General features: G+C 34.2%; 163 protein-coding genes, 2 tRNA genes and 1 riboswitch (1 of these 166 only partly in view). Of the genes, 90 read left to right on the top strand and 75 right to left on the bottom strand.

Going from position 1 to position 193,497, the window contains the following annotated elements; translation table 11 throughout:
* Positions 1-12 precede the first annotated feature (12 nt).
* The 3 genes from AC6CHK_RS11455 to AC6CHK_RS11445 form a co-directional block, all read right to left on the bottom strand.
* Positions 13-576, bottom strand: coding sequence for a DUF4256 domain-containing protein (locus AC6CHK_RS11455; protein ID WP_498096209.1), 564 nt, complete (start codon positions 574-576; stop codon positions 13-15).
* Between the two features lie 23 nt (positions 577-599).
* The gene (locus AC6CHK_RS11450; protein ID WP_498096207.1) at positions 600-1,313 is read right to left on the bottom strand and encodes a hypothetical protein; all 714 of its coding nucleotides are present in this window, start codon (positions 1,311-1,313) and stop codon (positions 600-602) included.
* Between the two features lie 63 nt (positions 1,314-1,376).
* Complete coding sequence (locus tag AC6CHK_RS11445) at positions 1,377-1,934, bottom strand: YdeI/OmpD-associated family protein (RefSeq protein ID WP_498096205.1); 558 nt, start codon at positions 1,932-1,934, stop codon at positions 1,377-1,379.
* A 227-nt stretch (positions 1,935-2,161) separates the two neighbouring features.
* On the opposite strand from AC6CHK_RS11445, the gene AC6CHK_RS11440 reads away from it, so the two are divergent.
* Entirely contained in the window at positions 2,162-5,029 is a 2,868-nt protein-coding gene (locus AC6CHK_RS11440; protein ID WP_498096203.1) for a M16 family metallopeptidase, read from the top strand.
* Between the two features lie 159 nt (positions 5,030-5,188).
* On the opposite strand, the gene AC6CHK_RS11435 is transcribed toward AC6CHK_RS11440, so the two are convergent.
* The 3 genes from AC6CHK_RS11435 to ligA all read right to left on the bottom strand — a co-directional run bounded on the left by AC6CHK_RS11435 (position 5,189) and on the right by ligA (position 10,200).
* Positions 5,189-7,330 (bottom strand): S46 family peptidase, encoded by a 2,142-nt coding sequence (locus tag AC6CHK_RS11435; protein WP_498096201.1) that lies wholly within the window; start codon positions 7,328-7,330, stop codon positions 5,189-5,191.
* An 85-nt stretch (positions 7,331-7,415) separates the two neighbouring features.
* A complete protein-coding gene (locus tag AC6CHK_RS11430) occupies positions 7,416-8,060 on the bottom strand; it encodes an MgtC/SapB family protein (RefSeq protein ID WP_498096199.1) in 645 nt (214 codons plus the stop codon).
* A gap of 136 nt (positions 8,061-8,196) precedes the next feature.
* Positions 8,197-10,200, bottom strand: a complete 2,004-nt coding sequence (gene ligA, locus AC6CHK_RS11425; RefSeq protein WP_498096197.1) for an NAD-dependent DNA ligase LigA — start codon at positions 10,198-10,200, stop codon at positions 8,197-8,199.
* Positions 10,201-10,442: 242 nt separating this feature from the next.
* Here ligA and AC6CHK_RS11420 point away from each other — a divergent pair, with 242 nt between their 5' ends.
* From AC6CHK_RS11420 to prmA, 6 genes are all read left to right on the top strand, one after another.
* The gene (locus tag AC6CHK_RS11420; RefSeq protein WP_498096195.1) at positions 10,443-13,418 is read left to right on the top strand and encodes a SusC/RagA family TonB-linked outer membrane protein; all 2,976 of its coding nucleotides are present in this window, start codon (positions 10,443-10,445) and stop codon (positions 13,416-13,418) included.
* Positions 13,419-13,424: 6 nt separating this feature from the next.
* Positions 13,425-14,873 carry a SusD/RagB family nutrient-binding outer membrane lipoprotein gene (locus tag AC6CHK_RS11415; RefSeq protein WP_498096193.1) on the top strand — a complete coding sequence of 483 codons (1,449 nt, stop codon included), beginning with the start codon at positions 13,425-13,427 and terminating at the stop codon, positions 14,871-14,873.
* A gap of 7 nt (positions 14,874-14,880) precedes the next feature.
* Positions 14,881-15,627, top strand: a complete 747-nt coding sequence (locus AC6CHK_RS11410; protein ID WP_498096191.1) for a glycerophosphodiester phosphodiesterase family protein — start codon at positions 14,881-14,883, stop codon at positions 15,625-15,627.
* A 2-nt stretch (positions 15,628-15,629) separates the two neighbouring features.
* Entirely contained in the window at positions 15,630-17,210 is a 1,581-nt protein-coding gene (locus AC6CHK_RS11405; RefSeq protein ID WP_498096189.1) for a calcineurin-like phosphoesterase C-terminal domain-containing protein, read from the top strand.
* A gap of 424 nt (positions 17,211-17,634) precedes the next feature.
* Positions 17,635-18,348, top strand: coding sequence for a 3-ketoacyl-ACP reductase (locus AC6CHK_RS11400; protein WP_498096236.1), 714 nt, complete (start codon positions 17,635-17,637; stop codon positions 18,346-18,348).
* A gap of 179 nt (positions 18,349-18,527) precedes the next feature.
* A complete protein-coding gene (prmA, locus tag AC6CHK_RS11395; RefSeq protein WP_498096187.1) occupies positions 18,528-19,355 on the top strand; it encodes a 50S ribosomal protein L11 methyltransferase in 828 nt (275 codons plus the stop codon).
* A gap of 81 nt (positions 19,356-19,436) precedes the next feature.
* On the opposite strand, the gene AC6CHK_RS11390 is transcribed toward prmA, so the two are convergent.
* Together AC6CHK_RS11390 and AC6CHK_RS11385 are read right to left on the bottom strand one after the other, a co-directional pair.
* Positions 19,437-23,210: a fibronectin type III domain-containing protein gene (locus AC6CHK_RS11390; protein ID WP_498096185.1), complete on the bottom strand. Its 3,774-nt coding sequence runs from the start codon at positions 23,208-23,210 to the stop codon at positions 19,437-19,439.
* A gap of 258 nt (positions 23,211-23,468) precedes the next feature.
* Positions 23,469-24,668, bottom strand: a complete 1,200-nt coding sequence (locus tag AC6CHK_RS11385; RefSeq protein ID WP_498096183.1) for a dicarboxylate/amino acid:cation symporter — start codon at positions 24,666-24,668, stop codon at positions 23,469-23,471.
* Between the two features lie 91 nt (positions 24,669-24,759).
* On the opposite strand from AC6CHK_RS11385, the gene AC6CHK_RS11380 reads away from it, so the two are divergent.
* The 3 genes from AC6CHK_RS11380 to AC6CHK_RS11370 are packed head-to-tail and all read left to right on the top strand — an operon-like array spanning position 24,760 to position 26,542.
* Positions 24,760-25,665, top strand: coding sequence for a DnaJ C-terminal domain-containing protein (locus AC6CHK_RS11380; RefSeq protein WP_498096181.1), 906 nt, complete (start codon positions 24,760-24,762; stop codon positions 25,663-25,665).
* Positions 25,666-25,668: 3 nt separating this feature from the next.
* Positions 25,669-25,971 (top strand): chaperone modulator CbpM, encoded by a 303-nt coding sequence (locus AC6CHK_RS11375; RefSeq protein WP_498096179.1) that lies wholly within the window; start codon positions 25,669-25,671, stop codon positions 25,969-25,971.
* A 43-nt stretch (positions 25,972-26,014) separates the two neighbouring features.
* Positions 26,015-26,542 (top strand): hypothetical protein, encoded by a 528-nt coding sequence (locus AC6CHK_RS11370; protein WP_498096177.1) that lies wholly within the window; start codon positions 26,015-26,017, stop codon positions 26,540-26,542.
* A 51-nt stretch (positions 26,543-26,593) separates the two neighbouring features.
* Here AC6CHK_RS11370 and AC6CHK_RS11365 read toward each other — a convergent pair whose 3' ends face one another.
* Entirely contained in the window at positions 26,594-27,574 is a 981-nt protein-coding gene (locus AC6CHK_RS11365; RefSeq protein WP_498096175.1) for a PLP-dependent cysteine synthase family protein, read from the bottom strand.
* Positions 27,575-27,830: 256 nt separating this feature from the next.
* Positions 27,831-29,060, bottom strand: a complete 1,230-nt coding sequence (locus AC6CHK_RS11360; RefSeq protein WP_498096173.1) for an ABC transporter permease — start codon at positions 29,058-29,060, stop codon at positions 27,831-27,833.
* A 4-nt stretch (positions 29,061-29,064) separates the two neighbouring features.
* Here AC6CHK_RS11360 and AC6CHK_RS11355 point away from each other — a divergent pair, with 4 nt between their 5' ends.
* Positions 29,065-30,261: an exo-beta-N-acetylmuramidase NamZ family protein gene (locus tag AC6CHK_RS11355; RefSeq protein WP_498096171.1), complete on the top strand. Its 1,197-nt coding sequence runs from the start codon at positions 29,065-29,067 to the stop codon at positions 30,259-30,261.
* Positions 30,262-30,367: 106 nt separating this feature from the next.
* On the opposite strand, the gene AC6CHK_RS11350 is transcribed toward AC6CHK_RS11355, so the two are convergent.
* The 3 genes from AC6CHK_RS11350 to AC6CHK_RS11340 are packed head-to-tail and all read right to left on the bottom strand — an operon-like array spanning position 30,368 to position 32,388.
* A complete protein-coding gene (locus tag AC6CHK_RS11350) occupies positions 30,368-30,574 on the bottom strand; it encodes a hypothetical protein (protein ID WP_498096169.1) in 207 nt (68 codons plus the stop codon).
* Positions 30,575-30,578: 4 nt separating this feature from the next.
* The gene (locus AC6CHK_RS11345; protein ID WP_498096167.1) at positions 30,579-31,205 is read right to left on the bottom strand and encodes a DUF3575 domain-containing protein; all 627 of its coding nucleotides are present in this window, start codon (positions 31,203-31,205) and stop codon (positions 30,579-30,581) included.
* Between the two features lie 7 nt (positions 31,206-31,212).
* Positions 31,213-32,388 (bottom strand): thioredoxin family protein, encoded by a 1,176-nt coding sequence (locus tag AC6CHK_RS11340; RefSeq protein WP_498096165.1) that lies wholly within the window; start codon positions 32,386-32,388, stop codon positions 31,213-31,215.
* A 304-nt stretch (positions 32,389-32,692) separates the two neighbouring features.
* Here AC6CHK_RS11340 and AC6CHK_RS11335 point away from each other — a divergent pair, with 304 nt between their 5' ends.
* From AC6CHK_RS11335 to AC6CHK_RS11280, 12 genes are all read left to right on the top strand, one after another.
* Positions 32,693-33,070, top strand: coding sequence for a hypothetical protein (locus AC6CHK_RS11335; protein ID WP_498096163.1), 378 nt, complete (start codon positions 32,693-32,695; stop codon positions 33,068-33,070).
* A gap of 64 nt (positions 33,071-33,134) precedes the next feature.
* Positions 33,135-35,960, top strand: coding sequence for a T9SS type A sorting domain-containing protein (locus AC6CHK_RS11330; RefSeq protein ID WP_498096161.1), 2,826 nt, complete (start codon positions 33,135-33,137; stop codon positions 35,958-35,960).
* Positions 35,961-36,030: 70 nt separating this feature from the next.
* Positions 36,031-38,232 (top strand): TonB-dependent receptor, encoded by a 2,202-nt coding sequence (locus AC6CHK_RS11325; RefSeq protein ID WP_498096159.1) that lies wholly within the window; start codon positions 36,031-36,033, stop codon positions 38,230-38,232.
* An 83-nt stretch (positions 38,233-38,315) separates the two neighbouring features.
* Entirely contained in the window at positions 38,316-38,561 is a 246-nt protein-coding gene (locus tag AC6CHK_RS11320; protein WP_498096157.1) for a hypothetical protein, read from the top strand.
* A 9-nt stretch (positions 38,562-38,570) separates the two neighbouring features.
* Positions 38,571-39,038, top strand: coding sequence for a DUF2652 domain-containing protein (locus tag AC6CHK_RS11315; protein WP_498096234.1), 468 nt, complete (start codon positions 38,571-38,573; stop codon positions 39,036-39,038).
* 418 nt (positions 39,039-39,456) lie between these two features.
* The gene (locus tag AC6CHK_RS11310; protein ID WP_498096155.1) at positions 39,457-39,900 is read left to right on the top strand and encodes a DUF8832 domain-containing protein; all 444 of its coding nucleotides are present in this window, start codon (positions 39,457-39,459) and stop codon (positions 39,898-39,900) included.
* A gap of 141 nt (positions 39,901-40,041) precedes the next feature.
* Positions 40,042-40,434, top strand: a complete 393-nt coding sequence (locus tag AC6CHK_RS11305) for a GNAT family N-acetyltransferase (RefSeq protein WP_498096153.1) — start codon at positions 40,042-40,044, stop codon at positions 40,432-40,434.
* A gap of 3 nt (positions 40,435-40,437) precedes the next feature.
* Positions 40,438-41,121, top strand: coding sequence for a GNAT family N-acetyltransferase (locus tag AC6CHK_RS11300; RefSeq protein ID WP_498096150.1), 684 nt, complete (start codon positions 40,438-40,440; stop codon positions 41,119-41,121).
* A gap of 1,204 nt (positions 41,122-42,325) precedes the next feature.
* Positions 42,326-44,830, top strand: a complete 2,505-nt coding sequence (locus AC6CHK_RS11295; RefSeq protein ID WP_498096149.1) for a PIG-L family deacetylase — start codon at positions 42,326-42,328, stop codon at positions 44,828-44,830.
* 100 nt (positions 44,831-44,930) lie between these two features.
* The gene (locus AC6CHK_RS11290) at positions 44,931-46,622 is read left to right on the top strand and encodes a sodium:solute symporter family protein (protein WP_498096146.1); all 1,692 of its coding nucleotides are present in this window, start codon (positions 44,931-44,933) and stop codon (positions 46,620-46,622) included.
* A 35-nt stretch (positions 46,623-46,657) separates the two neighbouring features.
* Positions 46,658-47,176, top strand: a complete 519-nt coding sequence (locus AC6CHK_RS11285; RefSeq protein WP_498096144.1) for a DUF2911 domain-containing protein — start codon at positions 46,658-46,660, stop codon at positions 47,174-47,176.
* Between the two features lie 796 nt (positions 47,177-47,972).
* On the top strand, positions 47,973-48,164 hold the full coding sequence (locus AC6CHK_RS11280) for a cold-shock protein (RefSeq protein WP_498096143.1): 192 nt from the start codon (positions 47,973-47,975) through the stop codon (positions 48,162-48,164).
* A 904-nt stretch (positions 48,165-49,068) separates the two neighbouring features.
* Here the strand turns inward: AC6CHK_RS11280 and AC6CHK_RS11275 are convergent.
* The 5 genes from AC6CHK_RS11275 to AC6CHK_RS11255 all read right to left on the bottom strand — a co-directional run bounded on the left by AC6CHK_RS11275 (position 49,069) and on the right by AC6CHK_RS11255 (position 52,965).
* The gene (locus tag AC6CHK_RS11275; protein ID WP_498096141.1) at positions 49,069-49,248 is read right to left on the bottom strand and encodes an Arm DNA-binding domain-containing protein; all 180 of its coding nucleotides are present in this window, start codon (positions 49,246-49,248) and stop codon (positions 49,069-49,071) included.
* A gap of 247 nt (positions 49,249-49,495) precedes the next feature.
* Positions 49,496-49,568, bottom strand: a tRNA-Phe gene (locus AC6CHK_RS11270).
* A 114-nt stretch (positions 49,569-49,682) separates the two neighbouring features.
* Positions 49,683-49,755, bottom strand: a tRNA-Phe gene (locus AC6CHK_RS11265).
* A 107-nt stretch (positions 49,756-49,862) separates the two neighbouring features.
* Positions 49,863-51,704, bottom strand: a complete 1,842-nt coding sequence (locus AC6CHK_RS11260; protein WP_498096139.1) for a bifunctional lysophospholipid acyltransferase family protein/GNAT family N-acetyltransferase — start codon at positions 51,702-51,704, stop codon at positions 49,863-49,865.
* A gap of 22 nt (positions 51,705-51,726) precedes the next feature.
* Entirely contained in the window at positions 51,727-52,965 is a 1,239-nt protein-coding gene (locus AC6CHK_RS11255; RefSeq protein WP_498096137.1) for an aspartate kinase, read from the bottom strand.
* A gap of 312 nt (positions 52,966-53,277) precedes the next feature.
* On the opposite strand from AC6CHK_RS11255, the gene fbp reads away from it, so the two are divergent.
* From fbp to AC6CHK_RS11230, 5 genes are all read left to right on the top strand, one after another.
* Positions 53,278-54,294, top strand: coding sequence for a class 1 fructose-bisphosphatase (gene fbp / locus AC6CHK_RS11250; RefSeq protein ID WP_498096136.1), 1,017 nt, complete (start codon positions 53,278-53,280; stop codon positions 54,292-54,294).
* Positions 54,295-55,302, top strand: coding sequence for an o-succinylbenzoate synthase (locus tag AC6CHK_RS11245; protein WP_498096134.1), 1,008 nt, complete (start codon positions 54,295-54,297; stop codon positions 55,300-55,302). It abuts the gene before it with no gap.
* A gap of 353 nt (positions 55,303-55,655) precedes the next feature.
* Positions 55,656-57,329, top strand: a complete 1,674-nt coding sequence (locus AC6CHK_RS11240; protein WP_498096132.1) for a glutamine--tRNA ligase/YqeY domain fusion protein — start codon at positions 55,656-55,658, stop codon at positions 57,327-57,329.
* A gap of 84 nt (positions 57,330-57,413) precedes the next feature.
* Positions 57,414-58,622, top strand: coding sequence for an MFS transporter (locus AC6CHK_RS11235; RefSeq protein ID WP_498096130.1), 1,209 nt, complete (start codon positions 57,414-57,416; stop codon positions 58,620-58,622).
* Positions 58,623-58,718: 96 nt separating this feature from the next.
* Entirely contained in the window at positions 58,719-60,749 is a 2,031-nt protein-coding gene (locus tag AC6CHK_RS11230) for a TonB-dependent receptor (RefSeq protein ID WP_498096128.1), read from the top strand.
* A 64-nt stretch (positions 60,750-60,813) separates the two neighbouring features.
* Here AC6CHK_RS11230 and AC6CHK_RS11225 read toward each other — a convergent pair whose 3' ends face one another.
* Entirely contained in the window at positions 60,814-61,779 is a 966-nt protein-coding gene (locus tag AC6CHK_RS11225; RefSeq protein ID WP_498096126.1) for a YpdA family putative bacillithiol disulfide reductase, read from the bottom strand.
* A gap of 129 nt (positions 61,780-61,908) precedes the next feature.
* Between AC6CHK_RS11225 and AC6CHK_RS11220 the strand changes: the two genes are divergently transcribed.
* Positions 61,909-62,547, top strand: a complete 639-nt coding sequence (locus AC6CHK_RS11220; RefSeq protein WP_498096124.1) for a hypothetical protein — start codon at positions 61,909-61,911, stop codon at positions 62,545-62,547.
* Between the two features lie 5 nt (positions 62,548-62,552).
* Here the strand turns inward: AC6CHK_RS11220 and AC6CHK_RS11215 are convergent, their stop codons facing one another.
* The 7 genes from AC6CHK_RS11215 to AC6CHK_RS11185 form a co-directional block, all read right to left on the bottom strand.
* Positions 62,553-63,851: a glycosyltransferase family protein gene (locus AC6CHK_RS11215; protein ID WP_498096123.1), complete on the bottom strand. Its 1,299-nt coding sequence runs from the start codon at positions 63,849-63,851 to the stop codon at positions 62,553-62,555.
* 93 nt (positions 63,852-63,944) lie between these two features.
* The gene (locus AC6CHK_RS11210; RefSeq protein ID WP_498096122.1) at positions 63,945-64,208 is read right to left on the bottom strand and encodes a GIY-YIG nuclease family protein; all 264 of its coding nucleotides are present in this window, start codon (positions 64,206-64,208) and stop codon (positions 63,945-63,947) included.
* Positions 64,209-64,297: 89 nt separating this feature from the next.
* Positions 64,298-66,838: a YfhO family protein gene (locus tag AC6CHK_RS11205; RefSeq protein WP_498096120.1), complete on the bottom strand. Its 2,541-nt coding sequence runs from the start codon at positions 66,836-66,838 to the stop codon at positions 64,298-64,300.
* A 27-nt stretch (positions 66,839-66,865) separates the two neighbouring features.
* Positions 66,866-67,093: a hypothetical protein gene (locus tag AC6CHK_RS11200; RefSeq protein WP_498096118.1), complete on the bottom strand. Its 228-nt coding sequence runs from the start codon at positions 67,091-67,093 to the stop codon at positions 66,866-66,868.
* 25 nt (positions 67,094-67,118) lie between these two features.
* A complete protein-coding gene (locus AC6CHK_RS11195) occupies positions 67,119-68,165 on the bottom strand; it encodes a DUF6263 family protein (protein WP_498096116.1) in 1,047 nt (348 codons plus the stop codon).
* A gap of 19 nt (positions 68,166-68,184) precedes the next feature.
* The gene (gene rlmB, locus AC6CHK_RS11190) at positions 68,185-68,937 is read right to left on the bottom strand and encodes a 23S rRNA (guanosine(2251)-2'-O)-methyltransferase RlmB (protein ID WP_498096114.1); all 753 of its coding nucleotides are present in this window, start codon (positions 68,935-68,937) and stop codon (positions 68,185-68,187) included.
* A 104-nt stretch (positions 68,938-69,041) separates the two neighbouring features.
* Positions 69,042-69,515: a DinB family protein gene (locus tag AC6CHK_RS11185; RefSeq protein WP_498096112.1), complete on the bottom strand. Its 474-nt coding sequence runs from the start codon at positions 69,513-69,515 to the stop codon at positions 69,042-69,044.
* Positions 69,516-69,764: 249 nt separating this feature from the next.
* Here AC6CHK_RS11185 and AC6CHK_RS11180 point away from each other — a divergent pair, with 249 nt between their 5' ends.
* The 10 genes from AC6CHK_RS11180 (at position 69,765) to AC6CHK_RS11135 (ending at position 78,551) form a co-directional block, all read left to right on the top strand.
* Positions 69,765-70,769, top strand: a complete 1,005-nt coding sequence (locus AC6CHK_RS11180) for an AAA family ATPase (RefSeq protein WP_498096110.1) — start codon at positions 69,765-69,767, stop codon at positions 70,767-70,769.
* The gene (locus tag AC6CHK_RS11175) at positions 70,769-71,227 is read left to right on the top strand and encodes a GNAT family N-acetyltransferase (RefSeq protein WP_498096108.1); all 459 of its coding nucleotides are present in this window, start codon (positions 70,769-70,771) and stop codon (positions 71,225-71,227) included. Before AC6CHK_RS11180 ends, AC6CHK_RS11175 begins: the two co-directional genes overlap by 1 nt.
* 47 nt (positions 71,228-71,274) lie before the next feature.
* Positions 71,275-72,138, top strand: coding sequence for a DUF58 domain-containing protein (locus AC6CHK_RS11170; RefSeq protein WP_498096106.1), 864 nt, complete (start codon positions 71,275-71,277; stop codon positions 72,136-72,138).
* A 121-nt stretch (positions 72,139-72,259) separates the two neighbouring features.
* Complete coding sequence (locus AC6CHK_RS11165) at positions 72,260-73,156, top strand: BatD family protein (protein WP_498096104.1); 897 nt, start codon at positions 72,260-72,262, stop codon at positions 73,154-73,156.
* Complete coding sequence (locus AC6CHK_RS11160) at positions 73,149-74,141, top strand: VWA domain-containing protein (RefSeq protein WP_498096102.1); 993 nt, start codon at positions 73,149-73,151, stop codon at positions 74,139-74,141. Before AC6CHK_RS11165 ends, AC6CHK_RS11160 begins: the two co-directional genes overlap by 8 nt.
* Positions 74,141-75,148 (top strand): vWA domain-containing protein, encoded by a 1,008-nt coding sequence (locus tag AC6CHK_RS11155; RefSeq protein ID WP_498096100.1) that lies wholly within the window; start codon positions 74,141-74,143, stop codon positions 75,146-75,148. The genes AC6CHK_RS11160 and AC6CHK_RS11155 overlap by 1 nt, the downstream gene beginning before the upstream one ends.
* Before the next feature lie 84 nt (positions 75,149-75,232).
* Positions 75,233-75,973, top strand: coding sequence for a tetratricopeptide repeat protein (locus AC6CHK_RS11150; protein ID WP_498096099.1), 741 nt, complete (start codon positions 75,233-75,235; stop codon positions 75,971-75,973).
* Positions 75,973-77,709, top strand: a complete 1,737-nt coding sequence (locus AC6CHK_RS11145) for a BatD family protein (protein ID WP_498096097.1) — start codon at positions 75,973-75,975, stop codon at positions 77,707-77,709. Before AC6CHK_RS11150 ends, AC6CHK_RS11145 begins: the two co-directional genes overlap by 1 nt.
* 42 nt (positions 77,710-77,751) lie before the next feature.
* Complete coding sequence (locus tag AC6CHK_RS11140; RefSeq protein ID WP_498096095.1) at positions 77,752-78,354, top strand: MarC family protein; 603 nt, start codon at positions 77,752-77,754, stop codon at positions 78,352-78,354.
* Positions 78,355-78,359: 5 nt separating this feature from the next.
* Positions 78,360-78,551, top strand: a complete 192-nt coding sequence (locus AC6CHK_RS11135) for a hypothetical protein (RefSeq protein WP_498096093.1) — start codon at positions 78,360-78,362, stop codon at positions 78,549-78,551.
* Positions 78,552-78,630: 79 nt separating this feature from the next.
* On the opposite strand, the gene AC6CHK_RS11130 is transcribed toward AC6CHK_RS11135, so the two are convergent.
* From AC6CHK_RS11130 to AC6CHK_RS11085, 10 genes are all read right to left on the bottom strand, one after another.
* Positions 78,631-79,596 (bottom strand): chorismate-binding protein, encoded by a 966-nt coding sequence (locus AC6CHK_RS11130; protein WP_498096091.1) that lies wholly within the window; start codon positions 79,594-79,596, stop codon positions 78,631-78,633.
* Positions 79,597-79,617: 21 nt separating this feature from the next.
* Complete coding sequence (locus AC6CHK_RS11125; RefSeq protein ID WP_498096089.1) at positions 79,618-80,490, bottom strand: hypothetical protein; 873 nt, start codon at positions 80,488-80,490, stop codon at positions 79,618-79,620.
* Between the two features lie 10 nt (positions 80,491-80,500).
* Positions 80,501-81,571: an RNA polymerase sigma factor gene (locus tag AC6CHK_RS11120; RefSeq protein ID WP_498096087.1), complete on the bottom strand. Its 1,071-nt coding sequence runs from the start codon at positions 81,569-81,571 to the stop codon at positions 80,501-80,503.
* A gap of 1 nt (position 81,572) precedes the next feature.
* Positions 81,573-82,547: a hypothetical protein gene (locus AC6CHK_RS11115; RefSeq protein ID WP_498096085.1), complete on the bottom strand. Its 975-nt coding sequence runs from the start codon at positions 82,545-82,547 to the stop codon at positions 81,573-81,575.
* Between the two features lie 48 nt (positions 82,548-82,595).
* Positions 82,596-83,051 (bottom strand): protease complex subunit PrcB family protein, encoded by a 456-nt coding sequence (locus tag AC6CHK_RS11110; protein WP_498096083.1) that lies wholly within the window; start codon positions 83,049-83,051, stop codon positions 82,596-82,598.
* Between the two features lie 112 nt (positions 83,052-83,163).
* Positions 83,164-83,589: a PaaI family thioesterase gene (locus AC6CHK_RS11105; RefSeq protein WP_498096081.1), complete on the bottom strand. Its 426-nt coding sequence runs from the start codon at positions 83,587-83,589 to the stop codon at positions 83,164-83,166.
* A gap of 35 nt (positions 83,590-83,624) precedes the next feature.
* Entirely contained in the window at positions 83,625-84,206 is a 582-nt protein-coding gene (locus tag AC6CHK_RS11100; RefSeq protein ID WP_498096079.1) for a 1-acyl-sn-glycerol-3-phosphate acyltransferase, read from the bottom strand.
* 301 nt (positions 84,207-84,507) lie between these two features.
* Complete coding sequence (locus tag AC6CHK_RS11095; protein ID WP_498096077.1) at positions 84,508-86,223, bottom strand: PspC domain-containing protein; 1,716 nt, start codon at positions 86,221-86,223, stop codon at positions 84,508-84,510.
* A gap of 11 nt (positions 86,224-86,234) precedes the next feature.
* Positions 86,235-86,564 carry a PadR family transcriptional regulator gene (locus tag AC6CHK_RS11090; RefSeq protein WP_498096075.1) on the bottom strand — a complete coding sequence of 110 codons (330 nt, stop codon included), beginning with the start codon at positions 86,562-86,564 and terminating at the stop codon, positions 86,235-86,237.
* A gap of 212 nt (positions 86,565-86,776) precedes the next feature.
* Positions 86,777-88,117 carry a cytochrome P450 gene (locus tag AC6CHK_RS11085; RefSeq protein WP_498096073.1) on the bottom strand — a complete coding sequence of 447 codons (1,341 nt, stop codon included), beginning with the start codon at positions 88,115-88,117 and terminating at the stop codon, positions 86,777-86,779.
* 103 nt (positions 88,118-88,220) lie between these two features.
* On the opposite strand from AC6CHK_RS11085, the gene AC6CHK_RS11080 reads away from it, so the two are divergent.
* Together AC6CHK_RS11080 and AC6CHK_RS11075 are read left to right on the top strand one after the other, a co-directional pair.
* The gene (locus AC6CHK_RS11080) at positions 88,221-88,907 is read left to right on the top strand and encodes an XAC2610-related protein (protein ID WP_498096071.1); all 687 of its coding nucleotides are present in this window, start codon (positions 88,221-88,223) and stop codon (positions 88,905-88,907) included.
* Between the two features lie 3 nt (positions 88,908-88,910).
* A complete protein-coding gene (locus AC6CHK_RS11075) occupies positions 88,911-89,501 on the top strand; it encodes an HD domain-containing protein (RefSeq protein ID WP_498096069.1) in 591 nt (196 codons plus the stop codon).
* 41 nt (positions 89,502-89,542) lie between these two features.
* Here the strand turns inward: AC6CHK_RS11075 and AC6CHK_RS11070 are convergent, their stop codons facing one another.
* The 3 genes from AC6CHK_RS11070 to AC6CHK_RS11060 all read right to left on the bottom strand — a co-directional run bounded on the left by AC6CHK_RS11070 (position 89,543) and on the right by AC6CHK_RS11060 (position 93,409).
* Positions 89,543-89,926 (bottom strand): acyl-CoA thioesterase, encoded by a 384-nt coding sequence (locus AC6CHK_RS11070; protein WP_498096067.1) that lies wholly within the window; start codon positions 89,924-89,926, stop codon positions 89,543-89,545.
* A gap of 109 nt (positions 89,927-90,035) precedes the next feature.
* Positions 90,036-90,214, bottom strand: a riboswitch (cobalamin riboswitch).
* Between the two features lie 55 nt (positions 90,215-90,269).
* Entirely contained in the window at positions 90,270-91,058 is a 789-nt protein-coding gene (locus tag AC6CHK_RS11065; RefSeq protein ID WP_498096065.1) for a hypothetical protein, read from the bottom strand.
* A 203-nt stretch (positions 91,059-91,261) separates the two neighbouring features.
* Entirely contained in the window at positions 91,262-93,409 is a 2,148-nt protein-coding gene (locus AC6CHK_RS11060) for an endonuclease MutS2 (RefSeq protein ID WP_498096063.1), read from the bottom strand.
* A gap of 244 nt (positions 93,410-93,653) precedes the next feature.
* On the opposite strand from AC6CHK_RS11060, the gene AC6CHK_RS11055 reads away from it, so the two are divergent.
* Both AC6CHK_RS11055 and AC6CHK_RS11050 read left to right on the top strand, forming a co-directional pair.
* Entirely contained in the window at positions 93,654-94,157 is a 504-nt protein-coding gene (locus AC6CHK_RS11055; protein ID WP_498096062.1) for a GNAT family N-acetyltransferase, read from the top strand.
* A 160-nt stretch (positions 94,158-94,317) separates the two neighbouring features.
* Positions 94,318-94,959: a uracil-DNA glycosylase gene (locus tag AC6CHK_RS11050; RefSeq protein WP_498096061.1), complete on the top strand. Its 642-nt coding sequence runs from the start codon at positions 94,318-94,320 to the stop codon at positions 94,957-94,959.
* Here the strand turns inward: AC6CHK_RS11050 and AC6CHK_RS11045 are convergent.
* Positions 94,946-95,443 carry a hypothetical protein gene (locus AC6CHK_RS11045; RefSeq protein ID WP_498096060.1) on the bottom strand — a complete coding sequence of 166 codons (498 nt, stop codon included), beginning with the start codon at positions 95,441-95,443 and terminating at the stop codon, positions 94,946-94,948. The genes AC6CHK_RS11050 and AC6CHK_RS11045 overlap by 14 nt on opposite strands.
* Before the next feature lie 11 nt (positions 95,444-95,454).
* Complete coding sequence (locus AC6CHK_RS11040; protein WP_498096059.1) at positions 95,455-95,946, bottom strand: DUF456 domain-containing protein; 492 nt, start codon at positions 95,944-95,946, stop codon at positions 95,455-95,457.
* A gap of 125 nt (positions 95,947-96,071) precedes the next feature.
* On the opposite strand from AC6CHK_RS11040, the gene AC6CHK_RS11035 reads away from it, so the two are divergent.
* The 7 genes from AC6CHK_RS11035 (at position 96,072) to AC6CHK_RS11005 (ending at position 104,268) form a co-directional block, all read left to right on the top strand.
* Positions 96,072-97,334, top strand: coding sequence for a mechanosensitive ion channel family protein (locus AC6CHK_RS11035; protein WP_498096058.1), 1,263 nt, complete (start codon positions 96,072-96,074; stop codon positions 97,332-97,334).
* Positions 97,335-97,475: 141 nt separating this feature from the next.
* Positions 97,476-98,195: a pyridoxine 5'-phosphate synthase gene (locus AC6CHK_RS11030; protein ID WP_498096056.1), complete on the top strand. Its 720-nt coding sequence runs from the start codon at positions 97,476-97,478 to the stop codon at positions 98,193-98,195.
* Positions 98,196-98,266: 71 nt separating this feature from the next.
* Positions 98,267-99,046, top strand: coding sequence for an alpha/beta fold hydrolase (locus tag AC6CHK_RS11025; RefSeq protein WP_498096054.1), 780 nt, complete (start codon positions 98,267-98,269; stop codon positions 99,044-99,046).
* Between the two features lie 236 nt (positions 99,047-99,282).
* On the top strand, positions 99,283-100,299 hold the full coding sequence (locus tag AC6CHK_RS11020; protein ID WP_498096052.1) for an NAD-dependent epimerase/dehydratase family protein: 1,017 nt from the start codon (positions 99,283-99,285) through the stop codon (positions 100,297-100,299).
* Positions 100,299-102,065: an AMP-dependent synthetase/ligase gene (locus AC6CHK_RS11015; RefSeq protein ID WP_498096050.1), complete on the top strand. Its 1,767-nt coding sequence runs from the start codon at positions 100,299-100,301 to the stop codon at positions 102,063-102,065. The genes AC6CHK_RS11020 and AC6CHK_RS11015 overlap by 1 nt, the downstream gene beginning before the upstream one ends.
* 175 nt (positions 102,066-102,240) lie before the next feature.
* Positions 102,241-103,299 (top strand): diphosphomevalonate decarboxylase, encoded by a 1,059-nt coding sequence (locus tag AC6CHK_RS11010; RefSeq protein WP_498096048.1) that lies wholly within the window; start codon positions 102,241-102,243, stop codon positions 103,297-103,299.
* A 384-nt stretch (positions 103,300-103,683) separates the two neighbouring features.
* Entirely contained in the window at positions 103,684-104,268 is a 585-nt protein-coding gene (locus tag AC6CHK_RS11005; protein WP_498096046.1) for a phosphatase PAP2 family protein, read from the top strand.
* Positions 104,269-104,629: 361 nt separating this feature from the next.
* Here the strand turns inward: AC6CHK_RS11005 and AC6CHK_RS11000 are convergent, their stop codons facing one another.
* Positions 104,630-108,466, bottom strand: a complete 3,837-nt coding sequence (locus AC6CHK_RS11000; RefSeq protein WP_498096044.1) for an FIDD domain-containing protein — start codon at positions 108,464-108,466, stop codon at positions 104,630-104,632.
* A gap of 505 nt (positions 108,467-108,971) precedes the next feature.
* On the bottom strand, positions 108,972-110,054 hold the full coding sequence (locus tag AC6CHK_RS10995) for an endonuclease/exonuclease/phosphatase family protein (RefSeq protein WP_498096042.1): 1,083 nt from the start codon (positions 110,052-110,054) through the stop codon (positions 108,972-108,974).
* Between the two features lie 119 nt (positions 110,055-110,173).
* Here AC6CHK_RS10995 and AC6CHK_RS10990 point away from each other — a divergent pair, with 119 nt between their 5' ends.
* Both AC6CHK_RS10990 and gloA2 read left to right on the top strand, forming a co-directional pair.
* A complete protein-coding gene (locus AC6CHK_RS10990) occupies positions 110,174-110,623 on the top strand; it encodes a nuclear transport factor 2 family protein (protein ID WP_498096040.1) in 450 nt (149 codons plus the stop codon).
* Between the two features lie 6 nt (positions 110,624-110,629).
* Positions 110,630-111,007, top strand: coding sequence for an SMU1112c/YaeR family gloxylase I-like metalloprotein (gene gloA2, locus AC6CHK_RS10985; protein ID WP_498096038.1), 378 nt, complete (start codon positions 110,630-110,632; stop codon positions 111,005-111,007).
* Position 111,008: 1 nt separating this feature from the next.
* Here gloA2 and AC6CHK_RS10980 read toward each other — a convergent pair whose 3' ends face one another.
* Positions 111,009-111,392 carry a DUF1634 domain-containing protein gene (locus tag AC6CHK_RS10980; protein WP_498096036.1) on the bottom strand — a complete coding sequence of 128 codons (384 nt, stop codon included), beginning with the start codon at positions 111,390-111,392 and terminating at the stop codon, positions 111,009-111,011.
* Complete coding sequence (locus tag AC6CHK_RS10975; RefSeq protein ID WP_498096034.1) at positions 111,389-112,219, bottom strand: sulfite exporter TauE/SafE family protein; 831 nt, start codon at positions 112,217-112,219, stop codon at positions 111,389-111,391. The genes AC6CHK_RS10980 and AC6CHK_RS10975 overlap by 4 nt, the downstream gene beginning before the upstream one ends.
* Before the next feature lie 87 nt (positions 112,220-112,306).
* Between AC6CHK_RS10975 and AC6CHK_RS10970 the strand changes: the two genes are divergently transcribed.
* Positions 112,307-112,855, top strand: coding sequence for a DUF1543 domain-containing protein (locus tag AC6CHK_RS10970; RefSeq protein WP_498096032.1), 549 nt, complete (start codon positions 112,307-112,309; stop codon positions 112,853-112,855).
* A gap of 124 nt (positions 112,856-112,979) precedes the next feature.
* Positions 112,980-114,089, top strand: a complete 1,110-nt coding sequence (locus AC6CHK_RS10965; RefSeq protein WP_498096030.1) for a 5-(carboxyamino)imidazole ribonucleotide synthase — start codon at positions 112,980-112,982, stop codon at positions 114,087-114,089.
* Between the two features lie 54 nt (positions 114,090-114,143).
* On the opposite strand, the gene AC6CHK_RS10960 is transcribed toward AC6CHK_RS10965, so the two are convergent.
* Positions 114,144-114,659 (bottom strand): hypothetical protein, encoded by a 516-nt coding sequence (locus AC6CHK_RS10960; RefSeq protein ID WP_498096028.1) that lies wholly within the window; start codon positions 114,657-114,659, stop codon positions 114,144-114,146.
* Positions 114,656-115,564, bottom strand: a complete 909-nt coding sequence (locus tag AC6CHK_RS10955) for a DMT family transporter (protein WP_498096232.1) — start codon at positions 115,562-115,564, stop codon at positions 114,656-114,658. The genes AC6CHK_RS10960 and AC6CHK_RS10955 overlap by 4 nt, the downstream gene beginning before the upstream one ends.
* Positions 115,565-115,686: 122 nt before the next feature.
* Here AC6CHK_RS10955 and purE point away from each other — a divergent pair, with 122 nt between their 5' ends.
* Positions 115,687-116,190: a 5-(carboxyamino)imidazole ribonucleotide mutase gene (gene purE, locus AC6CHK_RS10950; RefSeq protein ID WP_498096026.1), complete on the top strand. Its 504-nt coding sequence runs from the start codon at positions 115,687-115,689 to the stop codon at positions 116,188-116,190.
* Between the two features lie 112 nt (positions 116,191-116,302).
* Here the strand turns inward: purE and AC6CHK_RS10945 are convergent, their stop codons facing one another.
* Positions 116,303-117,865 (bottom strand): BspA family leucine-rich repeat surface protein, encoded by a 1,563-nt coding sequence (locus AC6CHK_RS10945; protein WP_498096024.1) that lies wholly within the window; start codon positions 117,863-117,865, stop codon positions 116,303-116,305.
* A 1,026-nt stretch (positions 117,866-118,891) separates the two neighbouring features.
* Entirely contained in the window at positions 118,892-120,208 is a 1,317-nt protein-coding gene (ahcY, locus tag AC6CHK_RS10940) for an adenosylhomocysteinase (protein ID WP_498096022.1), read from the bottom strand.
* A 54-nt stretch (positions 120,209-120,262) separates the two neighbouring features.
* Between ahcY and AC6CHK_RS10935 the strand changes: the two genes are divergently transcribed.
* Positions 120,263-120,877 carry a 4'-phosphopantetheinyl transferase superfamily protein gene (locus AC6CHK_RS10935; protein ID WP_498096020.1) on the top strand — a complete coding sequence of 205 codons (615 nt, stop codon included), beginning with the start codon at positions 120,263-120,265 and terminating at the stop codon, positions 120,875-120,877.
* On the opposite strand, the gene AC6CHK_RS10930 is transcribed toward AC6CHK_RS10935, so the two are convergent.
* From AC6CHK_RS10930 to porU, 3 genes are all read right to left on the bottom strand, one after another.
* Positions 120,858-123,116 (bottom strand): FUSC family protein, encoded by a 2,259-nt coding sequence (locus AC6CHK_RS10930; RefSeq protein WP_498096018.1) that lies wholly within the window; start codon positions 123,114-123,116, stop codon positions 120,858-120,860. The genes AC6CHK_RS10935 and AC6CHK_RS10930 overlap by 20 nt on opposite strands.
* A gap of 76 nt (positions 123,117-123,192) precedes the next feature.
* Positions 123,193-124,356, bottom strand: coding sequence for a type IX secretion system outer membrane channel protein PorV (gene porV / locus AC6CHK_RS10925; protein ID WP_498096016.1), 1,164 nt, complete (start codon positions 124,354-124,356; stop codon positions 123,193-123,195).
* Between the two features lie 59 nt (positions 124,357-124,415).
* The gene (gene porU / locus AC6CHK_RS10920; protein ID WP_498096014.1) at positions 124,416-128,315 is read right to left on the bottom strand and encodes a type IX secretion system sortase PorU; all 3,900 of its coding nucleotides are present in this window, start codon (positions 128,313-128,315) and stop codon (positions 124,416-124,418) included.
* 164 nt (positions 128,316-128,479) lie between these two features.
* Between porU and gldJ the strand changes: the two genes are divergently transcribed.
* Both gldJ and AC6CHK_RS10910 read left to right on the top strand, forming a co-directional pair.
* Positions 128,480-130,081: a gliding motility lipoprotein GldJ gene (gldJ, locus tag AC6CHK_RS10915; protein ID WP_498096012.1), complete on the top strand. Its 1,602-nt coding sequence runs from the start codon at positions 128,480-128,482 to the stop codon at positions 130,079-130,081.
* Between the two features lie 150 nt (positions 130,082-130,231).
* Complete coding sequence (locus AC6CHK_RS10910) at positions 130,232-131,503, top strand: UDP-N-acetylmuramoyl-tripeptide--D-alanyl-D-alanine ligase (RefSeq protein ID WP_498096010.1); 1,272 nt, start codon at positions 130,232-130,234, stop codon at positions 131,501-131,503.
* Here AC6CHK_RS10910 and AC6CHK_RS10905 read toward each other — a convergent pair.
* Positions 131,496-132,107 (bottom strand): NUDIX hydrolase, encoded by a 612-nt coding sequence (locus AC6CHK_RS10905; RefSeq protein ID WP_498096008.1) that lies wholly within the window; start codon positions 132,105-132,107, stop codon positions 131,496-131,498. The two genes, AC6CHK_RS10910 and AC6CHK_RS10905, sit on opposite strands and share 8 nt — an antisense overlap.
* 29 nt (positions 132,108-132,136) lie before the next feature.
* On the opposite strand from AC6CHK_RS10905, the gene AC6CHK_RS10900 reads away from it, so the two are divergent.
* Both AC6CHK_RS10900 and AC6CHK_RS10895 read left to right on the top strand, forming a co-directional pair.
* Complete coding sequence (locus tag AC6CHK_RS10900; RefSeq protein ID WP_498096006.1) at positions 132,137-132,526, top strand: SRPBCC family protein; 390 nt, start codon at positions 132,137-132,139, stop codon at positions 132,524-132,526.
* Positions 132,527-132,722: 196 nt separating this feature from the next.
* Positions 132,723-133,643, top strand: coding sequence for a mechanosensitive ion channel family protein (locus AC6CHK_RS10895; RefSeq protein ID WP_498096004.1), 921 nt, complete (start codon positions 132,723-132,725; stop codon positions 133,641-133,643).
* A 38-nt stretch (positions 133,644-133,681) separates the two neighbouring features.
* Here the strand turns inward: AC6CHK_RS10895 and AC6CHK_RS10890 are convergent, their stop codons facing one another.
* Genes AC6CHK_RS10890 through bamG form a run of 3 tightly spaced genes read right to left on the bottom strand, consistent with a single transcriptional unit; the run spans position 133,682 to position 136,611 of the window.
* A complete protein-coding gene (locus tag AC6CHK_RS10890) occupies positions 133,682-134,728 on the bottom strand; it encodes an anhydro-N-acetylmuramic acid kinase (RefSeq protein ID WP_498096002.1) in 1,047 nt (348 codons plus the stop codon).
* A gap of 9 nt (positions 134,729-134,737) precedes the next feature.
* Positions 134,738-135,334 carry an LPS export ABC transporter periplasmic protein LptC gene (lptC, locus tag AC6CHK_RS10885; protein ID WP_498096000.1) on the bottom strand — a complete coding sequence of 199 codons (597 nt, stop codon included), beginning with the start codon at positions 135,332-135,334 and terminating at the stop codon, positions 134,738-134,740.
* On the bottom strand, positions 135,334-136,611 hold the full coding sequence (gene bamG, locus AC6CHK_RS10880; RefSeq protein ID WP_498095998.1) for a BamG family beta-barrel-assembly machinery protein: 1,278 nt from the start codon (positions 136,609-136,611) through the stop codon (positions 135,334-135,336). The genes lptC and bamG overlap by 1 nt, the downstream gene beginning before the upstream one ends.
* Before the next feature lie 225 nt (positions 136,612-136,836).
* Here bamG and AC6CHK_RS10875 point away from each other — a divergent pair, with 225 nt between their 5' ends.
* From AC6CHK_RS10875 to AC6CHK_RS10855, 5 genes are all read left to right on the top strand, one after another.
* Entirely contained in the window at positions 136,837-137,955 is a 1,119-nt protein-coding gene (locus AC6CHK_RS10875; RefSeq protein ID WP_498095996.1) for a DNA polymerase III subunit, read from the top strand.
* A 225-nt stretch (positions 137,956-138,180) separates the two neighbouring features.
* Positions 138,181-138,807 carry a TetR/AcrR family transcriptional regulator gene (locus AC6CHK_RS10870; RefSeq protein ID WP_498095994.1) on the top strand — a complete coding sequence of 209 codons (627 nt, stop codon included), beginning with the start codon at positions 138,181-138,183 and terminating at the stop codon, positions 138,805-138,807.
* On the top strand, positions 138,791-140,113 hold the full coding sequence (locus tag AC6CHK_RS10865; protein WP_498095992.1) for a TolC family protein: 1,323 nt from the start codon (positions 138,791-138,793) through the stop codon (positions 140,111-140,113). The genes AC6CHK_RS10870 and AC6CHK_RS10865 overlap by 17 nt, the downstream gene beginning before the upstream one ends.
* A gap of 14 nt (positions 140,114-140,127) precedes the next feature.
* A complete protein-coding gene (locus tag AC6CHK_RS10860; protein WP_498095990.1) occupies positions 140,128-141,231 on the top strand; it encodes an HlyD family secretion protein in 1,104 nt (367 codons plus the stop codon).
* Positions 141,232-141,386: 155 nt separating this feature from the next.
* Positions 141,387-142,964 (top strand): DHA2 family efflux MFS transporter permease subunit, encoded by a 1,578-nt coding sequence (locus AC6CHK_RS10855; RefSeq protein ID WP_498095988.1) that lies wholly within the window; start codon positions 141,387-141,389, stop codon positions 142,962-142,964.
* A gap of 61 nt (positions 142,965-143,025) precedes the next feature.
* On the opposite strand, the gene AC6CHK_RS10850 is transcribed toward AC6CHK_RS10855, so the two are convergent.
* The 3 genes from AC6CHK_RS10850 to AC6CHK_RS10840 all read right to left on the bottom strand — a co-directional run bounded on the left by AC6CHK_RS10850 (position 143,026) and on the right by AC6CHK_RS10840 (position 145,086).
* The gene (locus tag AC6CHK_RS10850) at positions 143,026-143,535 is read right to left on the bottom strand and encodes a hypothetical protein (RefSeq protein WP_498095986.1); all 510 of its coding nucleotides are present in this window, start codon (positions 143,533-143,535) and stop codon (positions 143,026-143,028) included.
* A 108-nt stretch (positions 143,536-143,643) separates the two neighbouring features.
* Positions 143,644-144,660: a TQO small subunit DoxD gene (locus AC6CHK_RS10845; protein WP_498095985.1), complete on the bottom strand. Its 1,017-nt coding sequence runs from the start codon at positions 144,658-144,660 to the stop codon at positions 143,644-143,646.
* Positions 144,661-144,708: 48 nt separating this feature from the next.
* Entirely contained in the window at positions 144,709-145,086 is a 378-nt protein-coding gene (locus tag AC6CHK_RS10840; RefSeq protein ID WP_498095983.1) for a hypothetical protein, read from the bottom strand.
* A gap of 290 nt (positions 145,087-145,376) precedes the next feature.
* Here AC6CHK_RS10840 and AC6CHK_RS10835 point away from each other — a divergent pair, with 290 nt between their 5' ends.
* On the top strand, positions 145,377-145,868 hold the full coding sequence (locus AC6CHK_RS10835; RefSeq protein WP_498096230.1) for a hypothetical protein: 492 nt from the start codon (positions 145,377-145,379) through the stop codon (positions 145,866-145,868).
* 473 nt (positions 145,869-146,341) lie between these two features.
* Here AC6CHK_RS10835 and AC6CHK_RS10830 read toward each other — a convergent pair whose 3' ends face one another.
* The 3 genes from AC6CHK_RS10830 to AC6CHK_RS10820 all read right to left on the bottom strand — a co-directional run bounded on the left by AC6CHK_RS10830 (position 146,342) and on the right by AC6CHK_RS10820 (position 149,522).
* On the bottom strand, positions 146,342-146,659 hold the full coding sequence (locus tag AC6CHK_RS10830; RefSeq protein WP_498095981.1) for a hypothetical protein: 318 nt from the start codon (positions 146,657-146,659) through the stop codon (positions 146,342-146,344).
* A gap of 144 nt (positions 146,660-146,803) precedes the next feature.
* Positions 146,804-148,390, bottom strand: a complete 1,587-nt coding sequence (locus AC6CHK_RS10825) for a patatin-like phospholipase family protein (RefSeq protein WP_498095979.1) — start codon at positions 148,388-148,390, stop codon at positions 146,804-146,806.
* A gap of 232 nt (positions 148,391-148,622) precedes the next feature.
* On the bottom strand, positions 148,623-149,522 hold the full coding sequence (locus AC6CHK_RS10820) for a magnesium transporter CorA family protein (protein ID WP_498095977.1): 900 nt from the start codon (positions 149,520-149,522) through the stop codon (positions 148,623-148,625).
* Between the two features lie 73 nt (positions 149,523-149,595).
* Between AC6CHK_RS10820 and AC6CHK_RS10815 the strand changes: the two genes are divergently transcribed.
* Positions 149,596-150,618 carry a 3-oxoacyl-ACP synthase III family protein gene (locus AC6CHK_RS10815; RefSeq protein ID WP_498095975.1) on the top strand — a complete coding sequence of 341 codons (1,023 nt, stop codon included), beginning with the start codon at positions 149,596-149,598 and terminating at the stop codon, positions 150,616-150,618.
* A gap of 188 nt (positions 150,619-150,806) precedes the next feature.
* Here the strand turns inward: AC6CHK_RS10815 and AC6CHK_RS10810 are convergent, their stop codons facing one another.
* Positions 150,807-151,967: a thioredoxin fold domain-containing protein gene (locus AC6CHK_RS10810; protein WP_498095973.1), complete on the bottom strand. Its 1,161-nt coding sequence runs from the start codon at positions 151,965-151,967 to the stop codon at positions 150,807-150,809.
* 124 nt (positions 151,968-152,091) lie between these two features.
* Positions 152,092-152,358 carry a hypothetical protein gene (locus AC6CHK_RS10805; RefSeq protein WP_498095971.1) on the bottom strand — a complete coding sequence of 89 codons (267 nt, stop codon included), beginning with the start codon at positions 152,356-152,358 and terminating at the stop codon, positions 152,092-152,094.
* Between the two features lie 152 nt (positions 152,359-152,510).
* Between AC6CHK_RS10805 and AC6CHK_RS10800 the strand changes: the two genes are divergently transcribed.
* On the top strand, positions 152,511-153,383 hold the full coding sequence (locus AC6CHK_RS10800) for a TraB/GumN family protein (protein WP_498095969.1): 873 nt from the start codon (positions 152,511-152,513) through the stop codon (positions 153,381-153,383).
* A gap of 50 nt (positions 153,384-153,433) precedes the next feature.
* On the opposite strand, the gene AC6CHK_RS10795 is transcribed toward AC6CHK_RS10800, so the two are convergent.
* Positions 153,434-153,658, bottom strand: coding sequence for a cytochrome C551 (locus AC6CHK_RS10795; RefSeq protein ID WP_498095967.1), 225 nt, complete (start codon positions 153,656-153,658; stop codon positions 153,434-153,436).
* 163 nt (positions 153,659-153,821) lie between these two features.
* On the bottom strand, positions 153,822-155,447 hold the full coding sequence (gene pruA, locus AC6CHK_RS10790; RefSeq protein ID WP_498095965.1) for an L-glutamate gamma-semialdehyde dehydrogenase: 1,626 nt from the start codon (positions 155,445-155,447) through the stop codon (positions 153,822-153,824).
* Positions 155,448-155,573: 126 nt separating this feature from the next.
* On the opposite strand from pruA, the gene AC6CHK_RS10785 reads away from it, so the two are divergent.
* Positions 155,574-156,083, top strand: a complete 510-nt coding sequence (locus AC6CHK_RS10785; protein WP_498095963.1) for a hypothetical protein — start codon at positions 155,574-155,576, stop codon at positions 156,081-156,083.
* Between the two features lie 37 nt (positions 156,084-156,120).
* Here AC6CHK_RS10785 and AC6CHK_RS10780 read toward each other — a convergent pair whose 3' ends face one another.
* Positions 156,121-157,224 carry a DNA topoisomerase IB gene (locus AC6CHK_RS10780; RefSeq protein WP_498095961.1) on the bottom strand — a complete coding sequence of 368 codons (1,104 nt, stop codon included), beginning with the start codon at positions 157,222-157,224 and terminating at the stop codon, positions 156,121-156,123.
* Between the two features lie 208 nt (positions 157,225-157,432).
* Positions 157,433-157,870: a DUF6526 family protein gene (locus AC6CHK_RS10775; RefSeq protein WP_498095959.1), complete on the bottom strand. Its 438-nt coding sequence runs from the start codon at positions 157,868-157,870 to the stop codon at positions 157,433-157,435.
* Positions 157,871-158,042: 172 nt separating this feature from the next.
* On the opposite strand from AC6CHK_RS10775, the gene AC6CHK_RS10770 reads away from it, so the two are divergent.
* The 11 genes from AC6CHK_RS10770 to AC6CHK_RS10720 all read left to right on the top strand — a co-directional run bounded on the left by AC6CHK_RS10770 (position 158,043) and on the right by AC6CHK_RS10720 (position 171,584).
* A complete protein-coding gene (locus tag AC6CHK_RS10770; protein WP_498095957.1) occupies positions 158,043-159,812 on the top strand; it encodes an aminopeptidase P family protein in 1,770 nt (589 codons plus the stop codon).
* A gap of 352 nt (positions 159,813-160,164) precedes the next feature.
* Positions 160,165-161,550: a tRNA uridine-5-carboxymethylaminomethyl(34) synthesis GTPase MnmE gene (mnmE, locus tag AC6CHK_RS10765; protein ID WP_498095955.1), complete on the top strand. Its 1,386-nt coding sequence runs from the start codon at positions 160,165-160,167 to the stop codon at positions 161,548-161,550.
* A gap of 169 nt (positions 161,551-161,719) precedes the next feature.
* On the top strand, positions 161,720-162,859 hold the full coding sequence (locus tag AC6CHK_RS10760; RefSeq protein WP_498095953.1) for a site-specific integrase: 1,140 nt from the start codon (positions 161,720-161,722) through the stop codon (positions 162,857-162,859).
* A 200-nt stretch (positions 162,860-163,059) separates the two neighbouring features.
* Positions 163,060-163,344, top strand: coding sequence for a helix-turn-helix transcriptional regulator (locus tag AC6CHK_RS10755; protein WP_498095951.1), 285 nt, complete (start codon positions 163,060-163,062; stop codon positions 163,342-163,344).
* Positions 163,345-163,450: 106 nt separating this feature from the next.
* On the top strand, positions 163,451-164,611 hold the full coding sequence (locus AC6CHK_RS10750; RefSeq protein WP_498095949.1) for a VapE domain-containing protein: 1,161 nt from the start codon (positions 163,451-163,453) through the stop codon (positions 164,609-164,611).
* A gap of 229 nt (positions 164,612-164,840) precedes the next feature.
* Complete coding sequence (locus tag AC6CHK_RS10745) at positions 164,841-165,722, top strand: toprim domain-containing protein (RefSeq protein WP_498095947.1); 882 nt, start codon at positions 164,841-164,843, stop codon at positions 165,720-165,722.
* Positions 165,719-166,357, top strand: a complete 639-nt coding sequence (locus AC6CHK_RS10740) for a hypothetical protein (RefSeq protein ID WP_498095945.1) — start codon at positions 165,719-165,721, stop codon at positions 166,355-166,357. Before AC6CHK_RS10745 ends, AC6CHK_RS10740 begins: the two co-directional genes overlap by 4 nt.
* Before the next feature lie 956 nt (positions 166,358-167,313).
* The gene (locus tag AC6CHK_RS10735; protein ID WP_498095944.1) at positions 167,314-168,783 is read left to right on the top strand and encodes a hypothetical protein; all 1,470 of its coding nucleotides are present in this window, start codon (positions 167,314-167,316) and stop codon (positions 168,781-168,783) included.
* 40 nt (positions 168,784-168,823) lie between these two features.
* Positions 168,824-170,017 (top strand): JAB-like toxin 1 domain-containing protein, encoded by a 1,194-nt coding sequence (locus tag AC6CHK_RS10730; protein ID WP_498095942.1) that lies wholly within the window; start codon positions 168,824-168,826, stop codon positions 170,015-170,017.
* 2 nt (positions 170,018-170,019) lie between these two features.
* Positions 170,020-170,526, top strand: a complete 507-nt coding sequence (locus AC6CHK_RS10725) for a hypothetical protein (protein WP_498095940.1) — start codon at positions 170,020-170,022, stop codon at positions 170,524-170,526.
* A complete protein-coding gene (locus AC6CHK_RS10720; protein WP_498095938.1) occupies positions 170,526-171,584 on the top strand; it encodes a hypothetical protein in 1,059 nt (352 codons plus the stop codon). The genes AC6CHK_RS10725 and AC6CHK_RS10720 overlap by 1 nt, the downstream gene beginning before the upstream one ends.
* A gap of 88 nt (positions 171,585-171,672) precedes the next feature.
* Here AC6CHK_RS10720 and AC6CHK_RS10715 read toward each other — a convergent pair whose 3' ends face one another.
* Positions 171,673-173,301 carry a reverse transcriptase domain-containing protein gene (locus AC6CHK_RS10715; protein WP_498095936.1) on the bottom strand — a complete coding sequence of 543 codons (1,629 nt, stop codon included), beginning with the start codon at positions 173,299-173,301 and terminating at the stop codon, positions 171,673-171,675.
* A gap of 405 nt (positions 173,302-173,706) precedes the next feature.
* On the opposite strand from AC6CHK_RS10715, the gene AC6CHK_RS10710 reads away from it, so the two are divergent.
* Positions 173,707-174,906, top strand: coding sequence for a hypothetical protein (locus AC6CHK_RS10710; protein WP_498095934.1), 1,200 nt, complete (start codon positions 173,707-173,709; stop codon positions 174,904-174,906).
* A gap of 140 nt (positions 174,907-175,046) precedes the next feature.
* Here the strand turns inward: AC6CHK_RS10710 and AC6CHK_RS10705 are convergent, their stop codons facing one another.
* Together AC6CHK_RS10705 and AC6CHK_RS10700 are read right to left on the bottom strand one after the other, a co-directional pair.
* Entirely contained in the window at positions 175,047-176,141 is a 1,095-nt protein-coding gene (locus AC6CHK_RS10705) for a nuclease/transposase family protein (protein WP_498095932.1), read from the bottom strand.
* 1 nt (position 176,142) lies between these two features.
* Positions 176,143-176,958, bottom strand: coding sequence for an RNA polymerase sigma factor (locus AC6CHK_RS10700; protein WP_498095930.1), 816 nt, complete (start codon positions 176,956-176,958; stop codon positions 176,143-176,145).
* 367 nt (positions 176,959-177,325) lie between these two features.
* Between AC6CHK_RS10700 and AC6CHK_RS10695 the strand changes: the two genes are divergently transcribed.
* The 8 genes from AC6CHK_RS10695 (at position 177,326) to AC6CHK_RS10660 (ending at position 187,803) form a co-directional block, all read left to right on the top strand.
* A complete protein-coding gene (locus AC6CHK_RS10695) occupies positions 177,326-177,568 on the top strand; it encodes a helix-turn-helix domain-containing protein (protein ID WP_498095928.1) in 243 nt (80 codons plus the stop codon).
* Between the two features lie 659 nt (positions 177,569-178,227).
* Positions 178,228-179,760: a type I restriction-modification system subunit M gene (locus AC6CHK_RS10690; RefSeq protein WP_498095926.1), complete on the top strand. Its 1,533-nt coding sequence runs from the start codon at positions 178,228-178,230 to the stop codon at positions 179,758-179,760.
* On the top strand, positions 179,757-180,770 hold the full coding sequence (locus AC6CHK_RS10685) for a PIN domain-containing protein (protein WP_498095924.1): 1,014 nt from the start codon (positions 179,757-179,759) through the stop codon (positions 180,768-180,770). The genes AC6CHK_RS10690 and AC6CHK_RS10685 overlap by 4 nt, the downstream gene beginning before the upstream one ends.
* A gap of 7 nt (positions 180,771-180,777) precedes the next feature.
* Positions 180,778-182,016: a restriction endonuclease subunit S gene (locus AC6CHK_RS10680; protein WP_498095923.1), complete on the top strand. Its 1,239-nt coding sequence runs from the start codon at positions 180,778-180,780 to the stop codon at positions 182,014-182,016.
* Between the two features lie 19 nt (positions 182,017-182,035).
* On the top strand, positions 182,036-183,805 hold the full coding sequence (locus AC6CHK_RS10675) for an ATP-dependent nuclease (protein ID WP_498095921.1): 1,770 nt from the start codon (positions 182,036-182,038) through the stop codon (positions 183,803-183,805).
* 10 nt (positions 183,806-183,815) lie between these two features.
* On the top strand, positions 183,816-184,244 hold the full coding sequence (locus tag AC6CHK_RS10670) for a hypothetical protein (RefSeq protein ID WP_498095919.1): 429 nt from the start codon (positions 183,816-183,818) through the stop codon (positions 184,242-184,244).
* Between the two features lie 2 nt (positions 184,245-184,246).
* Positions 184,247-184,651: a hypothetical protein gene (locus tag AC6CHK_RS10665; RefSeq protein WP_498095917.1), complete on the top strand. Its 405-nt coding sequence runs from the start codon at positions 184,247-184,249 to the stop codon at positions 184,649-184,651.
* Positions 184,652-184,653: 2 nt separating this feature from the next.
* Complete coding sequence (locus tag AC6CHK_RS10660) at positions 184,654-187,803, top strand: type I restriction endonuclease subunit R (RefSeq protein WP_498095915.1); 3,150 nt, start codon at positions 184,654-184,656, stop codon at positions 187,801-187,803.
* An 87-nt stretch (positions 187,804-187,890) separates the two neighbouring features.
* On the opposite strand, the gene AC6CHK_RS10655 is transcribed toward AC6CHK_RS10660, so the two are convergent.
* Genes AC6CHK_RS10655 through AC6CHK_RS10640 form a run of 4 tightly spaced genes read right to left on the bottom strand, consistent with a single transcriptional unit; the run spans position 187,891 to position 190,808 of the window.
* Positions 187,891-188,532 carry a DUF8548 family protein gene (locus AC6CHK_RS10655; RefSeq protein WP_498095913.1) on the bottom strand — a complete coding sequence of 214 codons (642 nt, stop codon included), beginning with the start codon at positions 188,530-188,532 and terminating at the stop codon, positions 187,891-187,893.
* Positions 188,529-189,155, bottom strand: coding sequence for a 7-cyano-7-deazaguanine synthase (locus AC6CHK_RS10650; RefSeq protein WP_498095911.1), 627 nt, complete (start codon positions 189,153-189,155; stop codon positions 188,529-188,531). Before AC6CHK_RS10650 ends, AC6CHK_RS10655 begins: the two co-directional genes overlap by 4 nt.
* A complete protein-coding gene (locus AC6CHK_RS10645; protein ID WP_498095909.1) occupies positions 189,152-190,450 on the bottom strand; it encodes a nucleoside 2-deoxyribosyltransferase in 1,299 nt (432 codons plus the stop codon). Before AC6CHK_RS10645 ends, AC6CHK_RS10650 begins: the two co-directional genes overlap by 4 nt.
* Positions 190,443-190,808: a hypothetical protein gene (locus AC6CHK_RS10640; RefSeq protein WP_498095907.1), complete on the bottom strand. Its 366-nt coding sequence runs from the start codon at positions 190,806-190,808 to the stop codon at positions 190,443-190,445. Before AC6CHK_RS10640 ends, AC6CHK_RS10645 begins: the two co-directional genes overlap by 8 nt.
* A 1,329-nt stretch (positions 190,809-192,137) precedes the next feature.
* On the opposite strand from AC6CHK_RS10640, the gene AC6CHK_RS10635 reads away from it, so the two are divergent.
* Positions 192,138-193,497: the 5' portion of a S8 family peptidase gene (locus AC6CHK_RS10635; RefSeq protein ID WP_498095906.1), read on the top strand. Its footprint extends 512 nt past the window's final position; 1,360 of the gene's 1,872 nt are visible here — the first part of the coding sequence; it begins with the start codon at positions 192,138-192,140; the stop codon falls past the right edge of the window.

Genomic DNA, 193,497 nt, shown 5'->3' with positions numbered 1-193,497 from the left:
TGTGTGAAATATTTAAACTTTTAAAACTCCCCGAAAAGCTCTCGCTGCATAATACGATGATGCGCCATTATGATAAACAAAAACGGTATCGTAGCGCCGGTCACAAAACAATGCGCCACCCAATTCTCTGATCTTTTGCGGTGTTTTGATCCAGCTTGAGGTTTTAAGATCAAAATTTCCTAGCTGCTGAAGTTTCCGGTATTGTTCTTCATCAAGGATTTCAACGTCCATTTCTGCGGCGGCATCAAGAGCCGAATTTTCAGGTTTATGCTCTTTTCGGGAATCTAAAGCTTCACGGTCGTAGCAAAAGCTTCTTCTGCCTTTCGGGCTTTCTGCTGAGCAATCGAAGAATACATATTCATCAGTTTTTTTGTCATAATCTACAACATCCGGTTCGCCGCCGGAGATTTCCATTTCGTTTAGCGACCAAAGTTTTGAAGGATTAGCTTGTAGTTTGGCTTCAATTTCTGACCAATCCAAACCTTCATGACGGTTCATATTTTTTTCAAAACGTTTTTTCAAAACCTTAAGAAACTCTGTTGCTTCTTCGGAAGTTATTTGTTTTTTAGATGCCATATCAATAGTTTAAATAATTAATTTTAAGGAAAATAAATCAGCCTGTCATTTGGCAGATCATATTCGTAGATTTTGTCGGTTTCAGGATCAATATACAACCACTGAAAAGTATTGATTTTATGTTCAGATTGAGTATATATTCCTAAAACATAATATTCTTTATCGTTTTTGTTTCGTTTTTCGATGGAATAGGCGAGTTCGTCTTTGTTTTTAAGGTGTAATCTGATGAGATCTTTTTTGGAATTAGCAATATAATATTCTGCAAGCTTGTACAAATGATCGAGATAACTGCCGGAAATTTCATCTTTTTTTGAGTGATGATATTTGATTGGTTTATCGTATTCTTGCCTGAATTTTGAAACATTTCCGTCTTTAATTTTTTTGACAGACACAATCCATTGTGCATTTTGCGGCGTTTCTCCGTCTCCTGCAATGTAGATTGAATCATTTTTCCATTCAATAGCGATGAGGTCGCCTCTCAGCAAACTTCGGTCATTATTCTTGTCATTGATAAAGCTAAGTTCTTCTTTACCTTTTTTACCGTTAAGCTGTGAATAATCAAAATCATCATTGTAAGAAGTAAATTCTATTGTATCATGTTTTAGAGAATCTTTTTCTACAATTTTCTGAATCTTTTCAGTTTCTGGATCGGCAACATTTTTTTCTTTCTTGTTTTCGGAACCGGAATTGCACGAAATACAAAAAACAATAACTGAAAGCACCGCAGTTTTTTTCATATTGTTTTGGTTTGGAATTCAAAAATAATAAATTTAGCAAAAAAGTAATTAACGATCTTTTTTTTACATTACTCTTTTGTCTTTCTCGCTTTCCAAAATTGCTTTTTCAAGACGCGAAATTCTTGTTTTTTCCTGCTTTGCGCTCATGATCCAATGTATTGTTATTTTTTTATAAGAAGGAGCTTGCTTTTGGAAAAATTCCCAGGCTTTTTGATGATCTTTAAACTGTTTTTCATATTCTTCGGAAAGCTTTACATCATCTGTTTCGTGAGAATAAACTCCGGATTTTTCTTTTTTTCTTAAACTAAAAGCTGCTAAACCGGCAGGCTTCATCAATCCGGCTTTGGTAAGATCTTCCACTTTTTTAATATTGATCGCGCTCCAGATACTTGTAGATTTTCTTGGTGTAAAACGATTGCTGTAGCTTTCGTCATCAATAGATCTTCTCACGCTGTCGATCCAGCCGAAACACAAAGCCTGATCAACAGCTTCAGACCAGGTAATTGATTTTTTCAGGCTTCCGATTTTGTAGAATCCGACCACAATTTCTTTTTCCGTTTCGTGGTTTTTTTCAAGCCAATTGCGAAAGTCTTTTGGTGTTTGGAAGAATGTTGCCGACATTAATGTATTCTTTATTGGTTATTTTTACAGGTGCATTTTCATCCTTAAATAAAGATCGAATATAAATAATTCCTGAATGATTTCCGAGATTATTAAAAGCATCATTCAATTTAACATTTAAAATAAATGATTACAATAGATTTAATATTAACAAAATCAATCAGTCTTGTTTTTTGATTCCTTACATTTGTAAGGCATTCGACAAAAAGGAATGAAAAATGAATTTTATGATAGACAGAAGACATAAGGAAACGATTCATATAGATAAAAGCAATTACGAATACATCACAGTAACCCAAGACGAAAATAAAGTTAGAATATACACCCTGAAAAACGGATTGAAAGTTTTTTTGGCGCAGAATTTTGATGCACCAAAAATTCAGACATTTATTCCCGTAAAAACAGGAAGCAATAATGATCCTGCTGACAATACAGGCTTGGCGCATTATCTTGAACACATGATGTTTAAAGGAACATCAAAAATAGGAACTCAGGATTGGGAAAAAGAAAAAGTTTTAATCAATCAGATTTCCGAATTATACGAACAGCACAAAGCCGAACAAAATCCTGAAAAAAAGAATGAAATTTATCAGAAAATTGACAAAATTTCTCAGGAAGCCAGCGAGTTTGCCATTGCCAATGAATATGATAAAATAATTTCGTCACTTGGAGCAACGGGAACCAATGCCCATACTTGGTTTGATGAAACGGTTTACAAAAACAACATTCCGAGTAATGAGCTTGAAAAATGGCTTAAAGTAGAAAAGGAAAGATTTTCGGAAGTGGTTTTACGTCTTTTTCATACGGAATTGGAATCTGTTTACGAAGAATTCAATCGAGCGCAGGATAATGATTCGAGACTGGTAAATTATGAATTGATGGACGCGCTGTTTCCGACTCATCCAAACGGCCAGCAAACAACTTTAGGAAATCCCGAACATCTGAAGAATCCTTCAATGAAGGCAATCCATAAATATTTTGACGAATATTATGTTCCGAATAATTATGCAATTGTTTTGGTGGGAGATCTTGATTTTGAAAAAACGGTGAAGCTTGTCGATCAGCATTTCGGAACGATTCCTTACAGAGAATTGCCTGAGAAAAAAAAGATTGTAGAAAAACCCTTGACTGAAATCATTGAACGAACCGTAAAAAGCCCGACAACTCCAAGAGTTCAAATCGCTTGGCGAACCGACAGTTACGGAACAAAAGAAGCGATGCTTGCGGATATTGCGGCTAATATTTTAAGCAACAGAGGCGAAGCGGGATTACTCGATTTAAATATCAACCAGACTCAAAAAATGCTTTGGGCACAGGCGTATTCCGTTGGTTTTAAAGAGTATGGCTACTTTTCAATTGTTGCCGTTCCGAAAGAAAACCAAATATTGAAGGAAACCAGAGAAATGGTTTTGGAACAAATTGAGCTGCTGAAAAAAGGTGATTTCCCGGATTGGATTTTGCCTGCAATTATCAACGATTTCAAGCTTCAAAGATTAAAAGGGCTGGAAACCGCTGAAGGTTTGGCAACCAATCTTTATGACACTTATATCAAAGGCAGATCCTGGGCAGAGGAATTGAATGAAATGGATGAGTATGCTGAAATTACAAAGCAGGAAATAATTGATTTTGCAAATGATTTTTTCAAAGAGAATTATGTTGTCATCAATAAAGAGAAAGGGATAAATGATCAATTGCTCAGAGTTGATAATCCCGGAATCACACCCATCAAGATCAATCGTAATGCCCAATCTGAATTTTCAAAACAAATTTTAGCAGATGAAAGTGAAGATATTCAGCCCCAGTTTATTGATTATCAGAAACAAATTGTAACCGAAACGGTAAAAGATAAGAAAATAAGTTTCGTAAAAAATAAATACAACGATATTGCGCAGGTGTATTTTATTTTTCCATTTGGAAGCGATCATGACAGAGAATTGGGGATTTCAACACAACTTCTACAATATCTCGGAACGGATCAATATTCTCCTGAAGATCTGAAAAAAGAATTTTTTAAGATTGGCGTGAGTAATGATTTTAAAACAAATTCGGATCAGCTTTTGATTTCGTTAAGCGGTTTGGAAGAAAATATTGAGAAAGGAATTGAATTGCTTCAGCATTGGCTACACAATGTACAGCCGGATCAGCAGATTTATGATAAGTTTGTAGAAACAGTTTTAGAAAACCGTGAAGCGGGAAAGAAAGACAAAAACCGCATCATGTCTGCGCTGACGACGTATACAAAGTTTGGGAAAAGCTCCAGATTTTTGGATATTCTTTCGAAAGAACAGCTTCAGACTGCCAAAGTAGAAGAATTTACCCAGAAAATGAAAAATCTCTTCCGGTATCCTTACCAGATTTTTTTCTATGGAAAATATTTTGACCTTTTTAAAAATAATATTGAAAAATTTGTTGAAAATCAAAGCTTCTCAATTCCGGATCCTAAACAATATCCCGAACCGGAAACCACAGGAAACGTGTTTTTCACCAATTATGATATGGTCCAAATGGAGATGAGCAAAATAGGAAAAGGACATCTTGTGAATCTGGCCAATTTTGGGAAAATCAATGTTTTCAATGAATATTTCGGAAGAGGATTATCATCCATCGTGTTTCAGGAAATCCGCGAAAGCAAGAGCCTGGCATATTCTGCTTACGTTTCTTACGCTCCAAATGCTGAAATAGGGCATCCGGATTATATTACAACGTATATCGGAACTCAGCCGGATAAACTTCAGATTGCCGTTGATACCATGACCGATTTGATGGATAAGCTTCCTGAAGTAACCATACAATTTGAGAATGCAAAAAAGTCGGCTTTAAAGCAGATTGCATCCACAAGAATCAACAGAACCAATATATTTTTCAATACTTTAAGGCTTAAAAAATTAGGAGTTGCGCATGATTTCAGGAAAGATATTTTTAAGCAGATTGAAGACCTTACTTTTGATGATATCAGAGAATTTTATCAAACAGAAATAAAACCTGTACAGTTTAATACAGCCATTATCGGGAAAAAGGAAAATCTGGATATGGAAGCTTTAGAGCAGATGGGTACTTTTCATGAAGTAAGTTTAGAAGAAATTTTTGGATATTAAATTAATTTGAAAATGCTTCCACAAGCTCAGCATGACATTCCTAATACTAACCGACTTATTAAGCATTTGTAGCACTGCCTGAGCAAAGTCGAAGCATCTCAACAAAGCATAAAAAACCCCGAAATGCAATTTCGGGGTTTAATGTATACTTAAATAAAATTATTTCACGATTTTCATTTCATCAATCAGCCATTTAGAATCGGCAAATTTATCAATGATGAAAAGAATATATTTGGTGTCAACCATGATATTTCGGCTAAAACGCGGGTCGTAATTGATGTCACTCATTGTTCCTTCCCATTGTCTGTCAAAATTTAATCCGATCAGATTTCCGTGTGCATCCAACGCGGGGCTTCCGGAATTTCCTCCAGTTGTATGATTGGTAGCAGTAAATCCTACCGGAACATCACCTGTTTTGTCTTTATAATTCCCGAAATCTTTTTTAGCATAAAGATCAATCAGTTTTTTTGGAACATCAAATTCATAATCTCCCGGAATATATTTTTCCATTACACCAGCCAAATGCGTCTGATAATCGTACGTTACAGCATCTTTTGGTGTAGAGCCTTTCACTTTTCCGTACGTTACACGAATGGTGGAGTTGGCATCAGGGAAGAATTTTCTGTCTTTATCAGTAGACATCTGTTGCGCCATATATTTTTTCTGCAAATCATCAATCTTTGCCTGCAAAGAAGTAAACTGTGTATCTGTAGTTTTCATATAAGTATCTTTAATACTCATGAAAAGCTGATAAACAGGATCTTTTTTTAATGTTTTGATCAGTTTGTCCTGATTTGAAAATGCTTTGTCTATATCTGCGCTTAATGAAGCTCCGTTTACAGAAGACCTTCCTGTAATAATAGAATTTTTGGAAATATCTTCCAGCATCTGAATATTTTGGGCTTCGTTTTTATATTTATCAAACTCGGCCGGTAAAAATTGTGGAGCTGTTTTGTTGGCATATAAAGCTAAAAGCTTAGCGGTTACTTTAGCATCCAATTCTGCGCTGTAATCTTTGTAAAAAGAAGCCAGTCTGTTTTTAAAAGATGCAATTCCTTTTTCATCTATTCTTCCTGCTTCTACCGCAGAAATATAATTGGAATAAAGGTTGGCAAGCATTAATGTCTCAGCATTTCTTATCACTTCAGAATAGTAAGCGTTATTTAAAGCGTAAGGCGACTGATCGTTGTATAATTTATTAAGTTCGTCTAAAGTTTTTTTCACTTCCGGATTTTTTGATACCAAAGATCCTTCGTACATTACTTTTTTCTGAACGGCATTCGATTTTTTAAGACCTTCTACTTCGCCGATCCATTTTTTCCAGTAATTGGCTACAGAAGCGTATTTTGAAGCATATTTAATACGCGTTGCATTATCTGCACGCATCTTTTCATCTAAAGTTTTCAAGGCAACATCTCTTACTGCGATCCTTGCAGGATCAATTTCGGTCATGATCTTTTCAACAGCGATTGCCGGAAGGTATTCTGTCGTTCTTCCCGGAAAGCCGAAAACAAACGTGAAATCATTCTCGTTCTTGTCTTTTATCGAAACAGGAAGGTAATGTTTTGGAACGTAAGGCACATTGTCTTTGGAATATTCTGCAGGTTTGTTGTTTTTATCGGCATAAATTCTGAACATTGAGAAATCTCCCGTATGTCTTGGCCAAACCCAGTTGTCGGTATCGCTTCCGAATTTTCCGATGCTTTGAGGCGGCGCACCTACCAATCGCACATCTTTATAAGTTTCAATAACGTAAGCGTAATATTTGTTTCCGTAATACATTGGCTTTACGGAAATAGATTGATAAGGCTCTGTTTTTTGAGAGTTTTTATAAATTTCAATATTGTTGGCGATTTTTTTTGAAAGATCAGGATCCTGAAGATTGTCTGTACCTTCTAAAATCTGATTGGTAACTTCTTTAATATCAACAATGAAATCTACCGTTACTCCTGGATTTGGAAGCTCGGTGCTCATGTTTTTTGCCCAAAAACCGTTTGATAAAAGGTCGTTTTCCACAGTAGAATGAGCTTGGATTTGCCCGTAACCGCAGTGATGATTGGTTAAAAGCAGGCCTTTTGGTGAAATAATTTCAGCCGTACAGCCTCCGTTGAATTGTACAACAGCATCTTTAATGCTAGGCTTTTGCGTATTGAAGATATCTTTGGCAGAAATTTTCATTCCCAGATCCTTCATTTCCTTTTCATTAAGCTCAGTCGGGATCCACATTCCACCGTATTGCTGGGCGATTCCCCATGAAAAAGCGAAGAATGCCGAGGCAATTAAAATATTACGTTTTATCATTACAAAAAAATTTTGTCTAAAATACGGATTTAATTTTTTTTACCTTAAAATAATTAAGGAGAAATAGCTAAAATATTTTAGTTCTTTAAAATTGATATGATATAATTTTATCATCTTCAATAAGATCTTTGACAAAATTTTTATGATCGGCACTTTTTCCGGTAAGCATCCATGTGGTTGTAATGTTTTCCGAATTGTAATGTTGGGCTATAATGCTGAATTTTAAATGATTCTGAATAAATAGTTTTTCACAATATGAAAGGCTTTCCCGACTTCTGATGCCTATTTTGTATTCGCGGATTTTATGTTGTTTATCGATAAATTCTTCAATAAAATTAAGTGAGCTCAATATTAAAAGCACTAGAAAAGTACCCATCAACGAAAGATAAACATAGCCTGAACCAACCGCCATACCGATGGAAGCTGTAGCCCAAATTGTAGTTGCTGTGGTAATGCCGTCAATTTTATTATCACCTTTAAAAATCACTCCGGCGCCCAAGAAACCTATTCCGGTAATAATATTTGCGGCTAAACGATCCGGATCTTCAATTCCTATTTTTATTGAAAGAATTGTAAAAAGACAAGCTCCGAAACAAACCAAAATAAAGGTACGAAGTCCGGCCGATTTATTTCTGTATTCTCTTTCGGCGCCTATTAAGAGCCCGAGAATTACGGAAATGAAAATCAGAAGCAGCTCGTTTTGTATCGAATGGTCGTTTAGAAAATCCATTTTGTAAAAATTTGGTTGAATAAATTTAGATAATTACTTTGACATAAAAATCAGAATACAAATTTTAAGCAAAAAGTATCGATTCAATAAAATGCTGCTTTTGAAAAACAGCATTTTTCGTAATTACTTGCAATTATTATTTTTCAATTAAATCTAAAAACTGCTGCTCATCCAGAATCTCAATCGTACCAATCTCCTGTGCTTTCTTCAGTTTGCTTCCGGCTTTTTCGCCTACAACTAAATAATTAAGATTTTTCGAAACAGCAGAAATGTTTTTTCCACCGTGTTTTTCTACCATTTCTTCTGCTGCTTCCCTTGTGAATAAAGACAATTTTCCCGTAAAAAGAAAGGCTTTTCCTTCCAGAACATTTGATAAAACTTCATTGGTGTTTTCGCCTTTTTCAAGCTGAACTCCGTAAGATTTTAAACGTTCAAGCATTAAAATATTTTCAGAATTATTAAAGAAATCAACAATGCTTACCGCGATTTTTGCTCCGATATCTTCAACCTGGCAAAGCTCTTCAACGGTGGCTTTTTTCAGATCGTCAATGGTATTGAAATTTTTAACCAATTTCTTGGCAACCGTTTCCCCGACGTGTTTGATGCCGATTCCGTACAAAACTTTTTCGAAGGGAATTCCTTTAGATTTTTCGATTCCGTCAAGAATATTCTGCACCGATTTTTCTGCCATTCTTTCCAACGGAAGAATCTGTTCTTTGGTTAAAGTATAAAAATCGGCAGGATTTTCAATTAATTTTTCTCTGTAAAGCTGCTCAATAGTTTCGCTTCCGAGATTATCAATATTTAAAGCCTTTCTTGAGACATAATGAATCATTCTTCCGACCACCTGCGGCGGACAATGAAGGTCATTCGGACAAAAATGAATGGCCTGATCTTCAACTTTTACAAGTTCGGTTCCACATTCCGGACAATTTTTGATATATTCAATTTCCTTGCTTTCGGAAGTTCTTTTTTCTGTGTTTACGCCAACGATTTTAGGGATAATTTCGCCACCTTTTTCTACATAAACAAAATCATGGTCATGAAGATCCAGCTTTTTGATGATATCTTCGTTGTGTAAAGACGCTCTTTTTACGATCGTTCCGGCTAACAAAACAGGTTTCAGATTGGCAACAGGCGTTATCGCACCGGTTCTCCCGACCTGATAAGAAACGCTTTGCAATTCGGTTTCTACTTTTTCGGCCTTAAATTTATAAGCCATCGCCCAACGGGGAGATTTTGCGGTATATCCTAATTGACTTTGCTGTTTTAATGAATTGACTTTTAATACAATTCCGTCAATCTCAAAAGGCAATTTGTGACGTTCCTGATCCCAAAATGTGATAAATTCTTTGATTTCATCCAAAGTTTTGCAGAGTTTTGCCTGATCTGAAGTTTTAAAGCCCCATTTCTGCGCTTTTTCGAGCAATTCCCAATGCGTGCTGGCAGGAACTTCCTGTGAAATAAACTGATAAAGTACGGATGAAAGCCTTCGTTTTCTCACTTCGCCGCTGTCTTGCATTTTCAGGCTTCCGCTGGCGGTATTTCTTGGGTTCATAAAAGGATCTAAACCTTCTTCTTCACGCAGCTTGTTTATTTTATCAAAATTCTTTCTTGTTAAATAAATCTCACCGCGCATAAAAAAGCGGTCGGGGAAATCACCTTTTAAAGTAATCGGAATATCCGAAATCGTACGCACGTTTGCTGTGATTTCGTCACCCTGAAAACCGTCTCCACGCGTAACAGCCTGCACCAACTTTCCGTTTTCATACAAAATAGAAATCGATGCGCCGTCATATTTTAATTCTGCAACAAATTCTACAGGCTCATCAATTGTTTTGATAATCCGTTTTTCCCAATCTTCAAGATCATTAAAATCATAAGAATTGTCCAGAGAATACATTCTGAATTGATGTCGAATTGTAGGGAAAATCTTCGTAACGCCGCCTCCAACACGGATTGTTGGTGAATTGTCATCATAAAATTCAGGATGCTTTGCTTCAAGATCCTGAAGCTCTTTTAATAATAAATCAAATTCAAGGTCTGAAATATTGGGCTCATCCAGCAGATAATAATTTTCATTATGCTGATTGAGCTCCTTGCGAAGTTGTTCGATTTTTTGTTGAATGTTTTCAGGCATTACGATACTTGTTTAGACAAAAATAATAAGTATTAAGGAGAAAAAGTGAATAAAGTTATACAATTAGGAAGAGACAAAAACATTAAATATTGTTAACTGATTTAACGGCTTGCGAATCAACGGTCTATAACTTGTGTTAATAATAGGTTCATATTTTATTGATTAATTGTTTAATAAATGTTAAAGTGTTGTTAAAACCATAATCATATTGTCGTTTTAATTTTGCGCAAACAAAAAAGGATATGCGTAAAGAGACTCAAAAATTGGTGATGTTGTCGCTTTTAGGATTGGTTAGCGTCAATGTTGCAGCTCAGCAAACAGCAAAAAAAGATACTGTAAAGAATATCGAAGAGGTTGTAGTAACCGCTTTGGGGATTAAAAGACAGGATAAGTCTTTAGGATATGTAGCAGAAAAAGTAGATTCTGAGATTTTTGAAAATATTCAAAACAACAACTGGGCTCAAGGCCTTGAAGGAAGAGTGGCTGGGTTGAAAATACAAACGACTGGAGCCGGACCTTTAGGTTCGTCAAGAATCACTTTGAGAGGTGAAAAATCTATGAACCTAGATAATAACTATGCATTAATTGTTGTAGATGGTGTACCGTTAAGTAATTCGACAACAGGAACTGGAACTCCAGCTTATGGAGCGGGCTCAGGTGGCGATCTTCCGATTGATCTTGGTAATGGGCTAAACAGTATCAATCCTGATGATATTGAATCTGTTACCGTTCTTAAAGGAGCTTCTGCCGCTGCATTATACGGAGCAAGAGCGGCAAACGGAGCTTTGATGATTACTACAAAATCGGGGAAAGGCAGAAACGGAAAAATGCAGGTTTCTTTTAATTCATCTTTAAGTTTTGATTCTGTTTTAAAATGGCCGGATTATCAATATGAATACGGACAGGGAACTTTAGTGAAAAATACAGCAGGAGAATTTTTCTATTCTTACGGAGCTTCTGCAGATGGTGTAAGCACCGGAGGTACAAGTAGCGCATTTGGGCCAAAGTTCGACGGACAGTACTATTTTCAATATGATCCGACTTTGCAGGGACAAAGCGCAACAAGACAATTGTGGAGACCTTATAAAGATAATGTGAAAGGATTTTGGCAGACAGGAACCACTTCGTCCAATACGATTTCTGTTGAAAATTCTAATGAAAATACAAGCTACAGAACGTCACTTACCTATCTTGATAACGAATGGATGATGCCAAATACTGGTTTTAACAGATTTAATATGGCATTTTCACTCGACCATAAATTAAGTTCAAAACTTAAGCTTTCAACAAAATTCAATTACGCCAATACAAAAAGTGATAATCTTCCTGCTACAGGATATAACAACCAGTCTATTTCTTATTTCATGATCTTTCAAAATCCAAATGTAGATTTGGAATGGTACAGACCGATTTGGAAAGCCGGACAAGAGCAGGTTGATCAGATTCACCCTTTCAGCAGCTTTATAGACAATCCTTATCTTATTGCTTACGAAATGCTGAATGGAGTTGAGAAAAAATTGATCACCGGAAATATCACGGCAAATTATCAGTTTACAAAAGATTTTAATGTAATGCTAAGATCCGGAATTGAAATTTTGAATGAAGAAAGAACTACAAAAAGACCCTACAGTTCTGCCAACTATTTAAAAGGTTTTTACAGAGAGCAGTATATTAAAAATCATGAATTTAATAATGATATATTATTTACCTATAAGAAAGATTTTAATAAATTTAATATAAGTGCCAATGCAGGAGGAAGCGTTCGTTATAACGAATATACAATGAATGATTATCGTGCAGAAGGTCTTAAAGTAGCCGGAGATTACAGTCTTAATAATGCTATTTCTTTAATTACAAGAGTTCCGAAACCAAATGATCAGCAAACGAATAGTGTGTATGGTTTGTTAAGTTTAGGCTATGATAATTTGATTTTTGTAGATGTTACGGGAAGAAATGACTGGAGCAGTACATTGGCTAAACAATACAGATCTTTCTTTTATCCTTCAGTAAGCACGAGTTTTATTTTATCAGATATATTTAAATTATCAAGCAGCAACTTCAATTACTGGAAACTGAGAGCATCTTGGGCGAAAGTAGGTATTGCAGGTTTGCCTTATCAGTTGGATAAATATTATGGTATCAGCGATTTTACAGGATCTGTTGATGTGCCGGGAGTATATCCTAATCCTCTTCTGAAACCGGAAGAAAACACCAATATTGAAGCCGGAATGGATTTTTCAATATTGAAGAACAGATTAAGCTATAATTTTACTTTATATCAAAATGATACTGAAAATCAAATAATTACGATTCCGACACTTTACGAATCAGGTTATTCAAGCAGAGTAATCAATGCCGGAAAAGTAAGAAACAGAGGTGTCGAGATGACTTTGAATGCAATCCCAGTAAAATCTCAGAATTTTTCATGGAATGTTTCAGCCAACTGGTCTCTAAACCGAAATAAAATCTTAAGCCTTCCGGAAGAGTTTTCAGGTGAAAGCTATTATACAATGGCAACTGTAGCCGGTGTTGTGTATTATAATGCAACTATAGGTGGTTCTTTAGGTGATCTTTGGGGCTTCAAACTATTGAGAAATGAAAATGGAGAAGTGATTTATGGAAGCAACGGACTTCCTGCAAGACCAGACAGAATAGAGAAAGTAGGCAATGCATTTCCGAAATGGAGAGCAGGTTTGCAAAATGATTTTAAAATCAAAAACTGGCAGATCAGTTTTTCTTTTGACGGTCAATATGGAGGCGTAGCTTATTCTCAAACGCATCACAAAATGTCTGAACAAGGTAAATTGGGACATACGTTGATGGGAAGAGACAATCCTAACGGAACAATTGTAGGACAAGGTGTTGTACAAAATCCTGACGGATCATTCAGTCCAAATACCACGCCTGTAACACTATCTTCTTATTATGGAGATTATTACAGAAGAGCCAACGTAGAAACCAATACTTTCGATACTTCATTTATCAAGCTTAGAGATGCAAGAATTGCATATTCTTTTTCAAAAGATGTAATTGCTCCTTTAAAGCTGACAGAACTTACTTTAGCAGTATTTGGTAAGAATCTTTGGATGTGGACGGAGTTTCCAATGTTTGATCCTGAAGTGGCAGCACTTAATGATTCTACCATTACACCAGGTGTAGAAATCGGCCAATTGCCATCTGCAAGAACAGTTGGTTTTCAACTTAATTTAAAATTCTAAAATCTCATGAAAAAAATACTTTTATCAACAGCTTTCGCTCTTTCATTGATCATGCTCAATTCTTGTGACAGGTCATTTGAAGAAATCAATACAGATACAAGCAGAATAAAAAATCCTTCAGCAGGAAGTTTTCTGATGCCTATTCAATATGCGATGGGAAATTACGGATACAACAGAGCCGATGATTTTACTTTCGATATCATGCAGGTTGCGCTTTCTTTTCCGAACGAAGGAAATACGGTAAGCAGATACTATTTGACAGAAAGTACAGGAAACGGATACTGGAATACAAGCTACAGATGGCTAAAACAAGTAAAAGAACTGAATGCAGCCGCAGAAAAAGAACAAAACAACAACTATATCGCCATTTCGAAAGTTTTAAATGCTTGGATTTATGCTAATCTTACGGATGCTTTTGGTGATATTCCTATGTCTGAAGCTTTAAGTTTGGAAGAAAATATCATGAGGCCAAAATATGATAAGCAGAAAGATATTTATCTAGTTTTGCTGAATGACCTGAAAGCCGCAAACGCTCTTTTTGATACCACAAAAGTTTTACCGGAAGGTGATCTTTTTTATCAGGCACATTCAAGTACAGAAGGGGTTTTGAAATGGAAAAAATTCTGTAATTCATTATCATTGAGATTGCTAACAAGAATCTTAAAAAGAAATGGTGAAGTAGATGTACATGCAAGAATTAATGAGATCATAAACAATCCAACGACTTATCCTATTTTTCAAAGTAATACAGACGGAGCAACTTTGGATATTTCGGGTGTTGCGCCATTGCTTCCGCCGATTGCAAGGCCGCAGGATTTTACGGCTTACAGAGCTTCCGGAGAATTTTTTACACAGACTTTGGTGGATAATAATGATCCGAGACTGAGCAAGTTTTTCACTCAGGCTAAAAGTATTCCTCAAAATCAAAATATAGGTTACAAAGGTGCTCCTTCGGGTTACGCTTTGGGAAGCACATTCAATTATCAGCCTTCCAATATGAATCAGAATTTGGCAAAAGCACCTTTGAAAGTATTGGTAATGCCATACGCCGAATTGCAGTTTATATTATCTGAATTGGCATTCAAGGGAATTATTACCGGAAATGCTCAATCTTTTTATGAAAACGGTGTAAAAGCAGCAATAGAACAATGGGGAAATACAGTTCCTGCGAATTATTTTGACAATCCTAAAGTAGCTTTCAACGGGACATTGGAGCGTATCATGTTGCAAAAATACGTTGGTCTTTTCTTTGTAGATCATCAGCAATGGTATGAGCAAAGAAGAACAGGTTTCCCGGTATTACCAAATAACGGTGGACTTCTGAACGATGGCAAAATGCCGCAAAGAATGCTTTATCCTACAACGACCAAAATACAGAATTACGACAATTATGTGATTGCTTCCCAACAAATGGGCGGAGACAATATCAACACAAAAATGTGGTGGAACCAATAGGGAATTTATGAAAAATCTTATCTTCGGGTTACTGGTTTTTAGCACAGCAGTTATGAAAGCACAAACCCAAATTATTGCACACAGAGGTTATTGGCAAACTCAGCCTCCGACGACGGAAAATTCGTTGAAAGCATTAGAAAACGCTCAAGATCTGAAAATTTACGGAGCCGAGTTTGATGTTAGAATGTCCAAAGATGGGGTTTTGGTCATCAATCACGATGAGCATCACGGAAAAATGGAAATTTCTGAAACCAATTTTAAAGATTTAGAAAAACTGAGATTGTCAAATGGTGAAGATTTCCCGACTTTGAAGTCTTATTTAAAAAAAGGTAAAAAAGATCCTTCTTTAAAGTTAATTATCGAGCTCAAGCCAATCAAATCTCAGGAAAAAGAAAACGAATTGGTGCAGAAAACCATTCAGATGGTAAAAGATATGAAGCTGGAATCTCAAAGTGAGTTTATTTCGTTTAGCCTTAATATCTGTAAAGAAATAAAAAAAACAGAGCCAAAATTCAAAGTGCAATATCTGAACGGCGAATTGTCTCCGCAGCAGATCAAGAATGAAGGTTTAGACGGATTAGATTATCATTTCAGTGTTTTTACCAAAAATCCGACTTGGATTGCCGAAGCCAAAGCTTTAGGATTAATCACCAATTCGTGGACGGTGAATGACATCAAAATTTACGAACAATTAAAAAGTCAGGGAATAGATTTTATCACAACAAATATTCCCGATCAACTAAAAAATAAATAAAAATGACAAAATTTTTAATGCCATGTTTATTAGTTTCAGCAATGGCATTTTCTCAAACTTCGGTTTCGGGGTATGTTTTTGAAGACATGAACAAAAACCAGAAGAAGGAAAACCGTGAAAAAGGAATAGAAAATGTAGCCGTATCAAACGGGGTTCAGGTTGTTTTGACAGATAAAAACGGAAGATACAGCTTGCCGATTCAGGAAGATCAGACGATTTTTGTAATCAAGCCTTCAGGTTACAAACCTGCTTTAAATTCAAATAATCTTCCACAATATTATTATCAGTACAAGCCAAAAGGCTCGCCTTCGGACTTTAAATATAAAGGAATTGCACCAACGGGAAATCTTCCGAAAGAAGTAAATTTTGCTTTGCATAAGCAGGATGAAAGCAAAAACTTTGACATTTTGGTTTTTGGAGATCCGCAGCCTTACACGGAAAAAGAGCTGGATTATTTCAAAAGAAGCATCGTAAACGAAGTGAAAAACAACAAGCAGAATGCTGTTTTCGGAATCAGTTTGGGTGATTTGGTCGGGGATAATTTAAGCTTACAAAAACCATACGCAGACGTCATGAAAGAAATCGGGCTTCCTTGGTATAATGTGATGGGAAATCATGATATGAATTATGATGCAAAAGAGGATCATCTTTCAGACGAAACTTTTGAATCCAATTTTGGTCCTGCAAACTATTCTTTCAATTACGGAAATGTTCATTTTATGGTTTTGGATGATATTCTGTATCCGGATCCGAGAGACGGAAAAGGATATTGGGGAGGTTTCCGTGAAGATCAGCTTAAGTTTATCGAAAATGACTTAAAATTAGTTGATAAAAATAAATTGATCGTCGTTTCATTCCACATTCCTTTGGATCATACGAATGAAGATAATTTCAGAAATGCAGACCGTCAGAAGTTATTCGATCTGTTGACTCCTTTTTCCAATGCATTGCTTTTATCTGCACATACGCACATTCAGCAGCAGATTTTTTACGGAAAACCACAAGGCTGGAGCGGAGCAAAAGATTTGCATGAATACAACGTAGGAACTACTTGCGGAGACTGGTATTCGGGAACTCCTGACGAATCGGGATTGCCGACTTCAACCATGAGAGACGGTACATCAAAAGGATATTCTTTTATCAGCTTTAATGATAATCAATATAAAGTTAAATATAAAACCGCAGGAAAACCTGAAGATTATCAGATCAAATTATACCTTCCGAAAGTTATTCCTTTCCCTTCAAGGACTTCGGCGAAAATCGTCGCTAATTTCTTTATGGGAAGCAAAAAAGATAAAGTGGAATACAGAATCGACGGCGGCGAATGGAAAGAGATGGATTATAACGAAACTATTGATCCCAACTTTGCGCAATCGGTTTACAAATGGGACACCACACAAAATCTTTTCCCGGGAAGAAGACCTTCAAATCCCGAATTGTCAAAACATATCTGGATAGGAGGATTTACCAACAAATTAAGCTTAGGCAAACATAAAGTAGAAGTGAGAGCGTATGATATGTACGGAAATCAATTTTCTGCTTCCGAAGAGTTTGAAGTTAAGGAGCCAATTCTTATTCCTTAGTTCAATTTTATTATATTACTTTCAGAAACCAACTTCTCGTAAGTTGGTTTTGTTTTTTATGGAATTTTTAAATGAAATCATTTATTAAATCTAAACTGAGTTCGGGATAAGATTTTCTAATCGCAAATGCAAACAAAAAGGTTTAACAATCTATTTTTCAACATTAAAAGTTAAACAAAGGCGTTTCACTTAACAAGGAAACACTATTTTTTGTTTTACTTCAATAAGCAAAGCGGCTTTGTTTAGCTTAAAAATAGAGAATGTGATATTAAAAAAACATTGTTTGCCTTTGCGATTAAAAATAAGATTCAAATAATCAATCATTTAAAAATAATCCTTATCCCGAACTCAAGTTAAATCTAAATATTCACGCTGTTTTGAAACAGTGGTTTTGTAAATTTGTGAGATTAAATTTTAAATTATGATAAACTTAAAAGGGAAAAACGCCATCGTCACAGGTGGAGGCAGAGGTTTGGGAAAAGCAGTTGCTTTAGCTTTGGCCAATGAAGGTGTAAATATTGGAATCACAGGAAGAAACGAAGAAAATCTTAAAAATACAGTTGAAGAAATCAAAAGTACCGGAGTGAATGCTGCTTTTGCAGTTTTCAGTGTGGATGATGAATCTGCTGTAAAATCAGGAATTGAATCTTTGGCTGAGCAGCTTGGCGGTGTAGATATTTTAATCAATAATGCAGGAATCGGCGATTTTGGAACCATCGAAGAAATGCCTTCCGAAACTTGGGAACAGGTAATCAAAACCAACCTTTTTGGCGTGTATTATGCTGCAAAAGCAGTTTATCCTTTCCTGAAAGAAAAAGGTGAAGGCGATATCGTAAATGTAGCTTCAACGGCCGGCTTGAAAGGCGGACCAAATATGTCGGCATATGCAGCATCAAAAGCAGCCGTTGTTTCTTTATCACAATCGATGATGGCAGAATGGAGAAAGCAAAACATCCGCGTAATTACTTTGACGCCAAGCACAATTGCTTCAGATATGTCTATTCAAGGTGGTTTGACAGACGGAAATCCTGATAAAGTGCTTCAGCCTGAAGATTTTGCAGAATGGGTAAGAGATATTTTGAAAATGAACAGACGTGCATTGATCGCAAACGGATCTATTTTCTCTACAAATCCATAAGTCAAAAATAATTTTCACAGCAATAATGGCGGGCTTTAGCTCGCTTTTTCTTTGCATCAATCATTGGCTTTATTTAAAACTTAATATTATCAAAAACTTCAATTAATCTTAATGGTTAAATCGCTCAATTTTTTAAACTCTAATTTTTAAATTATCTATTTTTGCAACAAATTATTCACATGCAAAATTATTTGGAATTCGATTTTAAAATAAAACCTCTTCAGCCCTGGAACGAAATATTAATGGCAGAACTTATCGAAATAGGTTTTGACAGCTTTACGGAAGAAATTCATGGTATTTTAGGATATATTCAGAAAGATTTATTTAATGAAAATGAATTGAAAGCTTTACCGCTTTTCCAAAATGAAGAAGTAAAAATTGATTATTCGTTTAAAGAAATGCCCAATATCAACTGGAACGAAGAATGGGAAAAGAATTTTGAACCGATCAATATTGATGATAAAGTTCTGATCAGAGCAGAATTTCACGAGTCTGTTCCGGGAATGCATGAAATTATCATTCAGCCCAAAATGTCTTTCGGAACGGGGCATCATCCGACAACACACCTGATGATTCAGCAGATGATGGATATTGATTTTAAGGATAAAAAAGTTTTGGATATGGGCTGCGGAACTTCGGTTTTGGCAATTTATGCAAAACAAATCGGGGCCGGTGATACGAAAGCCATTGATATTGATGAATGGTCGGTTGAAAATTCCAAAGAAAATGCAGCAAGAAATAACGTCGAATTGGACATTGAATTGGGAACTGCAGAAAGTTTAGGAAAAGAAAACTACGATATTATTTTAGCAAATATTAATAGAAATATCTTAATTTCGGATATACCGACGTATGTTTCTGTGTTGAATGATGGCGGAAAATTGTTGCTTTCCGGTTTATGTTTCTTTGATGTAGATGATATTCTGGAAGTCTGTAAAGAAAATAATTTGGAGCTGAAAAAGAAATTACAGCGCGAAGAATGGGTAAGTTTACTGCTCGAAAAATAATAACGAATATTATAAGCTTTCCTAATAAAAGAATCCCCAAAAGTTATACACTTTTGGGGATTCTTTATTGATTATAATTATTTATTCTTTAATAAATTTCTTCTGAACAGATCCTTGAGCATCTTCTATTTCGATTACATATAATCCGTTGATCAGTCTGCTTACATCGATCTTGTTATTCACAATCAATCCGTTTGAAATAAGCTGTCCTGCTGTATTGTAGATTTTGTAATTTCCTTTTTTGCTGATGTTTTTCACATGCAATACCGTTTTTACAGGATTTGGATAGATCACAATTTCATTTTCGTCTACAACATTCGGTGCCGGCTGTTTAGAAATTCTCACTGTATAATCTTCAACTTCACCATTTGCAAAGCTTACACAATTTACAGGAATAGCATCTTTTTGCATCGCCACTCTCATCACAACATATTTGTAATCGGTCATGCTTACAAAAGCATTAGCCGGAACTGTGAATGTAGCGCTTGCGGTAGGATTATTATTCGGTCCGTCTGCTAAAATTCTTTCATTAATATCGAAGTATCCGTTTCTGTTGAAATCGATCCAGACCGCAACTCCTGCATTCGCACCCGAACTTAAAGTTTTATCAATAATAATCTGATTGTTTGAAGAACCCTGAACCATTTGAATGAATTTCGTGTTATCTCCCGTAAAGTCCGAATAGTTGGATGCCAACGTTACATTGATCATTTCCGGTTTACCGTTTGGCTTGGCCGTCACTTTTGAAATAAACTCGCTGGCTGAATTAGCTGATGACATTTGGCAGTAAACTATCGTTGGTGTCGTAAAGTAGTAAGGCAGAGTATAATTACCCGGCGTACCGTTACAAACATTAACTACCTGCATTTCATATTTCGTCAATTCCAATAATCCTGTGATCGTATAGGTATTGGTATTCACCGGAATATTGCTCCAACCAGGAATGCCCACTTTTCTGTATCTCAAGATGTAAGTTGCTCCAGGGAATGGATCCCAAGTAACTTCTGCTGATGTGGTCGTAAGTTGAGTGATTGTAAGTCCCGGAGGAGGAATTTCACAAATTCTTTCGGTTGTAAATACCTGTACATTAGACCATGGATTAGGAGTTGTTTCTCCGTTACAAATATTAGCTACCTGAACTTCATAGGTTTTAAATGAAGTTAAGCCTGTTATTAAATATGTATTTGATGGAGGAGGAGCTACAGTAGGAGTGTTCCACGTTATAGTTCCTACTTCTCTCCATCTTAATATATAAGTTGAGCTTGCAGCTAGCGGATTCCACGTCACTAAAGCCGATGTCGGAGTAATGTTGCTGATAATCACGTTTGGAGGTGAAGGGTCGCATCGTGTTAAAAATTCATTGTGAGAATATCCACCGGCAGTATTATTACATACCGCGGCTACTTCAACTTCATATTGTGTTGCAGATAAAATACTTGTTAATGTAAATGTATTGGTAGTTGCAGGACTTGGTGCTGCAGCAACAGAAGCTGTAAGCCAGTTTGCTGTTCCAACAGGTCTGTATCTGATAGTATATGTTGCTCCGCCAACATCCTGATTCCAGGTCAATGTAGCACTGTTGTGAGTAACATTACTGACCGTTACCACAGGAGTAGCATTACTACAAACAACAAGTCTTATATTGTCAATAGCAGCCGGCGGTTGAGTACCCACACTTCCGTCATTTCTCCATTCAAAAATAAGACGCATTGTAGAGCCTGCAAAACTTGATATATTTAAATTGGTATTCAGGTAAGATTGCCAAGTTGCCTGCTGATTTAAGTTTCCTAATATTTGTATTCTTCCTGTCCCTGCAGTAATTTGGGCGCCTGCAGTAGGTGTGAATGAAGAAGGAACCAACCAAACTCTTAAATAATCGCAGCATGTTTCTCCAACTGCTTTCCAGTCAAAAGAGAAAGTTGCATTTGTAGTACCTGTCGGTACGGCAATGTCTCTATAAGCTTGAACTACCGAATTAGAAGTAACATTATAAGCGTTAGAAGTTCCATTATCATTCGAAATATAAATGGAATTTGCTGTATTTCCTGTTGCAGAACCAAAAGTCCATTTATTTGTTTGGCCACCGTTTACAAATCCAAAATCATTGGTATTGAAAGGCTGGACATATGGAATAGTAGCCGGAATCTGAGTCGTTGTAAAACTAGGCCCATTAATCCAAATACTGGAATCTGTAGCGCTACAAACAGCGCGTACCCACCAATAATACGTAGTATTTGGCGTCAGAGTATTCAGTATAGCTGATGTTGCAGTAGTATTTCCTGTAGGAGGAGTAGTTTGTGTAGGAGGTACAGGACTGGTTGATACATAATACTGATAACCATTCGCAGGAGGAGGTACAGTTGCAGTCCAGCTGATTGTAGCACTATTTGACGTAATTGTCGTTACTCCCGTGCCTGTAGGAACTTTACAAGTAGGAATCAATAAATTAATATTATCGATGGCACCCGAAGGTGGAGTGCCTACACTGCCATCATTTCTCCATTCAAATACTAAACGCATGGTTGCTCCTGCAAAACTTGATATATTCAGATTGGTATTCAGGTAAGATTGCCATCCTGATTGTTGATTTAAATTACCTCCAAGCTGTATTCTTCCGCCGCCTGCGCCAATTTGTACGCCGGCTGTAGGCGAAAAAGAAGCCGGAACCAACCAAATTCTTAAATAATCACAACAAGATTCTCCGTCCGCTTTCCAGTCAAATGATAAAATAGCCGGTGTAGCAGCTGTTGTACCTGCAGGAATTGTAAAATCTCTGTAAGCCTGAACTACCGAATTGCTGCCGTTATCATAGCCGTTAGTAACACCATTATCATTTGAAATATAAATAGAGTTCGGTGTATTACCTGTTGCTGCGCCATAAAACCATTTATTAGGCTCAGCTCCGTTTACAAATCCAAAATCGTTGGTATTGAATGGCTGAGCATACGGAAGAGTTGCCGGAATCTGAGTTGTAGTAAAATTTGGTCCGCCAACCCAAATACTGGAATCTGTGGCACTACAAACAGATCGTACCCACCAGAAATAATTAGTATTTGGTGTTAAAGTGGTCAAGTTAACTGATGTTGCAGCAGTATTTCCTGTAGGAGCAGTAGTTTGCGTAGGAGCTGCAGGATTAGTTGACACATAATAATCATAACCATTTGCAGGAGCGGGTGCAATTGCAGTCCAGTTGATCGTCGCACTATTTGAAGTAATTGTTGGCACCCCCATTGCTGTAGGAGTTGGACAAGTAGGAATCAATAAATTAATATTGTCGATAGCCCCGGAAGGAGGGTCACCTACACTGCCGTCGTTTCTCCATTCAAATACTAAGCGCATTGTATTTCCTGCGAAACTTGCTAAGTTTACATTGATGTTAAGATAAGATTGCCATCCTGCTTGTTGGTTTAAATTACCTCCCAGCTGTATCCTTCCGCCACCAGCACCAATTTGAGTACCGGCAGTAGGTGTAAAAGTAGCCGGAACCAGCCAAACTCTCAAGTAATCACAACAAGATTCTCCATCCGCTTTCCAGTCAAATGATAAAGTTGCCGGTGTGGCAGCCGTTGTACCTGCAGGAATTGTAATATCTCTGTAAGCCTGAACTACTGAATTGTTATTATTATCATAACCGTTAGTAGCACCATTATCATTGGAAATGTAAATGGAATTTGCTGTATTCCCTGTTGCGGGACCATAAAACCATTTATTAGGTTCGGTTCCATTCACAAAGGTGAAATCGTTGCTAGTCGCAAAATTTTGCGAGTAAGGTAGTGTCGCTGCCTGACCATAAAGCTGATGAGTAAAACCCAAACTGATCAAGAAGAGAATAAAAAAAGTAAAAATTTTTGACATATAATATTGCTTTTTTGTTATAAAAAAAGGATTGGATTATCAATGTCAAAAATAATCTTTTATAGTGAAAATGTTTAAAATAAATTAATGTTTTTTTAAAAAGTAAACTATATTAATTTTTATATGGTTAGTGGTTTATTTATTTCATTTTATATTAATTATTAATGTATTTTATTTATTGTGTTGTGTTAAAAACAATAATTACTAAAAAAATAAGCTTAAATTTGAGCTTCTAAGGAGTACTTTTAGAATATAAAATCAAACCTTTACAAATCGATTCACAAACATTGCCGCCACAATATCTCCGACAGCATTGAGAACTGTAGCCAGAGGATCAACCAATGTTCCTATAATAATTACGGCAGGAATTGCTTCCTGCGGCAGCTGATACACAGAAATCATCAGCATTTCGCCAATATATCCGCCATTCGGAATTCCGCCTGCAACAATACTTACAAACACGGTAATTCCTAAAGCTAATAAAAGGTTTGAAGGTTCAAAAAAGTCTCTTCCGATAATTAAAAATGCGACATAAATTTTAATAATCGAAGACATTGACGAGCCGTTCTTATGTAAAGTCGTCCCGATCGGAATCACCAAGTTGGCGATAGGTGCCGGAATACCGATTTTTGAAGCAGCCAGTAAATTTGTAGGCATTGTTGCGAAACTGCTGCAAGTACTCAAAGCCGTAAGCGTAGGATAAATTGCATTTTTCCAGAAGCTTTTGACACCGTTTTGTCCGTTTGCCGCAAAAGTATACAATGAAAAAAACACAATGAAATAAATAATTCCTGCAATATAATATAATCCTAAAGGCTTAGCATAAAATCCAAAAAGCTGAGGACCTAAAGTTGAAACCTGATACGCAAAATAGGCACCCAAACCAATTGGTGCTAATTTCATTACCAGTAAAAGCAATTCTTTCATCACTTCATAGCCTGAAGCAATAAAAACTCTGAATGGTTTTCCGTTTTCGCCCGATTTTCTTGCGGCAAAACCTGTAAGAAAAGCAAAAATCAGAAGAGCCAGCATATTTTTTCTGGAAAATAATTCGGTAAATTCTCCAACAGTGAAAAAACTTACAATTCTGTTCCCCCAAGTATCCTGACCTGCATTTTCAGCAATGATTTCAGTGCTTCCCGAAACACCGGAAACAGGAAAAAGATAAACCACACAAATGGTAAAAATAGCTGCGATAAGTATAAACAAAAGAAAAGTAAGCGACATGGTCAAAATGATTCTGCCAAATTTCGATTGTTGTTCCAAAGAAGCAATAGAATTTGCAACCGCAAAAAATACCAAAGGAACCACACTCACAAAAAGTAAATTCAGAAAAATATCTCCTAAAGGTTTTATATAATCAACAATATTTGGGGCGACAATTCCGATGATGCTTCCAACCGTGATTCCGAAAAGTAAAAGTATAATTCCTGAGTAGTTTTTAAACACTTCTTTCATGCAGGTTTTTTATCAAAGATAGTTTTATTTAACATTCGATTATCTTATTTTCGGTTTGAAATTTGTTAAATTTGAGTAAATAATCGTTTCTATGGCTTATATAGATTACTATAAAATTTTAGGCGTAGATAAAAACGCATCGCAGAACGACATTAAAAAAGCGTATCGAAAGTTGGCAAGAAAACTGCATCCGGACCTTAATCCAGGTGATAAAGAAGCCGAGCGAAAATTCAAAGAATTAAATGAAGCCAATGAAGTTCTCAGTAATCCTGAAAACCGTGCAAAGTACGATACATACGGAGAAAACTGGAAACAAGGTGAAGAATACGAAAAAGCTCAGCAACAACAAAGACAATATCAAAATCAAAGCAGAGGATTTTCCGGTGCTGATTTTGGTGAAGGTGAAGATTTTTCAGATTTTTTTCAAAGCATGTTTGGCGGAGCTGGCGGCGGTTTCGGAAGAAGCTCACGTGGAAGCGCTTCAGGAAAATTCAAAGGACAGGATATTCACGCTGAATTGAATTTAAGTTTAAAGGATGCTGCAACAACGCATCAGCAAACTTTTGATATTAATGGTAAAAAAGTAAGAATTACAATTCCTGCAGGCGTTTACGACGGCCAGCAAATTAAATTAAAAGGACACGGAAGCCCGGGTTTTAATGGCGGACCAAGCGGAGATTTATATATCACTTTTAATATTGCAGTTGATCCGGATTTTGAAAGAATTGGTGATGATCTGAAAACCAAAATTTCGATCGATCTGTATACGGCGGTTTTAGGCGGAGACGTAAAAGTGAATTCGTTTAACGGAAGTGTCAATCTTAAAGTAAAGCCCGAAACTCAAAACGGAATGACGGTGAGACTAAAAGGCAAAGGTTTTCCTGTATACAAAAAAGACGGACAATTTGGTGATTTGTTTGTGACTTACGAGGTGAAATTGCCAACAAATCTCACCGAAAAGCAGAAAGAACTTTTTCAACAACTTAAAAATTCCTAAGTCATGAGTGAAAGAATATCGCGAGAAGAGCTCGTAAAAATATACAATATTGAAATCACTTTTTTTGATGAATTGGTTGATTTCGGACTTTTGAGTGTGCAGACGGAAAACGAAAGAAGATATTTATTATATGAAGATCTTCCGGTTTTTGAAAAATTTGCAAACTGGCATTACGATCTGGAAATCAATATTCCCGGCTTGGAAGTAATCCATGATATGCTAACAAAAATGAACGATTTAAAACAAAAAAACCGTGAATTAATGAATAAATTGTCCGCAATAAGTGATAAATATGAAGATATTTGATTTAGTTTTGTAATCTTCAAAAACAAATTAATATTTCTTAGAAATGAACGGAGGAAAAACCATTAAATTAAATGTAAACAGAAAAGATTTCGAAGAAATTTACTTTAGCGGAAATCAGGGAAATTTATTTTTTTCACCAACAACAAGAGGAAAAACATTTACGAGCATTATTGTAGCGTTGATTTTGTTGATTTTATTTTATTTCAAAGGTGATTTAAGCAAGGAAAAATTTGGTATTTTATATTTCGTAAGCTTTTTGTTTCTGCTTTGTACGGTTTACCTTTCTTTGGGTATCAATAAAGTTTCAAGATGGAAAAAACAAGTCAACGGCTATTTAAAATCATTGGAAAATTCAAAAATATATGAGATCACATTTGATGATGAAGTTTTTAATGTAAACCTCAATAGTCAGGAAGAATTAAGCAAATGGGAAGATTTTAAATATTTTGAAATCAATAATGAGTTTGTTTCTCTGGAAGGAAAATACAATTATATGTTTCCGAGAAAATCGATGACTAAAGGCGATTATGATTTACTAAAACAAACTGTAAAGAAAAATATTAAGCAATAAAAAATCAGGATAAAAATTATCCTGATTTTTGTTTTTATAATGAAAAGTCGATTACAGCCAGCCCATTTCTTTCATCCAGTCGTCATTGTAGATTTTCCCGACATATCTTGAGCCATGATCGTGAAGAAGTACAACAATCACGTCATCTTTGGTAAATTGATCTTTCATCTGAACCAAAGAAGCGATCGCGCTTCCAGCAGAATATCCGCAGAAAATTCCTTCTTCTTTTGCTAATTTTCTGGCGTAGATTGCACCGTCTTTATCCGTTACTTTTTCAAAATGATCGATGATCGACATATCATAATTTTCAGGAATAATGTCTTCACCAATTCCTTCTGTAATGTAAGTATAAGCGTGATCGTAATGAAGTTCACCGGTTTCATGAAATTCCTTCAAAATAGAACCGTAAGTATCAACGCCAATGATTTTAATATTCGGATTTTTCTCCTTGAAAAACATTCCGCAACCTGTAATTGTGCCTCCAGTTCCGGCTCCGACAACAAAGTGGGTCAAATTTCCGTCTGTTTGTTCCCAGATTTCAGGTGCGGTAGATTCGTAATGAGCAGCTCTGTTTGATAAATTATCGTATTGATTTACATACCAGCCATCTTTAGTTTCAGTAGCCAATCTTTTGGAAACCGAATAATAAGAACGCGGATCTGTAGGTTTTACGTCTGTCGGGCAAACAATTACTTCAGCACCGACAGCGCGGAGAATATCACATTTTTCTTTTGATTGTTTCGAATTGGTCACGAAAATACATTTGTAACCTTTAATGATCGCTGCAAGAGCCAATCCCATTCCCGTATTTCCGGAAGTCCCTTCAATAATGGTTCCGCCGGGTTTTAATCTGCCGTCTTTTTCGGCGTCTTCAATCATTTTCACGGCCATTCTGTCTTTTACTGAATTCCCTGGATTGAAGGTTTCTACTTTTGCCAAAACCAATGCCGGAAAATCTTCTCCTAAAACTTTGTTCAGTTTTACTAATGGCGTATTTCCTATGGTTTCGAGTATATTTTCTGCGTATTTCATAATGTTTTATATGCGCTGCAAAGATACAGCTTTCAAATAATTACCAATTATGATTTAAAAATTATTAATAATCACTTTATGATCGTTTGTCATTCAGAATAATCTATTATTAATTAGCACTTTTCTTGTCATTGCGAGGAGCGAAGCGACGAAGCAATCTCAACTTAAAACAAGTTGGCTTAATATTCTTAATTCCTTATTAAAAACTTAATGGTCAAATTTTAAATAATAAGAAATTAGAGATAATTCTAAAGATTTAATTATACTTTATAGATTTCACAGGAGAAATTTTACTGATCAGATAACTCGGAATAATCAATGCCAACCCGGAAATAAATAAAATACCTGCCGAAATAGAAATGATCGCAATCGGATTCAAATCAACAGGAACTGTACTTACATAATAATTTTCAGGATTCAGTTTAATAAAACCAAAAAACCTTTGAAGCAGCAAAAGCCCAATTCCGATTGCATTTCCATATAAAAGACCGGGAATCATGATAATTAATGTATAATTGATAAAAGTAGCTCTGATTTGCCCGTTGGTGGCTCCTAAAGTTTTCAGAAGACCGATAGAATTGGTTCTTTCAATAATAAGAATCAGAAGAACCATGATGATATTAATGATTACTACAATCAGCATAATGGCGATAATTAACGCAATATTCACGTCGAAAATACTGATCCAGTCAGTGATTTGCGGGAATTTGTCGGTTGCTTTTTCTGCGTAATTTTTATAGCCGATCAGCTTTTCGATTTCTGGAAAATCTTTATCGATATCGTTTACGTTTTTAAGGAAAATATCAAGACCGCCAATTTCTCCGGGTTTCATTTCCTGAATTTTTCTTACATGATTGATGCCGCCGATTACGAATTGCTCATCAATCATTTTGATGTCTGTTTTATAAATTCCGACCACTTCAAAATTTCTGTAGATCTGCTTTTGATCTTCTTTTGCAAATACGGTGACAATGCTGTCGTGTACTTTCAGCTGAAGGTCATTTGCTATTTTTTCGGAGATTGTGACTCCGTTGTAATATCCTTCTTCGGTTACTTTAGGACTCGTACCAGAAATCAGAAATTTTTTAAACCTTAAACTGTCAAAATCTTTTCCGACTCCTTTAAAGATGATTCCTGCGAAACTATGTTCGTTACGCATGATTCCTGTTACTGTTGCGTATTTTTGGACATTATTTACATCTTCCAGATTTTGTATTTTCGAAATATTTAATCCTTCTTTATCTAAAACCGAAGTGTTGTAAGAAGAGTTGGACCTTGTGGATTTTACGGTAATGTGCCCGCTGAAATCTGCCAATCTTTCCTTGATTGCTTTTTTTGAGCCAAAACCTGTGGCTACAGTAATTAAAGAAACAATGATCCCTAAAGCAACAGAAAGTCTGCCGATGAAGATGATAACCCGCGAAAGGTTATTTTTGTTATCTTTGGAAAACGCTATTTTTCTAGAGAAATATAAAGGAAATTTCAAGCTTATGAATTTAGATCTCAAAATTAAAAATTTACTTCTTATTTGCCTAATTTTTTTAGGAGTATTCAACCCTTATTATTCTCAAACCCAAGATAAAGACTGTTTTAGTGCCGGCGCCGATCGTCCCGAGATGTATTTACCTTTATTAAAAAATAAAACAATAGGTATTGTTACCAATCAAACGGGACTTATGAAAGATAAAACCCATCTTGTAGACTATCTGGTGAAAAACGGTATAAAAATAAAAACAATTTTTGCTCCCGAACACGGTTTCAGAGGTGATGCAGATGCAGGTGAGAAAGTAAAGAACGGAATAGACGTGAAAACGGGAATTCCTATTATTTCTCTTTATGGACCTAATAAAAAGCCAAAACCCGAGCAATTAAAAGGTTTAGATATTGTTTTGTTTGATATTCAGGATGTTGGAGTGAGATTTTATACTTATATCTCAACTTTAACGTATTTAATGGAAGCCGGCGCAGAAAACAATGTTGAAGTTTTGGTTTTAGACAGACCCAATCCGCATGACGGATATATTGACGGACCGGTTTTGAAAGAAAAATGGACAAGTTTTGTCGGAATGCATTCGGTTCCTGTCGTTTATGGTTTGACGATCGGGGAATATGGAAAAATGGTGAATGGCGAAAAATGGCTGAAAAACGGAGTTCAGGCAAAATATACTTTAATTCCGATGCAGAATTATCATAAAAAACAACGTTATGAAATTTTGGATAAACCTTCGCCGAATTTACCCAACGAAAAATCGATCAATTTGTATCCGAGCTTATGTTTTTTTGAAGGAACGCAGGTTTCTGTCGGAAGAGGAACAGATTTGCCATTTCAGATTTATGGTTCGCCATGGACGGAAAGTTTACCTTTTCAGTTCACTCCAAAACCGAATTTTGGCGCTAAAGATCCTTTCTTAAATGGTCAATTATGTTATGGTGAAAATCTTTCCAACTATTCTCAAGATTTAAGAGGACTGAATTTAGAATGGCTGATTAAAGCTTATAAAAATTACAAGAATCCTCAACAAAACTTTTTCCTTAAAAACCTTTTCTTTGATACATTAGCCGGAAGTGATGAATTGAGAAAGCAGATCATTGCCGGAAAATCTGAAGCAGAAATAAAAGCTTCTTGGCAAAAAGACCTGGAAAATTTCTCAAAAATTCGAAGCAGATACATTATTTACGAAGACTAATATTTGTGAATAGTCGTTAATTCACTGCGTTTGTCAATTTTGTTTGAAAAGGTTTTTAAAATTGACTAGCAAAGCTAAATTGATTATTTCACAAATTCACATTTTCTCAGTCAAAATTCTGTGGAGGATTTTTGTCATTCTTGCCTTTATTTAAGATAAAAAGCCCGATTGATAAACCTATAACTCCGGCAAAAGCGGTCATTAAAGCTCTTTCAAGCTTGTCCGGCTGATCATTACCGAGATAGTTCATCAAAAAAAGAATGGCAAAAGTAATGACCAAAATGATAATGTGATTTTTTCCGAAAAGTTTCATTGTATTATTTTAATTGATAAGAAATCATTACGCCGCCTCTGTAAGGGATGATCTCGCCACTTTTATTGTAATTCTTAGCTGCATCATAACGTTTTCCCGTCGTACGATCGTAACCTTTATAAAAGTCCTGTGAAGTTCCTATAGTTCCATAAATATCCATCTTCCATTTATCAGAAAGATTGAATTGGTAACCTGCCGTAACTCCGGCTAAAAATGAATAACCTTTTTGATATAAATTTGATTCAACGAAAACTTCATTTTTTTCATTAACAAATAAATCATCACTCCAATAGTTCCATTTTTGCAAAACAAAAGATGATACTCCAATATTTGCCCCTAAATACCAACCTTTAAAGGCTTCATTAAAATAATATCTGCCTTCAATGGATGCAGAATAATATTGAAGTTCATGACCTGCAAAAGATTTCCATGGGGAAATGAAAATATCGCCTTGCAAAGTGTATTTTGGACTGATCTGATATTCCAAACCTGCATTAAGGATACCGATTGGTAAAAATACTGCGTTCGCTTTTACATAAAGCGCATTTTCTTTTTTAGGCGTTATTTCCTGTGCTTTTAAGTTTAGTATTGAAAATAAAGTCAGAGCGGCAATAGAAAGGTTATGTTTCAAAACGTATTTATTTAATTTTATTCAACAATTCCTGAGCTAAAGTGGCATCTTTCCCAGATTGTACAGCAATATTTTTAGACATTTCGGCAAAGTTTTTTGCTGTATCTTTATTTCCGAGAAGGAAATATATTTTTGCCAGAATGTAAGTGTTTTCAGAAGTTTCACCACGCATTACAGATTTTTCGGCCCATTCTGCGGCTTTCTTTAATGATGATTGGTTTTTTACGTTATCTGAGAATATCCAGGCGGCTTTCAGTAGTTCGTTTGGTTCGAATACATCTGAATTTTTATAATAATCCAATGCTGCTTTTTCGTATTCCGGAAAATTGGCATTCTGCTCATAAAAGCTAAGCTTGGTTTGATTTAATTTTGCCAAAGCGGCCTCTTTTCCGACAAGCGGTTCGGCGGTTTTCAAGAAATAAGAATCATTGATTTTTTTATTTTTATCGTCAATCGATTCATTAATTATTTTTGAAAGAACAATCTGATTATTAAATTCATTATAAGTTTCTTCAGGCAAAAACTTGATGATTTCTGCTTTTCTTGATGTAAATACTTTATAATTCGGATCTTCCGTAGATTTTAGAAAATATAAAAGATAGCCGATATCTTCTTTTGAAAGTGCTTCGGTTTTATTTTTGTTTTCAAAATATCTTTCTGAAGCTTTTTTTGCAAATTCAAAATCGGAGGTTGAATTCAGTTTCATAATATTGATCAAAAAATCAGTACTTTTTTCACCTTTTTCAAAACGTTCTTTTAACGATCCTTTTTTGTTGTCGGGAGAATTGATGTCTTGTGCCATTGCCAAAAACATACTTTCTTCCATGTAACCGTAATTCTGAGAAATCAGCTCGCCATCGCCGTTCAAAAATAGATAAGTAGGATAGGAGCGAACACCGAATCTTGCGGCGATTTCTTTTCCTTCACCTTTTTCCATATCAATTCTTGCGTTTACAAAGTTTTTATTATAGAAATCGCCTACAGATTTTTTTGTAAAGATGTTTTTCTCCATCATTTTACAAGGCCCGCACCATGACGCATAAGCATCAACGAAAACTATTTTATTTTCCTTTTTTGCTTTGGCGATAAGGTCTTTAAAAGGTACATCAAGAAACTGAATTTCGTCCTGAGCAAAAGTAAATATGGCGATAAAAATAAATAATCCTGAAATAATCTTCTTCATTCGATCAAAATTTTAAAAAGCGAAGATACTTAATTTGAACAAAATGAATTGTTAAAAGTAATATAAAACAGGAAAAGAAAAGTATAAAGTGATATTTGAATTGTAAAAAGATTTAAGAAGTTAAATTTTATTGATAAGTAAACGGTATTATATTATCAGATTGAATTTTTTAATAGTTGTATACTTATGTAAGTATTTTTTTTTGTAAATTTCCATTTTTCAAATAAAAACAATTAATATGAAAGTAATAGGTTGCATTTTGATAATATTTTTTTTCAACAGTTGTTCGGCTCAGCATTACAGAGTGATTGATGCAATTCATTCAACAATATTGGGAGGTGTAAAAGGTGCAAGATCAGAAAATTTTGATCTTATTGTAAAGAAAAATGCAAAAATACAGCCTGAATATCTTTTAATAGGAAATGTAAAAATACCATTGAAACAAGAAAATAAAAAAGATATAATACATCTAAAGGGAATTTATCTTCCAGAATCTTCTCAACCAACCATAAATGTGAATGGTGAAATCCATAATCCAGCTGCAAACGAAATTTTTGATCTTAATAGTGCATACTTGATTTCAGAAAACATAAAAAACAGAAAACAAATAAAGCAAAAAGTAAATTTCAGTAAGAATAGCAATAATAAAGTATTATTAAATGGAGAAAAATTACCAGAATAATTTTTTTTGTTATAAAACTTTATTTTTCAATAAAAAATTATATTTTTATTAACTAAAAAATGATATGAAGTTAAAATTATTTCTTTTAACGAGTCTCTTAGGAGCCTCATTTCTTTTGAATGCACAAGAAGTGCCAAAAAAAGAAGAGATTAAAAATTCAAAAGCAAATGAAAAGTATCTGAAACACATTAAAGATGCTACACAAGCTTTCAAAAAAAATGCCCAATATGCTAAAGAGCATAATCAAAAGCCACCTGATGAATACTATTTACAGGACTTTATAGCCATTATGGATCCGGAAACTGGCACGGTAAACAACCAGAAATACATTGAACTTGATAAAAAAGTAAAGGCGGGGAAGTTTAATTCTGACAAAAAGCTAAAAATGTTTAATGGGGTTAATGGCAATGTCTCCGGCAGGAATATTCCCAATTTATGGGTAGAAAGAGGACCTTATGAAGTTGGAGGAAGAGTAAGAGGAATTATGTTTGATCCAAATGATGTTACAGGTAAAAAAGTCTGGGCAGGAGGTGTTTCCGGTGGGTTATGGTACAATAATGATATTACAAATGCTACTTCTGAATGGACATTGGTAGACGGGTTTTGGTCGAATACCAGCATATCTTGTATAACCTCAGATCCAAACAATCCGCAGATTTTTTATGTAGGAACGGGAGAAGTTGAAACAGGCGATGTTAGCGGATTAGGTATTTGGAAAACCACCGACGGAGGTGCAACCTGGCAACAGATATTCAATATAGAAAATGGATACGCCTCTAATGGTGTAAAAAAAGGTATTTATAGTGTACCCGACATACAAGTTGTTAATAATAACGGAGTTTCAGAAGTTTACGCTGGTGTTGCAGGAACGTATTACGGAGATATGTCTGGGAATGTTTCGTTTGCTGGTTTATATGAATCCGGATTATATAAATCTACAGATGGTACAAACTTTACATTATTAAATAGTTTGCTTTCAACCACTACTCAAGGGTATGATATTCAGGATATAGAAGTGGGTACAGATAATTCAATCTGGGTATCAACCAGACGAAGTTATGTCGGCTCATCTAGCTCTGGTGGTAAAATTTTCAAATCAACTGATCATGGTGCTACTTTTACAAATGTATATGATGTAGGTAATATTGGCTCAAGGGTAATGGTAGAAGTTTCCAATACAAATCCGTTAAAGGCTTATGCATTGATGCAAGGAGCAGCCAGTACAGAGCCTGTAAGAATAGCAAAAACAACAGACGGCGGAACCACATGGATTTCTACAAATATTGCAGGATCAGGAATTACGTTACCTAATCCCATCGATACAGGACAGTCAGATACTGACTTTACAAGAGGGCAGGCGTTTTACGATTTGGTGATCGAGACAGATCCTGAAAATGATGAACATGTTTATGTAGGAGGTATAGATTCATATAAAAGTACAGATGGTGGTGCAACGTGGACGCAATATACCAAATGGTCAAATAATAATGCACTGGCAGCTGCCAGTATTCCTGTAGTACATGCAGACCAACATGCGCTGGTTTTTAACCCAAGAAATCCGAGCCAATTTGTAATGGGTAATGATGGCGGTATTTTCTTTGCGGCAGATAAAAATAATCTTGCCAATAATACAGCTGTTGATGTAAGAAACAAGCGTCTCAACATTACTCAGTTTTATCATGGTACTTTAAATCCAACTGCTACATTTGCAAATGAAGATATGATTCTTGGCGCACAAGACAATGGTACAAAGAGACTTTCAGGCGCTGCTTTGGCTAATAACTTTTATGCGTCTTCTGAAGTTTGGGGAGGAGACGGAGCTTATACGGCTTATGATGATCAAGGTCTGTATCATATTGCATCTTATGTTTACAATAATCATTATCTTTTTAATTCTCAAGGAACATATTACCTTTTAAATTCAAGCACTCAAAGAGATGCAGGACAATTTATTAATCCTCTTGCACTAGATAAAAACTTGGATATTGCGTATACTAATGCAAATTCTTCATCTTCAGCATCTATTGTGCTTAACAGAGTAAGTGGCCTTACAAGTGTGCCGTTAAGCCTTACAAGAACCCAGTTGACAATTGCAACGGTAACAGCGGGAGAATTTGTAACCGATATTTTTGTATCTCCTTATACTACTGCAAGTTCAACTCTTTTTGTTGGTTTGTCAACTGGAAAATTATACAAAGTTACCAATGCGAATGCAACACACAGTTCTTCGCAAATCAATTATGATTTTGGTGGATATATTTCTGACATCAAATTGGGAGCTTCTGAAAATGAAATCATGGTAACTGTTTCCAATTTTAATAAAACAAGTGTATTTTATAGTATTGACGGTGGAACAACTTGGGTTTCTAAAGAAGGTAATCTTCCGGATATTCCTGTAAAAGCTATTTTTATGAATCCTCAGGATAATAATGAGGTTATTTTAGGAACTTATTATGGTGTTTGGGGAACTGCTGATTTTCAGGCTGCTTCACCAACATGGGGATTGTATTCTGATGGTTTAGGTAAGTTTAAGGTAGATCATTTTGATTACCGTTCATCGGATAAAACAATTTTAGCTGTAACTTATGGAAGAGGGGCTTTCACGACCAAGATTGACGACGTAAATCTAGCTGCTAATGAAGCGTCACATGATTTTATTAAGAATCAGGTGTATCCGAATCCTACCAGAGGTCCAATTCATGTGAAACTTGCTAACGGAAAGCCTATGGATATTGAAGTGTACGATGTTTCAGGCAAATTGGTTATGACAAAAAAGAATATAAAATCTGATGAAGAGTTTAATATAGAAAGCCTTATAAAAGGTGATTACGTATTAAAGGCTGTACAAAATGGAAATATTGTTTACACTTCCATTATCATAAGAAAATAAATATTTAAACTTTAAAATAAATAAAAAGGTAAGGGATTCTTTACCTTTTTGTTTTGTAATATCAAAATTAATGACAAAAAATTACATAATTCTTTTCTCTTTAGGATTAATGGGATTTGCAAATGCACAGGAAAATGTAAAAGAAATTGATGAAATAATCATTAAGGCAAGATCAAAAATAATAAAAGAGCGCGAAGAATTTAAAAAACACGCACAATCTACAGAGATTATTTCAGAATATGAGATTAATCGTAATAATCCTGCGTTTATTGAACAAAGCTTAAACACGATGGCTGGTGTACAAGTGGAAAAAAGAACGCTGCTTGGCGGGCAAAGAATCATACTCAGAGGATACGGAAACGATCAAAAGTTCAACAATTGGGGCATTAAAATATATTTAAATAACATTCCTCTTACTGGCGCAGATGGTGTTACGATTCTGGATGATATCAATTTTGGCTTAATTAATCAAATGGATGTTATAAAAGGTCCTGCGGCAACATTGTATGGCGGTGGTTCCGGCGGTGCGGTACGACTGTATATAAAGCCGGAATCTCAAAAAGGAACTTCTATTTCGGAGCAGTTTAATACAGGTTCATTTGGGTTGTTCCAAACTTCTACTTCTGCTACAAATGTTGGTGAAAATCATTCTTTAACAGCAAATTACACACACATCGGAAGCGACGGTTATCGTCCACATGGAAAGACTAATAAAAATTTCTATAATATTAACGGAGAGTTTAAACTGAATCAAAATCAAAAAATCACTTTGCTGGGCTCTCATGGGAATTCTTTGGAACAGGTTTCGGGACAAATTTCTTACGATGATTATTACAACGGTATTGACAACGGAAATTTTGCTTACATCAGAAGGGGCGCGAAAACAAAATTTATTACTTCGAGAGTTGGAATAGGCCACGCTTGGAAAATAAACGAGAATTTAAGTAATAATACTACCATATTTTATACCGGAACTACAGGTGACAGAATTGCTGCAGGTGCTTATGAGACTTCATCTGCGTCCAATTATGGAGTCAGATCAGTTTTTGTTTTCGACAAAGATTGGGACGGTTTCAATAGCCGTACAGAATTTGGAACTGAAATTCAACAGTCGCGGTCTTTGATTTCCAATTATAGATTCGAAAGTGTAAAAATTACGCAAGATCCAATTCTAAAACCTTTGTATAAAGGTTCATATTTTAAATACTTAAATAATCAATCCAATTATTTTGCTGTTGAAAAACTGACTTACAAACCATGGAAATTGATGCTTGTAGCAGGATTAAGTATCAATCAGATCAGTTATAACAGAGAAGATTTGCTTGCTGTTCCGGGTCTTTTTTTAGTTGATAATGTCGATTTATATGGTAAAAATTTGTCTTTTGATAAGAAATTTAAGGCTGTTGCGACACCACATTTTGCATTACAGAAAATATGGAAAGATCAAATTATTAATCTTAGTTATAGTGAAGGTTACAATGCGCCAACTTCTGCCACGTCTTTTATTTCAGGCCTTAATGTTACAAATGACAATCTCATTGCGGAAAAGGCAAAAATGTGGGATTTTAGCGTTCAGGGATTGCTTGGAAATACTTCTATAGATTATCAGTTTTCTTTATTCAATATTAATATTAAAGATAAATTGACTCAGTTGAGAGGGATGATTCCAAATGATGAGCAGACGTCATATTCATATTGGGCAAACACAGGAGATCAGGAAAATAGAGGATTGGAATTGAGTGCAGGTTATTCTTATAAACCGAAAAACTCTTTTTTTACAAAACTTCAGCCTTTTGCAAGCTACACATACAATGATTTTAAATATTCTAAATTCAGTACTTATTTGCAGGAAGGTGACTCGGAACCAAAGGTGCATATTTATGATAATAAAAATGTAGTTGGAGTTCCTAAAACAAAATTTTCTTTAGGCTTGGATTTTGAAACTAAAATAGGTTTGTATTGGCAGAATACATATAATTTTATGGGCAGTGTTTATACTGATTTTGCCAATTCTAACAAAGTAAAAAGTTTTGGACTCTTAAATTCTAAAATTGGTTATAAACATACTTTCAATAAGTTTGATGTAGATATTTTTGTTCTTGGAAATAATTTAACCAATCAGATTAATTACACTTTTCTTTTTTACGGAAACAGTATTAACGATACGGATCTGGATAATCAATATAATGATTCTTCTGTTTATACTGATGTGAATCCCGGACCAAATAAGGCGTATTTTTTTACAGGCTTTAATGTCAAGTATAATTTTTAATTCCATTACTCTTTCTGAAAATAACATTTTAAAATTAGAGATCTTAGGGTACCAAATAATCAAAAAAAAGTAAATTTGGTATAATGAAAAGTCATATCATAGCTATAGCAATAAGAAATAAATTAGAAGGTATGGAGCTGAAATTCAAAACAATAGACGATTTAATAGCAAGTACACCAAATACATTTAAAAGCCGCAAAGCAGACTATAAAGATTTGGATAAAATGACGCAATGGGTAGCTATTCTTTCAAAGTTTTCGCAAGCAAAAGGTCTTGAAAATGCCGCATTTGATACTCTGAAAAAAGGATTAGCCAAATCTTGCCTCTGAAATCAAAATATAAACCGGCAGAAGAATCTTCTGAAATCAATAATTGACAGCAACAACCTTTTATTTAAAGTTTCAGAGATTGAGGGAGATGCGGTATTGTTTTACAAGTACCGCAAAATCCCCTCGTTTGAGGATACGATAGCCCTGATTGTAGTAATGTACCAGAATTTCAAAAAAGAGTTAGCCAGGTTATCATTGGAGCTTACTATGGAAATTTCCTTATCATTAAAAATTATTGTGCATTATGGTGCTTTTACCCAATATAAAATTGGCAAGTTTGAAAAATTATATGGAGCAACAGTTGTAGAAGCGCATCAAATGCTCAAAAACCATATTGCGAAGTTTCCGCCCTACGCTTTGTTTTCCGAAGCCTTTTTAAAAGCTAATTTCGAACACCCTGCTCAGTCTATTATTGAATATGATAACTGCGACAACTGTATTTACCTGGCTAAAATTGGATACATACATTATCTGTAATTAGAGACCATGCCTCCAATATCGGTAACAATACAAATCTGCAATCAGTAAATCTTACAAATCAAACCCCAAAAACCGCAAAAGAAATCGTGTTATTTGGCGCAACTTTGTACCAACAAATAATTTAAAATAAATAAAAATGGAAAATACGAATTTACAATTCAAGACAAATATCAATTGTAGCAGCTGCGTAGCAAAAGTAACCCCTTTTTTAAATGATGCCGAAGGTATCGGGCAATGGGAGGTGGACACTGCCAATAGAGAGAAAATCCTCACCTTAAAGTCTGAAGGAATTACGAACAAAAAGTGATAGAAGCAGTGCAAAAAGCTGGTTTCAAAATTGAACCTATAAAATAATTTGGAACGATGAAAAAGGTAATCAATACATTGTTGGGCTTGTCAGTTTGCCTAGTCACTTTTGAACAAGCAGGAAATTGAAGTGCAGGGAAAAAGCAGTCCGGTTAACAATGATATTTCAACCAAGTTTACCTCAAAAGTTGATGGATTTACCGTAACCCTTCTTAATGGAAACGATTTTAAAACCAACAAAACTCAACACCTGGAAATAACCATCGAAAAAGACGGAAAGAAATTAATCGAAAAGGATTTGCAAGAATATTTAGGCGCATCTGCCCATATCGTCATGATTGGCAAAGTAGGCAAAGAATTTCTGCATATTCATCCGGTATCTGACAGCCGTTTTCCAGTTTTTGCACAGACACAAATCGAAAAGGCTGGAATTTACAGAATGTGGGCACAGTTTAAAATTGATGGAAAAGTGCATACAGCAGATTTTACCGTTGATGTAACCGAAGGAAAAAAAGGCGAGAACGAAGAAAAGTCGCATGCACATCACCATTAGTTCTCCCAAAAGTAAAGGATGAAAATTTGTAGTTTTACCGTTTGAATAATGAGTAAAAACCAAAATAATAATACAGCATTTTAAATGAGAATAATATCAGTTAGGCAAAACCCCGAATACAAAGAAAAAGCGATAAAGTACTTGCAAGAAAGTTGGTCAGAAATTTCTCCAATCATTTATGAAGATTGCATTTCAAACAGTATTCAGGCAACACAGTCTTTACCACAATGGTATTTATTGGAAAAAGAGGGAGAAATCATTGGCTGTGCAGGATTAATTACAAATGACTTCATCAGTAGAATGGATTTGTATCCTTGGGTTTGTGCGATTTACATTGATGAAAACCACAGAGGCAATGCTTACGGTTCATTACTTTTAGAAAAAGCAAAAGAAGACACAAAATTAGCTGGATTTAAACATTTGAACTTATGTACAGACCACATTGGCTATTATGAAAAATATGGATTTAGCTATATCGGGCAAGGGTATCATCAGTGGGAAGAGCAATCGCGAATTTATCAAATAGAAGTATAAAAAATGGAGACCAATAAATTAGACAATCCAACCTGGCATTCTTTGAGCGAAACCCATAAAGATTTTGCGGTGAAATTTGACGGTGTCAAGTTTTATCATCCAGATTATTGTCCTTTTGGGGGCTTTTTAAATCCAGACAAAACCGCAACCGGAATTGAAGCATATGCCTCACTGACGAACAATTTTTTTGTAGTGGGCAACAAACCAAATAGTAATGATAAAGTTTGGCTGAACAACGAATTGGCTTGCAACCAGATGGTGCTTGATAAACAAATTGATGTGGAGATAATGGAGGACATCGTTGAACTTCAAACAGAAATTCACAAGGTCGATTTATTCAATCTTGTGAATTTGGTTCAACCCGGTTATTTCAAAAATAAAACATCGGATTTAGGAAATTATTTTGGTATTTATAAGGATGAAAAGCTGGTTGCGGTAACTGGTGAACGAATGAAAATGGATGCTTATACCGAATTAAGCGCTATCGTTACACACCCGGATTTCACCGGAAAAGGCTACGCAAAACAGTTGGTAAAATTTGGCAGCGACAAAATATTCAACGAACAAAAAATCCCGTATTTACACGTGGCTAATACGAATATAGGAGCCATAAAGCTATATGAAAAACTAGGTTTTCAAACCAGAAGGGAAATCAGTTTTTGGAATTTTATATTAAAAGAGAAATGACACATCAGCACAGCCAAAACGATAAACACGGAGGTAAACAGCAAAAACAAGAGTGAGTAAAGTCGCATTGTCAGATAGTTTTAGATTAACTCCGGTTCGACTCTGGTTATCCGCAAAGATATAGTTAAGAGTTGTGCGTTGTGAAGTTCCTCTGCAACTGCATATTGAATTGTATTGCCTACACACCAACAAATAACGTCTGTAAAAATCTGTGAATTGTATGCAGTAGCAATACTCACGAACCTAGATTAAATACTCCGAATTGAGAATAAAAATTGTGTGACTTCAACAAAAAGTCCGAAAATCTATAGGCTAATTAAGAGAACATAGCTTTTACATAATTAAAATCTTTCTGTTATCGAGCTAAAATAGATAAATACTTAATAAAAGCTTAATGGAAGAAAAGTTAAAAGTAAATTTCAATGAAAAATAACTCCGCTCAGTTTTTTTATTCTGATGAATTTATGGAACTTAAGTTTTTTTTGCAATATACGGAGCATTCGCTGACGTTAAAAAAATGAAGGTTTTCTTCTATCTAAACTGCTTAAAAATAATACTTAAGCCTCAGTCCAATTCTGATAAGAAAGTTTAAAGGTATGTTTGAAGAAAAACTGTGCTAGTTACCCTTCACAGCATTTTCTTATTTATTGAATCTATCATCAGCAAATTTCACAGTTTAGGATTGCATATGAGGCTATCCTGTTTTCTATAGCGAATGTATTCCGTTGTCCCTGCAGAAAAAAATCTTTTTGGGGATCTGGAATCAAAGATTCCAAACCTCCGCAAAAACATTTTAACCGTCCATCAATGTATTTTGATTGTTTTCAACGAATTGGTTGCAGTTTTCCTTGTGCCCGCCTGAATGGTAATCCGCATAGAAAAGTCAGAAACCTCATAAGATGCAAATATAGGTCATTGAAATTTTGATACTAATTATTCTTCTGGTATTATCAGATCATATGATATTAGTATAGATCAGTTCATTAAATGTATTAAAAAAAACATTTTCAAATTACGATGAAGTATACGATAGAAAACATCAGAAAGTCTAATTATATGCAGTTATGTTCGCGATTAGGTTTATGATAAATCTTGTGTTATAAAATAAAACCGATTTAAATCGTCAGCAAAAAAGTGTGTTGCTTTTTTCTTTAAGGTTGAAAGAAAAACGATTTACTTATATTTGCCCGCAAAGCAAATTCAAATGTTCAAAAACGTAATCACTGTATTTATTCTTGGCTTCTTTACAGTTTTTTGTTCGGCCCAACAGGTTCGTCCTTCAAAATCATCTGAAATTTACCGCGAACTCAAAACCTTCAAAAATATTCCCAAAGTTTTATATCTTGCGGCTCATCCCGATGATGAAAATACAGGATTGCTCTCCTGGTTAATCAACGATCAAAATGTAGAAACTGGCTATTTGTCTTTAACCAGAGGTGATGGCGGTCAGAATTTATTAGGCACAGAGCAAGGTGCTGCATTGGGTTTAATCAGAACGCATGAGCTTTTAGAGGCAAGGAAATTAGATGGCGCCCAACAGTTTTTTACCCGGGCGATTGATTTCGGGTTCTCTAAAAATACGACCGATACCTTTAAACAATGGGATGAAGATAGTATTACAGCTGATGTAGTTTGGGTCATCCGTAAATTCCGTCCTGATGTGATCATTTGTCGTTTTCCTCCAACTGCTGCGGCAGGTCACGGACAACATGCGGCTTCAGCTGTGGTTGCTGAAAAAGCTTTTAAGCTGGCAGGCGATAAAACTGCTTTCCCCAATCAACTGAAATATGTTAATGTATGGCAACCAAAACGTGTACTTTGGAATACTTTCAGATTTGGAACTAACAATACGACTGCAGAAAATCAACTGAAAGTCACGGTTGGGCAATATGATGCGCAACTCGGAATGGGCTATGGTGAATTGGCAGGATTAAGCAGAAGTTTACATAAAAGCCAGGGTGCAGGAACGCAGTCTGTAGCCGGAATCAGAACTGAATATTTTGCCCACGTTATTGGCGAGCCTGCAAAAGCAACACTTTTTGATGGAGTAGTTAAAACGTGGACCGCAAAAGGAAACGCTGATATTGACCAGTCATTGGATAAAATTATTTCCGCTTTTAATTTTAATAAGCCCGACCTGAGCTTGCCAGCTTTGCTAGTTTTGAGAAAAAAAGTTTTGGCATTAAAAGATTCAGATTTAAAAAAGGATAAAATTACATCTCTTAATAATATTATTTTAAGCTGTGCAGGCTTTATGGGCGAGGTAGTTACCAATCAGGCTGAAGCTGTTGCTGGGGATAACTACAATTTCAGGTTAAATCTGATTTCAAGAGCTGAAAATCCTGTCGTTTTAGAACATGTAAAATGGTTAAGTCAATCAGAAAGCTTCAACAGAAAACTGTCAAAAGATTCTTTAATTACCATTCAGCATGATATTCAGATTCCTGCAGATGCAGTACTCACAGAACCTTACTGGTTGGCAAAATCTCCCACGAACGCAGCAACTTTCTCTGTTCCAAATGATACTTTAATCGGTTTGCCTGAAGCAGAATCACCAATGAATGTTTTGCTTAGTTTAAAAATCGGTTCTGAAAATTTTCAGGTTAAACTTCCTTTATCGTTCAAGAAATTAGATCCGGTGCGTGGCGATGTGGTCGAAGCCTTGCGCATTGTTCCTGCATTGGAACTTAAGTTTACACAACCGCTTTATTTAGTTAAAGAAAATGAAGATTTACATTTGAGTTTAAATTTTAAGGTTAATTCCAACAAACAGTTCAATAATGGAAAAGTAAACCTGTTATATAATGGAGAACAGTTAGGTGGAGGAGATTTAAAATCAATGAATGGAAAAGATTTTTCTGTCGATTATGTCATTCCAAAAACTAAACTTGCTTCAATAAAATCAAATCAGTTACAATTGGATGCAAATTTTGTTGCAAATGGAGTCACTTATAATAAAAAACAGGTATTAATTCAATATCCGCATTTACCTTCATTACAATATTTTACGCCTTCAACAGTCGCAGTGATGAAAGGTGATATTCAGGCGAAGGTTAAAAAAGTGGGCTACATACAAGGAGCTGGCGATTTCATTCCTGAATTTTTACGTATTGCAGGAATTCAGGTAGATGTCCTGAAAGACGAAGATTTTTATGGCAACTTAGATCAATCCAACGGAAACGGTAATCAAAACAAGCTGTCACAGTATGATGCTATCGTTCTTGGTGTCCGTGCCAATAATACGGAGAAAAAATTGGGTCGCTGGATGCCTTTTTTATGGTCTTATGTAAAAACCGGAGGTAATTTGGTGATGCTGTATAATACCAATCAAGATACAACCGTTAACCAATTGGGAATGTACAATTTCAGTATTGCGAATAAGCGTGTTACCGAAGAAAATGCTGAGGTTAAATTTTTAAATCCAAATCATAAATTGCTGAACTTCCCCAACAAAATTACCGCAAATGATTTTAAAGGTTGGGTACAGGAGCGTGGCGCTTATTTCCCTGATCAATGGGATGCAGCGTATGAGCCGCTTTTTGAAATGCACGATACAGGTGAAGAGCCTTTGCAGGGATCAACTTTATATGCCAAATACGGGAAGGGTAATTTTATTTATACACCATTGGCATTTTTCAGACAATTACCTGCTGGAAATGTTGGTGCGGCTCGTTTATTTTTAAACTTTTTATCTGCACAGAAAAACTGATGAATAAGCAACTTAAAAATTGGAATATCTGGTACATACTATTAGCGATTGCATTAGTAGTTCAGATCGGATTTTATTATTTCTTCACTAAATTCTGGGCATGAGTACGATAGATTGGACTGTTCTTATTTTTACACTGGTTGCAGTGGTTGTTTACGGCGTATTTATCGGTCGTGGCCAAAAAAGCAACGAATCATACCTGAAAGCAGATAATAAAATGCCTTGGTACATTGTGCTGATAGGTATTATGGCTACACAGGCGAGTGCGATTACATTTCTTTCGGCTCCGGGTCAGGCTTATACGGACGGTATGCGTTTCGTGCAGTATTACTTTGGTCTGCCTTTGGCGATGATTGTGATCTGTATTACTTTCATCCCGATTTTTCAGCGATTAAATGTTTACACGGCCTATGAATATTTAGAAAACCGATTTGATAAAAAAACAAGGGTACTGACTTCACTGCTTTTTCTTTTTTCCAGAGGTTTATCAACGGGAATAAGTATTTACGCTCCAAGTATCATTCTATCAAGTGTTTTAAACTGGAATATTTATTTAACTAATGTTTTGACAGGTGGTATTCTGTTGATTTACACCTATGTTGGCGGTGCAAAAGCGATCGCTCACACTCAAAAATTACAGTTTCTTATTATTCTGGGTACCATGGCTTTTGCAGGTTATCTGCTTATTCAAAATATGCCGAATGGAATTGGTTTTAAGGATGCACTTTATCTGGCGGGGAAATCTGGAAAGCTCAATGTAATCACTACAGAATTCGATTGGAAAGATAAATACAATATCTGGAGCGGATTAATTGGTGGTTTTTTTCTGGCACTTTCTTACTTCGGGACTGACCAGAGTCAGGTCGGGAGATATATTACTGCAAAGGACAATACCAATGCAAAAATGGGTTTGCTGTTGAACGGTTTGGTTAAAATTCCGATGCAGTTTGCTATTCTTTTGATTGGTGCTTTGCTTTTCGCTTTCTTTTCTCTAAAACCTGCTCCGATTTATTTTAACGAACGTTCTTATCAGTATTTAGAGGAAACAAAACCTGAACAGGCTGCGGTTTTTGAAAAAGAACATCAGGATTTGCAGGCAAAATTTAATGCAGAATCGAAAGAAATTTTAAAGTTAAAAGAAACCAATTCTCCCCAACTTCAAAAAACAATTCAGGATTTTAAAAGTACACAAACCGAGGTAAAAGCACTTCACGGCAGGGTAGAAGAAGCTATCAATCATTCAAACTATAATGCGGAGAAAACGGACACGAATTACATTTTCCTATATTTCGTAAAAAACACCTTGCCTGTAGGGATGATTGGTTTACTGTTTGCCGTCATTTTTCTGGCCAGCTGGGGTTCAATTTCTGCGGCTTTAAATTCCCTTGCGGCTTGTTCACTTAAAGATGTTCATTTAATATTTAAAAAAGAAATTCCAGATGATGCCACCGAATTGAAATACAGTAGACTGCACACTTTAGCCTGGGGTATTTTCTCAATCGGCGTTGCTATGTTTGCCACTCAAATGGGTTCGCTTATTGAAGCGGTTAATGTATTAGGTTCTCTTTTCTACGGCCCGATATTAGGGATTTTTCTTGTCGCCTTTTACTATAAAAAAATTACAGGTTCAAATGTATTTATTTCGGCAATTTTATCAGAAATTACGGTGATTGCTATTTACAATTTTGATATCGTTTCTTTCCTTTGGCTTAATGTCATTGGGGCAGCGGCAGTCATTATATTTTCTGCAATCGGGTTACTGTTTTATAAGCAGAAAGCAGTAACTTCGTAACGCATACATAGATAAATACATACAATAAAAATATTATGAAAACAATGATTAAAACTGTTGCTGTAGTTTTTGCTACAATGACGATTTCAGTAAATGCATTTGCACAGGAAGCTAAAAAACCTGCCAGTCCTGCGGCTACTGCAACAGGAAAAATTAAAGATGCAACCATTACAATTGCCTATAGCAGTCCTTCTGTTAAAGGACGTACAATTTGGGGTGGTTTAGAAGCTTATAATAAAGTTTGGCGTGCGGGTGCCAATGAAGCAACTACTTTCGAAACCAGTAAGGACATTACTGTTCAGGGTAAAAAACTTCCTGCAGGAAAATACAGCTTTTTCTTAATCCCTAAAGAAAGCGGAACCTGGACTGCGATTTTTAACAAAGAGGCAAAGCAATGGGGCGCTTATAAATACGAAGAATCTAAAGATGCTTTACGTGTTGATGTTAAAACAAAAGCTTTACAGGCAACACAGGAAACTTTAGTTTATAAAATAAACAATAATGGATTCACAATGGATTGGGATAAAATCTCAGTTCCTGTAGAGATAAAATAAATTATATATTAAACAAAAATCCCGTTATTACGGGATTTTTGTTTAATATTTCGATATTGTATCAAAGATTACTGTTCTAAATTCCAGTAATATTGACTGTCTTGTTTTGCAAAAGTTTTACAACAAGTTGATTTAAAATGTCAAAAAACTTAAACAAATAAAAGTTTCTGGTCCATGTTTGAAAAACTAATTATGATGTCTTAACTACATTTCCAATACTTTCCTCACGAGTAAACAATCTTCCTAAAAAACACTTTGTTCATCAAAGAAATAATTATGTTGATAGCGCATATTTTTAGATTGATCGTATACTGCAGGCTTCCAAATCTTAAAGTTTTTTCATTGGGTTGTATTGTTAACAAATCACCATTTCCTGCACTTAAATCTGTTCCGGCTTTAAAAAGTTGGTAAAAATCAGAATTATAAGCAATATAACTTCCAACCCGGTTTAGCATCAATTTTCCTGAATCATACAACAATAAAAAAATTATTATATTTTTCACTATGTGATAACAACTCAATAGCATATGTCAAATATTTGCTGTATATTTGTAGAAATAATAAGCAACTGAATAGTCTGAACTAAACTTTGAGTTTCTTCTCAGATATTAAAAACAGCCGCTAAATTTTGACATTAATATTTTAGGTGTTCTACCTTTTAAGAAGTTCGATTTTCACTCTTAAACTTTAATCATCCAATTTTTTCTCTCAAAAATTATTATCGTTTTGATTACATCAGGACACAAGGATAATTCGTCCTATAAATAGAATACAATAATTTTTTAATACATATACAATGCAACAAGGAACAGTAAAATTCTTTAACGATACCAAAGGATTTGGTTTTATTACTCCATCAACAGGTGGTCAAGACGTTTTCGTACATACTTCAGGTTTAGTAGATACTATTCGTGAAAATGATGTCGTAACATTCGATTTACAAAATGGAAGCAAAGGGGTTAATGCAGTTAACGTTAAAATAGCGTAACTTCAATTAATAACGATATACGTTATAGAGAGAGCAAATGAATCATTTGCTCTCTTTTTATTTTGGTTTACTCAATACTTTTAGATCCACTCTCATTAAGACATTAAAGTGTTTATACCTATTGTTATATCGACAAATTCTGATATAGCTTCGGCTTTATTTTTTGAATAATATGTGTTGAAAAAAACAAGACGTATGTCTTCAGCTGAAGACATCATAGTCTGTACATTACTTCCTTAGTAACTAATTTCATTCGAACATTTTGATCTTGAAAAGCAATCTCGTCATTATTATTTGATCCGTGTTTGCTAAAATGCACAATAGTTGGATTAAATTGATTTTAATGCTTGTAGTATATAGGTTGTAGTGCCCAGCGAGATTCAAAATTAACGGCATCACGATATTTTGATTGACGAATCATATCAGCAATAGATCTTGCTTCTTCATCTAATCTTGCTGTGTTAAATCTAAAAGATTTGAAGCGAGGAATAATACAGTAATTTCCTGTGGAATACTTTTTAATTATATGGTATCATTCTGAGTTTGGATATGTAAATTATTATGAGTATTAAGCGTGCTTCCAATGTCTCTAGGCAAGCATCTGAATGTTTTAAAGAAACACCGACTACCAAATCGATATATCAATATATTTCCAATACTCTATCGAACCAAATTTATCATTTTTGTCAAATTCGTCGTACCCTTGTAATCTTAAAAACTTTATAATCTGGTATTGGGTTGCCTTTAGCTATCGGACAGGTAGTTTTAAACTTCCTGTACATTCCCAAAGCCCACTTATCGGACAGATCAAACCCGTTGCACGGATAATAACCTTTATACAAGCATTCATGGCATTAATATTTAATGGTTCCATCAAATCCCAGTCGCCAGTCCTGTCCGTCTTTTATTGGAGGGTCTGTCTCGTCATCTCTAAGCTCCATTTTGTTGCATCTATAGTTTTACCTGTTGAGAATTCAGCGCGTTTTCCATTAACTGTAATTCTTAAATAAACAGAGATGAGTAAATCGCTTTTTGCTTTAGATTTTTTGGCATGGAACAGTACTGAAATTTTGGTATTCATCATAATTGACTTTGAAGGTTAAAATTACTTTTCAATAAGCCACAAATCAAGATGTTCGAAATTTGAATAGGATTGCTTTTTGTAGCAGGTTTTTAGAGAAATTAGATTATCTAAAAAGTTTATATGCTCAGGTAATCGAAAAGGTCACCTTCAATTTGAGAGAATTTAGTTGTTGTTGATATGGCTTCAAAAAAATAACCCCTCAAATCATGCAATTTGAGGGGTTTGTTAGAAATTGTTTAATTTCTTGTGGTTTCTCCAGGAATCGAACCAGGGACACATGGATTTTCAATCCATTGCTCTACCAACTGAGCTAAGAAACCATCGTTGTTGGCTTACTTTGTTATTAAAGTGGCTGCAAAAATAATATTATTTACAATATGAAACAACAGTTTTTTAAAGATAAATAAAAAAACCACCTTTAAAAAGGTGGTTTGTGGTTTCTCCAGGAATCGAACCAGGGACACATGGATTTTCAATCCATTGCTCTACCAACTGAGCTAAGAAACCATTTATTGTTGTTTGTCTTACTTTGTTGTTTTAAAGTGATGCAAAAGTAATAAGTTTTGGCATATGATGCAAGTATTATCACGTTTTTTTCAGTAAAACCTAAAAACTTACTGATTTTCAGGTGAATTATTTTCCTGTTCTTTTCTTATCTGTTCACTCATTTCTTCCAATACAGGTTTTATTGTACTTTCCGGAAGGTCACTTATCCTGATATACATCAATCCGTCAATGGCATCATTAAAGTTAGGGTCTACGTTGAATGCAATTACTTTTGCATTTTGCTTGATATATTTTTTGATTAAAACAGGCAATCTCAATTCAGGTTCCAGATCATCAATGATTTTATCTAATTTATTAAGATCAGATTCCATTTCATCAAAAAACAAATTTTTATCCCGGTCGCGAAGTTTTACTTTATATTCGTTTTTTGGTGTAATGTATTGAGCTACAGCAGAATCATAATAATTTGAACGCATAAATTCAATCATTAATGACTTTGAAAACTCAGAAAACTTATTGGAAATACTTACTCCGCCCATCAAGAATTTATGATCAGGATTTCTTAAGCAAACGTGCACAATTCCGCGCCATAAAAGAAAAAGCGGAAGCGGTTTCTGCTGATATTCTTCGCAAATATAAGCCCGGCCCATTTCAATAACTTTCTTGAAAAACGGATGAATATCCTGCTCAAACTCAAACAAAGAGCTTGTATAAAAACCTTTGATGCCCGATTTTCTCATGACATCTTTTCCTAAAGCCATTCTGTAAGCTCCTACCAACTTTTCGACTGCATTATCCCAAAGAAAAAGATGATGATAATGTTTGTCGTATTCATCAAGGTCGAAAGGTAAATTGCTTCCTTCGCCAACCGCACGGAAGGTAAGCTCGCGCTGGCGACCTATTTCTCGCATCACGGAAGGGATCTCCTCGTAAGTTGTGAAATAAATCTCATAATTTCCGTTGCTGAAAAGCATTTTGTCTGTGCCTTTCAGTTTATTGATATCTTTCAGAATGTCTTCTTTCGGCGTTTCATCAATGATATTTTGAACGATATTTTCGTCCTTTAGCAAAGGAAATTTTACATATAAATTTTTAAGATTAATAGCCTGAGCCAGAGATTTTCTTTTTTCATAATAAGACTTCATCATATACACCTTACGTTTCAGAAATTCCCCCAATTCTTCAGTGTTTTCCATATCATCCATCGCTTTTACCGTGATGGGTTTTCCTATTCTTATACGGATTGGTTTTTCTCTGTCATTCATCATTTCTGCAGGCAGCATCAATGTTTGCAGATTGGGATGCATCTTGGCAAGCTGATAAAAAAGGGTGCTGTTTTTTGCATGAAAATACATCGGAACAACCTGCACTTTTGCCATTTTGATAAGCTTTAAAGCAGGTTTTTCCCATTCTTTATCCAAAATTTCACTATAAGGATTATTTTTATTGGAAACTTCACCGGCCGGAAAAATCCCGACGCAACCGCCATTTTCAAGATGTTTTAATGTTTCGCGCATTCCGGTCGAGCTGTTTCGGACTTCTTTTCTTCCTTCAAAAGGATTTACCGGAATCACATAAGGTTCCATTGGTTTTATCTTTTCCAAAAGAAAATTGCCCATTACCTTGAAATCCGGACGGACTTCTAATAAAACCTTGCACATTAATATCCCGTCAATAGCCCCGAGCGGATGATTTGAGACCAAAATAAAAGGTCCTGTTTTTGGAATTTTAGCTAAATCTTCTTCAAATGCGATATAGCTTAAATTCCTTTCACGAACAAAAGAATCGAAAAAATCTTTACCTTCCTTGTCTTTTAGTTTGTCATATAATCTATTGACTTCATTTATTTTTGCAACGCTCATCACAGCGGACGCAATAGGATTTTTGAGGAACCCCATTTTATGCAAGCCGGAAGCTTTGATTAAATCATTTTTCGATATTAAGCTCATGTGTTTTTAGTCGGAATTAGTTTTATTGTGTTACCATTTGTAGTGTATTCTTTGCAATTTGCTCCAATAATACACTTTTTTCCTGGTAAAATTTGTCGATGTTCTCCATTTTTGCATTCCTTACGGTAAATAAAGATACATTTTTTACAACATCTGTTTTAAAAACTTTCTGAAGTTCTTCGTTGAGTTCATCAACTTTTAAAAATTTATCTTCTAAGCATAAAGCCAAAGAAATTGCAGAATTCTGCATCAGAGAAACTTTGATTTTATATTTTGATAAATACCCGAAGATCAGGCTCATGTGATCTTCTGCGATGAACGAAAAATCTCTTGTTGATATTTTCAGCAAAGTCTGATTTTCTTTTAAAATAAAAGATTCTTCATATTCATTCTTATCTGAAGCGCCTACTTTTGTTCCTTCTTTTGTAGGTTCCAGAAATGATTTTACATAAAAAGGAATGCTTTTTTGTTTTAAAGGCTGCAATGTTTTCGGGTGAATCACGCTTGCTCCGTAATACGCCATTTCAATCGCTTCTTCGTATGATATATTGGAAAGTAACGAAACATCTTTGAATTTTCGCGGATCTCCTGTCATTACTCCCGGAACGTCTTTCCAAATCGTCATGGCTTCAGCATTCAGGCAATACGCAAAAATCGCCGCAGAATAATCTGAACCTTCTCTACCCAAAGTTACCGTAAAATTGTTGTCGTCCGAACCTATAAAACCTTGTGTTACATAACATATTTCGGGGTTCAAAGTAGAAATAAATTCTTCGGTCTTTTCCCAGTTTACGTTACCGTCTCTGTAAGAATCATCTGTTTTGATGTAATCTCTGGCGTCGAGCCATTGATTGGTAAACTGTATATCATTCAGGTATTCGCTTACGATTTTTGTAGAAATCATCTCGCCGCAGCTTACAACCTGATCGTACACGAAGTTGTAATTGGGCGATTTAGTCCTTCTTAAAAAAGAATCAATATCATCAAAAAATAAATTGATCTCTGAAAAAACAGCATGATCTTCCTGGAAAAGCCCCTTGGCTATTTCGATGTGTTTCTGTTTTATTTTTTTTATTTCTGTTTGGTAGTTTTCTTTCTTGAAATAAAGTTCTACAACTTTTTCCAGTTCATTAGTCGTTTTGCCCATTGCTGAAATTACCAGCAGACACTTTGCAAAACCCTGGCTTTCTAAAACCAGCGATACATTTTTTACACCTTCAGCATCTTTTACGGATGCTCCACCAAACTTGAAAATCTTCATTAAATTGTTAAAAATAAAATTGTTAGGATAAAAATCAATTGAGTTTTTTACGGAGGTCAAAATTATAAATTTACAATGAGATATGAAAGAGAAGAGCGACACGATAAATTAAGATTTAATTAAAATAAATTTATTTTAAAAATAAGTGTGTTTTTGCTATAATTTGGGAATTGTTTTTGAGAATAAAATTTGATTATAAAGTGAATTTAAACCTGTATTATATTGATAAACAGTATGTAAAAGCTTTTGTAAGAAAATTCGTTATATTGTTATAAATTTTACGAAATTTGAGCAAAACATAAAAAGTATAATATGTCAGATCAATCATTACAGACTTTAGGAGAATTTATTATTGATAAACAAGAAGATTTTCAGTATTCTACAGGGGAGCTATCCCGTCTTCTAAGTGCTATAAGGTTGGCTTCGAAAGTGGTAAACAGAGAAGTAAATAAAGCAGGAATTGCAGATATTACAGGTAAAGCAGGAAACCAGAATATTCAGGGCGAAGAACAGCAGAAACTGGATGTTCTTGCCAATGATATTTTTATTACGGCATTATCGCAAAGAGAAGTTGTCTGCGGAATTGCTTCCGAGGAAAATGACGATTTTATTGATATTAAATGTGTAGGAAACGGACATTTGAGTAAATATGTAGTTCTTATTGATCCTTTGGATGGTTCTTCAAACATTGATGTGAATGTTTCCGTTGGAACAATTTTTTCAATTTACAGAAGAGTTACAGAACCAGGAACACCCGTTCAGCTTCAAGATTTCCTGCAAAAAGGAGTTAATCAGATTGCGGCAGGATATGTCATTTATGGTTCATCAACAATGATCGTTTATACAACAGGAAATGGAGTGAATGGCTTTACTTTAGACCCATCTTTGGGAACTTATTATCTTTCTCATCCGAATATGATGTTTCCGAGAACAGGTAAAATTTATTCGATCAACGAAGGAAATTATATAAAATTCCCTCAAGGTGTAAAAAATTACCTGAAATATTGCCAGATGGAAGAAGGCGACCGTCCTTATACGTCAAGATATATTGGTTCTTTAGTAGCTGATTTTCACAGAAATATGTTAAAAGGTGGAATTTATATGTATCCGTCTTATTCACAATCTCCAAACGGAAAATTAAGATTATTATACGAATGTAATCCAATGGCATTTTTGGCAGAACAGGCTGGCGGAAAAGCGACAGACGGCTTCAGAAGGATTTTGGAGGTGGAACCGACAGAACTTCACCAAAGAATTCCGTTTTTCTGCGGAAGCATAGATATGGTAGAAAAAGCTGAAGAATTTATGCGAATTGACAGCGTGAAATAAATGAAAGCAGAATATTACAGATATTTATTACAATTTAAACGCCCGAGTGGAACATCTCGCGGCGTTTTGTATGAAAAAGAAACCTTTATCCTTGAAGTTTCAGAAAACGGAAAAAAAGGAATAGGCGAGTGCGCAGTTTTCAGAGGCTTAAGTTTTGATGACAGACCCAATTATGAAGAAAAGTTGCAATGGCTGTGTGAAAATATTCAGGAGAGTTCTAATTTTTTAAAGAAAGAATTAAAAGAATTTCCATCAATCTGGTTTGGATATGAGCAGGCAATATTAAACTTAAAACACGGCAAAAATTTATATTTCCCGAGCGAATTTACGAGCGGTAAAACCCCAATTATCATTAATGGATTGATTTGGATGGGCGATATAAATTACATGGAAGAACAAATTCAGGAGAAACTTGATCAAGGATTTCACTGCATTAAATTAAAGATTGGCATCGACTGGAAATCTGAACATGAAGTTCTGCAAAAATTAAGACAAAAATTTTCAAAAGAAAAACTGGAATTACGGGTTGATGCAAACGGCGGATTCAGTAAAGAAGATGCTAAAACAGTTCTTCGGCAACTTTCCGATTTGGATATTCATTCTATTGAGCAGCCGATTAAAGCCGGAAACCGTGAAAAAATGGCAGAATTATGCGCTAAGAGTCCGACTCCGATTGCATTGGACGAAGAATTGATCGGAATTATAGATTTCAAAGAAAAAGAACAACTTTTAAAAGACATAAAGCCGCAATATATTATATTAAAACCATCATTAGTTGGGGGTATTTCAGGTTCTGATGAATGGATTAATTTGGCTGAAAAAAATAAAATAGGCTGGTGGATCACATCTGCTCTGGAAAGCAATGTCGGGCTAAATGCGATCGCTCAATATACATTTACCAAAAACAATTCTATGCCACAAGGCTTGGGCACAGGAAGCCTTTTTACTAATAATTTTGAAACTCACCTTAATCTTGTCGGTGAAAAATTGTTTTTCAAAATCGATTAGTATTAAAGCCAATAAATTACTTAAACTTCTTTATACAACGTCTTCAATGAAGATGGCTTTCTTTATATATTCTAAAAGATAGAATACTTGTCTTCTAATTTTTTGCATGGTAGATTTTATGATTTGGTTTGTCTTGCAAAAATACAATAATTTATCAATAATCTTAATTAATTCAACAATTAATGAATATTTAATATTATGATTATTAAAAGCATCTTTGTATATAGAAAATTTTATGCCAAATTCAATTGGATTTTTATTGTTTCAGCTTTTTAACTATAATTTCTTTAAACCCTTTAAATTTCCTAAATTTGCAAATTGTTGTATAATGCAACATCTTAAAGCGAATTTTAATGGAAGAAGAAAAAAAATCACTCAATTTTATTGAGCAAATTATCGAAGATGATTTGGCAAACGGTCTGAAAAAAGATCAGATTCGTTTCCGTTTTCCGCCTGAGCCAAATGGTTATCTGCATGTAGGTCATACAAAAGCGATCTGCATCAATTTCGGTTTGGGTGAAAAATACAATGCTCCCGTAAACCTTCGTTTCGACGATACAAATCCTGAAAAAGAAGAGCAGGAATTTGTAGATTCTATCAAGAAAGACGTTGAATGGCTGGGTTTCAAATGGGACAAAGAATTGTATGCATCCGATTACTTCCAGCAGCTTTATGATTGGGCGGTACAATTAATTAAGGAAGGAAAAGCTTATGTTGATGAGCAGCCTTCTGAAGTGATTACCGAACAAAGAAAAAACCCAACAGAACCGGGAATTGAATCTCCATTCAGAAATCGTCCTGTTGAAGAGTCTTTAGACTTATTTGAAAGAATGAAAAACGGTGAATTTAAAGAAGGTTCAATGTCTCTTCGTGCAAAAATAGACATGACATCGCCAAATATGAATATGCGTGATCCTGTCATGTACAGAATTTTGAAAAGACCTCACCACAGAACCGGAACAGACTGGAAAATTTATCCGATGTATGATTGGGCACATGGTGAATCTGATTATTTAGAGCAAGTTTCGCATTCATTATGTTCTTTGGAGTTTGAAAACCACAGACCGCTTTACAATTGGTATTTGGAGCAGGTTTATGATGAATCTAAAGTAGCGCCGAAGCAAAGAGAGTTTGCAAGGATGAATGTTTCTTATATGATTACTTCCAAAAGAAAACTACAAAGGCTGATTGCTGAAAATGTGGTCGATGGATGGGATGATCCAAGAATGCCTACGATTTCCGGAATGAGAAGAAAAGGTTTTACACCGACTTCAATCAGGAATTTTATTGATAAAGTTGGCGTTGCGAAAAGGGAAAATTTAATTGAAATTCAATTATTGGATTTTTGTGTCCGTGAAGATCTGAATAAAGTTGCAAAACGTGTCATGGCGGTTGTAGATCCTGTTAAATTAATCATCGAAAATTATCCTGAAGGCAAAGAAGAATGGTTGGAAACCGAAAATAATCCTGAACAGGAAAATGCAGGAACAAGAGAAGTTCCTTTCTCAAGAGCATTATACATTGAGCGCGAAGATTTTAAGGAAGAAGCAAATAATAAATTCTTTAGACTAAAATTAGGCGGAGAAGTTCGTTTAAAATCTGCTTACATCATCAAAGCTGAAAGAGTGGAGAAGGATGAAAACGGAGAAATCACAACGATTTATGCAACTTACGATGAAAAATCTAAGTCGGGAAGTGGTACTGAAGAGAGTTTAAGAAAAGTAAAAGGGACGTTACATTGGGTATCTGCAAAACATGCACTTCCTATTGACGTAAGAATTTACGATAAATTATTCACGGTGGAACAGCCTGATGCTGAGAAAGATGTGGATTTTTTAAATTTCATTAATCCGGAATCTGTAAAAACGATTCAAGGTTTTGGAGAGCCAAGCCTGAAAGATGTTGCAGTTGGCGAACCGCTTCAATTTCAAAGAATTGGATATTTTACGAAAGATCAAGACTCAACAGAAAACAAATTGGTTTTCAATAGAACCGTAACATTAAAAGACTCCTATAAGCCGGAGTAAAATTTATTTTATTAAATATAAACAGGGCTTATCTTTTTAAGTCCTGTTTTTTTGTCGCCAAATCAGACTGATAAATTTAAAATTATGAAACTTTTAAAAATATATATCAATTCCTTCAAAGGGCTTTCAACAGAAAGCTGGATGTTGGCATTGGTGATGCTCATCAACCGTTCAGGTTCGATGGTTTTGCCGTTTTTAGGTGTTTATATGACGGATCATCTGCATTTTGATATTCAGGACGCGGGTATTGTGTTGAGCTTTTTTGGAATCGGCTCGGTTGTCGGTTCATGGTTTGGAGGAATGATTACGGACAAAATCGGAGAATTTAAAGTACAAAGTTTGAGTCTGCTTTTGAGCGTTCCTATGTTTTGCCTGATTCCACTTTTTACTTCGGAAGCAGGTTTGGCGTTGATTATTTTTCTGCAAAGCTGCATAAGTGAAGCTTTTCGTCCTGCAAACTCTGTGGCGATTACCAAATATGCAAAAAAAGGAAATATTACAAGAGCGTTTTCATTAAATAGGATGGCTGTCAATTTAGGATTTTCCATTGGTCCGGCTTTGGGCGGAATTTTGGCTGCGATTTCTTATGATTTTCTTTTTTATTCTAATGCAGCGGGAGCTTTATTGGCGGGAGTTACTTATATCTATTTTTTCCGAAAAAGAGAATACAGAAATAAGGAAAGCACCAAGGAAGATATAGAAATAAAAACCGCTTCTCCTTACAAAGATTATCGGTTTATTTTGTTTTGTGCAGCGTGTTTTGTGTTTTCGGTATGTTTTTTTCAGCTGCTGAATACATTGACGATTTTCTATAAAAAAGATGCGCATCTTTCTCAGAAAGAGATTGGGTATATTCTTGGTTTCAGCGGTTTTATCGTAGTTTTGATGGAGATGATTCTTGTACAGATTGCAGAAAAATATATGAAGCTGAAAAGCGTTTTGTTTTTCGGAACTTTATTGTGTGGAATTTCGTTTGCGATGCTACCGCTTGACACTTCAGTCTGGTTTTTACTTTTATCCATCGGTATTCTGAGCATTGGTGAAATTTGGGCGCTTCCGTTTATGGCGACGGTTACGGCATTGCGTTCTGGTGCCAACAACAAAGGTGTTTACATGGGAATTTTAGGAATGGCATTTTCGCTTTCTTTTATTGTGACTCCCTTTTTAGGAACTTTAATTGCTGAAAAGTTCGGATTTACCATATTATGGTTTGGAACAGGAATTTTACTTACCATTACAGCGATTGCGTTTTATTACATTATTCCGTGGATGCTGAAAAATAAAGAAGCTTAAATTAATAACTAATTTGAATTGTGTTTTTACTATTCATAATTGATAATTAATGAATTTTTGTTTTTAAGTTTATAAAAATATTCTAGTTTTGTATGAATGAAGAGAATTTGCTTTTTGCTCTTAATATGCAGTCAATGCTGGGTTTTCGCTCAAAAAAAAGATTCGGCGACATTGATCTCCGAAGTGACAATTGATGCATACAAAAAACCGGCTTCATTCATCAGTTCTACAAAATCTGTTTCGGTAGTTTCAAATGAACTTTTAAGCTTAAATACACCCGAAAGATTACTCGAATCTGTCAATCAGATTGCAGGATCAAGAATGGAAGAACGTTCGCCGGGAAGTTATAGAATTTCAATTCGTGGCAGCAGTTTACGTTCACCTTTTGGAGTAAGAAATATTAAAGTTTATCTTGATGATTTTATTTTGTCGGATGCGTCGGGAAATACATATTTCAATATTATTTCGCCCGAACTTATCAATAAAATGGAAATCTATAAAGGTCCCGAAAGTGGAGATTTTGGAGCGGTTACAGGCGGAACACTTCTTTTAAAAACCAGGAATTCAGAGAATATTTCCGGAAATATTTCTATCGGAAGTTATGGAACTTTTAATCAGAATATTGATTTCTCGAAACAGTTGGGAAAGCATTTTTTACAGGTTTTTCAGAATTACTACAGAACAGATTCTTACCGTGAACAATCGGCGGTTGAAAGAAAACAGGTTTTTATTAAAGACAATTTTCAATATTCAAAAAATGCGGAATTAAGGGCAATGCTTTTATTGTCTGATTTAAATTATGAAACTCCGGGTGGATTGACTTTTGAGCAAATGAATCTCAACAGAAAACAGGCAAGACCTGCAACAGCAACGCTTCCTGGTGCAAAAGAACAAAATGCAGGAATCCGTAATAAAATGATTTTGGCAGGAATTTCAAATGAAATTGCGCTTAATTCTGATTTTTCACATTTTATTTTGCTTCAGGGTTCGTATGTGGATTTTGAAAATCCGTTTATTACTAATTTTGAGAATCGTTTTGAAAGCAACTTTGCATTGCGGACTCATTTTAATTATCAAAAAAATTGGAACAATATCTCAGCAGAATGGCGGCTGGGTTTTGAAGGCGGAACTAATCATATTTTCGTTAAAAACTATGATAATAATAAAGGAACAGAAGGAAATCCTCAGAATTTTGACAAGGTGAAAAACAATTCTGGGTTCTTTTTTGCTTCTCAGAAATTAAATTTTAATGAAAAACTATTTTCGGATATTTCATTAAGCTTAAATTCAAATTCTTACGAATGGGAAAGGCTTTACCCAACATCTGAAAATGGAAATATAAGATTTAAAAATCAGTTGCTTCCCAATTTTGGACTTACTTATCTTTTGGAAAAAGGATTTTCCGTAAGAGGGAAAATAGGAAAAGGAAATTCTGCACCGACTAATGAAGAAATCCGCTCTTCAAATCAGGAATTTAATCTAAATCTTGTTCCCGAATATGGATGGAATAAAGAAGTAGGAATTAGAAAACAATTCGGAAATTCCATTTTTGTTGAGGCGAATTATTTTGATTTTCGGATGAAAGATGCGATTGTAAGAAGACAAAACGAAAGCGGACAGGAATATTTTGTAAATCAGGGTGAAACTGTTCAAAAAGGCTTTGAAGTGCTTTTAGAATCTAAAAACTTTAATCTTAAAAACGATTTTTTTAATAGTTTTAAATTCAGGTTTTCCGGAAGCTTTTACCAATTTAAATTTGAAAATTACCGCCAAAACGAAAATGATTTCTCAGGCAATGACTTAACCGGAGTTCCAAAAACAACCATCAACAGTTTATTAAATTTCACATGCTTAAAAAAACTTTCAGTCGATTATTCACATTTTTATACTTCAAAAATGCCTTTAAATGACGCGAATTCTATTTGGTCGGAATCTAGTTTTGTTGGGAATATTCAGTTCAGATATCCTGTGAATTTAGAAAAAACAAGATTAAATTTATTTCTGCAAATTCAGAATTTGTATAATACCAATTATGTTTTAGGTTTTGATATTAATGCTTTCGGAAGCCGTTTTTACAATCCTGCTGCAAAAAGAAATTTTGTTTTAGGTATGAAGGTTGATTTTTAAATGTGATAGAATTCAGAAGTTAAGATGATTAAGATGAGATTGCTTCACTTCGTTCGCAATGACATTATCGTTTTATTAGAATATTTTTCACAATCATTTCCGCGTGAATTCTCGAGTTCTCAATAAACCAAAGATGAGTATCTTTTCCGCCGCAAACAACGCCTGCCAGATATAAATTGGAAATATTGGTTTCCATAGTTTCGGAGTTGTAAACCGGGTTCAGACATTCTCCCTGAAGATCAATTCCGGAATTTTTTAAAAAATCAAAATCAGGAAGATAGCCCGTCATTGCCAATACAAAATCGTTTTCAATTTTATTTATTTTGCCGGTTTCGTCTTTAAAAATGACAGAATTTTCCTTTATTTCTAATAATTCAGAGTTAAAATAAGCTTTAATACTTCCTTCAGCAATCCTGTTTTCAATATCAGGTTTTACCCAATATTTTACATTTTCTGAGATTTCGGAATGCCGGATAATTATGGTAACTTCTGCACCTTTTCTGTACGTTTCCAAGGCAGCATCAACAGCAGAATTGCTTGAACCAACAACCACAATTTTCTGTTTTGCATAAGGATAAGGTTCTGTATAATAATGCTTTACTTTATCCAGATTTTCGCCGGGAATATTCATTAAGTTTGGAATATCATAAAAACCGGTCGAAATAATAACATTTTTTGCTAAGTAATTTGATTTCGAGGTTTTAATTTCAAAAAGATCACCATTTTTTGAAACTTTCAAGACTTTTTCGTAAAGATTGATATTAAGATTTTTCTGTCTTGCAATCCCTTGATAATATTCCAAAGCTTCCTGCCTTCCGGGCTTTGGAGCAGTTGAAATAAAAGGAATTTCAGCAATTTCCAGCTTTTCGGCAGTTGAAAAAAATCTCATGTATAAAGGATAATTGTACAACGAATTGACAATAGTTCCTTTTTCAATAATTAAATAAGTAAGGTTGTTTTTCTTTGCTTCAAGCGCACAGTTGAGACCAATTGGCCCGGCTCCGATGATGAGAATATCCAGAATTTCCATAAAACAAATGTACAAAAAAGCATAAGCAACAGGTTTTATGTCGGAAGCAAAAATTTATTTTAATTTTAAAATTCTTATTTCAAAAAAACGGCATCAGTTTTGGTCATTTTTGTTTTTAAGTATAAAAAAATGAAAAAGATATTCCTGTTAATCATCTTAATAAGCTTAATCGGTTGTAAGAAAAACGAACCTAAGCAGACTTCTAAAAATATAGATTCCACGGTACAAAATACAATTGAGCCTGAAAATCCAATCAATGATTCTGTCAATAAAGAAAACAGTCTAAAAAAGGTGAATGATGAAATTCTTTTAACATTAAAAAATAATGATTATAAAGGTTTTTCGGAATTTATCCACCCTGAAAAAGGTATTCGCTTTTCAATGTATGCTTTTACAAGCATCAATGAGGATAAGCATTTTTCTAAGGCGGATTTTATGAAATATCAACCTACAAAAACGATCTTCACTTGGGGCGCAAGAGACGGTTCCGGCGAGCTTTATAAAGCCACAATCAATCAGTATCTTAAAAACTGGGTTTTTGTAAAGGACTTTACTACGTCTCAATATTCTTTAAATCAGTTTCAGGGAGGCGGAAATTCATTGAATAATCTTAAAGAAATTTATCCAAAAACTGATTTTACAGAGAATTTCCTGAAAGGTTCTGAAAAATACGGTGAAATGGATTGGAATACGCTTCGTTTTGTATTCGAACAATTTGAAGGGAAATATTATCTGATCGCCGTGATCAACGACCGTTGGACAATTTAAAACTTCTAAAGCGAGTTTATAATTTCCGCTAATTGTTTCGTGAGATTTTTTCTTGAAAACTTTTCTATATTTTGGATGCTGTCATTAAGGTTTCCATTTTTCCAAAGCTCAAATTTTTCTAAAATAAAGCTTTTAATTGCTTCCGAATCATTATAACCGAAATGTTTTCCTGCGTTTGTTTCTTCTAAAATTTTGGAAACATCAGCCTGATTTGGGCCAAACGAAATGATTTGCTTTCCAGTCGCCAAATATTCAAATATTTTCCCGGGAATAATTCCTTTTGAAGAATCATTCGGAAAATTGGTAATCAATAATAACGACGAATCCGCCATTTCCTGAAGAGCTTTGTCATGAGAAAGATAGCCGAGATTTTCAATATGATTTTGAAGGCTTGAATTTTCAATAGAATTAAGAATTTTATCATCAATTCTTCCAACAAATTTCACACTGAAATTTTTAGCAAAATCAACATTTGTTTTTACCAAATCGTTAAGTGATTTCCAAAGATTTTCCGGATTTCTTAACTGTTCTAAAACTCCAATATAACTTAAAGTAAACTTTGTTTTTTCATTTGTCACGCTGAGTGGAGTTGAAGCGTCGCTTTCATCAAAACCGTTTGTGATACAAATTGCATTGGCTCCGTTTTTACGAAAATTTTCAGCATCGGTATAACTTGTAGCCAAAGTGATGTCTGCGTTTTTAAAAACTTCACTTTCTAATTGACGATGTTTTTTGTCGGAATTTCCGGTAAGTTTTAGATGTTTGTAATATGAAATTTCCGTCCAAGGATCACGGAAATCTGCAATCCATTTCAGATCGGGAAGTTTCTTTTTTAAATTTAAACCAATCAAATGCAAAGAATGCGGCGGTCCTGAAGTCACCACAACATCAATTTTATTTTCCTTTAAATATTGTTCTAAAAAATTCACGGAAGGCTTTACCCAAAAAACTCTTGCGTCGGGAATGAAAAAATTTCCTCTTACCCAGATTGAAAGTTTAGATTTCCAGCTTTGATTTTTGCCGACATCAAACTGTCCGGCTTTAAATTTTTTGTTACTTTTATTCAGTTTTTCAGCCAATTGATAAGGTTCCCAGATTTTAGTTTTTATAATTTCTAAATTTTCGGGAATATCTTTTATTAAGCTTTCATCCAGCAACGGATAACTTGGGTTTTCTGGTGTGAAAATCACGGGTTTCCAACCAAATTCAGGTAAATATTTTGCAAATTTCAACCATCGCTGAACTCCCGGACCTCCCGCTGGCGGCCAGTAATAAGTGATGATAAGGATTTTTTTTTCTTGCATTGTTTAAAATGTGTTGTCATTCTGAATGAAGTGAAGCGTAATGAAGAATCTCATTAAATATCATCATTCAAAAATTTCCAATTAGGATTGAATTCAGACAACTAAACTATCTTTTTTAATTCTCGTCCAGCCTTTTATTTGCTTTTCTCTGCTTATTGCTGTGTCAATATCATTAAATTGCTCAAAATATATTAAATAAAAGCACTTGTATTTTGAAGTGAAATTTTTGTCAATAGCTTCTGGATTTTGATGCCCATATAATCTGTTTTTCAAATCATTAGTAACTCCAGTGTATAAAACTGTTATTTTGTTTGTCAATATGTAAACGTAATAATTGTGAGTTCCTAAAGTTTTCATTGTGTTTGTTATTCTGAATTAGTAAGAATGTGATCAGGATAGAGATTCTTCACTGCGCTTTGCTTTGTTCAGAATGACATTGTATAATCTTAGCCTTCTTCCTCAATTAAAACTTCTTTCTTCTTATTTTTATACAACCAGAAAATCCCGAAAGCACTTAATGCAATGAATAATCCGAAGCAAAGTAAAGAAATCCATTTTCCTGTTTCGATAACTTGCGGTTCGAAAACCATTCTGATATTATGTTCGCCTGCAGGAACGTGTACTGCCCGAAGCAAATAATCTGCTTTAATGTAAGGAACTTCTTTTTCGTCTACAAACATTTTCCAGCCGTGAGGATAATAAATCTCTGAAAAAATAGCCAATTGTGGAGTTTTAGATTGAGATTTAAATTCTAACTCGTTGGGTTCATATTTTGTCAGATTTATGGAAGCAGTAGAATCCGGCTGTACAGGCTTGTTTTTAAAATACTCTTTGTCAGTAACACTGATAACCGCCGTTTTTTTAGAATCAATAGTACCAATCGATTCAATTTCTTCATCCGGAGTGTTTACAAATTTCAGGTCACTTACAAACCATGCATTTCCGTTGGCGTTAGGATTCGGAACAACCTGCGGCTGTTGAGGATCACCGAAAATCATGTATTTTGTATTCAGAAGATTTAAGATTTTTGGAGTTTTTACGCTGTCAACTTTTGAAATATATTCGTTTAACAAATCGTCATAACGTCTCAATTTTACAGCGTGATATCCACCAATCGAAGATTTAAAATAAGAAGTATTGGTTTCGGCCGTTACCCCTAAAATCTGGTTGTAAACTCTGTAATGTTTTTTGTCTTTTTCGGCAATGGTTTCCAACGTTTTATTGACAGGAATGCTTGCCAGAATAGATTGCAAGTTCGGATTGTCACCTACTTTTTCAGCTAAATAATCTGAACCTTCTGTTTGAAAAGGGTTTTCGGCAAAAATTTTATCTACATAATTTTCATCATTTAAATAGCGTTTGTTTACCGACCAAAGATCAAACAAACTCACCAATCCGATGATAATTAAAGCAATATTCTGATTCAGTTTTTGTTTTAAACTAAAGAAAAGAACTGCGGCTGTAATTCCGACATAAATAAATGCTTTTATCGCATCAATTCTAAATAACTTGAATCTTTCTTCCGTTAAATAATCGAGCAAGAAAGGCGGTAAATAAGTTTTTTCGTTATCTGTATGGAAACCTAATAAAGACTTTCCAAAAATTAATAAAATTAGCAGAAAACCTAAAACTCCACCGCTCACATAAGTCAGAATTTTCTTTTTGTAATCTTCTTCCAGTTTTTCGTCTTTATAAAATCTGTACAATCCGATAATTGCAATTAGTGGAAACAATAATTCCACAACAACCAAAATTGAAGAAGGCGCTCGGAATTTGCTGTAAAAAGGAACATAATCGATAAAGAAATCCGACAAAATCATAAAATTGCTTCCCCAAGCCAACAAAATAGTCAGAATGGTTGCTCCTAAAATCCAATAACGATATTTTTTTGAAGCAAAAAAGAATCCTAAAAGAGCAAGAAAACAAACAATTGCTCCCTGATAAGCCGGCCCCGAAGTTCCAGGTTGATCGCCCCAATAGGTTACTCCACCGAAGCCTTTTGAAACTCTGTCCATTTCAGCCTGAGACGTTACATTTTCCTGAACCAATTCCTGGATTTTAGCCATCATTTCGGCAGCTTCAGGTTCCTGGCTTCCGCCACCCATCAACCTCGGAATGAATAGGTTTAAAGTTTCCAGCTTACCGTAACTCCACATCAGAATGCTTTCTTTATCCATTCCGGAATTTCCGGCGGTGTGTGTTTCGTTATTTAAAATCTGTTTTCCTCTTACCGTTTCTTTGATATATTCGGAATTGGCCATGATTCTTTGAGAATTCATTCCGACACCTATAATTAAAGCAAAACCTATGATAACCGATGAAATTAAAAAATGTTTCATCGGAGTTTTTTTCTGAATCGCTCTGATCAATTCTGATAAAAATAAAAATCCCAAGCCTAAAAACAGGTAATAAGTCATTTGCGGATGATTGGCCGCAACCTGTAATCCGAAGAAAAGAGTGGTAACGATAAAACCGAGAACGTATTTTTTGCGGATGTAAACCAATAAAATTCCGGCTAAAAGTGGCGCAAAATATTCAATAGTATTGACTTTTCCGTTGTGTCCTGCAGCGATAATGATGTAAAAATAAGTGGAAAGCCCAAAAAAAGTAGCACCAAGAAGCGCGTATTTCCAATTCCGGACAGCAACCATTCCAAGCAGGAAAAATCCGGCAAATAACATGAAAAGATAATTGACAGGTCTTGGTAAAATATTCAGATAACTGTCGAGTTTTTTAATAATATCACCTTCAAAACGGCTTCCCATTTGATAAGTTGGCATTCCACCAAACATAGAATCACTCCAATAAGTTTCTTTATCGTAGTTGGCTCTGTAATCAATAAGCTCTTTTGCGCCGCCCCGATACTGAACGATATCATGCTGAAAAAGCTGCTTTCCCGTAAAAACAGGAGTGGAATATAAAAATGCTAAAACTAAGAATGCAACAATAGAAATTGCAATATAAATTAAGTTTTTATTTTTCGCCATTTGGTTATTATCTTTATTGCCGGGAAATTATTTTTTGTATTTATCTTCCTTTACTTCTTCGTAGTCAACTGTTTCTGCGTCCCAGTTTACTTTTTTTTCAATATTCGTGTTTGAGTTTTTTAGGTCTTGCTGAGAATTATTATTAGGTTTAAAACCTGTGTATTTGTAAAAAGCTCTGAAAAAAACTCTTTTTAAAATATTCCATACAAAGAAAATAATAATAGTAGCGAGTATTAACTCAAAAATGAATTTCATATTTTTTTAATTTAATAAACTTCGGTTATTTAGCGGAAGGATTTACCATCACCGATGAGTTGGAAACACTTTTCATCGATTGCGATTGTTTTCCGTCTGATATTGTTTCTATTTGTGTAGTTTTTACATTGATGTTTTGGTTGGTGATCCAGCCTGTATTCTGATCAAATTTAATGGTTCCGTTTTGAGCCAGCTCGCTGCTCATGCTGTGTGTCATTTCGCCTTGAGATTTTTTCTCTTCTTTTTTAGGAATTCCTCCGGTTACAGAAATTTCAGCAATACCGTTTCCTACGCTTTTTAAAACGTAATTTGACGTTACTTTAAACTTTCCGCTTTCATCGGCGCTTTCACTTGTAGACCATTTTTCTCCGATTTTCACGCCTTTTTTAGGAATGATCGTCAAATTTTTTGCAAACTGATCTTTCAATACTTTTTCATTAAAGCTTTCTTTAAGGCTTGCTACAACGCTTGCTCTTTGATTGGCATCTTTCACAAGACCGGAGATTGCTTTAGAGATTTTTGTATAAACGGCATCAAAACCTGTAATAGAAATCACATTTCCTTTAGTATCCATCTTCATGTTCAGCTTGTTTCCGGTAAGAGCGCGGTTCACATTCCAGATCATTTTAAGATTATCTTCTTTAGGAATTGGAAGTTTGGTGTCTACCACGATTGTTTTTCCGTCGGCACTTTGCGAATTTCTTTTTCCAATCAGATTAATGGTAATATCGTAAACATCTCCTTTAACGTCATTTACCGTAAAGCTCATTTCATCTGTAGATTCACTCGTTCCGTTCAATGTTTTCCCTTGCGGATCAGTCATTGTTTTTACATCTCTCTGATAAGTTGTTAAAGGATAAGTTTTTCCTTTTTCAAGCTTGAAAGTCTGTGTGAAAACTCCCAAAGAATCTTTGATAGCCGGGTTTTCTTTTACTTCGGCAACAGAATCCGCAGGAACTTCCACGGTGATTGTTTTTCCTGTTTTCGGATCTACTTTTGTTATCGTTGCGGTTTCCTTTTTACAAGAAAAGATGGCTAAAGAGATAAGCGCTAATGCTGCAATATTTTTCATTGAATTTTTTTAAATGTTGTTAATTAATTTTCACCAGTTTCTGTCTCATGGCTTCATATAAAATCGCTCCGCAAGCAACAGAAACGTTTAATGATTGTGTTTTTCCTTCGATCGGAAGTTTTATTTTTTCGTCAGAATGATGAAGAACTTCTTTTGAAATTCCTGTTTCTTCATTTCCCATCACGATGGCGCAAGGTTCTGTGAAATCTACATCGTAAATCAGTTTTTGAGCTTTTTCAGTTGCCGAAAATACAGAAATTCCGCTTTGTTGTAAAAAATCTACAGCGTGAGCCAAATTAGGTTCTTTACAGATTTTTATATTGTACATTGCTCCTGCAGAGGTTTTTATCGCATCCGAATTTACCGGCGCACCGCCTTTCTCAGGAATCACAACTGCATGAATTCCTACACATTCTGCTGTTCTGCAAATCGCGCCGAAATTTCTCACGTCAGTCAATCTGTCCAAAATTAAAATAAAAGGTACTTTTCCTTCTTCAAAAAGTTCCGGAATAATGTTTTCAACTCTGTGAAAAGGCACATCTGAAATAAATGCAACCACACCTTGATGGTTTTTCCGTGTAAAACGGTTTAGTTTTTCTATCGGAACATAGTTGGGACGTATTTTATTTTTAGCTAAAATCGTTTTCAGTTCTGCATAAATTTCTCCCTGCAATGCATTCTGCACAAAGATCTTATCGATTGTTTTTCCTGCTTCAATAGCTTCTAATACAGGACGAAGCCCAAAAATAAAATCGTCTTTTTTATCTGTCATTTTATTATTTTAAATAGTGAATTGCAAAATGTCAATTTTATTGTGTGAAATTATATGTTCAAATATTCACAATTGACATTTGACTTGCGAACAAAAAACTCACATTATCTTCCTCTTTCTCCTAAAATTGCTCTTTTTTGTGCCAGCGCATATCCATAATGCAGGCTTTCGTGTATATTGTTGAAAATAATTGCATCCTGAATACTTTTAAGATCCATTCCGAAACTTGTGGTGTACGGTGTATAGTCTGAAAAAAAATCGCTGTCGTAATCTTTCATTAAAATTTTGGAAGTTTCCGTCAATAAAAATGCTAAATCTTCAACTTCAGATTTTTGAACATTCAGATTGGGCATTGTTCCTTTTTTATACGTTTCAATCCAGTATTTATCGATTCTGAAAGGGTTTCCGCTCAGATAATAATGCAAAAGCTGCTGCGTGGCAACGGTATGGGCAATATTCCAGTAAAGATTATTATTAAAACCATCCGGAATTAGTAAAAGATCTTCATGCGAAGTCTCCTGCAAAATATCCAAAAGATTTTTTCTGACTTGTCTGTGAGCTTGAAAATGATAATTCATTTTACAAAATTTTAATCACCAAAAATAGTTTAATAAACTGAAAATGACAATTTTTGGAGAGGTGTTTGAAGTAAAATTTATATATTTTTATGAGTTTGATGCTTTCATTAAATTCAATTTATGATTTAAACCATTCCGAATCTCTCATATCTGTAAGAATGTTTAACAAATTTTAACTAAAAAACAACGTTAATTATGTTGATTTGTGTAATTATTTATCAGAAATTTACCAATTATTTAATTTAAACTATGTCAGATTTAAATCAAGCGGAAGACATTCGTCAGCTCACGGAAAAAGTAAGAGAACAGAATTATTTCTTTTCACTTCTGAGGCAGGAAATCAATAAAGCAATTATAGGCCAGGAATATATGATAGACAGGCTTTTGGTCGGGCTTTTGGGCAACGGCCACGTCTTACTTGAAGGTGTTCCCGGATTGGCAAAAACTTTGGCGATAAAAACCCTTGCAGAAGCTGTACATGGTGATTTTTCCAGAATTCAGTTTACGCCCGATCTTCTTCCTGCTGATGTTGTGGGGACAATGATTTATAATATTAAAGAAAACGATTTTTCTATAAAAAAAGGTCCTGTTTTTGCCAATTTTGTGCTTGCGGATGAGATCAACAGAGCGCCGGCAAAAGTACAGTCGGCTCTTTTGGAAGTGATGCAGGAAAAGCAGGTGACCATTGGTGATGAAACCATGATTTTACCGAAACCTTTTTTGGTATTGGCAACACAAAACCCGATCGATCAGGAAGGAACTTATCTGTTACCGGAAGCGCAAAGTGATCGTTTTATGCTGAAATGCAAAATTGATTACCCTAAGCTGGAAGACGAAAGAAAAGTAATGAGAATGGTTTCTACTTCTCATCAGCCGGAAATCAGGCCTGTTATTTCATTGGAAAATATTGTCGAAGCAAAATCTATTGTCAATCAAATTTATTTAGACGAAAAGATTGAAAAGTACATTCTTGATATGGTTTTTGCAACGCGTTATCCCGAAACTTATGGACTTTCTGAGCTTAAAAATTATATTAGTTTCGGAGCTTCACCAAGAGCCTCAATCAATTTAGCGATTGCTTCAAGGGCGTATGCGTTTTTGAGAGGAAGAGCATTTGTGATTCCTGAAGATGTGAAAGAACTGGCTAAAGATGTATTGAGACACAGAATCGGACTGACTTTTGAGGCGGAAGCAGAGGAAATTTCAACTGAAGAAATTGTTGACAGGATTTTAGCGAAAATTCAGGCGCCGTAATGAGCGAAGTGATTATTAGAAAAGCTGTTCGGGAAGATTGCGCATCAATGCTGAAGCTGATCAAAGAATTGGCTGATTATGAAAAGGCTTTAGATGAAGTTACTTTAAATTTAGAACAATTTATAGAAGACGGTTTTGGAAAATCTCCTGTTTGGGGAGCTTTTGTAGCTGAATTAAATTGTGAAATCGTTGGAATTTCATTATATTACGATAGATATTCAACCTGGAAAGGAAGAAGATTATATTTGGAAGATTTGGTGGTGACGGAAAATATGCGGGGAAAGCAAATCGGCAAAAAATTGTTTGATGCAACTTTAGAATACGGAAAATCAAATCAATACAGCGGAATGGTTTTCCAAGTTTTAAACTGGAACGAGCCGGCCATTAATTTTTATAAAAAATACAGTCCGAAATTTGATGATGAATGGTTGAATGTTTCGATTGAATTTAAAAGTTAGAAGTGGGAAGAATTTTTTAAAACATTTTTCAACCTTAAAATTAAAATGTGCAGATAAAAGATATTGTAAAAAAAGTAAAGCAAATAGAAATCCGTACCCGAAAGAAGACGGAAGCTTCTTTGATGGGGCAATATCACAGTGCTTTTAAAGGACAGGGAATGACGTTTTCCGAAGTTCGGCCGTATCAGTTTGGTGATGAAATACGTAGAATCGACTGGAATAAAACCGCTCGTTTCCGCGAACCGTTTGTAAAAGTAATGGAAGAAGAAAGAGAATTGACCATGATGATTTTGGTTGATATTTCTGCTTCAATGGATTATGGAACGAAAACCCAGCTCAAAAGAGAATATGTTGCAGAAATTGCAGCAAGCTTAGGCTTTTCAGCGGCTGGAAATAATGATAAAGTAGGCTTGATTTTGTTTGCGGACAAAGTGTACAAAGTAATTCCGCCACAAAAAGGCAAAAAACATATTTTATCGATTATCAGCAATATTCTTACCGCAGATTATATTCCTGCTGTTTCGCACATTGACAAGGCTTTGGAATATATGATGGGAATTTTTAAAAGAAAATCGCTGATATTTTTGCTTTCAGATTTTGGAGATTCTTATGATTCTAAAATGTTGCGTGTGGCTTCAAAAAAACATCAGCTTTTGGGAATGAGGGTTTTTGATGAAAAAGACAACGAAATTCCGGATGTAGGATATACTCTTTTTAATGACGTTGAAACCGGAAAACAAGTTTGGGTAAATACTTCAAACGCAAGATGGAGATACACTTTTGCTGAAGCTCAAAAACAAAAAATAAAAGCTTTGGAAGAAGATTTTGCCAATAGCTCGGCAAGCTTTATGAATATCAGTACAGGTGAAGATTATTCAAAATTGCTGTATCATTATTTTCAGAAAAAGTAAAAATTAGGACAATTATGTCATTCTGAATGAAGCGTAGTTAAGAATCTAAATTATATAGATTTCTCCTTCGTCGAAATGACAAACTTAAAAATAAAAATTCATTAAAAATTTAATGATAAAATTGAAGAAAATACTATTATTAATATCTTTTTTAATCTGTGCAAATGTTTTTTCACAGATACTTTCGTCAAACCTTGACAAGAAAACTCTGGCGCTTGGTGAGATCAATCATCTTGTTATTAAAATTGATAATCTTCGAAGCAATGCGGTGATTGCAGCGCCACAAAATGAGCTGCTTCCTTTTCATTTTGAAGAAATTAAAGACAGCGTAAGCATCACTGCAAATACTTACGAGCGGGAAATAGAATTTTCTGTTTATGAAGAAGGCACTTTTACCATTCCTGAGCTTGAATTTAAAGTAGGAGATAGGGTTTTAAAAACAATTCCTTACGAAATAGAAGTCATCAATACTGCTCAAAAAGGTGACGAAATTAATGATATCATGAGCAATAAAGAGGTAAAGTTGGAAGTCGAAGATTACTGGCAACTTTATAAATGGTATGTTTTGGCAGCATTGGCTTTGATCGCTTTGATTATTGCCATTATACTGTTGGTAAAATATGGAAGAAAGGCAAAAACTTCGCCTGTTGTTGCCACAAATCAGACTTTAAAAGAATTGGAATCATTAAAAAAGAAAAAATATATCGAAGCAGGAAATTACCGTTCCTTTTATGTGGAACTGATTGATATTTCAAGAAAATTTATTGCTAAACAATACAAAATTCCTGCAGACGTTTTGCTTACGGATGATTTGGTTCAGCTGATGAAGAAAAATAATACGATTTCGCAAGACAATGAAAAAGTAGTTGAAGATGTATTTTTGAGAGGCGATCTGGTGAAATTTGCCAAAACTTTTCCTGATCAGCAAACCATGGAAAAAGATTACAACGAAATCAAAGACTTTGTGAAAAGATCATCAAAGGATCTGGAATTTGAAAACCTGAGAAAAGATGTTTAATTTTGAATTCTACAGTCCGTGGTTTTTATTTCTTTTTTTGTTGTTTATTCCTTTGTTGATAAGGGACATAAGCAGAAAAAAAGTGAAAGGCATCAAAGTGCCCAGCGTAGAAAATATGAACGCCAACAGCGGAATTCTTCCTGTTTTATTTCTATTAAAAATTTCAAAATATATCATTCTTTCCTGTTTGATTATTGCGATGGCGAGACCGAGAACTTTTACGGTTTCTCAGGACAGAGACGATACGAAAGGTGTTGATATTATGTTTGCGGTTGATGTTTCGCTGAGTATGCTTTCCAAAGATCTGTCGCCAGACCGTTTGACGGCACTTAAAGACATTGCAATACAGTTTGTGGAAAAACGTCCGAATGACAGGATTGGCGTTGTTACTTATGCTGCTGAAGCTTTTACCAAAGTTCCTGTCACTTCAGATCATCAGGTTGTTATTGATGAGCTTAAAAACCTCAATACGACCGAGCTGTATCCCGGAACTGCAATTGGTGAAGGGCTTTCTGTGGCAGTAAATCATCTTAAAAACAGCAAAGCAAAAAGTAAAATTATCATTCTGATGACGGATGGTGTCAACAATGTGGAAAATGCAATTCCGCCGCAAATTGCTGCCGAGCTGGCAAAAAGCAATGATATTAAAGTATATTCCATCGGCGTCGGGACCAACGGTTATGCGCTGATGCCTACACAAGTTGATATTTTTGGAGATCTGATTTTTACGGAAACCGAAGTTCAGATTGATGAGCCTGCTTTAAAAGAAATTGCACAGTTTACAGGCGGTAAATATTTTAGAGCGACTTCAAACAGCAGTCTGGAAGAAGTTTATGCTGAAATCAATCAACTCGAGAAATCTGATGTGAAGGTTTCAAAGCTTTACAATTTTGAAGAATATTTTAAAATTTTCCTTTGGATTGCGTTGGGAATGCTGGTTTTTGATGCGTTATTAAGATGGGTATTATATAAATTTTTAAGCTGATGGATTTTTATTTAGGGAATTATTGGTACTTATTGTTGCTGCTGCTTTTGCCGGTTTTGTCTTTTTTTCTGGTTCGATATCTGAAATGGAAAAAAAGCAGACGAGAAGTATTTGCAGACAGTCGTTTTCATGAAGTTTTGTTTGAGAAAAAATCGGGATTTGTAAAGGTTTTTCCTGCTTTATATTTTTTAGCTGCATTGTTTTTAATTTTTTCAATTATTGATCTTTTAAGCGGTTCGGAAGAAGTAACAAGCAATCAGAAATTAAATAATGTAATTTTTATGCTGGATGTTTCCAATTCTATGAATGCTGAAGATATTGAACCAAGCCGACTGACAGGAGCAAAAAATCTGATGATCAATACGATGCAGAAGATGAAAAATGATAAAGTGGGAATTGTGATTTTTGCCGGACAGGCAACTTCGATCATGCCTTTAACGACGGATTACGCATCAGCAGAAACGTATATTGGCGGTGTGGAAACCAATTCAATGAAAATTCAGGGAACAGATTTCCTGAAGGCGATGGAAACTGCTGTAAGTAAATTTAAAGATATTAATAAAGGTTCAAGAAAAGTGATTTTGCTGAGTGATGGAGAAGATAATGAAGGGAACGACAATGCAGCGATAAAACTGGCAAATAAAGAAGGGATAATTGTGACATCGGTAGGCATTGGCACAGATGAAGGAGCACCGGTTCCGGAATATCAGTTCGGGCAATTGATGGGTTATAAAAATGATCTGAATGGGCAAACCGTTATTTCAAAAAGACAAACCGAAGCATTAACTAAAATGGCCGAATCTACCGGTGGAAGCTATATTGACGGCAACAATATCAATGAGGCGCCCGATAAAATTATTGAAGCGCTCAACAAAAAATCTTCTGCAACGGAAACTTTAGTCAAATCTCAAAACGCCAACCATTATTATCAATATTTTCTGGCTGTTTCTATATTGTTTTTTCTTATCATTTTTCTTTTTAATCCTAAAAGAGATTTTAATGTTTAATGAATTTCTGATATTTATACTTTAACCCAACTTTAACAAATAAGACGCTGTTTCTTAACATATAAAGGGATAATTTTGCAATAGATGAATACTAAATTTATTTTTTTATCGTTAATTCTTGTTTTCATATTCCCAAGTTCTCTGTGGGGACAAAAAAGCTACAAGACTTTGGTATATGAAGGTAACCAGAAATTTAAAGGTAAAGACTATGATGGCGCATCGTCAAGATACATGGAAGCTATAAAATCCAACGAAAAAGATTTTACGGCTCATTACAATCTGGGAAATGCTTTGTATAAAAGCAAAAAGTATGAAGAAGCAAAAGCTGAATTTGAAAAAGCTCAGAATCTTTCTCAGACACTTCCGGATAAGGCAGCGGCATTGCACAATTTAGGGAATACTTATATGCAGATGAATCAGCCCGAAAAAGCAGCTGATTATTACAAACAATCATTAAAACAAGATCCTTACAACGAGGCAACAAGGAAAAATTTTGAAATTGCCAAATTGAAGGAAAAAGAAAATCAACAAAAGAAAAACCAGGAAGATAAATCCGGCAAAGGCGGTGGAGGCGAAGATCAGCAAAAAAATAAAGATCAGGAAGGTGATCCTAAAGATCCGAGTCAGGATCAGGGAAATGGACAGAAAAATAAAGGAGATGACCCAAATAATCCTGATCCCAACAAAAATAACCAAGGCAAAATGCCTAAAGATCTTGAAAACGCAATATTGAATAAAGTAAGCGAAAAAGAAAAAGAAACCGCCAAAAGAATTTTAAATAAAGATTCTTATTCGATGCCCGAAAGCAACGAGAAAGATTGGTGATGAAGCAAAAATTTATTTACATATTATTTACCCTCGCTTCCGTGATTGCTTACGGACAGGTAGAACTTTCTATGAAGCCTGATAAAAGCGATTACAATGGTAAAGAAGTTGTAAATCTTACGATTGTTTTAGAACTTAATGGCAGCAATCTTGTTCAGCAGAGCAAAATCCAGCTTCCGGATTTATCCAAATTCAATATTATTGGCAGCGGATCTTACAGTCAGGGTTTCATGGATCCGGATTCTAATACGGCCATTGAACAGTACATTACAAGAGTTGCACTTGAACCCAAACAGAAAGGTAAAATCAAAATAGGTTCAGTATTGGTGACCGTTAATAACAAGATCTATAAAACGGAGCCATTTGATATCTTTATTCGTGATATTGAGAAAAAAACGATTGCCAAAAATGTAGATAATGATGTGTATCTCAACATGGAGATCGATGAAAGAGAAGTCTATCAAAATCAGTCTACAATCGCGGTTTTAAGAGTTTATTCAAAAAATATAGATAATCTAAGAAAGGTTAAAAATATTAGCCTTCCACAAAACGAAAATATCGACGTACATCCTGTCAACTTTAAGAGATCAGACATTGATCCTTCAGGTTACGGAAATATGCCTTCGCAGATTTTGGCTGTGTTTATGGTATTTCCAAACGAGTCGGGATTTGTTGAGGTGCCTTCAGTTTCGGCATCTGTAAATTCGTATTCCAATAAAAATAAAATAGTTTCCAATAAAGTAAAGCTCAATGTAAAGAAGCTTCCTGAAGGTTCGCCGGAATCTTTTAAAAATGCAGTCGGAAATTTTAAAGTAGACGTTTACCGTATTTCAAAAGAAAAAATAGAAGCCAAAAAGCCTGTAAATGTAGTTCTGAAAGTTTCCGGTGAAGGAAATCTTACAGATTTGGAGTTACCAAAAATCGAAAATTCTCCCGATTATGAAGTTTTTGCGCCAAAAATAACTTCAAAAGTACAGCCCGGAACAGAAGGAATCAAAGGTTATGTTCTTGCCAATTATGTCTTAATTCCCAATAAAGCCGGAAATATTGATGTTAAAACCGAAGAATTTGCTTTTTTTAATCCTGGAGAAAAAGAATATGTAAATTTAGGTCAGGAAAATCTCAAGCTTACCGCTTTTTCACATGATGAGGTTTTGCAGGCGCGCTCAACGGTTGAAAAAGTGAATGAATATACCAATACTTTCCTTGAAACGGTAAACAGTCCGGTTTTAAAAACTACATCATTTAAAGTAAAAGAGAAAAGCAGATTCAACTGGCGTGCATTATTTATTAATGCAGGAATACTTTTTGGATTGTTTATTCTGTATATATTATTTAAAAATTGGCAAAAAAAGCGAATTAAAATTAAAGAAAAAGCATCTCCAAAACCTTTAGGTTCTGTTGCTGAAACAGAAAAAGAAATTCGCGAAAGCCTGAAAACCGATGTGGAAGATTATTTCAGCTATCTTGAAAACCTTAATAATGATCAGGATTTTGATAAATTCTTTACTGCGGTTGATGAGTTGGATTCTGAAGTCAGAAATCAGTATTTTCAAAGCTCAAAAGATGATTTCAGGCTGTTTCTTGAAAATTATAAAGGAAATTCTGTCGCGGAAGAGTACAGGAATCTTACCCAAAGAATTCAGATTGAAAAATACACTCCTGTAAAATCGCAAGAAGCAATCAATGATCTTCTTAAAGATATTGTTAATTTATATTCTCAAATTAGTAAATAATCATTTTTTATTTATAATTTTGCGAAATTAATAATTATACACATGGAAATTCTTCAGGATTTTTCTTTTAAAGAAACGATGACTTGTTTTATGGTGCTTTTTGCGGTGATCGACATCATCGGATCTATTCCTATTATTGTAAGTTTAAAGCAAAAGTTTGGACAAATCGAAGCGAAAAGAGCATCAATCACGGCAGGATTGATCATGATAGTTTTTCTATTTGTAGGAAATAAAATACTAAAATTTATCGGTGTTGATGTTAATTCTTTTGCGATTGCCGGTGCATTTGTTATTTTTATTATTGCTTTAGAAATGATTTTAGGAATCGAGATTAATAAGACAACCGAAGCAAAAGCAGCATCTATTGTTCCTATCGCTTTTCCTTTGGTAGCCGGTGCTGGAACATTGACTACGACTTTGTCACTGCGTGCAGAATTTCATGATATCAATATCATTTTGGGTATCATTCTCAATACAATTTTCGTATATTTGGTGCTGAAATCTGCGCCATGGCTGGAAAAGAAAATGGGGGAGGCAACTCTATCAATTCTTCAGAAAGTTTTCGGAATTATCCTTTTGGCGATTTCAATTAAATTATTTATTGCAAACTTTGCACAATTGGTGCAGAATTATATTAATTTTTAAGAGTCATGAAGAAGTTTTATAAAGTATTTTTAATAGTATTTGCCGTAGTTATTGCCATTAATATTTATGCAATCGATTGGAATTCAGATATATTGTCAGAAGATAATATGAAATTTGTAATGTCAATTGGCTTCGGGCTTATTGGTATTGTTTTACTTTTTGTGCTCAATACTTGGAGCAAGGTCGGGAAAAAATAATAGATTTAATTTCTATTTACTAATATTTAAAGATGTTTTGCGAGTCAAAGCATCTTTTTTTGTTTTTAAAATAATACAATTATGATATCATTAAATTTTTTAAAACCGCTTCAGACTTAAGTTCTGTCTCGTTCCATTCTTTTTCCGGGTTACTTTGAGCAGTGATTCCGCCTCCGACAAATAAATGAACACTGTTTTTGAATAATTTTGCACAACGCAGATTCACAAAATATTGTATATATTGAACTGTTTCAATCCTGATAAATCCTGCATACAATTCTCTGGGAAATTTTTCTTTTTTTGCAATGATTTCTATGCAAAACTCTTTCGGGATACCGCAAACTGCAGGCGTCGGATGAAGTTCCGTAATAATAGAATCCAAATCTTCAGGATTTATTGTAAGCTTAAAATCAGTCTTTAAATGTTTTATATTTCCTGAAATATGATCGTAAGTTTCAGATTCATAAATATCATTCGAAGTTTTGAATTTCTCCAAAACATTGCGAATATAAGCTGAAACAGGCTTCTGTTCTTCAATTTCTTTTTCAGACCAGCTTTCAGCAACAGGAATGGTTCCCGCAATGCTCATCGTTTCAAATTCGTGAGTTACTTTATTGAATTTCCCTAAAACTTCAGAAAAAGCACCAATCCATGCATTTTTTTCATCAATAAAAATATATCTGAAAGCATTTGGATAAGTTTGACATAAATTTTCAAAACTTTCTTTTAGGTCTATTTCATTGAAATCAGTATAAATTTTTCTTCGTGAAAGAACCAGTTTAGGAAGCTGATTTTCCTTTATTATTTCGATGATTTCCTGGAGTTTATTTAAATATTCTTCTTTTGTTTCAGCAATATATTTGGTATTGTCGTTTGCTAGCGAAGCACTTGTAATTGTAAAATCTTCATCCTTTATTTTGGTGATATTTCCTTTGAAATTGATGGTCTCAGATTGATCAAAAGACTCGAAAATTACTGATTTTTCATCTGATTTTTCGTCTGTTGAATAGATGTTTTCGTCAAAAGGAAATTTGAAATAAATCATAAGTTTGCTGCTTGAAAGAATTTATTTAGAAATAAAATAGGAAATTCCAAAATTGATTTTTCTTTCAGCAAAGGTATTATTAGTCTTAAAAATGTCAAAATCAAATGAGCTGTTTTTTAAAGATAAATTTTTCATCAGATACTTTTGATAATCGATTATAATTAAAAATCTTGTAAAAACTCTATATTGAATTCCGAACGAAAAGCCATAATTGATTTGTTTAGTTTTAAAATCATCAAGTTTCTTGAGAATGTTGTTTTCAGGAACTAAAAACTGCATTTTATATGTGTTTTGATTAGCGAGAAAACCAACAAAAGGACGAATGTTTTTCCATTCGTAAATTAATTTTAATTGAGCAGTATATTCAAAATGCTTATTATTAAATCTTTGAAAAAGCAACGGCTGATCGTCTTCCGTGAAGTAAAATCCATTTAAAAATGTTTCTTCTTTGTTGGCGTCAAGATCAAAAGTAGAATCCCAATGATAAACATTCGCAGAAAGCATCAAAGATAAATTTGTGACAATATTTTTGGATGTCCAAATTCCAATATTTTGCCCAAATTGTTGTTTATCAGCGATTTCTTCTGCCCAGCTGCTGTTCTTTAATCCAATTCCTGCTTCAATTCCGAAATGAAATTTTGATAATGCAACTTTTTTTCTCAGTTCATTTTCATTTTCAATTTTAAAAGTATGATTTTTAATTATCGGTTCTTTTAAGCTTGGTTTTGAAATATTTACCTCTTTAAAATCTCTTTTAATTGCTTTTTCTAAATATATTGTATCATAAACAATTACTTTTTCGTAGACATAAACCGTGTCTGTTTTCGTTCTTTGCGCCTGAACAAAATCTAATGTCAGAAGGGTAAAAACGTAAAGTAGATTTCTGAAAAGCATGTTTCGGATATTAGTTTTCTCTTTCGATAAAGATAGTGTCTCTTTGGATGATTTTCTTTACAATAATTACTTTTTTAGGACTTTTTTCTGCTGAATCTTTTATTGTTTTTTCTTCGGTTTTTACTTCAATGGAAACTAGCTTTTGATCTTTTGAATTGTTTTTTTTAAAATTTTTAACAGAATCTTTTTCATTTTCTTTGGGTTGATTATTTGAAAATGAATTATAATTGAGATCGCTTTTTTCTACAATATTTAATGAAGGTTTTTCTGCGGAAAAAGGTTGTAAATGATGCTTATTATTTCCTTTTCTTATTAAAATTGAAATGATTAAAGTGAATAAAATTGTACCCGTAATAATCAATTTCTTTTTAAAACTTTGCGTTGAAAGTGTTGTCGAAAAGTTATTTGTATTAAAATCATTAGAAAACTCAAACGCATTTGAAGGTGAAATACTGTAATCCAAAAATTTACCTTGAAAAGTCTGCGCCCAAGCTAATCCGCCAAGTCCGAAAAAGACTAATATTTGGGTGATTTTCTTTTTGTTTTTTGGAGTGTTTTGATTAACGAAATTGTTGATCAAATATTTTTGAATTGTTTTTTTTGCCCTTAATAAATGTGATTTTGAAGTGTTAACTGTAATTCCCAGTAACCTTGAAATCTCCGCATGAGAATGATTTTCGATGAAATATAAATTAAAAACAGATTTGTGATGAGCGGGTAAACTGTCGATTGATTTCAGCAGCTCTTCTTTTGTAAAATCAAATGCTAAAACGTGATTTTTTTCCGTGGCAAAAGTATTCATTTCGGGCAAAGGTTCTGGGATTTCGGATATTTCTGTGGAGACGAAAAGTTCTTTAGAGTTTTTTCTCAAATACTGTAAAGCGTTATTTACAACGATTTTTTTGAGCCAGCCAAATAAAGCTTTTTCATCTTTAAGCTGATGATTTTTCTGAATAGCATTCATAAAACTATCCTGCAAAATATCTTCCGCAGTCTGTAAATCTGCGATATATCTTCGACAAATCCCCAAAAGCTTCGGGGAATAGTCGAGATAGATTTTTTGCCAGTTTTGTTTTGACATCTTAAAGTTTTACAACGACAATATTATTAAAGCTGGAATCAAAATTTGAATTTTGAATACTTTGAGTTTCTACATTATTAATATAGACTTTAAATTCTATATCATTTGGACCATTTCTTATCATATAAATATTTTGATCCATAACCTTCAAATCTTTAATTAGGGGGTTTAAAAGGTTTAAGCTAGAAATCAGATTTGTGTTTTTGAAATATGCATCTATACCACCATTAAAATACACATCATTTACATCTAAAGTAGGTTGATAATTTGTAGTGGCTGTAGTAGGTATAAAAGTAGTTTCGACACCCGTTACTAAATTTTTATAGAAGTAAAGGGAAGTGAAATATACATTGTTATCATTAGAAACAACAAATGTATTTTGGGGTGAACTTACAGCATTATGGAGTGGATAAAAAGTTGTATTTTTAAAGTATCCACCAGTTTTTACACCATTTATTTTTTTATTAGCACCAATATAAACATCAGAATTAAATTCTGTAATTGTGCATTGATCATTATATGTTGAGTTGTCAGTAAATAGCAAGTTTTTCATTCCATTTTTCCAGTAGCAAAATTCATATATAGTTGTAGATGATACATTTACAAATAAATAACCTACAAAATAAATATTTCCATTTTTCACATAAAAATCAAAAATGTCGATTATTGATGGACTTGGTAATCCTGCTGCTTGATGATAAGTTGTATAATTTCCGTTTTTCCAATATCCGTATCTACCTTTTACGTAAATGTCATTATTGTCAATAAATATTTTAGATGGGTTTTCATTTGCAGGTAAATTGTAGTTTAGTATTTGTTGTATACCATTTTTCCAATAGCATAATTGTCCGTTATCTTTACCAGAAACGTAGACGTCATAAGATGCAACTTTTTTTTCAAGCATTTCATCATTCTCACTTCTACAAGAAAACACAAACGTCAACATTAAAATAAAAGGTAAAATTAAGTTTTTCATGGTTGTTTTATTATAAGATGAAAAAAACTGAAAAAGTTGCAGACTAATTTATTGAAATAAAACCGGTTTTGTGCTTTTTAGTATTTTCACGATATGATAAGGCTGTGTAACAACGCTTGTGGCGTTACCTGTTAATAATTTTTCTACTTCAACAACGATATTTTGCTGCATTTCAGTTGCTGTAATGATGTCAATAGAATGCCCGCCATTGGGATAAACTTCATCAATTACTGCAATGACCATATATTGGTTAAAATCAATGTTGGTTTCCGTGAAGCCATCCGAAACATTATTGGCGCTGTTTAAGTCGTTGAGAAGATTATTCCACTCTGTAGAGTTTGTAATGACGGTGTTTTGTTGCGTGAGATAATCGCCCATTATATTTCCTTTACCAATCAGCTGTACGTTGATTGGAACATTATTCGTTACGTTTTCTTCATTATCGCTGCATGAATGCAGGATTAAAAATAAAGAACATAAAAATAGAAGTAAAGACTTTTTCATAATTAATAATTTTATTGTTATAATCATTTATAAGATGAAAAAATATAAAAAAGTTGCAGCAGGTATATAAAAAAAGACTCAAAATTGAGCCTTATGTATTGTAATTAATAATTTATCTGTTCAGAATATTATTGGTCATTGTTGTGTGATTGATTAAATCTCCGTTTTCGTCACGAATTTCAATTTCGGAAACATGCATTGTTTTTCCTTTTCTAATAAAGCGTGCGGTTCCTGTAACTACGCCGTCTTTTTTGCTTTTCAGGTGATTTGAATTAATATTTGTTCCAACACCATAAAATTTATCATTGTCTATAAAAATATTAGAAAGGCTTGAACCCAAGGTTTCGGCTAAAGCACAACTTGCTCCGCCATGCAGAATCCCGAACGGTTGATGTACTTTTGGCTGAACCGGCATTGTTGCGGTAAGCGTTTCGTTTTCCAAATCGATATCTGTAAATTTTATTTCAATGGCTTTTGCCATCGTTTCCTTTCCCCAATTATTGAGAAATTCTAAAATCTCTTCTTTAGTTCCTTGCATATTTTTATGATTAATGTATAATTGGTAATAAATAATTACTCACTTCCGCTGATATTCGGGTTCCAGTTTTCAGGAATTTTCGGAACGATATCGTTTTTAATATAATAATTTTGAATCTCGTCCATAATTTCAGAAAAAGGGGCGGAAACTATTCTTTCATACGGAATTGTATAACCGAGAAACATTGTCTTTCTCTTAAAATCTCCTGCCGCCAAAACAATAGGAACTTTTGCCGCTAAAGCCATATGATAAAAACCTTTTCTCCATTTTGGAACCCAGCTTCTTGTGCCTTCAGGGGTAATTACCAGACTGAAACTGTCTTTTTCAAACTCTTTGACTACAAAATTAACCAAATCATTTTTTTGGCTTCTGTCGATACCGATACCGCCTAAATTTTTTACAACAGAACCATACCAGGCTTTGGTGTGGGCATCTTTAATAATGATTTTCAGAGGTTTTTCTAAAGACCAATAGGCAAGATTTCCAAGAATATATTCAGAATTGTGGGTGTGCGGTGCAACTACAAGAACACATCTGTTGAGACTGTTTACATCGCCGTGTAAAACAACTTTCCAGCCTACAATTTTCAAAATCAGTTTCCCTAATAGCTTTTTCATGAGTTTATTTTAAACAAAAAAAGTATAACCAATTTGGTTATACTCTACAAATATATTGAAATATTGTGGCTCTTAAAATAAACCGCTAATTAAATCTGCGATTTTTACTGCAATTTCTAAAACTAGTTGTACCATGGTTTGATGTTTTTGTGTGAGGGTTAAATTTTTTTACGAATATATAACAATTTTGAGTTATAAACCACTAAATGTTGATATTTTTTTAATCTTTTGGAGAGAAGAAGAGTGTGAATTTCAAACAGTTGCCATTCATCCACACCTTCTGCCACTCTCTCAAGTTTAATTATTTGGTTTTAATAGAAATCTCTCCTTTATCGTCTTTTATTTTGATGTCTACATCTTTCATTTTATCGATATTGAATTTCATAGAATCCATTACTTTTTTGGCTTCAGATTTAGGATATTTTTTGCCATTGATGATTACGCTGTCCTTATCGTTTTCATTGTATTCGATGGTAGAACCGTTGATTGATATTTTATTTTTTTCAATCTGAATATTTCCTTCTTCGCTGTCCTGATCTTCATCGTTATCGTTGATTCCGTTTCCGTCGGTATCTCCGTCAAAATTTATCTGATCTTTCTTTAAAGGAATTACAACTGCGTTTTGAGGAATTACCAACTCATAATCGATGCTGTAATCTCTGAAACGATGATCGTAAGGGTATTTAATATAGTTTGGAAGAATTATTTTATTACCTACAATCTCCACAGGAACGCTTGCATTTAAAGGAATATTGTAACCTTTAGCCTCTTTTTTAATGATTAAATAAGGCGTTTTTATATCTGCTTTTCTTGTCACATCAATATGAATCCAGTCTTTTTCGAAAACCGAAACTTTATCTGAATAAACATTGTCTTTATATCCGATAAAGTTTTGTGGAATGGTAATCTGCTTCACGTCAACATAAATGCTGTCTGATGTTGTAGGAATTGCGATTTCTTCCGTATCTTCTTTATGGCCTTTGAAAAACATATCTTTTTTTGCCATGCTTATTCCAAAGTAAGTTGAGATTCCAATCAGTGCAAGAACTAATGCTCCCAATACCCAACCTGTATTTCTCAGTTTTGTTTTTGGCGAAATCAATTTAATGCTTAGTAATCCGAAGATCATGGCAGGAATCAAGCTTCCTAAAACAATCATTGTCATGATCACATATTTCATTCCGTCACTGTCAAAATAGAAATCCATTTCGCTGATTGGAGGAAAATTGTCTGTTCCCATAAATCCGAAGACTACAAAAACTCCTATTAAGCAAGAAAATGAAATCAGTGCGAAAATAGCGCCCAAAACGTAACGGATTACATTCCAAATCCCGCTTCCCGCATTGTTGATGTAAGGTTTGTTTTCGATATAGATTTCACCAACTCTTTGTGTAGATTCGTTGGCGAACTGAACCAGTTTATTAGATTCCTCTTTTAAATTATCGAAATTCATAGGCTTTCCTTTCATTTTCAAAAAATCTGCGGCAGTTTCTGCTTTTGGTAAAACAATCCAAAGAATAATGTAAAGCAACGCAATTAATGAAGAAGAAATAGCTGCTGTAAAAATTCCTAAAACAAAAATTCCTAACCAGATTGCTCTCATTGCGGTAATATCCATTCCTACATAATGAGCCAGACCTGCGCAAACACCGGCGATTTTTTGTCTTTCAGGATCACGGAACAATTGTTTTTTATCAGTATGTTCTGTTCCTGAAGAATATGTTTTCTTAGTATTTTTTTCAGAATAATATGCTTCTTCCTGTTCTTCAATTTTTTCCGGAGAACCGATCTGTGCGATTACTCTTTCTACGTCTGTATCGTTGATTACTTCGCGTTTTCCTAAAGAATCTCTGAAGATTTCAACCATTCTTATTTCTATGTCATGCATTACCTCATCTGCTTCCGAAGCGTCCAAAGAGCTTCTCAGAGCATTAAGATAATCGCTGAGCTTTATATATGCGTGTTCTTCTATCGTAAAAGAAAAACCTGCGAGTCCTATTGAGAGTGTCTTGTTCATAGCTTTGTTTTTTAAAATTTTTGAGTGATTTGGTTTACAGAATCTGTCAGTTCTTTCCAGGTATTTTGAAGTTCGTCCAAAAACATTTTCCCTTTTTCTGTCATCTGGTAATATTTTCTTGGCGGGCCTCCCGTAGATTCTTCCCATCTGTAAGAGAGAAATTCTCCGTTTTTCAGTCTTGTAAGAAGAGGATAAAGTGTTCCTTCCACTACGTCCAGTTTTCCTTTTTTGAGTTCATCTATTAAGTCGGAAACATACATTTCGCGATGATTGATGAGACTTAAAATACAGAATTCCAGAATTCCTTTTCGCATTTGCGCTTTGGTATTTTCAGTATTCATCTTAATAAGTTTTTATTAATTAGTTATTGTCAATCAGAATCAAAATCCTAGCTAGTTGATCTTATTCCGATTTTACATTACAAAGATATGTAATTAAAATGGTAATATGCAATACAAAGTAGTGAAAAAATATAAATAAATAAGTTAACTGTCTGATAACCAATATAATTATTTTTTATTGCTAAATCTTATGAATAAAGATTATAAGATAATTACGGCAAATTATTAATAATTCTTCCTTTTAAACTTGTAGGTCTTAGCGTGACAAGTGCTTTTTTATCCAATTGTTTCTGATATGATATAAAACTGAATTTCCTGTAAAATTTACGGATGATAAGAGCCATTTCCATCATTGCAAAGTGTTCGCCGATGCAAAGTCGCGGGCCTGCTCCAAAAGGATAATAAGCAAAATTCTTTGCGCTTTCATCGTCAAAACGTTCCGGAATAAATGAATTTGGCTGTTCCCAATATTTCGGATTTCTGTGAAGCCCGGTTATATAAAGAATGATTAAAGTATCTTTTGGCCAAGAATATTCTTTAAAGCTGTCATTCTCTAAAGCCTGGCGATCAATTGCCCAAGCCGGAGAATGCAGACGCATCGCTTCTTTGATAACGTTTGAAGTGAAAGATTTTTTCATCAGGCTTTCAGTTGTAAAGATATTTTCACCTTCTTCTGCTATTTCCTGTTTTAGTTTTTCCTCGGCTTTGGGATTTTGGCTGATTTCAAAGAAAATAAAGCTTAAAGCATTCGCTGTCGTTTCGTGGCCCGCAATAAAAAGAATAAGCATTTCATCAACCAGCTGCTCATCGGACATCGGAAGTTGTGTATCTTCATATCGTGTTTGAATAAGCATATCCAGCAGGTCACTTTTTTCTTCTCCCGAATTTCTTCTTTTATCCAAAACTCCCTGAATAATTGCTTTTGATCTCTTACTTTTCTCAATGTTTTTATCAATAACTCCCAAAAGTTTCAAAATTTGGGAATAAAAAGGCAGGCGAACTTCTTTAGCAAAAACTTCCTGTATTTCTGTGATATTTTTGCCCAATTCTTTTACTGTATTTTCATCAATATCAGAACTGAAAAGTGTTTTAGCAACAATATTAAAAGCCAGCGTATGAAAGAAATCGTATAAATCGAGCTCACTTTCCGTATCAAATGCTTGGAAAGATTTGTCAATTTCTTCTTCCATAATAGAAACCAGATTTGCAATTTTTGCTTTGCTAAAACCGGGTTGGATCAATCTTCTTTGTTTCAGCCAGTCTTTTCCGTTGTTGGTGAGCAACCCGTTTCCAAGATATTTTCCTAAAGTGACAGATTGGATTTCAGATTTATAATAATTTTTATGATTTTGTTTTAAAATATATTCTGTAAATTCTTTATCTTGAGAAAAAATAAAATTTTTGTTGGTAAAGCTTGCTTTGATGTAATAATTGTCACCCGCAAATTCATGGTTTCCGCTGATAACTTCCAAAGGATTTTTTACTCCTTTAAATAAAGAATACAACTTTCTTTTTCCTTTAATTTCCGTCGGATAATTGAATTTTGAATCCATATCAAATATTTCCTTTAAAATTACAATTAATCATTTAAATAGCTTAAAATCAAAACAATTATTTTTGCATATAAACTAGACCGAACTTCGTGAAAATACACTTATGATAAATCCTAAATTTCTATTACCATTCATCCTTTTTGGAACAATTGCTTTTGGTCAAAACCATTTTGAATTGAATGATGCTTCAAAGAATTATAACATTAAAATTGATGTTGAAAACTGTGAAAACAATGAATGCAACGGAAAAGCGAGCATTGAATTGTTTGATAAGAATTCTAAAAAATTTCAGACTTTAACTTCCGATAATCTGAATTTTTATTTAAATGAACATCAAAAACCGACAGCAAATATCATTCAATTATATAATGAACAAAGTCCTTTGATCTTTGAAGATTTTAATTTTGACGGAACCGAAGATATTGCCATCAGAAACGGAAACGAAAGCGGATACGGCGGACCTTCGTATGATGTTTATGTTTTTAATATTACTAAAAAACAATTTGTTCCAAGTGAAGAACTGACAACTCTCGCCCACGAAAATCTTGGAATGTTTAATACAGATTCTGAACGTAAAAGATTAATTACCTATTCAAAATCAGGATGTTGCTGGCATCTGACCGAGGAATATACCGTTCTTCCGCAAAAAGGCTTGTTTAAAGTTTACGAATTGGAAGAAGATGCAACCGGCGGAGAAAGGGTAATCGTTACAAAACGTGAATTTATAGATGATAAATGGACAACCACTACAAAAGATTATCCTATAAGTGTATATTATAAAGAAGATTAAAATATGAAAATTCAGAAAGAAATCGATTTTATTCTGGCCATCGACGCCTTAAAAAACGTGCAAAGAAGAAACTATAATGCAGACGATTCCAGAAGAGAAAATACCGCCGAACATTCGTGGCAGATCATCATTTTAGCTCAAATACTTTTTCCGTATGCTAAAAACAGGGCAGACATTGATCTTTTAAGAGTCATCCGAATGCTTTCGATTCATGATTTGGTTGAAATTGAAGCTGGAGACACCTTTTTATTTGATGAAGCTGCAATGATTGGAAAGTTTGAAAGAGAGAAAATTTCAGCTCAAAATATTTTTGGAATTTTAGATGAGCCTTTACGTTCAGAGTTTTTTAATCTTTGGCTTGAATTTGAAGAAGAACAGACTCCTGACGCAATTTTTGCTTGTGCCATCGACAGAATAATGCCTTTTATTTTAAATTCTCACACTTCAGGAAAAAGTTGGACGGAAGCAGCCGTAACTGAAAAACAGATCAGGAATATGTTGGAGAATGCAATCATCCAAGCTTCTGATGAAATGGGAGAAGCCTTTCAATATTTAATGATAAAAAATCTAGAAACTGAAAAGGTTGTGAAATAATTTGTTTCGGCGGGCAAAGCCCGCCGAAACCTTCTGAAAATTTATAGTATTTGAATTGGTTTCTTAAATTCATCAATCGCCACAAAAGTAAAATCGCCGACAATTGCTCTTTCTCTTTCGTAAGAATACATTTGCTCGGTGTAGATCTCAACATTTACTTTCATACTTGTTTTTCCGACATGGGAAACTTTTCCGATCAGTTCAACAATTGTTCCGGCAGGAATAGGTTTATTGAAATCAATTTTGTCGCTGCTTACGGTTACCACACGTTTTCTGGCAAATCGGGTAGCGGTGATGAAAGCTACTTCATCCATCAGCTGCATCGCTGTACCTCCGAAAAGAGTATCATAATGATTGGTCGTGTTGGGGAAAACGGCTTTAAAGATTCTGGTTTCCGATGCTTCAATTCTTTCTTCTGTAGTCATATTTCATTATTAATTAAAGCGAAAATGAAATATATTGAAACAAACAGCCACAGAAATAAGAAATTTCTGCAATAAAACTATCAGATCAACAAACTTCAAATCGCGAAAGTTTTTGTCTAAGAAATAGGCAGGTCTCCTGACTTGTAACATCTTTATTTCCTTCCCATGCTTTGCACAGTGGATTTGCTAATAAAGACTTTGTCACTTACAGTTGCGCGACAGCTCGTGATTTTCACACGATTCCCTTTTAATCTGTACTTAAACAGAACCAATTTCTGATGAATAAAGTGTAAAACTTTATTTCGGAAACAAAATTAAGAATATTAATGAAATAACCTTTTATTTATTCAGGATTATTAAAAACAATTTGGCTCATTACTCTTCCTTCCTTTATGGCCCAAAGTGTTATATATTGATTTTCACCGGAACCATTGATCATATAAAGAAAAATATGATCGTTATCAATAGAAGTCACGCCCATGTTTTCAAAATCCATTGTTGGATTAAACATGTTTTTAATGGCTTCTCTTACAAAAACGGAACCTCTTCCGGGCTGCTGCACTCGTACTGATTTGATTTCCTTTAAATCTTCCGGAAGTTCTTTACCGATTCCCCACGTTTTTTGTTTATCGATTTTAATGATGTTACCTTCTTCGTCTTTTTCCTGTTTTTTAAATTTTGCGCTTGAAGGATAAATGTCGATAGTGACTTTTGTTCTTTGGTTTGTCGGTATTTTAGGATTGTTGTTGTCTGTAAAAATAATTGATCTTCCGTTTTTGGACATAGAAGGAGTGAATTTTGGCAATTGATCAACAAAAGCAATTCGATCTTTATTTACCATGCCTTCTTTATTCAGGCTGTCGTATCTCATGAATGGTTTTTCGACTTCAGGTTTTTCAGGATATTTGATCCAAATCCAATCCGTTTCACCTGGTGCAGGCTTTACATAAACAAAAACATCACCTTTACGCATGCGCACTTTATCTACAATTTTTCTGTAGTCTTCTTTATGTACGCGTACATTCGCGTATCCGTCTTCAGCTTTTACAACAGCAAACGGAACTTTATTTTGCGCCTTTAAAAATGCAAAACAAAAAATACTGAAAATCAATAAATAAATGGTCTTGTTCATGAAAGTCATCGAAATAATATTTGCCCAAATATATAAATTAATTATTTTTCGGAAGATAATTAAAATACTTCAATTCTTCTAAACCATTTATTAATTGCAAATGACAGTTTGAAAGCATTAAAATTGAAAGTTATCAAGAAATAAAAACAGAAGCGAGCGTTTTGACGCTCGCTTTTTAACGCTCGCTTTTTAAAAAATTATAATTAAATCCGCTCCAATTCATCCGCATCAATCGTCGTCTTGAAAGTTCCGTAATTCACGGTCACTTTATTTTTCGAAATTTTCTCGATTGTTCCGACGCTTGTGCTTCCCGTAATTCTTACCCTTTGCCCGATTTTCATCCAGACGGCGCGGTCACTTTTGCGTTTTTCCTCTATTTTATCATTGGTTTCGGAGATTTTTTCAATGACATCTTCTTTTTTCAACTGTTGAGTGATTTTCCGTCTTACAACCTGAAGTCTTTTACTTTCATCTTTATCGGCGCCAATTTTCCTGAATTTTTCCTGTTCCAGAATTTTCACAAAATCTTTCACGACATCCTTTCTCGATTTTCCTTTTACATAGCTGTCGATAAAACCTTCGATTTTATTTCCAAACTGAAGTTTACGATGCTCTTCTTCGTATAATTTTTGGAAATTGAACAGTTTTTGTTGAAGCTGTTCATTCAGTTTTTGCAGATTGTCGCGCTTGTCTTCTACGGAACCTTTTCTTTCGGCAAGATCGGTTTTTAGTTTTTCAACTTCATATTTTTCCTGCTGAAGTTTTACGATTGTTTTATCAAGATTTACAATATCATGTTCTACTTTTTTCTTTGCTGAATGAATAATAAATTTGGGGATTTTGTTCTTTTCAGCAACTTCAAATGTAAACGAACTTCCCGCTTGTCCGACTTCCAGTTTATACATTGGTTCAAGAGTTTTTTCATCAAAAAGCATTGCTGCATTTTCTGCATTTGGGAGCCCTTCAATGACCAATTTGATATTGGTGTAATGTGTTGTAATAATCGCGAAACTCTTTTTATCATAGAAAAATTCGAGGAAGCTTTCTGCCAAAGCTCCGCCTAATTCGGGGTCCGAACCTGTTCCAAATTCATCAATCAGTAAAAGCGTATTGGCGTCAGCTTCACGGATGATTCCGCCCATTTTCTTTAATCTTGAAGAATAAGTCGAAAGATGATTTTCAATCGATTGATTATCTCCAATATCTGTCATGATCTTGTCGAAGAAAAACATTTCGGATTTTGGATGAGCCGGAATCAAAATCCCGCTTTGAATCATCAATTGAAGTAATCCGACCGTTTTTAATGTGATCGATTTTCCACCGGCGTTCGGTCCCGAAATACAGATAATCCTGTTATGTTCCGTTAATGCTAAAGTCTGCGGAAAAATGGTTTTATTTTCGATTTTATTTCTCAGCCACAACAAAGGATGAAAAGCATCTTTTAATCTTAATGTTTTGTGACGGTTGATTTTAGGTAAAATTCCATTGATTAATTCAGCAAATTTAGCTTTCGCTCTCGTTAAATCAAGGTCAAAAATATACATTTGGTATCTCCAAAGCTGCGGCTGGAATTCGGACAATTCTGCAGTAAGTTTCCTAAGAATTTTATCAATTTCCTTTTTCTCTTCTTCCTGATTTTCGCGAAGCTTAAAATAATGTTTTACAACAGAATCCGGTTGGATATAAGTGATAGAACCTGTTTTTGAAAGCCCCAAAACTCTTCCCGGAACTCTTTTTTTGTATGCAGATTTTACCGCCAAAACTCTTTGGTCTTCAATAATACTTTCTCGGATATCATCCAGAAAATCGCTTTGTCCATAATTGAACAAAACTCTGTTGAAATTTTCCTGAATTGCTTTTTTGGCGAGCTGAATTTCACTTCTCAAAGTTTTCAGAATCGGGGAAGCTTCACTTTTTACTTCGCCAAAACGGTTAAAAACCTTATCAACTTTATCTATAATTTCTTTTTTGAATTCTAAAACTGAAGCATCATGCATCAAATTTGGGAATGTTTCAGGCATGGTCGGGAAAAACTTCTGAAGTTTTCCTATTTGTTCCGTAATGGTCTTGATTCTGATGAAAGCATTGTTTTCCAGACGATAATTCTCGATCAGCATTAGTTTCAGTTCGCTTTCAATATCTTCATATTCATCAAACGGAATCGCATTTGAACTTTCAAAACTCGACAGATATTCGGAAGTTTTTTTCAAAGAAAGTTCTGCCTCGTCAATTTTCATCGGACGAAGTTGAAGAATCTTTTCCTTTGTTTTCGGAGAATACGCAAAAGGAGCAATCTCCGCGAGCAGTTGCGGAAACTCTAATTCGTTTAAATCTTCTTTATTTATATACACGCTGCAAAGATAATTAATTTGAGAATCAGATTTTGTGTATCGATTTGGATTAGATGATATTTTTTAATTTTAAACCATTAAGGATTATTAAGATTTAAGATTAGTTACGTGAGCTTTGCTTTTAAGTTTGTTACGAAAGAAAATCTCTGGATTTTTCCTTAATTTCCTTATCTGTTTAATAATCTTTAATGGTTAAATTTTTTAAATATGAAATAGTTTCAGTTGGGTTTTATTACATTTGAATATGAAACTTCAGACCGAACGATTATTATTAAAAGAAATTGATGAAAGCAATGTTGAAGATATTTTGCAGATTCGAAGCAACAGAATCATCAATCAGTTTGTAAAAAGAATTCCGCCAAAAAACAATTATGATGCACTGGATTTTATTTTAACGATAAAAAAAAGAACCCGAAATAACGAAACTTTTTATTGGGGAATTTCTTGCAGAAATAAACCGAATCTTATCGGAACAATTTGTCTTTGGAATTTTTCTGAAGACAGAAAAACAGCGGAAGTCGGCTATGAATTATTACCAGATTATCACAGAAAAGGGATCATGTCGGAAGTTTTGACGGCGGTTTTAAGTTTTGGTTTTAATGATTTACATTTGCAGGAAATTCTTGCGATGACCAATAAATTCAACGAAAACTCGAAAGGTCTTCTTTTAAAACATGATTTTATATTGGAAGAGGGGAGAAAAGATGAAGGTTTTCCTGATAATCTTGTTTTTAGTTTGAAGAAGTAACGGCAATTGTGTCATTCTGACGAAGGAAGAATCTCGTTTTCTATTTTTATTATTAAATTTGTTGATAGATTCTTCACTACACTTATGAACTATGTTCGTAAACTTTCAGTTTATATTCAGAGTGACAAGTCGAACGAAGATAATTTTCAAATTGAAATTTATGACCTGGACAGATATTTTAGACCCAATAAAAAAAACAGAATACTTTGAAAATCTTTGGGAAAAAGTAAAACAAGAATACGCAACAACCAAAGTTTTCCCACCAAAAGGCCAGATTTTCAGGGCATTGGAATTGACGCCTTTTGAGGATGTTGAAGTTGTAATTATCGGTCAGGATCCTTATCATAATGATTTTCAGGCAAATGGTTTGTGTTTTTCTGTTTCTGAAAAAGTCTCTGCACCGCCTTCGCTTAAAAATATTTTTATCGAGCTTAAAAACGACATCGGAGTTGAACGAACTTCAAAAGAATTGGATGATTGGGCGAAACAAGGCGTTTTATTATTAAATGCAACGTTAACGGTTCGTGCGCATTCTCCGAATTCTCATAAAGATTTGGGTTGGGAAAAGTTCACGAATTTTATTATTAAAGAAATTTCGGATAAAAAAGAAAATGTAGTTTTCGTTTTATGGGGCGCTTTTGCACAAAAAAAGGCCGAACTTATCGATCCGGCTAAACATTTTATTTTAAAGTCTGCGCACCCGTCACCATTTTCTGTACACAAAGGTTTTTTCGGAAGTAAACCGTTTTCAAAAATTAATGAATATCTTATTTCAAACGGGAAAAAGCCTATCGCATGGTAGGTTTTTCGCCAGTTTTTTTAATGGTAATTCCGATTTTGTAATTTCCGAGCATTGTTTTTACACTTTTTTGGGAAGTCGGATAGGGATTTACTTCTGTTAAAGAAATCGTATAACCATTAAACTCAGCAGATTGAAAATGATTTCTTCCTGCATTTTCATTGGTTGCCAAATGCAAAACAACAGGTCTTGTCGCCAGGCCCATCACTTCAACGTCGGCGATAGCAATCCCCTCCCAAACGCATGTTGTGCCTTCAGGACAGCGGCTGTCTTCAGAAATTCCTTTGAAAGTAACGTTCATTTCAAATTCTTTCAGAAATTTATTTTCACCTTGATTAAAGTAAATAACTTCACTGTTTTTACTTCGCGGTATAGATTCTGTTGCCGTCGTTCCTAAATTATTTGTTGAAGTTTGTGAATCTTTTTGAGCATTACAATTCATTAAGGATAAAAATCCAAAACTGAATATGATGGTTTTACAGTACATAATTTTCTTTTTTAAATAAAATTGATCATATCTAAAACAACTACCAAAAGCATTGCCACGCCTACGACAAGACTGAAACCTGTTCCGTAGATAAATCCTATAAATGCACCTTTGGTTGAGCGCAAAGCCTTGTTCATATCTTTACTGTCGTGAAGCATTTCGCCTACGAAAACTCCGGCAAACATTCCTATCAAAAATCCTAATGGAATAGGAAGGAAAATCCCGATAATCATCCCGATAACAGAGCCGATGCTTCCCCAGCGGGTTCCGCCGTATTTCTGGTTGGTTTTTGCTGGAATGACATAGTTTAACACGGCTGATGCAATAGTAAGAATCACGAAAACCCAGATATAAAGCATTGGAAGATCTGCATCTGTGCCATATTTGTAAATTAATAAACCGGCTAAACTTAATACCAAGCCGGGCAAAACAGGAAGGAAGGTTCCCAGAATTCCGAGAATTAATAAAATAATACAGATAATGTTGATTAAGGTTGTGTCCATATTTAAATATAATTGGAAAGATAAGAAAAGAATTTTTATATAAATTTATTTTATTGGGATAATAATTGCTGATAATATTCGAGACAACAAGCCAAAATCATTCCTAATTTCTTAAATTTGCCTTAATGAAAGAAGAACTAAAAGATACAAAAGATTTATTACAGGACATCAGCGATCATATTCATTTTTTTGTAAAAGACAATGTGCCTGATGATTTGATTCTATCCGGTCAGATCATGTCTAAATTTATATTTTTGGCAGGTCTTGTTTATATTTTAGATTTTGTCTTTAAAATTGTTGTAAATACGATCATAAAGAATTTTTTTGATAGAGAAAAATACCCCGTCATAAAGTCGATTTATCAATCACGAATTACCAATTCGGTTGTACATTTAATAGCCTTAAGCTTTGCAGAATACGCATTGAAATCTGTTTTTTGGAGGCATCCGAAAAGCTTTGCTTTTTTAGAATTAATCGTTAATGTATCTATTATTTTTGTAATTGCCGGAATGTTATTCAGGGCGCTTACGGCTTTACGGAACTATTTCGTAATTAAGCAGGATTATTACAAAATAATGGCGCTAAATGCAATTTCTGAATCTGTTAAAATTTTCGGGATTTTTATACTTACTGTTGTTGGAATCTGTATTATTTTCGGAATAAAAGGTGGGACGATATTGGGAAGTTTAGGGGCCATTACTGCGGTTTTAGTTTTGGTTTTCAGAGATACAATTTTAGGTTTTGTTACGGGGCTTCATGTGGCAACTTCTAAAAGCATGAAAGTTGGCGACTGGATCGGAATTCCTAAATACAATATTGAGGGAAATATCACAGACATAAGCCTTTTAACCACGAAAATCACCAATTTTGATAAGACGATTTCCTCGATCCCCACTTACGATTTGTTGACGACCGAAATTAAAAATCTTCAGGTCATGTCAGAATCCAATACGCGAAGAATCAAAAAGTCAATCTTTTTTAATATTAATTCTTTTAAGTTTTTAGATGAACAAGATATTGAGCGATTAAAGGAAATAAACCTGATTTCAAAATATATTGAAGATAAAAGAACAGAACTCAACAACGAGAAACAAGGCATCGAACACAAAGATAAAATCATCAACGGAAGACAGATGACCAACATCGGAGTTTTCAGATATTATGCTCAAAAGTATATCGAAAATGATCCGGATATTGATCAGGAAGGTACAGTAATGGTTCGTCAACTGGAGATTACGCCGCAAGGTTTGCCTTTAGAAATTTACTGCTTTACGAATGATTCAAAATGGGAACGTTTTGAGGAAATTCAGGCTGATATTTTCGATCATTTATTGGTGGCTGCTAAAGAATTTGACCTTCAGGTGATGCAGATAAGTGTAAAAATATGATAATAGAATTTAGAAACTAGAAATTAGTTTTAATTCGAACTTTTAAAGTTTAAAATAATAAATAAGAATTAGATTAATAGAAATTTGACACAATTATGTAAACTAAATTCTAAAATCTAACTTCCAATATCTAAATTAAAAATGACTAAGCTAAGCGTTAATATCAATAAAATTGCCACAATAAGAAACGCAAGAGGTGGCGAAACACCAAGTGTGACCGAAGCTGCAATTAAAATTCAGGAATTTGGAGCGCACGGAATCACCATTCATCCGAGACCCGATGAAAGACATATTACAAAAAAAGATGTTTATGACCTGAAACCTTTGGTAGTAACAGAATTCAATATTGAAGGCAATCCTCACCGCTCTTTTATAGACATGGTTTTGGAAGTGAAACCGGAACAGGTGACATTGGTTCCTGATGCGGATGATGCAATTACTTCAAATGCCGGTTGGGATACGAAAAAACATTTGGATTTTCTTAAAGAAATCATTTCTGAATTTAAAAACGGAGGAATCCGTACTTCTATTTTCCTTGATCCAAAACCCGAATTAGTAGAATATGCAGCTAAAACCGGAGCAGACAGAATTGAACTGTACACAGAAGCTTACGCTAAAAATTATCTGACAAATAAAGAACAGGCAATTAACCCTTATTACGAAACGGCTGTTGCTGCTGCAGATTTTAATCTTGGAATCAATGCGGGACACGATTTAAGTTTAGACAATTTAAAATATTTTTCAGATAATATTCCGAATTTATTGGAGGTTTCCATTGGTCATGCTTTAGTTTCTGAAGCTTTGTATATGGGAATGGAAAATACAGTTCAGGCATATTTGAAAAGATTGGCGAAATGGTAAAAAGCTAGGATTTTGATTTGAAGAAGTTTAAACATTATTAAACCTTCAGCCTCCAACTTAAAATAAATAATATGGAAATTTTACACTCAAAAATATTTGGCGAAAATCACTCGTCGACTCCACTTTTGGTATTTCACGGATTATTCGGAATGCTTGATAATTGGGGAAGCTTTGGAAAGGAAATGGGCGAATTTTTGCCTGTTCATTTGATTGACCTTAGGAATCACGGAAGAAGTTTTCATTCGGAAAGCATGTCCCATGATGATTTGGCAGACGATATTGCCAATTATATGACTCATCACAAAATTGAAAAAGCTCATGTTTTAGGACATTCTTTAGGCGGAAAAGCAGTGATGCAATTTGCCTTAAAATACCCTGAAAAAACAGAAAGGCTCATTGTTGTTGATATTTCACCAAAGGCTTATCCACCGCATCATCAAGGAATTATAAAAGCTTTGGAAACAGTTGATTTTAATACGGTTGGTTCAAGAAGTGAAGTTGAAGCTGTTCTTAATCAATATATTCCCGAAAAATCTGTCATTCAGTTTCTGAATAAAAACCTGTACTGGACAGAAGATAAAAAGCTAAATTGGCGCTTTAATCTTAAAACACTTTCAGAAAAATACAATCAATTTGTTTCAAATGCTATAAAATTTGGGGTTTTTGAAGGCGAAACATTATTTATTGCAGGTGAAAAGTCAAACTACATCTTACCGCAGGACGAGTTTGCCATTAAACAACAGTTCCCAAAAGCTCAGTTTGTGAAAATTAAAAACGCTGCGCATTGGGTGCAGGCGGATAATCCTGTGGAATTCAGTGAAGTTGTGGGGAGTTTTTTAGGATTAAATTAAATCTATAATAATGTAGATAAAACATCTCAATGAATTAAAAATTTTGTGTTCTTTGCTAAGTGGAACGCCTTTGCAAACCTTAAAAACGGTTAGTAGTTAAAAAATATTTGTGAACTTTGCGTTAAAATTAATTCTAACAATCATTCATTATATCATCAAATTATATCAAATAGTCACTTAAAATTTGCAAATTTGCAGGAATTTGGAATTCACTAATCAAGCAGAAATAACAATACATGATTTTTGTAACAGGAGCAACAGGAATTTTAGGCAGGATAATTATTTTGGAACTTTTGAAAAAAGGTAAAACCATTCGTGCTGCCAAAAGACCTTCAAGCAATATTGACGAAGTAAAGCATTCTTATCAGTTTTACACAGAAACTCCTGAATTTTTTTTCAATAAAATAGAATGGATAAATGTTGATTTTGACGATATTCATTCTCTTCAAAATGCATTGATTGGCGTCACAGAAGTTTACCATTGCGCTGCAAAAGTGAGCTTTCATCCCAAAGATGAAAAAGAAATGTATCACACCAATATTAAAGGCACCGAAAATCTTTTGTATGCCTGTGAAAATTCAGGAGTTGAAAAGTTTCTTCATGTAAGTTCTGTGGCTGTTTTAGACGGATTTAATGATAAAGGAGAGTTGGATGAAGAATCGGATTTTAATCCAAAACTCGAACATTCGGCTTATGCAATTTCAAAGCATTTGTCTGAAATGGAAGTTTGGCGTGCTTCCGCGGAAGGCCTGAATACGATCATTATCAATCCGGCGATCATTATCGGCAGCGGAAACTGGAAACAGAGCAGCGGCGAACTGTTTTCTACTTTTGAAAAAAACAATTTTACATTTTCCGGAGGTTCGGCGTATGTCGATGTGCGCGATGTTGCAGAAATTGCAATACAATTGATGGAGAAAAATGCTTTTGGAAAGCGTTTTATCGTCATTTCTGAAAACATAAAATATGCCGAAATAGGAAACTTGATCAGAAATAAATTAGGCTTGAAAGACGCGAGCATACTTTCTGCTGCCCAATTAAATGTAGGAAGATGGCTTAATGTTTTCTTTGGCTGGCTGATTCCTCAATTAAAAATGGCGACAAAATCAAATATTGAATCTGTAACTTCTTTCAATACTATTTCAAATCATAAAATAAAAGAAGAAATCAATTATAAATTTATTCCGGTGAAAGAAAGTGTTGATTTTCACCTCAATAATTATATTAACGACAAAAAGCTGAATCAAAAATAATGAATCTTGCAGAAGCAATTATCACAAAAAATATAGAAAAACATCCTTTAAAATCAGCTGTTGGTTTCAAAAAAAAAGAAGGATGGAAAGAGCTGAGCTGGAAGAGATTTAGCGAAATTATCTATAAAACAGCAAATGCACTTAAAAAGTCAGGTGTTGAAGAAAACGATAAAGTAGCCATTTATGCAGACAATTCCACCGAATGGATGATTTTCGATCTTGCAGCAATGTCAATCGGTGCGGTTACGGTTCCTATTTATTCTACAAACAATGCCGAGCAGGCAGAATATATCATCAACGATTCTCAATCTAAAGTTATTTTAGTGGGAGACCAAAATCAATATGATGCGTGTCTCGAGATTTTAAAAAAGGGAGAAAGCAGTCTTCAAACCATTATCATTTCTAAAAAAGCAGTTTGGATTAAAAAAGAATTCAGCAGTTTTTATCTTGAAGATTTCATTGCTAAATCTTCCCCAAAGCTTGATATTATTAAAAAAGATTTTGACGATACTGCAACGATTATTTATACTTCAGGAACTACAGGTACGCCGAAAGGTGTCGTCTTGACTCACGGAAATTTCATTAAAGCTTTTGATGCACATTTTGAGTTTTTTAAGTTTAAAAATTTTGAGGAAGAATTATCGATGGCGTTTCTGCCATTAACTCATGTTTTCGAAAGAAGTTGGAGCTTGTTGTGTCTGTACGGCGGCGCAAGAGTGTATTTTCTGGAAGATCCGAAAGATATTGTAAAAGCTTTGGAAGAGGTAAAACCTACGATGATGTGCGCTGTGCCGAGATTTTTCCAGAAAGTCTACGCCGGAGTGCTCGAAAAAGCAGAGGAAAGTTCTTCATTCAATAAAAAGATCTTCGATTGGGCTTTGAAAATAGGAAAAGAAACAGCCGAATTAAGGAGAAAAGAATTACCGGTTCCTTTCGGATTAATGGTTAAACATTCTGTTGCAGATGCTTTGGTTTTCAATAAAGTGAAACAAAAAATGGGCGGAAGACTTTGGTTTATGCCTTGTGGCGGAGCTTCTGTCTCGCCCGATGTGACGCAATTATTTGAAGCAATGGGATTGCACATCACGGTAGGTTACGGCTTGACTGAAACTACGGCGACTTTGACAGCTTTTCCTTTGACGCATTTTGAGCATGGAAGCTGTGGAAAACCATTGCCTGGTGTAGAAATTCGTATTGGAGAAAATGATGAAATTCAGGCAAAAGGAAATGGTATTATGAAAGAATATTACCAAAAGCCTGAAGAGACCGAGAAAGTTTTCACGAAAGACGGCTGGTTCAAAACCGGTGATGCAGGAAAGTTTGATGAGAAAGGAAATCTCTTCATTACCGACCGAATTAAAGATCTGATGAAAACATCTAACGGAAAATATATCGCTCCTCAACAGATTGAAAATATTTTGACCAATAATAATTATATTCAGCAGATTGTTCTGATTGCGGAAGGAAGACAATTCGTTTCGGCTTTAATTGTTCCAAATTTCGAGTTTTTAAAAGACTATTTGAAGAAAAATAATATTCAGTTTACAAGTTGGGAAGAAATTGTAAAAAAGGAAGAAATTATTCTTTTATACAAAGAAAAAATTAAAGAATTGCAGCACGAACTTTCGGATTATGAAAAGGTGAAAAAGTTTACTTTAATGCCTTCAGAATTTGAAATAAGCAGCGGAGAAATTACCCCGACTTTGAAAGTAAAACGAAATGTTGTGCTGAAAAAATATGCCGATATTATTGAGAAAATGTATTAGTGATTATCATTCGAGGAATGAAGAAATCTCAAGCCTTAATAATCTTAATTTCTCAAATAAAACTTAATGTTTTAAAATTTAACCATTAAGTTTATAGTTAAGTTTTAAGAATATTAAGTTTAAATTTATCAATTTCATTTTGAATGGTGACGACTAAGAATATTTAAACTAAATTATGACAACACAAGATTTTTTAGGAAAGAAGGAATTCAATATAAATTCACAAACGGTTTCGGAAAGTTGCCCGTCAAATATTGCTTTGATAAAATATTGGGGGAAATATGCGGATCAGATTCCTGCAAATCCAAGCATTAGCTATACTTTAAATCATTGTAAAACCAACACAACAATAGAATTTTCTGCAAACGAAACTTTCTCTGTTCAGACTTTTTTATCGGGAAATGAAGAAGTAAAATTTGCTGAGAAAATCGAAAAATATTTTAAAAATATTGAGAAATATCTTCCCTGGATTCTAAAAGGAAAATATATCATTAAAACAGAAAATACATTTCCTCACAGTTCAGGAATTGCAAGTTCGGCATCAGGTTTCGGGGCAATCGCAAAATGTTTGATGAAATTGGATGAAGATTTTTCAGGAAAAAACTCTGAAGAAGAATCGTTGAGAAAAGCATCATTTTTAGCCAGATTAGGAAGCGGAAGTGCCTGCAGAAGTTTGTATAACGGATTGGTGGTTTGGGGGAAGTCTGACGAAGTGAGGGGAAGTTCGGACTTGTTTGCTGTAAAATATCCGGATTTTGAAATTCATGATATTTTTAAAAATTTTAATGATTGGGTTTTATTGATTCATGAAGGCGTAAAAAGTGTTTCTTCAACTGTCGGACATGGTTTGATGAATACCAATCCGTATGCAGAAAGAAGGTTTCAGGAAGCAAGAGAAAATTTTGTTCCGATGAAAGAAATACTGAAAAACGGCGATCTGGAAAGTTTTATAAAGCTGGTTGAGCACGAAGCATTGACGCTTCACGCCATGATGATGATGAGCGATCCTGCTTTTATCCTCATGAAAAACGGAACTTTGGAAGTCATCAATAAAATCTGGGATTTCCGGAAAGAAACTCAATTCCCGCTATTTTTTACTTTGGATGCGGGTGCAAATGTTCATTTGTTGTTTCCAAATGACGGTTCAGAAGAAAAAATAAAAACTTTTATAGAAGCCGAATTGCTTCAGCACACTCAAAAAAATGGAGTAGTGAAGGATGTGATGAGATTTTAAAATAAAAAAGAATCTTCAATCATTGTAAATACAGAAGCGGACGCTAGTTCGCTTTTTTTGATGTAGAATTTCATTGATCTATGTTGATCATCTTTCTCTGTTTAAAATAAAAAAAAATCCAAACTAAAAAAATAATAATAACATTTCCAGAAAACTTATAACAAATAAATTTAAAAAAATAAAATAATTAATTTGTTGATTTAGAAGTGATTTGCATCAAATTTGCAACAAAAATGATTATTAAATTAAAACAATTCAAATTTAGCATATCAAATGGAGTTCAAGAATAATGAGTTTCTTAGTAATTTTTCAACCTATGTCAGAGATAGAAGAAAAACACTTTTTTTGTGTTTTTCTATTTTTTTTATCATTATTTTTCTTCTTTTGAGTTTTTATATAGTCGATTCATCCCCCAAATCTTGGGATTTACTCGTTTCTCAGGAACTGCAGGAAGATTCAAGTACGCTTTTAGACGTTTTGATGAAAGGTTTTAGCTGGCTGGGAACTGTTTATGTTGCAGCTAGCATAGTTATTGTGCTTTCAATAATTTTTTTGATATTTAAATATTTCAAAGAAAGCTTATTTGTATTGTCATGTCTTTTATCTGGCGGTGTAAGCTATGTTTTAAAAACACTTATCGATCGACCTAGACCAACGACGGATTTTGTAAGAATTATTGAAGAAACTCACTATCAAAGCTTTCCCAGTGGCCATGTTTTGTTTTATACTGCTTTTTTCGGAACATTAATGGTGATTGCTATCTCTTCAAGCATTTTAAAATTATCTTGGAAAATAATGATCACATCAATTTGTTTAGCAATGATTGCTTTGGGCGCCGTTTCACGTATTTATTTGGGCGCGCACTGGTTTACAGATGTCATTGGCGGATTTATCGTTGGAGTTCTTTTTGTAATGTTTACAGGAATTATTTATCTTAAAAGTAAAAATAAATCAATCCCCATTAAGTAATAAAAACTCAAAATTGATAATTAAAATCTGAACTTTTTGTGAATAATTTTATCGATTCTAGTCACCGCTGCATCAAGCTCCATTATTTTTTACTTTGAATGAAAATGTGGTTAATCCGCTTTTTCCAAATGATGTCTCAAAAAAATAAACTTTTATAGAAACCGAATTGCTTCAGCACACTCAAAATAAATATGATGAGGTTTTAAGCATTGATTTAATAATAAAAAACCCTTTCTAAAAAGTAGAAAGGGTTTTTATTTTCAGCTATTGAGCTTTATAATTAATTTCTGTTTTTAAGCAAAATCCAGCCTGCAAAATGTAGTGTTTTTTTAGAAATAGGATCTTTCCAGGACAATTTGTACTAATATGTGGCTGTTGGTAAACCTCTTCCCAATTCTTTTCCGTTCCAAACGGGGTTTGCAGAATTTATTCTAAATGTCACTCTGCCATATCTGTCAAATATTTCTCCTTTGAAATCTTCAAATCCACTTACTGTAGCAAAGCTGATTGTATCATTTCTTCCGTCACCGTTTGGAGTTATGGTGTTGACCATAAAGAATGTATAGTAACTTATTACTGTGTCACACATTGCTCCCTTATTTCTTACCCGTATAATATATTGTGTATTTTTAAGAACGTTGAAGAAAACATTTGATACCTGCCATGTTACGCCATCATCAATAGAATATTCCAAAGTGGTAATTCCGCTGTTTTTAACTTTAATTGTTAACGTATTATCATTATAGATTATTTCTGTAATTTCCGGAGCAATAATATAAGAAACTGTAGCAGAGAATGTTTTTGTACATGCTCCGTTGTTTATGGCTACGGTATAAACTCCGGCCTGATCTACAGTAATTGTCTGAGTTGTTTCTCCTGTATTCCATAAATAGGTGTAATCGGGGCCAATTCCCACATCTAGTATTGTTTTATCTCCTTCACAAATTTCAACATCCTGTAATGTAGAAATTATTTCAGGAATCACTTCAATGGTAATCGTTGTCTGAGCAGTACATCCATTTGCTCCTACGCCTTCTACGGTATAAGTTGTTGTAGCAGTCGGAGAAACGGTTTGAGTATTTCCGTTACCGGGGAAGTTCACCCAATTATAAGTTACAGCTCCGGTTGCGGTAAGAATAACGAATTCACCTTTACAAATCACAAGTTGTGGAGCCGTTAACCCAACTACAGGTGGGGTTATATTTTCAATTACTGTTACTGTTGATTGTTGCATACAGCCAGTTTCACTTGTAATAGTAAGTGTATAAGTTCCGGCATTATTTACGGTTGGTGTTAAAGTATTTGCTCCTGCTACAATATTCCCGCCTGCTGCTGCAGTCCAAAGAAATGTAGCACCTTGTCCAAAAACCGAACCTGTTGCATCTAAAGTAACTTGAGTTCTTGTACAGGTAATTTCTGTAGGAACAGCAATGTTTACTATAATTGCTGCATCCATTGTAACTGTTACAGATTGCTGATACTGGCATCCTTCAGGTGTTGTCACAGTTACTGTGTGTAATCCGGGTACTGCTACGGTATTAATAGGTCCGTTTGTCCCGTTTGACCACACAAAAGTATTTCCTGTACCTGTTGCTGTAGCTGTTAAGACTGTATTTGAACCCTGGCAAAATGTTAAATTACCTGTAATTTGTAGGTTCGGATTCAGGCTTTGCACAACTGTTACAGATTGCTGATATTGGCAGTTCGCTGGAGTTGTTACCGTTACCGTATAAGTACCAGGTACTGTAACTGTGTTGATGGGTCCATTTGTGCCGTTTGACCATACAAAAGTATTTCCTGTGCCTGCTGTTGTAGCAGTTAAAACCGTATTAAAACCGTCACAGATAGTTAGATTTCCTGTTATCTGTACGTTTGGATCAACATCTTGATTTATCGTTATAAAAGCAGAGGTGCTACAAGCTCCGTTATTTGTTGTAAGTGTATAAGTTCCCGGTGCTGTTATAGTAATTAATTGTGTTGTTTCACCTGTTGACCAAGTATTTCCTGTTGCCTGATTAGAGGAAAGAGTAACAGTTCCACCTAAACAGATGATTGGAGACGAGCTTGTAATAACAGGTGCAGGTGCTTGAACAATGTTAAGCTGTAATTCTGCAATTGCAAAACAAGTACCTGATTTTACTCTTACAAAAACAGTAGTGCTACCTGGAGTGTAAACTGTAGGAGTTGCTATTGTGTTGGCATTGCCCGCTGCTGCATCTGCCTGATTTTCATAATAATCAAAACTCACGCCCGCTGCATTGCTTATATTCGGTTCAGCTGTGGTAAGATCAAATATATCGGAACATTGAGTCAAAGCTGCATTCTGTACTGTAAGCTGTTGTGATATTGTCAAGTTTATCGTAACCTTTTCACAATCGATGAACTCTGGCGCATCGCCACAGAATCTATAAACAAAAGTATCATTACCTACAAATCCGGCGTTAGGGGTATAGGTAATAATACCATTTGGATCTATAGTTACTGTACCGTTGTTGGGTGGCGTTACAATAGTTACGGTTGCCGGAACATAAGTTTGTGCAGAAACTGTAAATGCTGGTGTGATAGATGTAGGACCCGAACAGATAGTCAGATCTTTTATTGATTCGTGATCACAACTAAAAACTTTAAATATCGGTGTCATTACAGGAGTACAAGTTCCGGCGGTAACTCTTACGGTATAATTTCCTGCGACAGTAGGCGTAAAAGTATTAGCGGTAGCTCCGAGAATAGGATTTCCGTTTAAAAACCATTGATAGGTGTCATAATGGTCATCAACTTGTAGAACAATTCCCGGGACACAATCTCCGGTTTTCGAAATTGCAGGAACGGAAGAAGCGCCTGCAAAATAACCACCGTAGCCGGCAGTGGAATATCCTCCGTTTACTCCGGCAGTTACCGCTCTTGTGGAGGCAATAGTTACATTTCCTGTTACTCCTTCTATTGCATACGTTTCCCATTGTGTGTTACCTGTAAGAGGAAAAGGCCCTTGAGCTGCCGTGGGAGTTACCCCATTTACAGTAACTGCTGCGCCGGTTTCTGTTATAATATTTAATTTGAGGTTAATAGGCAATGGGATATTAGGCATTTCATTAATTTTCCCAATTTCATCAATTTTTCTTGGCAAAAAACAGTTTAAAGGCGGAATATAGTTAAAACCTCCAGTATTAGTCTGATTTCCCACTCCAACAAGCTGATATAAATATACATTTTTGGAAGCAGAAATAAACATATTATAATGGCCGCTGCCTGGGGTTTGCTGAACATAATTGGTTTCATTGATTCTGAACCATTCGCCTTCATTGATTGTAGCAATGGGAGCTGTGGCACCATTTATAAAAATCTGTGTATTATCTTCTGTGGCAATCACAATACCGCCTTCCATATTTGCTTGTGGGATTGTAGATTTTGTTTTTACCATAGCAAATGTATTTCCCAGTCTTTCTACAGGAACAGACTGGTCTAAAATAGGATCTGATCCACCTACAAAAGCAGGGGAGGCAAAGTTACCGTTGGCACTTCCGTTCGTAAGAGATACTGGTTTATCTGATATAACTTTTGCACCGATAAATCCGGTTGCATTATTGTTTGTAGCGAAAAGATGGACTTCACCGACAAAAATAAATGACTGACCTTTATTTAATGTAAAGGTATGCGAGTTTCCGGTTGGAGCTCCTCCGACAAATTCTATTCCGGGAGCCCATGATACAGTAATTGTAGTATTGTCTTCCGTGGCCAAAATCCCAGCTGTAAAGTTATCAAAGGTATTATCAGGGTCGTTGGGACTTGAAGCTACATAAAACAATTTTCCAATACCTGCTTTCCCTTTAGATGTTATGATTTCACCATGATTGCCATTGGCAGGTCTTAAAGTACAGTAGAAGGGTTTAGCTCCCTTTATGTACAATCCTTTAGAGGTTACCTTGAAAGCATCGAGATTTGGATTAGAGCCTTCTATTAAATTTTGAGGAACAATAAATCTTTGCGGATTACCCTTGCTAATGCTAACCGTACCAATAAGAAGATTATTGCTAAAAATCTGTACATCAAAAGGAGTTACAGAATCTGTTGATAAATACAGCCCGTTAGAATATGTTTGAACACTTGTATAATAAGGTGCAATCCAATGTTCGGTATCTCTTTGTGCAAAGTTTTTTACGGAAAATAGTATTATAAATAAAAGCAGTATTTTTTTCATCATATTTCTGTTTCTAATAGTTGTGTTTTTGTAAAATGATTCAAATGTGTATGGTAAAGATAAATTGTTAAATAAATTTATTATAAATGTAAAAATTAACATAAAAAGTATAGATATTTATGTAAAAATTACAGTTTTAGTCAAAAGTATAGTTTCTAAATTGAAAAAACGGGTGACTAAAGTCACAAATAATGTTATTTTTTCTATTTATTTGATAATAAAATGAAATTATTATTGGATTTTAAAGCCGCTTATTGTTTCTAAAAGGATTGAAGACTCAGAAATGATGATTAAATAACTAAAGATTTCAGCATGATTCTTAATACTTTTATACCAATATCAAAACCCACAACATTTTATAAATGTGTGTTAAAAATTTGAATATGAATAAAGATATTTGAAAATATATGAAAGTATCTGAACTTTCAGTTTTTGAAAAATATTATGTGATCAAGTTTAATTAATCTTCTAAATACGATTGAATTGATTGGGAAAGATTAGTTTATAATCAGCCTTCGGTCGCAACAATATCTCTTTCGCCATTTTCTTCTTTTCCTTCTTCAATCATTTCTTCGGCTTCAGCTTTTTCTTCAGAATCGGCTTCTTCAATTCTTTCTTCCTGCTCGCCGTTTTGGTGATCAATGAAAAATTCGCAATAAACGGGAAGATGATCCGAGCCGAAATTTTCCAGAGTTTTCAGTTCTTTAATGAAAATATCTTCGCTGTGAAACATCAGGTCAATAGGAAATCTCAGCAGACGGTATTTTGCATGAAAGGTAGATACAAAAGCGCGACCAACTCTCGGATCGATCAAATGGCTGGTTTTTCTGAATAAAACCGAAGATTTCGACCAGGCAACATTATTGAAATCACCAACAACGATCACTGTTTTTTTAAGTTCCTGCACACGCTTTGCCACGCTCAAAAGGTCGCCGTCTCTTTCTTTCGAGGTTTCTTCTTCTGTTGGACTTGGCGGTGGCGGATGAACTCCGAAAAAGACAAACGAAAATCCATCTTTTGTTGTCAAATGAACTTCAATACTTGGAATATCATCGGCAACAAAAAAATGTGTTCTTGAACTTTCGATTTCCATTTTAGAATAGAAATGCATTCCGTACGTGTTTTCAAGCGTTACTTTATGCTGATAAGGATAATCTTTTTCTAAAACCTGCAAAGCTTTTTCCCAATCGCTGTTGCTTTCCATCGTAAGAAAAATTTCAGGCTTGTGCTGATTAATAAGGTTGATAAACCTGTCATAATCCTTATTAAACTGATAAACATTCGCTGAAATAAAATGATACTTTTCGGAAGATGCATTGCTTTGATGATGCTTTTTTACATGATAAAGCGGAGTATATTTTACAAGCGTTACACCATGATAAATAAATAATGTCAGCAAAAACGCCTGACAATACCAAAAATATTGAAACGGACCAATGAAAAATCCAAAACCAAAAGTGATAATAATAAAATAGGTGATTTGAATCTTACCAAAATCTGCAAAGCGAAAAACCCAATGCGAATTTGGAATATTTGGTAATATTGTCAGGATGAATAATAATGAAATTAAAACAATATATATAGTCAGCATATTTTTAAATAAACGCGTAAATTTAAGTTATTTTTTGAGAAGATAAGTTTGTTGTTCTTAAATTTTATTCAAAATAGCTTGCGCAAGTTTGTTTTTAGTACTTTTATAAAAAATTATATATGAAATTTAATATAAAAGCTTTGCTGCCTTTTGCATTACTTTTTGGAAACTTGGTATTTGGACAGCAGTCTGAAAATAAAGAAGTAACGGCGCCGATTCACAACTTGTTTTTGGCCATGAAAAATGCTGATCCCGAACTTCTGAAATCTGTTTTCGCTGACGGTGTGATTATGCAAAGTGTAGCGACCGATGGAAATATAAAAAACGAAAAGATTGAAGATTTTCTAGGTTCCGTTTCAAAGTTTTCAAAAAATGATCTGGATGAAAGGATCAATATTGCTTCAATTCAGGTTGATGGTAATCTGGCAAGCGTTTTCACACCTTATGAGTTTTATTTTAAAGGAAAATTCTCGCATTGCGGAGCCAATAGTTTTCAATTGGTAAAGCAAAATAATGTTTGGAAAATACAATATTTAATTGATACGAGAAGGAAAGACTGCAAAAAATAAATTTAAATGAGAATTCATCATATTGCCATTATCTGTTCGGATTATATTGTTTCAAAAAAGTTTTATACGGAAATTTTAGGTTTGAATATCATCCGTGAAGTTTATCGTGTCGAAAGAATGTCTTATAAGCTCGATCTGGCTATTGGAGATGATTATGTAATTGAGCTTTTTTCTTTTCCCGATCCTCCGAAAAGACCTTCACAGCCTGAAGCATGCGGCTTAAGACATCTTGCTTTTTCGGTAGAAAATGTTGAAGAAAAACGCCTTGAATTAATTGATAAAGGCCTGATCTGCGAAGAAATAAGAATTGATGAATTCACCGGAAAAGAATTTTTCTTTACCCAGGATCCGGATCGACTTCCTTTGGAGTTTTATGAAATGTAAATTAATGTGCGTAGCCTGTAAAAAAGCTTATCGCCATAATGACCAATACAATTGATGAAATAAAAACGTATAAATAGTCTTTTTCTTTAAGATAGCCGATTAGCGCAAAAATAATTCTTACTAAAGGTGTGAATATCAAAAGCAGAATTCCGAGTTGGATAATTGCCATTCCTTCGCCTTTCATCAGAGAGTTCCAAAAATGGCTCCATACTTTTTCTGAAGAAGTGCCCATTTCCAAAAACTTATACTTTTTCGGCATTTTAAAGCCTTCTAAAAAAAGCTTTACAAAACCGATCAAAGAAGTGATAACGGATAATATAACGCCTAATCTCAGAAGATTACCAACGGAACGGTTCAAATCTACATCAGTGAAATTCTTTCTCATGAAAAATTGCTTCTTACACCGTTATACATCATATAAATAGACAAAATTGTAATGACGATTGCAAAAAATGTCTTCAGCTTTTTTGTCTTAGAAACCATCAATGTTTTAGATCCTATGAAGCTTCCAACGACAACTCCTACTAAAACGGGAGCCACGATCACGGGAATAATTTCGCCTCTTTGGAAATAGATCAGCGAGCTGGCAACCGCCGTTACACCAATCATAAAATTACTTGTCGTGGTAGAAACCTTGAAAGGCAGCTTCATCATATTATCCATTGCTAAAACCTTTAATGCTCCTGAACCAATGCCTAAAAGTCCTGACATTGCACCGGCAAACATCATCATAAAAAATCCGGGAACCGTATTTCTTGCAGCATAACTTTTCAAAATTCCTTTATCGGGGAAAGTTCCGTATAATTTTAATTTATCTTCCAGACTTCCTTGAATTAAAGGTTCCTGATGATCCGGTTTTCCTTTAAGATTTAAAACAACAGTAAGCAGAAGAATACTTGCGAAAATAATTCCGATTGTATTGGGATTCAGCATTCCGGAAACCAAAGCTCCAACAATTGCACCTGCGGTTGTGGCAATTTCCAGAAACATCCCGATCCTCATATTGGTAAAGCCTTCTTTCACGAAAGCTACTGCTGCGCCGGAAGAAGTTCCGATAACAGAAATAAGCGACGCCCCGATTGCATAATGCATAGGAACACCAAAACCAAGCGTCAATAAAGGGATAATGATAACTCCTCCTCCTAAACCTGTAAGCGAACCTAAAAGCCCTGCTGAAATGGCGCCAAGAAAGAGAATAATGATTTCAGACATGTTACAAATATAAAACTATTGCTGTTTTTAAGCAAACTTTAATGAAAGATTATTTTTTCCCGTATTTTTGCAATATAAAATTTAAAGATGAAATTATTTTATATTATTCTCGGCGCAACGCCCAAAGGAAGGAATATAGAGCAGCATGATGTATTTTTTGGAATTGCCGAAAGCTTAAAAGATCTCGTTCCCGATATAAAAAATTTCTGGTTGGAAGCTGAAGGTAAAATTCATCTTGATGGATATCAGGAAGTGAAGTTTGTTGATGGACATGAAGTGAAAATCGTTCCGAAAACTGATGTCAAACAAGAGCAGCAATTGTTTTTTATCAATTTGGGAGGCTATAAAAAAGGCTTTTTCGAAGAGTTTCATCAGCAGCATCTTATGGTTGGGGAAACCATGGCGGATGTGATCAAAAAAGTAAAGAAAACCGAATTTTACCTTACAATGGGTTTTGAAAGTGCGGTGAGCCATATTGACGACAAACATGGAGTAGATATTGACGATATTTTTAATGTAAATGATATTTTACCGGAAGAGATGAAAGAAAAATATTCCATTATTCTTGAAAAAACAGAAGAAACTAATCAGGCGAATTTTTCAAAAGTAGGATATTTGAAGCTTGATAAAATATAAATGTTTTGATGTTAATTTGATTGTAGCGATACGGAATGAAGGATCTCAATGCTAAACTTTAGAGATTCTTCCGACAATTCGAAAATTAAAGAAAAAAATAAATCTAATTCGAAATAAATAAAAAATGAAAATAGGAATTTTAGGTGGTGGCCAGCTTGGAAGAATGCTTATTCAGGAAGCTTTAAAATATGATGATGAATTTTATACTTTAGACCCCGCTTCAGATGCGCCTTGTCACAATATTTCATATTTCACGCAAGGAAATTTCAATGATTACGAAACGGTTTTAAACTTTGGAAAAGATAAAGATGTTGTAACAATCGAAATTGAGCATGTAAATGCCGATGCTTTAGCTCAGCTTGAGAATCAGGGCGTAAAAGTAGTTCCAAATTCTAAAATTATTAAAACCATTCAACAAAAAATTCTGCAAAAAGAGTTTTATAAAGCTCACGATATTCCAAGTCCTGAATTTGAAATTATGGATGGAACTTCTGACGAAATAAAAATTCAATTTCCTTTTGTACAAAAGCTAAATACGGGTGGTTACGACGGGAAAGGCGTACAAATTATTCGTTCGTCGGAAGATTTGAAAAATCTATGGCCCGAAGATTCTGTTTTGGAACGTTTGGTTGATATCGATAAAGAACTTTCTGTAATTGTTGCGATCAACGAAAGCGGAGAAACAAAAACTTTCCCGGTTACTGAAATGGTTGCCGATCCGAAATTAAATTTATTGGATTTGAATATTTGTCCTGTTTTTTTGAGTAAAGATGTTGAAAATCAAATTAATTCAATTACCGAAAAATTCCTCAATGCAGTAAATTCTCCGGGACTTTTTGCCATCGAATTGTTTTTGGATAAAGAAGGTAAAGTCTGGGTCAACGAAACGGCGCCGAGACTGCACAATTCCGGGCATCAAAGTCAGGAAGGGAACGCCAATTCACAGTTTGAGCAAATGTACCGCGTGGTGAAAAATTTACCTTTGGCTGATACAGACACTTTTACCTTCAGTGGAATGTTGAATCTGGTTGGTGCAGAAAGTTTTTCAGGAAAAGTGATTTACGAAGGAATGGATGAAGTTTTAAAATTGCCTAAAACTTACGTTCATCTTTACGGAAAAACAGAAACCAAACCCGGAAGAAAAATGGGGCACATCAATGTTTTGGCAGATTCCCGAGAGGAATTGATGGAAAAACTGATAAAAGTGAAAGCGATGGTAAAAGTGATTGCTTAAGCTAAAAGTAATAAAGGTTGTTTATTTTGAAACAACCTTTTCTTTTGTATCCTTTTATCTATTGTTAATTATAGCTGAATTAACTTTTCCTATTTCTGATTCTTTACTAAATTCATATTTATCTGTAAAAATCCAAAATTGATTTTTGTTTTTGGAATCTTTTGCAATAAAAATTTTAAAAATGCCTTTGGAAGAAATAATTTCGACAGATTTTTGATCTTCGGGGTGTGTATGATTCGTTGGGATATTCTGCATTTTAAGAAGTTCTTTCTTTAATTTTTGTGGAAGTATTTTAAAATCATTTCTTGATGTAATAATTTGGGTCTGAGGATCAGAAAGTATTTCTAAAATCTCATTCCTTATTTTTCTAAGTATTGTTGTTTGCATGAAGATTATAATAATACCCAAAAAGAAAAGCTGAACCAATAAAATAATACCGATTTTTTTTACTTTATCATTTTCGAAGATTTTTAAGAGAAATAATACTATGAAACCAATAAAAGCAAAACCAAAGGAAAAAGGAAGGGATTTTATTAAGAAATTGTAAACTTTTTCAAGTGTTTCAATCATATTTCAACTTTGCGTCTTTTAAACAATTCAGGATTAAAATTAATGATAAATACTCCGGCAATTATTAAAACGGCAGCAACGATAAATTTAGCAGAAATACTTTCATCTAAAATCAGCCAGCTTAAAAATATGGAAATAATGGTATTTACATAAGCCAATATAGAAACCTGAACGGGGGAAATTCTTGTCAAAGCATAATGGAAAGCAAAAAATGCCGCCACAGAACCGAAAATAGCCAGATAAATCATGGCTGAAATACTTTTAACACTCCAGCTTTCGAAACGATAACTTTCTGAAAATAGAAAAGCAAAACAAAGCTGAACGATTCCTGCAAAAGCAAATTGGTAAAAAAGATTCAAAGTGATGTGTCGGCTCTGAATATTTAATTTTTTAGTAAAAATCGTTCCCGAAGCCCAGCCTGCGATAGCGATAAACAAGAAAATAATTCCCATGCCGTAATCGGGATTTCCCAAATCCATCAAACCGTCCCAGAATATAAAAAGTATTCCGCTGAAACATAATAAGACGCCTACAAAAGCCCGAAAGCTGAATTTTTGAATACCGAGCGCCACACTTCCAAGAAATACCATAATAGGTGAGCACGCACTGATAAGTGAAGTCAGACTGCTTGTAACATCTTCTTCTGCCACCGTCGTCATCCCGTTGGCGATAATAAGCATCAATGTTGAAAAAACAAGCTGGTAACGGAGGTTTTTCCAGCCAATCCATCTGAATTCTTTTCGGTAAATTAATATAAAGAACATGATAATTGCTGCTAAAAACTGGCGGATTCCGGCTACAAACCATGCCGGAATGGTTTCTACAGCTACGCGGATCGCTAAAAACGTTGTTCCCCAAACAATGGCAACAGTGAGTACGGCAAATATGAGTTTATAATCTTTCAATTTGAGAAAATGTGTTGCAAAGATAAATATTTCGGACAGCAGATATCGGACCATAATTTGAAATCTGAAGTTTTTAATCTAAAATCTAAATTCTTACCTTTGAAAATCTAATAAAATTGAAAATGGTAGGAATTATCATGGGAAGTCAGAGCGACTTGCCAATCATGGAACTTGCGGTAAATTTTTTGAAATCTTTGGACATTCCATACGAATTGACGGTGGTTTCCGCACACAGAACGCCGGAACGGATGTTTGATTATGCAAAAACTGCTAAAGAAAGAGGCTTGAAAGTAATTGTTGCAGGAGCGGGCGGCGCGGCACATCTTCCCGGAATGGTGGCAAGCTGTACAACTTTACCGGTAATTGGTGTTCCTATTTTATCGAGTAATTCTATTGACGGCTGGGATTCTGTTTTGTCGATTCTTCAGATGCCGGGTGGAATTCCTGTTGCGACAGTTGCATTAAACGGTGCTTTAAATGCCGGAATTTTAGCCGCAAAAATTTTAGGAAGCGGAAATGAGGAAGTAGCCGAAAAGCTGCAAAAATATCAGGATTCTTTAAAAGATAAAGTCTTGGGAACAGTGGATGATATTAAAGCAAAACATCCCAATCAATACGACAAATAATGAATGGTGAGCTGTCAATTCTGAATATATGCTGTATTTTATAATTGACAAGCAAAGGGAATTGACCATTTATGATTCACAAAAAAGCCTCACATTTGTGAGGCTTTTTAATTTATTTTTTAATGAATTTAAAGGGTTGAATTTTATCTTTCGCTGCGATTTGTAAAATGTAGTTTCCTTTTGGTAATGTGCTGATGTTGATCATTTCTGCTTTTATATCACCTTGTTTTATCAGTCTGCCGGCCATATCTGTTATTGTATACTTTTCAGCTTTTATTATGTTTTCAACGTGAATATAATCTGACGCGGGATTTGGATAAATAGAACCTTTTTTAATAGGATTAAGCTCTGAAGTCGTTAAAAAGCAATTTCCTACGGTATCTCCTATGATACTCCAGCCTTTATTGATGAGTATATCGCGTTTATTGGTTACATTTGAAGCATATTGTGCAGGTACTACCGACATTAAAGATATATTATTTGGCGTATTTGGGTTATCTGCCCAACCTGCAAGCGTTTTGCTGTAGTTGTTGCAGTCTAATGCTGCACCTTTCAATGCTCCTATAGCTGTAGTGAGAGAAGCAAGGTTCCAATTGGCGAGAGATTGATTAAAAGATGTAGCATTGTCAAATATATGATTCATTTTTATCAGGCTGCCTACATTCCAGGAATCAAGAGGCAAATTGAAAGATTCTGCAAAACTAAACATATTGTTCATATTGATTACTTTTGAAACATCCCAGTTATTTAGTGGTTGATTGAAATCGTCAGTCATAAAAAACATGTAATGCGTTTTTTCCAGTTTTTGGGTATTCCAGCTGTTCAAAGGCTGATTGAAGGCCGAGCAGAAAGCAAACATCCAGCCCATATTTTTTACATTTTCGACATTCCATGAGCTTAAATTCTGATTTAAAGCACCTTTTCCTGCAAACATGTAGCTTAGATCTGTTGCTGATGAAACGTCCCAATAGCTTAACCCGGGAGGATTAAAAATAGTAGCAGGGTTGATATAGTAAGTGATCCCGACATGACGACTATCAAACATAAAGCTGAAATCCTCAATATTGGAAGTATCCCAATTCTGCATTGAAGGCGCTCCTGAAAAGTTATTGGTAAGATAAAACATCATTGAAGCATTGGTAACATTAGACAAATTTGGAGCGTCTGTAGCTGTAAGCTGCATTCTCTGGCAATTTGCAAAAGCACCCTGCATCGAGCTCCACGCTATATTTCCCCATTGCTCGATCTCTAAAAGCTTGTCTGCGCTACCATGCATCTGAAGTATCGGAACCTGAACATCTGAACTGCCATTCGTTTGATACGTGGCAAATTTAATCTGATGAAATACTCCGTTTCCATTGGATACTTTTACCCTGTATTTAGTCCCGGAACTTCCTTCTGATGGTGTTCCAAAATCGATTAAGACCTGACTGGTTGAAGTCACGTTCGTCAGTGTTCCGTTATGCTGCGGATAGCCCACTTCTTCCCAAAAAATAGTATAGTTTTGTCCAATACCAGGAAACCATATTTGATTTGAACTCGCTTGAGATGGAGCAACTACATTCATGACCGGTGTTGTTGTGATTCCGGGCTCCCATATGGTAATAAATTCGTTTTGGGCTTTTGTCAGATGAAATAAAACGATAAAAACAAATGGTAAAAGTTTTTTTAGCATATTAATATTTTAGTTGTAAGGTTGTTTTTTATAATTTAAATACTTATATTTTTACTTAACCTCAATATTCTCAAATATAATTAATAAATGTTTCGAATTTATTAATGACAAATATAACAATTTTTATCCATATCAATATTTTGTGAAATACTTTTTAAAATAAAATACCCACCCAATCTGGTGAGCATTGTATGGTAGTGGATGTTATTAAAGTGAAAACATCCTAACCAATATGATAAATAGTAATAATCCGTCTTATATGTAAAAAGCAGATTCTTGTTATTTAAGAAGGCACATTGCTGTTGCCCTTTCATTTGGTACACATACCCTGTCCGTAGACGCTCAGCAGCCCGTATCGTAAGGGGCCGCAGCGTCTTCACAAGACCCTATACCCCCTTAGGTAAGGGGTCATACCTCCCTGATGAAGGGGGTGTTGCCATTAAAAGACAGCCTGCAGGCTCTTCGGCAAGGGGTGCAGACTCTTTAGTAAGAGGGTGCAGGCCCATAGGTCAATAGCTGCCGGCCGTTGAGCAGGCCCCGTAGGAGGTGGCGGACCACTCCCTATTGCCAGTAAGGGCGGGATTGTGAGAGTTGTGATATACAAGGTAACACCAATAACGACTGCTCGTTGAATTATGATGAAAATTGTAGTGATAAACAGCCCTTGCGAGAGAATAAAAGCAATAGGAACCAAAGCAAGAACTAAGGTGCTTATGATAATACTGCAATGAAAAAAACAATCAAGGAAAAGAGTTTAGTTATTTGCTTGAAGCAAGCAACGGTGCAATAAATAGTTTCCTGTAGAAAGGTTAGCCGGGAGATGGAGGAATTGATTTTGAAGTTCAGTACTTAGATCAAAGGAACTTAATACTTTGAAGTCTGCTGGGATATATGATATTCCTGCAAAAGAGCAATTCGAGATCAGTATTTTATAGAGATAGAGGAATAAATTCAAAAAAAAACTCTCCAAAGTAGGAGAGTTTCTGTATTTATTTGAGATCCTTCGACAAGCTCAGGATGACAGTTTTAGTATCTGTAATATTCAGGTTTGAAAGGTCCTTTTACGTCTACACCGATATATTCAGCTTGTTCCGGAGAAAGAGTTTCCAGCTCAACGCTTAATTTTTTAAGGTGTAAAGCAGCTACTTTTTCATCTAAATGTTTTGGTAACATATACACTTCATTTTTGTAAGCAGCAGAATTAGTCCACAATTCGATCTGAGCCAAAGTCTGGTTTGAGAAAGAGTTTGACATTACAAAGCTAGGGTGACCAGTTGCACAACCTAAGTTTACCAATCTACCTTCAGCCAAAATAATAACTTCTTTACCTTCTTCCAAAGTGTAGATGTCTACTTGTGGCTTCACTTCAGATTTTGTGTGACCGTAGTTTTCGTTTAACCAGGCCATATCGATTTCGTTGTCGAAATGACCGATGTTACAAACGATTGCTTTATCTTTTAATTTTAAGAAATGTTCTTTTCTTACGATGTTAAAATTACCGGTTGTAGTGATTACGATATCTGCATTATCAACCACGGTGTCTAATCTTTTTACTTCGTATCCGTCCATTGCAGCTTGAAGCGCACAAATAGGATCAATTTCTGTAACAGTAACGATAGAACCCGCTCCTCTGAAAGATGCAGCAGTACCTTTACCTACATCTCCGTATCCGCAAACTACCACTCTTTTCCCCGCCAACATAAGGTCTGTAGCTCTTCTCACAGCATCTACTGCAGATTCTTTACATCCGTATTTGTTGTCGAATTTAGATTTGGTAACAGAATCGTTTACGTTGATTGCAGGCATTACCAAAGTTCCGTTTTTCATTCTTTCGTACAACCTGTGAACTCCGGTTGTAGTTTCTTCAGAAAGTCCTTTGATATCTTTTGTTAATTCCGGGTATTTATCAAAAACCATGTTTGTTAAATCTCCGCCATCATCCAAAATCATGTTTAATGGCTTTCTGTCTTCACCAAAGAATATAGTCTGCTCGATACACCAGTCAAATTCTTCTTCGTTCAGGCCTTTCCAAGCGTAAACAGGAATTCCTGCAGCAGCAATTGCAGCAGCAGCATGATCTTGTGTAGAGAAAATATTACATGATGACCAAGTCACTTCAGCGCCCAAAGCTACCAAAGTTTCGATCAGTACAGCCGTTTGAATAGTCATGTGAAGACATCCAGCGATTCTTGCACCTTTAAGTGGCTGAGACGGACCGAATTCTTCACGGATTGCCATCAAACCGGGCATTTCTGCCTCAGCAAGAGTGATTTCTTTTCTTCCCCATTCTGCCAGAGAAATATCCTTAACTTTATAAGGAATGTATTGTGTTGTTGCTTCCATCTATATGAAAAATTTTTTGCAAATTTACAAACTAATATCCTGCTGACCAAAAATATGCCTCTTTACCGCGATTTTTCTGACGACAATGCTACGATTCTTATCTGGAAATATGATGAACATGAAGAATTGAATATCAATGAACTTCTGGAACCCGAGAATGCCGAAAAAGTAAAAGATTATCATCCAAACAAATTGCTGGAAGTATTAATGGTGCGCAAAATTTTGAAAAGCTTAAAGCCCAACTCCAAAATATTATATAAAGAAAGAGAGCCATTTTTATCTCCAAAAGATGCCGAAATCTCCATTACGCATTCTTTTCCGTTTGCGGCAATTGCGATCTCAAGAAACAAAATAGGAATTGATATTGAAAAATTTAATCCTAAAATTTTAAGAGTTATCGATAAATTCACTTATGAAAATGAAAGAGGTTTCATTCCTTTTGATAATGAAGTTACTTTTTATACGATTATTTGGAGTGTGAAAGAAAGTATGTACAAAATTCATCATTCCAAGCATTGGTCTCTGAAAAAACATTATGAAGTAAAACCTTTTGAGTTAAAGCATCTTCACAAAATTAGCTGCAGAGTTCATGACGACAAAACGTCCGACGAGCTTAAAGCCAGAGTAGAATTTTTTGATGATTACTGCTTTACGATTGTGGAAGAGTAGTTTCTGCTTTGTATTTTTCGATCACTTTTCTTTGCTCTTTGGCTACATCATAAATAAGTTCCAAAACATCATGAATATTTTTGAGCTCCGTTAAATGCGAAATTTTGTTCGGATCTCTTCGGTCAAAAGCTTCATTTTCCAAAAGCTCGGATTTTCTTTGGGAAATCAAATTTTCTATGGAAGAATCTTCGGGTTCCAGACGGCTTTCCATTCTTAATGTTTCAGTTACTTTTTCATCATTCAGCAATGTGGAAACCTGATTCATTTCGGCTTCAATCTTTTTTGTCCAGCTTTCAGAATCGATTTCGGGATATTGTTTATTGTTTTTCGAATATTGTGAAAGCGAAGCGGTGTATGCCGTAATAAGATGTGATGTCGCCACAAACTGATGCACAACTTCCAGCTTTTTCTGCTGATTTTTGGGATCAGAAATCATTCTCTGGAAATTATCCGAAAGATTGGCTAATGAAATGATGGCGTTTTTTCGCTTTACTTTATAATCTTCAAGATCAAAATCTTCATTTAAAAATTTTGACATCACGCTGTGAAAATAAGTAAGGTTGCATTCCGCAGATTTTTTCATCAGATCTAAATTCTGCGTGTGTTCCCAAACCGGAAGCACAATATATGAAACTGCAAAAGCAATGATGCCCGCAATAATGGTGTCTACAATTCTGTCTTTAAAAATAACATTTACATTTCCGGGATTTAAAAAATTGAAAGCCAGAAAAACATAAATTGTCATAAATAAAACTGCCCAAAAATATTTTCCTTTCAAAAAGCTGAAGCACATAATCATACTTAAAAGCAGAATACTAAATAAAACTTCATTTATAGTAATGAAATGCAAAATGACATAAGCGATCGTGGCTCCCGCAATTGTTCCGTAAAGACGCAGAAGGTTTCTCTGTTTTGTAATAGAGTAGGCCGGTTTTAAAATAGCAACTATCGTAATCAAAATCCAATAAGTATGACCGATCACTAAAAATGGTAACAATGAAATGAGATATCCCAACAATAAAGCAATGGTGATTCTTATTGCATGCCGAAAATGCGATGAGGTCAAAGAAATATTGCTTTTTAAAACTTTAAAATTAATTTTCTCTTCATTGGGCATAAATTTTTTCAGATCCAAACCTGTCGAAAGACTTTTTGCGAGCTTTACATTTTGAGAAAAAACTTTGTAAATTTCATTAATTTCTTTTGTGATTTCGTTGATACGCATCATGATTTGTCGCAAAATCATGAAATCTTCGAGATTTTCGGGATTCAGTGTTTTGTTTCTCAGTTCAAAATAGTGAGAATTAAGATCTTGTGACTGAATTTCTAAATTGAATATCGGTCTTGCGCGCGTGCTGCTTTGAAGAGCGATTCCGATGTTTGTGATTTCTTCGGAAAGTATATTCAGGTAATCATGAATTTTAACCAAAATGGTGGCGTCTTCGAAGCTTTTCTGCAGTTTTTTGTAATCGCTTTCGGAAGTCATCAGTTTTTCATGAAGATCCATTGAATTTAAAAACATCAGCATCAGCAATCTGCTGATCGTGGTAGATTCGTTGACGATGGTTCGGGTTTTAAAAACCGTTTCTCTGGTTTCTTCCTGAAGATTTTTTATTTCGATCTGCTTGGAAATAACTTGTGTATTTAATCTATCAAAATCAGGATTTTTCTGATAAAAATTAGCTTTAATTTTAAGGAATTCTGCGAGCTGCAAATAATTTTCGCCAATCATCTGGCTCGCAAGCTTATACGGCTGAATGGTCGTTACAATAAGAAAGATCAAGAGAAACCAAATACATCCGGCTGCAAAAATAAGTAAGCTTTTAAAAATATTTGAGCCGGTGAGATGTCCGTCGATAAAGATGGCTAAAACAACCACTGACAGCGATCCGACAGCGGCAAGCCTTTGCCCGTAAACCCCAATGAGGGAAAAAAACATTCCGAAAACAATGATTTCTAAAATCACTAAAAAAACAATACCTTTTACTAAACTTGCAATAAGCGCGACTACAACAAAACAAAAAATAGCAAATGTGAGCGAGTTTCTTCTTCGAATGAAAGGGCCCGGCTGATCTGTAAGCGCTACAAAGCTGGTTCCTAAAGGGAAAAGAAAATATTCTTTTAAAATTCCGAAATGTGCCAATATTAAACACGGAAGCACGGTGGCCAATGTAATTCTGATAGAAGAATATACATATTGACTGGTTACAAATTTTTTGAGCTCCGATGAATAATTCATACTACAAAAATAATTATTGAAAATAAAAAAAGCCCCATAAAATATGAGACTTTTAAAAACTTTATATTATGTTTTTTTAATAATCTACATTAGAAGTTTCGTCACCGATATTCCAAGTCAGACCGAAACGTAAAGTATTATCTAAAGCGGTATTGATTTTAGACATATTAATAAGGTAAGAAATATCTAATCCGAAAGAACGATATTTTAACCCGATACCTGCCGTTGCAAACTGTCTCGCTCCCTGCTCTTCACTTTCATGGAAATAACCTCCTCTTACGGCAAATGCATTGTCATAAGAATATTCTAATGCACCGCTATACATGATAGAGTTAGGATTTTTGAATGATTTTCCGATACCTGACATTACACCAACGTTTGGTACTTCGTAAATCGGCTGTCTCGTGTTTGGATCTGTTCCTACGAATTCTGATCCCGGAACTAAGATTTTAGAACCTTCAACACTTAATCCGATTCTGTTTACATCATCAAGATACATGTCATATCCAACCCCTAATCTTGCCATTGTCGGAAGATAAGATCTGGATTCTTCATCTCCTGTATAGTCTAATTTCGGACCCAAATTACTTACTGCAAAACCTGCATTCAACTTACCGTCATATCCTCCGAAACTTGAAAATCTTGGAGAAGTATAATATCCTGAAACGTCAACCGCAAAAGAGTTTGCTGGTTTTAGAGTTGTATCTGTATTGAATCCTCCGGCTAAATCTGAACGTATAAATCTACCTGTAACCGCCATGGAATAAGAATCTGAAAGCTTAAGACCATACGCTACATCAATTGAGAATTCGTTTGGCTTTGAAGTACCCATTGAAGTTACCTCGTTTCCTACCAATTGTGTAAGGTCTACCTCACCCATATTAAAGTAATAAATACTCGCAGAGATCGTGGATCTTTCTTCCTGTCCTAAAAATTTATGGAAAGCTCCATAAAGCAAAAATACATCATTTGTAAGTTTCCCCATGTATGGTGTATAGTTTACACCTACTGAAGAGCTTGTTCTGCTAAAAGGATATTTTGCTGCATTCCAGAACTGAGAAAAAGCATCCGGAGAAGTTACAACCCCCTGATCTCCCATACCTCCTGACCTTGCATCGGGTGCGATTCTAAGGAATGGAGCGCCTGTCAAAACAGGTCTTACCTGACTTAAATCCTGAGCAAAGCCTAAAAACCCGGCACTCAAACCAATCCCTAAAAGCAGTTTAGTAGTTAAATTCATATTTTGTCTTTTATATATTATCAGTTTTTTATTAATATTCTTAATTGATTACTATTATTTTACTTCAAAAGTACCATTTTTTCTACAGCTGTAGCACTACCTTTGCATTTTTCTTGATTTTGACTTTTTGCAAATATCTTAAAAATATACGTACCTTTTGCTACTGTGTCGCCAAAATCGTCTTTTCCATCCCATTCTATTGCCTGACGTGGCGTTCTAAAGCCCTGTAGGAAAGGTTCTGCAACTACAGGCTGCGATAAAGTTCTTACCAATTTTCCTGTAATTGTATAAATCTGAACATTTACATCCAATATGTCATCACAATTATGTTCGAAGTGAATGTATGTTTTATTTGTAAAAGGATTTGGCCAGTTTAACGGTCTGTTGATCGTCAAATGCTGATCTGCTTCATCTTTAACTTCAAAGTTTAACGTTTCAGTTGTTGAATTATTGTTTATGTCCCAAACTTTAAAAGTCAATTGATGTTGCCCTATTGCTAAATTTCTGAAAGGGTAGGTCACATTCCCTTTTTGATATTCTGCCAAACTAGGACTTAGACATCCGTTTCCTTCTCCTGGAGCATAAAAGTCATTTAAAACAATTGTATTGATAATCTGTCCGTCCAAATACACGGTAATATCGTGGCCAATACCTGAACCTGTGGAGTTGATTCCCGTATCATCAGTCACACACGCCAACAGCATAGGATTTTGATTTGTGATTCCGCCATCTGCAAAATTGGTGTTGTTCATGTATAATTTCACTTTTGGAGGCTCGTTGTCATTTATTCCGTTCGGATTGATATCACCAACCTGAACCGCCTGATTGTTGAATACATCGGTAGATTTATTATCAGCATATCCTAAAATCCTTCCTTCACCAACAGCATAGTTAATGTCTTTTGGTACATAAAATTCAACTGTGAAAACCCCGTTTACGGCAGTTCCGCTTGCTTTTACAATCGCACTTCCTTCTTCGGTATAGTTTAAAACCGGAGTTAAGCCTCCATCATTATTTAACGTAGTTTTATTAAGTCTTTTGTCAAAAATATTAATAACAACTCTGCCGTTAAACGTAGTATTGGTAGTTCCGTTGGCATTATTGATATGTCCCGTGATTTTCACAAAATCTAAACCTCTTATCAATCCCGGAACCGGAGTTTCTATACCATCAATTACTAATAATCTTTTTGGTCTGCTCAGTTTCATTGCCGGATCACCAAGGAAATTTACTTTCATGTGGTTTGGATCTGCACCATGAAGTTTTTTTGCATTTAAATGAGCATTTCCGACTGTCTCGAAATCATCATTTGTTAATTTAAAAATATCTTTAGTGTAGAGATTCGTAAAATCGATTCCGTAACCTACTCCAACCGCACGACTTGATGTAATCATTGCTGCGGCGCCACCTTGTTTCAGCTTCATAAGCTGTTCTCCTGCGGAGAAAGTTGCCGGCTCATCCCAAAGTGTAAATTCACAGGTAATGGTTGATACAAAAGGAAATCTGCTATAAACATTAGAAAAATTGTTGGCATTCTGAATTTCATCTAAAGAGAAAACTCTTTCCTGCGCCCATCCATTAATTCCCCCATGTCCGAAGTAGAATAAATAAAGGCTGTTCCCCAAATCATTTGAAATTGCCTGATTTACCTGCGGATATCTTTGTCCTCCCGCCGTACTTTGAGCCTGGAATGCGTCCAGATATAGTTTTCTTACATTGTATTCTTTAAGACTTGTATTTCCGGCAACTTCAAAAGTGCTTGCCAAAGTATTGTTCATGACATCATGAAAAGGTTCACCACCATCTTTATCATCATCTACTACAAAATCCAGTTTCATTCTCCATTCTCCAAAAGGCGTTGACTGCCCGGAAAGGGAATTGTAATACGCCAATGTTTTATCAATCATATTGGCTGCTTCAGTAGAATTTGCAGCCGGAATTCTTCCAACAGGCAAGTCTGGTAGATTGTGGGTTATAAATTGTACGGTTTGCGGTTTCGTCATTACAATATAATCATCGGTAACGAAAGAACTTACAAAGTCGGCCGATTCTTCACTTTGGTAGCTTGAAACAACATTAGAATTGTTTGGGATCCTGTTTTTATAGTCAAAAGATGCATCGCCCAATATGAATACATACTTTAAGCTTCCCAACGGATTGTTGAGTTTTGACACAAAATCTCTGATGGCCGTTAAATCTCTGCTTCCGCTTCCAAATTCATTATAAATTTTAGCAGCATCTACGATTTCAACTTCAAAATTATTTTTTGTCTGATGATAATTGGCAAGCCTCTGAGCTTGTGACATCATTTCAGGAGTGGTAATAATCAAGTAATCTACATTCTGCAAGGCAGATAAATTTTGATTATTAATTCTTTCTACAAATTGAGGCGTAAAAGCTGCATCTGCTCGGAAAGCCACAAATTCATTATTAAAATTAGGATCCGAAGTTGTATAAGCAAAATTAAAATTAGCCGTTCCCGGTGCTTTATTTGTTCTTCTATTGGCGTTGGTAATATCTGTCACGTCCCAAACCTGCTCAACATTGGTTGCGTTTGAAATACTAAAACCATAATTGGTATTTGTTCCGCTTTGAAGTGAAAAATCCCTGAAATTCATCTGATTTCCGTTGAATTTCAAATCTTCTTTATACTGTACTTCAAGATAATCAAAATAAAAAGCTCCATTTGGGTTGACGGTAATATCAGGATTATATTTTATTGTAATCTGATTTCCGTTTAAGTTGGAAACCGTTCCTCTGTAATTTATAGGAAAAAAGTCATAAGAAAAATTAGATGTATTTGCCGGCACATTTGGAGAAGTATAAGCATTTTGATTATTAATACTAAAACTTATATTATTCTGCTGAGCTTTAAAACCAACAACCTGCGTTCGGTATCTGATCACATCACCGCCTTGGATAGGTGAATTTGTATTGATACTTATTGTTTTTTCAGTAGTAAAAGATTGGTCTTCAACCCAGATTCTTCCTACTTTTAATAAGTTTTTTTCATCTTTATTGATAACCTGATAATCGTCGTATCTTGTAATCGGAGCGGCTGCTGGCAAATTTAAATCTACATTTTGTACTCTTTTGCCTTGCCCTTTATCAAAGTTTATAAAGTAATAGGAAAAATCTTCATAAATGTTTTTTAAATTCTCACTTTGGTCATTTCTTGTGTCGGTTCTTTTAAAGCCATTTCCATTAGCCGTATTGTACAGATTGTATCCGTTTGGCCCCTGCGCATAAAATAATGCATAATCAGCATCATTCCAAACACCGTCGTCTTCACCAACCACCTGTATAGCGTTTTCCTGAAGTGCATCATATTTAACATCCTGATTGTGTTCCGGCAACATAATTCCTCCATTACCATAAATCCTGAAATTTCTGGGATTTATATTTGATGGATTAATACCGTTATCACGTAAAAACTGAGCAGTGACTTTAAAAATCCCCGATTTATCTACTTTTATTTTGTAAAAAGTACCGGTTGCCAAAGGATTGACTGTAGTTCCGACTTTTTGAACGTTGAAATTTGTAGGTAAATTAGTTGTTGAGATTTCAAACGAAGAAAGCCTTTGTGCTTTTCCTTTTACATTTTTGAATAAGGCAACATTTATGCTTGCATATTTTTCTCCTTCAGCATAATGATAATTGATATCTGCAATTTCAAAATCAGGAAGCAATTCTTTTCTCAGGTCAAACAGTTCTCTTTCCGAAACATTTTCCCATACAAGATTCGTAACCTTCAGCTGATTTTCGCCAACTTTTTGTTTGTTAATTATAAAAATATTATTCCTGCTGAAAGAAAAGCCTTTATTCTTAAAATTAGGAAGATTCACTTTTATATCACCAAAATCTGCAATTTTTGATCCTTCCCATTCTACGGAAATTCTCTGGCCCCAAATCGTTGATACAAAAGCTAATAAAAAAAATAACGTAATTTTTAGTCTCATGTTTGTTTTTGAAATTTCTAAATTACAAAATAAATGAAAATTTTATAATAAGTAACGATACAATAAAATTAATTTGTTAACGTTTTTCAAAAAAATCAAATCTTTACTTGATTTATTGAATAATTTATTTTTTCTTTGTACTTTGAATAATATTTATATCGACTATGAAAAAACTAAAGTTGTTTTCATTAATAGCATTAAGTTCTACACTTGCATTAACCAGTTGTGGTGGTTCAGGTACCAACAAAGGTGGAGGTACTAAAAAGTTTGTCAGCAAGACAGGTTGGAAACCAAACGAAAAACAGGGTTGGTTTTTTGCAGGAAAGCAACAAAAGCAGAAAGGGTGGCCGGGAATGGTATATGTAGAAGGTGGAACTTTTACAATGGGATTAGTGAAAGATGATGTAATGCACGATTGGAATAACTCGCCTCGCAGAATGCAGGTAAGCTCATTCTTTATCGGTGAAACAGAAATTACTAACTACGAATACCGCGAATACCTTACATGGTTGAAGTATGTATTTCCACCAAGTGATCCTAGTTTCAAGGAAATCTACAACGGTGCTTTACCAGACACTTTATTGTGGGATAATAATTTATCTAGAAATGATCTTAACGAAACTTATTTCAGAGATCAGAACTACGATTATTATCCGGTAGTAGGAGTTTCTTGGACGCAGGCAAACAGATACTGTGAATGGTTGACAGACAGAGCTAATGAAAAAGCTTTAATGCAGGCTGGTATCATTGCTAAAGATCTATATATCAACGAATCCAATAACCAAGGTGGATCTGCATTCAATATGGATAAATTCAAATCGAATGATCCTGAAATGCAAGGTTATATCAACGAACAGAGATTGCAACAAAAAAGCGGTATGAAAACTACCAACCAAAGATTGCTTGCAGCCAACAGATCTCCAAGTTCAGCAATGGTGACGAAGTTCAGACTTCCTACAGAAGCAGAATGGGAATTTGCAGCGCTTGGTATGGAGAAAAAAAGAGAGTATAATCTATATACAGAAAAACAACCTCAAATTGATAAGCTAAGAGGTACCAAAGGTAAAGACCGAGGAATGATTCTTGCCAATTTCAAGCAAGGAAGAGGAGATTATTCTGGACCTGCAGGTTGGAAAAATGATGGTGCAGCTAAAACTTCAGACGTAAGAGAATTCCCTTCAAACGATATCGGTGTATATGGTATGTTCGGAAACGTATCTGAATGGACGGCTGATGTTTACAGACCTATCATTGATGAAGACTTTTCAGATTTCAATTATTATAGAGGAAATATGCCTCAGGCTATCGTAAGAAACGGTGACGGAACTTACAAAATGGTAGAAGAAGGTTCTATTAAATATGATACTTTGGCTGACGGTAGATTAGTTTACAAAAACTTACCAGGTCAGTTCGAAAGAGAAACAATTGCAGATTACAGAAACTATAGAGACGGTGACAAACAGTCTTCATTAGATTATAGAAATGCAAGCGATTCTGCAAATTCTTTCAATATGTATAATGCTCCTGTAAAAAGGTTTGTTGTAGATGCAAACGGAAGAGTAATACTGCAGAAAGATACTAAAGACAGAACTTCAGCTATGTCAAATGACATTAGAGTAGTGAAAGGAGGTTCTTGGCAAGATTCAGCTTACTGGCTTGATCCGGGACAAAGAAGATACAAAAACCAAGACTCAGGTTATGGTTGGGTCGGTTTCCGTGTAGCTCAAGATGCTAGAGTTAATGACAAAGGTAGAACGAGAAGATAATATTTATCAAAATACTTACAAAAAACCTTCCGGATTTCCGGGAGGTTTTTTTATTTTTGAACAATGAAATCGCTTTGTTGAAAAATCTAAAAAAGACTAATATAGATTTGATGATTACAGTGACCTCTTAAAAAAAGATATATTTTTTACATGAATATAGAACAGTTTTACCCGTTGTTTTTAAAGGCAAATAATGTTACAATCGACAGCCGAAAAATTATGAGCAACGATATTTTCTTTGCTTTTTCAGGCGAGAATTTTAATGCTGCCTTGCTGGCTGAAAAAGCGATTAACGATGGAGCTTTAGCAGTAATTGTTGAAGACCAAAAATTTGAAAATAAAGATCTTAATATATTCTATGTTTCTTCAACGTTAGAATTCCTGCAAAATCTTGCCATTCATCACAGAAACCAGTTGGATATTCCGATAATCGGACTTACGGGAAGTAACGGAAAAACGACAACTAAAGAGCTTATTCATGCTGTACTTTCTAAGAAATATAACATTCAATATACTTACGGAAATCTGAATAATCACATTGGTGTTCCTTTGACAATTTTATCAATAAAGCCGGAGCATGAAATGGCGGTCATAGAAATGGGAGCCAATCATCAAAAAGAAATTGAGCATTTGTGTACGATTGCCAAACCTGATTTCGGATATATAACTAATTTTGGGAAGGCGCATTTGGAAGGCTTTGGTGGATTTGAAGGCGTAATTAAAGGAAAATCAGAACTTTATGAATATTTGAAAAAGTATCAGCATAAAATTTTAGTTAATGAAAATGATGAGATTCAGGTTGAAAAAACAACTGGTTACCCATCAAAAATTACTTTTGGAAAAAGAGATTCCGATTATTTTTTTGAGATATTTTCTAATGAACATTTTGTAGGTTTAGATTTTAATAATATTAAAATTTTATCACAGCTTACAGGAGATTATAATTTCACCAATCTTTGTGCTGCGGCTAGTTTCGGGCTATATTTCGGTGTTGATATTAATAAAATAAAGAATGCGATTGAAAATTATACTCCAACCAATATGCGTTCCCAAATTGTTAAAAAAGGTGATAAAACTTTAGTTTTGGATACTTACAATGCAAATCCGAGCTCAATGGCGGCTTCGTTGAACAATTTTATTACTTTTGAAGGGACAAAAACCATCATTATTGGTGATATGCTGGAATTGGGAAATGAAAGTGAAAAAGAGCATCAGAATATTCTCAAACTTGCTCACGATTTAGGCTTCAATGAAATAATTACGGTTGGAAAATATTTTAAAAAAGTAAATGATTCTTCAAAGTCTTTCGAAAATACAGCGGAATTTATAAGATATCTTACTTTAGACAAAATTGTGTCAGAAAATATTCTATTAAAAGCGTCAAGAGGGATTTCTTTGGAAAAGGCGATTGATTTTATTTAGCCTTTGTTGACCAAAATTCTTTAATAATAAGTTTAATATTTTTAAAAGTGCTCGGAAAAACTTCATTTTCAATCTGTGAAGTGTTTTTCCATGCAACTTCGGTAATTCCTTCTTCAATTTGCGGTTTTGAAGTGTCTTCTCCATTAAAATTCATTTCAAACCAATGCGTGTATTTCAAAACTCTGTCGCCGTTTCTTTCAGTATAAATATGGTAAGTTGTGTTGATAAAATCGAGTAGCTCAACATCTTTCAGACCGGTTTCTTCTTCAATTTCCCTGATAGCAGATTCTTCACGGGATTCACCTTTTTCCATCTTGCCTTTCGGAAGGTCCCATTTTCCTAATCTTTTGATGAAAAGTATATCTCCGTTGGGTCTATTCACAATTCCGCCTGCTGCCTCAATAATTCTGAAAAGCGTATTAAATTCTTTCCAAATTTCATCAATTTCTTCACCATAAATATTCAGATTTTTTACCGAAGTATTTTGCAGAAGATCCAATGCTATTTCTAAAGTTGTGAAACTGTCGAATTTTAATGTTTTTTCTAAGTCTTGAGGCTGCTTAGAGAGCAATAATTTTTTTTCGTTCACAAAAACTTTATACATTTGTAAGAATTTAAATACAAAAATAAAAAATGAATTTAGAAGGACGAAAAATTATTGTCAATAAATCATCTAAAGAACTATCTGAACTGCTAAAAACACCGGAAAATTACAAACAATTTATGCCGGATGGTCTTCAGAAGTTTGAAACCAGAGAAGATGGATTCAAATTCGGACTTCAGGGAATGCCCGAAATTGCTTTGAAAATAGATGAAGTGACCGATGAAAAAGCAGTTTTGAAATCTGCAAGCTCAAGTTTAGATTTTTCATTGACGGCGACTTTAAAACCCATAAATGAAAATCAGACGGAAGTTCAAATGCTTTTTGAAGGAAAATTTAATCCTTTCATTAAGATGATGGTTGAAAAGCCGCTTCAAAACTTCATCAATACCTTAACGGATAAGATTGAAGATTATAAATAAGATCAAACCTTCAGTAATGGAGGTTTTTTTATACTTTGAATTCTGCATAATAAATTAATATTTCAGAACTGTCAAAAAATGATTTTGTTTATTAAAGTTTTATTTTAAAATTTTAAAATGGTGGTAATAAAATAATTAATTAAGCTTATTATTGTAAAATTTATATATAATTATTATATTTATAAGAAAAACACATATGATTTTCTTATTTCAGTCTTCCACCGAAACTATTCAAAAATCTCTCAACAATTATTATGAAGAATTTTTAAATATTCTTCCGCGTCTTGCTTTAGCTTTATTGGTGGTGATTTTAGGCGTTTTGATCGCTCAGTTGCTTACCAATTTTTACAGACGACAATTTCTAAAAAAATCTGACGATCCATTGATGTCAAAGTTCTTGACGCAAGCCGTGAAACTTATCCTTATTATAGTTGCAATAATGCTTGCTTTGCGTATTGCAGGATTAGATGGTTTAGCTGCCGGACTTCTCACAGCGGTAGGCGGAAGTGCCATTATTTTAGGTTTTGCTTTTCAGGATATTGGTAAAAATTTTCTGGCGGGAATTATTCTTGCTTTCAACCGTCCTTTTAATATTGATGACACAATAAAAATTGATAATATCTTCGGAAGAGTGAAGGCGTTGAGTTTTCGTTATAGCCATATAAAGACGTTTGACGGTCGGGATATTTTCATTCCAAACAGCGATGTTCTTACCAAACCGGTCGAAAATTATACAGCAGATGGCTTTTACAGACTGGATTTTGTGGTTGGTATTGGATATGAAGACGATATTGAATCTGCAAAAAATGTGATCCAAAAAGTTTTGGATGAAAATAAAGAAATTGTAAAAGATATTGAACACGAAAACTATGTTATCGAAGACAATCTGGCGACCAGCACGGTCAATCTGAAAGTTTTTTTCTGGGTTTATACCGTAGATTATCGAAAAGCTTCCATGATTTTGCGTGGATTGATCATAAGAGAAGTGAAAGAAGCGTTGGCCGCTAAAGACTTTAATCTTCCTTCGGATATTATTGAATTGAAACTTTATAAAAATGCACCGGAAATTCCTTTTAAGATCAATAAAGAAGCTGAAAATGAACTTTCTGAAAAATAAAGTTTAGGTAAATTTGAAATTTAACTTTCAATTCGAGTTTATGCAATGATTCCAGAACTGTGATTTTGCGCGCTTCCGGTTGCAGAAGAAAGGACATTAATTTCGTTATTTAACCTTAAAACTCCCATAAAAGCAAAGATTAAGGCTTCTTTAAAATCAATGATTTCTTTTTCAGGAATAATAATTTCTGATGCGGTATTTTGCTTTATTTTTTGGATTAAATAAGTATTGTAAGTTCCGCCGCCGGTAATCAGAATGTTTTTCAGCTGATAATGGTTGATTACATTTGAAATTTGTTGTGCAATATGCTCGGTAAATGTTGCCAACAAATCAATAGCTTTAATATTTTCAAAAACGGTAAATATACTTTCGTTACACCATTCAATACCTAAAGATTTTGGATGAGGAAGACTGTAAAACTCCAATGAATTCAATTGGTTCAATAATTCGTTATTTATATCACCTTGTTTAGCCAAATCTCCGTTTTGATCAAAGTTGTGGCCGAAATTTTGAGCTAATTTATTTAAAACAATATTTACCGGCGCAATGTCAAAAGCTATTCTTTGATTGTTTATTTTTAAAGAAATATTTGAAAAGCCTCCCAGATTCAGACAGGCATCATATTGTGAAAATAGAAGCTCGTCACCAATTGGAACCAACGGAGCTCCGTTTCCGCCCATTAAAACATCTTGAGAACGGAAATCATAAACAACAGGCAATCCTGTTTCCAATTTAATAGCTCGCCCGTCACCAATTTGTAAAGTAAATTTCTTATGAGGCTGATGAAAAACAGTGTGGCCGTGAGATGCGATGATATCAATATTTTTAAGATTGTGTTCTAAAATAAATTGTTTAACAGTTTTTCCTAAATAAAAGCCGTAATCAGAATTTAATTCTAAAAGCTTTTCAGCAGATAAATGAATAGAATTTCGAAGTTTTTCTTCCCAAATTTTGGAATAAGGAATGGTTTCGGCCTTTAAAATATCAAATTTCCAGGAAGAATCTTGTTTTTCAAATCTGCTCAGGCAAATATCCAAACCATCCAAACTTGTTCCCGACATCAATCCGATTGCTTGAAAAACCATATTTAAAGCTTATTTTTTAGATTCTGCAATTTTAGTTTTGCTGATGTCAAGATCACCTGAATTATTGTAAAAAGTATATTCAGAGAAGTCATCTTTTGCTGTCATTCCGTTGGCATGCACAAGCGTAGAGCCGTCTTCCATCGTAGCGTATACGGTATCTCTCGTGTAAATTCTTTTCTTCTTCTGATCCCAAAAAACACTTTGAGTAGCAAATCTTTGTCCGTCGCTGGTCAAAATCTTTACATCGCCTCTCGCCTCATAGAATTTTTTGTATTCGTAGATTTTTGCAAATTTAGCGGTAATATTTCCTGGTTTTTTAGGGTTTTTCTTATCAAAGAATTCTATTTTTATTCCGCGTTTTGCAACCGTGTAAGGGCTGTCGATCAGTTGATATTGTTCGATGATAGGCGCAGTAGCCTTTAGTGTTACAAACCCTGAATCTCTCTGTACAATTTTAGCATTATTAATGATCTGTGAAGGAAAATTTGTGCTTTGGCTACCGCTCTGTTTGGTAAGATCTTCCTCACAGGAGGTGAATATAAAAAATATAGCACAACTAAAAAGGTATGCTATATTTTTATATGATATGTTTGAGATCAACTTCATTAGTTGTAAAGAGATTTTCTGAACCATTTATCAGCAAAGTTGAATCCTAATTTTAAATTGATAAAGTTCTGATTGATCAGATTGTCTTTCAAAGTGCCTCTTTTTCCAAGCTCAACACCTATTTCCAAGCCGCTCATTCTTGTAATGCTGCTTGTTTTGAATGGAAGCATTACTCCTGCAGAAACCCCGAATTTATTGATGTTGTTTCCGGCAATCTCAAGATTTCCTTTTTCATAAAACGCTCCGTAACGGTAGACAACTCTTGAAAAATAGCTTCTAAAATTATTGTAATTTGGCAAATACCAACCTCCGGCAGAGATCCTGTATGAATCTTTAAAATTATAAGTATTTCCAAAATAACTTATCGTTTCACCTTTTTTATAATCAACCTGAGCAGACATAAACCACTCGTTTTCACTTCCGTAACCTACACCAACCGATGCTTGTAAAGGTAAAAGGTTTTTAGAGCTGGTTTTTTTAGTTTCAATAGGAGTAACGCCGGCTCTTACTTCACCGTCGGTGTAATAATAAGTGCTGTTTGTATACTCGGTAGTCATATTGCTTGTGTTACCAAAAGTAGCTGTTGCTCCAACCGTAAACTTGCGGTCGTTGGCAGTATTGATATTTTGGTAGCTTGTACCTAAAGTGAAATTTAAGTTTTTGATGCTGTTTTTGGTTTCGTATCCATTAATAAGCTCGGCATTTGAAGCCGTGAATTCATTAAGGTCATACAGATTTCCAAAATATAAATTGGCACGTATACCGACAGCAAACTGGGAATTCACTTTATACGAAAGTGCTACCTGAGCGGTATTCAGTGTTCCGCTTCCTTTGAAACGGTTCCCGTAAATAGTTCCGTCAGCCTGTTCTTCTGTATGAATGATATCATAGCTTTTTGAGCTGTATGGCTGATACAAAAGCCCCATTTTTATTTTTGAAGAAATAGGGAAAGCCAGCGATATATTTGATAAATACGTAGAATGTTTGGTAGACTTTGTATTATTATAATCAGTTTTAAAGTAATTATTTTCGTTGGTAGCTTCAAGCTTTATACTTGTCAAATCGAAATTGCTGTTGTTGGCAGGGTTTCCGAAATTAAAGTTGCTGCTGAAGTCACTTATATAAGCAGTCGAAATACCACCCATTGAGGTAGTTTCAATCGTATTATCATATTTTACATCCCCAATTCCATAAGTTGCATAGGGTGAATTGCTCAAACTCTGCGCGTTAAGGAAATACCCAACCGAAATGAATGATAGTACAAAAATTTTTTTCATTCTAGATTTTTAAAATAATGCGCAAATATCTTAAATATTAATGAATTGTAAAAATTAAACGAGGTTAAAGTTTGTTAAGGGCGAAAATAGTGAATTTTGAATAATGTATTTGCTTTGCTGCAAATTTTAACTTGGCAACATTTCCTATAAATTAACAATTCAATTGCGGAGGAAAATTCACAATTCACGAATTACAACTTTCGCAATTTTATTTATCTTTGAAACATGAATTGGGAAAACATCGCCGGACAGGAAAATCTGAAGAAACTTCTTAAAGACAGCATTACTGAAAACAGAGTAAGCCACGCCCAGCTTTTTATCGGAAAAGAAGGATACGGGACTTTGCCTTTGGTTTTGGCCTATGCAAAAGAAATCCTTAACAGAGAAAATGAAAATGCCGCTTCAAAAGTAGAGCATCTCAATCATCTTGACCTTCATTTTTGTTTCCCGGTTTTCACAGACAACAAGAATTCGCTGAGCAAGAATAAATTTGAACAATTCAGAGAAATGATTTTAGAATCTCCGTATGCAAGCTACGATGACTGGACGGCTTTTTTAGATTCTGAAAACAAGCAGCTATTCATTTCAGCTGATGAAATTGATGATCAAAATCAAAAATTTGCCTTAAAAAGTTTTGAAGGCGGAACAAAAATTCTCATCGTTTGGAGAGCCGATAAAATGAATATTGCTGCTTCAAACAAGTTTCTTAAGTTTTTGGAAGAGCCGCCTGCGAAAACTGTTATTCTTTTAACTGCTGAAAGTGCAGACGATATTTTACCGACGATCATTTCCAGAACGCAAATCATCGAAGTGCCGAGAATTTCTGATGAAGATCTGAAAAACTATTTAAAAGATCATTTTTCAGCTTCAGATGATCAGGCAAAATCCGTTGCTTATGAAGCTCAAGGTAATTTGAATGATGCGATAAAATTTCTTAATTCTGAAATAAAAAATCCTGAATTTGAAAGACTTTTCGTACAATGGGTCCGTGATGCTTTTCAAGTAAAAAAGAAACCCGAATTCCTGAAAAATATAATTCTTTGGGCAAGAGAAATTGCAGGCTGGAACAGGGAAAAACAAAAAAACTTTCTCAATTATTCTTCTGAGATTTTTAGATTGGCTTTGCTCCAAAATTACCAGTCTGAAGATTTGGTTTACAAAAAAATCGATGCGAATGGTTTTAACTGGGCAGGATTTTCAAAGTTTATAAGTGGTGCTAATATTATCAATATTTTAGAAGAAATCAATACAGCAGATCTGCATTTGACCAGAAATGGAAATCCTAAAATTGTCTGGACAGATTTAGGAATAAAATTATCAAGATATATTCATAAAAATTCATAATTCAGCTTTTCCGGAATGTTTTTCAGCCTTAAAGTAAACTATTTAAGGGCTAATTCTTATTTTTAATTATTTGTATATTTCTTTTTACAGTTGTTTTCTTAATTTCCAATTTAATGATTTTCAATATGTTATTTTACGAATAATTAAATTTTAGATAAAAAATCAATCAATCGTTTGATTTTATTGAAATCTTGTGTACATTTGCACCTTCAAAACACAATACTTATGATTTCAAAAGAAGAAAATATATTGTTTGCTGCCGAAAAGCTTTTTGCAGAAAAAGGCTTTCAGGGAACTTCTACAAGGGAAATTTCAAAGGCTGCTCAAGTCAATATTTCGATGATTTCTTATTATTTCGGCTCAAAAGAAAAATTGTATGAGAAATTGGTAGAATACAGAATGAATGAAGGCCAGTTTTTTTCTAAAGATATTATTGAGCGAACAGATATCAACGAATGGGAAAAAATTGAGAAAATAGTAGATCAGTTTGCGGGAAGAGTGAGACATCACAAATGTTTTTACAGAATCATGCAAAGGGAACAGCTTCATGCAGAAAATCCACAAATTTTAGAGTTTCTTAAACAAACTAAATTAGGTTTTATCACCATGTATTCTAAAATCCTGGAAAGTGGTCGTCAGAAAGGAATTTTTACTAAAAACCCACCTATTTATCTGCTGCATTCTACGGTAAGCGGAACGTTGTTTTATGCCTCCAACGCAAAAGAAATGTACAAAGAATTCCTGAATAATACAGAAGATGAGGAAGCTTTTGAAGAGAAATATTACACAGAGCTTAATAAACATATAAAACATATATTAAAAGACCTTTTAGGTTATGAAGACAATAAATAATTCGGTAATTGCGCTGTTTCTGTTTGCAGGAATAGCCTACACCAATGCTCAGGAAAAAAAACAGATTACGCTTGATGAAGCTGTGCAACTGGGAATTCAAAACAGTAAAAATTTAAAAATTGATGCCGCCAAAATAGAAGAAGCTACCGCTGATCTTCTGGAAGCCAAAAACAGGCAATTGCCGGATTTTAATCTTTCAGGAAGTTATATGCGTCTTACGAATGCAAAAGTAGATCTGAAATTTCTAGAAGAATCGGGTGCTGCAAGCGGAGGCGGAGTTGGTGCTCCGAGCTCGGTCTTTTTGGGACAAGCAAGCCTTTCAATGCCTTTATACGCTGGCGGAAGAATAAAATACGGAATACAATCTGCAAAATATCTTGTAGAAGCTTCAAAATTAAGCACGGAAAACGACAAGATTTCTATTGCTTATAATGTGGCTCAGGCTTATAATAATCTGTTTAAGGCCAATCAGGCAATTAAAGTTTTAGAAGAAAACCTTTCAGCTTCTTCAAAAAGAGATGAAACTTTTCTTAAGCTTGAAAATAATGGTGTCATTGCAAGAAATGACCGTTTAAAAGCAAATCTTCAGACTTCAAACATTGAATTGCAGCTTCTGGAAGCAAAAAATAATTACAATATCGCCAATATTAATATGGATCTTTTATTAGGACTTCCCGAAGCGACAGAACTGGAGGTGGATCCCAATTATATCGATGAAATTCAGGAGGCAAAACCTGTAACGTATTATCTAAACGAAGCTCAACAAAATCGTAAAGATTTGCAGGCTTTAGATCAGCAGAGAAGAGCTGCACAATTGGGAAGCAAAGCGGCAAAAGCTGAAAACCTTCCAACAATTGCGCTTACCGGAGGCTATGTAGCAGCGGATGCTCCGAAATTTTTAACTATTTATAATGCAGTAAACGTAGGAGTTGGCGTGCAATATAATCTGGCAAATCTTTGGAAGCAAAATTCGTCTCTGAAACAGTCTAAAGCAAGAGAAAAGCAATTGGAAGCCACCAATGAATTATTAAATGATAATATAAAGCTCGAAGTAAACAGAGAATATCAAAATTCAGATTACTCTAAACAGCGAATTGCCGTTTTTGAAAAATCCGCAGCTCAAGCCAACGAAAATTACAGAATTACTAAAAATAAATTTGATAACGGCCTTGCAACAATGACTGAACTTTTAGATGCAGATGCAGCGCAGATTTCAGCAAATGTCGGAGTGATTAACGCAAAAGCAGATGCAGCATTGGCGTACAGAAAACTATTACAAACTACAGGAACTTTAACAATCAAATAAGAACGATACATCCAATGGAAAATAATAACACAAAAACAACTGAACCTAAAAAGAAAAAAAGTTTATTTTTCCCTATTATTTTAGCCGTTATTTTAGTTGGCGGCGGAATTTATGGTTACAGAGCATATTCTTATGGCCAGATACACGAAGAAACCGATGATGCGCAAATTGCATCCAATATGAATCCGGTAATTTCTAAAATTTCAGGATATGTAGCTGAAGTAAAAGTAAAAGATAATCAGTTTGTAAAAAAAGGCGATACTTTGGTTATTTTAGATAATAAAGATCAGAAAATGGCTTTGGAGCAGGCTCAGGCGGCTTTATTAACTGCGAAAAGCAATATTTCATCGGCTCAGTCTTCTACCAACGCGACTTCAAAGAATATCAGCAGTTCGCAGGCAGCTGTAGCAACAGCAAATGCACAAATTGAAGCAGCAAAAGTGAACGTTTGGAAAACTTCTCAGGATTTAAAAAGATATTCAGTTTTAGTAAAAGATCACTCGATTACAGAGCAGCAATATGAGCAGGCTTTGGCGGCGAAACAATCTGCAGATAAGCAGTTACAGGTTTTGGTAGATACAAGAAATCAGATTGCGCAACAAACGGGTATTGCATCATCTCAAACGGAAGCAAGTTCTCAACAGATTTCGGTTGCCAATTCAGTAGCCAAGCAAAGAGAAGTAGATGTTGAAAGCGCAAAATTAAATCTTTCTTATACCGTAATTCTTGCTCCTGAAGATGGTTTTGTAGGGAAAGTTCCAATTCAGGCGGGGCAATTTTTGCAGGCCGGTTCACAATTATTCAGTCTAGTGAAAAGCGATCAGAAGTGGGTAATTGCAAATTTTAAAGAAACTCAGGTTGCTAAAATGGTGGAAGGACAAAAAGTACATATTAAAATTGATGCTTTTCCAGATACGGATTTTGAAGGGATAATAAGTTCATTTTCACCGGCAACAGGTTCTACATTCTCTATTTTACCTCCGGACAACGCAAGTGGAAACTTCGTAAAAGTGGTGCAGAGACTTCCGATAAAAATTGATTTCATCAATCTTGATAAAAATATCGCTAAAAGATTGAGAACAGGAATGAATGTAAAAGCAGAAGTTTTATTAAAATAATATTGAAATAAGTGAATTGTCAATAATGCTGAAGCAAGTCAATTGTGATTTGAAATGAAGTAGTACAATAATGTTGATTTTGAAATGAAGTAGTAAAATTGACAACGAAGTTGATTGACCATTGACAGTTCACTTTTTTTACAATGTAAAAAACTATGCAAGATTCATTAGTAGAATACGGAGCCCGAAGAGTGATCATTACGATCACGGCTATTCTTTGTGCTTTGCTGGAAATTGTGGATTCCACGATTGTAAACGTTGCCCTCAACGAAATGAAAGGTAACCTTGGAGCCACGCTTTCTGAAGTAGGCTGGGTAATCACGGCTTATGCGATCGGTAACGTAATTGTAGTGCCGATGACGAGCTGGCTGTCTCAACAGTTTGGGCGAAGAAATTATTTTGCGGCTTCGATCGTGATATTTACCATATTTTCTTTTTTATGCGGAAATGCCGATAATATCTGGGAGCTCGTGTTTTTCAGACTTTGTCAGGGAATCGGAGGCGGAGCGTTGCTTGTAACTTCGCAAACCATTATTACAGAATCATATCCGATTGAAAAAAGAAGTATGGCGCAGGCGATTTATGGTTTGGGAGTGATTATCGGCCCGACTTTAGGTCCGCCGTTGGGAGGTTATATTGTAGACAATTATAGCTGGCCGTATATTTTCTATATTAATATCCCAATTGGGATTGCAGCAACTTTGATGACGTTACAGTTTGTGAGAAGCCCGAAATTTGCTGAAAAACGCAAAGCTTCAGACGTCGACTGGCTGGGAATTATGTTGTTGGCATTGACGGTTGGCTCATTACAGTTTATTTTGGAAAGAGGTCATGAAGAAGATTGGTTTGAAAGCGGAATGATCGTCACCTTTACCGCAACAGCTGTTTTAGGATTTATATGTTTCCTTTGGCGTGAATTGACATTTAAATATCCTATTGTGGAACTTCGTGTTTTGAAGAATGGTAATTTAAGGATCGGAACCGTCATGTCCTTTGTTTTAGGATTTGGTTTGTATGGGTCAACATTTATTGTTCCTTTATATACACAAAGTATTTTGGGTTGGACGGCTTTACAGTCCGGCGCATTGATGATTCCGGCAGCTTTGACGACCGCTTTCATGATGCCGATTATCGGAAGATTGCTTACGAAAGGAGCAAAACAGCAGATTTTGGTGTCTTTGGGATTGTTTATATTCTTTATTTATAGTTTCTGGGGTTACAAAATTTTGACACCCGATACAAGTAAAGATGCATTTTTCTGGATGCTGATTGTAAGAGGAATGGGATTAGGATTACTATTTATTCCGATCACTTCTTTATCATTAAGCACATTAAAAGGGCAGGAAATCGGACAAGGCGCTGCTTTTACAGGAATGATGAGACAGCTTGGAGGATCTTTCGGGATCGCGGCTATTACCACATTCATTGCTAATGCAAGCCAGAAATACAGGGTGAATTTAATTTCGCATCTTGATAGCAACAGCTTTGATGTTCAGCAAAGACTGGCAGGCTTAAAAGCCAGCTTCATAGCCAAAGGAATGTCTCCCGATGCAGCGATGAATGCCGCCTACAAAGTGCTCGATCTTTCGGTCACCAAGCAGGCAACGGTGCTTTCTTATATGGATGTTTTCCTATATTTGGGTGTAGTATTTTTGATTTGTATTCCGTTTATTTTGTTTATCAGAGAACGGAAAAGCAAAGAAAAAATAGATTTAAGTGAAGCAATGCATTAAAATATAAACCTCTGAAAATTTTCAGAGGTTTTGTATAATTAAACTGTTTTTAGAAATTAATTTATTTCAAACTCCTTACATTCACTTCAGGTTTTTCACCTGCAGGCACAATAAAAATAGCATTGTCACTGATCGTATCTCCGGCATCGAAATAATAGCTTCCGGTTACAGGAATAATGTTTGTCGTAGATTTCCCGGATTTGTCATAAGCCGAATAGCTTACATTGATAATCTGGGATTTCATTTTCAGCTGTATCTTTTTAGAAGTCAGTTTTGCTCCGGTTGCATTGATGCAGTCGAGTTCTACGATTCCAATGTTGGTTGTTATTTGTGGAAATGAAGTTAGTCTGATATTATACGATTTATCGGATACATTTTGTACAGAAGCAGAGACTTTATAGCGGTCAAAGGCTTTTCCGCCAACCTGTACGCTCTCTTTATTGGTAATGTTATAAGTGACTTTCATGCCGTTGACGTCGATAGTTTCACCGTCGTCAATTTTTTGGGCATTCAGAAAAGATCCAAAAGTCATCACAGTCAATGCAAAAAGTAGAAGAATTGAGTTTTTCATATGTAATTATTATGTATTGTAAAATTATAAAATAATTGTTTTAAAGAATATTAATATTTTATCATAATCAATATATTTTTAAATATGAATAAAAATATTAAACATAAATTATTTTATTTTAGAAGTCCATTCAATTCCACTGATATCAATTAGTTTCAAACTATGAATATGTTCTTTTTGAATCAGAATATCATCAATATTAATAGTAAGATCAGCTTTCGATCCAAGTGGAATGATCAAGCTGTGTTTGCCCGGTTTTACTTTTGCGACATAATGATTATTAATATTTTCCTTTTTAAATTTTGAAAGATCAATTTGGTTTAATTCTTTTAAAACCTTTCCGTTTTTATCCAGCATCTGAATCCCGATCAGGAACGAACCGTAAACGTCTACACCTTCAGTTCTGTACACTTCAAATTTCAAATCTGAGTTTTCCAAAGAGAAATTCGAAACTTCAATTTTTGGCTTTACAGATTTGTTGTGCAGAGTTCCCCAAACCCCGCCATGAAAATACTGATTGGTAAATAAGGTAAGCCCCAAAATAAAAACCGAACCTATCAAAACCAAATGTTTCGGCATTGAAACCGGAAGCGTTCCCGATCCCAACCATTTAAACCATTTTTTATGAACAAAATCTGCATTTTTGTTTAAAAAATATTGATCTAAAGAATAAGAACCGCTTCCTGTTAAAAATAAAGTAAATCCGCAAGCGATCCCTAAAACGCCTATTTGCCATTCGTCGAGACAGGTTGTACCGAGCCATCCGGAACCTAATAAAATTCCCATGGCCAGGCCAAAAACTCCGATACTCATCAATCTTGTGAACAAACCGAGAATGATGAATAAACCTACAATACCTTCAATAATGGTAAAGCTTATCATAGAAATTTGAAGAGTTTCCGGATGCGTCACCAGATATTCGATGATCGGCTTTATTCCTAAAGCATTAGGCAAAAAATGATTAAACTTTTCTCCGATATATCCTGCTTCGTCAGGGATAAGTTTGTTTTCGAGAATAAGCCTGCGCCAAAAGGCAGAAAAGTAAGTCCAGCCAATAACCAGACGGATAGATAAAGTGTATAAACCAGCCATATCGGTTGGCTGATTAGTCATATTATTTTTCATTGAAATTATTTTAATAAATGATTGATTTAAGAATGATTAGAGGAAAATCTAAATCATATCCAGCTTCAACCGTTTAAATAAAATATATTTCGGAGGGCTATTTCCGGTGATAAACCAAAAATATCTGTTCTGAAAAAATGAATCTTTCTGTGGAAAAACAATAGAACTTAAATCATTAAAAACAATATATTTTTTAGACGCAAGATCAGATTTTGAAATTGAAATTTTCCGGGATGATGTTTCAAAGCTGTCGCAGCTGTAAGAACCTGCAGGTGTTGTTTTTACTTTGTTGAAAGAGCTGATGTGCTGAATGTCAAATATAGCCAACAAATCTCTCTTCACCGTACAAGGCGATAAAGAAAAAAACATAACAAGCATCAGAATAATAGCTTTATATGTTTTATTATGGAATTTTACATTTGACATCTTTGCAAAACTACAGTTTTTTAATTGAAGTTAGCACCCACAAAAATTAGATTCTTCATTTCGATTCGCTGCTTTCAGAATGACAGAGCTATTTTTAAATCCTAATGTGTCATTTCGACGAAGGAGAAATCTATGAACACCTTTATTAGAAATCTCTTGTGTATATTAAATTCATAAAGTATGTGTAAAAATCGAAAATATCATTTTAATGAATATTTTTCCGCATTAGTATTAAATAAAGGTATAAATTTAACTATTGTAAATAATACTAACCTATAAAATCATAAATGATGGGAATTACAAATTTAAACAATGTGCATTTAAACGATGCAAAACTGACATCAATACTTGATGCAATTACAGCTTTGGAAACAGCCCTTGGTGAGTTCAACTTCAATCTTTCACCGCAGGATCGTAAACGCTACGGAAGCATCAACGAGCAAAACAAGCTTTTGGTAAACAAGGTGTACGATTACAACAAAACCCAGCCCAACCTGAGTGTGCCCGAAGTAGACTGGCAAGAATTTGAGAATGATTACAACTCCCGAAAAAATTTGGAAGGCATGGTTTCAAGGCTGGATAATCTGATCACAAAATTGGTCGATGCAAAAACACTTCACGATTACGACAATTATCAGGCAGCATTGGAAGATTACGGATTCACGGCCTATAAAGCCGGAGGCTCAGCGCCAGGTTTTAAAACCAAGCATGCCGATCTGAAACAGTTTTTTGGAAGAAGCGGATCATCTGCAAAACCAAATACCGATACACCGGAATCGTAAAATTGATAAATGCAATTAAAATTTACCATCCTCAAACTAAGTGTTTGGGGATTTTTTTGACCCTTATAAGTTGTTAATGATATTTTGTGGTTTCTAATGCAATAGATAGGGTGATTTACTGCAATTTTTAGGTGATTTACGCCCCTGTTTCGGTTCTTTAGCGGTCGGTTTTCGGTTGTTTTGACCGTCGTTCTGGTTATTCACCCAATCGTTTCGGTCTTGTACCGAATCTTTGCGGTTCCCAACCGAATCGTTTGGGTTCTAAACCGAAAGTTTATGGTCAAGAACCGAATCGTCTCCCTAAACAACCGAATCGTTTCGGTTATCAACCGGAAATTTGTGATGGTGGGCGGAAACGATGGGTTATACAAATAGATTGCTTGTGCTTTTAATGGAGTTTGGAGGTTTTATACTTTAATTCATAGATGTTTTTTAAAAGCACAAACGTGATATTGCGGTAGCTTGAAAACTATTTAGTCTATCAGTTTATTTCTGATTTCAATGCTATCAATATTAAATGGAACTTCATTGTATTTCCATCCATTTTTGGGAATCTTGAAATCATTAAGATAGTTTTCTATGGAATAAAACCAAAAGACTTGGTTGTTTTTAGGTTTAAGAGAATCAAAAATTATTAAAAATGAATCTCCTTTTTTGTATGAATGACTTATAGTAGAAGAATAATCTATGCTATTGTAGTGATATTTGTAATCTGTTCCAACACCATTATTATTCTTGTGATGCCAATCTGCTGTTGCAACACCAATTGTATACTTCGATTTTTTCAACATCTGTCTAATCCATATTTTTTCATGAACTAATCCAAAAATAATTAACCCAACTGTCAATATAAGAAGTATTAAATGATATTTTCCTGTTATTAATTTTATGACATTATTTTTTAGCATTATTTATTTTCTAATTGTTATTTTTTCTCACCCCACCGTTTTCGTATCTTCCTCCTTCAAAATCTTTTTATCTTTCATGGAAACCATCATTCTTTCGTATTTATACTTTGCCCAGTCAAATTGATTGAGAAAATCTAATGCGGCAACAAACCCGGTGTTGAAAAGCTGTTCTTTTTCCTCTCTTTTCATAAAGAAATTCAGCCAGCTGCTTGTACCGCAATTGACGGATTTAATGCTGAAAAGATGATAAAAAGTATGTTTGGTAAGAAAAGATTTGTCGTTGAAGCCTTTTAAAGTCCCGATGATATTTCCGGCGTAGGATAGGGGAGTTTTCAAAATCTGTTCGCTTGTTTTGCCTTTTTCGCCCAAAATTTCTGAGTCGTTGGTAAGCTGAACGCCAAAAAGCGGAAGCCTGGGATAGAAAATATCATCCATGTGAAAAAGATCGATCGGGAAGTTGGAAATACTGCCGCCGTCAATAAATATACCGACCGGATAGATGTTTTCCGGCGATGTATTCATCCAGAATTTCCAGGCATACTTTACCGAATCATCATCTTTGTTGATTCTTTTCTGCATCGGTTCAAAAAAGAAGGGTACAGACATTGAAGCCCGCACAAACTCCGCCGGACTGATGTGTTTCAGCTCTTCTTCCGACCAGTAAAGATTGGCCATTGTAGGCAATTCAACCTTTATTTTGGCATTAATATCTGTTGTGACTACGATATATTCAGACTGCAATTGGTAAAACGGATTGTTTTTGTAATAATCATTGTTTTCGGCACTTTCAAAAAATATTCTGTACCGGGTTTCGTCGATATGTTCAAGGTTATTCATCTTGATATCTTCAATAGCGTTGAGCGCATTGGTGTAATATTCCATGCCGTTTCCGTATCGGTAGTTCAGATTCATTTCATGCTCTTTTTGAATGAATTTCTGGTTGAGTTCGGCAACGGTTTTTATTCCGAATCCGTTCATTACTTCTGTCATTTGTTTTAGAAAAGTATTTCCGGGATTGAGTCCGCTGTTGCTTTTCCTGAAATCATTGTATAATTTTTTTAGACAAAAAAAGCTGATGATCACGGGAATCAGCGGAACAAGGAAAAGAAGTTTGGCTTCCCAGATTTTCTGCGAAGGAATTGCAAACGGTGCAATCACAAGAAGCAGCATGATAATTACAGCAATAATAGCATTGGTTTTTAAGAAATTTTTGTTATTTAAAATAGCATGGATAATCGTTTTTACATACGGCTTGCCATCCATAAAATCTGCAAAATTCCAATTAAAAAGAATGTCTTTGATCACCTCGGTTTTAGCTTCTTCTTTTGTTTTGCAGGCCGCAATCAACATCGTATTGATGGCTCCGGCGCTTGTGCCTGCAACTTTCAGGAAGCGGATTCCGAAAATTTCCAAAGCATAAAGATATCCTACCAGTGCGCTGCCCCAAACGCCGCCGCCTTCCTGTACAAATTCGATATACTGATTGCCTTCAGCGTCGAGAAGATCCGAAAATTCTTTGTTTGATATATTTTCATGCAGAGATTGAAGCTTTTCCTTGGAACTCGGAAAAAGTGTGCCGTCCTCAAGGATTTTTTGAAGAGTTTCTGTTTTCATGATTAATTGGTGTTTGGTGTTGAGGTCATTGCGAGAAGTGAAGCGACGAAGCAATCTTTAAATTAAATAATCTGAGTTATGATTAAGTTATAACTAAAATAAAAAGTTTAAATAAAAATATTTGCATTAAAAACTCTTTTCAATTAACATTTTAAAAACCATTATCAGTATCTTATCTTAATTACTAAAGTTATTGAGATTGCTTCACCTTCGGCTCGCAATGACGCTTAATTTACCATTGCTTCCTTCTTGCATAAATAAATGTGCAAATGACAATCAAAGCCATCACGCCCAACGTGTAAAAATATCCGTGTTTTGTATTCAGTTCGGGCATATTATCGAAGTTCATTCCGTATAAACCTGCAATAAAAGTGATCGGTAAAAAGTAGACCGAATAAATAGCCAATACTTTCATCACCTGATTGGCTTTCTGATCAGATAAAGCCAAAAACATCGAAATAAGGTTGGTGATTTGGCCGTTTAAATGATCAAAATCTGCAACCACATCTTTATGTTTGTCTTTGAGATCGACGACTTCGGAATCCTGAAGATTAAGAAGTTTAAACTTGTCAATCGCATCGTTCGAAATCGTCAGAACACGCGAATTTAATCCTGATTTTCTTTTTAGTTTGTATAATCTTCTGATCTGGTTGGTGTGATTGGTGTTTTTAAGGAAAATTTCATTTTCGATATTATCCATTGTTTCCATCAGGCTTACGGATTCATCATCGAAGCTTTTCATAATCAGCAAAGCAAGCATTAAAGCAATTTGATGCGATGTGGTCTCTTCTTTCGCTGTGGAAAGTCTTTTCTTTGTTTCCACAATGCTTTTATTTTTCATCCTGTGGATTGTAATAATCACATTCTCTAAAAGAAAAATGCCCATTTTGGTACTGATATCACTTACTGTATTGAGATTTTTTCTCTCAAGTTCGGTGCTTTCGCGCAGCAAAAAGAATTTTATATGTCCGTCTTCTTCATATTTCGGAAGGTGATTGGGATCCATCGTATCTTCGAGCAAAAGATTGTTGATTTCGTATCTTTCGTGAAGATATTTCATGTCTTCGGGCGTAGGAGCTTCCACGTCTATCCATTCGCATCCCGAGTCTCTGTAAAGTGTTTCAATAGGCATGAGTAAAAATACTAATAATTTGAAAAAACGATGTGTTAAATAAGTTTTATCTTTACCAAAATTAAAAAACTATATGATTAAAAGCACAATAAAGGGAATAGGATTTCATGTTCCGGATCATGTTGTAACAAATGATGATTTAGCAGAATTAATGACCACCAATGACGAATGGATTACGGAGCGCACAGGCATCAAAGAAAGAAGACACAGAATCAATAGAAATGATGCACAGGAAACTACGGCATATTTAGGTTTCCAAGCTTCAGAAAAGGCGCTTCAACAAGCTGGTTTGACAGCAAAAGATATCGATTATATTGTTTTCGCGACACTTTCGCCCGATTATTATTTTCCGGGATGTGGCGTGCTGTTGCAGGATATGTTGGGTTGTGATACGATCGGGGCTTTGGATGTGAGAAATCAATGTTCAGGTTTTGTATATGCGATGAGCGTTGCCAATGCTTTTATTAAATCTGGAACGTATAAAAATATTTTGGTTGTAGGAGCAGAAGTGCATTCCTTCGGATTGGATTTTTCTGATGAAGGAAGGGGAGTTTCAGTGATCTTCGGAGACGGGGCAGGAGCGGTTATACTTTCGGCGAGCGAAAATGAAAATGATGGTGATATTTTAGCAGTTAACATGCATTCTGAAGGTAAATATGCAGATGAATTGTGCACCAAGTTTCCCGGTTCAAAGTTCGGATGGAGCGACAGGATGAGGAAGGAGCCTGAAAATGTGACTGATAAGGAAGTTTATCCTGTAATGAACGGAAATTTCGTTTTCAAACATGCCGTTACAAGGTTTCCAGAAACCATGATGGAAGCTTTAAACAAAGCAGGGAAAACGGTTGAAGATCTCGATATGTTTATTCCGCATCAGGCAAATTTGAGAATTGCGCAGTTTGTACAGCAGAAATTCGGTTTACCGGATGAAAAGATTCATAATAATATTCAAAAATATGGAAACACAACAGCGGCTTCTATTCCGATTGCTTTAAGTGAAGCGATTCAGGAAGGAAAGGTAAAAAGAGGAGATCTTGTTCTTCTTTCAGCCTTTGGAAGCGGTTTTACGTGGGGAAGTGTTTTGTTTCAATATTAAGAAATATTTCATGAGATACGTCATTTCGAGTAGGTTTTTGAAGAAAACCTTATCGAGAAACTTTCATTTTATAACCGAAGTTCTCGATACGCTTCGCTACTCGAACTGACGAAATTTACTTAAAATAAATGATAACAAAAACGCCGCTGAATAAAATTCAGCGGCGTTTTTTATGTTTTAAATAAGGATTATAAACTTTTCAATAATTTTTCTGTATCTGCGGTATCTTGGCCTGTTGCTTTTCCTAATTCAACAGATTTTTCAGCCCAGATTTTAGCATTTTTCTTATCGCCTATTTTGTTGTAAAGATTTGCCAACGTATCTGTATTTGCATAATTTTCATTTTTCTTTACAGATTCGTGAGCCCATTTCAAAGCAGTTTCCAAAGAAGATTTTGTGCTTACGTTTTCAAAGAAGTTCCATGCTAAAGAATTTAATTCTTCTGAACCCGCCCCCGAATAATCTTTGTACAATTCAAGATTTATTTTTTCATACGTTGCAAAATCTTTGTTTTTTAAAGCTCTGCTCGATTTTACTTTTTGCAATAACTTTTCAGCTTCCTCTTTGCTCAGGAATTTTTGAGCTTCAGCTAAGAAATAAGTCTCATTCATTTTCTTAGTTTCAGGATTGTAAGCTTTGGTAATAATGGTATTTATTTTTACATTTTTATCGAGACTTTCGTAATTTTTTTCAGGAACGATTTTCAAAATATCAGCTTTTCTGTCCTGGAAAACTTTGTAAGCTACGCCATCTGTACTTTTCATTGCTGTGAAAAGCAATTGTAGATTTTCCTTTGTGATTTCCGGTTTTCCTGAGAAATAACGTTCCAAAACTTTATTGGCCATTTCTGTATCGCTGTAAACGGTAAGTCCGGCAAGGTTTAATAAAAACGCAGGATCTTTTTCGCCGTTTTCAAATTTTTTCTTTAAAGCGGTAAGAGTTTTAGTCGGATCTTCTGCATCTTTCGCAAACTGTATAAAATCAGCTTCTTCCACATAACCTAAAGTTCTGTGAACTTCTTCGCCGTCTCCGTTGATGAATAAATAAGTAGGAAATGCTTTTACGTTATATTTTTTAGCAAGGTCAATTCCTTCGCCTTTTTCCATATCAATTTTTGCATTGATAAAGCGTGCATTGTAATGATCGCCAACAGCCTTTAACGGGAAAATATTTTTCACCATCAATTTGCAAGGCCCACACCAAACGGCATAGGCGTCGACAAAAATAAGCTTGTTTTCTTTTTTTGCTTTTTCTAAAAGGCTTTTAAAGTTGCCGTCTTCAAATTTAATTCCCTGTCCGAATGCAATTGCTGCCATGAAAAGGAATGATAATATTAATGTTTTTTTCATAGATTTTTTAATTGAATACATTTTGTAATCACGACGTAAATATATTACTTTTTTTAAAAATTGCAGATAATTTCGTTTTTTCATTAAAAAAATAAATCCGCAGCTTTCACTACGGATTTTATTTTTATCGATGACCGCCAACTTGGGTATTCGGCTTTTTTTCTTTGCTTTCATAATCTGTTGGTGATGCTACAGAATCTACAGATTTTCTTCCAGAATCGGCTGCCGTTACAGGCGCGTGTTCAGAATTGGCTACTGCTGAATCGCCCATTAAATTTCTTAGAGAATCTTTATTGTGCTCTGCTTTGAATTCGTCTCGGTTTTCTTTTTTATCTGCACAGCTTCCAAAAAATAATAAAGCTGAAACTGCTGCTATTCCTAATTTTTTCATAATGATATTATAATTGTTTATGTTGATCAAATATAGAAAAATATTAAGATTTATAAGAAGAATTTAAATTCATTAAAATAAAATTTTCAGGGTATTTGTAATAATTCAAGAAGTTTTGATACTTATTAAATATCACAAAATATTTTTTAATCATGAAAAACAAAATTAATATCTGCGCAGCCTTTTTACTTCTGTTTTTTTCGGCAACAGTTTTTGCACAGGAAACTCACTTGTGGAAAGTAACGTCAAAAAATGGCAAACATACTTCCTATTTATATGGAACTATGCATTTTTTCGGAGAATCATTTTACAATAAATATCCTGTTTTGGATAAAAGCTTAATGTCTTCAGATGTCGTCGTTACTGAAATGGAAATGATAAGAAAAACTGCCGAAAACTATGGAAATCCAACAGACGAAGCAGAAATAATTTTAAATAAGGAGCAATTGAATCTGGTAAAAGAAATCTTTAAAAACGAAAAAACCGATTTTAGAAGATTTAATCCAAGTGAAATGGCCTTTAAGCTTCAAATGAAATTCAATGCAAAAAATTGCATTTATCTTAATCCTTCTGATGAATATTTTTTAGATGAATATATTCAAAAGAAAGGAAAGGAAAATAATAAGAAAATGTGTTATCTGGAAACAATCGACCAGCAAATGAATTACTTGAGCAGAGCAAATTCTAAAGCCTCAGATTCTGTAACGTGGAAATCTGCAGCTTTCGGAATTAAATTAATTTTAAGACAATACAACAAATCTAAAAACACTTGCTCAGGTTTGTTGGAAAAATATGGAGCATTTAAATTTCCATACGAGTTTGATAAATCCTGTGAAAACATCAATGAACATGAAACAATCATTCGCAAAGAAAGAAACAAAAAATGGATGAAAATTTTACCTGAGCTTTTCGAAAATAACAATGTATTTGTTGCTGTAGGTTTGGGACATTTACATTATCAATGCGGTTTGATTCAGGAACTGAAAAAATTGGGATATTCCGTAGAACCTCTTTTAATGAAATAAAAAAAATCCGCAGATCAATTCTGCGGATTTCCCCTTTTCTTAGTTAGCTACTATCTCGTTACAGGAGCGGTAACAGTATCGGTTGGCATTTTGATACTGTCAGTATTTGGCGTTGTTGGCGTTGTTCTCATCGTGTCTGCCACAGGTGGTGCTGCATTCATGGTTGTATCTACAGCTGTAGAATCTGTGTTGCTGGATGACATTTGTGGCTCTTTTGATCCACAACTCGCCGCGAAAAATCCTATTCCTAATGTTAATAACAAAAACTTTTTCATAATAATTATTTTTATGGTGTATATGACTTGGACTCCAATAATTATTCCGAAAGAGTTTTTCGAAATATTAAAAAAATGTTAATTATGATTGTTATTAACAAAAAGCCTCGAAACCGAAATTCCGAGGCTTTATTTATCATGACAAATGATTGTTCAATAATAATTATCCTAAATACGGATATTTGTAATCTTTAGGTGAAACAAAAGTTTCTTTGATACTTCTTACAGAGGTCCATCTCAATAAGTTCATTTTAGAACCTGCTTTATCATTCGTTCCTGAAGCTCTGCCGCCACCGAAAGGCTGCTGACCAACAACTGCGCCCGTTGGTTTGTCGTTGATGTAGAAATTTCCAGATGCATTTTCCAATGCTTTGAATGCTTCATTTACTGCATAACGGTCTTGTGCGAAAACAGAACCCGTCAATGAATAAGGAGAAGAAGAATCTACCAAAGCAAGGGTTTCTTTCCAGTTTTGATCTTCGTAAACATAAACAGATAAAATTGGCCCGAATATTTCCTCAACCATACTTTCGTATTGAGGATCAGTAGTTTCTATTACGGTTGGATTTACAAACCAGCCTTTAGAATCATCACATTTTCCGCCGATTATTACATTAGCATTGCTGGACATTTCTGCTCTTTCGATATATCCTTTACATTTTTCGAAAGAATTTTTATCAATTACAGCGTTTATAAAGTTTGACGGATCTTCAGGAGAACCAATTTTAATTGACTTCATCTGAGTTTCCATTACTTTTTTCACATCATCCCAAAGAGATTTTGGAATATAAGCTCTTGAAGCAGCAGAACATTTCTGTCCTTGATATTCGAAAGAACCTCTTACCAAAGCGGTTGCCACGGCTTCTACATTTGCAGAAGGATGTGCAATTACAAAGTCTTTTCCACCTGTTTCTCCAACAATTCTCGGATAAGTTCTGTAATTGTGAATATTGTCTCCAATCATTTTCCACATTCCCTGGAAAACTTTTGTAGATCCTGTAAAGTGAAGTCCTGCAAAATCTCTGTGTGCTAAAACTTTATCTGCAGTTTCTTTTCCGTCTGTAAAAATCATGTTGATAACACCTGCAGGAAGACCTGCTTCGATTAAAACATCCATAATCACTTTTGCAGAATAGATCTGCTTATCTGAAGGCTTCCAAACTACTACGTTTCCAAGCATTGCCATACAAGTTGGCAAATTCCCTGAAATCGCCGTAAAGTTGAACGGAGTTACCGCAAAACAAAATCCTTCCAATGGTCTGTATTCTACACGATTCCAGATTCCTGCGTCAGAAACCGGCTGCTCGGAATACATTTCCGTCATGAATTCTACATTGAATCTTAAAAAATCAATAAACTCACAAGCAGCATCAATTTCAGCCTGATGTACATTTTTAGACTGTCCAATCATTGTTGCCGCGTTGATTACATCTCTGTAAGGCCCCGCCAATAAATCTGCTGCTTTCAAGAAAATCGCTGCACGATGTTCCCAGCCAAGCTCATTCCAGGCTTGTTTAGCTGCTAAAGCTGAGTTGATGGCATCATCCACATGCTGCATTGTTCCTCTGTGATAAAAACCGAAATCATGAGCGTGATCCTGTGGCGACTGAAGTTGAACTTTATCATCAGTTTTTACTTCTTTACCGTTGATTACCATTGGTATTTCTATCTTTTCAGCCCACATTTTTTTGTATTGAGCGATAAGGCTTTTTACTTCTGGAGTTCCCGGAGCATAAGAATTTACCGGCTCGTTTACTGCAAATGGCACTTGCGAAATTGCTTTTGACATATTATGTTGTATTATTTAATTAATTGCTAATGTTACAAATTTACAACAATTAATTTGTACAAAAAATCGATAGAGACTATTTGCATTTTAGAATGATTATATTTGACAATACTAAATTTTCAGAAAATGAAAAAAATACTTTTAGTCTTTTTGTTATTGTCTCAAACCGTTTTTGCACAACATAAAAAGAAAGTGGTAAAAGAAATTCCTTTAGCACCACAAATTGAGGAATATAGATTTCCTGAAGATGAATTGTTGAATGGAACTTTAAAAGGCTCTAAATGGTATTTCGATTTAAAAAATTACTCACAAGCAGAACTCATTTTAGATAAAAACAAATTGAAACCTGATGTTTTGTATTTCGTTGATGCGAGGAATTTCCAGGTTAATATCAATCAGAAAAATTGTAAAGGTTTAATAAAAGGAACCTACCAAATCATGAAAATAAATGATGGAAGTACAACTTTTCAAAAGGGCTTTCAACCGTTTAAAATCACTTCTTCTTATCAAAAATGTATTGCAAAATTATCCGGATTTTTATCGGGAGCACTTGATATTTCTGTTGATGAAACCAGAGAGATTATGGAAATGAAAGAAGGGGAATCTTTGCCAGCCATTACGCTTCCTGGTTTTTAATTTAAGAGCAAAGCAGAGTGATAATTCACCTTTAAAATCACATTTTCTCGTTTTCCAGAATTTTCAACACAAGTTTTTCTTCTTGTGTCAATCCGGCTTTTCCATCATTTTCTTCTATTTTTTCAAGCTCATCAAGATATTTTTTGATCGTATTGTTTTCGTAAAGATTGATAACTAAAGGATGAACGTAATATTTTCGGCAAACGGTACTTGTATTTCCAAGATGTGAAGCCACGATGTCTAAAGCTTCCTTTACCTTTTTTTTGTATTGTGTGTTGTTTTCAGCATAGCCGATTTCTTTAAAAGCAATCAATGCATTAACGGTTCCTGCCCAAGTTCTGAAATCTTTGGCCGTAAAATCTTCACCGCTTAATTCTTTAATATAATCATTTACCATTCCGGAATCTATAGAATGTCTTTTTCCTTCATCATCAAAATATTGAAAGAGTTCTTTTCCTGGAATTTCTTTACATTTCTGCACCAATTTTGCCAACCTTTTGCTTTTAAGATCAACATGATGCATGATTCCTTTTTTTCCTTTAAATGAAAATTCTATTTTTTGCCCGTTGATATGAACGTGTTTGCCTTTTAAAGTCGTTAAACCAAAAGAACCGTAAAGCTTTTCGTAAATACTGTTTCCGATTCTGATGTTGGTACGTTGCATAAGACTTACAATAAGCGCAAGCATTTTTCTTTTTTCGAAATTTTTTAATGCCAAATCTTTTTCAAGCTGCAGTCTGATTTCAGGCAACGCATAACCGAACTGAAGCATTCTGTAGAATTTGGTATGATTTCTCAATGCGCTCCAGAGCGAATGATATTTGTATTGTTTTCTTTTTCTTGCATCAAAACCTGTTGCTTGCAAATGACCGTTTTCCAAAGCACAAATCCAGACATTTTCCCACGCCGGAGGGATTACCAGCTTGTTGATACGGTTGATTTCGTTTTTGTCTTTGATTTTTTCGCCGTCTTTATAATAAGAAAAATTTTTTCCTTTCTTTTTTCGGATAATACCGGCTGTTTCTGCATCGGAAGTGTAAATAAGGTTCACCGCCTTTGCAGAAGCTACCGGATCTTTCATGATTTTGACAATCTTCGACGGCTTTAGGTGAGAAATAATCTCAATGTCTGATTGATCCATAAAATAATTTGGTTAAGAGTTCTTACCCCTTGAAAATAGCCACAATAAAAGGGCTACAACGCCTACCACTAAAATGATTCCCCACCACATACCGGCTTTAAAGATTGTTTCTATTGCTTCGCAACTTGTCAATAAAAGAATACTAAAGAGACTCATGCTGTATAAAGTTAACTTTCTCATAATAGTTTATTTTTAGTGATTATATAATTTAAATTCTTTGGTTGTCGGGTTTCCAGTTTTTGATTGATCTTTTGATTTCATCACCGGAAATATTTTCGTTTAAGGCTTTATATAAAAGTTCTTTAAACTCGTCATCATAAGCAAAACGTAATGCCGCAATCTGACTGAAACTTAGTTTCTCACATACTTCATCCGATCTTTTATTGAAAATTTCAAAGTATCTCTGCCTAAATTCAAGCCTTACAATACGGTTTTGGTTCCCTAAAGCATAATGCTGTCGAACCATTATTGCTAAATAGACAATCAGAAATGTAACAATTGAAAATAATATCCAAATCAGCTCATTTTCTGTATCACTATAAATTTTATAAATTCCAAAACCTTCTAAAATGATCAGCAACGGAAGAAGCACAAAATGATGAGGTGCATAAAATTTTCTGTGATTATTGTAATTCTGTTTTCCCATATTTGGAATATAGCAAGAACCTCACCAAAATATTATGGTTTTAATGAAGATTTGAAATTATAATGTTTAGCAGTTGCAAATCGTATTTTGTTTAATGTTCTTTGATTTAAAAATTATTTTAAGGCTCTGAAAAATCAATTTTTTGTAACTTTCGGTTTTAAAAATTCAAAAAATGACTTCAAAGGAAAAAGTAGCAGCGCTTCGTGAAGAAATGCAGAAAAATAATGTAGATGCATTTATCGTATATTCTGCAGATCCTCATATGAGCGAATATTTACCGGAAGAATGGCAGGAAAGAGCCTGGCTTTCAGGATTTCTTGGTTCGGCAGGTTTTGTAGTAATCACAAAAGATAAAGCCGGGCTTTGGACCGACGGCAGATATTTTACTCAGGCTCCTAAAGAATTGGAAGGTTCGGGAATTGATCTTTTCAAAGACGGAATGGAAGGCACGCCCAACTATATCGACTGGATTATTTCTGAAATTCCTGCAAACGGAAAAGTTGCCGTTAATGCATTGGCGACTTCTCATGCTAACTGGGAACTTTTGTGCCAAAAATTAAATTCAAAAAACTTGATGTTGGTTGACCTTCCTCTTTTAAAATATATATGGAAAGACAGAGGAAATCCATCAAAAAACCCTATATATACACATCCTGTAGAAAGAGCCGGAAAATCGACTGTTGATAAAATTTCGGCGATTCGTCAAAAAATGGAGGAGCAGGAAGTGACGGTTCATGTCATTTCGAGTTTGGATGATGTTGCGTGGACTTTAAATTTGAGAGGAAGTGATGTCGAAAGTAATCCTGTATTTTTAGGATATCTTATTATTACCAAAAATGATGCGATTCTCTTTACCGATCTTGATAAAATGGAAGTTGAGGCCAGAAAGCAAATGGATGAATCTTTTGTTAAAATGATGCCTTACGAGGAGTTTTTTAATCATTTAAAGACTTGTAACAATGAGAAAATTTTAATTTCTCCAAACAGCAACCAGTCAATTTTTGAAGCTTTAAAGATTAACAATGAATTTGTAAAAGCCGCTGTTCCAGGAAATTTAATGAAAGCTCAAAAAAACGAGACTGAACTTGAAGGTTTCCGAAAAGTAATGGTAAGAGACGGCGTAGCGATGGTAAAATTCTTGTATTGGCTCACTCACAACGCAGGAAAAGAAGCAATGACCGAATATTCTATCGGACAAAAGCTGAAAAATTTTCGAGCGGAAGGTGAAAATTTTGTTGGAGAAAGTTTCGGAAGCATCGTCGGATATAAAGATAATGGTGCAATTATGCATTATTCTGCAAAAAGTGAAGGAAGTAAAGAGGTGACAAATGACGCAAGTATTTTGGTAGATTCCGGAGGTCAATATCTTGAAGGAACAACGGATATTACAAGAACTTTGGCTTTAGGTGCGGTTTCTGAGGAGTTTAAGAAAAATTCAACTTTAGTTTTGCAGGGGTTGATTCGTTTATCAATGGTGAAATTTCCAAAAGGAACAAAAGGAGTTCAGTTGGACGCGATCGCAAGATTGCCTTTGTGGATGGAAGGAAAAGATTACAATCACGGAACCGGTCATGGTGTCGGAAGTTTTATGAATGTGCATGAAGGTCCACAAAATATCAGAAAAGATATGAACCCACAAGAATTGCTTCCGGGAATGGTTTGCTCAAACGAACCGGGATTTTATGTGGAAGGCGAATACGGAATCCGTCATGAAAATTTAATTGCCGTAAAAGAATCAGAAAAAACAAATTTTGGTACTTTTTATGAATTCGAAACATTGACTTTCTGTCCGTTTTTTAAAGATATAATCGTAAAAGAAATTCTTTCTGAAGAAGAAATTGAATGGCTAAATAATTATCATAAAACCTGCGAAGAAAAGCTTGCACCTTATTTGGAAGGAGAAGTTAAAAGCTGGTTTACGGAATTGGTAAGTCCGTTATAAATAAAGATAATCAAATCTTTTTGATGATTTGTAAATTTAAATCTCATCGGTTTCAAATCGGTGAGGTTTTTTGTGGTGTTTGAAATTATATTTTTTCGGCGGCGGCAAAGCCGCCGCCGAAAAAATATAATTTATATACTTCAATTTCATCAAATAATTTTAAAAGTTAAGATGAAACCGGCAAATATTTCTTTCTTCAAGCAAGGCTTTAGCCCTGATTGAACGGCGTGTCTGAGCTCTTTTCTGGTATTTGTGTGGCGGCGAAGCCGCCGCGCAAATACCAGAAAAAGCGAGTAGTGAAAGCAGGTTCCCGGCTTCTGAAAAATTACATTAAAACCACTATCTTTGCACTATGAATAACGATACCATTTGTGCGTTGGCTACGGCCAATGGAATAGGGGCTTTAGGCATTATCCGGGTTTCGGGAAATGATGCTTTGTCTGTCGTTCAAAAGTCTTTTCCCGGTAAAAATTTAGGGAAACAAAAATCTCATACAATTCATTACGGCTATTTTATGGATGGAGGAGAGGCGATTGATGAAGTAATGTTGTCTATATTTTTGGCTCCGAAAAGTTTTACGACTGAAAACTCTGTGGAAATTGCTTTTCACGGCTCGCCACACATCGGGAAACGTATTCTTGAAACTTTGACCAAAAATGGAGCTCGAATGGCGAAAGCGGGTGAGTTTACGCTTCGAGCCTTTATCAACGGAAGAATTGATCTTTCTCAGGCTGAGGCAATTGCAGACGTGATTGCATCAGAAAATGAAGCGTCCAGAAAAGTTGCCATCAATCAGTTAAAAGGCGGAATTACCAATGAAATATCAATATTAAGAACCGATTTGTTAAATTTTGTTTCATTAATTGAATTGGAACTGGATTTTGCTGAGGAAGATGTGGAATTTGCGGATAGATCAGCTTTAAATCAATTATTAGATAAAATTGAATTAAAATTAAATTCTCTTATTGAAAGTTTCCAATACGGAAATGCCATTAAAAACGGAACAGCAGTTGCTATCATCGGAAAGCCAAATGCCGGAAAATCAACCTTACTGAACGCTTTGCTAAAAGAAGAAAGAGCGATTGTAAGCAATATTGCAGGGACAACAAGAGATACAATTGAAGAGATTTTGCATATAAAAGGTCATGCTTTCCGTTTGATCGATACGGCGGGATTGCGTGATACAGTTGACGAAATTGAAGCCATCGGTGTAAAAAAAGCCAAAGAAAAAGTTGAAAATGCAAATATTTTGGTGTTTTTAGCCGATGCTGCAACAGAAGATTTTTCTGAAGATATCCAAATGATCAAATCATTGCAAAGAGATGATTTAAAATTGATTATCTGTGCTACAAAAATCGACGAAGTATCTCCCGAAAGATATGAAAATGTTGAAAATGTTTTCAGAAATGCAATTTCGGATGATTTTGACTTTATCAAAATTTCAGCTGTTGAAAATCAAAATATTCAGGATCTTAAAAACGAATTGTCTTCTTATGTTGAGCAATTAAAATCGGAAGAAAATAACGTTGTCATAACGAATCAGCGTCATTTTGAAGCCTTGCAAAAATCTTTGGATGCGGTAAATAAAGTGAAAGAAGCTATTACCCTCCAAATTTCAACTGAATTATTAGCGTATGAACTTCGGAACGCACTTGAATATTTGGGTGAAATTTCTGGTGAAGTAACCAATGATGAAGTTTTAGGGAATATTTTTTCTAAATTCTGTATCGGGAAATAAATAAGCTTTTCTTTGATTTCTTTTTCTGTCTTTTGTTTGATTATCAGATATTTATATAATTTTTATTTTCTCTTTTTGGAGTTTATTTATATATTTGTACACCTGGTGTACACCTTGAGCTACTAAAAATAGCCACGAGGTGTACAAATGTACACCTCAAATAAAATGTATGAATATCACTTTAAAACAGAAAAATTTAGCTGATGGAAGGATTAGTCTTTTCATTGAGTATTACAAAGGTTCTTCCACTAATGTACAAGGAAAAAGAATTCATCTGCGGGATTTTGAGTACTTGAAACTTTATTTACATCCTGAACCTAAAACGCCTAAGGAAAAAAAAGAAAATAAAGAAGCTATGGCTCTTGCCGAAAGTATTTTGGCAATCAAAAAAGCTGAATATGTCCAAGGACGTTACGACTTAAAAGATACGGTGAAAAGTAAAAGAACTTTTTTAACATATTTTGAAGAGTTGACAGATGAAAAACGATTACAAGATTCTTCTAATAATTATGGCAACTGGTATTCTACTTTGCAACATCTAAAAAAAATCGTTTCAAAGAATATGACTTTCGATGAAATTGATGAAAAGTTTGTCAAAAAAGTTCACCGATATTTTGAAAAGGACGCTCTCACCAGAAGTGAAATTCCACTTTCTCAAAACTCAAAGTATTCTTATTTTAACAAGTTTAAAGCTGCACTTCGAAATGCTTTCGATAACGGATATTTGACTATAAATTATGCTTCGAAAATAAAATCATTTGAACAAGCTGAGAGCCAAAGAGAATATCTGATTTTTGATGAACTACAACGATTAGCAAAAGCAGAATGTAAATATCCGGTTTTGAAAAAGGCTTTTCTTTTTTCGTGCTTATCGGGATTACGTTGGTCAGATATTAATACTTTGATTTGGAAAGAAGTTCGTGATGAAGGTGATATTTCCAGAGTCAATTTCCGTCAAGAAAAAACTGAGGGTGTAGAATATCTCTATATTTCAAAACAAGCCAGAGAATTGTTGGGCGAAAGACAAGATCCCCAAGAAAGAGTTTTCAAAGGCTTGAAATATGGGATGACTTACAATACAGAAATTATCCGTTGGTGCAATCGTGCTGCGGTTCCGAAACATATAACTTTTCATTCAGCTCGACATACAAATGCTGTTTTACTTTTGGAAAATGGTGCAGATATCTACACAGTTTCCAAAAGATTGGGACATCGAGAATTAAGAACGACTCAGATTTATGCAAAAATCGTGGATAGCAAAATGAAAGAAGCTGCTGAGATTATCCCGGAACTAAATATAGAACTGTAAAAAATATATTTTTAGCTAGAGTAATATTTTATCTGGTAAAATTGTACTGAATCTATTTTAATCCAGATTATTCTTATTTAGACTTTTGATATTCCAGATTAATCCATATCATTCTTATTTCGCCTTTAAGTGTTTGACTCTATTGTTTTTATGGTTTTCTATGATGACTTTTGCTTCATTAAATTTGTCAAACGAAAGCAATGGAAAATAACGAAATCATTCTGCACAAACTCAACCGAATTGAAAAACATATTTTCGGTTTAAAGGAAATTCTCAACGTCGAAGAACTTGCAGATTATACGGGATTCAAGAAATCCTACATCTACAAATTAGTTCATTCGCACAGTATTCCTTTTTCTAAGCCTAACGGGAAAGTTCTATTTTTTGAACGCAAAAAAATTGACGAATGGTTGTTAAAAAACAGCCATAAATCAAATGATGAAATTCAACAAGAAGCGATAGAATTTGCCTTACGCAAAAAATAAAGCCTAACTATAGCAGTAGTTAGGCTTAAAATCTTTGTTTTACTTGGAAGTAAAGTACAAATATAATAATTATTTGTGTCTGTTTCCACAATACCCAGATGTTTTTATGGAAGAGAAAAATACTCTGTATCAAAATGGTACAGAAGGCAAAACTATTTTTGATCGCACTCTAAATTATCTCAATTCGAAATATTCATTAAGATTTAACACCATCTCTCTGGAGTTTGAAATCAAACTGATACTAGATAAAAAATGGACAAATCTAAATTTAAACTCATTGTATATAGAGCTCATTCAATCTGGAATTAATATACCGATTAATAAATTGGAGATCTTGGTCAGAAGCCATTTGATAGAACAGTATAATCCTATTTCAGAATATATTGAAAGCTTGGAGGATTGGGATGGCGAAGATCATATCGCAAAATTATGCAGTTATGTGAGGACTAACGATGATGAAAAATTTTTGTATCACGTTGAAAAATGGTTTACCAGAGCGGTCTTTTGTGCTTTAGAAAAAGAGAAAATCAATAAGCATTGTTTGGTTTTGGCAAATACCATTCAGAATAGTGGAAAGTCAACATTCTTAAGATTTTTTATTCCTGAAAAACTAACAAATTACCTCTCGGAAGATATTGGCTTGGATAAAGATAGCAGAATCAAATTGTGCAAAAATTTGATTATCAATTTAGATGAACTTTCGGTTTTGGCAAAAGCTGACATCAATTCTTTGAAAGCGATGATCTCAAAAACGCATATCAATGAAAGATTGCCTTATGCAAGAAAAGCCGAATATCTGGAAAGAATTTGCAGTTTCGTGGGTTCTACCAACAAAACGGACTTTCTAACAGACGAATCAGGCAGTGTTCGTTGGATTATTTTTGAAGTTATCGAGAAAATTAACTTCAATTATTCGTCTGATATTGATATTGATAAAGTTTGGGCTCAAGCTTATTTCAACGCTTACAAACGAGAAAATTACAATCCTGAACTTACTTTAGCAGATATTTCCGAAAACGAAAAACGCAATGAGCGATTCACGCAAATGACCTTAGAGCAGGAAATGGTAAGTAAATTCTATGAAGCATCTGACAATCTGGAAGAATTTAAAACCGCCACAGAAGTGATGATTGATCTCAATTCTCACGGAATTCGCCTCAATCATTTGAAAATCGGAAGGGCTTTATCGTCTTTCAAATTTCCCAGAGTTAAACATCCACAAAGACAAATTTACGGTTACCTCATTAGGTTGAAAATCGCAAATTAATTTTAATACTATCTAATCATTTACCTACTTACCTAAATGCTTTAAATACTTGAAAATCAATTTATCATTAAGGTATGTCCAATTTTTTAAAACTACCTGAACTTACCTACAAAGAAGATTCTGGTAAGTAGGTATTTTAAGGTAAGGTGAAAAATTGAAATAATGATTTGATTATCAAGAATATGGTAATTAGGTAAGTCTTTTAACAAAATCACAGAAAAATTTAAAAATGAACTGCAAACAATTTAATAAAATCCCGTTGGAAGAAGTCCTCCTTTGTCTCGGACACCTTCCCACGAAACAATCGGAAAAAGAAGCGTGGTTTCTCAATCCATTTGCCAAAGAGAACCACGCCTCTTTTAAAATTAATAAAAATCTAAACTACTGGTATTTGCACTCTGAAGGAATCGGTGGAAAAAATATCGATTTTATGAAAAGATATTTGAATGCATTAGTAAGTGAAGTTTTACTTTGGGCAGAAAATCAGAATTTCTCTTCTTTTCATCAGCAAAATATTTCAAATCTTAAACCAGAAAATATTTCTAAAAACTATGAGATTATTAAGATTGAAAATGTTCAGCATCCTGCACTTTTGGAATATTTAAAGGAAAGAAATGTTGGAAATCAAACCCAATTTTTATACGAAATTCATTACCGAATGAACGATAAAAACTATTTCGGAATAGGTTTCAAAAACGATTCTGGCGGTTACGAAATTCGCAATAAATACTCCAAAATTTGCTTGGGTAAAAAAGACATTTCGACGATTAAAAACGATTCAAATTCAATAAGGATTTTCGAAGGTTTTTTTGATTTTCTTTCATTTAAAAATCTAGAAAATGAATTAGAAAAAAAATATTCTGATTATATCATTTTGAATTCCGTTTCAATGATTAATAATATTAAAAATTCACTCGGAGAATATGAAAAAGTGGAGCTTTATTTTGATAATGATGAAGCTGGAAATCGTGCTGTTGAAATCATTAGTAGTGAAATACAAAATGCGAAAGATTGTCGGGTTCTATATTCAGATTTTAAAGATTTGAATGAATATCTTAATCAACAAACCAGTGAAGTTGAAAACCAGTCTAAACCGAGATTTAAGCGATGAAAAATTCTAAAACTTCTGACGTAAACTTATTTGAAAAAATTTTTGATTTAAATTCAAAAAATAAAATTGGTGCAAATACCATCGTTGTTTTTGCTTTTATCCTCTACAAATGTGAGGATTTGCAAAAGGAAATTGTGTTATCAGACTATCAAATGGCAAAAGAACTTGGGCTTTCCAGACAAACTATTATTACAGCGAAAAATAAACTCAAACTTTTAGGACTTTTAGATTATAATAGAAATCGTGGTTTTCCGAATCGTTTCATTTTAAAAATAAATGACTTGCCAAAAGTAACACCAAAGACTGATGAAATAATGAAAGACCCGATTGAAGAATTGGATCAGAACCTAGAGCCGGAAATTATTTTGCATAATTCATTTTCCAAATATCCTACCCTAAAACAGTTTATGGATTTTGCAAAAACTTTAAAAGACTACTCAGAAAAATTAGATAATTTATTGATTCAGAAATTTCAGAAATGGGAAGAAGCAGATTGGAAAAATTCATTGGGAAGACCTATTTTGAATTGGCAATCTACTCTCGAAAAAAATATGAATACACTTGAGTTTTCGCACTCTTACAAAAGTTCTTCGCTATCTAATCTTCCAATTATTAAAAGACCCAAACTAGACTAAAATCAACTATTCCGACTGGTCTAAAATATACTAGACTAAATAAAATTTCTAAATGATGAAAGCTATATAGCAAGATGTGTCTTTGTATGTACAAAATTTACATTTTGTACTACCTAGACTCTCTTGCCTTTTCTGCGAAAAGGGTGAAAAAAAACTTCGGAACTCGTTTTTTTTGTTCTGGAAATCATTTTGTAAAGCATAAAGCACTACAAATTTTACGTAGATGCAAAGAAGGAATTGCTTGTGAAAAGAAAAAAAATGGTGAAAATTAAATGAAAAACATTGAATAAAAATACTAAGTTTGTGCATCTTTGGATTAAGAATAATCCTAAAAAAGCAGAAGATTTTTTAAGGTTTAAAGATGGGTTTGAGGCGAAAAAGTCCGAATAGTAAAACTTTTCATAAACCACTCTATTGAAGTATGGAAAAATCAGTCACAGCAAAACAGCAGATTTTCCCACATTCCAACAGAGGACAACAACAACAAATTTTAAAAAAGTAATTTATATCATTACTAAATTAAGGTTAGCTTTTTTTCACTTTAGATCTCTAATTTTTTTTACTCTTTTTTTACTAAAATTTTCTTAATATATTTGTAATCAATCAAAAATCAAATAATTATAAAATAAAGTATAAAATACATATAAAAATTTTGCGTTAAGCAGTTCATTTTCTTCGTTCAAATACTCGAAATATAAATACTAAAGAAAATATGATTGTGAGATGCGCCCTTCCGGGGCGTGTTTTGCGTCATTTCTTTAGTGGGTTATTCGAGTAACCTGAACGAAGGGTGATGTCAATTCACGCTCTTTTTTATTTTCACCAAATGACAAAAAAAAACTAAACTATGAAAACATCCATAAAAACACTGGAAGCAAAGAGTGGGAAAATACCTATAATAGATTTTACAAAATTTCCTTATTCTTATACTGTCAAAAACACAAACTACAAATGCAATGCGAAAAGTTTATTTCTTAGTTCTATTTCTATGTTTTAATACGATAGGATTTTCGCAGATTCCGAATCTGCCTACCATACAAAGTCCTGTACCAAACACTTTTCAGAATTATTCTAATAACAACTTGCTTACATCAAGTAAAAGTAATGTTCCTGCTGTTCCCCAAAACTATATCAATGGTAGTTTATCCAAGCAAGAAGAGCAAAATAGAAGAATGGTTTTAGAGGATTTTAAACGTGTTGAAGCTGAAGAAAAGGAAAAAAATCGGCAACAGGCTGAATTGAACAAGGATGCAGAAGAAATGAAATTTCGTGATTGGGTTACGAATGGACGAAATATGTCTTACGACCTACCCACATTATCCGGAAAAGCAGGAACAAAATCCTATTACGATGCTTTTGATAAACTCTCCGGAATGGATGCCGAAAATTATTCTTTGACAGATGCGAATTTTGCTGTTGAGAACGCTTTTTACGGTAATAAACAGAATTTATCACAATTCAAATCAGGCATACAGAAAACTGCAAAACAATTGTTGCAGAAAATGAAAGAACGGAAACAGGACACTGAAAGTAATGTTTCTAAGAACCTGATGTTATTTGAGTATTTCTCTAAGGATATGAATTTGGGTGGAACAACCCATAAAGCCTTTGAATATGATTTTGAAGATTATTTGGGAGAAAAAGACTGGAGCAAAATGTTTGTTTCCAGACTTCTGAAAACGGGATCTGGGCAATGCCATTCTATGCCTCAGTATTATTTGATGCTTGCGGAAGCTATGGGAACAGAAGCTTATTTAGCATTAGCCCCAAATCATTCCTACATTCGTTTCATAGATGACGAAGGAAAATTGCGGAATATAGAATTGACCAACGGAATGTTTTCTACCAATACGTTTTTATTAGAATCAGGCTACATTAAATCCGAAGCTCTTCAAAATAAAATCTATATGGAAAACCTTACCAAAAAGGAATTGCTGGGAATGACGTATTTTGATCTGGCAAGAGGCTATGTTCATAAATTCGGATATGATGAATTTGTAAATAAAGTTATAGACAAAGCATTAGAACTTTATCCTAATGGTATAGCTCCAAATATGGAGAAATCAAATGTCAGCCGGACAAGATTGTTGTCTGCACTAAAACGATTAGGAATTAATCCAGATGATAAAAGGGATTTGGAAAGAGCGGGTTATTTTCCAAAAGCTGTAGATCAGTTCAAGCAACTGCAAGAGCAGTTTAGCAAAATTGATAATCTGGGATATGCTGAAATGCCTGCATCCGCTTACGAAGCGTGGCTTGGTAGTCTGCAAACTGAGACCAATAAACAGGAAAGCGAAGCACTGGCACAAAGAATACATTTGTATCAGCTACAAAAACAACAACAGGAAACAATCAAAAAAGCTGAGGACAAGAAAAAGCAAGATAAAAAACCTAAATATATTCCGATAGATCCAAGTAAACTATAACAAAAAATAAATAACTTTAACCATCATAAGACAAATGACTATGAAAAAATTATTATTGATTGCTTTTGCAGTAATAACAGGTTTTACACAGGCACAGGTCAAAAAAAAGACTCAAACCACACAGAAACCGAAAACTGAAAAGAAATGGGTGAATCCCGTAAAATTAACCAAAGAGGAACGAAACCGTCCTTATATGGATGAAGTCCTAAAGACAAGAGATTCTATTACCCCGGAAGAAGCAGAACGCAGACGTAAAAATATAGCGATTGGAAATCCATTTGAAAAATATGGATATTATCCTAAGATTGCTACTTTAAGCAAAGGCAAGTATTTAGAGTTCCACGATACGGATAGTATTGTAGTTATCGGTTCTATAAGATACAATACAAAAAGTGGAAATATAATTGAGATAAGAGAAATTGATTTATCTGATCCTGATGCACAGCCGATCGGTGACACTCACGGACGTTGGATTTCACCCGATCCGTTGAGTGAAGAATATAGTAGCTGGTCACCATATCATATTGTGTACAATAATCCTATTTCTAATATTGATCCTGACGGCAGACAAATTTTTGATAATTTTCAACTACTTAAAAATGGAGAGGTAAAGCTTATAGAAAAAACGGATGATAAGTCGGACACATTATTTGCTTCTGATAAAAATGGGAATGTCGATAAAAGTAAAAGCGTGACTGTTGAAAAACCTACGGCTGAAAGCGGGAGTATAATTAGTAGTTTAGCAACTGATTATGGTTTGAAGGATTCTACTTTTTCTGATGGAATTAATTTTGGTAGAACAGCCAATGCTAATGATGCTTCTAACGTGTTTAGTTTTGCAGCAAAGAATTCAAATGTTGAATGGGGACTTGATGCCTATAATGTAAAGGGAAGTCCATTATATACAGTTTACACAGGACACGAAGAAGATAAGACACCCGCAAATTTCAGAGATCAATCTCTTTCAAAATTAATTTTTTCTATTCATAGTCATAAAAACGTAAATCAGCCATCACCAATAAATGGACTAACTGATGGAGATTATGGAGTTTCGCGATATTGGGACAATCAATATTATAATAGAACTGGTAAAACAAACTATCCGGGTAATTATTTGTATTATGCTCCTAATAATGGTAAAAGTAACCTTTGGAAATATAATTGGTTAAATAAATCACCATACAAATTAAATTTAGGAACAAGTACGATTAATTTAAAAAAGCTAGGAAGATAAAGATGAAAAATTTAATATATTTACTACTATTGTTCTTTTTATTAGCTTGTAAAAAAGAAGTTAACAATTCTTATTTTACTTCTGATGAATTATATGATAAAGTTATTGAAAGTGTTGATAAAATACATCATAACATTTCGAAATCAGATAAAACATTTTATGTTTTTAATAGGTATGACACATTAATAGTAATGTCTTCTGAAGCAGAAGACATACTTCGTCCTACATACGCCATTCAAAAATTGGGGTTTTTCAATTATAATGGAAATAAAATTATAATTACTAAACCATATAAGCCAGAGTTTGATCTAATAAATAAAGAAAACAAATTAACTCAAATGAAAGAGGCTAAACCACCATATTATGATGGCAATGATTACCAAAAGGGATTTGTTTATAAAGTAAAAGATTTGCACAACTTAGAATTAATAGATCAGGGGAATTTGGTAAAATATTTTAAACCAATGAAAGAATATGAAATACCAATACCTCCAACTCCAAAAGAATAATGAAAAAAATATTTACATTTATAATATTAATATCTTGTTTTTTCTCAAAAGCACAGGAAAACCATTTTTATGCTGATGCTTACCAAACAATAGACAATATGCTTACTGATAAACAGAAGTATAGTTTTAAAGAAGGTGTTTATAGTGTGGAAAATGCTTACTATCAAGGAAAGTATGACACTATAGAATTAAACAATAAAATTAAGTTTATAAAAGGTTTCTGTAATATTTTATTAAAAAACAGGAAACTTAATTATTCTGAAAATGACGAAGTCAAAGTAAATAAATATGCTACTATCTATACGGTAATGTGCCAGGCAACACCTGTAATTATGGGAATGGACACCGTAAGATACAAACCCTTTACATATGATTTTGAAGATGTTTTCGGAAATAAAGAATTATCAAATCTCTTTGTTTCAAAATTGTTAGACACTCAGAAAGGGAACTGTAACTCGATGCCTTATCTCTATAAGATTTTAGCAGAAGAATTAGGAGTTGATGCAAATCTGGCACTTGCTCCAAACCACGTATATATCAAACATAATATAAAATCTTTGGGTTGGTATAATACCGAACTTACAAGTGGCATATTTCCGCAGGACAGTTGGTTAATGGCTTCGGGATTTATCCATTTAGAAGCTGTTCAAAATGGTGTGTATCTAAAAGCTCTTACTAACAAAGAAAGTCTTGCACTACTCTTAGTTGATTTAGGAAACGCCTACAACAGAAGCTTTCCTGACAATGATGGGAGTTTTCCGATAAAATGCGCAGAAAGAGCAATCCAAATCTCTCCATATTTAGCCAATGCTTTGCTATTACAGGCAGAAACCCATACGAAGCAGTTCCAAAAACTGATGAAAGAGCAAAATACAACAGATATTCAGGCTACATTAAGCGATCCGAAAGCTAAAGAATTATTTGATCTTATGAATAAGGAATATGCGCACATTCATAAAATAGGTTACCGCAGTATGCCACAAGAAATGTATCTTGATTGGCTGGTTTCTCTGAAAACTGAAAGAGCAAAATATGAGGACAAGAGATTCAACCAATAATTCCTCATCCTCCTATATTTTTCCTATATTATAGTAAACAACCAAACCACTTTTGCTTTTAAAAAGAAAATATGTTCTATTCTGATAGCTAAAAATTTTTATTTAGATATTTCTTAATGGCGTGGTTTAAAATATTCTGTCTTTTTTTCACTTGATTCAAGAATGAGTTGTTCTCATCTCTATTAAAAATTCTATCGCATCTTTTCAAATAAGATATATAATTAGATTGTTTTTTGACGGGCATCTTTACTGGTTCCAAATCGTATTCTCCCACTTCATTTTTTACAAACCTATATCTCATTCGGAATTTTTGTTTTAACTCTTTAGAATCACTGTCAATATTTTTTAGAGGAGCATTATATAACTTCTTTATTTGGTGCTTGTAAATCGCCCTTTTGCTTTCTGGTGTTATATTTTGGGCAGCTCTTTTAGCTCTCCTCTTGACGATGTAAATAATTCTTCTAAAGTATTTTGATAGGTTTGTAGATTTAATACTTGTACTAAATCCTCTGTATTCAAATCCCAAGTAGATAAGAGGTTTTGCAATTCTTCTTTGATTATTTTCAATCTTAATTGATGTAAGCCTTTTATCAGAATTCTTGTTATAAATTAGATTTTCAAATAAGAATTCTTCAGTTTTGTGAGCACTTATCTTTAAACCATACTTCAAAATCTCAGTTAATACAAATTGTTTTATATTGTCTACTTCCTCGGAATCACAAATTATTAATAAGTCATCAGAATATCTTCTATAATAGCCACCATATTTCCGAACAACTTCTTTAATAATGTTCCTGTCAAAATCTAGCAAATAAATATTGGCTAACACAGCACTCAATGGAAGACCTTGGGGTATCCCAATTTTAACCACTTTCCCATTATCAAGCTTTTTGCTAAAAGGATTTCTATAAACTTTAAGATGACCATTCTTGATTTCCTCTCTCAATTCATTTATATCTTGAAAAAAGCATTTGTATCCCTTTGCTTTTCTTATTAAATGAAGTTTTTTCTCATCAAATCCAAACCTCCTAGATCCAGGATAATATTTCGTTCGAAGGTTATCTCTTAGTATGTAGCTGAAATTTGTACACGCTCTAAAAATCTTATAATGGTCTTCAGGAAGATAATTTTCTTTGATTATTTCACACCATTTACCATATAAAATTTTGTGATCTAATCCAGAAAAGAAGTTTTCTATATCAAATGTTAGTGCAGCGACATTTTTGTGCTGTGAACGATTTTCAATTTCATCAAATGCTTCCTTCGCAAAATGAATTGTACTTTTACCCTTTTCCTGATTTTCTAAATTAATTTTCCGGTAGGCGATTATACTTTTATCAAGTTCAGTATCTTCTTTTATTATTTCTAAATATTTTGAATTTAAAATAGTTCCATAATAACTGTAAATGAGGGAATCAAAATGGCTTGCATAATGGATGGGTCTTGATTTTATTGTTTGTTTACTCGTTCCTTTTCTTATCTTAAAACAATGTGTACGACCAGAACTATTGGTGTTTATGTGTTTGCTTTCATCATATTTTTTGTATTTTCTTTCACTAATTGAATCGTGCATCAAAGGAAAAAAAGCATATTTTTCAATATACTTTTCATTGGTAATTTTCTGTTCATAGATTTTCCAATCTTTTTCAACAGATAAAGAGGGGGTAATATGGATATATCCTTTACTTTTTAGCCAATCGGGCTTACTTTTGATCATAAAAAAACTTACTTCTGAAATTTACAATAGAGGATATAGCATTTACATACATAATAATCGGATAAGTACCCATTCCTGAGTCATTGTTTATTTTTCCTAAATACTTGTTTAACCTTTATAGCAAAATAACATCTAAATCAATAGATATGACAGAAATTAATCTGAAATCACTACCTTTATGGTTTGAAACAATTCTTCTATCGGCAGAACTTGTAGGCTTGTTGCCTAGCCCCCTATGTGGGTTAATGCTGCTGATTAGTAAATTACAATCCAATACTGTCTTCTTACAGCAAGTAAAACTTTAATTTTAAAATTAAAATTTTTCTATCCTTCCTAGTTGTAAAAATCCTCACTCAGAAGTAAGCATTACAAATATAATTATATATTTGTAATAAAATTAATAACTTGGAAATTAAATCAATAAAAACAAATGATCCTCTGTATAAATTAGGGGACTTGGTTACATATTTAACAAATCCATTTCTTGGGTCTATCTCAGAATTGATTGTTAAAGCTAAGTCAGAATATACACCCCCAATCCTTGTCGTTTTCGAAATCAATAATCCTAAAAATTATAATGAGCAAACAGGCAAAAAAGATGTTCAATACAACTGTATTTTTTTCAATACAAAAACTTGTTTATTTGAAAGAAAATGGTTCAAAGAGATTGAGTTAAAACTTATTGCAGGAAATGAAAATAGTATTGACTCTGAACTCGATATTTTAGCTTTGACTGATGCTCAACAGTACGTCAACAATAAATATATTTTGAAATCAGTGGATATTGAACTTAAAAAATTAAAATCCAATTACGAAAAAACAGATAATGTTAAAACAAAAATTACAGCAAATTTAGATTTTGTATCTCCTATTTTGACAGTTTTAGAAGTTTTACCAAATGAAAATAAAAAAGTGTTCGACACTGTTAGTGGTACAAAATTACGTTCACAATTGCTTTTCAAATGCAAATGGTTCAATTCCACCAAGCAGGGATTTTCAGAAGAGATTTTGCCATCGAATATCCTGAAGAGTGTTGAAGATTATGATATTTCAAAAAGTGAGTTTTCTTTTGATAAAGAAAATTTATATCTTTTTCCTGAAAGTACTGTAAAAGACAAAGTTTATGAAGTACAAGATGTTGTTGAATTATTGAATATATCTTTCAACACATATTATTATGAGTTTGTGTACAGAAATATTTTTACTCAAAAAGTCAACAATTTAATATTAACAAAGGATAATATTTCAGCGATAAAAGAAGTACAAAAAGAAGATGTATTTTCAAACGAGCTTATCGGGATAAACCAGCAAAGAGTTTTTAAACAACTTATGCCATCGTCATTTAAAAAAGGTAACTTATATAAGATTGTATATAAAGACAAAATGAATAAAATAACTGAAAGAATAATTTATATCATTGAAGTTATTGCTTTTAATAAATCTTTCACAAAAGTGTCACTGACTTCTGCTCAAATGTCAAAATCTGAGACACTAAATGATTTACATTGTTATATAGAAGCTTATTGTCTTCTAAGAAATGGTGAAAGACGTCATTTTGTTTTAAATCACGAAAATATTCTGTCAGTTAAAAAGTTCCTATTGTAAAGTAAATTGTCTTCAAACATTATACTCTCAATATAGTAAGTGAAAAAAGAGCCCACGCCGTTGTATATACTATTGAGTATTTAGTGAGTGTTCATGACCTCACCCTGCGGGTGTACAAGCACCCTCGTTATTTTTTTTAGCTATCCAATGATCAGTTCGATACCTGCCTTTTCTGCTTTGTATTTTATTTTGGTCTGCAATTCATAATAACTCCAATTGCGAAGTACAAATTCCTGTTCTTTTGCAATTCCAATCTTGTCTTCCTGATTTTTAAGAATAAGCGTGCCCGCCTGTTGTTGGATGCAGAAATCGATAAGCTTCCTGCTATACAAATGAAGCCGATGGCTTACATAACGGCTTTCCAAATTTTCCGTTTTATACAATGCTTTTTGTTTCCGCTTGGCTCCATTTCCTGACCGAGCATAGGCAATGCATTCTTGAATCCTTTTTTGACTTGCCTGAATCGCAAGTCTGCGATATAGAAACTCCTCTTTCGACCCAATATTGATTCGAACATTATTGGCTTTTACAACAATAGGATGTTCCAAAGACAGGGAAGCTTCAGCGATGATTTCTGGTTTTAAAAGATGCTCTTCTTTTTCAAATTCAAATACTGCAAGCCAAAAGATTTTTCCGGCTTTCAGCTGGATCTGTGATGTACAAAGCTTTATCTCTCCCCTTAAAAGACGTTCCATTATCAATCGCTTGTCAGTAAAATCTTTCCCTAAATACGTTTTAACAGGAATAGCAAACATATTGAAACAAAACGCTTTCTTTTCTGGATCATATCTCATTTTAGTAGTGCATTTAATAGGAAGCGGTATTGGAATATCTTTTTTAAAGTTCCTCAATGACTTTGTCCCCTGCCAGTAATCCACTTTGTTTTTGGAAAAGGTTGATTGAATCGTATGGTTTAGGCTTCCCAGAATATCAGTGGTGATCTCTCCTTTGAAACGATCGAAGACCATCCGTGCAGTTGTGTGTGTTTTTGATCTTGTAAATATTCCCATTTCATCTTTATTTACATCCGCCAACTTGTACTGTATTTCTTCTGTAAGGTAAAAGAAATCCTTGATCATTTCCTGAACATACAGATGGGAAACAATTAAATTAGCAGCTCTGTAACAGCGGTTCTGATACCGGTATAGTTTTTCCCACATCTCGTTTTTTTCATTTGCAGGAAGATCGATCAGCAGCTGAATTCTTCGGGTCAATATCATCGTGGATTTTTCCATTTCAAAGAGGTATTTTAGAAGTGTTTTGATTTTGTAAATGTTGATATGCATACAGAAATTCCCGATGTACTTCCTTTTCAGGTAATTTGAATTCTTGGGCGATAACTGCAAAAGAAGATTTCTGCTCAAACCTTCTTTTCAAAATCTCGAGTTGTTGACTGCTGAGTTTTTCTGACTGCTCTTTATTATCGGAATCTTTTTCCTGTGGCTGTTCAAAAGAACTTCTATTAAGAATTTTCCGAAGGTCATTTATAGCTCTGCTCACCTCATTGCTGATGTCTTTCACACTACTTCCCATTGCATCTGCGATTGGTTTGTGCTGAAAGCCATATTCCAAGCAAAGTTCAATCAGGTGTTTTCTTTTGGGATCCAGAACGGGTAAAACCTTTTTGACTTCATCAAAATTTTTCTGATCGGATTCCTGACTGAGGAGATTCTCTTTATCATTCAGGGGATCATAACCCACGAGATAATCCTGATAATTCTCAAAACTTTCAAGAGAAGCAACTAGACGGTTGAATTTATTCTTCGGCGAAGTGACATACGATATACAATCTCTTTTCATAACAAACCGTAAAAAGCCAATAATATGATTCGGAGTTTCAATGGTGTCGCGGTGTAGCCACAATTTGAGGAATGTATCCTGAACAATAGTTTCCACTACAAAATCATCCTTAAGCACTTGCCATCCAACCCAGAAAAGAAGTCTTTTGTAGCGTAGATGAATATGTTCGAGAGCGGTCGGATTGCCTTTTTTCAGCAGTTCGTACAACTGAAGATTGCTCAGTTTTTGGGACAAAGAGTCTATTCTTTTCATAAGCAGCGGTTTTAGCTAAATTATTGCTGGAAGAAACTGCTAAAATCTTGTATGAATTCTCCGCACCACTCACAAACACTAGCTCACTACATATAGCCTAAAAAAGGGCGTGGAACTCAACTTACAGCATTAGAGGCACTGGTATACCCGTGTACGATAAGTGAACCCACGCCGAGGTCGTGGGCAAATTTACTTATCTTCTCGTACACATAAAAATTACCAGTTTTCTAATGCGAGATTTAAACAATTGCTTCAATATTTTAATTCTATTGGAATAATTGCATTGTATTATTTGCAAATATAAAAAACTCTTTAATGTAATCCAAGTGGATTACATTAAAGTTCTGATTTTTTGCAAAATTGCGATATGGCTGCACTTAACGAGGAAGATATAATCCTAAAAAATAAAATTGCTGATAGAATTAAGTTTCTTAGAGCTACTACTGGCTTGTCACAATCTGAATTTGCTAAAAAATTCGAAATCGATAGGCAGATATTAAATCGTTGGGAAAGTAAAAACAATAAAAGAGGAATAACTATATACACAATAGCAAAATTTTGTAATCTCATTGGAATTTCTTTAAAGGAATTTTTTGATTGTGATCTATAAAGTATGGATTTTGGTGATATTTATCACTCATTCCTGTCTTTGTATTTTTGTAAGTTTACTTTGTCCTGTTGTAACTAAACTGTGTACAAATATTTCTAGACAGTAGTTAAGATGTATTTTTTCTGAATCTTGTGACTGTTTGGTATCAGGCTTTGTACGATTTGATTTTCAGGTTCTCTTCCTCCACTTTAATCCTCGTTTCCAAACCTTTAATTTTTAGTTTTGCATATTCCAAAGATCTACAAAGCATGTTAATACGTTTTTTTAGCGCATGGTTCTGTCGATTTTCATCTATTTTAGTAAAAAGATATTTGATGTTTTTTATTCTCAATTTCCTAACGGATAGCTTATTGATCAAAAGATGTAAGGTATTTATATTTAGTTCATACTTTTTGTACTCTCAAAGATTGCTGCTTATGACCTGATCTATTACACCAAGTATTTTGATGATTTCGGATTCTTCTCGATTATAGGGATATCTTTACTAAGGACTGAAAACTGAAGTTGTTTAAGTTTTTTTTTCATTTCAAATTACTTATTATAAAGCTATTTCATGACAAGACAGGTAGAGAAATAATTGTGACCTCACTATGTCTACTTCCGTTTAGTCTTTGTATATTTATCAGTTAATATTAAATCAAACTACATACGTCTATTTTATGACAGATCGTTTACAATTAGAAAGAACTTTATGGCAAGCTGCAGATAAATTAAGAAGCAATATGGATGCTGCTGAATACAAGCATGTCGTGCTAGGGCTTATCTTTCTCAAATATATCTCGGATGCTTTTCAGGAGCAGTATAAAAAATTACAAGAAGAACAATTAGAAACAGGAGCTGATCCCGAAGATAAGGATGAATATGTAGCAGAACGTATTTTTTACGTTCCACCATCTGCTCGTTGGTCTTGGTTGCAAGGTCGAGCTAAATTTCCTTCAATAGGTAAGGATATTGATGATGCAATGGACGCTATCGAAAAAGACAATCCTTCTCTAAAAGCTGTTTTACCAAAAGACTATGCTCGTCCTACATTAGATAAACAACGTCTGGGTGAATTGATAGATTTAATTGGTTCTATCACTTTATCTAGTGAAGGAAAAGGCAAAGATAAAGATATACTAGGCGAAGTATTCGAATATTTTTTAGGACAGTTTGCAGATGCAGAAGGTAAAAAAGGAGGTCAGTTTTACACCCCAGGTAGTATTGTAAAATTACTAGTAGAAATGTTAGAGCCTGGTGCAGAAAAACGTTTTTATGACGGTGCGTGCGGTAGTGGAGGGATGTTTGTTCAAAGTGAAAAGTTTATAGAATTACATGAACACAGAAAAGGCAAGATTTCTATTTTTGGACAAGAAAGTAATCCTACAACCCATCGTTTAGCAAAGATGAACTTAGCGATTCGTGGGATTGAAGCTCAAATTGGATTGGGTGATACATTATTTAACGATCAATTTCCACAATTAAAAGTAGATTATGTCATTGCCAATCCACCATTTAACGTAAGCGATTATAAAATTAACACAGCCGAAACGGAAAAATGGAAATATGGTAAACCTCCCGAAGGTAATGCTAACTTTGCTTGGATACAGCATTTTATAAACAAATTGGCACCATTTGGTAGTGCAGGTATTGTACTAGCCAATGGGAGTATGAGCTCTGAAGTAGCAACTGAAGGTGAAATTCGTAAGGCCTTAATAGAGGGCGATATAGTAGATTGTATGGTGGCTTTGCCTCCGCAATTATTCTACAATACGCAAATTCCAGCGTGTCTATGGTTTTTTAGAAGAAACAGAGAGGGTAATTCCAAATTCAGTAACCGTTCAAATGAGATATTGTTTATTAATGCTTCTGAAATGGGCAAAATGCTAAGCCGTAAACAAAGAGAACTTACGCAAGAGGATATAGAGAAAATAACCAATACTTACCACAATTGGCGCAACGCACAACCGGCAGAAGAGTATCGAGATGAACCAGGTTTCTGTAAATCAGCAACGATACAAGATATCCGTAAAAATGGTCACGTGTTAAGTCCGGGTAGGTATATCGAATTTAAAAAAGTAGAGGAGAACGATGTTATTTTCGATGATAAGATGAATACCCTTACCACAACTTTAAAGGAGCAGATGTATCGTTCTGTAGAACAAGACGATAAAATTAGACAAAGTTTAGCTTCTATTGGATATCAAATATGAGTCATAAACTAAAAACATTAATTGTTTTCGATACCAATTCTCTTCGAAGTACGGACGGTGAAAAAGTAGTGTATTCAACTTTCGAATTTGGTAAGCCATTTTCTTTTCTTGAAGAATACATTACCAATAATAGCTTAACAGATGCTGTTGCTTTAGCAATCCCTGCTTGGGCTATTGTTGAATTAAAAGATCAAAAAGAAAGACAGTATACTGAAGATATTGATAATTTTAACAAGCATTTTAAAAGGTTAAAAGATTTACCGCATTTTGAAGGTTTACAAGTTAACGTGGAAGGTTTTAATTGCAGCGATCATATTCATGAGAAAAGCACTGCGTACTTAGCAACAAAGACAGCTGTTAAAATTATTGAATTAAAAGAAGAAAAAGCGAACGATATTCTTAAAAGTATGATGGTTAGAGTTTTAAAAAAACAAAAAGCTCAAAGACCATTTTCACAATTGTCTGGATTTAAAGATGCAGGGTTTAAAGACAATATCATTTGGGAATCTATTCTTAATTATGAAGAATTAGAAAACTTTGATAAACTAATCTTCTTGACAAAAGACGGTGATTATGTAGGTTGTGAATATGAATTTAAAGGAAAATGGAACAAGCACATTGAAATATTAAATAATGAGGCTGCTGTAGTTAGTGAATTAGAAAAAGATTATAAAAATTATATCGACTATCGTAAACTTTATGATTACGCTCAAACAGCGTATTTTAAAGACTATCTAAACGATATTTTTACACCTAAAACTACGATTTTCTTTGAGGATGAAGATTGTACTATTCTTAATTTTAAAGTTGAAGAATTATGTTTAAAAGTAGAAATGGCTGAAGATGAAGAAGGGGATTTCGCAATGCCAGTCATTTTTTCTAAAGTGGTAATTAACGCAAAAAAATCGGACGAAGAAAAAGTTGATATTCCACTAGAAATACAAACAAAATATACGGATGTAGAATACTTAGAATTTGTTTCTACCGAGGGTGTTGAAATTTTAAATTAAATTAATAATGATAACTAATTGGCAAAAATATAGATTGGGAGACCTTGTAAAAATAAAGCATGGCTTTGCTTTTAAAGGTGAATTCTTTTCTGATAAACCAACTAAAGATATACTACTAACGCCAGGTAATTTTAAAATTGGAGGTGGATTTAAAACAGATAAATTTAAGTATTATAAAGGTGATATTCCGAAAGATTATATTCTCAAAGAAAATGATATTTTAATTACGATGACTGATTTGAGTAAAGCAGGAGATACTTTAGGTTATGCAGCAAAAATTCCTCCACATTCAAATATAAAATATTTACACAATCAAAGATTAGGATTAGTTCAATTTAAAAATAACAATATAGATTCTGAATACTTGTATTGGCTTTTAAGAACTAGAGAATATCAATATTATATTTTAGGAAGTGCTACAGGCTCTACGGTAAAACATACTTCACCAAGCAGGATTCAAGATTTTGAGTTTTATGCTCCATCTGATATTGCAGAGCAAAAACGTATTGCGGAAATTCTTTCTTCCTTAGACGATAAAATAGAACTTAATAACCAAATGAACCAAACATTAGAAGCTATGGCACAAGCCATGTTTAAAGAATGGTTTGTTGATTTTAAATTCCCAGGCTTCGATGGCGAATTGGTAAACGGACTGCCTAAAAGGTGGAGACGAAATAAAATTGACGATGTAATTTATGTAAAAGGAGGTTCTACACCAAGTACTAAAAATGATGAATTTTGGAATGGAGAAAATTATTGGGCAACTCCGAAAGATTTGTCAAATGTTCAATTTCCAGTATTGATCGATACAGAAAGAAGAATAACAAATTTAGGAGTTCAACAAATTAGTTCTAAAATACTAGAAAAGGGTACTCTATTACTTTCATCCAGAGCTCCTATTGGATATTTAGCAATTTCAAGTGTTCCAATTTCAATTAATCAGGGGTTCATTGCAATACAGCCCAAAAAGGTTAGTAATTTATTTATGCTCTTTTGGCTGAAACATAATATGGATTTAGTAATTAGTAGGTCTAGTGGTTCTACTTTTAAAGAAATTAGCAAGTCATCATTTAGAAATATTGATTTTGTTTTACCTGAAGAAAATGTTCTTGAAAGATTTGAAAGTATCGTTGTAGAATTATTCGAAAGAATAATAATAAACTCAGAGCAAAATAGAGACTTAATGAAAACACGTGATACATTACTTCCAAAACTAATGAACGGTAAAATAGAAATAAAACTTTAAGCAAAATCACAAATATGACATGAGATATACCTCTTTTTATATAAAAAATTACAAAGGAATTAAAGACCTTACATTAGATTTAGACAAAAAACCTACATCTGATATTTATACTTTGGTAGGTCTAAACGAAAGTGGAAAAACTACGATTTTGGAAGCAATTAGTACGTTTTCTAATGAACCTTCCGATGCTGAAATTCATAAATTAATTCCTAAAAGCAAAAAGTTTAATTTTAACGATACCATAGAAATTCATGCCACTTTAGAATTAGATGAAGAGGATAACAGAGCTATTGAAGAATGGTCAAAAGAATCAGGGTTTATTTCTATAGAAAAAATTAGTCAATATAAGATAAGCATAATCTATACCTTCAAAGATTCTGAGTTTGTAGTAGATGAATCTGGTTGGGAATATAAATTTAGATTATCTGGCTCCAAAAAAGGACAAAGGGCTTCAAGAAATTATGGTGCAGAATCACAAGAATATATTGATGTGAATGAATTTATTTATGGTGGTTTATTACCTCCAATAATCTATTATCCTAATTTTTTATTCGATTTTCCAACAAGAATTTATTTAGAAGAATCTAATACAGAAGATAAGGAGCAAAAAATTTATAGAGCAGTGCTCAATGATATTTTAGATACCTTTAATGAAGGGTTAAATATTAAAGATCATATTGTAAATCGATTGAAAAATTCCACTGAAGCTGGTAAAGAAGCTTTGGATGCAACTATTGATAGAATGAGTGCACAAATTACTAAAATAGTATTTGATGCATGGGGACAGATTTTTGCTTCAAATGGTAAAGAAATTAAATTAAAACCTTCAATCAACACTGTAGAAAATCTTGTTTATTTAGAGTTTAAACTAAAAGAAGGTTTAGAACAATTTCAAATAGCAGAACGCAGTTTAGGTTTTAAATGGTTTTTTACATTCCTATTATTTACAGAGTTTAGAAAGAATAGAAGACATGAAAAAGGCGAAATTTTGTTTTTGTTAGACGAGCCTGCTTCAAATCTTCATTCGACAGCTCAAAAGAAATTATTAAGTACTTTTGAAAACTTGGTAACAAATTGTAAGTTAATTTATACAACACATAGTCACCATTTGATAAATCCTAAATGGTTGTCAGGCGCATATATCGTTCGAAACAAAGCCATTGATTATAATGGTTTCGATAGTTCGCCTGAAAATACAGATGTAGAAGCAACAATTTATAAACAATTTGTTACCACTCATCCTGAGCAACGTACATATTTTCAGCCAATTTTAGATGCAATTGAGTATTCTCCTAGTAGCTTAGAGGAAGTACCTAATATTGTTTTAACAGAAGGTAAAAATGATTATTATACGTTCCGTTATATGGCTGAAATTATTTTAAAAGATGAGGAATATGATATTAAATTTTATCCTGGTAATGGTGCTGATAGAAATAATCAGATTATAGCAACGTATCTAGCTTGGGGAAGAGATTTTTCAATCTTTTTAGATGGTGATAAAGCTGGTGATGATGCTAAAAATAGATATATAAAAGAGTTTGGTGTTGTGGTTCGTGATAGTATTAGCACCCTAAAGGATGTAGATCCAACATTCAATGTAGCAACCGAGCAGCTTTTTATGCTACAAGAACTGTTAGAAATCCAAAAAACATTTGCTCCAGCAATGACAGATTATAATAAATCGGCTTTTAATACCGCTTTACAAAATTTATTTATTAGTGAGCAAGAAATTACATTAAGTAATGAGACGAGAGGGAAATTTAAAAAAATACTAGATTTCTTAAAATAAGAATATAATTATGGCAAAAGCAAAACTAGTAAAAGAAGACTGTGATTATCGTATCTATAGAAATTCTAAAAATCAATTATTTAAGATGATATTAGATAATGATTATGAGCTTCTTATCGAAGATATGAGTGGGAATCAAATTGGTGAATTTGAATTTCAAGAATTAGATTATGGTAATGGATATAAAATTATGAGAATGTATACCAATGAACATAAGAATACAGGTCTTGGTTCTGCGGCGTTAGAATATTTTTCAGATATTTATGGAGGCCCAATTTACACTTCATCTCATAATGGATTGGTAAGTGATGATGGTAGTCATTTGACAGAAGATGCTCCTTCTTTTATAATGCATATGCAAGCTAAGGGGATTATTATTGATAATGATAATAGATTTGATGATGACAATTCAGAAAATGGATTTTTAGATTTACATTAAAAATGAGAATAATAGTTTTAGAAGGCTTACACGATAGGGGCAAAACCTCCACTCTTAATATTTTATTTTACGATTTATTGGCTTCAGGCGCTGTAATGAACCCAAGAATACCGTTGGGTGGAGATCCTAATGATTTTGAATCGGAAGGTAACTATCTAGGTCAAAAAATTGCAATTTATACCATGGGAGATATGTCTTCGCCGCTTCGTACCGCAGTTTATGATTTTTCCTTTAAAGGAATCGACATATTAATATGCGCATTAAGTACTAATTCTAATATGAGTTGGGCAAACTCTGCTATTAATCATTTTACCAATACAAGACATCCAAAAACTGAAACCAATTTACTTACAAATCGTGCTGCTGTAAATCGTGCAGATGCTAGTATTTTGTTTAGTTTAATATAATTATGGGAAACAGTATTACAGAAAACGAAATAGAAGAAATTGCAATTCAATATTTGCAAAACTTAGGCTACGAATATATTTCAGGTGTGGACATTTCTCCTGACGGCGATATTCCAGAGAGACAATATAATGATGTCGTATTGCAAAATCGTTTGCGTATTGCAATAGATCGTCTTAACCCTGCATTAAATTACGAAGCAAAGGATGCTGCTTTTCGTAAACTATTACGTTCTGAAAGTACGGATGAACTTATTTCTAATGAAACAGTTCATAAGTATATTATCGAAGGTGTTGAAGTAGAAGTACGTACTGAGGATGGTGTTAGAGGACAACAAGTCAACATAATTGATTTTGGAAAGCCTGAAAACAATGAGTTTTTAGTGGTAAATCAGTTTACAATTGTTGAAGGGAATTACAATAAAAGACCAGATATTATTTTATTTATCAACGGTTTACCTTTAGTGGTGATAGAATTAAAAAATGCAACAGATGAAAATGCAACAGTAAAATCAGCGTTCAATCAGCTACAGACATACAAACAATATATACCTTCTCTTTTCACATTTAATGAAATTCTAATAGCTTCGGATGGTTGGGATGCTCTATGCGGTACAGTAACTAGCGACTGGTCTCGTTTTATGTCGTGGAAAACCAAAGATGGTAGAACCACAGAAGATACTTTACAACCTCAAATGGAGGTGATGTTTAAAGGAATGCTAAATAAAAGCACGCTTTTAGATTTAATTCAAAATTTTATAGTTTTTGAAAAAACAGATAAAAAAACACTAAAAAAAATTGCAGCATATCACCAGTTTTATGCCGTTAACAAAGCAGCAGAAAGCACTGTTGTTGCAAGTGAAAAAGGAGGTAATAAGCAAGGTGGCGTGGTATGGCATACGCAGGGAAGTGGGAAAAGTTTAAGTATGGTTTTCTATTCAGGTAAATTGATTCTTGAACCTCGTATGGAAAATCCTACTTTGGTAATTCTTACGGATAGAAATGATCTTGACGATCAGTTGTTTGAGACCTTTACCAATTGTAATCAACTTCTTAGACAAATGCCACAACAGGCAAGTGATCGCAAGCATCTCCGTCAAATTCTTAGTGTAGCTTCTGGGGGAATTGTATTTACTACAATTCAAAAGTTCATGCCTGTATTAGAAGCTACTTCCAATGATAGAGAAGGTCAGTATTTAAACGAACCATCAGTAGAATACATAGGATTAGATAGTCCTTCATTAAGCGAAAGACGTAATATCGTTGTTATTGCAGATGAAGCACACCGTTCTCAATATGATTTTATTGATGGATATGCAAAGCATTTAAGAGATGCTTTACCTAATGCTACTTTTATAGGATTTACAGGAACACCAATTGAAACAACGGATAAAAATACACAAGCTGTTTTTGGAAATTATGTTGATATTTATGATATCCAACAAGCTGTTAAGGATAAAGCGACAGTTCCTATCTTTTACGAAAGTAGATTAGCGAAGATTAATTTTGATGATGCCGAAAGAGCGACAATTGATGCAGAGTTTGAAGAATTAACTGAATCAGAAGAATTATCAAATCGCCAAAAATTGCGAGCGAGATGGTCTCGTTTAGAAGCTATTGTTGGAAATGAAGATCGTCTTAATAAAATTGCCGAGGATATTATTTTTCATTTTGAAAATAGAAATTCTGTACTTGAAGGTAAAGCAATGATTGTGTGCATGAGTAGACGAATATGTGTAGACTTATATGATACAATAGTAAAGATTCGTCCACAATGGCATAATATAGAGGATGATAAGGGAGAGTTAAAAGTAATTATGACAGGTTCTTCTAGTGATCCATTGAACATGCAACCGCATATTAGAAATAAACCGAGAAGAAAAGCAATTGGAGATCGCCTTAAAAATCCTTTTGATAATCTAAAACTGGTTATTGTACGAGATATGTGGTTAACAGGTTTTGATGCACCTTGTTTGCATACTTTGTACATCGATAAACCAATGCGAGGACATAATCTTATGCAAGCTATTGCAAGGGTTAACCGTGTCTTTACGGAAGGCAAAGAAGGTGGTCTTATTGTAGACTATTTGGGAATTGCACAAGAACTGAAATTAGCTTTAGCAGATTATACTGCGAGTGGAGGCGAGGGTTCTCCAACTTTAGATCAAGAATTGGCAGTAGCTAAAATGTTAGAACTACACGAAGCTATTGAATACCAATTACGCCATTTTGATTATAAAAAGTTTTTTACATTAAATGCAGAAGAGAAATTAAAGTTTATTCCTGTAATTGTTGATTATATTTTTAGTCAAGAAAATGGAGAGGCTTCATTTGTAGAAAATACGAAGAATTTATTGAAAGCATTTGCGATATCTGTTCCTCATGAAAAAGCTTTAGAAATACGAAATGACGTTGCATTGTTCCAAGCAATTAAAGCTAGATTAGTAAAAATTTCAGATAAAAATGAAGGCGGTAGATCGGATGAAGAAATAGATACGGCAATAAAACAGATTATTTCGGATGCAATTTCATCAGATACAGTGGTAGATATTTTTGATGCCGCAGGTTTAAAGAAGCCAAATATTGAGATTTTAGATGATCAATTTTTAGAGGAATTAAAAAATCTTCCACAAAAAAATCTTGCAGTAGAGCTTTTGAAAAAGTTATTAAAAGGAGAAATAAAAAAGCGTTCAAAAATCAGCATTGTAGAAAGTAAAAAATTCTCAGAAATGTTAGAAGATGCTATTGCGAGATATCATAATGGAATGGTTGATACAGTAGAATTTTTAGAACAAGTATTAATTCCCTTTGCTAAACAAATTAAAGAATCAGATAAAAGGGGAGAAAGTTTAGGTTTAGATTATAGAGAATATGCTTTTTATACAGCTTTAGAAATAAATGATTCTGCTGTTTCCGTTTTAGGCGATCAAACATTAAAACATATTGCTCAAGAATTGTTGAAATCAGTACGCAACAGTACAACTATTGATTGGACGTTGAAGGAATCTGTACAAGCTGATTTAAGACGAAATATTCGTAGAATTTTAAGAAAATACGGCTATCCACCTGATTTACAAGAGAAAGCAGTTGATACGGTAATAAACCAAGCAAAAATGCTAGCAGAAGATTTAATGAAAAACAAACATGAAAATTAGTCGTTTATTGATCGAAGCTTAAAATAATAAACAGATAATCAATTTATTTCCGATTTATCTGTTTTTGTTTTTTATAATGCGTTTGTATTAATATTCAAAAGTAAATGACATCTGAGTTTGTTTTTCTGACATATAATGCCATATACTATAGTCGATATCTCTTCGAGAAATGTTTAGAATATCAGCTGTGTACTCAACAATTACTTTTGCACCATGATAATTATTGAAGCTAATGTTTGCTTGTGTAAGAAAATTTAAGATATGTCGATCAACCGCTATTGTTTCAACATGCATTAGTTTTAGGAAATAATCTATTGTTTTATAGCCAATTCCATTGATAGATAAAAACATTTGAGCATTCTCGTATTGAGTTAAAAATTCAGCTAGCTCATTGGAAGTGTCAATTGAATTTTCAGATAAAAATTCTAGTACGGATAAGTATCTATTGATTTTAATATTATTCTTCCAATTTAGAAAATTTTCGATTCCAATTTCTTCTATGGTATTGATGATGCCAGATAAATTATGGGCTGAATTATAATTTTGGTAAATATGTAATACTCTAGGAAAAACAACAGATTTATAGTTTAAACCTGCTTGTAAAATAATATCGGCAAGAATTGCACCCAAATGATTATTATAAAAACAAGAATTGCTCTTGATAACATTGAAATCCGTATGATTTTCAATGAAAGTAACTAACTTATTAATTTCAAAACTATAACTCATTCAATTAGTTTTTTTAATGCATCTAATCTATCAACACAATTAGGACACGCTCCACATGGTATAACAGGTGATGCTTGGCAAGAAAATGTACGGCCAATTGGAGCTCCCAATTCAACACCTAATTTTGCGACATCAAATTTAGAAAAATTTCTGAATGGCATTTCAATTTTAACAGAGCCATAATCACTTAAAAGATTTTCAAGGTTATTGAAAAAATCATTTGAGCAGTCAATCTCTTTAGCATGGTTGCTATTTATGAACGCAGAATAAACATAATTGAACTCTAACGTTCTTGCGAAAGAAGCAGCAACCGTCAAAATCAGGACATTCCGGTAAGGTATATACAAATCATCTGCAGATACTTTTTCTTCCCATAAATTTACAGGTTGTATAAATTTTGAAGTTGAATATTTATATACTTCTGAGATATCAATTATTTCAATTTTATCAACATAGTGAGCTGGTAGAACATTTTTGAGCCTATCAAGTTCAGTTTCAAAACAGTGTTGCCCATAATTAATGATCAATGGGATGAATTCTATTTTTTCTTTTATGAATAGATAACATAATGTAGTAGAGTCAAGTCCGCCTGAAACTAATATTACTCCTTTTTTTAGATTCATAGATCAGAGCTAATTGTGAATACTTCGCTGATAATTTCATCCATATTGCTTGTGACAATTTTACAAGAATTTGTTAGCATGCAGTTTTTTGCAATATTATATGGGTCATAAAGTAATACTGGAATTTTTCTTTCGGATGCGATTCCTATTTCAACTAGAGTGCCGGGGTCATTATACAAGAGGGCAGCGATAACTATTTTACAGTCTTTAAGAATCTCATGGTCTTTAATATAAAATTCTTTTTTCTGTTCCACAGTATCATCTTCTTTCATTTGCCCATTTTCTTTAACAGGTCTTCGAGGCGAAAAATTATGATAAATCAAACTTTGCTCAAGTTTATCAATCAATTTAGTATCAACAAAATCAAAATCTGGTGCAGCAATGTAGATGTTAATGGCATTTCTCTTTTCCCAATTTAATATAACTCCTTGTAGGTTTACTAAATCATCAATGTTTGTTTTTAATAATTGTTCAACAGAATTTTTAAAATTTACAGGAAAGGTTGTACTTGCGTACTCCATGGCAACAAATGAAGAAAGAGCCAAATCTTTCTGAATGTCATTGTAAATACTGGCTTCAAAAATTGCATTGAATACGTCCCCCACACCAACAGAATGTTGGATAGGTTTTGTTTGAGAAGATACTTGATATGTTTTGTTTTCAATAAAATTATAAACCCTTGTTCCTCCTCGATTTTCTTTAAATATTAGAATGCTGCATATATCTTTGAATAATGCAGAAAAGGCTTCAAAAGTGAACGAATGAGATTCGATAAAAGACTTGAAAATATGACTAGATGTTGATATGTATATATTATTAAATTTATAATTTAAATCTAATAGTTGTTGATAATCAAGATTGGCTAATTCAATGCTAACTTGTTTACCTTCTGTTTTATTTAAAATTTTCTGTATATCGAATTGTCCCGATGTGATGAGAACTTTTTCAAACTTGTCAAAATCAAAATCGTGATACTTATACTCAATTTCCTCTCTTAAAATTAATTCATATCCTTGGTCACCTACTTCTCTTGCTTCTTCAATTAAAATTAAATTAGGAGCGTTTAATGTATCGGCAACCTTAATTAATTTAGGATTATTCCAATGTGTTGAAAAATCGAATATCCGAGTATCAAGATAGGTAGGAGAAATGTAACCTAATCCAAATTCGTGACCGATAGCCCAAAAAGCTCTGGCGGAATGAATAATTCCTCCAAACCTCATTTTGAGATCTTCGTGTTTATTTTTTAAAGTCACATCAACAATAACATCCCCAACTAAGCAAACCCTATGCATCAGGAGAAACGTTAATTGTTACAGAATTAATTGGTAAAGTAGAAGTATTTGATACAATCCCTGAATATGTGATGTAGGACATACATTTTCTTAAATAGTTATATTTGGTAGGTAGATTACCAATCTCTTTACCAGCAACCATTGCGATTATTCGTGAGCCATTAAATCCAATAACTATTGACATATTAACGTCTGGTAGTTTTCCATTTGATTTATAATATTCAGATGTAGCGACATCTTCTAAATCCGTTCTGAATGCTTTTCCGCAGTCGTTATCAGTAGAAAGTCCTCCTTGCTTAGGACTTGTGCCCGAAAAATCTTCGTAATCTGTAAAATTACCTGAACCTGTGCTTCCCATAATGTATAAGTTTTTGTTAAAAGTATAATAAAAATAGATGTAATATTAAATTATATCTATTTTAATACAAATAAAATACATATTCATGATAATTTTTTACGGATTTCCGTAGTGTTAAGTATTAGAAATTAGAATTGATTTACAGTGGCACTTTTCTAAGATGTAATTTAAAATTATACACCATATACCACGTTTTTGCAATTCCGAATAAAGTGTATTCGCAATTATGTTATAAGTATAAAAATTTTCAAAGGTCTATTATTTATGTACGTAGCGAAATATTATACTGTTATCTGTATGTTCACAAAAATTAAAATCCGTTGATATCTTGTATGCAAGTTTGTTTTATTTTGAAATATACATACTTGAAAAATTCTGCACATTTGTAATACAATAGTATTATTTAATACAATAATATCACAATAAATACTACTATTGTATTATTTGTTTCTTTGTCCGAAACTCAGAAAAAACTATTGGATAATTTCCGTGAAAAAAACCTATTTTCGTACTTAAATTACATGAAAATTGAGGTGTACAGGCGAAATGTATCAATTATCACTTTCGCATTCGGGAAATGTTAATTATCTAATTTACAGGAATTTATAAGGTTGGAGGTGTACAGAAGTAGTACAAATTTGTCTTTAAATTTATCGTAAAATATTATAAGATATTGGCTTACAGGTTTTTAGAGTGACGAGATTCGTGCGGAAAAGTAGAAAAAAAAGATGTTGCAGCATCTTAATCGTGTACCACTTTTGTACACCTCGTATTATGTAAACCACCATCAATAAACACTTCTTTAGATACTGTATCGGGAATAATTTCAAATTTCCAAATAGTTTTAAATTTAGCATGAATATTAATATTCTGTTTTTAATATTGTATTCTTTTTAATAATCCAATAATCTTAGTTTTGTTTATGTTTGTTATTTTTAATGCATTGTTTATTAATGTGTTAAAGTAATTCTATTAATGTTTTTTTATTATAAAAAGTGTATTTGTTAATGTTTTTTAATTAAAATAATTTGATATAAATTTTGTCATAAATCTATATTGCGGTACAAATTATTATTTATTATGAAAAAAACATTACTTTTTTCTAAGCGTTCTTGCAGTTTCATTAATAATTGCGCAAAGCAACGATGCATTAAAAAGAAAATTCGAAAAACAAAAAAATGAAAACAGTAAAAAATTTGATGCTTATATAGCGAAAAATTCAGGTACTGCAAAAAAGCTTGATATTGATTTAGCTGCTAAACGAAGTTATTTAGCTGGCTTTGATCCTTCGGGTAGACCTTATTTTTATGAGCAACAAGATTTGGTTCGGTGAAAAACTCCAATGCTCAATCTCTTCAAAATGGCACTATAAACGGTTTAGCTGGTTCTTTCAACGGAGAAGGTATCAGATATACAGTTTTTGATGGTGGCAGGGCATTTGGTGGGCATACTCTTTTTAACAATATGCCCAATAGAATTACAAATAGAGAAGCTACCACTATGAATTATAGTTCTCATGCTACTGGTGTGACAGGGTTTATAGGTGCTAAAGATTTACCAGCTACAGTCACATTAAATAATGGAACTACAATGAATGTAAATTTTAAGGGTATTGCCCCAAATGCGACTTTTGATAATTATTTTATGCTGGAAAGTACTTTACCCGGTGATGCCAATACAAGTAATATTTTTCAGAAAATTTTAATAGCACAGCCAAAAATATCAAATCATTCATACGGAATTAGAGCCGGATGGGAGATTTCAACTGCTAATGGAGCAAGGGTTTGGGTTTGGTTGGGTAATTTTACAAGTCCGAATACTTCTTATGATTTGCAGGGGACATACTCTTCAAATGACCAAAATTATGATGAAATTGTCTATAATAATCCTTCTTATGTAATTGTTAAAGCTGCAGGGAATTCCTACGGAAATGGTCCGGATCATCCAGGAACGGCTGCGTTTGACAAATATTATATTGACGCAAATGATAATGCTATTTTATTCGCTGCGTCAGATGTTTTACCCAGAACTAATTGTGCATTTGGAGATGATTGTATAGGTCCCGGATCATTAGCTAAAAACATAATTGTTGTAGGAGCTACTGATATTATTGCGACTAATAATAATACATATACAACTGCCACAGATGTAGTGCATTCTGAATATAGTAGTGCAGGGCCAAGGGATGACGGAGGCATAAAACCCGATATTTCTACTACGGGAACGAATGTTTTTTATGCTTCTACTAATGAAGATACTACCGGAAGCAATAGTATTGATGTAAATAGTGGAACATCTTTTTCTGCTCCTGTAGTTACAGGTATAATAGGTCTCTGGATGCAGATCTACCGTCAATTATTTCCTGCTTTAGAGCTAAATGCAGCAGCTGCAAAAACATTGATGGTACATTCCGCTCTTGAAGCCGGAAATGTCGGACCAGATCCATGGTTCGGATGGGGATATATTGATGCCAAAAAAGGAGCTGAGTTATTGGTTGGAAAATCGAATAATACAATTATTTTCAATGATGAAACATTAACAAGCGGTACTGCTAATAAAAAAACGGTGAAAGCACTAGGAACTGAGCCTCTGAAAGTTACGATATCCTGGATTGATCCTGCATTTTCTGTACCCGCAAATCTAACTTGGGATCAAGTTCATAATGATAGAAATTCAAAATTGGTGAATG

Source organism: Chryseobacterium sp. GQ58, from assembly GCF_059758895.1.
This window is presented reverse-complemented; position numbering and strand designations above follow the sequence as displayed.

Excerpts from the sequence above, each read along its gene's own strand:
- AC6CHK_RS11455 (WP_498096209.1), bottom strand. The coding sequence starts at position 576 with ATGGCATCTAAAAAACAAATAACTTCCGAAGAAGCAACAGAGTTTCTT.
- AC6CHK_RS11450 (WP_498096207.1), bottom strand. The coding sequence starts at position 1,313 with ATGAAAAAAACTGCGGTGCTTTCAGTTATTGTTTTTTGTATTTCGTGC.
- AC6CHK_RS11445 (WP_498096205.1), bottom strand. The coding sequence starts at position 1,934 with ATGTCGGCAACATTCTTCCAAACACCAAAAGACTTTCGCAATTGGCTT.
- AC6CHK_RS11440 (WP_498096203.1), top strand. The coding sequence starts at position 2,162 with ATGATAGACAGAAGACATAAGGAAACGATTCATATAGATAAAAGCAAT.
- AC6CHK_RS11435 (WP_498096201.1), bottom strand. The coding sequence starts at position 7,330 with ATGATAAAACGTAATATTTTAATTGCCTCGGCATTCTTCGCTTTTTCA.
- AC6CHK_RS11430 (WP_498096199.1), bottom strand. The coding sequence starts at position 8,060 with ATGGATTTTCTAAACGACCATTCGATACAAAACGAGCTGCTTCTGATT.
- ligA (WP_498096197.1), bottom strand. The coding sequence starts at position 10,200 with ATGCCTGAAAACATTCAACAAAAAATCGAACAACTTCGCAAGGAGCTC.
- AC6CHK_RS11420 (WP_498096195.1), top strand. The coding sequence starts at position 10,443 with ATGCGTAAAGAGACTCAAAAATTGGTGATGTTGTCGCTTTTAGGATTG.
- AC6CHK_RS11415 (WP_498096193.1), top strand. The coding sequence starts at position 13,425 with ATGAAAAAAATACTTTTATCAACAGCTTTCGCTCTTTCATTGATCATG.
- AC6CHK_RS11410 (WP_498096191.1), top strand. The coding sequence starts at position 14,881 with ATGAAAAATCTTATCTTCGGGTTACTGGTTTTTAGCACAGCAGTTATG.
- AC6CHK_RS11405 (WP_498096189.1), top strand. The coding sequence starts at position 15,630 with ATGACAAAATTTTTAATGCCATGTTTATTAGTTTCAGCAATGGCATTT.
- prmA (WP_498096187.1), top strand. The coding sequence starts at position 18,528 with ATGCAAAATTATTTGGAATTCGATTTTAAAATAAAACCTCTTCAGCCC.
- AC6CHK_RS11390 (WP_498096185.1), bottom strand. The coding sequence starts at position 23,210 with ATGTCAAAAATTTTTACTTTTTTTATTCTCTTCTTGATCAGTTTGGGT.
- AC6CHK_RS11385 (WP_498096183.1), bottom strand. The coding sequence starts at position 24,668 with ATGAAAGAAGTGTTTAAAAACTACTCAGGAATTATACTTTTACTTTTC.
- AC6CHK_RS11380 (WP_498096181.1), top strand. The coding sequence starts at position 24,760 with ATGGCTTATATAGATTACTATAAAATTTTAGGCGTAGATAAAAACGCA.
- AC6CHK_RS11375 (WP_498096179.1), top strand. The coding sequence starts at position 25,669 with ATGAGTGAAAGAATATCGCGAGAAGAGCTCGTAAAAATATACAATATT.
- AC6CHK_RS11370 (WP_498096177.1), top strand. The coding sequence starts at position 26,015 with ATGAACGGAGGAAAAACCATTAAATTAAATGTAAACAGAAAAGATTTC.
- AC6CHK_RS11365 (WP_498096175.1), bottom strand. The coding sequence starts at position 27,574 with ATGAAATACGCAGAAAATATACTCGAAACCATAGGAAATACGCCATTA.
- AC6CHK_RS11355 (WP_498096171.1), top strand. The coding sequence starts at position 29,065 with ATGAATTTAGATCTCAAAATTAAAAATTTACTTCTTATTTGCCTAATT.
- AC6CHK_RS11350 (WP_498096169.1), bottom strand. The coding sequence starts at position 30,574 with ATGAAACTTTTCGGAAAAAATCACATTATCATTTTGGTCATTACTTTT.
- AC6CHK_RS11340 (WP_498096165.1), bottom strand. The coding sequence starts at position 32,388 with ATGAAGAAGATTATTTCAGGATTATTTATTTTTATCGCCATATTTACT.
- AC6CHK_RS11330 (WP_498096161.1), top strand. The coding sequence starts at position 33,135 with ATGAAGTTAAAATTATTTCTTTTAACGAGTCTCTTAGGAGCCTCATTT.
- AC6CHK_RS11325 (WP_498096159.1), top strand. The coding sequence starts at position 36,031 with ATGACAAAAAATTACATAATTCTTTTCTCTTTAGGATTAATGGGATTT.
- AC6CHK_RS11320 (WP_498096157.1), top strand. The coding sequence starts at position 38,316 with ATGAAAAGTCATATCATAGCTATAGCAATAAGAAATAAATTAGAAGGT.
- AC6CHK_RS11300 (WP_498096150.1), top strand. The coding sequence starts at position 40,438 with ATGGAGACCAATAAATTAGACAATCCAACCTGGCATTCTTTGAGCGAA.
- AC6CHK_RS11295 (WP_498096149.1), top strand. The coding sequence starts at position 42,326 with ATGTTCAAAAACGTAATCACTGTATTTATTCTTGGCTTCTTTACAGTT.
- AC6CHK_RS11290 (WP_498096146.1), top strand. The coding sequence starts at position 44,931 with ATGAGTACGATAGATTGGACTGTTCTTATTTTTACACTGGTTGCAGTG.
- AC6CHK_RS11285 (WP_498096144.1), top strand. The coding sequence starts at position 46,658 with ATGAAAACAATGATTAAAACTGTTGCTGTAGTTTTTGCTACAATGACG.
- AC6CHK_RS11280 (WP_498096143.1), top strand. The coding sequence starts at position 47,973 with ATGCAACAAGGAACAGTAAAATTCTTTAACGATACCAAAGGATTTGGT.
- AC6CHK_RS11275 (WP_498096141.1), bottom strand. The coding sequence starts at position 49,248 with ATGATGAATACCAAAATTTCAGTACTGTTCCATGCCAAAAAATCTAAA.
- AC6CHK_RS11260 (WP_498096139.1), bottom strand. The coding sequence starts at position 51,704 with ATGAGCTTAATATCGAAAAATGATTTAATCAAAGCTTCCGGCTTGCAT.
- AC6CHK_RS11255 (WP_498096137.1), bottom strand. The coding sequence starts at position 52,965 with ATGAAGATTTTCAAGTTTGGTGGAGCATCCGTAAAAGATGCTGAAGGT.
- fbp (WP_498096136.1), top strand. The coding sequence starts at position 53,278 with ATGTCAGATCAATCATTACAGACTTTAGGAGAATTTATTATTGATAAA.
- AC6CHK_RS11245 (WP_498096134.1), top strand. The coding sequence starts at position 54,295 with ATGAAAGCAGAATATTACAGATATTTATTACAATTTAAACGCCCGAGT.
- AC6CHK_RS11240 (WP_498096132.1), top strand. The coding sequence starts at position 55,656 with ATGGAAGAAGAAAAAAAATCACTCAATTTTATTGAGCAAATTATCGAA.
- AC6CHK_RS11235 (WP_498096130.1), top strand. The coding sequence starts at position 57,414 with ATGAAACTTTTAAAAATATATATCAATTCCTTCAAAGGGCTTTCAACA.
- AC6CHK_RS11230 (WP_498096128.1), top strand. The coding sequence starts at position 58,719 with ATGAAGAGAATTTGCTTTTTGCTCTTAATATGCAGTCAATGCTGGGTT.
- AC6CHK_RS11225 (WP_498096126.1), bottom strand. The coding sequence starts at position 61,779 with ATGGAAATTCTGGATATTCTCATCATCGGAGCCGGGCCAATTGGTCTC.
- AC6CHK_RS11220 (WP_498096124.1), top strand. The coding sequence starts at position 61,909 with ATGAAAAAGATATTCCTGTTAATCATCTTAATAAGCTTAATCGGTTGT.
- AC6CHK_RS11215 (WP_498096123.1), bottom strand. The coding sequence starts at position 63,851 with ATGCAAGAAAAAAAAATCCTTATCATCACTTATTACTGGCCGCCAGCG.
- AC6CHK_RS11210 (WP_498096122.1), bottom strand. The coding sequence starts at position 64,208 with ATGAAAACTTTAGGAACTCACAATTATTACGTTTACATATTGACAAAC.
- AC6CHK_RS11205 (WP_498096120.1), bottom strand. The coding sequence starts at position 66,838 with ATGGCGAAAAATAAAAACTTAATTTATATTGCAATTTCTATTGTTGCA.
- AC6CHK_RS11200 (WP_498096118.1), bottom strand. The coding sequence starts at position 67,093 with ATGAAATTCATTTTTGAGTTAATACTCGCTACTATTATTATTTTCTTT.
- AC6CHK_RS11195 (WP_498096116.1), bottom strand. The coding sequence starts at position 68,165 with ATGAAAAATATTGCAGCATTAGCGCTTATCTCTTTAGCCATCTTTTCT.
- rlmB (WP_498096114.1), bottom strand. The coding sequence starts at position 68,937 with ATGACAGATAAAAAAGACGATTTTATTTTTGGGCTTCGTCCTGTATTA.
- AC6CHK_RS11185 (WP_498096112.1), bottom strand. The coding sequence starts at position 69,515 with ATGAATTATCATTTTCAAGCTCACAGACAAGTCAGAAAAAATCTTTTG.
- AC6CHK_RS11180 (WP_498096110.1), top strand. The coding sequence starts at position 69,765 with ATGTCAGATTTAAATCAAGCGGAAGACATTCGTCAGCTCACGGAAAAA.
- AC6CHK_RS11175 (WP_498096108.1), top strand. The coding sequence starts at position 70,769 with ATGAGCGAAGTGATTATTAGAAAAGCTGTTCGGGAAGATTGCGCATCA.
- AC6CHK_RS11160 (WP_498096102.1), top strand. The coding sequence starts at position 73,149 with ATGTTTAATTTTGAATTCTACAGTCCGTGGTTTTTATTTCTTTTTTTG.
- AC6CHK_RS11155 (WP_498096100.1), top strand. The coding sequence starts at position 74,141 with ATGGATTTTTATTTAGGGAATTATTGGTACTTATTGTTGCTGCTGCTT.
- AC6CHK_RS11150 (WP_498096099.1), top strand. The coding sequence starts at position 75,233 with ATGAATACTAAATTTATTTTTTTATCGTTAATTCTTGTTTTCATATTC.
- AC6CHK_RS11145 (WP_498096097.1), top strand. The coding sequence starts at position 75,973 with ATGAAGCAAAAATTTATTTACATATTATTTACCCTCGCTTCCGTGATT.
- AC6CHK_RS11140 (WP_498096095.1), top strand. The coding sequence starts at position 77,752 with ATGGAAATTCTTCAGGATTTTTCTTTTAAAGAAACGATGACTTGTTTT.
- AC6CHK_RS11135 (WP_498096093.1), top strand. The coding sequence starts at position 78,360 with ATGAAGAAGTTTTATAAAGTATTTTTAATAGTATTTGCCGTAGTTATT.
- AC6CHK_RS11130 (WP_498096091.1), bottom strand. The coding sequence starts at position 79,596 with ATGATTTATTTCAAATTTCCTTTTGACGAAAACATCTATTCAACAGAC.
- AC6CHK_RS11125 (WP_498096089.1), bottom strand. The coding sequence starts at position 80,490 with ATGCTTTTCAGAAATCTACTTTACGTTTTTACCCTTCTGACATTAGAT.
- AC6CHK_RS11120 (WP_498096087.1), bottom strand. The coding sequence starts at position 81,571 with ATGTCAAAACAAAACTGGCAAAAAATCTATCTCGACTATTCCCCGAAG.
- AC6CHK_RS11115 (WP_498096085.1), bottom strand. The coding sequence starts at position 82,547 with ATGAAAAACTTAATTTTACCTTTTATTTTAATGTTGACGTTTGTGTTT.
- AC6CHK_RS11110 (WP_498096083.1), bottom strand. The coding sequence starts at position 83,051 with ATGAAAAAGTCTTTACTTCTATTTTTATGTTCTTTATTTTTAATCCTG.
- AC6CHK_RS11105 (WP_498096081.1), bottom strand. The coding sequence starts at position 83,589 with ATGCAAGGAACTAAAGAAGAGATTTTAGAATTTCTCAATAATTGGGGA.
- AC6CHK_RS11100 (WP_498096079.1), bottom strand. The coding sequence starts at position 84,206 with ATGAAAAAGCTATTAGGGAAACTGATTTTGAAAATTGTAGGCTGGAAA.
- AC6CHK_RS11095 (WP_498096077.1), bottom strand. The coding sequence starts at position 86,223 with ATGAACAAGACACTCTCAATAGGACTCGCAGGTTTTTCTTTTACGATA.
- AC6CHK_RS11090 (WP_498096075.1), bottom strand. The coding sequence starts at position 86,564 with ATGAATACTGAAAATACCAAAGCGCAAATGCGAAAAGGAATTCTGGAA.
- AC6CHK_RS11085 (WP_498096073.1), bottom strand. The coding sequence starts at position 88,117 with ATGGATTCAAAATTCAATTATCCGACGGAAATTAAAGGAAAAAGAAAG.
- AC6CHK_RS11080 (WP_498096071.1), top strand. The coding sequence starts at position 88,221 with ATGATAAATCCTAAATTTCTATTACCATTCATCCTTTTTGGAACAATT.
- AC6CHK_RS11075 (WP_498096069.1), top strand. The coding sequence starts at position 88,911 with ATGAAAATTCAGAAAGAAATCGATTTTATTCTGGCCATCGACGCCTTA.
- AC6CHK_RS11070 (WP_498096067.1), bottom strand. The coding sequence starts at position 89,926 with ATGACTACAGAAGAAAGAATTGAAGCATCGGAAACCAGAATCTTTAAA.
- AC6CHK_RS11065 (WP_498096065.1), bottom strand. The coding sequence starts at position 91,058 with ATGAACAAGACCATTTATTTATTGATTTTCAGTATTTTTTGTTTTGCA.
- AC6CHK_RS11055 (WP_498096062.1), top strand. The coding sequence starts at position 93,654 with ATGAAACTTCAGACCGAACGATTATTATTAAAAGAAATTGATGAAAGC.
- AC6CHK_RS11050 (WP_498096061.1), top strand. The coding sequence starts at position 94,318 with ATGACCTGGACAGATATTTTAGACCCAATAAAAAAAACAGAATACTTT.
- AC6CHK_RS11045 (WP_498096060.1), bottom strand. The coding sequence starts at position 95,443 with ATGTACTGTAAAACCATCATATTCAGTTTTGGATTTTTATCCTTAATG.
- AC6CHK_RS11040 (WP_498096059.1), bottom strand. The coding sequence starts at position 95,946 with ATGGACACAACCTTAATCAACATTATCTGTATTATTTTATTAATTCTC.
- AC6CHK_RS11035 (WP_498096058.1), top strand. The coding sequence starts at position 96,072 with ATGAAAGAAGAACTAAAAGATACAAAAGATTTATTACAGGACATCAGC.
- AC6CHK_RS11030 (WP_498096056.1), top strand. The coding sequence starts at position 97,476 with ATGACTAAGCTAAGCGTTAATATCAATAAAATTGCCACAATAAGAAAC.
- AC6CHK_RS11025 (WP_498096054.1), top strand. The coding sequence starts at position 98,267 with ATGGAAATTTTACACTCAAAAATATTTGGCGAAAATCACTCGTCGACT.
- AC6CHK_RS11020 (WP_498096052.1), top strand. The coding sequence starts at position 99,283 with ATGATTTTTGTAACAGGAGCAACAGGAATTTTAGGCAGGATAATTATT.
- AC6CHK_RS11015 (WP_498096050.1), top strand. The coding sequence starts at position 100,299 with ATGAATCTTGCAGAAGCAATTATCACAAAAAATATAGAAAAACATCCT.
- AC6CHK_RS11010 (WP_498096048.1), top strand. The coding sequence starts at position 102,241 with ATGACAACACAAGATTTTTTAGGAAAGAAGGAATTCAATATAAATTCA.
- AC6CHK_RS11000 (WP_498096044.1), bottom strand. The coding sequence starts at position 108,466 with ATGATGAAAAAAATACTGCTTTTATTTATAATACTATTTTCCGTAAAA.
- AC6CHK_RS10995 (WP_498096042.1), bottom strand. The coding sequence starts at position 110,054 with ATGCTGACTATATATATTGTTTTAATTTCATTATTATTCATCCTGACA.
- AC6CHK_RS10990 (WP_498096040.1), top strand. The coding sequence starts at position 110,174 with ATGAAATTTAATATAAAAGCTTTGCTGCCTTTTGCATTACTTTTTGGA.
- gloA2 (WP_498096038.1), top strand. The coding sequence starts at position 110,630 with ATGAGAATTCATCATATTGCCATTATCTGTTCGGATTATATTGTTTCA.
- AC6CHK_RS10980 (WP_498096036.1), bottom strand. The coding sequence starts at position 111,392 with ATGAGAAAGAATTTCACTGATGTAGATTTGAACCGTTCCGTTGGTAAT.
- AC6CHK_RS10975 (WP_498096034.1), bottom strand. The coding sequence starts at position 112,219 with ATGTCTGAAATCATTATTCTCTTTCTTGGCGCCATTTCAGCAGGGCTT.
- AC6CHK_RS10970 (WP_498096032.1), top strand. The coding sequence starts at position 112,307 with ATGAAATTATTTTATATTATTCTCGGCGCAACGCCCAAAGGAAGGAAT.
- AC6CHK_RS10965 (WP_498096030.1), top strand. The coding sequence starts at position 112,980 with ATGAAAATAGGAATTTTAGGTGGTGGCCAGCTTGGAAGAATGCTTATT.
- AC6CHK_RS10960 (WP_498096028.1), bottom strand. The coding sequence starts at position 114,659 with ATGATTGAAACACTTGAAAAAGTTTACAATTTCTTAATAAAATCCCTT.
- purE (WP_498096026.1), top strand. The coding sequence starts at position 115,687 with ATGGTAGGAATTATCATGGGAAGTCAGAGCGACTTGCCAATCATGGAA.
- AC6CHK_RS10945 (WP_498096024.1), bottom strand. The coding sequence starts at position 117,865 with ATGCTAAAAAAACTTTTACCATTTGTTTTTATCGTTTTATTTCATCTG.
- ahcY (WP_498096022.1), bottom strand. The coding sequence starts at position 120,208 with ATGGAAGCAACAACACAATACATTCCTTATAAAGTTAAGGATATTTCT.
- AC6CHK_RS10935 (WP_498096020.1), top strand. The coding sequence starts at position 120,263 with ATGCCTCTTTACCGCGATTTTTCTGACGACAATGCTACGATTCTTATC.
- AC6CHK_RS10930 (WP_498096018.1), bottom strand. The coding sequence starts at position 123,116 with ATGAATTATTCATCGGAGCTCAAAAAATTTGTAACCAGTCAATATGTA.
- porV (WP_498096016.1), bottom strand. The coding sequence starts at position 124,356 with ATGAATTTAACTACTAAACTGCTTTTAGGGATTGGTTTGAGTGCCGGG.
- porU (WP_498096014.1), bottom strand. The coding sequence starts at position 128,315 with ATGAGACTAAAAATTACGTTATTTTTTTTATTAGCTTTTGTATCAACG.
- gldJ (WP_498096012.1), top strand. The coding sequence starts at position 128,480 with ATGAAAAAACTAAAGTTGTTTTCATTAATAGCATTAAGTTCTACACTT.
- AC6CHK_RS10910 (WP_498096010.1), top strand. The coding sequence starts at position 130,232 with ATGAATATAGAACAGTTTTACCCGTTGTTTTTAAAGGCAAATAATGTT.
- AC6CHK_RS10905 (WP_498096008.1), bottom strand. The coding sequence starts at position 132,107 with ATGTATAAAGTTTTTGTGAACGAAAAAAAATTATTGCTCTCTAAGCAG.
- AC6CHK_RS10900 (WP_498096006.1), top strand. The coding sequence starts at position 132,137 with ATGAATTTAGAAGGACGAAAAATTATTGTCAATAAATCATCTAAAGAA.
- AC6CHK_RS10895 (WP_498096004.1), top strand. The coding sequence starts at position 132,723 with ATGATTTTCTTATTTCAGTCTTCCACCGAAACTATTCAAAAATCTCTC.
- AC6CHK_RS10890 (WP_498096002.1), bottom strand. The coding sequence starts at position 134,728 with ATGGTTTTTCAAGCAATCGGATTGATGTCGGGAACAAGTTTGGATGGT.
- lptC (WP_498096000.1), bottom strand. The coding sequence starts at position 135,334 with ATGAAGTTGATCTCAAACATATCATATAAAAATATAGCATACCTTTTT.
- bamG (WP_498095998.1), bottom strand. The coding sequence starts at position 136,611 with ATGAAAAAAATTTTTGTACTATCATTCATTTCGGTTGGGTATTTCCTT.
- AC6CHK_RS10875 (WP_498095996.1), top strand. The coding sequence starts at position 136,837 with ATGAATTGGGAAAACATCGCCGGACAGGAAAATCTGAAGAAACTTCTT.
- AC6CHK_RS10870 (WP_498095994.1), top strand. The coding sequence starts at position 138,181 with ATGATTTCAAAAGAAGAAAATATATTGTTTGCTGCCGAAAAGCTTTTT.
- AC6CHK_RS10865 (WP_498095992.1), top strand. The coding sequence starts at position 138,791 with ATGAAGACAATAAATAATTCGGTAATTGCGCTGTTTCTGTTTGCAGGA.
- AC6CHK_RS10860 (WP_498095990.1), top strand. The coding sequence starts at position 140,128 with ATGGAAAATAATAACACAAAAACAACTGAACCTAAAAAGAAAAAAAGT.
- AC6CHK_RS10855 (WP_498095988.1), top strand. The coding sequence starts at position 141,387 with ATGCAAGATTCATTAGTAGAATACGGAGCCCGAAGAGTGATCATTACG.
- AC6CHK_RS10850 (WP_498095986.1), bottom strand. The coding sequence starts at position 143,535 with ATGAAAAACTCAATTCTTCTACTTTTTGCATTGACTGTGATGACTTTT.
- AC6CHK_RS10845 (WP_498095985.1), bottom strand. The coding sequence starts at position 144,660 with ATGAAAAATAATATGACTAATCAGCCAACCGATATGGCTGGTTTATAC.
- AC6CHK_RS10840 (WP_498095983.1), bottom strand. The coding sequence starts at position 145,086 with ATGTCAAATGTAAAATTCCATAATAAAACATATAAAGCTATTATTCTG.
- AC6CHK_RS10835 (WP_498096230.1), top strand. The coding sequence starts at position 145,377 with ATGGGAATTACAAATTTAAACAATGTGCATTTAAACGATGCAAAACTG.
- AC6CHK_RS10830 (WP_498095981.1), bottom strand. The coding sequence starts at position 146,659 with ATGTTGAAAAAATCGAAGTATACAATTGGTGTTGCAACAGCAGATTGG.
- AC6CHK_RS10825 (WP_498095979.1), bottom strand. The coding sequence starts at position 148,390 with ATGAAAACAGAAACTCTTCAAAAAATCCTTGAGGACGGCACACTTTTT.
- AC6CHK_RS10820 (WP_498095977.1), bottom strand. The coding sequence starts at position 149,522 with ATGCCTATTGAAACACTTTACAGAGACTCGGGATGCGAATGGATAGAC.
- AC6CHK_RS10815 (WP_498095975.1), top strand. The coding sequence starts at position 149,596 with ATGATTAAAAGCACAATAAAGGGAATAGGATTTCATGTTCCGGATCAT.
- AC6CHK_RS10810 (WP_498095973.1), bottom strand. The coding sequence starts at position 151,967 with ATGAAAAAAACATTAATATTATCATTCCTTTTCATGGCAGCAATTGCA.
- AC6CHK_RS10805 (WP_498095971.1), bottom strand. The coding sequence starts at position 152,358 with ATGAAAAAATTAGGAATAGCAGCAGTTTCAGCTTTATTATTTTTTGGA.
- AC6CHK_RS10800 (WP_498095969.1), top strand. The coding sequence starts at position 152,511 with ATGAAAAACAAAATTAATATCTGCGCAGCCTTTTTACTTCTGTTTTTT.
- AC6CHK_RS10795 (WP_498095967.1), bottom strand. The coding sequence starts at position 153,658 with ATGAAAAAGTTTTTGTTATTAACATTAGGAATAGGATTTTTCGCGGCG.
- pruA (WP_498095965.1), bottom strand. The coding sequence starts at position 155,447 with ATGTCAAAAGCAATTTCGCAAGTGCCATTTGCAGTAAACGAGCCGGTA.
- AC6CHK_RS10785 (WP_498095963.1), top strand. The coding sequence starts at position 155,574 with ATGAAAAAAATACTTTTAGTCTTTTTGTTATTGTCTCAAACCGTTTTT.
- AC6CHK_RS10780 (WP_498095961.1), bottom strand. The coding sequence starts at position 157,224 with ATGGATCAATCAGACATTGAGATTATTTCTCACCTAAAGCCGTCGAAG.
- AC6CHK_RS10775 (WP_498095959.1), bottom strand. The coding sequence starts at position 157,870 with ATGGGAAAACAGAATTACAATAATCACAGAAAATTTTATGCACCTCAT.
- AC6CHK_RS10770 (WP_498095957.1), top strand. The coding sequence starts at position 158,043 with ATGACTTCAAAGGAAAAAGTAGCAGCGCTTCGTGAAGAAATGCAGAAA.
- mnmE (WP_498095955.1), top strand. The coding sequence starts at position 160,165 with ATGAATAACGATACCATTTGTGCGTTGGCTACGGCCAATGGAATAGGG.
- AC6CHK_RS10760 (WP_498095953.1), top strand. The coding sequence starts at position 161,720 with ATGAATATCACTTTAAAACAGAAAAATTTAGCTGATGGAAGGATTAGT.
- AC6CHK_RS10755 (WP_498095951.1), top strand. The coding sequence starts at position 163,060 with ATGGAAAATAACGAAATCATTCTGCACAAACTCAACCGAATTGAAAAA.
- AC6CHK_RS10750 (WP_498095949.1), top strand. The coding sequence starts at position 163,451 with ATGGAAGAGAAAAATACTCTGTATCAAAATGGTACAGAAGGCAAAACT.
- AC6CHK_RS10745 (WP_498095947.1), top strand. The coding sequence starts at position 164,841 with ATGAACTGCAAACAATTTAATAAAATCCCGTTGGAAGAAGTCCTCCTT.
- AC6CHK_RS10740 (WP_498095945.1), top strand. The coding sequence starts at position 165,719 with ATGAAAAATTCTAAAACTTCTGACGTAAACTTATTTGAAAAAATTTTT.
- AC6CHK_RS10735 (WP_498095944.1), top strand. The coding sequence starts at position 167,314 with ATGCGAAAAGTTTATTTCTTAGTTCTATTTCTATGTTTTAATACGATA.
- AC6CHK_RS10730 (WP_498095942.1), top strand. The coding sequence starts at position 168,824 with ATGAAAAAATTATTATTGATTGCTTTTGCAGTAATAACAGGTTTTACA.
- AC6CHK_RS10725 (WP_498095940.1), top strand. The coding sequence starts at position 170,020 with ATGAAAAATTTAATATATTTACTACTATTGTTCTTTTTATTAGCTTGT.
- AC6CHK_RS10720 (WP_498095938.1), top strand. The coding sequence starts at position 170,526 with ATGAAAAAAATATTTACATTTATAATATTAATATCTTGTTTTTTCTCA.
- AC6CHK_RS10715 (WP_498095936.1), bottom strand. The coding sequence starts at position 173,301 with ATGATCAAAAGTAAGCCCGATTGGCTAAAAAGTAAAGGATATATCCAT.
- AC6CHK_RS10705 (WP_498095932.1), bottom strand. The coding sequence starts at position 176,141 with ATGGAAAAATCCACGATGATATTGACCCGAAGAATTCAGCTGCTGATC.
- AC6CHK_RS10700 (WP_498095930.1), bottom strand. The coding sequence starts at position 176,958 with ATGAAAAGAATAGACTCTTTGTCCCAAAAACTGAGCAATCTTCAGTTG.
- AC6CHK_RS10695 (WP_498095928.1), top strand. The coding sequence starts at position 177,326 with ATGGCTGCACTTAACGAGGAAGATATAATCCTAAAAAATAAAATTGCT.
- AC6CHK_RS10690 (WP_498095926.1), top strand. The coding sequence starts at position 178,228 with ATGACAGATCGTTTACAATTAGAAAGAACTTTATGGCAAGCTGCAGAT.
- AC6CHK_RS10685 (WP_498095924.1), top strand. The coding sequence starts at position 179,757 with ATGAGTCATAAACTAAAAACATTAATTGTTTTCGATACCAATTCTCTT.
- AC6CHK_RS10680 (WP_498095923.1), top strand. The coding sequence starts at position 180,778 with ATGATAACTAATTGGCAAAAATATAGATTGGGAGACCTTGTAAAAATA.
- AC6CHK_RS10675 (WP_498095921.1), top strand. The coding sequence starts at position 182,036 with ATGAGATATACCTCTTTTTATATAAAAAATTACAAAGGAATTAAAGAC.
- AC6CHK_RS10670 (WP_498095919.1), top strand. The coding sequence starts at position 183,816 with ATGGCAAAAGCAAAACTAGTAAAAGAAGACTGTGATTATCGTATCTAT.
- AC6CHK_RS10665 (WP_498095917.1), top strand. The coding sequence starts at position 184,247 with ATGAGAATAATAGTTTTAGAAGGCTTACACGATAGGGGCAAAACCTCC.
- AC6CHK_RS10660 (WP_498095915.1), top strand. The coding sequence starts at position 184,654 with ATGGGAAACAGTATTACAGAAAACGAAATAGAAGAAATTGCAATTCAA.
- AC6CHK_RS10655 (WP_498095913.1), bottom strand. The coding sequence starts at position 188,532 with ATGAGTTATAGTTTTGAAATTAATAAGTTAGTTACTTTCATTGAAAAT.
- AC6CHK_RS10650 (WP_498095911.1), bottom strand. The coding sequence starts at position 189,155 with ATGAATCTAAAAAAAGGAGTAATATTAGTTTCAGGCGGACTTGACTCT.
- AC6CHK_RS10645 (WP_498095909.1), bottom strand. The coding sequence starts at position 190,450 with ATGCATAGGGTTTGCTTAGTTGGGGATGTTATTGTTGATGTGACTTTA.
- AC6CHK_RS10640 (WP_498095907.1), bottom strand. The coding sequence starts at position 190,808 with ATGGGAAGCACAGGTTCAGGTAATTTTACAGATTACGAAGATTTTTCG.